General features: G+C 64.3%; 212 protein-coding genes, 5 tRNA genes, 9 rRNA genes, 1 pseudogene and 4 riboswitches (2 of these 231 only partly in view). Of the genes and pseudogenes, 124 read left to right on the forward strand and 103 right to left on the reverse strand.

The genetic code is table 11. From position 1 onward, the window contains the following. From thiD to JQN66_RS00310, 5 genes are all read right to left on the reverse strand, one after another. On the reverse strand, positions 1 to 71 hold the beginning of the coding sequence (thiD, locus tag JQN66_RS00290; RefSeq protein ID WP_239464084.1) for a bifunctional hydroxymethylpyrimidine kinase/phosphomethylpyrimidine kinase. The gene continues 1,354 nt to the left of window position 1, outside the view; 71 of the gene's 1,425 nt are visible here — the first part of the coding sequence; it begins with the start codon at positions 69 to 71; its stop codon lies beyond the left edge, outside the window. Beyond that, positions 68 to 709 carry a thiamine phosphate synthase gene (thiE, locus tag JQN66_RS00295; RefSeq protein ID WP_204676190.1) on the reverse strand — a complete coding sequence of 214 codons (642 nt, stop codon included), beginning with the start codon at positions 707 to 709 and terminating at the stop codon, positions 68 to 70. Before thiE ends, thiD begins: the two co-directional genes overlap by 4 nt. Continuing rightward, positions 702 to 1,496: a hydroxyethylthiazole kinase gene (thiM, locus tag JQN66_RS00300; protein ID WP_204676191.1), complete on the reverse strand. Its 795-nt coding sequence runs from the start codon at positions 1,494 to 1,496 to the stop codon at positions 702 to 704. Before thiM ends, thiE begins: the two co-directional genes overlap by 8 nt. Beyond that, positions 1,486 to 1,580, reverse strand: a riboswitch (TPP riboswitch). Its footprint overlaps the gene before it by 11 nt. Positions 1,581 to 1,617: 37 nt before the next feature. Continuing rightward, positions 1,618 to 1,983 carry a GntR family transcriptional regulator gene (locus JQN66_RS00305; RefSeq protein ID WP_204676192.1) on the reverse strand — a complete coding sequence of 122 codons (366 nt, stop codon included), beginning with the start codon at positions 1,981 to 1,983 and terminating at the stop codon, positions 1,618 to 1,620. Beyond that, positions 1,980 to 3,581: a hypothetical protein gene (locus tag JQN66_RS00310; protein ID WP_204676193.1), complete on the reverse strand. Its 1,602-nt coding sequence runs from the start codon at positions 3,579 to 3,581 to the stop codon at positions 1,980 to 1,982. Before JQN66_RS00310 ends, JQN66_RS00305 begins: the two co-directional genes overlap by 4 nt. A 98-nt stretch (positions 3,582 to 3,679) precedes the next feature. Between JQN66_RS00310 and JQN66_RS00315 the strand changes: the two genes are divergently transcribed. Then, positions 3,680 to 5,113, forward strand: coding sequence for an aldehyde dehydrogenase family protein (locus JQN66_RS00315; RefSeq protein WP_204676194.1), 1,434 nt, complete (start codon positions 3,680 to 3,682; stop codon positions 5,111 to 5,113). Between the two features lie 79 nt (positions 5,114 to 5,192). Beyond that, positions 5,193 to 6,641, forward strand: coding sequence for an amino acid permease (locus JQN66_RS00320; protein ID WP_204676195.1), 1,449 nt, complete (start codon positions 5,193 to 5,195; stop codon positions 6,639 to 6,641). Here the strand turns inward: JQN66_RS00320 and pgm are convergent. After that, the gene (gene pgm, locus JQN66_RS00325; protein WP_204676196.1) at positions 6,638 to 8,236 is read right to left on the reverse strand and encodes a phosphoglucomutase (alpha-D-glucose-1,6-bisphosphate-dependent); all 1,599 of its coding nucleotides are present in this window, start codon (positions 8,234 to 8,236) and stop codon (positions 6,638 to 6,640) included. The two genes, JQN66_RS00320 and pgm, sit on opposite strands and share 4 nt — an antisense overlap. Before the next feature lie 55 nt (positions 8,237 to 8,291). Between pgm and JQN66_RS00330 the strand changes: the two genes are divergently transcribed. The 3 genes from JQN66_RS00330 (at position 8,292) to JQN66_RS00340 (ending at position 9,654) form a co-directional block, all read left to right on the forward strand. Next, positions 8,292 to 8,621: a DUF4190 domain-containing protein gene (locus tag JQN66_RS00330; RefSeq protein ID WP_188949248.1), complete on the forward strand. Its 330-nt coding sequence runs from the start codon at positions 8,292 to 8,294 to the stop codon at positions 8,619 to 8,621. Between the two features lie 64 nt (positions 8,622 to 8,685). Next, on the forward strand, positions 8,686 to 9,441 hold the full coding sequence (locus JQN66_RS00335) for a hypothetical protein (RefSeq protein WP_204676197.1): 756 nt from the start codon (positions 8,686 to 8,688) through the stop codon (positions 9,439 to 9,441). A gap of 57 nt (positions 9,442 to 9,498) precedes the next feature. Beyond that, positions 9,499 to 9,654: a helix-turn-helix domain-containing protein gene (locus JQN66_RS00340; RefSeq protein ID WP_204677433.1), complete on the forward strand. Its 156-nt coding sequence runs from the start codon at positions 9,499 to 9,501 to the stop codon at positions 9,652 to 9,654. Between the two features lie 60 nt (positions 9,655 to 9,714). On the opposite strand, the gene JQN66_RS00345 is transcribed toward JQN66_RS00340, so the two are convergent. Next, a complete protein-coding gene (locus JQN66_RS00345; protein ID WP_204676198.1) occupies positions 9,715 to 11,172 on the reverse strand; it encodes a peptide MFS transporter in 1,458 nt (485 codons plus the stop codon). 52 nt (positions 11,173 to 11,224) lie between these two features. Next, positions 11,225 to 12,577, reverse strand: a complete 1,353-nt coding sequence (locus tag JQN66_RS00350) for an amidase (protein ID WP_204676199.1) — start codon at positions 12,575 to 12,577, stop codon at positions 11,225 to 11,227. A gap of 66 nt (positions 12,578 to 12,643) precedes the next feature. Between JQN66_RS00350 and JQN66_RS00355 the strand changes: the two genes are divergently transcribed. Together JQN66_RS00355 and pheA are read left to right on the forward strand one after the other, a co-directional pair. Further along, positions 12,644 to 12,970, forward strand: a complete 327-nt coding sequence (locus JQN66_RS00355; protein ID WP_188949244.1) for a rhodanese-like domain-containing protein — start codon at positions 12,644 to 12,646, stop codon at positions 12,968 to 12,970. After that, positions 12,967 to 13,890, forward strand: coding sequence for a prephenate dehydratase (gene pheA / locus JQN66_RS00360; protein WP_204676200.1), 924 nt, complete (start codon positions 12,967 to 12,969; stop codon positions 13,888 to 13,890). The genes JQN66_RS00355 and pheA overlap by 4 nt, the downstream gene beginning before the upstream one ends. On the opposite strand, the gene JQN66_RS00365 is transcribed toward pheA, so the two are convergent. Next, positions 13,887 to 14,933, reverse strand: a complete 1,047-nt coding sequence (locus tag JQN66_RS00365; protein WP_204676201.1) for a diacylglycerol/lipid kinase family protein — start codon at positions 14,931 to 14,933, stop codon at positions 13,887 to 13,889. The two genes, pheA and JQN66_RS00365, sit on opposite strands and share 4 nt — an antisense overlap. Before the next feature lie 38 nt (positions 14,934 to 14,971). Between JQN66_RS00365 and serS the strand changes: the two genes are divergently transcribed. Together serS and JQN66_RS00375 are read left to right on the forward strand one after the other, a co-directional pair. After that, positions 14,972 to 16,249 (forward strand): serine--tRNA ligase, encoded by a 1,278-nt coding sequence (serS, locus tag JQN66_RS00370; protein WP_204676202.1) that lies wholly within the window; start codon positions 14,972 to 14,974, stop codon positions 16,247 to 16,249. 125 nt (positions 16,250 to 16,374) lie between these two features. After that, positions 16,375 to 17,205: an HAD family hydrolase gene (locus JQN66_RS00375; protein ID WP_188949240.1), complete on the forward strand. Its 831-nt coding sequence runs from the start codon at positions 16,375 to 16,377 to the stop codon at positions 17,203 to 17,205. Position 17,206: 1 nt separating this feature from the next. Here the strand turns inward: JQN66_RS00375 and JQN66_RS00380 are convergent, their stop codons facing one another. The 3 genes from JQN66_RS00380 to yczE form a co-directional block, all read right to left on the reverse strand. After that, a complete protein-coding gene (locus tag JQN66_RS00380) occupies positions 17,207 to 18,661 on the reverse strand; it encodes an HNH endonuclease (protein WP_204676203.1) in 1,455 nt (484 codons plus the stop codon). 67 nt (positions 18,662 to 18,728) lie between these two features. Further along, the gene (locus tag JQN66_RS00385) at positions 18,729 to 19,331 is read right to left on the reverse strand and encodes a hypothetical protein (RefSeq protein WP_204676204.1); all 603 of its coding nucleotides are present in this window, start codon (positions 19,329 to 19,331) and stop codon (positions 18,729 to 18,731) included. A gap of 58 nt (positions 19,332 to 19,389) precedes the next feature. Then, complete coding sequence (yczE, locus tag JQN66_RS00390) at positions 19,390 to 20,025, reverse strand: membrane protein YczE (RefSeq protein WP_204676205.1); 636 nt, start codon at positions 20,023 to 20,025, stop codon at positions 19,390 to 19,392. 61 nt (positions 20,026 to 20,086) lie between these two features. Between yczE and yczR the strand changes: the two genes are divergently transcribed. Beyond that, positions 20,087 to 21,487 (forward strand): MocR-like transcription factor YczR, encoded by a 1,401-nt coding sequence (yczR, locus tag JQN66_RS00395; protein WP_204676206.1) that lies wholly within the window; start codon positions 20,087 to 20,089, stop codon positions 21,485 to 21,487. A 1-nt stretch (position 21,488) separates the two neighbouring features. Here yczR and JQN66_RS00400 read toward each other — a convergent pair whose 3' ends face one another. Further along, positions 21,489 to 22,109 carry a pyroglutamyl-peptidase I gene (locus tag JQN66_RS00400; RefSeq protein ID WP_204676207.1) on the reverse strand — a complete coding sequence of 207 codons (621 nt, stop codon included), beginning with the start codon at positions 22,107 to 22,109 and terminating at the stop codon, positions 21,489 to 21,491. A 180-nt stretch (positions 22,110 to 22,289) separates the two neighbouring features. Between JQN66_RS00400 and JQN66_RS00405 the strand changes: the two genes are divergently transcribed. Beyond that, entirely contained in the window at positions 22,290 to 23,402 is a 1,113-nt protein-coding gene (locus JQN66_RS00405) for a DNA recombination protein RmuC (RefSeq protein WP_239464085.1), read from the forward strand. Between the two features lie 64 nt (positions 23,403 to 23,466). Here the strand turns inward: JQN66_RS00405 and JQN66_RS00410 are convergent, their stop codons facing one another. Continuing rightward, entirely contained in the window at positions 23,467 to 23,946 is a 480-nt protein-coding gene (locus tag JQN66_RS00410; RefSeq protein WP_047119029.1) for an inorganic diphosphatase, read from the reverse strand. Positions 23,947 to 24,043: 97 nt separating this feature from the next. Between JQN66_RS00410 and dacB the strand changes: the two genes are divergently transcribed. The 13 genes from dacB (at position 24,044) to panC (ending at position 36,299) form a co-directional block, all read left to right on the forward strand. Continuing rightward, positions 24,044 to 25,408: a D-alanyl-D-alanine carboxypeptidase/D-alanyl-D-alanine endopeptidase gene (gene dacB / locus JQN66_RS00415; RefSeq protein WP_204676209.1), complete on the forward strand. Its 1,365-nt coding sequence runs from the start codon at positions 24,044 to 24,046 to the stop codon at positions 25,406 to 25,408. A gap of 12 nt (positions 25,409 to 25,420) precedes the next feature. Next, entirely contained in the window at positions 25,421 to 26,344 is a 924-nt protein-coding gene (locus JQN66_RS00420; protein WP_204676210.1) for a zinc-dependent metalloprotease, read from the forward strand. Continuing rightward, a complete protein-coding gene (gene tilS, locus JQN66_RS00425) occupies positions 26,341 to 27,267 on the forward strand; it encodes a tRNA lysidine(34) synthetase TilS (RefSeq protein ID WP_239464086.1) in 927 nt (308 codons plus the stop codon). The genes JQN66_RS00420 and tilS overlap by 4 nt, the downstream gene beginning before the upstream one ends. A 64-nt stretch (positions 27,268 to 27,331) precedes the next feature. Next, positions 27,332 to 27,883, forward strand: a complete 552-nt coding sequence (gene hpt / locus JQN66_RS00430) for a hypoxanthine phosphoribosyltransferase (RefSeq protein WP_188950358.1) — start codon at positions 27,332 to 27,334, stop codon at positions 27,881 to 27,883. A gap of 107 nt (positions 27,884 to 27,990) precedes the next feature. Then, positions 27,991 to 29,916: an ATP-dependent zinc metalloprotease FtsH gene (gene ftsH / locus JQN66_RS00435; RefSeq protein ID WP_204676211.1), complete on the forward strand. Its 1,926-nt coding sequence runs from the start codon at positions 27,991 to 27,993 to the stop codon at positions 29,914 to 29,916. 9 nt (positions 29,917 to 29,925) lie between these two features. Continuing rightward, positions 29,926 to 30,504 carry a GTP cyclohydrolase I FolE gene (gene folE / locus JQN66_RS00440; protein ID WP_188950356.1) on the forward strand — a complete coding sequence of 193 codons (579 nt, stop codon included), beginning with the start codon at positions 29,926 to 29,928 and terminating at the stop codon, positions 30,502 to 30,504. A gap of 6 nt (positions 30,505 to 30,510) precedes the next feature. Beyond that, positions 30,511 to 31,413 (forward strand): dihydropteroate synthase, encoded by a 903-nt coding sequence (gene folP / locus JQN66_RS00445; protein WP_204676212.1) that lies wholly within the window; start codon positions 30,511 to 30,513, stop codon positions 31,411 to 31,413. After that, on the forward strand, positions 31,400 to 32,233 hold the full coding sequence (folK, locus tag JQN66_RS00450) for a 2-amino-4-hydroxy-6-hydroxymethyldihydropteridine diphosphokinase (RefSeq protein WP_204676213.1): 834 nt from the start codon (positions 31,400 to 31,402) through the stop codon (positions 32,231 to 32,233). The genes folP and folK overlap by 14 nt, the downstream gene beginning before the upstream one ends. After that, positions 32,230 to 32,703: a DUF3180 domain-containing protein gene (locus JQN66_RS00455; RefSeq protein WP_204676214.1), complete on the forward strand. Its 474-nt coding sequence runs from the start codon at positions 32,230 to 32,232 to the stop codon at positions 32,701 to 32,703. The genes folK and JQN66_RS00455 overlap by 4 nt, the downstream gene beginning before the upstream one ends. Beyond that, the gene (locus JQN66_RS00460; RefSeq protein WP_239464087.1) at positions 32,684 to 33,169 is read left to right on the forward strand and encodes a PH domain-containing protein; all 486 of its coding nucleotides are present in this window, start codon (positions 32,684 to 32,686) and stop codon (positions 33,167 to 33,169) included. Before JQN66_RS00455 ends, JQN66_RS00460 begins: the two co-directional genes overlap by 20 nt. Continuing rightward, a complete protein-coding gene (locus JQN66_RS00465; RefSeq protein ID WP_204676216.1) occupies positions 33,166 to 34,539 on the forward strand; it encodes a PH domain-containing protein in 1,374 nt (457 codons plus the stop codon). The genes JQN66_RS00460 and JQN66_RS00465 overlap by 4 nt, the downstream gene beginning before the upstream one ends. 22 nt (positions 34,540 to 34,561) lie before the next feature. Beyond that, positions 34,562 to 35,428, forward strand: a complete 867-nt coding sequence (locus JQN66_RS00470; RefSeq protein ID WP_204676217.1) for a Rossmann-like and DUF2520 domain-containing protein — start codon at positions 34,562 to 34,564, stop codon at positions 35,426 to 35,428. A gap of 4 nt (positions 35,429 to 35,432) precedes the next feature. Next, positions 35,433 to 36,299, forward strand: a complete 867-nt coding sequence (gene panC, locus JQN66_RS00475; RefSeq protein WP_204676218.1) for a pantoate--beta-alanine ligase — start codon at positions 35,433 to 35,435, stop codon at positions 36,297 to 36,299. Here panC and JQN66_RS00480 read toward each other — a convergent pair. Next, the gene (locus tag JQN66_RS00480) at positions 36,296 to 37,252 is read right to left on the reverse strand and encodes a nitronate monooxygenase (RefSeq protein WP_204676219.1); all 957 of its coding nucleotides are present in this window, start codon (positions 37,250 to 37,252) and stop codon (positions 36,296 to 36,298) included. The two genes, panC and JQN66_RS00480, sit on opposite strands and share 4 nt — an antisense overlap. A gap of 454 nt (positions 37,253 to 37,706) precedes the next feature. Here JQN66_RS00480 and JQN66_RS00485 point away from each other — a divergent pair. The 15 genes from JQN66_RS00485 (at position 37,707) to JQN66_RS00555 (ending at position 61,250) form a co-directional block, all read left to right on the forward strand. Then, positions 37,707 to 39,232: ribosomal RNA gene (locus JQN66_RS00485) — 16S ribosomal RNA — on the forward strand. A gap of 577 nt (positions 39,233 to 39,809) precedes the next feature. Beyond that, positions 39,810 to 42,948, forward strand: a 23S ribosomal RNA gene (locus JQN66_RS00490). 144 nt (positions 42,949 to 43,092) lie between these two features. Further along, positions 43,093 to 43,209 (forward strand): 5S ribosomal RNA (rrf, locus tag JQN66_RS00495). Together the 16S, 23S and 5S rRNA genes form the textbook arrangement of a ribosomal RNA operon. A gap of 519 nt (positions 43,210 to 43,728) precedes the next feature. Next, on the forward strand, positions 43,729 to 43,929 hold the full coding sequence (locus JQN66_RS00500) for a helix-turn-helix transcriptional regulator (RefSeq protein WP_204676220.1): 201 nt from the start codon (positions 43,729 to 43,731) through the stop codon (positions 43,927 to 43,929). After that, the gene (locus tag JQN66_RS00505; RefSeq protein ID WP_204676221.1) at positions 43,926 to 45,122 is read left to right on the forward strand and encodes a type II toxin-antitoxin system HipA family toxin; all 1,197 of its coding nucleotides are present in this window, start codon (positions 43,926 to 43,928) and stop codon (positions 45,120 to 45,122) included. The genes JQN66_RS00500 and JQN66_RS00505 overlap by 4 nt, the downstream gene beginning before the upstream one ends. A gap of 1,774 nt (positions 45,123 to 46,896) precedes the next feature. Next, a 16S ribosomal RNA gene (locus tag JQN66_RS00510) occupies positions 46,897 to 48,422 on the forward strand. Between the two features lie 577 nt (positions 48,423 to 48,999). Then, positions 49,000 to 52,138: ribosomal RNA gene (locus tag JQN66_RS00515) — 23S ribosomal RNA — on the forward strand. Between the two features lie 144 nt (positions 52,139 to 52,282). Then, positions 52,283 to 52,399, forward strand: a 5S ribosomal RNA gene (rrf, locus tag JQN66_RS00520). 310 nt (positions 52,400 to 52,709) lie between these two features. Next, positions 52,710 to 53,450, forward strand: a complete 741-nt coding sequence (locus JQN66_RS00525; protein WP_239464088.1) for an SDR family oxidoreductase — start codon at positions 52,710 to 52,712, stop codon at positions 53,448 to 53,450. Between the two features lie 206 nt (positions 53,451 to 53,656). Next, positions 53,657 to 55,630 (forward strand): M13 family metallopeptidase, encoded by a 1,974-nt coding sequence (locus tag JQN66_RS00530; RefSeq protein ID WP_204676223.1) that lies wholly within the window; start codon positions 53,657 to 53,659, stop codon positions 55,628 to 55,630. Between the two features lie 76 nt (positions 55,631 to 55,706). Then, positions 55,707 to 57,266, forward strand: a complete 1,560-nt coding sequence (lysS, locus tag JQN66_RS00535) for a lysine--tRNA ligase (protein ID WP_420870942.1) — start codon at positions 55,707 to 55,709, stop codon at positions 57,264 to 57,266. Positions 57,267 to 57,271: 5 nt separating this feature from the next. Beyond that, a complete protein-coding gene (locus JQN66_RS00540) occupies positions 57,272 to 57,439 on the forward strand; it encodes a hypothetical protein (protein ID WP_188949851.1) in 168 nt (55 codons plus the stop codon). A gap of 136 nt (positions 57,440 to 57,575) precedes the next feature. Beyond that, positions 57,576 to 57,896 carry a histone-like nucleoid-structuring protein Lsr2 gene (locus JQN66_RS00545; RefSeq protein WP_047117705.1) on the forward strand — a complete coding sequence of 107 codons (321 nt, stop codon included), beginning with the start codon at positions 57,576 to 57,578 and terminating at the stop codon, positions 57,894 to 57,896. A gap of 264 nt (positions 57,897 to 58,160) precedes the next feature. Further along, entirely contained in the window at positions 58,161 to 60,674 is a 2,514-nt protein-coding gene (locus JQN66_RS00550; protein ID WP_188949849.1) for an ATP-dependent Clp protease ATP-binding subunit, read from the forward strand. A gap of 111 nt (positions 60,675 to 60,785) precedes the next feature. After that, a complete protein-coding gene (locus JQN66_RS00555; RefSeq protein WP_188949847.1) occupies positions 60,786 to 61,250 on the forward strand; it encodes a hypothetical protein in 465 nt (154 codons plus the stop codon). On the opposite strand, the gene JQN66_RS00560 is transcribed toward JQN66_RS00555, so the two are convergent. Genes JQN66_RS00560 through JQN66_RS00575 form a run of 4 tightly spaced genes read right to left on the reverse strand, consistent with a single transcriptional unit; the run spans position 61,247 to position 63,780 of the window. Then, positions 61,247 to 61,693: an iron chaperone gene (locus JQN66_RS00560; RefSeq protein WP_188949846.1), complete on the reverse strand. Its 447-nt coding sequence runs from the start codon at positions 61,691 to 61,693 to the stop codon at positions 61,247 to 61,249. The two genes, JQN66_RS00555 and JQN66_RS00560, sit on opposite strands and share 4 nt — an antisense overlap. Beyond that, on the reverse strand, positions 61,690 to 62,112 hold the full coding sequence (locus JQN66_RS00565; protein WP_188949844.1) for a VOC family protein: 423 nt from the start codon (positions 62,110 to 62,112) through the stop codon (positions 61,690 to 61,692). Before JQN66_RS00565 ends, JQN66_RS00560 begins: the two co-directional genes overlap by 4 nt. 48 nt (positions 62,113 to 62,160) lie before the next feature. Beyond that, positions 62,161 to 62,559 carry a helix-turn-helix domain-containing protein gene (locus tag JQN66_RS00570; RefSeq protein WP_204676225.1) on the reverse strand — a complete coding sequence of 133 codons (399 nt, stop codon included), beginning with the start codon at positions 62,557 to 62,559 and terminating at the stop codon, positions 62,161 to 62,163. A 3-nt stretch (positions 62,560 to 62,562) separates the two neighbouring features. Next, a complete protein-coding gene (locus JQN66_RS00575) occupies positions 62,563 to 63,780 on the reverse strand; it encodes an MFS transporter (RefSeq protein ID WP_239464089.1) in 1,218 nt (405 codons plus the stop codon). Between the two features lie 131 nt (positions 63,781 to 63,911). Between JQN66_RS00575 and JQN66_RS00580 the strand changes: the two genes are divergently transcribed. Then, positions 63,912 to 64,418: an amino-acid N-acetyltransferase gene (locus JQN66_RS00580; protein WP_204676226.1), complete on the forward strand. Its 507-nt coding sequence runs from the start codon at positions 63,912 to 63,914 to the stop codon at positions 64,416 to 64,418. A gap of 1 nt (position 64,419) precedes the next feature. On the opposite strand, the gene JQN66_RS00585 is transcribed toward JQN66_RS00580, so the two are convergent. Together JQN66_RS00585 and JQN66_RS00590 are read right to left on the reverse strand one after the other, a co-directional pair. After that, positions 64,420 to 65,220 (reverse strand): DUF1206 domain-containing protein, encoded by an 801-nt coding sequence (locus JQN66_RS00585; protein WP_204676227.1) that lies wholly within the window; start codon positions 65,218 to 65,220, stop codon positions 64,420 to 64,422. Between the two features lie 52 nt (positions 65,221 to 65,272). Further along, on the reverse strand, positions 65,273 to 66,181 hold the full coding sequence (locus JQN66_RS00590; RefSeq protein WP_204676228.1) for an A/G-specific adenine glycosylase: 909 nt from the start codon (positions 66,179 to 66,181) through the stop codon (positions 65,273 to 65,275). A gap of 84 nt (positions 66,182 to 66,265) precedes the next feature. Here JQN66_RS00590 and JQN66_RS00595 point away from each other — a divergent pair, with 84 nt between their 5' ends. After that, the gene (locus tag JQN66_RS00595; protein ID WP_204676229.1) at positions 66,266 to 66,868 is read left to right on the forward strand and encodes a DUF3054 domain-containing protein; all 603 of its coding nucleotides are present in this window, start codon (positions 66,266 to 66,268) and stop codon (positions 66,866 to 66,868) included. Positions 66,869 to 66,886: 18 nt separating this feature from the next. Here the strand turns inward: JQN66_RS00595 and disA are convergent, their stop codons facing one another. Genes disA through JQN66_RS00610 form a run of 3 tightly spaced genes read right to left on the reverse strand, consistent with a single transcriptional unit; the run spans position 66,887 to position 70,551 of the window. Beyond that, on the reverse strand, positions 66,887 to 67,960 hold the full coding sequence (gene disA / locus JQN66_RS00600; protein ID WP_204676230.1) for a DNA integrity scanning diadenylate cyclase DisA: 1,074 nt from the start codon (positions 67,958 to 67,960) through the stop codon (positions 66,887 to 66,889). 33 nt (positions 67,961 to 67,993) lie between these two features. Continuing rightward, positions 67,994 to 69,388 (reverse strand): DNA repair protein RadA, encoded by a 1,395-nt coding sequence (gene radA / locus JQN66_RS00605; protein WP_204676231.1) that lies wholly within the window; start codon positions 69,386 to 69,388, stop codon positions 67,994 to 67,996. Between the two features lie 20 nt (positions 69,389 to 69,408). Beyond that, a complete protein-coding gene (locus JQN66_RS00610; protein WP_204676232.1) occupies positions 69,409 to 70,551 on the reverse strand; it encodes an FUSC family protein in 1,143 nt (380 codons plus the stop codon). 217 nt (positions 70,552 to 70,768) lie between these two features. Here JQN66_RS00610 and pstS point away from each other — a divergent pair, with 217 nt between their 5' ends. The 4 genes from pstS (at position 70,769) to pstB (ending at position 74,912) form a co-directional block, all read left to right on the forward strand. Further along, a complete protein-coding gene (pstS, locus tag JQN66_RS00615; RefSeq protein ID WP_204676233.1) occupies positions 70,769 to 71,890 on the forward strand; it encodes a phosphate ABC transporter substrate-binding protein PstS in 1,122 nt (373 codons plus the stop codon). Positions 71,891 to 72,005: 115 nt separating this feature from the next. Beyond that, entirely contained in the window at positions 72,006 to 72,941 is a 936-nt protein-coding gene (pstC, locus tag JQN66_RS00620; RefSeq protein WP_204676234.1) for a phosphate ABC transporter permease subunit PstC, read from the forward strand. Then, on the forward strand, positions 72,941 to 74,083 hold the full coding sequence (gene pstA / locus JQN66_RS00625; protein WP_188949821.1) for a phosphate ABC transporter permease PstA: 1,143 nt from the start codon (positions 72,941 to 72,943) through the stop codon (positions 74,081 to 74,083). The genes pstC and pstA overlap by 1 nt, the downstream gene beginning before the upstream one ends. Before the next feature lie 49 nt (positions 74,084 to 74,132). Continuing rightward, a complete protein-coding gene (gene pstB, locus JQN66_RS00630; RefSeq protein WP_204676235.1) occupies positions 74,133 to 74,912 on the forward strand; it encodes a phosphate ABC transporter ATP-binding protein PstB in 780 nt (259 codons plus the stop codon). 126 nt (positions 74,913 to 75,038) lie between these two features. Here pstB and JQN66_RS00635 read toward each other — a convergent pair whose 3' ends face one another. Then, positions 75,039 to 75,701, reverse strand: coding sequence for a hypothetical protein (locus JQN66_RS00635; protein WP_204676236.1), 663 nt, complete (start codon positions 75,699 to 75,701; stop codon positions 75,039 to 75,041). 135 nt (positions 75,702 to 75,836) lie between these two features. On the opposite strand from JQN66_RS00635, the gene JQN66_RS00640 reads away from it, so the two are divergent. The 4 genes from JQN66_RS00640 to JQN66_RS00655 all read left to right on the forward strand — a co-directional run bounded on the left by JQN66_RS00640 (position 75,837) and on the right by JQN66_RS00655 (position 79,072). Then, positions 75,837 to 77,672, forward strand: a complete 1,836-nt coding sequence (locus JQN66_RS00640) for a sensor histidine kinase (RefSeq protein WP_204676237.1) — start codon at positions 75,837 to 75,839, stop codon at positions 77,670 to 77,672. Then, positions 77,650 to 78,291, forward strand: a complete 642-nt coding sequence (locus JQN66_RS00645; protein WP_204676238.1) for a response regulator transcription factor — start codon at positions 77,650 to 77,652, stop codon at positions 78,289 to 78,291. The genes JQN66_RS00640 and JQN66_RS00645 overlap by 23 nt, the downstream gene beginning before the upstream one ends. A gap of 107 nt (positions 78,292 to 78,398) precedes the next feature. Further along, entirely contained in the window at positions 78,399 to 78,875 is a 477-nt protein-coding gene (locus JQN66_RS00650; RefSeq protein ID WP_204676239.1) for a hypothetical protein, read from the forward strand. Next, positions 78,875 to 79,072: a helix-turn-helix transcriptional regulator gene (locus JQN66_RS00655; protein WP_204676240.1), complete on the forward strand. Its 198-nt coding sequence runs from the start codon at positions 78,875 to 78,877 to the stop codon at positions 79,070 to 79,072. Before JQN66_RS00650 ends, JQN66_RS00655 begins: the two co-directional genes overlap by 1 nt. Positions 79,073 to 79,084: 12 nt before the next feature. Here the strand turns inward: JQN66_RS00655 and JQN66_RS00660 are convergent, their stop codons facing one another. The 4 genes from JQN66_RS00660 to JQN66_RS00675 form a co-directional block, all read right to left on the reverse strand. Next, positions 79,085 to 80,104: an inorganic phosphate transporter gene (locus JQN66_RS00660; protein WP_204676241.1), complete on the reverse strand. Its 1,020-nt coding sequence runs from the start codon at positions 80,102 to 80,104 to the stop codon at positions 79,085 to 79,087. A gap of 5 nt (positions 80,105 to 80,109) precedes the next feature. Then, on the reverse strand, positions 80,110 to 80,724 hold the full coding sequence (locus JQN66_RS00665; RefSeq protein WP_188949807.1) for a hypothetical protein: 615 nt from the start codon (positions 80,722 to 80,724) through the stop codon (positions 80,110 to 80,112). A gap of 242 nt (positions 80,725 to 80,966) precedes the next feature. After that, the gene (locus JQN66_RS00670) at positions 80,967 to 82,178 is read right to left on the reverse strand and encodes an MFS transporter (RefSeq protein WP_229777456.1); all 1,212 of its coding nucleotides are present in this window, start codon (positions 82,176 to 82,178) and stop codon (positions 80,967 to 80,969) included. 74 nt (positions 82,179 to 82,252) lie between these two features. Beyond that, positions 82,253 to 82,918: a hypothetical protein gene (locus JQN66_RS00675; RefSeq protein ID WP_204676242.1), complete on the reverse strand. Its 666-nt coding sequence runs from the start codon at positions 82,916 to 82,918 to the stop codon at positions 82,253 to 82,255. Between the two features lie 113 nt (positions 82,919 to 83,031). Between JQN66_RS00675 and JQN66_RS00680 the strand changes: the two genes are divergently transcribed. Continuing rightward, positions 83,032 to 83,107, forward strand: a tRNA-Lys gene (locus tag JQN66_RS00680). A 65-nt stretch (positions 83,108 to 83,172) separates the two neighbouring features. Here JQN66_RS00680 and JQN66_RS00685 read toward each other — a convergent pair. Then, complete coding sequence (locus tag JQN66_RS00685; protein ID WP_204676243.1) at positions 83,173 to 83,739, reverse strand: TetR/AcrR family transcriptional regulator; 567 nt, start codon at positions 83,737 to 83,739, stop codon at positions 83,173 to 83,175. A gap of 321 nt (positions 83,740 to 84,060) precedes the next feature. On the opposite strand from JQN66_RS00685, the gene JQN66_RS00690 reads away from it, so the two are divergent. Then, a complete protein-coding gene (locus tag JQN66_RS00690; RefSeq protein WP_204676244.1) occupies positions 84,061 to 84,996 on the forward strand; it encodes an alpha/beta fold hydrolase in 936 nt (311 codons plus the stop codon). Here JQN66_RS00690 and JQN66_RS00695 read toward each other — a convergent pair whose 3' ends face one another. The 7 genes from JQN66_RS00695 to JQN66_RS00725 form a co-directional block, all read right to left on the reverse strand. Next, the gene (locus JQN66_RS00695) at positions 84,997 to 86,733 is read right to left on the reverse strand and encodes an MOSC domain-containing protein (RefSeq protein ID WP_204676245.1); all 1,737 of its coding nucleotides are present in this window, start codon (positions 86,731 to 86,733) and stop codon (positions 84,997 to 84,999) included. It lies immediately after the preceding gene. 46 nt (positions 86,734 to 86,779) lie between these two features. Continuing rightward, on the reverse strand, positions 86,780 to 87,367 hold the full coding sequence (locus JQN66_RS00700) for a dienelactone hydrolase family protein (RefSeq protein WP_188949797.1): 588 nt from the start codon (positions 87,365 to 87,367) through the stop codon (positions 86,780 to 86,782). A gap of 75 nt (positions 87,368 to 87,442) precedes the next feature. Next, the gene (locus JQN66_RS00705) at positions 87,443 to 87,694 is read right to left on the reverse strand and encodes a hypothetical protein (RefSeq protein ID WP_188949794.1); all 252 of its coding nucleotides are present in this window, start codon (positions 87,692 to 87,694) and stop codon (positions 87,443 to 87,445) included. A gap of 65 nt (positions 87,695 to 87,759) precedes the next feature. Continuing rightward, positions 87,760 to 89,364 (reverse strand): ABC-F family ATP-binding cassette domain-containing protein, encoded by a 1,605-nt coding sequence (locus JQN66_RS00710; protein WP_204676246.1) that lies wholly within the window; start codon positions 89,362 to 89,364, stop codon positions 87,760 to 87,762. A gap of 268 nt (positions 89,365 to 89,632) precedes the next feature. Next, on the reverse strand, positions 89,633 to 90,334 hold the full coding sequence (locus tag JQN66_RS00715; protein WP_204676247.1) for a class I SAM-dependent methyltransferase: 702 nt from the start codon (positions 90,332 to 90,334) through the stop codon (positions 89,633 to 89,635). Between the two features lie 56 nt (positions 90,335 to 90,390). Then, positions 90,391 to 91,362: an SRPBCC family protein gene (locus JQN66_RS00720; protein WP_188949788.1), complete on the reverse strand. Its 972-nt coding sequence runs from the start codon at positions 91,360 to 91,362 to the stop codon at positions 90,391 to 90,393. A 10-nt stretch (positions 91,363 to 91,372) separates the two neighbouring features. Continuing rightward, positions 91,373 to 91,711, reverse strand: coding sequence for an ArsR/SmtB family transcription factor (locus JQN66_RS00725; RefSeq protein ID WP_204676248.1), 339 nt, complete (start codon positions 91,709 to 91,711; stop codon positions 91,373 to 91,375). Positions 91,712 to 92,004: 293 nt separating this feature from the next. Here JQN66_RS00725 and JQN66_RS00730 point away from each other — a divergent pair, with 293 nt between their 5' ends. The 8 genes from JQN66_RS00730 (at position 92,005) to JQN66_RS00765 (ending at position 99,518) form a co-directional block, all read left to right on the forward strand. Next, complete coding sequence (locus tag JQN66_RS00730) at positions 92,005 to 93,228, forward strand: sigma-54-dependent transcriptional regulator family protein (RefSeq protein WP_204676249.1); 1,224 nt, start codon at positions 92,005 to 92,007, stop codon at positions 93,226 to 93,228. 187 nt (positions 93,229 to 93,415) lie between these two features. Further along, a complete protein-coding gene (gene adh, locus JQN66_RS00735) occupies positions 93,416 to 94,939 on the forward strand; it encodes an aldehyde dehydrogenase (RefSeq protein ID WP_204676250.1) in 1,524 nt (507 codons plus the stop codon). Positions 94,940 to 95,094: 155 nt separating this feature from the next. Then, on the forward strand, positions 95,095 to 96,120 hold the full coding sequence (gene adhP, locus JQN66_RS00740) for an alcohol dehydrogenase AdhP (protein ID WP_204676251.1): 1,026 nt from the start codon (positions 95,095 to 95,097) through the stop codon (positions 96,118 to 96,120). A gap of 166 nt (positions 96,121 to 96,286) precedes the next feature. Beyond that, positions 96,287 to 96,700, forward strand: a complete 414-nt coding sequence (locus JQN66_RS00745) for a DUF779 domain-containing protein (protein WP_188949779.1) — start codon at positions 96,287 to 96,289, stop codon at positions 96,698 to 96,700. Between the two features lie 294 nt (positions 96,701 to 96,994). Beyond that, a complete protein-coding gene (locus JQN66_RS00750) occupies positions 96,995 to 98,191 on the forward strand; it encodes an epoxide hydrolase family protein (RefSeq protein ID WP_204676252.1) in 1,197 nt (398 codons plus the stop codon). 63 nt (positions 98,192 to 98,254) lie between these two features. Continuing rightward, positions 98,255 to 98,713, forward strand: a complete 459-nt coding sequence (locus JQN66_RS00755) for a pyrimidine dimer DNA glycosylase/endonuclease V (protein ID WP_204676253.1) — start codon at positions 98,255 to 98,257, stop codon at positions 98,711 to 98,713. Positions 98,714 to 98,751: 38 nt separating this feature from the next. Beyond that, positions 98,752 to 99,189, forward strand: coding sequence for an acyl-CoA thioesterase (locus JQN66_RS00760; protein ID WP_204676254.1), 438 nt, complete (start codon positions 98,752 to 98,754; stop codon positions 99,187 to 99,189). Further along, positions 99,186 to 99,518: a DsrE family protein gene (locus JQN66_RS00765; RefSeq protein ID WP_188949771.1), complete on the forward strand. Its 333-nt coding sequence runs from the start codon at positions 99,186 to 99,188 to the stop codon at positions 99,516 to 99,518. Before JQN66_RS00760 ends, JQN66_RS00765 begins: the two co-directional genes overlap by 4 nt. 70 nt (positions 99,519 to 99,588) lie before the next feature. On the opposite strand, the gene JQN66_RS00770 is transcribed toward JQN66_RS00765, so the two are convergent. The 7 genes from JQN66_RS00770 to JQN66_RS00800 all read right to left on the reverse strand — a co-directional run bounded on the left by JQN66_RS00770 (position 99,589) and on the right by JQN66_RS00800 (position 104,657). Then, complete coding sequence (locus JQN66_RS00770) at positions 99,589 to 100,572, reverse strand: diaminopimelate dehydrogenase (RefSeq protein ID WP_204676255.1); 984 nt, start codon at positions 100,570 to 100,572, stop codon at positions 99,589 to 99,591. Between the two features lie 239 nt (positions 100,573 to 100,811). Next, positions 100,812 to 100,973, reverse strand: coding sequence for a hypothetical protein (locus tag JQN66_RS00775; protein ID WP_204676256.1), 162 nt, complete (start codon positions 100,971 to 100,973; stop codon positions 100,812 to 100,814). A 33-nt stretch (positions 100,974 to 101,006) separates the two neighbouring features. Next, the gene (locus JQN66_RS00780; RefSeq protein WP_047117752.1) at positions 101,007 to 101,285 is read right to left on the reverse strand and encodes a metal-sensitive transcriptional regulator; all 279 of its coding nucleotides are present in this window, start codon (positions 101,283 to 101,285) and stop codon (positions 101,007 to 101,009) included. Between the two features lie 42 nt (positions 101,286 to 101,327). Next, complete coding sequence (trxA, locus tag JQN66_RS00785; protein WP_204676257.1) at positions 101,328 to 101,699, reverse strand: thioredoxin; 372 nt, start codon at positions 101,697 to 101,699, stop codon at positions 101,328 to 101,330. Between the two features lie 24 nt (positions 101,700 to 101,723). Further along, positions 101,724 to 102,611 carry a sulfite exporter TauE/SafE family protein gene (locus tag JQN66_RS00790; RefSeq protein ID WP_204676258.1) on the reverse strand — a complete coding sequence of 296 codons (888 nt, stop codon included), beginning with the start codon at positions 102,609 to 102,611 and terminating at the stop codon, positions 101,724 to 101,726. 10 nt (positions 102,612 to 102,621) lie between these two features. After that, complete coding sequence (locus JQN66_RS00795) at positions 102,622 to 103,227, reverse strand: rhodanese-like domain-containing protein (RefSeq protein WP_188949762.1); 606 nt, start codon at positions 103,225 to 103,227, stop codon at positions 102,622 to 102,624. 32 nt (positions 103,228 to 103,259) lie between these two features. Beyond that, positions 103,260 to 104,657 (reverse strand): MBL fold metallo-hydrolase, encoded by a 1,398-nt coding sequence (locus tag JQN66_RS00800; protein ID WP_204676260.1) that lies wholly within the window; start codon positions 104,655 to 104,657, stop codon positions 103,260 to 103,262. Between the two features lie 193 nt (positions 104,658 to 104,850). On the opposite strand from JQN66_RS00800, the gene JQN66_RS00805 reads away from it, so the two are divergent. After that, the gene (locus JQN66_RS00805) at positions 104,851 to 105,114 is read left to right on the forward strand and encodes a hypothetical protein (RefSeq protein WP_188949758.1); all 264 of its coding nucleotides are present in this window, start codon (positions 104,851 to 104,853) and stop codon (positions 105,112 to 105,114) included. Between the two features lie 6 nt (positions 105,115 to 105,120). After that, complete coding sequence (locus JQN66_RS00810) at positions 105,121 to 105,303, forward strand: hypothetical protein (RefSeq protein WP_188949756.1); 183 nt, start codon at positions 105,121 to 105,123, stop codon at positions 105,301 to 105,303. On the opposite strand, the gene JQN66_RS00815 is transcribed toward JQN66_RS00810, so the two are convergent. After that, positions 105,300 to 105,752, reverse strand: coding sequence for a hypothetical protein (locus tag JQN66_RS00815; RefSeq protein WP_204676262.1), 453 nt, complete (start codon positions 105,750 to 105,752; stop codon positions 105,300 to 105,302). The two genes, JQN66_RS00810 and JQN66_RS00815, sit on opposite strands and share 4 nt — an antisense overlap. A 20-nt stretch (positions 105,753 to 105,772) precedes the next feature. Continuing rightward, positions 105,773 to 106,426 carry a GntR family transcriptional regulator gene (locus JQN66_RS00820; RefSeq protein WP_204676264.1) on the reverse strand — a complete coding sequence of 218 codons (654 nt, stop codon included), beginning with the start codon at positions 106,424 to 106,426 and terminating at the stop codon, positions 105,773 to 105,775. A gap of 131 nt (positions 106,427 to 106,557) precedes the next feature. On the opposite strand from JQN66_RS00820, the gene JQN66_RS00825 reads away from it, so the two are divergent. Next, a complete protein-coding gene (locus JQN66_RS00825) occupies positions 106,558 to 109,389 on the forward strand; it encodes an FAD-binding and (Fe-S)-binding domain-containing protein (protein WP_204676265.1) in 2,832 nt (943 codons plus the stop codon). Positions 109,390 to 109,455: 66 nt separating this feature from the next. Here the strand turns inward: JQN66_RS00825 and JQN66_RS18425 are convergent, their stop codons facing one another. The 3 genes and pseudogenes from JQN66_RS18425 to JQN66_RS00835 form a co-directional block, all read right to left on the reverse strand. Then, positions 109,456 to 109,833 carry an FABP family protein gene (locus JQN66_RS18425; protein WP_239464090.1) on the reverse strand — a complete coding sequence of 126 codons (378 nt, stop codon included), beginning with the start codon at positions 109,831 to 109,833 and terminating at the stop codon, positions 109,456 to 109,458. Positions 109,834 to 109,885: 52 nt separating this feature from the next. After that, positions 109,886 to 110,068: pseudogene (locus tag JQN66_RS18685) on the reverse strand (hypothetical protein); the annotation flags it as partial. A 220-nt stretch (positions 110,069 to 110,288) separates the two neighbouring features. Beyond that, entirely contained in the window at positions 110,289 to 110,765 is a 477-nt protein-coding gene (locus JQN66_RS00835) for a MarR family winged helix-turn-helix transcriptional regulator (RefSeq protein ID WP_204676268.1), read from the reverse strand. A 127-nt stretch (positions 110,766 to 110,892) separates the two neighbouring features. On the opposite strand from JQN66_RS00835, the gene JQN66_RS00840 reads away from it, so the two are divergent. From JQN66_RS00840 to JQN66_RS00855, 4 genes are all read left to right on the forward strand, one after another. Then, positions 110,893 to 112,239: a TIGR01777 family oxidoreductase gene (locus tag JQN66_RS00840; RefSeq protein WP_204676270.1), complete on the forward strand. Its 1,347-nt coding sequence runs from the start codon at positions 110,893 to 110,895 to the stop codon at positions 112,237 to 112,239. Between the two features lie 359 nt (positions 112,240 to 112,598). Beyond that, complete coding sequence (locus JQN66_RS00845) at positions 112,599 to 113,666, forward strand: ECF transporter S component (protein WP_204676271.1); 1,068 nt, start codon at positions 112,599 to 112,601, stop codon at positions 113,664 to 113,666. A gap of 203 nt (positions 113,667 to 113,869) precedes the next feature. Next, positions 113,870 to 115,522 (forward strand): thiamine pyrophosphate-binding protein, encoded by a 1,653-nt coding sequence (locus tag JQN66_RS00850; RefSeq protein WP_188949741.1) that lies wholly within the window; start codon positions 113,870 to 113,872, stop codon positions 115,520 to 115,522. 91 nt (positions 115,523 to 115,613) lie between these two features. Continuing rightward, entirely contained in the window at positions 115,614 to 116,648 is a 1,035-nt protein-coding gene (locus tag JQN66_RS00855) for a hypothetical protein (RefSeq protein ID WP_204676273.1), read from the forward strand. Here JQN66_RS00855 and JQN66_RS00860 read toward each other — a convergent pair. Continuing rightward, positions 116,645 to 117,946, reverse strand: a complete 1,302-nt coding sequence (locus JQN66_RS00860) for a D-arabinono-1,4-lactone oxidase (RefSeq protein WP_239464091.1) — start codon at positions 117,944 to 117,946, stop codon at positions 116,645 to 116,647. The two genes, JQN66_RS00855 and JQN66_RS00860, sit on opposite strands and share 4 nt — an antisense overlap. After that, positions 117,943 to 119,133 carry an alanine racemase gene (locus tag JQN66_RS00865; RefSeq protein WP_204676276.1) on the reverse strand — a complete coding sequence of 397 codons (1,191 nt, stop codon included), beginning with the start codon at positions 119,131 to 119,133 and terminating at the stop codon, positions 117,943 to 117,945. Before JQN66_RS00865 ends, JQN66_RS00860 begins: the two co-directional genes overlap by 4 nt. Before the next feature lie 135 nt (positions 119,134 to 119,268). On the opposite strand from JQN66_RS00865, the gene JQN66_RS00870 reads away from it, so the two are divergent. From JQN66_RS00870 to JQN66_RS00905, 8 genes are all read left to right on the forward strand, one after another. After that, the gene (locus tag JQN66_RS00870; RefSeq protein ID WP_188949734.1) at positions 119,269 to 120,033 is read left to right on the forward strand and encodes a hypothetical protein; all 765 of its coding nucleotides are present in this window, start codon (positions 119,269 to 119,271) and stop codon (positions 120,031 to 120,033) included. 675 nt (positions 120,034 to 120,708) lie between these two features. Next, positions 120,709 to 122,234: ribosomal RNA gene (locus JQN66_RS00875) — 16S ribosomal RNA — on the forward strand. 577 nt (positions 122,235 to 122,811) lie between these two features. After that, a 23S ribosomal RNA gene (locus tag JQN66_RS00880) occupies positions 122,812 to 125,950 on the forward strand. A 144-nt stretch (positions 125,951 to 126,094) separates the two neighbouring features. Beyond that, positions 126,095 to 126,211: ribosomal RNA gene (rrf, locus tag JQN66_RS00885) — 5S ribosomal RNA — on the forward strand. Between the two features lie 222 nt (positions 126,212 to 126,433). Then, positions 126,434 to 127,303: a glycerophosphodiester phosphodiesterase gene (locus JQN66_RS00890; RefSeq protein WP_204676278.1), complete on the forward strand. Its 870-nt coding sequence runs from the start codon at positions 126,434 to 126,436 to the stop codon at positions 127,301 to 127,303. A 5-nt stretch (positions 127,304 to 127,308) separates the two neighbouring features. After that, positions 127,309 to 127,992: an alanyl-tRNA editing protein gene (locus JQN66_RS00895; protein ID WP_204676279.1), complete on the forward strand. Its 684-nt coding sequence runs from the start codon at positions 127,309 to 127,311 to the stop codon at positions 127,990 to 127,992. Continuing rightward, complete coding sequence (locus JQN66_RS00900; RefSeq protein WP_239464092.1) at positions 127,982 to 128,704, forward strand: AzlC family ABC transporter permease; 723 nt, start codon at positions 127,982 to 127,984, stop codon at positions 128,702 to 128,704. Before JQN66_RS00895 ends, JQN66_RS00900 begins: the two co-directional genes overlap by 11 nt. Beyond that, positions 128,701 to 129,018 carry an AzlD domain-containing protein gene (locus tag JQN66_RS00905; protein ID WP_204676281.1) on the forward strand — a complete coding sequence of 106 codons (318 nt, stop codon included), beginning with the start codon at positions 128,701 to 128,703 and terminating at the stop codon, positions 129,016 to 129,018. Before JQN66_RS00900 ends, JQN66_RS00905 begins: the two co-directional genes overlap by 4 nt. A gap of 49 nt (positions 129,019 to 129,067) precedes the next feature. Here JQN66_RS00905 and JQN66_RS00910 read toward each other — a convergent pair whose 3' ends face one another. Further along, a complete protein-coding gene (locus tag JQN66_RS00910) occupies positions 129,068 to 129,274 on the reverse strand; it encodes a hypothetical protein (protein ID WP_047118189.1) in 207 nt (68 codons plus the stop codon). A gap of 196 nt (positions 129,275 to 129,470) precedes the next feature. Between JQN66_RS00910 and JQN66_RS00915 the strand changes: the two genes are divergently transcribed. The 3 genes from JQN66_RS00915 to JQN66_RS00925 all read left to right on the forward strand — a co-directional run bounded on the left by JQN66_RS00915 (position 129,471) and on the right by JQN66_RS00925 (position 130,953). Further along, positions 129,471 to 129,647: a YkoF family thiamine-binding protein gene (locus JQN66_RS00915; RefSeq protein ID WP_204676283.1), complete on the forward strand. Its 177-nt coding sequence runs from the start codon at positions 129,471 to 129,473 to the stop codon at positions 129,645 to 129,647. Positions 129,648 to 129,661: 14 nt separating this feature from the next. Then, positions 129,662 to 129,976: a thiamine-binding protein gene (locus JQN66_RS00920; RefSeq protein WP_204676284.1), complete on the forward strand. Its 315-nt coding sequence runs from the start codon at positions 129,662 to 129,664 to the stop codon at positions 129,974 to 129,976. A 287-nt stretch (positions 129,977 to 130,263) separates the two neighbouring features. Further along, the gene (locus JQN66_RS00925) at positions 130,264 to 130,953 is read left to right on the forward strand and encodes an O-methyltransferase (RefSeq protein ID WP_204676286.1); all 690 of its coding nucleotides are present in this window, start codon (positions 130,264 to 130,266) and stop codon (positions 130,951 to 130,953) included. Positions 130,954 to 130,962: 9 nt separating this feature from the next. On the opposite strand, the gene JQN66_RS00930 is transcribed toward JQN66_RS00925, so the two are convergent. Beyond that, complete coding sequence (locus JQN66_RS00930; protein ID WP_204676288.1) at positions 130,963 to 131,355, reverse strand: hypothetical protein; 393 nt, start codon at positions 131,353 to 131,355, stop codon at positions 130,963 to 130,965. Positions 131,356 to 131,493: 138 nt separating this feature from the next. On the opposite strand from JQN66_RS00930, the gene JQN66_RS00935 reads away from it, so the two are divergent. Then, positions 131,494 to 132,009 carry a GNAT family N-acetyltransferase gene (locus JQN66_RS00935; protein ID WP_188949702.1) on the forward strand — a complete coding sequence of 172 codons (516 nt, stop codon included), beginning with the start codon at positions 131,494 to 131,496 and terminating at the stop codon, positions 132,007 to 132,009. Next, complete coding sequence (locus tag JQN66_RS00940; RefSeq protein ID WP_188949700.1) at positions 132,002 to 132,829, forward strand: spermidine synthase; 828 nt, start codon at positions 132,002 to 132,004, stop codon at positions 132,827 to 132,829. Before JQN66_RS00935 ends, JQN66_RS00940 begins: the two co-directional genes overlap by 8 nt. Here the strand turns inward: JQN66_RS00940 and JQN66_RS00945 are convergent. Both JQN66_RS00945 and JQN66_RS00950 read right to left on the reverse strand, forming a co-directional pair. Then, complete coding sequence (locus tag JQN66_RS00945; RefSeq protein WP_204676290.1) at positions 132,826 to 133,365, reverse strand: DUF2087 domain-containing protein; 540 nt, start codon at positions 133,363 to 133,365, stop codon at positions 132,826 to 132,828. The two genes, JQN66_RS00940 and JQN66_RS00945, sit on opposite strands and share 4 nt — an antisense overlap. A gap of 99 nt (positions 133,366 to 133,464) precedes the next feature. Then, positions 133,465 to 134,880: an NCS2 family permease gene (locus JQN66_RS00950; RefSeq protein WP_239464093.1), complete on the reverse strand. Its 1,416-nt coding sequence runs from the start codon at positions 134,878 to 134,880 to the stop codon at positions 133,465 to 133,467. 205 nt (positions 134,881 to 135,085) lie between these two features. Here JQN66_RS00950 and JQN66_RS00955 point away from each other — a divergent pair, with 205 nt between their 5' ends. Then, entirely contained in the window at positions 135,086 to 136,063 is a 978-nt protein-coding gene (locus tag JQN66_RS00955) for a universal stress protein (RefSeq protein WP_188949694.1), read from the forward strand. A 128-nt stretch (positions 136,064 to 136,191) separates the two neighbouring features. Here the strand turns inward: JQN66_RS00955 and JQN66_RS00960 are convergent, their stop codons facing one another. Together JQN66_RS00960 and JQN66_RS00965 are read right to left on the reverse strand one after the other, a co-directional pair. After that, positions 136,192 to 137,913, reverse strand: a complete 1,722-nt coding sequence (locus JQN66_RS00960; protein WP_204676293.1) for a C40 family peptidase — start codon at positions 137,911 to 137,913, stop codon at positions 136,192 to 136,194. Positions 137,914 to 138,457: 544 nt separating this feature from the next. Continuing rightward, positions 138,458 to 138,829, reverse strand: coding sequence for a metallopeptidase family protein (locus JQN66_RS00965; RefSeq protein ID WP_204676294.1), 372 nt, complete (start codon positions 138,827 to 138,829; stop codon positions 138,458 to 138,460). Between the two features lie 135 nt (positions 138,830 to 138,964). Between JQN66_RS00965 and JQN66_RS00970 the strand changes: the two genes are divergently transcribed. The 4 genes from JQN66_RS00970 (at position 138,965) to JQN66_RS00985 (ending at position 139,421) form a co-directional block, all read left to right on the forward strand. Beyond that, a tRNA-Glu gene (locus JQN66_RS00970) sits at positions 138,965 to 139,037 on the forward strand. A gap of 55 nt (positions 139,038 to 139,092) precedes the next feature. Further along, positions 139,093 to 139,166 (forward strand) — tRNA-Asp (locus JQN66_RS00975). 48 nt (positions 139,167 to 139,214) lie between these two features. After that, a tRNA-Phe gene (locus tag JQN66_RS00980) sits at positions 139,215 to 139,287 on the forward strand. 60 nt (positions 139,288 to 139,347) lie between these two features. Next, positions 139,348 to 139,421 (forward strand) — tRNA-Asp (locus JQN66_RS00985). Between the two features lie 79 nt (positions 139,422 to 139,500). Here JQN66_RS00985 and JQN66_RS00990 read toward each other — a convergent pair. Both JQN66_RS00990 and JQN66_RS00995 read right to left on the reverse strand, forming a co-directional pair. Further along, on the reverse strand, positions 139,501 to 140,343 hold the full coding sequence (locus tag JQN66_RS00990) for a DUF8083 family protein (protein ID WP_204676295.1): 843 nt from the start codon (positions 140,341 to 140,343) through the stop codon (positions 139,501 to 139,503). A 15-nt stretch (positions 140,344 to 140,358) separates the two neighbouring features. Continuing rightward, positions 140,359 to 141,159 (reverse strand): exodeoxyribonuclease III, encoded by an 801-nt coding sequence (locus JQN66_RS00995; RefSeq protein WP_204676296.1) that lies wholly within the window; start codon positions 141,157 to 141,159, stop codon positions 140,359 to 140,361. Positions 141,160 to 141,263: 104 nt separating this feature from the next. Between JQN66_RS00995 and JQN66_RS01000 the strand changes: the two genes are divergently transcribed. Together JQN66_RS01000 and mmsB are read left to right on the forward strand one after the other, a co-directional pair. After that, a complete protein-coding gene (locus JQN66_RS01000) occupies positions 141,264 to 142,316 on the forward strand; it encodes a 3-hydroxyisobutyryl-CoA hydrolase (RefSeq protein ID WP_204676297.1) in 1,053 nt (350 codons plus the stop codon). Continuing rightward, entirely contained in the window at positions 142,313 to 143,209 is an 897-nt protein-coding gene (gene mmsB / locus JQN66_RS01005; RefSeq protein WP_204676298.1) for a 3-hydroxyisobutyrate dehydrogenase, read from the forward strand. The genes JQN66_RS01000 and mmsB overlap by 4 nt, the downstream gene beginning before the upstream one ends. Here mmsB and JQN66_RS01010 read toward each other — a convergent pair. After that, on the reverse strand, positions 143,204 to 143,707 hold the full coding sequence (locus JQN66_RS01010) for a MarR family winged helix-turn-helix transcriptional regulator (protein ID WP_188949679.1): 504 nt from the start codon (positions 143,705 to 143,707) through the stop codon (positions 143,204 to 143,206). The genes mmsB and JQN66_RS01010 overlap by 6 nt on opposite strands. Before the next feature lie 71 nt (positions 143,708 to 143,778). Between JQN66_RS01010 and JQN66_RS01015 the strand changes: the two genes are divergently transcribed. The 4 genes from JQN66_RS01015 to JQN66_RS01030 all read left to right on the forward strand — a co-directional run bounded on the left by JQN66_RS01015 (position 143,779) and on the right by JQN66_RS01030 (position 146,041). Beyond that, the gene (locus JQN66_RS01015) at positions 143,779 to 144,924 is read left to right on the forward strand and encodes an acyl-CoA dehydrogenase family protein (RefSeq protein WP_420870943.1); all 1,146 of its coding nucleotides are present in this window, start codon (positions 143,779 to 143,781) and stop codon (positions 144,922 to 144,924) included. 177 nt (positions 144,925 to 145,101) lie between these two features. Beyond that, on the forward strand, positions 145,102 to 145,308 hold the full coding sequence (locus JQN66_RS01020) for a hypothetical protein (RefSeq protein WP_204676300.1): 207 nt from the start codon (positions 145,102 to 145,104) through the stop codon (positions 145,306 to 145,308). Further along, positions 145,305 to 145,745, forward strand: a complete 441-nt coding sequence (locus JQN66_RS01025) for a transmembrane 9 family protein (RefSeq protein ID WP_204676301.1) — start codon at positions 145,305 to 145,307, stop codon at positions 145,743 to 145,745. Before JQN66_RS01020 ends, JQN66_RS01025 begins: the two co-directional genes overlap by 4 nt. Beyond that, on the forward strand, positions 145,742 to 146,041 hold the full coding sequence (locus JQN66_RS01030) for a winged helix-turn-helix domain-containing protein (protein ID WP_204676302.1): 300 nt from the start codon (positions 145,742 to 145,744) through the stop codon (positions 146,039 to 146,041). The genes JQN66_RS01025 and JQN66_RS01030 overlap by 4 nt, the downstream gene beginning before the upstream one ends. 462 nt (positions 146,042 to 146,503) lie before the next feature. On the opposite strand, the gene nadE is transcribed toward JQN66_RS01030, so the two are convergent. Together nadE and JQN66_RS01040 are read right to left on the reverse strand one after the other, a co-directional pair. After that, a complete protein-coding gene (nadE, locus tag JQN66_RS01035; protein ID WP_204676303.1) occupies positions 146,504 to 147,328 on the reverse strand; it encodes an ammonia-dependent NAD(+) synthetase in 825 nt (274 codons plus the stop codon). Positions 147,329 to 147,421: 93 nt separating this feature from the next. Next, positions 147,422 to 147,859, reverse strand: a complete 438-nt coding sequence (locus tag JQN66_RS01040; RefSeq protein ID WP_204676304.1) for a MarR family winged helix-turn-helix transcriptional regulator — start codon at positions 147,857 to 147,859, stop codon at positions 147,422 to 147,424. 39 nt (positions 147,860 to 147,898) lie between these two features. On the opposite strand from JQN66_RS01040, the gene pyrE reads away from it, so the two are divergent. Together pyrE and JQN66_RS01050 are read left to right on the forward strand one after the other, a co-directional pair. Then, complete coding sequence (pyrE, locus tag JQN66_RS01045; protein ID WP_181728131.1) at positions 147,899 to 148,456, forward strand: orotate phosphoribosyltransferase; 558 nt, start codon at positions 147,899 to 147,901, stop codon at positions 148,454 to 148,456. Between the two features lie 136 nt (positions 148,457 to 148,592). Beyond that, positions 148,593 to 148,805, forward strand: coding sequence for an AsnC family protein (locus JQN66_RS01050; protein ID WP_204676305.1), 213 nt, complete (start codon positions 148,593 to 148,595; stop codon positions 148,803 to 148,805). A gap of 47 nt (positions 148,806 to 148,852) precedes the next feature. On the opposite strand, the gene JQN66_RS01055 is transcribed toward JQN66_RS01050, so the two are convergent. The 4 genes from JQN66_RS01055 to JQN66_RS01070 all read right to left on the reverse strand — a co-directional run bounded on the left by JQN66_RS01055 (position 148,853) and on the right by JQN66_RS01070 (position 151,586). Beyond that, the gene (locus JQN66_RS01055; RefSeq protein WP_204676306.1) at positions 148,853 to 149,578 is read right to left on the reverse strand and encodes an ABC transporter permease; all 726 of its coding nucleotides are present in this window, start codon (positions 149,576 to 149,578) and stop codon (positions 148,853 to 148,855) included. Continuing rightward, positions 149,575 to 150,360 (reverse strand): ABC transporter ATP-binding protein, encoded by a 786-nt coding sequence (locus tag JQN66_RS01060; RefSeq protein WP_204676307.1) that lies wholly within the window; start codon positions 150,358 to 150,360, stop codon positions 149,575 to 149,577. The genes JQN66_RS01055 and JQN66_RS01060 overlap by 4 nt, the downstream gene beginning before the upstream one ends. 82 nt (positions 150,361 to 150,442) lie before the next feature. After that, positions 150,443 to 150,682, reverse strand: a complete 240-nt coding sequence (locus tag JQN66_RS01065) for a hypothetical protein (RefSeq protein ID WP_188949655.1) — start codon at positions 150,680 to 150,682, stop codon at positions 150,443 to 150,445. A 106-nt stretch (positions 150,683 to 150,788) separates the two neighbouring features. Then, entirely contained in the window at positions 150,789 to 151,586 is a 798-nt protein-coding gene (locus JQN66_RS01070; protein WP_188949730.1) for an HAD-IIA family hydrolase, read from the reverse strand. A gap of 198 nt (positions 151,587 to 151,784) precedes the next feature. On the opposite strand from JQN66_RS01070, the gene JQN66_RS01075 reads away from it, so the two are divergent. The 6 genes from JQN66_RS01075 to JQN66_RS01100 all read left to right on the forward strand — a co-directional run bounded on the left by JQN66_RS01075 (position 151,785) and on the right by JQN66_RS01100 (position 157,169). Further along, positions 151,785 to 152,438: a TrmH family RNA methyltransferase gene (locus JQN66_RS01075; protein ID WP_229777453.1), complete on the forward strand. Its 654-nt coding sequence runs from the start codon at positions 151,785 to 151,787 to the stop codon at positions 152,436 to 152,438. Between the two features lie 173 nt (positions 152,439 to 152,611). Continuing rightward, entirely contained in the window at positions 152,612 to 153,826 is a 1,215-nt protein-coding gene (locus JQN66_RS01080; RefSeq protein WP_204676308.1) for a M23 family metallopeptidase, read from the forward strand. Between the two features lie 146 nt (positions 153,827 to 153,972). Next, the gene (fbaA, locus tag JQN66_RS01085; RefSeq protein ID WP_204676309.1) at positions 153,973 to 154,995 is read left to right on the forward strand and encodes a class II fructose-bisphosphate aldolase; all 1,023 of its coding nucleotides are present in this window, start codon (positions 153,973 to 153,975) and stop codon (positions 154,993 to 154,995) included. A gap of 2 nt (positions 154,996 to 154,997) precedes the next feature. Beyond that, the gene (locus tag JQN66_RS01090) at positions 154,998 to 155,411 is read left to right on the forward strand and encodes a DUF3151 domain-containing protein (RefSeq protein WP_204676310.1); all 414 of its coding nucleotides are present in this window, start codon (positions 154,998 to 155,000) and stop codon (positions 155,409 to 155,411) included. Between the two features lie 256 nt (positions 155,412 to 155,667). Further along, the gene (locus JQN66_RS01095) at positions 155,668 to 156,321 is read left to right on the forward strand and encodes a DUF4956 domain-containing protein (RefSeq protein WP_239464094.1); all 654 of its coding nucleotides are present in this window, start codon (positions 155,668 to 155,670) and stop codon (positions 156,319 to 156,321) included. Then, positions 156,321 to 157,169 (forward strand): polyphosphate polymerase domain-containing protein, encoded by an 849-nt coding sequence (locus JQN66_RS01100; protein ID WP_204676311.1) that lies wholly within the window; start codon positions 156,321 to 156,323, stop codon positions 157,167 to 157,169. The genes JQN66_RS01095 and JQN66_RS01100 overlap by 1 nt, the downstream gene beginning before the upstream one ends. A 12-nt stretch (positions 157,170 to 157,181) precedes the next feature. Here JQN66_RS01100 and JQN66_RS01105 read toward each other — a convergent pair whose 3' ends face one another. The 4 genes from JQN66_RS01105 to JQN66_RS01120 form a co-directional block, all read right to left on the reverse strand. Beyond that, positions 157,182 to 157,850, reverse strand: a complete 669-nt coding sequence (locus JQN66_RS01105; protein ID WP_204676312.1) for a response regulator transcription factor — start codon at positions 157,848 to 157,850, stop codon at positions 157,182 to 157,184. Then, positions 157,847 to 159,307, reverse strand: a complete 1,461-nt coding sequence (locus JQN66_RS01110) for a sensor histidine kinase (protein WP_239464095.1) — start codon at positions 159,305 to 159,307, stop codon at positions 157,847 to 157,849. Before JQN66_RS01110 ends, JQN66_RS01105 begins: the two co-directional genes overlap by 4 nt. Further along, complete coding sequence (locus JQN66_RS01115) at positions 159,291 to 159,686, reverse strand: hypothetical protein (protein ID WP_204676313.1); 396 nt, start codon at positions 159,684 to 159,686, stop codon at positions 159,291 to 159,293. The genes JQN66_RS01110 and JQN66_RS01115 overlap by 17 nt, the downstream gene beginning before the upstream one ends. A gap of 214 nt (positions 159,687 to 159,900) precedes the next feature. After that, positions 159,901 to 160,386, reverse strand: a complete 486-nt coding sequence (locus JQN66_RS01120; protein ID WP_229777451.1) for an Lrp/AsnC family transcriptional regulator — start codon at positions 160,384 to 160,386, stop codon at positions 159,901 to 159,903. Positions 160,387 to 160,492: 106 nt separating this feature from the next. Here JQN66_RS01120 and kynU point away from each other — a divergent pair, with 106 nt between their 5' ends. Continuing rightward, positions 160,493 to 161,773: a kynureninase gene (gene kynU, locus JQN66_RS01125; RefSeq protein ID WP_204676314.1), complete on the forward strand. Its 1,281-nt coding sequence runs from the start codon at positions 160,493 to 160,495 to the stop codon at positions 161,771 to 161,773. 119 nt (positions 161,774 to 161,892) lie between these two features. Then, on the forward strand, positions 161,893 to 163,275 hold the full coding sequence (locus JQN66_RS01130; protein WP_239464096.1) for an amino acid permease: 1,383 nt from the start codon (positions 161,893 to 161,895) through the stop codon (positions 163,273 to 163,275). Here JQN66_RS01130 and JQN66_RS01135 read toward each other — a convergent pair whose 3' ends face one another. Then, a complete protein-coding gene (locus JQN66_RS01135) occupies positions 163,276 to 163,572 on the reverse strand; it encodes a hypothetical protein (RefSeq protein WP_204676315.1) in 297 nt (98 codons plus the stop codon). Between the two features lie 340 nt (positions 163,573 to 163,912). Between JQN66_RS01135 and JQN66_RS01140 the strand changes: the two genes are divergently transcribed. Beyond that, positions 163,913 to 164,536 (forward strand): thymidine kinase, encoded by a 624-nt coding sequence (locus JQN66_RS01140; RefSeq protein WP_204676316.1) that lies wholly within the window; start codon positions 163,913 to 163,915, stop codon positions 164,534 to 164,536. Here the strand turns inward: JQN66_RS01140 and JQN66_RS01145 are convergent. Together JQN66_RS01145 and JQN66_RS01150 are read right to left on the reverse strand one after the other, a co-directional pair. Beyond that, on the reverse strand, positions 164,533 to 165,090 hold the full coding sequence (locus tag JQN66_RS01145) for a TetR/AcrR family transcriptional regulator (RefSeq protein WP_204676317.1): 558 nt from the start codon (positions 165,088 to 165,090) through the stop codon (positions 164,533 to 164,535). The two genes, JQN66_RS01140 and JQN66_RS01145, sit on opposite strands and share 4 nt — an antisense overlap. 41 nt (positions 165,091 to 165,131) lie before the next feature. Continuing rightward, a complete protein-coding gene (locus JQN66_RS01150) occupies positions 165,132 to 165,893 on the reverse strand; it encodes a gamma-glutamyl-gamma-aminobutyrate hydrolase family protein (RefSeq protein ID WP_204676318.1) in 762 nt (253 codons plus the stop codon). Positions 165,894 to 166,280: 387 nt separating this feature from the next. Here JQN66_RS01150 and JQN66_RS01155 point away from each other — a divergent pair, with 387 nt between their 5' ends. The 4 genes from JQN66_RS01155 to JQN66_RS01170 all read left to right on the forward strand — a co-directional run bounded on the left by JQN66_RS01155 (position 166,281) and on the right by JQN66_RS01170 (position 169,607). Then, the gene (locus JQN66_RS01155; RefSeq protein ID WP_204676319.1) at positions 166,281 to 167,519 is read left to right on the forward strand and encodes an ammonium transporter; all 1,239 of its coding nucleotides are present in this window, start codon (positions 166,281 to 166,283) and stop codon (positions 167,517 to 167,519) included. Positions 167,520 to 167,542: 23 nt separating this feature from the next. Next, positions 167,543 to 167,890, forward strand: coding sequence for a P-II family nitrogen regulator (locus tag JQN66_RS01160; RefSeq protein WP_204676320.1), 348 nt, complete (start codon positions 167,543 to 167,545; stop codon positions 167,888 to 167,890). A 49-nt stretch (positions 167,891 to 167,939) separates the two neighbouring features. After that, a complete protein-coding gene (locus tag JQN66_RS01165; RefSeq protein WP_204676321.1) occupies positions 167,940 to 169,070 on the forward strand; it encodes a tyramine oxidase subunit B in 1,131 nt (376 codons plus the stop codon). 207 nt (positions 169,071 to 169,277) lie between these two features. Beyond that, on the forward strand, positions 169,278 to 169,607 hold the full coding sequence (locus tag JQN66_RS01170; RefSeq protein ID WP_204676322.1) for a hypothetical protein: 330 nt from the start codon (positions 169,278 to 169,280) through the stop codon (positions 169,605 to 169,607). Positions 169,608 to 169,728: 121 nt separating this feature from the next. Here the strand turns inward: JQN66_RS01170 and JQN66_RS01175 are convergent, their stop codons facing one another. Together JQN66_RS01175 and JQN66_RS01180 are read right to left on the reverse strand one after the other, a co-directional pair. Beyond that, positions 169,729 to 170,973 carry an allantoate amidohydrolase gene (locus JQN66_RS01175; RefSeq protein ID WP_204676323.1) on the reverse strand — a complete coding sequence of 415 codons (1,245 nt, stop codon included), beginning with the start codon at positions 170,971 to 170,973 and terminating at the stop codon, positions 169,729 to 169,731. A 23-nt stretch (positions 170,974 to 170,996) separates the two neighbouring features. Continuing rightward, complete coding sequence (locus tag JQN66_RS01180) at positions 170,997 to 172,163, reverse strand: FAD-dependent oxidoreductase (protein ID WP_204676324.1); 1,167 nt, start codon at positions 172,161 to 172,163, stop codon at positions 170,997 to 170,999. A gap of 116 nt (positions 172,164 to 172,279) precedes the next feature. Between JQN66_RS01180 and JQN66_RS01185 the strand changes: the two genes are divergently transcribed. From JQN66_RS01185 to JQN66_RS01195, 3 genes are all read left to right on the forward strand, one after another. Beyond that, positions 172,280 to 173,155 carry a LysR substrate-binding domain-containing protein gene (locus tag JQN66_RS01185; protein ID WP_204676325.1) on the forward strand — a complete coding sequence of 292 codons (876 nt, stop codon included), beginning with the start codon at positions 172,280 to 172,282 and terminating at the stop codon, positions 173,153 to 173,155. Between the two features lie 62 nt (positions 173,156 to 173,217). Continuing rightward, positions 173,218 to 173,787 (forward strand): TetR/AcrR family transcriptional regulator, encoded by a 570-nt coding sequence (locus JQN66_RS01190; RefSeq protein WP_204676326.1) that lies wholly within the window; start codon positions 173,218 to 173,220, stop codon positions 173,785 to 173,787. After that, positions 173,784 to 174,728 (forward strand): DMT family transporter, encoded by a 945-nt coding sequence (locus tag JQN66_RS01195; protein WP_239464097.1) that lies wholly within the window; start codon positions 173,784 to 173,786, stop codon positions 174,726 to 174,728. Before JQN66_RS01190 ends, JQN66_RS01195 begins: the two co-directional genes overlap by 4 nt. A gap of 72 nt (positions 174,729 to 174,800) precedes the next feature. Here the strand turns inward: JQN66_RS01195 and JQN66_RS01200 are convergent, their stop codons facing one another. After that, positions 174,801 to 175,478, reverse strand: coding sequence for a response regulator (locus tag JQN66_RS01200; protein ID WP_204676327.1), 678 nt, complete (start codon positions 175,476 to 175,478; stop codon positions 174,801 to 174,803). Continuing rightward, a complete protein-coding gene (locus tag JQN66_RS01205) occupies positions 175,475 to 176,668 on the reverse strand; it encodes a sensor histidine kinase (RefSeq protein WP_204676328.1) in 1,194 nt (397 codons plus the stop codon). Before JQN66_RS01205 ends, JQN66_RS01200 begins: the two co-directional genes overlap by 4 nt. A 122-nt stretch (positions 176,669 to 176,790) precedes the next feature. Between JQN66_RS01205 and JQN66_RS01210 the strand changes: the two genes are divergently transcribed. Next, the gene (locus tag JQN66_RS01210; RefSeq protein WP_204676329.1) at positions 176,791 to 177,471 is read left to right on the forward strand and encodes a hypothetical protein; all 681 of its coding nucleotides are present in this window, start codon (positions 176,791 to 176,793) and stop codon (positions 177,469 to 177,471) included. 137 nt (positions 177,472 to 177,608) lie between these two features. On the opposite strand, the gene JQN66_RS01215 is transcribed toward JQN66_RS01210, so the two are convergent. Both JQN66_RS01215 and JQN66_RS01220 read right to left on the reverse strand, forming a co-directional pair. Further along, positions 177,609 to 178,406: a MerR family transcriptional regulator gene (locus JQN66_RS01215; protein WP_204676330.1), complete on the reverse strand. Its 798-nt coding sequence runs from the start codon at positions 178,404 to 178,406 to the stop codon at positions 177,609 to 177,611. A 59-nt stretch (positions 178,407 to 178,465) separates the two neighbouring features. Next, positions 178,466 to 179,245 (reverse strand): hypothetical protein, encoded by a 780-nt coding sequence (locus tag JQN66_RS01220; protein WP_204676331.1) that lies wholly within the window; start codon positions 179,243 to 179,245, stop codon positions 178,466 to 178,468. A gap of 360 nt (positions 179,246 to 179,605) precedes the next feature. Here JQN66_RS01220 and JQN66_RS01225 point away from each other — a divergent pair, with 360 nt between their 5' ends. Further along, on the forward strand, positions 179,606 to 180,901 hold the full coding sequence (locus JQN66_RS01225; protein ID WP_204676332.1) for an adenylosuccinate synthase: 1,296 nt from the start codon (positions 179,606 to 179,608) through the stop codon (positions 180,899 to 180,901). Positions 180,902 to 180,972: 71 nt separating this feature from the next. On the opposite strand, the gene JQN66_RS01230 is transcribed toward JQN66_RS01225, so the two are convergent. Further along, positions 180,973 to 182,493 carry a sodium:solute symporter family protein gene (locus JQN66_RS01230; protein WP_204676333.1) on the reverse strand — a complete coding sequence of 507 codons (1,521 nt, stop codon included), beginning with the start codon at positions 182,491 to 182,493 and terminating at the stop codon, positions 180,973 to 180,975. Positions 182,494 to 182,859: 366 nt separating this feature from the next. Between JQN66_RS01230 and JQN66_RS01235 the strand changes: the two genes are divergently transcribed. The 3 genes from JQN66_RS01235 (at position 182,860) to JQN66_RS01245 (ending at position 185,908) form a co-directional block, all read left to right on the forward strand. Beyond that, positions 182,860 to 184,515, forward strand: a complete 1,656-nt coding sequence (locus tag JQN66_RS01235) for a thiamine pyrophosphate-dependent enzyme (RefSeq protein WP_204676334.1) — start codon at positions 182,860 to 182,862, stop codon at positions 184,513 to 184,515. A gap of 416 nt (positions 184,516 to 184,931) precedes the next feature. Continuing rightward, a complete protein-coding gene (locus JQN66_RS01240; protein WP_188949602.1) occupies positions 184,932 to 185,300 on the forward strand; it encodes a hypothetical protein in 369 nt (122 codons plus the stop codon). Between the two features lie 176 nt (positions 185,301 to 185,476). Continuing rightward, entirely contained in the window at positions 185,477 to 185,908 is a 432-nt protein-coding gene (locus JQN66_RS01245) for an SRPBCC family protein (protein ID WP_047118133.1), read from the forward strand. 6 nt (positions 185,909 to 185,914) lie between these two features. Here the strand turns inward: JQN66_RS01245 and JQN66_RS01250 are convergent, their stop codons facing one another. From JQN66_RS01250 to JQN66_RS01295, 10 genes are all read right to left on the reverse strand, one after another. Next, positions 185,915 to 186,673, reverse strand: a complete 759-nt coding sequence (locus JQN66_RS01250) for a polysaccharide deacetylase family protein (RefSeq protein WP_204676335.1) — start codon at positions 186,671 to 186,673, stop codon at positions 185,915 to 185,917. Between the two features lie 73 nt (positions 186,674 to 186,746). Next, entirely contained in the window at positions 186,747 to 188,048 is a 1,302-nt protein-coding gene (locus tag JQN66_RS01255; RefSeq protein ID WP_204676336.1) for an MFS transporter, read from the reverse strand. 151 nt (positions 188,049 to 188,199) lie between these two features. Then, the gene (locus JQN66_RS01260) at positions 188,200 to 188,478 is read right to left on the reverse strand and encodes an HPr family phosphocarrier protein (protein WP_188949598.1); all 279 of its coding nucleotides are present in this window, start codon (positions 188,476 to 188,478) and stop codon (positions 188,200 to 188,202) included. Positions 188,479 to 188,516: 38 nt separating this feature from the next. Beyond that, entirely contained in the window at positions 188,517 to 190,208 is a 1,692-nt protein-coding gene (ptsP, locus tag JQN66_RS01265; protein ID WP_204676337.1) for a phosphoenolpyruvate--protein phosphotransferase, read from the reverse strand. Further along, entirely contained in the window at positions 190,205 to 192,250 is a 2,046-nt protein-coding gene (locus tag JQN66_RS01270) for a PTS fructose transporter subunit IIABC (RefSeq protein ID WP_204676338.1), read from the reverse strand. Before JQN66_RS01270 ends, ptsP begins: the two co-directional genes overlap by 4 nt. Beyond that, positions 192,247 to 193,236, reverse strand: coding sequence for a 1-phosphofructokinase family hexose kinase (locus JQN66_RS01275; protein WP_204676339.1), 990 nt, complete (start codon positions 193,234 to 193,236; stop codon positions 192,247 to 192,249). The genes JQN66_RS01270 and JQN66_RS01275 overlap by 4 nt, the downstream gene beginning before the upstream one ends. After that, positions 193,233 to 194,009 (reverse strand): DeoR/GlpR family DNA-binding transcription regulator, encoded by a 777-nt coding sequence (locus tag JQN66_RS01280; protein ID WP_204676340.1) that lies wholly within the window; start codon positions 194,007 to 194,009, stop codon positions 193,233 to 193,235. Before JQN66_RS01280 ends, JQN66_RS01275 begins: the two co-directional genes overlap by 4 nt. Positions 194,010 to 194,204: 195 nt before the next feature. Then, positions 194,205 to 195,062 (reverse strand): polysaccharide deacetylase family protein, encoded by an 858-nt coding sequence (locus JQN66_RS01285; RefSeq protein WP_204676341.1) that lies wholly within the window; start codon positions 195,060 to 195,062, stop codon positions 194,205 to 194,207. Positions 195,063 to 195,210: 148 nt separating this feature from the next. After that, positions 195,211 to 196,239 carry a FecCD family ABC transporter permease gene (locus tag JQN66_RS01290; RefSeq protein ID WP_204676342.1) on the reverse strand — a complete coding sequence of 343 codons (1,029 nt, stop codon included), beginning with the start codon at positions 196,237 to 196,239 and terminating at the stop codon, positions 195,211 to 195,213. Continuing rightward, complete coding sequence (locus JQN66_RS01295) at positions 196,236 to 197,210, reverse strand: FecCD family ABC transporter permease (RefSeq protein ID WP_239464098.1); 975 nt, start codon at positions 197,208 to 197,210, stop codon at positions 196,236 to 196,238. The genes JQN66_RS01290 and JQN66_RS01295 overlap by 4 nt, the downstream gene beginning before the upstream one ends. A gap of 186 nt (positions 197,211 to 197,396) precedes the next feature. Between JQN66_RS01295 and JQN66_RS01300 the strand changes: the two genes are divergently transcribed. Beyond that, complete coding sequence (locus JQN66_RS01300) at positions 197,397 to 198,422, forward strand: ABC transporter substrate-binding protein (protein WP_477190225.1); 1,026 nt, start codon at positions 197,397 to 197,399, stop codon at positions 198,420 to 198,422. A 75-nt stretch (positions 198,423 to 198,497) separates the two neighbouring features. On the opposite strand, the gene JQN66_RS01305 is transcribed toward JQN66_RS01300, so the two are convergent. Together JQN66_RS01305 and JQN66_RS01310 are read right to left on the reverse strand one after the other, a co-directional pair. Beyond that, entirely contained in the window at positions 198,498 to 198,992 is a 495-nt protein-coding gene (locus JQN66_RS01305) for a CoA-binding protein (protein WP_188949585.1), read from the reverse strand. Further along, the gene (locus JQN66_RS01310) at positions 198,992 to 200,359 is read right to left on the reverse strand and encodes an O-acetylhomoserine aminocarboxypropyltransferase/cysteine synthase family protein (RefSeq protein WP_204676343.1); all 1,368 of its coding nucleotides are present in this window, start codon (positions 200,357 to 200,359) and stop codon (positions 198,992 to 198,994) included. The genes JQN66_RS01305 and JQN66_RS01310 overlap by 1 nt, the downstream gene beginning before the upstream one ends. A 112-nt stretch (positions 200,360 to 200,471) precedes the next feature. Continuing rightward, positions 200,472 to 200,566, reverse strand: a riboswitch (SAM riboswitch). A 113-nt stretch (positions 200,567 to 200,679) separates the two neighbouring features. On the opposite strand from JQN66_RS01310, the gene JQN66_RS01315 reads away from it, so the two are divergent. The 7 genes from JQN66_RS01315 (at position 200,680) to JQN66_RS01345 (ending at position 206,411) form a co-directional block, all read left to right on the forward strand. Beyond that, positions 200,680 to 201,240 carry a histidine phosphatase family protein gene (locus tag JQN66_RS01315; protein WP_204676344.1) on the forward strand — a complete coding sequence of 187 codons (561 nt, stop codon included), beginning with the start codon at positions 200,680 to 200,682 and terminating at the stop codon, positions 201,238 to 201,240. A 126-nt stretch (positions 201,241 to 201,366) separates the two neighbouring features. Next, on the forward strand, positions 201,367 to 201,864 hold the full coding sequence (locus tag JQN66_RS01320; protein ID WP_188949579.1) for an RNA polymerase sigma factor: 498 nt from the start codon (positions 201,367 to 201,369) through the stop codon (positions 201,862 to 201,864). Beyond that, positions 201,861 to 202,490: a methylated-DNA--[protein]-cysteine S-methyltransferase gene (locus JQN66_RS01325; RefSeq protein WP_204676345.1), complete on the forward strand. Its 630-nt coding sequence runs from the start codon at positions 201,861 to 201,863 to the stop codon at positions 202,488 to 202,490. The genes JQN66_RS01320 and JQN66_RS01325 overlap by 4 nt, the downstream gene beginning before the upstream one ends. Positions 202,491 to 202,772: 282 nt before the next feature. Next, positions 202,773 to 202,970, forward strand: coding sequence for a hypothetical protein (locus JQN66_RS01330; RefSeq protein ID WP_188948514.1), 198 nt, complete (start codon positions 202,773 to 202,775; stop codon positions 202,968 to 202,970). A 722-nt stretch (positions 202,971 to 203,692) separates the two neighbouring features. Beyond that, on the forward strand, positions 203,693 to 204,448 hold the full coding sequence (locus JQN66_RS01335; protein ID WP_188948513.1) for an ATP-binding cassette domain-containing protein: 756 nt from the start codon (positions 203,693 to 203,695) through the stop codon (positions 204,446 to 204,448). 2 nt (positions 204,449 to 204,450) lie between these two features. Next, the gene (locus tag JQN66_RS01340; RefSeq protein WP_204676346.1) at positions 204,451 to 205,797 is read left to right on the forward strand and encodes a hypothetical protein; all 1,347 of its coding nucleotides are present in this window, start codon (positions 204,451 to 204,453) and stop codon (positions 205,795 to 205,797) included. Further along, positions 205,794 to 206,411, forward strand: a complete 618-nt coding sequence (locus JQN66_RS01345) for a hypothetical protein (protein ID WP_204676347.1) — start codon at positions 205,794 to 205,796, stop codon at positions 206,409 to 206,411. Before JQN66_RS01340 ends, JQN66_RS01345 begins: the two co-directional genes overlap by 4 nt. Positions 206,412 to 206,794: 383 nt before the next feature. On the opposite strand, the gene katG is transcribed toward JQN66_RS01345, so the two are convergent. Continuing rightward, on the reverse strand, positions 206,795 to 208,978 hold the full coding sequence (katG, locus tag JQN66_RS01350) for a catalase/peroxidase HPI (RefSeq protein WP_188948510.1): 2,184 nt from the start codon (positions 208,976 to 208,978) through the stop codon (positions 206,795 to 206,797). 94 nt (positions 208,979 to 209,072) lie between these two features. Continuing rightward, positions 209,073 to 209,501 carry a Fur family transcriptional regulator gene (locus tag JQN66_RS01355; protein ID WP_188948509.1) on the reverse strand — a complete coding sequence of 143 codons (429 nt, stop codon included), beginning with the start codon at positions 209,499 to 209,501 and terminating at the stop codon, positions 209,073 to 209,075. Between the two features lie 737 nt (positions 209,502 to 210,238). On the opposite strand from JQN66_RS01355, the gene JQN66_RS01360 reads away from it, so the two are divergent. Continuing rightward, complete coding sequence (locus JQN66_RS01360) at positions 210,239 to 212,122, forward strand: BCCT family transporter (RefSeq protein WP_204676348.1); 1,884 nt, start codon at positions 210,239 to 210,241, stop codon at positions 212,120 to 212,122. Positions 212,123 to 212,235: 113 nt separating this feature from the next. Here JQN66_RS01360 and acs read toward each other — a convergent pair whose 3' ends face one another. From acs to JQN66_RS01380, 4 genes are all read right to left on the reverse strand, one after another. Continuing rightward, positions 212,236 to 214,197, reverse strand: a complete 1,962-nt coding sequence (gene acs / locus JQN66_RS01365) for an acetate--CoA ligase (protein ID WP_204676349.1) — start codon at positions 214,195 to 214,197, stop codon at positions 212,236 to 212,238. Positions 214,198 to 214,269: 72 nt separating this feature from the next. Beyond that, on the reverse strand, positions 214,270 to 215,106 hold the full coding sequence (locus tag JQN66_RS01370; protein ID WP_188948506.1) for an ABC transporter permease: 837 nt from the start codon (positions 215,104 to 215,106) through the stop codon (positions 214,270 to 214,272). A 5-nt stretch (positions 215,107 to 215,111) separates the two neighbouring features. Then, the gene (locus JQN66_RS01375) at positions 215,112 to 216,134 is read right to left on the reverse strand and encodes an aliphatic sulfonate ABC transporter substrate-binding protein (protein WP_204676350.1); all 1,023 of its coding nucleotides are present in this window, start codon (positions 216,132 to 216,134) and stop codon (positions 215,112 to 215,114) included. 83 nt (positions 216,135 to 216,217) lie between these two features. Continuing rightward, positions 216,218 to 217,039: an ABC transporter ATP-binding protein gene (locus JQN66_RS01380; RefSeq protein WP_204676351.1), complete on the reverse strand. Its 822-nt coding sequence runs from the start codon at positions 217,037 to 217,039 to the stop codon at positions 216,218 to 216,220. Between the two features lie 5 nt (positions 217,040 to 217,044). Then, a riboswitch (SAM riboswitch) is annotated at positions 217,045 to 217,146 on the reverse strand. 266 nt (positions 217,147 to 217,412) lie between these two features. Beyond that, positions 217,413 to 217,503: riboswitch (SAM riboswitch) on the forward strand. 17 nt (positions 217,504 to 217,520) lie between these two features. Between JQN66_RS01380 and JQN66_RS01385 the strand changes: the two genes are divergently transcribed. Together JQN66_RS01385 and JQN66_RS01390 are read left to right on the forward strand one after the other, a co-directional pair. After that, positions 217,521 to 218,864, forward strand: a complete 1,344-nt coding sequence (locus tag JQN66_RS01385) for an acyl-CoA dehydrogenase family protein (protein ID WP_204676352.1) — start codon at positions 217,521 to 217,523, stop codon at positions 218,862 to 218,864. Positions 218,865 to 218,937: 73 nt separating this feature from the next. Further along, entirely contained in the window at positions 218,938 to 220,356 is a 1,419-nt protein-coding gene (locus tag JQN66_RS01390) for an LLM class flavin-dependent oxidoreductase (protein ID WP_204676353.1), read from the forward strand. Between the two features lie 95 nt (positions 220,357 to 220,451). Here the strand turns inward: JQN66_RS01390 and JQN66_RS01395 are convergent, their stop codons facing one another. The 5 genes from JQN66_RS01395 to JQN66_RS01415 all read right to left on the reverse strand — a co-directional run. Then, positions 220,452 to 220,967: a COG4315 family predicted lipoprotein gene (locus JQN66_RS01395; RefSeq protein ID WP_204676354.1), complete on the reverse strand. Its 516-nt coding sequence runs from the start codon at positions 220,965 to 220,967 to the stop codon at positions 220,452 to 220,454. A 195-nt stretch (positions 220,968 to 221,162) separates the two neighbouring features. Next, positions 221,163 to 222,986 (reverse strand): gamma-glutamyltransferase, encoded by a 1,824-nt coding sequence (ggt, locus tag JQN66_RS01400; RefSeq protein WP_204676355.1) that lies wholly within the window; start codon positions 222,984 to 222,986, stop codon positions 221,163 to 221,165. Positions 222,987 to 223,116: 130 nt separating this feature from the next. Further along, entirely contained in the window at positions 223,117 to 223,644 is a 528-nt protein-coding gene (locus JQN66_RS01405) for a COG4315 family predicted lipoprotein (protein ID WP_204676356.1), read from the reverse strand. A 69-nt stretch (positions 223,645 to 223,713) separates the two neighbouring features. Beyond that, positions 223,714 to 224,400: an anti-sigma factor family protein gene (locus JQN66_RS01410; protein WP_204676357.1), complete on the reverse strand. Its 687-nt coding sequence runs from the start codon at positions 224,398 to 224,400 to the stop codon at positions 223,714 to 223,716. Further along, positions 224,397 to 224,665: the 3' portion of a sigma-70 family RNA polymerase sigma factor gene (locus JQN66_RS01415; RefSeq protein ID WP_229777355.1), read on the reverse strand. Its footprint extends 238 nt past the window's final position; only the last 269 of its 507 coding nucleotides appear in the window; its start codon lies off the right edge, out of view; its stop codon occupies positions 224,397 to 224,399. Before JQN66_RS01415 ends, JQN66_RS01410 begins: the two co-directional genes overlap by 4 nt.

Here is a 224,665-nt window from a genome sequence, read left to right on the forward strand (position 1 = left end):
ATGGTCTTCAGGTCAGCCTGGATGCCGGCGCCGCCGGACGGGTCGGAACCAGCAATGGAAAGGATGTTCACTTCGCCGCCTCCCATGCGGAGACCAGCTGGGCGCTGGCGGTGCGCGGATCAGCGGACTGGCAGACCGGCCGCACCACGGCCAGCCCGGCGCCGCCCCCGGCGCGGATGGCGGCGGCGTCGTCGGCGGTCACCGCTCCGATGGCCACGCACGGCAGCTCGGTCCACCCGGTGCGCTCCGCGAAGCCGTCCAGGCCCAGCGGGGTGGGGTGGTCCTTCTTGGTCGGGGTGGCGCGCACGGCACCCACCCCCAGGTAGTCGATGAACTCGGCATCGCGATTGGCCTGGGCGATCTGCTCCTCGGTGGAGGCGCTCAGCCCGATGATGCCCTCGCCGAGCAGCTGGCGGGCCAGATGCACCGGCACATCCTTCTGCCCGATGTGGATGCCGGTCACCGCGGCCCCCGCGGCGCGCGCGGCCAGGAACACGTCGATGCGGTCGTTGACCAGCAGCTCGGCCTTGCCTTCGGTCAGCTTCGCGGCGGCGAGCGTCAGCTCGAAGAACTCGCGCGCGCTTTCCTCCTTGGCGCGCAGCTGGATCCACTGGATTCCGCCGGCCACGGCTGCTTCGATCACCTCAAGGGTGCTGTGCGGGGTGCAGCTGTCGGTGTTGGCCACCAGGTAGGCTCCGAGTTCACGCATGGGTCGTCTCCTCACAGTTCAGGCTCTCAAGTGCGGCGGGCTCGACGGCCGCCAGGGAATCAAGGAAGGCCACGGCAAAGCTGCCCGGCCCGGAGCTGGCGGCCAGCGCCTTTTCGGCGGCCAGGCCGTAGTATCCGTGGGCCGCCACGGCGGCTTCGAACGGGTCCTCGTGCACCGCGAGCATGCCTGCGCATACCGCGCCCAGGGCGCAGCCGCCGCCGGTGATGCGGGTCAGGCCGATGCCGTTGGTGTGCACCAGCACGGTGCGCTGCGCGTCGATGACAGCATCCGCCTCGCCGGAGATCGCGACCACCGAACCGTATTTCACTGCCAGCTCGCGCCCGGCGGCGATGGCTTCCTGCACGCTGTCCAGCGAGTCCACACCTCGGCCGGAGGATTCCCAGCCGGCCAGCGCCATAATTTCCGAGGCGTTGCCGCGGATCAGCGTGGGGCGCCGGGCAACGATGCGCTGGGCGAATTCGGTGCGCACCGGCAGCGCACCGACGGCCACCGGGTCAAGCACCCAGGGGGTGCCTGCGGCGCTCGCCGACTCGACGGCTTCTTCCATGGCACGCAGCTGTTCGGTGGTGGGCGTGCCCAGATTGACCAGCATGGCCGAGGCGGCCGCGGCGAACGGCCCGGCTTCCCCGGGCAGGTCCGTCATGGCCGGGGCCGCGCCGGAAGCCAGCAGCACGTTGGCGGTGAAATTGGTAACCACGGTGTTCGTCAGGCAGAACACCAAGGGGGATTGTTCCCGGTAATTGCGGGCAACAATAGGCAGAGTCATGCGACATCCCTCCGCTAGCTTGACCTAGTTCAGGTTCAACGGGTCTCATCTCAGTCGGCTTCTCCGACACCCCGTGTCACTGATCCCGAGGGTACGCAGATAACCGCGCGAGGACAAATTCTTAACGAGCCCGGCGCTCCACCAGCGCCTTTATCGTCGCCGCGTCCACCCCCAGCTCCGCTGCCAGTTCCCAGACCCGGTCCACGGCCCGAATGAGGTCCTCGTCCAGCGGCTGCTGCCCGGGCAGCTGGTTGACCACGGTGCCCGCCCGGCGGCGCGAGGAGATCAGGCCTTCGGCCTCCAGTTCCTTGTAGGCGCGGGCCACGGTGCCCGCCGCCACCCCCAGATCGGTGGCCAGCGCACGCACCGTGGGCAGCTTGCTCCCGGCCGCCAGCTCTCCCAGCGATATCAGCGAGGCCACCTGGGCCCGGATCTGTTCGTAGGGCGGAAGCGCCGAGTCCAGGTCCACGGTGATCTGGGCGCTCATCGAAGCCCTGCGTCGCTGGTTTCCGGAAGCATCGAGCCCTGCGGGCGCGGCAGTGCCAGCACCGCCGGGGCGCAGAAGATCAGCAGCCCGAACAGGCCGAATCCTTCGAATAACCCGTATCCCATGAGCGGCATGGCGACGAGTGCTCCGGTGACCACACGCATCGAGCGGAATTCCAGCACCTGCCGATACCAGGTTTCCACCTCGCCTCCCACTTGCCACGGAAGCGCCACGGAACGGACCAGCAGGACGAATCCTGCATGCGCGGCGAGCAGCGCAGCGGCCAGCCCGACGATGATCCACCGGTTCGGTGGGACAAATCCCCACAGCAGCGCCAGCGGAGGAAAGAGCAGGAAGTACAGGCTGGCCGCCATCAGGAGTCCGGCGACAACGTAGGTCCATAGCGGCAGGCGAGCGGCGGGTTTGGGCAATCGCGCCACCGCTCGGGTCCAGAAGGCCATGTACGCCAGGTAGGCGGCGTTGACCAGTAGGTAGAACAGCGCCGCGCCCGCGAGGAGGAGCAGGATGGCGGTGGCGCGCTCGGCGGTTGGCATTTCCTGCGTCTCGGAGCTCGGCAGCATCGGCCATCCGACGGCGACCAGCAGGATGGCCGCCATGGCGCTCAGGTATTGCACCGCGAAAAGCTGCTCGCGTAGCCGGGCGAAGGCGCTGGAGGCGGCAGGCCGCAGGGATTCGAAGTTCACCGGTGGGCGCCAGAAGAACATGACGACGGCGATGGCAAGGACGGCGTAGTTGGCCGTCTGGTCCCATTGGCCCGCTACGTCGTTCATCCGCTCCCAATGATCGATGCCGGCGCCTTCGCCATCCATGAACTTGTCGGCGTCGTCGTAGATCCACCGCGCTTTGAAGTGCAGGGCTTCGCCACCGGCGCCGGCCAGGAGCACCGTCACCGTGCGGTAGAGGCGATTGAGCCACGTGATGCGCAGCAGCAGGTTGTCGTGTTCGCTGATGCCGTCCAGGGGCTTGCGCCGGAGGATGACCATGGTGGCGGCGAAGGCCGCAACAAGCAGGAGTGCCAGGCTCAGCCCCAGATAGGGAAGGACCTCCGCGGCCGAACGCAGTCCATCCTGGGCATCTGCGGTCACGATGTACTCATGAGCGTCTTCTTCTGTAATTTCCGGCGTGGGGGCGAGGCCCGTGACGTCGCGGACGCTGTACATCGCGAGCAAGCCGGCGGCGAAGACGGCCAGCATGACTGACGCCAGGGATTTGGGAATCAGGCCGGACAGGGTCCGGGGCTTCAGCGAGGCGGTGCGCTGCGGCTTGAGCTTGTGCGGCCAGGTGAACTGCCCCGCGATGTAGATGAATGCCACCCAGATCGCGGGCGTCGCGGCGGCTCCGATGGCCTCGGGCGTGCTCAGCCGCGTTTCCCCCTCGGGCGGGACCGCCGCGAGGGTATCGAACCAGCTGGCCGAGGTGCTGGCGAAAAATCCGATGAGAGCGCACCAGAAGGCGTGCTGCCGCGCCAGAGCCAGGCGGTTTCCGTCCTGCTTGGACGCAAGATTGCGCAGGATCAGGTAGATGATCAACGCCGCAAATGCGAAGCTGCCGAACTGTGAAGTCAACGAATTACTCATGGGTTCCGCCTTTCCGGATTCAATGTATCAATCAATTGATACAAAAGAAAAATGGTGGCAATCAGGTCAACCCCAGCCCGTTGACGTAGTCTCGATTCATGGGCCTGTTTACTTCCACTCCGCTGCCCGATCCCGTCGGCGACTTCGCGCCGCCCGTGGACGAGCATCCTTCGAAAATCGCCGCCACGCTCGCCAGCCTGCGCCACTCGGCCGATTCCCGCATTACCCACCCGCGCCGCTTCCGCGTCCAGCAGCTGCGCGCGCTGGAGAAGATGCTCGACGAGCATTTGGACGACTTCCTGTCCGCGCTGAACGAGGACCTGGGCAAGGGCGCCACCGAGGCGAAGTTCTCCGAGGTGGACGTGGTCCGCGCCGAAATCGACTTTGCGCTGCGCCATCTGGCCGAATGGATGGACCACACCAACGTCAAGGTGCCGCTCGCACTGCAGCCGGCCATGGCCAAGGTCGAGCCACGTCCGCTGGGCGTAGTGCTGATCATCGGCCCGTGGAACTACCCGCTGCAGCTCATGCTGGCCCCGCTGGTCGCCGCCATCGCCGCCGGCAATGCCGCGGTGCTCAAGCCTTCGGAGATTGCCCCGGCGAGCTCCGGGGCGTTGGCCAAGTTCCTGCCGCTCTACCTGGACAACCGCGTATACGCAGTCATCGAAGGCGGCGTTGACACCGCCACCGAACTGCTGGCTGCGCGCTGGGACCACATTTTCTTCACCGGCGGCGAGAAGGTCGCCAAGGTGGTCGCCGCCGCGGCCGCCAAGCACCTGACTCCGACCACCCTGGAGCTGGGCGGCAAGTCCCCGGCCGTGGTGGACAACCAGCTGCCGGCCGTCGCCAAACGGCTGGCCTACGCCAAGTTCATGAACGCGGGCCAGACCTGCGTGGCGCCGGACTACGTGCTGGCCATCGGCGACTCGGCGCCGCTGATCGAGCGCCTGGGCCAGACCATCCACAGCTTCTACGGCAAGGACCCGCTGACGCACCCCGACTTCGGCCGCATCGCCAGCCACCGCCATTTCCAGCGCTTGCTGGACATGTTCGAACAGGGCGAGGTGGTGCACGGCGGACAGTACGACGAGACGACCCTGCGCATCGCGCCGACCATCATGCGCAACGTCGACCTCGACGGAACGCTGATGCAAGAGGAAATCTTCGGTCCCATTTTGCCGGTGATCGAGGTGGCCACCTTCGAAGAGGCGCTGGAATTCATCGCCGCTCGGCCTGCTCCGCTGGCGGCCTACCTGATGAGCGAAAGCCCGCGGCTGCAGTCGATTTTCTCCGACCGGGTGCGCGCCGGCGCCATCGTGCACAATGCCCCGTTGGCCCAGATGATCATTCCGTCCCTGCCCTTCGGCGGGGTTGGTCCCAGCGGAATGGGCTCCTACCACGGCAAGCACGGCTTCGACCGGCTTTCGCAAATACGCTCGGAACTGAGCAAAACTACGGTGGTAGATACCCTGAGCGCAATTTATCCTCCGTACTCATGGGCTAAGCGAAAGATTATTGATCGCTTACTGTAGCGCGGTTCATAGCGTTTGAGCTCGCCGTGGTGCTTGGATTGAAAGGTTGGATTTTTCTATGCACCAGGAGCTGTAACGCATGAGTGAGCCCGCACCGTCCCACGACGGTCTAAAGCGTGGTCTCAAGGCCCGCCACCTGCAGATGATTGCAATTGGCGGATCGATCGGAACCGGATTGTTCGTCGCCTCCGGAGGCGCGATCGCCGAAGCAGGGCCCGGGGGAGCGCTGATCGCCTACGGGTTGATCGGGCTCATGGTCCTGCTGCTGATGCAGTCGCTGGGGGAGATGAGCGCGCGCCTACCGGTCGCCGGCTCCTTCCAGACCTACGCCACGGTGTTCGTCAACCGCCACTTCGGCTTCGCGATCGGCTGGAACTACTGGTTCAACTGGGCCATCACCGTCGCCGCGGAATTGGTTGCCGCGGGCATCATCATGTCCTACTGGTTCCCCGATTCACCGAGCTGGATCTGGGCGGCGATCTTCCTTGCGCTGCTCACCGGGCTGAACGCGCTGTCCGCCAAGGCCTTCGGCGAAGGTGAATACTGGCTGGCAATGATCAAGGTCATCACCGTCATCGTGTTCCTGATCTGCGGCGTCGCGATGATCTTCGGGATCATCGGCGGCAGCTCCCCGGGCTTCAGCAACTGGACGGATGGCGAGGCGCCGATCGTCGGCGGCTGGCTGTCCATCGTCTCGGTCTTCATGATCGCCGGCTTCTCCTTCCAGGGCACCGAGCTGGTCGGCGTGGCCGCCGGCGAGGCGGAGAACCCCAAGCGCGACATCCCGCGCGCCATCAAGGCGATCTTCTGGCGCATCATGCTGTTCTACATCGGCGCGATCTTCGTCATCGGCATGCTGATCCCGTACCTGGATCCCTCGCTGCTCTCCTCCGAGGCCTCCGACATCGCGACCTCGCCGTTCACCCTGGTCTTCGAGCGTGCGGGCATTGCCTTCGCCGCGGCCCTGATGAACGCCGTGATCCTCTCCGCCATCCTGTCCGCCGGCAACTCAGGGCTATATGCTTCAGCGCGCATGCTGTACTCGATGGCGCTGGACGGCAAGGCCCCGAAGATCTTCGCCCGGCTGAACCGCAACGGCGTGCCGATGCCGGCGATGCTGCTGACCGCCTCGGTGGGCCTGTTCGGCTTCCTCACCGCGATCATCGGCCAGGGCGCTGCCTACACCTGGCTGCTGAACGTCTCCGGCTTGTCCGGGTTCATCGCCTGGATCGGCATTGCGGTCTGCCACTACCAGTTCCGCAAGCAATACATCGCCAGTGGCCAGGACCTGGCCAAGCTGCCCTACAAGGCGCCGCTGTTCCCGCTGGGTCCCATCTTGGCCTTCGCGATCCTCATCGTGGTCATCGCCGGCCAGAACTACCAGGCGGTAGTCGAAGGCAACCTGCTGCAGGTGGTTTCCTCCTACATCGGCCTGCCGATCTTCCTGCTGCTCTGGCTGGGCCATTGGCTGGCCACCCGCAAGCAGCCAGCCGTGAAGATCGACCCGTGGACCGCCGAGCTGCACTAGGCGTTCAGCGCCGCATCCACGATCACCCGGGCCTCTGCCAGCACCTGCTGCAGATGTTCGGGTGATTTCGTTGATTCCGCGTAGATCTTGTAGATGTCCTCGGTGCCCGAGGGGCGCGCGGCAAACCAGGCATGCTCGCTGGAGACCTTCAAACCGCCGATCGCGAAGCCCGAGGCTTCCGTGGCCTTGGCGGTGATCGGGTCGCCGGCCAGCTCGGTGGCCTCGACCATGCCCGGGTTCAGCCTGCCCAGCACGGCTTTCTGCTCGCGGCCGGCCGGGGCGTCGAAGCGGTCGTAGAAGCTGCCGCCGTGGCGGGCGAGAAGCTCTGCGTGGATCTGGCTGGGACTCTTGCCGGTCACCGCGCGGATCTCGCTGGCCAGCAGGGCCAGCATGATGCCGTCCTTGTCGGTGCTGAAGGCGCGGCCGGCGAAGTCCAGGAAGCTGGCGCCGGCCGATTCCTCGCCGCAGAAGCCCACCTGGCCAGAGGCCAGCGGCGCCACGAAGTACTTGAAGCCCACCGGGACCTCCAGCAGCTCGCGCCCGTGGGCGGCGACCACGCGGTCGATCAGCACCGAGGAGACCAGCGTCTTGCCGACCTTCGCGTCGGCCGGCCACTGCGGGCGGTGGGTGAGCAGGTAGTCGATGGCCACGGCCAGGAAGTGGTTCGGGTTCATCAGCCCGGCATCCGGGGTGACGATGCCGTGGCGGTCGGCGTCCGCGTCGTTGCCCGTGGAGATGTCGTATTTGCCGCGGTTGGCCACCAGCGAGGCCATGGCATGGGCCGAGGAGCAGTCCATGCGGATCTTGCCGTCCTTGTCCAGCGTCATGAAGCCGAAGCGCGGGTCCACGGACTCGTTCACGACGCTCAGGTTCAACCCGTAGCGCCGGCCGATCTCGCCCCAGTAGTGCGCCGAGGCGCCGCCCAGCGGATCCGCGCCGATCGAGATGCCGGAGTCGGCGATGGCCTTGAAGTCGATGACCTGCGCCAGATCGGCGATGTACAGCTCGCGGAAGTCGAAGGGCATGGCGCTGGGGGCGCCGCGCTTGATTCCGTCGCTGGCCAGCAGCTCGTTCGCGCGGGCGGCGATGGGCCCGGTGATCTCCGATTCGGCCGGGCCGCCGTGCGGCGGGTTGTACTTGATGCCGCCGTCGGCCGGGGGATTATGCGAGGGGGTGATGATCAGGCCGTCGGCCTGTTCGCCGCCGCGCGCGTTGTGCACCAGGATGGCGTGGCTCAGCGCCGGGGTGGGGGTCAGGCCGTCCTCGGCCAGCACCCGGATCCCGTTGCCGGCCAGGACCTCCAACGCGGTGCGGTAGGCCGGCTCGGAGAGCGCGTGGCTGTCCTTTCCGACGTACATCGGGCCGGTGATGCCGGCGGCGGTACGGTAATCGACGACGGCCTGGGTGATCGCGGCGATGTGCGCCTCGTTGAAGGTGCCGTTCAGCGAGGTGCCGCGGTGGCCGGAGGTTCCGAAGACAACCGCCTGGTCCGGGTTCGCGCTGGAAGGCACGATCCGTGTGTAGGCGTCGAGCACCGCCTGAAGATCGATCAGGTCGGTTTCCTGCGCCGGCTGGCCGGCTCGTTCGTGTGCCACTGCGTATGTCTCCTAGTTGGTACGTTGTCCGCGAAGTCGTAGACAATGGATAGTCATGAGCTACTACCCATATCCGCAAAACCCCTACCAGCGCCCGCCGGAATCGACCGGGCTGTCGGTGGCCTCGCTGGTGCTCGGCATCCTCTCGATGCTGGGCTTCGCCATAATCATTCTAGTTCCGCTGGCCGGAGTCATCACCGGACACCTCGGCTATCGGCGCGAACCGAACTCCCGCGCGCTGTCGCTGGCCGGGCTGATCACCTCCTGGATTGCCCTGGTGCTCGCGGCACTGCTCTACGCGTTCCTGATCTGGGTGATCTTCTGGGTACCGGAAACATTCTACGAGTACTCGGACTACGTCTACGAGGACCTGAACTACTCCTAGACCCGGTGGCTGCGGCGTGCTAGCTTAACGATAATCGTTGTTAACGACTATCGATGGGTTAATCATGACTGCGTTCTTTGCCCCGCTGCTGGTGATCTTCCTGCCCGCGGCGGCCCTCGGGGTCGTCTACGTGCTGCGCCGCAAAGCCTCCGGCATCAGCGGAGTCGTCGCCTTCACCCGGATCGCCGCCTGGATCGGCGTGGCACTGGTGGGCGGTTCCATGCTCGTCGGCACCGTGACGGCGATCGCGAACGGCGAATCGACCGTCCAGGCGCCGGTCGAACCGTACTGGCCTGAATTTCCCGCGGTCAGCGACGTGACGCCGGACCACGGCGATGCCGTGCGCAGCGAAATCACCACGGTGACGGTGACCGCCACGAATCTGGGTGTCGCAACTCGAGGCTTCCTCGCCGCGGGCTCGCTGGTCACCGGGCTGGCCACGATCGCGGTGCTGGCTGCGGTCATCGCGCTGTGCAGCAAGCTGCTGGCGGGCAAGCCGTTCAGCGATTCGCTGCTCCGCGCCGGAAGGCTTGCCGCCTGCGCCCTGGCCTTCGGAACGCTGATCGGCCAGACGCTCACCGGCATCGGCACCTACCGGGCGGGCGAGGAAACGTTGCGGGTGGACGGCTACGCCAGCACGGGAGACCAGGTATTCTCCGGATCCTCCCCGTGGCCGGACCCGACCTTCTCCATCAACTACGAATTCGCGCCGCTCTTCATGGCCCTGGCCATCCTGGTGGTGGTGGAACTGGTCAACGCCGGCATGAAGATGGCGCGGCAGAACGAGCGGCTGCGCGCCGAGACCGAAGGGCTGATCTGATCCGTGGAACTGCGCGCTGTGCACTGCAGGCTGACCGAATTGCTGGCTGAACGCAAGATGACCGTGGTCCAGCTCAGCGAACTGGTCGATGTCTCGGTGGTGAACCTGTCGGTGCTGAAAAACGACCGGGCCAGAGCCATCCGCTTCAGCACCCTGGTGGCCATCTGCCAGGCCCTGGACTGCGAGATCGGCGAGCTGCTGGTCCTCCATTAAACAGCTGCGGCGCGGATCCCCTTGGGGATCCGCACCGCAGCTGCTTAGGCGATCGGGGCTTTAGTGCACCGAACCCATGAGCTTCTTCAGCGCCGGGGTGGCCGCCAGCATGGCGATGCCCAGGACGACGGCGGTGCCGCCCATGGCGATGAAGTAGGCAACCTCGTTGCCAGGGGTGTAGAAGCCGGCGAGCACACCCGACAGCGTGGTGCCCAGGGAGATCGACAGGAAGAACAGCGCGATCATCTGGGTGCCGAAGGCGGCAGGAGCCAGCTTGGTGGTCACGGCCTGGCCGGTCGGGGAGAGCAGCAGCTCGGCGATGGTGCACAGCAGCAGGATGCCGATCATGGCCGGCAATGGCGTCATCTCCAGCGAGTTCAGCGGGATGAAGCACAGGAAGGCCGCGCCCACCACGACCAGCGAAAGGCCGAACTTGGTGCTGGTGCGCGGCTGGCGCTTGTCCAGCTTGGTCCACATGGCGGCGAACACGCCGGCCAGCAGCACGATGAAGACCGGGTTGATCGACTGGACCCAGCTGGCCGGCATCTCCCAGCCGAACAGGTGGCGGTCCAAGCGCTCGGCCGAGTAGGCAGCGATGAAGGTGAACTGCTGCTGGAACAGCGCCCAGAAGGCGGCCGAGGCGATGTAGAACGGGATGAACGCATAGACGTTCTTGCGCTCGCGAGCGGTGACGCGCGGGCTGCGCAGGATCAGCACGAAGTACACGACGCTGGCGGCGATCACCACGTAGGCGATGGTGGAGGCCAGGTTCTCCGGGGTGACGATCTTGGTGGCAAAGACGGCGATGATCGCCACGATGACGGCCAGGAAGATGACCACGTAGCGGGTGCGCTCGTTCTTCGGCAGCGGGTTCGGGACCTGGCGCACCGAGTCCGGCAGGTTCTTGCGGCCGAACGAGTAGATCAGCAGGCCGGCGCCCATGCCCACGGCTGCGGCGCCGAAGCCCACGTGGAAGCCGAAGTTCTGGTGCAGCAGGCCGGTCAGCAGCGGGCCGACCAGGCCGCCGATGTTCACGCCCATGTAGAAGATGGAGAAGCCGGCGTCGGCCTTCGGGTCATCCTTGGAGTACAGCGAGCCGACCAGCGCGGTGGCATTGGCCTTTAGCCCGCCGGAGCCGACGGCCACCAGCACCAGGCCGATGGCCAGGCCGGTCACGTCCGGCAGGAATGCCAGGGCCAGGTGGCCGGCCATGATGACCAGCGCGGAGACGAACAGCACGCGCTCCGAGCCCCACAGGCGGTCGGCGATCCAGGCGCCGAGGATGGTGCTCAGGTAGACGGCGCCGCCGTAGGCGCCGACCAGCGACAGGGCCAGCCCCTGGTCCAGTCCGAGGCCGCCGTCGGCGACCGTGAAGTACATGTAGTAGGCCAGCAAAGCCTGCATGCCGTAGAAGGAGAAGCGCTCCCACATCTCGACGCTGAACAGGTTTGCGAGCGCGCCCGGGTGGCCAAGGAAGGTCTTGGCCGGGCGTTGGGTGCTCGGTGTTGCAGTAGACATACGTAATATTTTTCGCTTTTCGACAGGCGAGTACCTACTTCTGTCGGAAAGCTCACATTGAGATCTGCAACGCTAAAGCCAGCAGCATTCCCTCGTCCGAACGCGGGGAAATCAGCTGGATCCCCAGCGGGAGGCCGTCTTTGCTGGTGCCCACGGGTACGGTAACCGCGGCCGCCGAAGCCACGTTCACCATGGAGCTGTACGGGGAATACTGGCACTGCAACATATAATCGCGTTCCGCCGATCCTTGGGTATAGTGCCCCACCAGCGGCGGGATGCCCGACAGCGCCGGAGTGGCGATGACGTCGTACGCCGACCACTGCCGGATGAAGTCCGCAGCGATCTGCCGGACCCGGGTGGCCGCCCGCAGGCTTTCGCGCCGGCTGCGCTCCTGTGAACGGCGCCGGAAGTCCCGTGCCAGGGTTCCCAAGCGCGATTCGTCATCCAGCGGGATGTCCTTCAGCCCGTTGGTCCACACCGCGGTGAAAGCCTCCGGGTAGTCCTCCGCGTAGTCCAGCGTTGCCAGTTCCACCTGGTGCCGCCGTGCGAGCAGCTGCAGTCCCGCGGTGAACGACTGCTGCGCCTCAGCGGAGACCGCGATGTCGTAGGCGCTCTGGAACGGCGAGTGGGTGCTGTAGCCGATGCGCAGGTTGGCCAGCTCATCCGGGTAGCCGCCGCGCAGCAGCGGCAGGAAATAATCCGATCCGCGCATCGCGTCCATCAGCAGCGCCGCATCCAGTGCGTCGTGGGCCAGCGGCCCGGAGACCGTGAGCTTCGGGGCGCCGTAGCCGTCGCTGTAGCCCTCCAGCACGTCGCTGGGGATCCGGCCCAGCGATGGCTTGAGCCCGACCAGACCGCAGGCGGCCGCCGGGATGCGCACCGATCCGCCGCCGTCCGACCCCGGACCGACCGGGATCATGCCGGCCGCCACCGCGGCGGCTTGCCCGCCGGAGGAGCCGCCGGAGGAACGCAGCGGGTCGTGCGGGTTGCGCGAGGGCGCGGCGATCAGGTTCTCCGAATAGCTGCTCAGCCCGAACTCGGGCACCTGGGTCTTGCCCAGGACGATCACCCCTTCCGCGCGCAGCCGCGCCGCGAGCGCGGAGTCCCGGGTGGCCGTCGTCTGCCTGATCGCGGCCGATCCGTAGGTGGTGGGCATGCCGGCCACGTCGTTCAGGTCCTTGAAGGCCGTGGGCATCCCGTGCATCCGCCCCAGCTTGCTGCGGTGCTTCGCGAACGCCTCGTCGGCCCGGGCGGCGGCGTCCATGGCCGCCTCGGAGACGTGGATGAAGGCGCCCAGGGCCTGCTGCTGATCGATCTGCTGCAGGTAGTGTGCGGTGGCTTCGCGGCTGGAGATGTCTCCGTCGGCCAGCTGGTCGCGCAATGTCAGGGCGCTGAGAGGCAACATATCGGCTTTCGAGGCAGGAATGATTAGTCTTTAAAGCAAACACCCAATTGAAAAGGAATTCCAGCCATGAGCGATTTCGAGACTGTTTCGGTAACCGACGTACCCAAGGACGCATTCATCCTGGACGTGCGCGAAGACTTCGAGTGGGAAGCCGGGCACGCCGCAGGCGCCACCCACGTGGTGCTCGGCACCCTGCCGGAGCGTGTTTCCGAGCTGGACCCGGACGTGGACACCTACGTCATCTGCCGCACCGGAGGACGTTCGGCACAGGCCGCGGCCTGGCTGACCGGCTTGGGCTACACCGCCTTCAACATCGCCGGCGGATCCGACGCCTGGCTCGAGGCCAAGCTGCCAATGGAATCCGAGAATGGTCAGGAGCCGACCGTTCGATGAAATATGCCTATCTAGGCCCCTCGGGAACCTTCACCGAATCCGCGCTGCTCCAGGTTGACGGCGCCCGCGAGTCCGAACGCGTCCCCGCCGCCAACGTCAACGTCGCCCTGTCCATGGTGCGCGAGGGCGATGTCGACGCCGCCGTCGTGCCCATCGAGAACTCGGTGGAGGGCGGGGTTTCCGCGACGCTGGACTCCATCGCCACCGGCGATTCGCTGCAGATCGTGGCCGAGATCCTGGTGCCGATCACGTTCGTGCTCGCCGCGCGCGAGGGAATCACCGAGCTGGGCCAGATCAGGCAGGTGTCGACGCACGGGCACGCGTGGGCGCAGTGCCGGCTGTGGGCCGAGGCCAACATCCCGGCGGCGGTCTTCGCTCCGGCGGCCTCCACTGCCGCCGGCGCGCTGGGCCTGCAGGATCCCGAACAGCACCACGACGCCGCGATCTGCAGCCCGCTGGTGGCCCAGGAGCGCGGCCTGAACGTGCTGGTGCGCGGGGTGGAGGACAACGTCGGCGCGGTCACCCGGTTCATCCTGGTCACCCGCCCGGGAAGGATCCCGGCGCCCACCGGCGTGGACAAGTCAACGCTGATCATCCCGCTGGCCGAGGACCGGCCCGGTGCGCTGATGGGCATCCTTGAGCATTTCACCGCCCGCGGAGTGAACCTTTCGCGCATCGAGTCGCGCCCCACTGGCGAAGGCTTGGGGAAGTACTTCTTCTCGGTGGACATCGAGGGGCATATCGCGGAGGAACGGGTGGCGGCCGCCGTCTCCGGGCTGCATCGCCTGTGCCCTTCGCTGCGCTTCCTGGGGTCCTACCCAGCCGTGCAGGGTGAGAGCCCGCTGATCGAGGAGCACAATTCCAACGACGCCTTCATCCAGGCGCGCTCCTTCGTCGATTCCCTGCGCGCGCGGCTCTAGGGTGTGCGCAGGCGCAGCGAACCGGCGTTCACCGACACCTCGAGTTCGTTGACCTGGCCGGTGGGGTCGCCGTCGATCTGCGTATTCATGGGTTCGGCGCAGCGCAGGAAGACCCCGCTGGTCTGGTAGAAGCTCATGACCGGGATCTTGTTCTTCGCGCGGAACGCCGTCTTGAGCAGGATCCAAGTCCAGCCCGCGGCCGAGCGCGGGGAGAGCACCACGGCATCCAGCACGCCGTCGTCAATCCGTGCGTCCGGCACGAAGTCCAGTCCCTGCAGCTTGCCGACATTGGCGAACAGCACCGAGCGGACCTTGCGGGTCTGCCAGTTGGAGTCGTCGGAGAGCTTGAAATGCACTCGCTTGCGCCGCCCCGGCAACTGGCGCAGGCCCGCCTGCGAGTAGGCCAGCCAGCCGACCTTGGACTTCATTTCCTCATCGGTGTCGTCGAACAGGTCTGCGTCGGTGCCCACCCCGGCGATCACCAGGAACGCGTGGTCCGCGGTGGTGCCATCCAGCAGGTTCAGCTTCATGTGTCCCACGTCGATGGGCCGCACGGTGCCGCGCACTGCCACCAACGCGGCGGTATGCAGGTCCTCCAGCGGGACCTCCACATTGCGCGCCAGCAGGTTGCCGGTGCCCAGCGGGATGATTCCCAGCGTGGCGTCGGTGCCTTCGAGCACTTCGGCCGCCGCGCGGATGGTGCCGTCGCCGCCCGCGGCGACGACCGTGTCGCATCCCGCATCCAGTGCTTTGCGGGCCGCATCCTGTCCCGCATTGTCAGGGGTCGTATGGAAGACCAACGGTGCCTCCATGCCCGCTTCGGCGCAGACCCGGGCGACCGCCTGTTCCGCGTCGTCGCCTCCTGACTTGGAGGGATTAACAATTAGCGCGACCTTGCGCGGTTCGGTCTGCACGACCTCCTCGGCAGGCCTGCTCAGCGGCTTGCTTGACTGGGAAAGCTTGCGCACCGAGTACCAGCTGGTTGCCGCGGCGGCTGCGGCTGCGGCCGCCGCAGAGAAAATGATCGCCCTATTTGTCTGCATAGTGCTCTCATCGTACTCATGGTTGCTACGCTTAATGTGTGATCGACCTGAAAATGCTCACCGAGAATCCGGATTTGTACCGCGCCTCGCAACGCGCGCGCGGTGCCGACGAGTCGCTGATTGACCAGCTCATTGAAGCTGATGCGGCCCGTCGCGAGACCATCGCCACCTTCGAACGCCTGCGCGCAGAGCAGAATGCGTTCTCCAAGAAGGTTGGCCAAGCCAAGGGCGAGGAGCGTGCCGCGCTGCTGGCCGAGGTCAAGGAGCTGGCTGCTTCCGTGAAGTCGGCGCAGGCCGAGGCCGACGCCGCGGCAGCCACTTCCGTGGCGCTGCAGCGTTCCATCCCGAACCTGATCATCGACGGCATCCCCGCCGGTGGCGAGGACGACTTCACCGTGCTCAAGCACGTGGGCACCCCGCGCGACTTCGCGGCCGAGGGCTTCGAACCGCTGGACCACCTGCAGATCGCCGAAAAGCTCGACGCCATCGACATGGAACGCGGCGCCAAGGTTTCCGGCTCCCGCTTCTACTTCCTCAAGGGCATCGGCGCACGCCTTGAAATCGCCATGATGAACATGGCCCTGGACGTGGCCATGGAGCACGGCTTCATCCCGATGATCACCCCGACCCTGGTCCGCCCGGAAACCATGCAGGGCACCGGTTTCGACGTCGAGCACGACGACGAGATCTACAAGCTCGAGCGCGACGACCTGTACCTGGTCGGCACCTCCGAGGTGGCCCTGGCGGGTTACCACGCGAACGAGATCATGGATCTGTCCGATGGACCGATCCGCTACGCCGGCTGGTCCTCCTGCTACCGCCGCGAGGCTGGTTCGGCTGGCAAGGACACCCGCGGCATCATCCGCGTGCACCAGTTCAACAAGCTGGAGATGTTCATCTACACCAGCGTGGAGAACGCCGAGGCAGAGCACGAGAAGTTGCTGGCCATGGAAGAGGACATGCTCGGCCGCATGGAGCTGGCCTACCGCGTGATCGACACCGCCGCAGGCGACCTTGGCATGAGCGCGGCCCGCAAGTTCGACTGCGAGGCCTGGGTTCCGACGCAGGAAACCTTCCGTGAGCTGACCTCGACCTCCAACTGCACCACCTTCCAGGCGCGCCGCCTGAACATCCGCGAACGCGAGATCGTCGACGGCAAGCCCGGCAAGACCCGTGCGGTAGCCACCTTGAACGGCACGCTGGCCACCACCCGCTGGATCGTCGCCATCCTGGAAACCCACCAGAACGCAGACGGGACGGTAAACGTTCCGAAGGCACTGCAGCCGTACCTCGGCGGACTGGAAGTTCTCAAGTAGGACCTCGGTAAACCGGCCTTCGGGCCGGTTTACTTGTTTAAGGCGTACTGTACTTAACCCGATGTTCACCTGTGCTTGTGCCATGGATCATCGCAATATGTTGCGGGTAATGGTTCACTGGGGGCATGACAGTTTTAACTAGAACCGGCAACGATGACCGGTTGAACACACGAAAATTGATGATTTGCCTCGACGTTGACGGAACTATCGTCAACCACCGTGGCCAGATGAGCGAGCGCGTGCGCCGTTCCGCCCGCGAAGTCGTAGAGCGCGGCCACGAGGTCGTCATCTCCACCGGACGATCATTGGGCGCAGCCCTTCCGATCGTCCGCGAGCTGGGCATCGACCACGGCTATGTTGTCGCCAGCAACGGCGGAGTCCTGGCGAAAATCACCGGCGAAGACGTCGATGTCTTCCATCGAGAAGTCTTTGATCCCTCCCTGGCGCTGGCCGCCCTGTGGCGCTCGCTGCCCAATGCCAAATACGCGCTGGAGAATGAGCGCGGCGAATTCCTGTCCAGCGACGTTTTCACCGATGCCAGCTTCGGCGCCGAGTCCCAGGTCGTGGATTTCGAAGAGCTGGTCAACAGCAAGGCCGTACGTGTGGTCGTGTTTTCCACGGACGCGACGGCTGAAGATTTCGGCCATGCAGTGCAGGGGCTTGGACTCTCCGGCGTCACCTACTCGGTGGGCTGGACCGCTTGGCTGGACATCGCCGCTGAGGGAACCACCAAGGCCAGCGGCCTGGAGCGCCTGCGCGCGATCTTGAAATTCAACACCGCTGACACCCTTGCCGTGGGCGACGGGCGCAATGACATTGAGATGCTCCAGTGGGCAGGGCTCGGCGTAGCCATGGGCCAGGCTCCGGATGAGGTCAAGGACGTCGCGGATGCGATTACCGACGGTGTGGATGACGACGGTCTTGCGGTGGTTCTAGAGGAACTGCTGCAGCGATAGCCTACGGGTCGGGGTCCTCGGCCGGGTTCTCAAGCTCCTCACGCAGCAAGGTCTTCCCGCGCACCCATTTCGACTGGGTCAGCAAATCCGGGAACCGGCGGTGCCGGTACCCGGTCACCGGCGGCGCCACCGACTGGTAGTAGGCTCCGGTGCCCGGGTTGATGCGGATGGAGTGGGAGTACTCCCCGACGGGCACCTCGACCCAGTTCGGGGATTCCTTGGCCTTGTTGCACAGCGCGCAGCGCCCGTCCGCGTTCAGCACGTTGGTCGGCCCGCCCAGGTGGTGCTGGATGACGTGGTCGACTTCTTCGACCAGTCCGTCGCAGTACGGGGTGCGGCAGTGCTTGTCGCGGATCTTGATGAACTCCTTCAGGCGCGGCGGGAAGGCGCGGGCGGTGGAGTCCATGGCGATCAGCTCGGTGTCCCCGGGGGCGGTGTAGAGGCGCTGGATGTCGGGGAAGGACTCGATGCGCAGGGCCAGGTCGTCGTGTGCGTCGGGGTACTGGTGGAAGTAGTCCTCGTTGCGGATTTCCGCGCCGGCGATGAGTTCGCGGGCGTGCTGGGCGGGGAGGTAGCCGTAGCCTTCGAGCCAGGCCGGGGCGCGGTCGCCGAGGAACAGGGTCTTGTCGGTCATGACCAGCTTGATGTTGATGGCCAAGGGCAGGGTGGCGGGGTGCCCGGCGATGGGGTAGGCGGCGAACAGGTCGGCCTGGAGTTGGGTGCGGGTGCGCGGGTCGCCGTGCTGGCGCAGCTTGCGGGATTCCTGGCGCAGGTGCATTTGCAGGGCGGTGCCGGCGGCGAGGGGGAGTTTGCCGTTCACGCGGATGCAGTCGCGGTCCTTGGTGAAGCGGATGTACCGGTCGGTGCTGGCTTCCTTGATGCGGTAGGACTTGGTGTGGCTTTCGAACTGCAGGGTGTAGTGGGTGACGGTTTCGCTGATTTGTTTTGGTCCCATGGCTTCGAACATGTCCGGGGTGCTGCGGAAGTGGGTGTCGAAGGCGGTGCGGCGGGCGGCGTTGACGTCTTGCAGCGGGGTGAGGATGGCCATGACCTGGGGTTCGGTGAGTTCTCCGAGGGCGAAGCGCTGGGCGGTGAAGGGGGTGTCTTCGGCGAGGATGCGGGCGTTGGCCAGGTAGGAGCGGTAGCCGTGGGGGTCGCGTTTGCGGGCCATGGCCACGGTGCTGGCTGCGCCGCGGGTGAGGTCGTTGGGGTGGGTGCCGTTGTTTTCGTTGGTGCGGAAGACTTCTTTTTCCAGCTGGTGGGCGAGCATGGCTTTGAGGTAGTCGTAGCCGGAGGTCAGGGCGGTGAGTTCTTCGATGGCGGCGGCGCAGTCGGCGGTGCTGCCGCACTCCAGGATGTGGGTGAGCTTGGTGGTCAGGGCGGTGAGCACGTTGGTGCATTCGGTGTGGACCGGGGGTATGGGCGGCCGGTGGCGTTGTTGCATTGCTTCGTACATGTGTTAATTGTACGGCTGTTGGTAGAACATGTGTTCGAATTTGGTCTAAGCTTATCCTCAGGAAAAGCTAAAGATTATCCGCGAATTCCAGAAGCCGGGCAATGCCGGAGCGGGCTCCGAGTTCGTCGTTGTATCCCGAGCGGAGGATCGCCGCGGACACTGCCTGCGGGGTGATGCCCAATGTCTGGGCCACCGCCTTCTGCTGTCCGCGTACCCCGGGAGTTAGCAGGTCGACGACAGCCCATTCGGACTCGCTGCGGGTGCGGATGGACTGGCCGAGCAGGCGCAGCAGGCCTTCGAGTTCGGCGTCCAGTTCCGCGTTGCCGGTGGAGACGCAGATCGGTACGCGTTCCCCGCGGTGCTCCGCGGCATCGAGCGCGCCCTGGGCGCGTCGCAGGGCCCTGCCGTCGACCTGATCGGCCTCGGCGGGGACCGGTTCGTATAGCGCTCCGACCCCCAGCCCGACGTGGCAGAAATTCAGCCGGGCCGCACGCAGGACGGCGTCGACGGCGGCGTCGGCATCTGCCGGCACGCCCAGGAGCAGTTGGCCGCTGACGGCCATGAACGCGGCCTGCGTGGAAACTTGGGCCAGCTGGTGCCAAAGCGCCTCGCCTGCGGCGGCGACATCGGTGACCGAGCGGGGCCGGGGGCTGAGCGCAACGACAAACATGGCTTAAGTATTGCGTGCGTGGCTCGGTTTGTCGCGTATCCGAGTTTTATGGCGGAGGTCAGGTCCGCTGCGGCAGCCGCACGATGGTGTAGCGGAAGAACAGTTGGGTGGCCGGGCCGATGAGCAGCGCATAGGCTACGGTGCCCACGCCGACCGGGCCGCCCAGCAGCCAGCCCAATCCCAGCACCGACAGTTCAAGCACGGTGCGGATCAGCCGGATCGACAGTCCGGTGCGCAGGTGGAGCCCGGTCATCAGCCCGTCGCGGGGGCCGGCCCCGAAATGGCTGCCGATGTACAGTGCGCCGCCCAGCCCGTTGACCAGGATCGCGACGGCAACCACCAGAACCTGCCAGCCCAATCCATCGATGGCGGGGAAGAAGCGCAGGAAGAAGTCCAGCGCCAGACCCAGGTAGAGCGTATTGGCGACCGTGCCAAGGCCCGGCCACTGCTTGAGCGGAATCCACGCCAGCAGCACCAGGGCTCCGACCAGGATCACGATGGTGCCCAGGGACAGCGGCACGTGGTTCGCCAAGCCCAGATGCAGCACGTCCCAGGGGTCGACACCCAGCTGGGCGCGGATCAGCATCGCCATGGCCAGTGCATAGAGCGTGAGCCCGGCAAAGAGGTTGGCCAGGCGCAGCGGGAGGCGTCCGGCACTCAGCTGCTGGCGGGGAGTCAGGTTCGTGATGCTCATGTAGACAAGCTTCCGGTAAATTGGACTTGGAAAAAATAGCCAATTTTGAACTGGTGGATCCATGGGACGCATCACAGCCCCGACGCTGGCCCGAATGCTGGGGGAGCCGGACTCGTCCATGCCCGCCTACCGCTGGCTTTTCCTCGCGCTACGCTCGCTCATCGCCAACGGCAGGATCCTGCACGGGACCGCGCTGCCCAGTGAACGCGACGCCGTGCTTGCCCTGGGGCTGAGCCGCACCACGGTCTCCCGCGCCTATGCCGAGCTGCGCGACTGCGGCTACGCCAGCTCCCGCCGCGGCTCGGGCACCGTGGCCCAGCTTCCCGGCGGGCCGGTGGCGGGCGGCGCCGAACCGCTGCCGCTGGGCGGTTTCGGTCCGCTGCCCGGAAATCAGGCGGTCGACCTGACCTGCGCGGCGCCCAACGCGCCCGCCGGAATGCTAGGGCAGTTCGAGGCCGCGCTGCACGAGCTTCCGCGCTACGCGGCGGGCATGGGCTACTACCCCCTGGGCATCGAGCCGCTGCGCGTGGCGCTGGCGGACTACTACACCGGGCGCGGGCTGCCCACCGGGCCGGAGCAGATCATCGTGACCTCCGGGGCGCTGTCCTCCGTGGCCGCCGCCGGACGCGCGGTGCTCGGGCGCGGCCAGATCGTGCTGGCCGAAACCCCGACCTATCCGAACTCGCTGCTGGCGTTGAAGGCCCACGGGGCGCGGACCGCCGCGGTGCCCATCGGGCCGCAGGGCTCGGACCTGGACCAGATCGCCGCCGCGCTGGGCGAGGTGCGGCCCGCGGCCATGCTCTGCCTGCCGGATTTCCACAACCCGGTGGGCACGTTGCTGGACGACGCGGGACGCGAACGCTGGGCTGCCGAACTGGACCGGGCCGGCACCGTGGGCATCATCGATGAAACCTGTGCCGAGCTGTGGCTGGACGCGCGCCCGCAGGTGCTGCCGATGGCCGCCTTCTCCCCGAACCTGGTCACCGTGGGCAGCGCCAGCAAATCGCACTGGGGAGGGCTGCGCCTGGGCTGGCTGCGCGCCCCGCGCCACCTGGCCGCCGCGCTGGCCCGCGCCCGGATGAGCATGGATTTGGGCGCTCCGGTGCTCGAGCAGCTGGTGCTGGCCAGCCTGCTCTCTTCGGGGCAGACGCTGTCCGAGGCCACCCGCACCGCGCTGCGCGATAACCGCGACTGGATGATCGGGGAACTGGCCCGCATCCTGCCGGACTGGAAACCGAACCTGCCGGCCGGCGGGCTGAGCCTGTGGTGCCACCTGCCGCAGCCGCGTTCCACGGCCCTAGCCCGACGGCTCAAGGCGGTGCTGCTGGCACCCGGATCCACCTTCGCGGTCGAGGGGCACGGGCTGGAGCACTACCTGCGCCTGCCTTTCGCGCAGGACCGCGCCCAGCTGGAAGCGGCGCTGCCGGCCATCGCCGCGGCCTGGGCGCAAGTGGTTGTCTAGCTCATAGGTTTGCCACCACGAGTTCGACGGCAGCGCACAGTTGCCGAAGGTCCCCGTTCGCATCATGCGTGGCGGGGGATGCGAGCCGCGGATCGGTTTCCCGCCCCACTCCAGGCTCCCGTCCGTCCGGGCGCAACGCCGGGACATGGATGAACAACGCCGGAACCGGCTGCCCATAGGCCAGGTAGGCGACGTGGTTGCAGACAAAGCTTCCGGCGTCCTCGGAAACCTGCGCGGCGAACCCGGCTGCGGCCAGCAACGCGGTGATGCGCTGGGCATCGAGGCCCGATGGCAGCGACAACGGGCCGTCCGAGATGATCGCTTCGGCGCGGGGCTGGGCCCCGTCGTTGTCCGGGATCCGCGCATGGTCTTCGTTGACGGCCAATGCCTCCGGGGTGATCGCGGCGCGTCCGCCGGCCTCGCCCAGGCAAATCAGCGCATCGGGCCGGTGCTCTACGAGCAGCGCGCAGAGCGTTTCGCCCGAACGATCGAAGGAAACCGGCAGGATCGCAGTGGACAGCCGGCGCCCGGCGACATTGGCCGGAAGCGCCGAAACCACCGCGCCGCTGGCGTTGAAATCATCGGTTCCGAAGGGTTCGAAGCCGGTCACCAGAATGTGCATGGCACCCATTATGCCGAACTGTCGGTGGTGGCTGGTAGAGATTGAGTTGCTCTCCAGCCGGTTCAGGGAAGGTCCAATTTCATGATTATTGCCGTTTTTATCCTAGTCATACTAAATATACTTGCCACGGTATGTATTGCGCTGCTGTTGATTCGGCGTACCGGCGGCGTGGATGACCAGGTGATTCGGGAGGCCGTGCGATCCACCCACGGCGAGTTGCGCCAGGACCTGAGTGCCCAGCGCGGCGAACTGCGCCAAACCCTTGGGGAGGTGCGCACGGAAATCGATGCAAAGCTCGGCTCGATGGCCGACGGCAACGCCCGGCGCCACCTGCAGCTGCAGACGCTGATGCAGGAGCAGATGGACAAGCTGCGTGCCGGCAATGAGGCCAAGCTGGAGCAGATGCGAGAGACCGTGGATGAGAAGCTGCAGGGCACGCTGGAGAAACGCCTAGGGGAGAGCTTCGAGCTGGTGAGCAAGCGGCTGGAAATGGTCCAGCAGGGGCTGGGAGAAATGCAGTCGCTCGCCCAGGACGTCGGCGGGCTCAAGCGTGTGCTGACCAACGTGAAAAGCCGCGGCACCTGGGGCGAGGTCCAGCTGGAGCGCCAGCTGGAGGACATCCTCACCCGGGACCAGTACGAGCAGAACGTCACGATCGTGCCCGGAAGCCGGGAGGCCGTCGAATTCGCGGTCATCCTGCCCGGACGCGAAGCCGGCACCATCTACCTGCCCATCGATTCCAAACTGCCGCAGGAGGACTACGAACGGCTGCTCGACGCCCAGGAATCGGGCGACAAGGCGGCCGTTGAACAGGCTAGCCGGGCGTTGGACAAGGCCATCATCGAGCAGGCCAAGCTGATCTCCGGCAAGTACATCGCCCCGCCGCACAGCACAGACTTCGCCATCATGTACCTTCCCACCGAAGGCCTGTTCGCGGAGGTAGTGCGCCGCCCGGGGCTGGCCAGCAAGCTGCAGACCGAGCACCGCGTGCTGGTCACCGGGCCGACCACGCTGATGAGCCTGCTCAACTCGCTGCAGATGGGTTTCAGGACGCTGGCCATCGAAAAGCGCAGCAGCGAGGTGTGGCAGGTGCTGGCCGCCGCAAAGGACGAGTTCCGCAAGTACGGGGATGTCTGGGACAAGCTGGGCAAGCAGCTCTCGGCCGCGCAGAACACAGTGCAGGCCGCCGGAACCCGAACCCGCGCCGTGGAGCGGACCCTGCGGGATGTGGAAAGCAACCAGGTCACCGCGAGCTCCGAGGACGTGCTGCAAAGCCTGCTGCCCGAGGCCTAGCGGCCGCCGCCTTTGCGGTGGTCCGGGTGTTCCCGGGCGACCCGGTGGTTCACATGGCCGAAGATTAGGCCTTGAAGCGCTCGATGGAGCGAGCCAGCTCGGCTTCGGCGGCCTCGCGGCCCTCCCAGCCCTCAGCCTTGACCCACTTGCCTGGCTCCAGGTCCTTGTAGCGGGTGAAGAAGTGCTCGATCTCCTTGATCAGCCACTCGTCGATGTCCTCGAGCTCCTTGATGTGGTCAAAGCGCTTGTCCGAAGGAACGCACAGCAGCTTGGCATCTCCGCCGCCGTCGTCGGTCATGTTGAACACGCCGATCGGGCGGGCCTCAACCACGACGCCTGGGATCAGGTCGACGCCCGGGATGTACACCATGGCGTCCAGCGGATCGCCGTCTTCGCCCAGGGTGTCGTCGAAGTAGCCGTAGTGGGTTGGGTACTGCATTGAGGTGAACAGTACGCGGTCCAAACGCAGACGGTGGGTCTCGTGGTCGATCTCGTACTTGACGCGCGATCCGGTAGGGATCTCGATGGTCACGTCGTGGCTCATGAAAAGCACACTCCTAAACTAGTCTTAGGGTTATCCGCCCTTAAGCGTATCGCCCCCGGGCGCTGCCTTGATAAACCCGCGAAAGGAATGTCACCGCATGAACACCGCCGCCCGTCGTGTGATCACACTGGGCGCGGCCGTGGTTGCCGTGGTGGGCATGGTGCTGGCCATGCTGTTCGCACCTCGTTTTTTCACCGGTGAGCCCGAAGCTTTTTACACCCCTGCCAGTGCGCAGATTGCGGAAAATGCCCCAGTCACCGTGCGGGACCTGAACCCCGATGCTGCCATGCCGGACACGGCCGTGTTCACCGCCCAGCTGGACGCGATCTTGGCGGACCAGGGTGATGGAACGAAGTTCACCGCCCAGGTGGTGGATGTCGCGACCGGCACCGTGCTTTATGACAAGAATTCAACTGCCAACGGCACCCCTGCCTCCAGCCTGAAGGTGGTCACCGCCTTGGCGGCCGTGGATGTGCTGGGCGCCGACACCCAGCTGGGCACCAGCGTTTGGCTGGACGGGGAGACCCTGGTGCTGCGCGGCGGGGGAGACGTGCTGCTGGGCGACGGCGCCTCGGATCCGACGTCCACCAAGGGCTACGCGGGGCTCGGGACGCTGGCCGAAAAGACCGCCGCCGAGCTGGAAAAGCGCGGTGTGGACTCCGTGAAGCTGTGGCTCGACGACTCGCTGTTCGGCGCTGCGCAGTCCAACCCGGACTGGGACAAGTCCCTGTTCACCTCGAACAACATCGCGCCGGTCTACCCGCTGGCGCACTACGCGGGCCGCGCGGGCGAGAACCTCGCCTCCCCGTACCAGTCGGATTCGGCGCAACAGGCGCGCCAAGTATTCGGCGCCGCGCTGGGTTCCTCGATCAAGGTGGCGCAGGGCGGACGCGGAGCCTACGAAGGCGGCGAGCAGATCGCCGAGGTTCGCTCGGCCCCGCTGCGCGACGTGGTCAAGCACATGCTGCTGGTCTCGGACAACTACATCGCCGAAACCCTGGGCCGACTCGTAGCCCTGGCCGAAGGTCTTCCCCCGGAACAGGCGGGGCCCGCGGTGGCCAAGGCGGCGGGGGAACACGGTGCCCAGGGGGCGGCGCTGTCCGATGCCAGCGGGCTGGCCGCCGTCAACCAGATCTCGCCGGCGGCGCTGACCGCGGTGCTGCGCTCTGCAGCCACCAGCGGCAAGGCGGGGATGCGCGAGCTGATCTATTCGCTGCCCGTGGCCGGATACAACGGCACGCTGATGCAGCGTCTCGGCGCAGATGCGACCCTGGGGATGGTCCGCGCCAAAACCGGTTCGCTGACCGGGGTGGCCACGCTGACCGGCATGACGCTGACCGAGGACGGCAGGCTGCTGGCCTTCTCCATTTTCGCCAACCAGCCGGACGGCACGCTCGCACCGCACAAGCCAATCATCGACCAGGCAGTCACCGCCATCCGCGGCTGCGGCTGCCGGGCATAGTCAGGAGCACGCATGAAGCAATTCATTGACTGGGACGTCGCCGTCGGAACCGCCAGGACCCTGATGCCGGCCGGCCCCGCTATCGACGGGCGGCAAGCGGCGCGGATTGTCGAGGAGCTGCGCATCGCCGGAGGCCAGGGCCTGGTCGAGGCGGAGAAGATCTCCAAGTTGAGCTCCACCGCGCCTGCCCAGACGCTCGTGGTGGACCGCGCAGGCTGGGCGCAGGCGGTCAGCCAGAACTTCGCGGCGATGCTCCCGGAAGGAATCGATGCCCCGGGCGCGGTGCCGCTGGTGGCAGGGGCGGAGCTCGGCGCGGTGCTCGCGGTGCTCGGCACCCGCGTGCTGGGGCAGTTCGACCCCTTCGTCGGCCCCCGGCTGCTGCTCAACGCCCCGACCATCACCCAGCTGCGCGGCGAACTGAACCTGAACGCGAAGGACTTCTACCTGTGGATCGCCACCCATGAGCAGACCCACCGGTTGCAGTTCGAGCATGCGCCGTGGATTCCGGGGGTCATGAAGCAGACCCTTGCCGAGGTGTTCGAGCCGCTGCGCGGCACCACGCATTCGATCAACGACCTGGGATCCAGGCTCAAGGCCATGAAGTCGGAGGTCAGCGAGCTGACCAGCATCATGTCGGTGCTGGAGGGACACGCCATGGTGGTGATGAACGACGTGAAGTCCATCGGCACCATCAAGACCATCCGCCGCCGCTTCGAGGCGCGCGGGGAGAACCGTTCGGCGCTGGCCACGCTGGTCGGCAAGCTGCTGGGCATGGAAGCCAAGGCGCTGCAGTACAAGCGCGGGGCGAAGTTCGTGGGCCACCTGGTCGACGAGATCGGTTACGAAGGCTTCAACACGATCTTCAGCGAACGCGAGCTGTTCCCCAGCGCCGACGAGCTGGACCATCCCGAACGCTGGCTGGCCCGCACCCGATGAGCCGTCCCATCGACCGGGCGCGCACCGCGGTCGCCGCGATGGCGCCAGCGGGACTGAGCCTGGTTGCGGTCTCCGGAGGGGCAGACTCGCTGGCCCTGGCGGTCGCGGCCAGCCAGCTGCCGGGGGCCTTCGGCGCGGTGGTCGTGGACCACGGGCTGCAACCCGGCAGTGCCCAGGCAGCGGACCGGGCTGCGCAGCAGTGCCGTGAGCTCGGACTGGACCCGGTGCTGGTGCGGCGTGTGCGCACCCGTCCCGATGAGGCTTCGGCGCGCACCGCCCGCTACGAAGCCTTCGAACGCGCGCTGGAGTCCACCGGAGCGCAGCGCATCCTGCTCGGCCATACCCGCGACGACCAAGCCGAACAGGTGCTGCTGGGTCTGCTGCGCGGTTCGGGAATCCGGTCGCTGGCCGGCATGCCTGCGGTGCGCGGGGCCTACGCGCGCCCGCTGCTGGACCTGGCCCGGGAAGATACCGAGCAGATCTGCGCCGGCGCCGGGCTGGAGTACTGGGAAGACCCCAGCAATACGGATACCACCTACCGCCGCAACCTGGTGCGCGGCGAAATCATGCCCTACCTGCGGGAACATCTTGGCGGGCACATCCCGCAGGCGTTGGCGCGCACCGCACAGCTGGCCGCGGCGGATGCCGACGCACTGGACCTGTGGGCCGGCCGGGCCTGGGCCGAGCACGGAACAGACCTCAAGGCGCTGGCAGCCCTGCCGCCGGCCGTGGCGTCCCGCGTGCTGCGTCTGGCCGCCGCGGAAGCGGGCGCCAAAAACGTTGGCCGGGAGCGAACAGCGGCCCTGTGCGCTCTGGCCGGGGTCGGTACGGAAAAGTCCAAATCAGCCGGGCCCGTGCAGTTGGACGGGAAAATCAGTGCCTACCGCCGAAGCCCGGTGATTGTTTTCACCGACTCGCTCTAAGCAACCACCGGTGAAATGTGGCACTCTAGGTAGGTACCACACCTCTAGAATCAGGAGAACCCTCGTGGATTCCAATGCCGTCAAGGCCGATCTGACACATGTTCTGTACACCAAGGAAGAAATCCAGACCCGAGTCGAAGAACTGGCAGCACAGATCGACAAGGACTACCAGGGTCGCGACATCCTCGTCGTCGGGGTGCTGAAGGGCGCGGTCATGATCATGGCCGACCTGGTTCGTGCTCTTGAATCCCATGTGAGCATGGACTGGATGGCCGTTTCCTCCTATGGATCCGGAACCCAGTCCTCCGGCGTGGTGCGCATCCTGAAGGATCTGGACTCGGACCTCATGGGCAAGCACGTGCTCATCGTCGAGGACATCATCGATTCCGGCCTGACCCTGTCCTGGCTCAAGGCGAACCTGGAGTCGCGCGGCCCGGCCAGCGTCGAGATCTGCACGCTGCTGCGCAAGCCCGCAGCCGCCAAGGTCGAGATCGACGTGAAGTACGTCGGCATGGATATTCCCAACGAATTCGTCGTCGGGTACGGTCTGGACTACGCGGAGAAGTACCGCAACCTTGACTGCGTGGGCACCCTTGCCCCGCACATCTACGAGTAGGGAACTTTTCGCGCCGGCCGGGCGTTGAGAAGAATCGAAGGTGGCGTGCCCCGGACGCCATGACAGCGGGTGAGGGAGATGCGTAGGGCGCGGGACCCGGCGGATCAATGAAAACAAAGAAGCTATTTAACAGCTGGATCATCTGGGTTCTCGTGGGCGTCGTTGCAGTCGTCCTGTTCCTGCCGATGGTGTTCGGCAACAACACGGCGAAGATCGACACTTCGCAGGGACTGCATGAGCTGTCCAGCGGCAATGTGACCCAGGCGAAGATCTTCGACGGAGACCAGCGCGTGGATCTGACGCTGCGCAATGCGCTGACCGTCGACGGTGTTGAAAAGGGCACCAACGTCAGCTTCTTCTACTCCTCGGCCCGCGCCGTGCAGGTGGTCGACGCGATCAACGGCGCGAAGCTGGACAAGTTCACCGACCAGCCGGTGGAGAGCAATTGGCTGCTGTCGATGCTCGGCGTGATCGTGCCGTTCTTGCTGATCGCCGGCATCTTCTGGTTCATCCTCGCCCGCTCGCAGGGCGGCGGCTCCAAGGTCATGCAGTTCGGCAAGTCCAAGGCGAAGCTGATCACCAAGGACATGCCGCAGGTGACCTTCAAGGACGTCGCCGGCGCCGACGAGGCCGTGGAGGAACTCCACGAAATCAAGGAGTTCCTGCAGGAACCTGCGAAGTTCCAGGCCGTGGGCGCTAAGATCCCCAAGGGCGTGCTGCTCTACGGTCCTCCGGGCACCGGCAAGACCCTGCTCGCCAAGGCCGTGGCCGGCGAGGCCCAGGTGCCGTTCTACTCGATCTCCGGTTCTGACTTCGTGGAGATGTTTGTCGGCGTGGGCGCCTCGCGTGTGCGCGACCTGTTCGAACAGGCCAAGAACAACTCTCCGGCCATCATCTTCGTCGACGAGATCGACGCGGTGGGCCGCCACCGCGGCGCCGGCATCGGCGGCGGCAACGACGAGCGCGAACAGACCCTGAACCAGCTGCTGGTTGAGATGGACGGCTTCGACGCCACCACCAACGTCATCCTGATCGCCGCGACCAACCGTCCGGACGTGCTGGACCCGGCGCTGCTGCGCCCGGGCCGATTCGACCGCCAGATCCCGGTGGAGGCGCCGGATTTGAAGGGCCGCGAAGACATCCTGAAGGTGCACGTGAAGGGCAAGCCGATGGACGCGACGGTGGACCTGAACGCGGTGGCCAAGAAGACCCCGGGCTACACCGGCGCCGACCTGGCCAACGTGCTGAACGAAGCCGCGCTGCTCACCGCGCGCTCGAACGCGAACCTGATCGACGACCGCGCGCTGGACGAGGCCATCGACCGCGTCATGGCCGGCCCGCAGAAACGCACCCGCCTGATGGACGAGCACGAGCGCAAGGTCACCGCCTACCACGAGGGCGGCCACGCCCTGGTCGCCGCGGCGATGAACCAGACCGCACCGGTCACCAAGATCACCATCCTGCCGCGTGGCCGCGCCCTGGGCTACACCATGGTCGTGCCGGAGTCGGACAAGTACTCGGTGACCCGCAACGAGCTGCTGGACCAGATGGCCTACGCCATGGGCGGCCGCGTCGCCGAGGAGATCGTGTTCCACGATCCGTCCACCGGAGCCTCGAACGACATCGAGAAGGCCACCGCCACCGCGCGCAAGATGGTCACCGAATACGGCATGAGCGAGAAGGTCGGCGCCGTGCGCCTGGCCAGCTCCGCCGCGGAGCAGCAGATGGGCACCGGGGCGCGCGAGTACTCGGACGAGATGGCCCACCTGGTCGACGAAGAGGTGCGCCAGCTCATCGAGGGCGCGCACAACGACGCCTACTGGGCGCTGACCACCAACCGCCATGTGCTGGACCGGCTGGCCCTGGCCCTGCTGGAACGCGAGACGCTGAACCAGAAGGAGATCGCGGAGATCTTCACGGACCTGGTGAAGATCGACAAGCGCGTGGTGTGGCTGTCCAACGACGAGCGACCCGTGCACCCCGAAGGCCCGGTGTTAAGCCCCAAGGAGCGCGCCGCGCAGTCGACCGACTAGGATCGAAGCGTGACTGAAGAAAATCTGATCGACCAGCCGCGCATCGCGGCAGCCGTGCGCGAAATCCTGCTGGCCATTGGCGAGGACCCGGACCGCGACGGCCTGCAGGACACCCCCAAGCGGGTGGCCAAGGCCTACGCGGAATTCTTCGCCGGGCTGCACCAGGGCCCCGAGGAACACCTGTCCACCACCTTCGACATCGAGCACGACGAGATGGTGCTGGTGAAGGACATCGCGTTCTACTCGACCTGCGAGCACCACCTGGTGCCGTTCTACGGCCGCGCCCATATCGGGTACATCCCGGGCAAGGGCGGCAAGGTCACCGGCCTGTCCAAGCTGGCCCGGCTGGTGGAGGTCTTCGCCCGCCGCCCGCAGGTGCAGGAACGGCTGACCACGCAGATCGTGGACGCCCTGGTCGAGCACCTGAACCCCTCCGGCGCGATCGTCGTCGTCGAATGCGAGCACATGTGCATGTCGATGCGCGGCGTCCAGAAGCCGGGCGCGAAGACCGTCACCAGCGCGGTCCGCGGCCAGCTGCGCGAGACCGCCACCCGCGCCGAAGCAATGAGCCTGATTCTCGGAAGGTAACACCCTATGTCTCTTGGAGCAATCCCCGGCACCGGTCCGGCCACCAGCCCGCTGACCGTGATCCGCAAGATCAAGCAGAAAACGTTCGCCGACCTGCCTACCGACCGCACCCTGGTGATGGGCATCCTGAACGTCACCGAGGACTCCTTCTCCGATGGAGGCGTCTACCTGCAGCGCGAGGCCGCCATCGCGCAGGGCCTGAAGCTGCTCTACGCCGGCGCCGACATCATCGACGTGGGCGGGGAATCCACCCGTCCCGGCGCGGTTGCGGTCGACCCGGTTCTCGAGCAGGAGCGCATCCTGCCCGTCATCGAGGCGCTGGTCAAGGCCGGAGCCGTGGTCTCCGTGGACACCATGCACGTGGACACCGCCCGCGCGGCCATCGCCGCCGGCGCGCACCTGATCAACGACGTCTCCGGGCTGACTTACGAGGCCGGCATGCCGGAGCTGATCGCGCAAACCGGCGTGCCCTACGTGCTGATGCACCGCCGCGGCACCGCGCAGAACATGGTCACCAAGGCCGACTACCAGGACGCGGCCGCCGAGGTGCTGGCCGAGCTGCGTGCGCTGCGCGACGACTTCGTGGCCCGCGGCGTGGCGCCGGAGCAGATCATCCTGGATCCGGGACTGGGCTTCGCCAAGGACGCCGCGCACAACTGGGCCCTGCTCAAGAACCTCAAGGCCTTCGAGGACCTGGGCCACCGCGTGCTGGTCGGCACCAGCCGCAAGCGCTTCCTGGGCGAGGTGCTCGCCGAGGGCGGCGCCGCCCGCGAACCGCTGGGCCGCGACGCGGCGACCCTTGCCACCACCGTGCTGGCGGCCGCCGACGGCGCCTGGGCGGTGCGCGTGCACGACGTGCAGGGATCTCGCGACGCCCTGAAAGTCGTGAAGGCCCATGGATCGCATTAGCATTTCCGGGATTTCCGCGACCGGCTACCACGGCGTCTTCGATTTCGAGAAGCGCGACGGGCAAACGTTCGTCGTCGACGTGGTGCTGCACGTGGACATCTCCCGCGCGGCGGCCAGCGACAACGTGGCCGACACTGTGCACTACGGCGAGGTCAGCGAGCTGGTCGTCGCCCAGATCCAGGCCGGGCCCTGGGATTTGATCGAGAAGCTGGGCAGCGAGGTCGCCGCCGCGATCCTGGCCGCCTACCCGACCGTGGCCACGGTCGAGGTGGTGGTGCACAAGCCGCAGGCCCCGATCCCGGTGCCGTTCAGCGACGTGAGCATTTCGCTGACCCGGCACCAGTTGCAGCACACCGCGGTCATCGCGCTGGGCGCCAACCTGGGCGACCCGCAGGCCACGCTGGCCGCCGCCGTGGCGGAGCTCGGCGCAGAGCTGGAGATCCTGAAGACCTCCCCGCTGGCGGTCACCAAGCCCGTGGGCGGCCCGCCGGACCAGCCGGACTACACCAACCAGGTCATCGAGGTGCGCACGCAGCGCTCCCCGCATGAGCTGCTGGACCTGTGCCAGCGCATCGAGGCCGCGCACCACCGCACCCGCGAGGTGCGCTGGGAGGCGCGCACGCTGGACCTGGACCTGATCACCTACGACCACCTGGTGCTCGATGACCCGAGGCTGACGCTGCCGCATCCGCGCGCGGCCCTTCGCGGCTTCGTGCTGGCGCCGTGGAGCTGGATGGACCCGGACGCCGTGCTCGGAGGCCAGCTGGTTTCCCGGCTGGCGGCGCAGGCCGCTGACACCAAGGACATCATCCGGCTATGACCCGGCTGAAGGTTCTCTCGCTGGTGTGGTGCACCCTGCTCGGCGCGGTGCTGGGCTGGATCGCACTGCGCCTGTTCGTCGCGGCCGGGCGTTCAACCCCGGTGCTGGACTACACGGCGCTGTATTCGCTCGGGGCGGTGTGCGCGGTGGTGCTGTTCCTGGGGATCCGGGTCAAGCGCTCGACCCTGGGCAAGGCGCACTTCGACGCGATCGCCGCGGCCCGCACCCTGGTGCTGGCCCAGGCCGCGGCCTACGCCGGCGCGCTGATCACCGGATGGCACCTGCCGGCGTTGGTGAACCTGTGGGTGAACGCCGGCGCCTCGCCGAGCCTGACCCGCGCGATCGTGCTGGCCGGGGCGGGCCTGTTCATGGTGGTCATCGGGTATATTGTGCAGCACCTTTGCAAACTTCCCCCCGAAGATCCGGAGGACACCGCCGATGGAATCGCCGATGGAACGGTCACCGAATGACTTCCGGCCGGTCGCACCCGAATACTTCACCGTCAAGCTGATCGGCTGGGCGCTGAACACCGCGCTGTACCTGCTGGTCGCGCTGGCGCCGCTGGTCCTGCGGCTGTTCGGCGTGCAGACCCCGCTGTGGCTGGTCATTGCGCCGCCGCTGGCGGTGCTGCTCATCGCGCTGCCGGCGCTGCGCCTGCTGCGCCGCCGCGTGCGGGCGCTGGGCTACCTGGAACGCGAAGAAGACCTCGTGGTGCGCTCCGGGGTGATGTGGCGCAAGCAGCTGGTGATCCCCTACGGGCGGATGCAGTACGTGGAAGTCACCAGCGGACCGCTGGAACGCAAATACGGGCTGTGCAAGCTCACCTTGAACACCGCCTCCGGCTCCGCCACCGCCGTGATCCCCGGCCTTGCGGAGCACACCGGCCGGGACCTGAGGGAACGGCTGAGCGCCGCGGGCGAAGCGAAGATGTTATGACCGAGCAGTGGCAGCGGGTCCATCCGGCCAGCCCGTTCGTGCGCGGCTGGGTGGCCATCGTGGGTCTGGCCTACATCTATTGGCAGAACACCAACGACCTGACGCTGGCCGAGCGGCTCAGCGGCGAAAGGCTGCGCTGGACCGTGCTGATCGGTGCGGGCGCACTGCTGGTGGTGCTCGTCTTCTACGCCTTGTCCTGGTACTTCACCCGCTACAGGATCACCGGCACGCACGTGTACGTGAACTCCGGAATGGTCTTCCGCAGCCAGAAGCAGGCGCGCATCGACCGGGTGCAGGGCATCGAGGTGGCCCAGCCGCTGGTGGCCCGGCTCCTGGGGCTGGCCGAGCTGCACTTCGACGTGGCCGACGGCAGCCAATCCATGCTGCGCCTGTCCTTCCTGCGCAAGGCCGACGCGCAGCGGCTGCGAGCGCTGATCCTGGGCCGGGCGCAGGCCGCCCGGAACGGCCAGGCGCCGCTCGACGGGCAGGAGGCGGACTCGGTCCCGGACACCGCAGCATCCGCGGCGCAGGCTCCTGACCCCGACGTGCTGATGGCCAGGGTGCCCCACGGCCGGCTGCTCGCCTCGCTGTTCCTGCGTATGCCCACCATCATCGGCGTGCTCAGCGCGCTGGCTCTGGGCATCATGACGCTGAGCGGTGTCGGCGGCATGGCGGCCGGCCTGATCCCGGCGCTGCTGGGCTTCGGCGGCTGGTTCTACAAGGAACTGAACAACTCCTGGAATTTCAGCGCCGCCGCCACCGATACCGGGCTGCGCGTGAGCCGCGGCCTGGCGGACACCCGCCAGCAGTCCATCCCCGCCGGCCGCGTCCAGTCCATCCAGGTCAGTTCCCCGGCCCTGTGGCGGCTACTGGGCTGGTACCGGGTCGAGGTCAACGCGCTGGGCGTGGGGTCGCAGGAGGAAGCCCAGAACCTGCTGGTGCTGCCGGTCGGGGACTTCGACGCGGTGGCCCGGGTCATGGGCATCCTGCTCCCGGACCTCGGGGTGGAACGCCAGCGGGAGGTGCTGTTCACCGCGATCAACTCCGGCGGCGAGGAGCACGGATTCACGCTCTCCCCGCACCGGGCCAAACCGCTGTCCCCGGGCGCGTGGAAGAACCAGGGTTTCCTGGCCACGGACACCACGGTGATCTCGCGCTACGGCTGGCTCGGCCGGATCACCGCCTTCACCGCACACAACCGGGTGCAGGGCATCATGCTGCGCCAGGGCCCGCTGGAGCGCCGCCGCCAGCTGGCCGGGCTGCGCATCTACAGCGCCGGCGGCACGGTCACCGGCTACATACAGCAGGTTGATGCCCAAATCGCTGGTAAGTTCTTGGAGGAACAATCCCGCCGCATCGCCGGCAGGTAATACTCGTCGCGGAAGGTAGGACGTGGACGCACCACGCTTGGGAATCGGCATCATCTCCGCTGGCAAGGTCGGCACGGTGCTCGGGGCGGCGCTGGCCGCCAGCGGTCACCGAATCACCGGAATCCATGCGGTCTCGCAGGATTCGAAGGACCGCGCCGACGCGCTGCTGCCCGGGGTCGAGATCCTGGACCCGGCAGAGATCCTGCGGCGCAGCGAACTGGTGCTGTTCGCGGTGCCGGACGACGTGCTGGGAGAACTGGTGGCAGGGCTCGCCGCCGCAGGCCACTTCACCACCGGGCAGCTGATTGCCCATACCGCCGGACGCTACGGCACGGGAATCCTGCAGCCGGCGCTGGATGCCGGAGCCTTCGGGCTGGCCATCCACCCGGCCATGACCTTCACCGGCATGAGCATGGACTTGCAGCGGCTGACCGACTGCGTCTTCGCGGTGACGGCCGACGAGATCATGCTGCCGGTAGCCCAGGCGCTGGTCGTGGAGATGCGCGGGGAGCCGGTGGTCATCGCCGAGCACGACCGCGTCAGCTACCACGCGGCGCTGGCCCACGCGGCCAACCACCTGAACACCATCACCGCGCAGTCAGCGGACATGCTGCGCCGCATCGGGGTCGACGAACCGTCGAATACGCTGCGCGCCCTGATGTATGCGAGCCTGGACAACGCGTTGCGCTCGGGCGCCGGCGCGCTGACCGGCCCAGTGTCCCGGGGGGATGTAGGAACGGTGCAGGCGCACCTCGCCGCGCTGGAAGCGGACCCTGCAGAAACGAACGACAGCTATCGCAGCCTCTCCCGGGCCACCGCGTTGCGGGCGGCCGCCCGGGGCCTGATATCCCAGTCGACGCTCGAGGAACTGCTGCGAGTTCTAGAATAAGAGGGTGAAAACCCCAAGAATCGTCAAGACCCGCAGCGAATTGAAGGCAGCCATTGCGGAGGCGAACCCCGGGTCGCTGGGCTTCGTCCCGACCATGGGAGCCCTGCACGACGGGCACGCGTCGCTGTTCAAGGCCGCCCGCGAGGAAAACGAACTCGTTGTCATTTCGGTCTTCGTGAACGAGCTGCAGTTCAACGACACCTCCGACTATGCCAAGTATCCGCGCACCCTGGATGCCGACGTCCAGGTGGCCGCCGGCGCCGGTGTCGACATCGTGTTCGCGCCCGAAGCCCGGGAAATCTACCATGCAGGGCTGCCGCTGATCCGCCTGAACTCCGGCGCCCTGGGCGAAATGTACGAGGGCGCCTCCCGCCCGGGGCATTTCGACGGAATGCTGGCCGTGGTGGCCAAGCTCCTGCACCTGGCCGATCCGCGCCAGGGTGAATACCGCGCCTACTTCGGGCAGAAGGACGCCCAGCAGGTAGTGCTGATCCGCCGCATGGTCGCCGACCTGGACTATGCAGTCGAGCTCCGCTCGGTGCCGATCGTGCGCAGCGAGAAGGGTTTGGCGCTGTCCAGCCGCAATTCGCTGCTCAACGAGGAACAGCTCCAGGCCGCCCTGGTGCTGCACCGGGCGATTGCTTTGATCGCCGGCCGTGCTGAGCGCAACGAGCCGCTGAACCTGGACGATGCCATCGGCATGTTCCAGATGGAGCCGCTGGTGGAGCTCGACTACTTCGTGGTGGTCGATCCGGGCAACCTGCAGGAATTGGCATTCAATTGCCAGGACACCCCCTTCACCGGGGAAGGCCTGATCCTGGTCGCCGCCACCGTGGGCGGAGTGCGGTTGATCGACAACCAGCCGATCTAGGCGAAGCGCTGGGCGGCCTCCGCCAGAATCCTGCGGAAGCCGCCCAGCTCGGCGAGCACCTCGGCGCAGGTTTCCTCGCGCTGGACGAATTCAACGGTCTGGCCCGCATAAACCGGAGCCAGCGCCACATCCGCCTCGGCGCGGGCGCGCACCATGCGCTGGCGCAGGTCCTCGGTAGCTTCCAAGGAATCAAGGTCGGCGGCGTAACGCCTGCTGAAGTCATTGGCCAGGGCGCGGCCGCCGAATTCGGGAGCCCATGGCAGCTGCTGGGCGATGTCGAAGGCCCGCGTATAGACGGTGTCATCCAGCCCCGAGGCGCGCACCGCCGCTTTCAGGTTCTCGTGTCCGCTGGATTCCTTGGTAGACAGGAACCGGGTTCCGATCCATGCCGCGTCGGCGCCGGCGGCAAGCACTGCGGCGGTCCCAGCGGCGGTTCCGATGCCTCCTGCTGCAACTACGGGCTTCTGCCTCTGCGCGCAGGCCAGCTGCAGCAGCGGCAGCGTCCCGGATTCATTGCGTCCGTGGCCGCCGCCTTCGCCGCCTCGGGCGATGATGATGTCGATGTCATCCTGCATGGCACGATCCAGATCTGCGGCGTTGCCAACCTGCATGGCAGTCAGGACACCCGCTTCGTGGGCCAGGGCCGCGGCGCGGGTGACGTCGCCGAAGCTGATGGATACCAGGGCGGGGCCGTATTCGAGAAACGATTCGAGCGGCGACAGGTCAGCCTCCAGCGCCCAGCCCATGAAGCCGGCACCCCATGGTGTGTCGATTTCCGATACGAGGGATGCCTGCGTTTTGATCCACTCGGCAGTAGGGGTTGGAGAGACGCCGATCATCCCGACTGCACCGGCCGCGCTGACAGCGGCAGCCATGGCACCGCCCGCGGCACCTGCCATGGGGGCATTGAAGATTGGGTCACGGTATCCAAGTAGTTTCTGCAGGTCGCTCATACGCCCAGACTAGAACAGCGCAGGGAATGTGACCTAGAACGCGGCGCTACGATTTGAATCATCCCGAAAGGCCCTGTATAGTTTTTATCTGTTGCCGCAAGAGAAACAGCACGGAATACACGAGCTGTTTACGCGGTAGCCAATCACTTTTCACTTGAAGATTTCGACCGATTTTGATCGGATTACGGAATCTGGTAAGCTTGAAAAGTTGCTCCGGAGCGAAGCAGTTCGAACCTCAGGGTTCGGGGTGTGGTGTCGAGAGTGTTTGTTGTTTGAGAACTCAATAGTGTGCCAAGTTTGTTGATACCAAATTATTTTTTGTTTGGTGAATACGAAACATTTTGCTTGGGATGATGCACCCCCGTGTGTTGTTCCAAGTGTTTTTATTCGCCAGGATTTATACATCACGTGTGGCCCCGTCTTTTTCCGGTGGGGTTGTGGTGGCTTTTTGTTTTTTATGGAGAGTTTGATCCTGGCTCAGGATGAACGCTGGCGGCGTGCTTAACACATGCAAGTCGAACGATGAAGCCCAGCTTGCTGGGTGGATTAGTGGCGAACGGGTGAGTAACACGTGAGTAACCTGCCCCTGACTCTGGGATAAGCCCGGGAAACTGGGTCTAATACCGGATATGACCATGGGACGCATGTCTTGTGGTGGAAAGATTTATCGGTTGGGGATGGACTCGCGGCCTATCAGCTTGTTGGTGAGGTAATGGCTCACCAAGGCGACGACGGGTAGCCGGCCTGAGAGGGTGACCGGCCACACTGGGACTGAGACACGGCCCAGACTCCTACGGGAGGCAGCAGTGGGGAATATTGCACAATGGGCGCAAGCCTGATGCAGCGACGCCGCGTGAGGGATGACGGCCTTCGGGTTGTAAACCTCTTTCAGTAGGGAAGAAGCGAGAGTGACGGTACCTGCAGAAGAAGCGCCGGCTAACTACGTGCCAGCAGCCGCGGTAATACGTAGGGCGCAAGCGTTATCCGGATTTATTGGGCGTAAAGAGCTCGTAGGCGGTTTGTCGCGTCTGCCGTGAAAGTCCGAGGCTCAACCTCGGATCTGCGGTGGGTACGGGCAGACTAGAGTGATGTAGGGGAGACTGGAATTCCTGGTGTAGCGGTGAAATGCGCAGATATCAGGAGGAACACCGATGGCGAAGGCAGGTCTCTGGGCATTTACTGACGCTGAGGAGCGAAAGCATGGGGAGCGAACAGGATTAGATACCCTGGTAGTCCATGCCGTAAACGTTGGGCACTAGGTGTGGGGGACATTCCACGTTTTCCGCGCCGTAGCTAACGCATTAAGTGCCCCGCCTGGGGAGTACGGCCGCAAGGCTAAAACTCAAAGGAATTGACGGGGGCCCGCACAAGCGGCGGAGCATGCGGATTAATTCGATGCAACGCGAAGAACCTTACCAAGGCTTGACATGTTCCAGACCGCCTCAGAGATGGGGTTTCCCTTCGGGGCTGGTTCACAGGTGGTGCATGGTTGTCGTCAGCTCGTGTCGTGAGATGTTGGGTTAAGTCCCGCAACGAGCGCAACCCTCGTTCCATGTTGCCAGCGGGTTATGCCGGGGACTCATGGGAGACTGCCGGGGTCAACTCGGAGGAAGGTGGGGATGACGTCAAATCATCATGCCCCTTATGTCTTGGGCTTCACGCATGCTACAATGGCCGGTACAATGGGTTGCGATACTGTGAGGTGGAGCTAATCCCTAAAAGCCGGTCTCAGTTCGGATTGGGGTCTGCAACTCGACCCCATGAAGTCGGAGTCGCTAGTAATCGCAGATCAGCAACGCTGCGGTGAATACGTTCCCGGGCCTTGTACACACCGCCCGTCAAGTCACGAAAGTTGGTAACACCCGAAGCCGATGGCCTAACCACCTTGTGTGGGGGGAGTCGTCGAAGGTGGGACTGGCGATTGGGACTAAGTCGTAACAAGGTAGCCGTACCGGAAGGTGCGGCTGGATCACCTCCTTTCTAAGGAGCTAACCATTTTTTTGGTGCCCATGTCTGGACCCGAGTGTGGTTCGGGTGGGTTGCTCAAGGGTGGAATGTCAATGAACTCAACATCGGGAAACGGGTTTTCGAAAGGGCTGCCATGGTGGTGGTGTTTTCGGGGGTTCGGGTGTTGGCATGGTTTGTGTTGTGTGGTGTGTGTGGTTTAGTACGCAGTGCCGGCTCCTTTGGGGGTTGGTGGTGTTGGAAGGGCGCGCATGGTGTGTGATGCGAATGGGTATGTTTGGTGCACTGTTGGGTTTTGAGGCAACAAGCCTCCTGGCTGTCTTGCTCCTTGTGGGGTGGGGTGGTTGGGTGCTTGGTGTTTCGGTGTTTGTCCTGTGTCTGCTGCATGGTGTCCTGGTGGCTGGTCTTTTGGCTGGTTGGGGGTGTTGTGTGGGGGTGCGGGGTTGTTGTTTGGGAACTGTATAGTGAACGCGAGCATCTTGCAGACAAGATGAGTTGCATGTGCCTGTCCTGGGTGTGTGTGGTGTTTGAGTCTTGTTTGTAGTGATTTTGTTGATTGTTTTATAGCTCAATTTTGAGAACTTTGTTTTGTGTTGAAGTTTTTAAGGGCGCACGGTGGATGCCTTGGCATCAAGAGCCGATGAAGGACGTGGGAATCTGCGATAAGCCTGGTGGAGTCGATAACCGGACGTTGAGACCAGGATTTCCGAATGGGGAAACCCCGCACCATGTTATGTGGTGTGACCTGCAGCTGAATGTATAGGCTGTGTGGAGGGAACGCGGGGAAGTGAAACATCTCAGTACCCGCAGGAAGAGAAAACAATAGTGATTCCGTTAGTAGTGGCGAGCGAACGCGGATGGGGCTAAACCGGTTGGTGTGTGATAGCGGATAGGCGTTGCATCATCGGGGTTGTGGGGTCCACATGTACCAGTTCTATCTACGCTGGTGGGATGAGGTGCAGGCGTATAGGTGAATCGGTTGGAATGCCGGACCAGAGAGGGTGATAGTCCCGTAGGTGTAATGCGTGTCTGCCGTTCTTTGTGTGGATACCCGAGTAGCACGGGGCCCGTGAAACCTTGTGTGAATCTGCCAGGACCACCTGGTAAGCCTGAATACTACTTGATGACCGATAGTGAATCAGTACCGTGAGGGAATGGTGAAAAGTACCCCGGGAGGGGAGTGAAATAGTACCTGAAACCGTGCGCTTACAATCCGTTAGAGCCATGCCTTGTGTGTGGTGATGGCGTGCCTTTTGAAGAATGAGCCTGCGAGTTAGTGTTACGTCGCGAGGTTAACCCGTGGGGGGAAGCCGTAGCGAAAGCGAGTCTGAATAGGGCGAGTGAGTGGCGTGATCTAGACCCGAAGCGAAGTGATCTACCCATGGCCAGGTTGAAGCGTGTGTAAGAGCGCGTGGAGGACCGAACCCACTTCAGTTGAAAATGGAGGGGATGAGCTGTGGGTAGGGGTGAAAGGCCAATCAAACTTCGTGATAGCTGGTTCTCCCCGAAATGCATTTAGGTGCAGCGTTGCGTGTTTCTTGCTGGAGGTAGAGCTACTGGATAGGCGATGGGCCCTACAAGGTTACTGACCTTAGCCAAACTCCGAATGCCGGTAAGTGAGAGCGCAGCAGTGAGACTGTGGGGGATAAGCTTCATAGTCGAGAGGGAAACAGCCCAGAACGCCAACTAAGGCCCCTAAGCGTGTGCTAAGTGGGAAAGGATGTGGAGTTGCTGTGACAACCAGGAGGTTGGCTTAGAAGCAGCCACCCTTGAAAGAGTGCGTAATAGCTCACTGGTCAAGTGATTCCGCGCCGATAATGTAGCGGGGCTCAAGCACACCGCCGAAGTTGCGTCATTCAAATGTTTATCTGGCCTTCGGGTTGGGTGTTTGGATGGGTAGGGGAGCGTCGTGTGGACGGTGAAGTCGCGGTGTAAACCAGCGGTGGAGGCCACACGAGTGAGAATGCAGGCATGAGTAGCGAATGACGGGTGAGAAACCCGTCCGCCGAATGATCAAGGGTTCCAGGGTCAAGCTAATCTGCCCTGGGTTAGTCGGGACCTAAGGCGAGGCCGACAGGCGTAGTCGATGGATAACGGGTTGATATTCCCGTACCGGCGAAGGACCGCCCATACTGAGCGATGGATGCTAACCATGATGGATCATGGCTGTTGCGCCCTTCGGGGTGTTGGCTGTGTGATGTGGTGGGAACCGATGTTGTGAGGTCAGCGTATTAACAGGTGTGACGCAGGAAGGTAGCCGAGCCAGGCAATGGAATTGACCTGGTCCAAGGGTGTAGGAAGAACGGTAGGCAAATCCGCTGTTCATTGTTTCTGAGACCTGATAGGCGCCCCGTTTGTGGGGTGATTCGGTGATCCTATGCTGCCTAGAAAAGCATCGGCGCGAGGTCCCAGTCCGCCCGTACCCTAAACCGACACAGGTGATCAGGTAGAGAATACTAAGGCGATCGAGAGAATCATGGTTAAGGAACTCGGCAAAATGCCCCCGTAACTTCGGAAGAAGGGGGGCCTGCCCCGTGAAGAGGATTGACTCCTTGGAGGCGGGTGTGGGCCGCAGAGACCAGGGGGAAGCGACTGTTTACTAAAAACACAGGTCCGTGCGAAGTCGCAAGACGATGTATACGGACTGACTCCTGCCCGGTGCTGGAAGGTTAAGAGGACCGGTTAGCACACTTGTGTGCGAAGCTGAGAATTTAAGCCCCAGTAAACGGCGGTGGTAACTATAACCATCCTAAGGTAGCGAAATTCCTTGTCGGGTAAGTTCCGACCTGCACGAATGGAGTAACGACTTCCCCGCTGTCTCAACCATGAACTCGGCGAAATTGCAGTACGAGTAAAGATGCTCGTTACGCGCAGCAGGACGGAAAGACCCCGAGACCTTTACTATAGTTTGGTATTGGTGTTCGGTGCAGCTTGTGTAGGATAGGTGGGAGACTGTGAAGCTCGGACGCTAGTTCGGGTGGAGTCATCGTTGAAATACCACTCTGGCTGTACCGGTCACCTAACTTCGGACCATGATCTGGTTCAGGGACAGTGCCTGATGGGTAGTTTAACTGGGGCGGTTGCCTCCTAAAATGTAACGGAGGCGCCCAAAGGTTCCCTCAGCCTGGTTGGCAATCAGGTGTTGAGTGTAAGTGCACAAGGGAGCTTGACTGTGAGAGTGACAGCTCGAGCAGGGACGAAAGTCGGGACTAGTGATCCGGCGGCACCTCGTGGAAGGGCCGTCGCTCAACGGATAAAAGGTACCTCGGGGATAACAGGCTGATCTTGCCCAAGAGTCCATATCGACGGCATGGTTTGGCACCTCGATGTCGGCTCGTCGCATCCTGGGGCTGGAGTAGGTCCCAAGGGTTGGGCTGTTCGCCCATTAAAGCGGTACGCGAGCTGGGTTTAGAACGTCGTGAGACAGTTCGGTCCCTATCCGCTGCGCGCGTTGGAAATTTGAGAAGGGCTGTCCTTAGTACGAGAGGACCGGGACGGACGAACCTCTGGTGTGTCAGTTGTACTGCCAAGTGCATCGCTGATTAGCTACGTTTGGAAGGGATAACCGCTGAAAGCATCTAAGCGGGAAGCCTGCTTCGAGATGAGATTTCCATCCACCTTGTGTGGGTGAGGCCCCCAGCTAGATTACTGGGTTGATAGGCAGGATGTGGAAGCAAGGACCAAAGACTTGTGTAGCTGACCTGTACTAATAGGCCGATGACTTACAACACACTATAAGATGGTGTGTCGACAAAATTCATTTTTTTGCTGTTCGCGTTCACTATGCGGTTACGAGACAACAACCTCGAACCTGAAGAAGTTTTTTTGCAGGACGAGTGCTGGATCACCTGGTGGTTTGTGTGCTTCGTGATTGTTACGGCGGTCATAGCGTGGGGGAAACGCCCGGTCCCATACCGAACCCGGAAGCTAAGGCCCATTGCGCCGATGGTACTGCACTCGTGAGGGTGTGGGAGAGTAGGTCACCGCCGGACTTAACTTGAAGATGTGTGGTCCTGGACTTGTGTCTGGGGCCGCACGTGGTTAACGGGGAGGCTCCGGCACTGTGTGTCGGGGCTTTCGCTGTTTAACCGGGGTTGGTGTTGGGGTGGCGTGGGGGAGTGGTGGCTTCCCCCTTTTTTCCTGTTTAAAGGGCTGCCTGGTGGCGGCGGTGTGTTTTCTCGGCAGGATTGCCTGCTGGCCGGCATGGTGGCCTGGCGTGAGGGGGTGGGGGAGTCGTGGCTCCCCCTTTTTCTGTTTAAGCGGAATTTGGCCGCATAGTTGGCTCTCTCTGGTGTTCGGTATCGAGCTGGACTATGCCGAGGTCCATAGCGTCGAGGCCACGCGGATGGCGGGTCTATCATCGGTAGTAACTTGCCGGTCAGTCTGTTCTCTTCGCGCTGCTCTCTTCAGCAACACAAAATCGGCAAGATTCTGCCGAAGTGTTGGGTTATTGCGGTTATGATGAGTGGGACTGCTACTATCGGCGTTATTCTGCCGGTTTGGAGATTTTCATGAGTTCATTGTCGAAGATCGGCGCAGTGATTCAATCAGTGCGTAAGGAGAACGGCCTTACCCAGGAACAGCTTGCCGACCTAGCTGGAATTTCTGAACGAACACTGCGATCAATGGAAAGCGGGCAGGGCAACCCATCTTTTAGCGCCGTAGTTTCAACTGCGTCTGTATTGGGAATAAAGATCGTGGTGGAGAAGTGAACTACGAACTTCAGGATCTCAAACAGATACAAGAGGCGGATGTCTACCGTGAGGATGTAATTGCCGGGAAGTTGACTCGGCGTCAAGACGGGAGCGTGGTGTTCTCCTATACCGACTCGTACTTGGCTTCGGGCGCACCAAGCATTGCTTCGTCGTTGCCGACACTCGGAGGGCCTTACATCGGTGCAGGGGGCGCCCTCCCTTCCTTCTTCTCAGGGTTGCTTCCTGAAGGTCACAGGCTCACGGTACTGAAGAATGCCGGTAAGACGAGCCTGTCAGACGAACTGACACTTCTCATGATTGTGGGGGCGGATACCCCGGGTAACGTTAGCGTGGTTCCCTCCGGGACGGCTCTGACGCAGCCGCCGGCACTCGCAGAGTTTTTGGATCCAGCTGAACTGGACTTCACTGCCCTGGCCAGATCACTTGATCTGCATTCCATTCCTGGGGTTCAGGAAAAGATTAGCGCCACGATGCTCACCACGCCGATGTCATTGGCAGGAACTGCGTACCTGCTCAAAATGGATCCACGCGATCATCCACATCTCATTGCAAATGAAGCAGCTCATCTCTCCGCGGCGAGGCTTCTGAAACTTCCTGTTGTGAAAAGTCAGCTGGTCCATGATGCGCGTCAACTCGAAGGACTGCTTATTGAACGATTCGACAGGCTGAACAGAGCGGGTTCACCTGGATCGAAGAAGCTGGCGTTGGAAGACGCCATGCAGGTGCTGAATCTGCCACCGAGTGCGAAATACTCGGTATCCTCTGAAGCGGTATGCGAAGCCCTGGCTCAGCATTGCCACGCTCCACTTCTTGCTAAGAGGAATCTATACATTCAATTCCTTTTCGCATGGCTCAGCGGTAACGGTGACTTGCATGGAAAGAACGTATCCATGCTGGCCGACCATGACGGGCGCTTCTCGGTTGCACCAATTTACGATATTCCGTGCACCTTGATCTACGGGGACGATACATTGGCTCTTACGCTGGCAGGCAAGACAAAGAACCTCCGCCGTAAGCACTGGGAAGAGTTTGCGCGGACACTCGGCCTGACTGACAAAGCTGCGGCTTCCGCAAACCAGCTAGCGTTGAGAGCGGTCAACAATATCGACCTGAGCGCGCTTCCTTTCAGCGGATCTCCGCTACGCGGAACGCAAAGAGAACTGCGATTTCGACGCCTGGAAGTCAGCTGAAGCTATATTCGTACCTTGTCCAGCGAGATCCTCGGAAAAGTTTTCTCGGTACTTGTCCTATGGACTGAATCGCCAGCGAATTTGCAGCCCTGGGCGGACGTACAGCGAATCATGGTTGACCCTGCGGTTGGAGTGAATGACGGCTACTCGTTCCCCTGGCGTTCCTTGGACAAGTGGCGTCGGCGGAACCAAATGACCGCGCCGTGGTCAACGGTGGTTAGCAAGCGCACTTGTTGTTGGCCTGGAGGGCACATGCTCCTAATGCCACGGTGATGCCTAGCCGGGAAGTTCAGCATGCGTTGGCATTGGCCTCACCGTGCCGGTCCATACTTCCGCCCATACATGGCTGACGAAACCTGCATCATGGTCAAGCTGCTAGATCGCGGATGAACAAAGGGCATAGCTGCTTTGCCGGCTGAGCGTATCTGCACATGACGGTGGAGGAAATCTTCAGTCTGTTCCCTTGCGCGGGCCATGGAGATCTACCTATGGCAGTTACGAGACCTGGCTGGCCATTGAACTGTGGAACTCGTGCCGAACAGGCAGTAAAAGTTCATTAGGGTGTTTCGTCATTATGGGCAGAGCGGATCAGCAGGAGTACACGGGCCGGCATCGTACGATTTCTGCCATGATCGGCACCATTACTTATCAGAGACCCCGTGGACGTAAGCGGTTCGATAGAACGTTCGGGTCCCCCGTAGTAATGGGGGCAGATCATGCGGCGTGAGAGTCCTTTGGCGTCGATTTGAAACCGAAGTAACCAGATCATTCGTAACGAGTGGGCAGCCACGGAGGTTGTCGGCCTGTCAGAACACAGGAATCAACACAACCGGGGCCCTAAGCGAATCGGTCAATCATAGGATCGGCAAAGTTGCCAAGACGCAGAAGGGTTGAGTGTGCAGCATCGTGACTGAAGACTTCGGTACTCTTGGCGAATCGCCTGATCCAGTTTTGAGGCGGTGTTGAATGTTGCTCCAGTAGAACCGTTGGAACTAAGGATTCTGACGGTAGGCTTATTCTGCCTAGCGGGCTCTCGAATAAGTGGCGCCAGTTCAAAACTACGCGAACGGGAGCGAAGCCTGTAAGCCTGCGCCGGCGACGAGACTCCTCAAGTTCCAGAAGGGTGATTCCACGAGCATGAATTGCCCGGCGCAAGGTATGAATCCTGTCCACAATGTAGATCTGAACCCAAGAGCCGGTGGAGCCCGTTATTATTTCCGGTGCCCATGGGTTTCAAAAACTGAACGTTCCGCGGTATCCAGAAAGCGCTCCGTTTTATGTGGTCACGCTCACCGCTGCGCAGCACCCCTCCGATTTGCACCGCCCCGCCAACCCGTGTATAGTTTTTCCTTGTCGCCACGAGCCGGACGGAACAACAACCAACCGGAACAAGGCGGCGAAACCCCCGGAAAATCAAGGTTTTCCACACCATGTGTGGACAACTTGGAATTGAATGGGAATCAAAGAATACTGATTTGAATCACAAAGAATCGATTTGACTTTCAGAATTCAATGATTATAGAATATGAATATAACGCTGGACGATATCGCCTCCTTGAATGGGTGGCGGAGAACCGGTAAGTGTTTGTTGTTTGAGAACTCAATAGTGTGCCAAGTTTGTTGATACCAAATTATTTTTTGTTTGGTGAATACGAAACATTTTGCTTGGGATGATGCACCCCCGTGTGTTGTTCCAAGTGTTTTTATTCGCCAGGATTTATACATCACGTGTGGCCCCGTCTTTTTCCGGTGGGGTTGTGGTGGCTTTTTGTTTTTTATGGAGAGTTTGATCCTGGCTCAGGATGAACGCTGGCGGCGTGCTTAACACATGCAAGTCGAACGATGAAGCCCAGCTTGCTGGGTGGATTAGTGGCGAACGGGTGAGTAACACGTGAGTAACCTGCCCCTGACTCTGGGATAAGCCCGGGAAACTGGGTCTAATACCGGATATGACCATGGGACGCATGTCTTGTGGTGGAAAGATTTATCGGTTGGGGATGGACTCGCGGCCTATCAGCTTGTTGGTGAGGTAATGGCTCACCAAGGCGACGACGGGTAGCCGGCCTGAGAGGGTGACCGGCCACACTGGGACTGAGACACGGCCCAGACTCCTACGGGAGGCAGCAGTGGGGAATATTGCACAATGGGCGCAAGCCTGATGCAGCGACGCCGCGTGAGGGATGACGGCCTTCGGGTTGTAAACCTCTTTCAGTAGGGAAGAAGCGAGAGTGACGGTACCTGCAGAAGAAGCGCCGGCTAACTACGTGCCAGCAGCCGCGGTAATACGTAGGGCGCAAGCGTTATCCGGATTTATTGGGCGTAAAGAGCTCGTAGGCGGTTTGTCGCGTCTGCCGTGAAAGTCCGAGGCTCAACCTCGGATCTGCGGTGGGTACGGGCAGACTAGAGTGATGTAGGGGAGACTGGAATTCCTGGTGTAGCGGTGAAATGCGCAGATATCAGGAGGAACACCGATGGCGAAGGCAGGTCTCTGGGCATTTACTGACGCTGAGGAGCGAAAGCATGGGGAGCGAACAGGATTAGATACCCTGGTAGTCCATGCCGTAAACGTTGGGCACTAGGTGTGGGGGACATTCCACGTTTTCCGCGCCGTAGCTAACGCATTAAGTGCCCCGCCTGGGGAGTACGGCCGCAAGGCTAAAACTCAAAGGAATTGACGGGGGCCCGCACAAGCGGCGGAGCATGCGGATTAATTCGATGCAACGCGAAGAACCTTACCAAGGCTTGACATGTTCCAGACCGCCTCAGAGATGGGGTTTCCCTTCGGGGCTGGTTCACAGGTGGTGCATGGTTGTCGTCAGCTCGTGTCGTGAGATGTTGGGTTAAGTCCCGCAACGAGCGCAACCCTCGTTCCATGTTGCCAGCGGGTTATGCCGGGGACTCATGGGAGACTGCCGGGGTCAACTCGGAGGAAGGTGGGGATGACGTCAAATCATCATGCCCCTTATGTCTTGGGCTTCACGCATGCTACAATGGCCGGTACAATGGGTTGCGATACTGTGAGGTGGAGCTAATCCCTAAAAGCCGGTCTCAGTTCGGATTGGGGTCTGCAACTCGACCCCATGAAGTCGGAGTCGCTAGTAATCGCAGATCAGCAACGCTGCGGTGAATACGTTCCCGGGCCTTGTACACACCGCCCGTCAAGTCACGAAAGTTGGTAACACCCGAAGCCGATGGCCTAACCACCTTGTGTGGGGGGAGTCGTCGAAGGTGGGACTGGCGATTGGGACTAAGTCGTAACAAGGTAGCCGTACCGGAAGGTGCGGCTGGATCACCTCCTTTCTAAGGAGCTAACCATTTTTTTGGTGCCCATGTCTGGACCCGAGTGTGGTTCGGGTGGGTTGCTCAAGGGTGGAATGTCAATGAACTCAACATCGGGAAACGGGTTTTCGAAAGGGCTGCCATGGTGGTGGTGTTTTCGGGGGTTCGGGTGTTGGCATGGTTTGTGTTGTGTGGTGTGTGTGGTTTAGTACGCAGTGCCGGCTCCTTTGGGGGTTGGTGGTGTTGGAAGGGCGCGCATGGTGTGTGATGCGAATGGGTATGTTTGGTGCACTGTTGGGTTTTGAGGCAACAAGCCTCCTGGCTGTCTTGCTCCTTGTGGGGTGGGGTGGTTGGGTGCTTGGTGTTTCGGTGTTTGTCCTGTGTCTGCTGCATGGTGTCCTGGTGGCTGGTCTTTTGGCTGGTTGGGGGTGTTGTGTGGGGGTGCGGGGTTGTTGTTTGGGAACTGTATAGTGAACGCGAGCATCTTGCAGACAAGATGAGTTGCATGTGCCTGTCCTGGGTGTGTGTGGTGTTTGAGTCTTGTTTGTAGTGATTTTGTTGATTGTTTTATAGCTCAATTTTGAGAACTTTGTTTTGTGTTGAAGTTTTTAAGGGCGCACGGTGGATGCCTTGGCATCAAGAGCCGATGAAGGACGTGGGAATCTGCGATAAGCCTGGTGGAGTCGATAACCGGACGTTGAGACCAGGATTTCCGAATGGGGAAACCCCGCACCATGTTATGTGGTGTGACCTGCAGCTGAATGTATAGGCTGTGTGGAGGGAACGCGGGGAAGTGAAACATCTCAGTACCCGCAGGAAGAGAAAACAATAGTGATTCCGTTAGTAGTGGCGAGCGAACGCGGATGGGGCTAAACCGGTTGGTGTGTGATAGCGGATAGGCGTTGCATCATCGGGGTTGTGGGGTCCACATGTACCAGTTCTATCTACGCTGGTGGGATGAGGTGCAGGCGTATAGGTGAATCGGTTGGAATGCCGGACCAGAGAGGGTGATAGTCCCGTAGGTGTAATGCGTGTCTGCCGTTCTTTGTGTGGATACCCGAGTAGCACGGGGCCCGTGAAACCTTGTGTGAATCTGCCAGGACCACCTGGTAAGCCTGAATACTACTTGATGACCGATAGTGAATCAGTACCGTGAGGGAATGGTGAAAAGTACCCCGGGAGGGGAGTGAAATAGTACCTGAAACCGTGCGCTTACAATCCGTTAGAGCCATGCCTTGTGTGTGGTGATGGCGTGCCTTTTGAAGAATGAGCCTGCGAGTTAGTGTTACGTCGCGAGGTTAACCCGTGGGGGGAAGCCGTAGCGAAAGCGAGTCTGAATAGGGCGAGTGAGTGGCGTGATCTAGACCCGAAGCGAAGTGATCTACCCATGGCCAGGTTGAAGCGTGTGTAAGAGCGCGTGGAGGACCGAACCCACTTCAGTTGAAAATGGAGGGGATGAGCTGTGGGTAGGGGTGAAAGGCCAATCAAACTTCGTGATAGCTGGTTCTCCCCGAAATGCATTTAGGTGCAGCGTTGCGTGTTTCTTGCTGGAGGTAGAGCTACTGGATAGGCGATGGGCCCTACAAGGTTACTGACCTTAGCCAAACTCCGAATGCCGGTAAGTGAGAGCGCAGCAGTGAGACTGTGGGGGATAAGCTTCATAGTCGAGAGGGAAACAGCCCAGAACGCCAACTAAGGCCCCTAAGCGTGTGCTAAGTGGGAAAGGATGTGGAGTTGCTGTGACAACCAGGAGGTTGGCTTAGAAGCAGCCACCCTTGAAAGAGTGCGTAATAGCTCACTGGTCAAGTGATTCCGCGCCGATAATGTAGCGGGGCTCAAGCACACCGCCGAAGTTGCGTCATTCAAATGTTTATCTGGCCTTCGGGTTGGGTGTTTGGATGGGTAGGGGAGCGTCGTGTGGACGGTGAAGTCGCGGTGTAAACCAGCGGTGGAGGCCACACGAGTGAGAATGCAGGCATGAGTAGCGAATGACGGGTGAGAAACCCGTCCGCCGAATGATCAAGGGTTCCAGGGTCAAGCTAATCTGCCCTGGGTTAGTCGGGACCTAAGGCGAGGCCGACAGGCGTAGTCGATGGATAACGGGTTGATATTCCCGTACCGGCGAAGGACCGCCCATACTGAGCGATGGATGCTAACCATGATGGATCATGGCTGTTGCGCCCTTCGGGGTGTTGGCTGTGTGATGTGGTGGGAACCGATGTTGTGAGGTCAGCGTATTAACAGGTGTGACGCAGGAAGGTAGCCGAGCCAGGCAATGGAATTGACCTGGTCCAAGGGTGTAGGAAGAACGGTAGGCAAATCCGCTGTTCATTGTTTCTGAGACCTGATAGGCGCCCCGTTTGTGGGGTGATTCGGTGATCCTATGCTGCCTAGAAAAGCATCGGCGCGAGGTCCCAGTCCGCCCGTACCCTAAACCGACACAGGTGATCAGGTAGAGAATACTAAGGCGATCGAGAGAATCATGGTTAAGGAACTCGGCAAAATGCCCCCGTAACTTCGGAAGAAGGGGGGCCTGCCCCGTGAAGAGGATTGACTCCTTGGAGGCGGGTGTGGGCCGCAGAGACCAGGGGGAAGCGACTGTTTACTAAAAACACAGGTCCGTGCGAAGTCGCAAGACGATGTATACGGACTGACTCCTGCCCGGTGCTGGAAGGTTAAGAGGACCGGTTAGCACACTTGTGTGCGAAGCTGAGAATTTAAGCCCCAGTAAACGGCGGTGGTAACTATAACCATCCTAAGGTAGCGAAATTCCTTGTCGGGTAAGTTCCGACCTGCACGAATGGAGTAACGACTTCCCCGCTGTCTCAACCATGAACTCGGCGAAATTGCAGTACGAGTAAAGATGCTCGTTACGCGCAGCAGGACGGAAAGACCCCGAGACCTTTACTATAGTTTGGTATTGGTGTTCGGTGCAGCTTGTGTAGGATAGGTGGGAGACTGTGAAGCTCGGACGCTAGTTCGGGTGGAGTCATCGTTGAAATACCACTCTGGCTGTACCGGTCACCTAACTTCGGACCATGATCTGGTTCAGGGACAGTGCCTGATGGGTAGTTTAACTGGGGCGGTTGCCTCCTAAAATGTAACGGAGGCGCCCAAAGGTTCCCTCAGCCTGGTTGGCAATCAGGTGTTGAGTGTAAGTGCACAAGGGAGCTTGACTGTGAGAGTGACAGCTCGAGCAGGGACGAAAGTCGGGACTAGTGATCCGGCGGCACCTCGTGGAAGGGCCGTCGCTCAACGGATAAAAGGTACCTCGGGGATAACAGGCTGATCTTGCCCAAGAGTCCATATCGACGGCATGGTTTGGCACCTCGATGTCGGCTCGTCGCATCCTGGGGCTGGAGTAGGTCCCAAGGGTTGGGCTGTTCGCCCATTAAAGCGGTACGCGAGCTGGGTTTAGAACGTCGTGAGACAGTTCGGTCCCTATCCGCTGCGCGCGTTGGAAATTTGAGAAGGGCTGTCCTTAGTACGAGAGGACCGGGACGGACGAACCTCTGGTGTGTCAGTTGTACTGCCAAGTGCATCGCTGATTAGCTACGTTTGGAAGGGATAACCGCTGAAAGCATCTAAGCGGGAAGCCTGCTTCGAGATGAGATTTCCATCCACCTTGTGTGGGTGAGGCCCCCAGCTAGATTACTGGGTTGATAGGCAGGATGTGGAAGCAAGGACCAAAGACTTGTGTAGCTGACCTGTACTAATAGGCCGATGACTTACAACACACTATAAGATGGTGTGTCGACAAAATTCATTTTTTTGCTGTTCGCGTTCACTATGCGGTTACGAGACAACAACCTCGAACCTGAAGAAGTTTTTTTGCAGGACGAGTGCTGGATCACCTGGTGGTTTGTGTGCTTCGTGATTGTTACGGCGGTCATAGCGTGGGGGAAACGCCCGGTCCCATACCGAACCCGGAAGCTAAGGCCCATTGCGCCGATGGTACTGCACTCGTGAGGGTGTGGGAGAGTAGGTCACCGCCGGACTTAACTTGAAGATGTGTGGTCCTGGACTTGGTCCGGGGCCGCACGTGGTTAACGGGGAGGCCCTGGCACAGTGTGTCGGGGCCTTCGCCATTTAAAAGCTCAATTCCATGCTGGTTCATGCTGATAATTGACTTAGACAATGGAGTTCCGGACCAAGACCGATTTCCTGCTAAACGCCTTTTTGTCGCTAGTCTGTTTTTAAGCGCTCACCGCGAACTCACTTCTGCGGTTCAGCGACAGACATCGAGATGAATCGAGGACTCAGGTTTTGAGAACTTACATCGTAACTGGAGCAGGATCCGGAATCGGCATGGCAACCGCAGAACTTCTGCGCGAACGCGGCCAGAAAGTCATCGGCGTGGACCTACGCGGTGCGGAAATCACCGCGGATCTCTCCACCACTGAAGGCCGCAAGGCAGCGATCGAAGAGACCCTGCGCTTGAGTGAAGGCAAGATTGATGCAGTGATCGCAGCTGCGGGTATTTCTGCTCCCAAGGCGCTGACCGTTGCGGTCAACTTCTTCGGCGTTACCCAGTACCTCGAGGGACTGCTGCCTGCACTGTCGCAGTCCGAGGCCCCACGAGTAGCCGTGGTGTCGTCGATGGCATCGCTGCAGCCAAACTCGGTCGAGCTTGTCGACGCCTTGCTGTCGGGAGACGAAGAGGCCGCCCTGGCCATCGGCAAGTCCTTGGAAGAGCAGGGCCCGAAGACCGGCTACCTGAACTATCCTTCGTCCAAGCGCGCCCTGAGCCGCTGGGTCCGCCGCGAATGCATCACCCCTGCATGGGCAGGCGCCGGCATCCCGCTGAACGCCGTTGCACCAGGCACCGTGATCACCAACATGACCCGCGAGATGCTCTCGACCGCAGAAGGCCGTGCCGGCGTTGACGCCCACGTTCCGATGCCTCTGAACTACCACTCGGAAGCGATAGTCATCGCCAAGCTGCTGCTCTGGTTGACCAGCGAGGAAAACACCCACGTAACCGGCCAGACCATCTACATCGACGGCGGCGCTGATGCCTCGCTGCGCGGCGACGATATCTGGAGCTGAAGCCAGGCACGAGGAGCCTGCTGATGGCGGCGAAGCGTTCCAGCCTGCAAGGTTTCTGATGTAGCTGCTGCCCCGAACACCCTGGTGCTCGGGGCAGCAGGCATTTAAGCCGTGGGTGGATGACTTCCAGAGACTGATCCTATTCCGGAAGAACTGGCTACAGTGTGTAATAGATTTAGCCCGAACTTCTACGAAGGAGCAGCTCCTTGACTACCGAATTGCCTGATGTCCTGAAGTACCGTGACGACGCCATTCGCCCGCAAGACGACCTGTACCGCCATAGCAACGGCAAATGGTTCGAGACCGCGACCATCCCCAGCGACCAGGGCATTTACGGCTCCTTCATGGAACTGCGCGATGAGGCCGAAGCAGCTGTGCACGCGATCATCGAAGACGCGGTCGCGGCGCACGCCTCCGGCGCGCCGATCGACGCCGCCACCCGGCGGATCGCCCACCTCTACGGCTCTTTCATGAACGAGGAGGTCATCGAGGAACGCGGCGCGGATCCGGTGGCCAGCTACCTGGAATCCATCGCAAAGGTCCAGGACGTCCAGGGGCTGCTCGAGCTCTCCGGCTCCTTCTACCGCAAGGGCATCAGCGGCTTCGTCGACATCGGCGCGATGAGCGACGCCGGAGACCCGGACCGCAACCTGCTGACCTTCCTGCAGGCGGGACTTGGCCTGCCGGACGAATCCTACTACCGCGAAGAGCAGTTCGCGCAGACCGTCGAGGACTACCGCGGGCACCTGGCGCGCCTGCTCGGCCTGGGCGGCATCGAGGACGCCGAAGCCGCCGCGGCCTCAGTGGTGCAGCTGGAGACCGCTATCGCCTCCCACCATTGGGACCGGGTCAAGGTGCGCGATGCCCAGGCCCGCTACAACCTGCTGCCCGGTGCGGAGCTATTCGGTCTCATGCCGGGCCTGCGTAGCTGGCTGGGCGGCGCCGGCATCGAAGAGAAGTATTTCAGCGAGGTGGTGGTCTGGCAGCCGAGCTATATCGAGGCGCTCTCCGGGCTGCTGGAAGAGCATCCGCTGGAAGCCTGGAAGAACTGGCTGACCGTGCAGGTGCTGCGCTCGTTCGCGCCATACCTGTCCAGCGCCTTCGTGAACGAGAACTTCTCCTTCTACTCGGCCAAGCTCGGCGGCGTGGAGAAGCTCAAGGACCGCTGGAAGCGCGGGGTGGCCTTCACCGAGGGCGCCGTCGGCGAGGACCTGGGCCAGCTCTACGTGGCCGGGAACTTCCCTCCGGAGGCCAAGACCGCCATGGACGCGCTGGTGCAGCGCCTGATCGAGGCCTACCGCATCTCCATCAGCAACCTGCCGTGGATGGGCGCAGACACCGTGCAGAAGGCGCTGGACAAGCTTTCCAAGTTCCGCCCGAAGATCGGCTACCCGGACCAGTGGATCGACTACTCCTCGATCGAAACCGACGAGCTGGACGTGATCACCAACCGCGCGGCCGCCAACGAGTTCGAGTTCAGGCGCGAGCTGAAGAAGATCGATGACGGGGTGGACCGCGAACTGTGGTTCATGTACCCGCAGACCGTCAACGCCTACTACCACCCGCTGCTCAACGAGATCGCCTTCCCGGCCGCGATCCTGCGCCTGCCGTTCTTCGACGTGGACCGCGACATCGCCTCCAACTTCGGCGCCATCGGCGCGGTGATCGGCCACGAGATCGGGCACGGCTTCGACGACCAGGGCTCGCAGTACGACGGCAGCGGCCAGCTGACCAACTGGTGGACCGATGCCGACCGCGAAGCCTTCGAGAAACTGACCGGCAAGCTGGTCGAGCAGTACAACGCGCTGAGCCCGACCGAAGCGCCGGACCACCAGGTCAACGGCGCGCTGACGCTGGGAGAGAACATCGGCGACCTGGGCGGCCTGGGCATCGCCTACAAGGCCTACAAGCTCGAGCTCGCGGCCAACGGCATTGTCGAGGACGAAGTCATCGACGGAGTCACCGGCGACCAGCGCTTCTTCTACTCGTGGGCCGAGTGCTGGCGCACGCTGATCCGCCCGGAGACCGCGATCATCCGCGTGACCACCGATCCGCATGCTCCCGGGGAGTTCCGCTGCAACCAGGTGCCGAAGAACCTGGACGCATTCCACAAGGCCTTCGGGACCAAGCCGGGGGACGGCATGTGGCTCGACCCGGAAGAGCGCGTAGTGATCTGGTAGACCGATTCGGGGCGCGGAAGGCACAGGCCTTCCGCGCCCCGGCTGGTTAACCGGGGTGCGGGGTGTAAGTCTGGTCATGATCAGGCCAACAGCCCCGGAATCACACGTAGAATGGGATATTGTGACTTCCGAAAATAATTCCGCACAGGCCCCTGATCCGAACGACCAGCGTCAGGTCCGCACCGATAAGCGCAACCAGCTGCAGGCGCTTGGTGAGGAAGCCTACCCCGTTGGCGTTGCCCGCACCCATTCCCTGCAGGAGGTGCGCGAAAAGTACGCGCATCTGGAAGCGGGCGAAGAGACCGAGGACATCGTCGGCATTGCCGGGCGCATCGTCTTCATGCGCAACACCGGCAAGCTGTGCTTCGCCACCCTCCAGGAGGGTGGACCGCAGGGCGTCGGAGTCCGGCTGCAGGTCATGCTCTCGATGGCGAATGTCGGCGAAGAGCGCCTTGCCCAGTGGAAGTCGCTCGTCGACCTGGGCGACCACGTTTTCGTTTCCGGCAAGGTCATCTCCTCGCGCCGCGGCGAGCTGTCCATCATGGCCGACTCCTTCCAGATGGCGTCCAAGGCGCTGCGCCCGCTTCCGGTGCTGCACGCCGACCTGAACGAGGAAACCCGCGTCCGCCAGCGCTACGCCGACCTGATCGTGCGCAACGAAGCCCGCGAGATGGTCTACAAGCGGGCCGCCATTGTCCGCGCGGTGCGCAACACCCTGGAGAACCGCGACTACGTCGAGGTTGAAACTCCGATGCTGCAGCTGGTGCACGGCGGCGCCTCTGCTCGCCCGTTCAAGACCCACCTGAACGCGTTCGACCAGGAAATGACCCTGCGCATCGCCACCGAGCTGTACCTCAAGCGCTGCGTCGTGGGCGGAGTGGACCGCGTCTTCGAAGTGGGACGCATCTTCCGCAACGAGGGCGTCGACTCGACCCACTCGCCGGAGTTCACCACCCTCGAATGCTACGAGGCCTACGCAGACCAGTACGTCATGGCGGACCGCATCAAGGAGATCATCTTGAACGCGGCGGATGCCATCGGCGCCGGCCGTACCATCGAGACCGCCAAGGGCACCATCAACCTCGATGGCGAATGGCGCTGGCTGAGCGTCTACCCGGGTCTTTCCGAAGCCGTCGGCGTGGAGATCACCCCGGAAACCGAGGCCTCGGTGCTCCGCGAAATCGCGCAGAAGCACGAGGTGAAGTTCGACCCGGCCTGGGGCGCCCAGAAGCTGGTCATCGAGCTGTTCGGGGAGATCGTTGAACCGACCCTGATCGACCCCACCTTCGTCTGCGACTACCCGCCGCTGGCCCAGCCGCTGGCACGCCCGCACCGCTCCAAGCCAGGTGTCATCGAAGCCTGGGACCTGATCATCGGAGGCATGGAGCGCGGCACCGCGTTTTCCGAGCTGATCGACCCGGTCATCCAGCGCGAGCGCCTGACCGAGCAGTCGCTCATGGCAGCCGGCGGAGACCCGGAAGCCATGCAGCTGGATGAGGACTTCCTGCGTGCACTGGAATACGGCGCCCCTCCAATGGGAGGCATCGGCCTGGGCATCGACCGTCTGGTCATGCTGTTTACCGATGTAGGTATTCGCGAGACCATTTTGTTCCCACTTCTCAAGCCGGAGGCGTAATTACCATGCCATTTGTAGAGGCGTTCGTTCCCAGCATCGCGCTTGGCCTGCTTTTTTGGTACGTAATGAAAGCACTTACCAATGCGGATCGCAAAGAGCGGCAGGCAGAATCAGAAGCCGATGCACAATTTGAGAACCGCACCGAATCGGATACTCGTTCAACTCTCGAATAAGCTATTCCTGATAATTCCTTGTGAATTGACCTTCTAATTCGGAATGTTTCGTATTAATGTCTATACTTGAGCTACGAAATTGGAGTAACGCTTACTAGCCCTACTCAACGAAATTAGAGCCGGAGGGAATTCTCAAATGGCACGTCAGGTTCAAATTGCGCTGATTGACGATATTGATGGCAGCGAGGCAACAGAGTCTATTGCCTTCAGTATCGCCGGCCAGCATTTTGAGATCGATTTGAACGATGAGCACGCTGCGCAATTCCATGCGGCCCTGGAGCCTTATATTGAGGCAGCGCGCTCGTCGAAGCAAACCGCGGCAAGTGAAGCCCCGGCAATTCGTGCTTGGGCCAAGGAAAACAACATCAAGGTAAACGCCCGCGGGCGCCTTAACGCCGATGTTGTCGACGCCTACAATGCGGCAATGCGCAAGGGTGGTCGCAACCGCGCCAAGTAATTCGAGCGCTGGGAATAAGCCTCTATTTTAGGAAGCCCGTACTTTTTAAGTACGGGCTTCCTGTTTTAATCACTAACCGAAGATAATTTCTCTCGATATTTACTTGGTGTACAAATAAATGAAATTCTATCTACTTTCGGTAATCGCTTCGAACTGAATCGAGCGTGAAGTAGCGGTGCGGGTTATCCCCGTGGCGAACAAGGGAGAATTGCTGGCCGAGGGTGCGTAGCATCGAACTATTGGTAAGCAAGGAGTGTGCCGAAGATGTTTGAGAGATTTACCGACCGTGCCCGCCGAGTTGTCGTGCTCGCCCAGGAAGAGGCGCGCATGCTCAACCACAACTACATCGGCACCGAGCACCTGCTGCTCGGTCTAATCCACGAAGGCGACGGGGTGGCCGCCAAGGCGCTCGAGTCGCTGAATATTTCGCTGGGTGCCGTCCGCGAGCAGGTTCAGGAGATTATCGGCAAGGGCCAGCAGGCGCCTTCCGGTCACATCCCGTTCACTCCTCGCGCCAAGAAGGTTTTGGAGCTCTCGCTGCGCGAAGCGCTGCAGCTGGGACATAACTACATCGGGACCGAGCACATCCTGCTCGGCCTGATCCGCGAAGGCGAGGGCGTCGCTGCCCAGGTGCTGGTCAAGCTCGGCGCCGACCTCGGTCGCGTCCGCCAGCAGGTCATCCAGCTGCTCTCCGGATACCAGGGCGGCAAGGAAACCGCCTCGGCCGGCGTCAGCTCGGGCGGCCAGCAGGAAGGCGTGCCGGCAGGCTCGGCCGTGCTGGACCAGTTCGGCCGCAACCTGACCGCTGCTGCCCGCGAGGGCAAGCTGGACCCGGTCATCGGCCGTGAGCACGAGATGGAACGCGTCATGCAGGTTCTGTCCCGTCGCACCAAGAACAACCCGGTCCTGATTGGCGAGCCGGGTGTCGGCAAGACCGCGGTCGTCGAGGGCCTGGCCCAGTCGATCGTGCGAGGCGACGTCCCGGAGACCATCAAGGACAAGCAGCTGTACACGCTTGACCTCGGTTCGCTGGTGGCCGGCTCCCGCTACCGCGGCGACTTCGAGGAACGTCTGAAGAAGGTCCTGAAGGAAATCCGCACCCGCGGTGACATCATCCTCTTCATCGACGAAATCCACACCCTGGTCGGTGCCGGTGCCGCCGAAGGCGCCATCGACGCAGCCTCGATCCTCAAGCCGATGCTGGCCCGCGGCGAGCTGCAGACCATCGGTGCCACGACCTTGGACGAGTACCGCAAGAACATCGAGAAGGATGCCGCCCTCGAGCGCCGCTTCCAGCCGATTCAGGTCAAGGAGCCTTCCGTTGAGCTGACCACGCAGATCCTGCGTGGCCTGCGCGACCGCTACGAGGCGCACCACCGCGTGACCATCACCGACGGCGCGCTGCAGGCCGCCGCCCAGCTGGCACACCGCTACATCTCGGACCGCTTCCTTCCGGACAAGGCAGTCGACCTGATCGACGAGGCCGGCGCACGTCTGCGGATCCAGCGCATGACAGCTCCTCCTGCCTTGAAGGAGATGGACGAGGAAATTGCCACCGTCCGCCTCGAAAAGGAAGCGGCCATCGACGCACAGGACTTCGAGGGTGCGGCATCGCTGCGCGACAAGGAGTCCAAGCTCATCGAGGCCCGCAACGACAAGGAAAAGGCCTGGCGCAACGGCGACCTGGACGAAATTTCCGAAGTCACCGAGGAGCTCGTCGCCGAGGTTCTGGCCAACTCGACCGGCATCCCGGTAGTGAAGCTGACCGAGGAAGAGTCCACGCGCCTGCTGAACATGGAAGATGAACTGCACAAGCGCGTCATCGGCCAGGATTCGGCCATCAAGGCCATCTCCCAGGCGATCCGACGTACCCGTGCCGGCCTGAAGGATCCGAACCGCCCGGGCGGCTCGTTCATCTTCGCCGGTCCGACCGGCGTGGGCAAAACCGAGCTGGCCAAGGCGCTGGCGGAGTTCCTCTTCGGTGAGGAAGACGCGTTGATCACCTTGGACATGTCCGAGTACTCGGAGAAGCATACGGTTTCCCGACTGTTCGGCGCCCCTCCAGGCTACGTCGGCTACGAAGAGGGCGGTCAGCTGACCGAGAAGGTCCGCCGCCGTCCGTTCTCCGTGGTGCTGTTCGACGAGGTTGAGAAGGCCCACGCGGACCTGTTCAACTCGCTGTTGCAGATCTTGGAAGACGGCCGTTTGACCGACTCGCAGGGTCGCGTGGTGGACTTCAAGAACACCATCATCATCATGACCACGAACCTGGGTACCCGTGACATCTCCAAGGGCGTCATGACAGGTTTCCAGGCTTCGGGCGATACCCGAACCGGCTACGAGCGCATGCAGGCCAAGGTCCAGGAGGAGCTGCGCCAGCATTTCCGCCCTGAGTTCTTGAACCGCGTTGACGACATCGTCGTCTTCCCGCAGCTGAGCCAGGAAGAGATCGAAGAGATCGTCGACCTGTTCATCGGCCGTCTGCGCAAGCGCCTGGACGAGCGTGGCATGACCATCGAGCTGACCGCTGCGGCCCGCAGCCTGCTGGCACAGCGCGGCTACGACCCGGCCATGGGCGCCCGCCCGCTGCGCCGCACGATCCAGCGCGACATCGAGGACCAGCTTTCCGAGAAGATCCTCTTCGGCCAGATCGTTACCGGCCAGAAGATCACCGTGGACGTCGAAGGCGAAGGCGAGAACCGGAAGTTCAGCTTCCACGCCGAAGGCGGCACCGGCGAACTTGAAGGCGAACCGGCACCGGCCGCGCTGGAAAGCTAGACCAAGCACGAAACAACCCGCGGGGCGCGGACCTGGAGAAATCCAAGTCAGCGCCCCGCGGGCTGTTTAACGGTGATTGAGCCGTCGACATCGAGCCGGTAGGCTCAGGACATGTCTGCCGTCCGCAAATATTCTTTCCTGCTGATCGGGCCCGGTGCAGCGTTGCTGCTCTATGCCGGGTCCTATCTGCTGCTGCGGGCGGGACTTCCCGAACAGATCGTCCGTCATCTTGGGCCGGATGGAGCAGGCTACGGTTCGACACCCCTGGTGCTGGGTGTTGCTGCTTGCATAGCTGTGGCGGCTTTCGGCATCGGGGCGTGGACCTGCAACGACTTCACCGCGTTGGGGCACTGGTACGCGGGCCCCAAAGCGATTGTCGTGTGCTTCCTGGCCGCAGGCTACGGGGTCCTGGCCTTGGGGCTGGGCATGATGCTGGCCGCCAGCGTTCCCGGAACCCGGGACCACGGGGCAGACACGATCGGTTACAGCCTGCTTGCGCTGCTCCTGGGTTTCAGCGCCGCGGCCGCGGTGCTGAGCCGGAAGCTGCCCGAAGCGCAGCGGGAGACCCTGGGCTAGTTACCGACGGCCTTGCCGACCAGCGCGATGACCTGCGCCTCGAGCTGGTCGTCCAGCGCGGTGATGGCGTAGGCGGTGGGCCACAGCGTTCCGTGATCCAGCTGGGCCGCATCGTTGAAACCGAGAGTCAGGTAACGGGCCCCGAACTTCGCTGCGTCCTGGATGAAGCACAGGATCTGGCCGTCCAACGCGTAGGCGGGCATCCCGTACCAGGTCTTGGGCTCAAGCTGGGGCGCGGTTGTGGTGATGATGTGGTGCAGCCGCTGCGCAATTTCCTTGTCGCTGCCGGTGTAGGAGGCGATCTTTTCTTCGACGTCTTTGCGGGCCTGGGCCGCTTTTTCGGCCTTGGTCATGCGCTTCTTCGGTGCGCGGACTTCCGCTGCGCGCTCCTTCATCGCCGCCTTCTCGGCGGCGCTGAAACCTTCCTGATCCGTGGTGGTCATGATATTTGCTCCTCAGCTGCTTGGTTGATGCGGACCATGTTGCCGGATGGATCCCGGAACGCGCAGTCGCGGGGCCCCCATGGCTGCTTCATGGGTTCCTGAAGTACTTCGGCTCCGCTTGCCGACAAGGATTCGAACAGCGAATCGAGATCCGGCACGGTGAGAACCAGCCCGCCCATGGCGCCCTTGGCCACCAATTCTCCGAGCGCCTGCGCATCCTCGTCGGAGCGTCCCGCGCCGGGTGCGGAAAGCACGAGGTTCAGCCCGCCTTGGGCCGGGACGGACAGCGAGACCCAGCGGAACCCGGCGTTGGACACGTCGGAGACCACCTCCAGCCCCAAGCCGTCACGGTAGAAGGCCAGGGCTTCGTCTACATCCAGCACGGTGACCGGAACGAATTGAACTGAAATGTTTGTCATGATTTCAGACTAGGGGAGCTTGCCGCCGCCGCGCTTCTTCAAAACTGCTCAGAATCTTTCGGGCCGCAGAAGAACCTTGGCAATGCACGACGGGATCTGTTCGGTCTGCGAATGCTCGCGTGCACTGTAGGACGAAGGGGATTCGCCGACGACTTCGGTGAAGCGGGTGCTGAAGGATCCCAGCGACGTCCATCCCACCTGCATGCAGGCATCGGTGACACCGACCCCGGCACGCAGCAGATGCATGGCCCGTTCGATGCGGCGGGTCAGCAGATAGGAATGCGGAGTCTCGCCGTAGGCCCGCTTGAACTCGCGCGAAAAATGCGCGGGAGACATGAGTGCGCGTTGCGCCATCGCGGGCACATCCAGCGGTTCAGCATAGTGCCGGTCCATCAAATCCCTGGCGCGGCGCAGGTGGGCCAGTGTTTCCAGCATCTTGGCGTCCATGGGCTAGGAACTCCTGCGACGTCGGAACACCAGGAAAAGGCCGAGCAGGGTGCAACTGAGGTAGATGCAGACCACGGCGATCCAGCCGGCGGTGAAGCCGCCCGGCGAACTGATCAGCAGGCCCATGGCCAGTGGGCCGACGGTGAAACCGCCGAACTGCCCCGCCGAGACGATGCCGCTGGCGCTGCCCATCCGACTGATCGGGATGGCGCGCAGCAGCGCGGCCATCAACACCACCGAAACGCCCAGCGCCGAGGCACCGTGAAGCACCACCGCAAGCCACAGCAGGGTCGCCGAATGCGCCTGCTGGGCCATCAGGAAGCTGACGCCTCCGGCGGTGGCGAGGACCGCCAGAAGGAGCAGCAACTTCGGTGCGGGAACACCGCGCGACATCATCCTGCCCCAGCCCACGCGGGCGCTGACGCCTACCACCCCGGCCACCGCGGCGGTGAGGCCACCGGCAACCAGCGAGAAATCCAACTCGCGCACCGCAAAAAGGGGGATGTAGACGTTCGTTGCCTGAACGCCGATGCCGTTGATGAAACCGAAGAGAGTCAGCGCGAAAATGATGAAGCGGGTAGATGCGGTATCCGTGCCGGCCGCCGGCCCGGCACCTGAGCTGGGCTTCGCGGGCGCCGGAACCTGCAGCAGCGGAACCGCCGACACCACCCGGATGGCAAGGACGCCCAGCAGCGCAGCGACGAGGGCGCCGACCAGCGATGCGCCGTGCCAGCCGATGACTGCGGCGAGCATCGGGAAGCCCACGCTGCCGATCAGCTGCGACACCTGGACGCCGGACTGCTTGATGCCAGTCCATGCGATGCGTTGGTTCGTGGGCACCCGCTGGACGAGAATGCGGTTGGTGACCCCGTTGGGAAAGGACTGGGCGAAACCCGAGATGCCGGATGCGACCAGCAGGAAGACATACCCCGCTGGCAGCGCGGCAAGGCCCATGGCCAGCGCGGCCATGCCGAAGACCAGCAGGAGCAGCCTGATATCAGGCTGCCGGTCGGCGAACTTGCCGAAAGCCACGTTGCCGATGGCCGCGCAACCAAAGCACACGGTGGCGAGAAGCCCGAACTGGGTCTCGCTGATGCCCAGATCCCTGATAATCAGGTCGCTGGTGGCGCTGAGCCCGTAGTTCAGCAGCGGGGCGATGCCGACCGCTGCAAGGAGGATGGATAGCAGCCCCATTCCAGGGCGTGCTGTGCTCTGCGACATTTTCATCCTTCACTTCAGCTGGCAGTCGTCACCGAAACCAAGTTTGGCACAGGTCACGTGGCACGGTGCGCTCCATGACATATCGGACGTGAAGCTCGAATCCGTGTTCCTGCGGGCATAGGATTTAGAAGGTGAATACTTTTACCGTCCGTTCAGCGAAGACCAGCGATGTCCCTGCAATCCGGAACCTCGTGCGACCACTGGCCGAGGAGCGCATCCTGCTGGACAAGGAAGCGGTGACCTACTACGAGTCCATCCAGGAATTCGTGGTCGCTGAAGATGCGGACGGCAACGTGGTCGGCTGCGGCGGCCTGCACGTGATCTGGGAAGACATTGCAGAGATCCGTACCCTGGCCACTTCCAACGAACTGCGCGGCAAGGGCGTGGGGCACGTGCTGCTTACCGAGCTGCTCCAAAGGGCGCGCCAGGTCGGGGTGCACCGGGTGTTCTGCCTGACCTTCGAGGTGAAGTTCTTCGAGCGCCAGGGCTTCAGCGTGATGGCGGACCAGAGCGCCGTGGATCCCGCGGTGTACCAGGAGATCCTGCTGTCCCGCGACGAGGGCGTGGCCGAATTCCTGGACCTGGCGAGGGTCAAGCCGAATACGCTGGGCAACACCCGGATGATCATTTCCCTCTAGCTCAATCCTCCATGGTGTCGAATCGGGAGCGGAAGACCAGGAACAGCGCATAGGACAGCAGGCCCGCGCCGACGAGCACCAGCGCAAACGGGCCGAACTGCTGCTCGCCCAGCGCCTTCAACGCCCCGTCGATCCCCGTTGATTCCTCGGGATCGCCCTGCACGGTGGAAACGATGAACAGCAGCCCCACCGCTGCCAGCACCAGGCCCTTGGCCGGGTAGCCGACGACGCCCGAGGCCGTGATCGCCTTGCGCAGGGCCCGATGGCCGGAGGTCTGCAGGTCCTTCAGGAACCCGCGGGTCATTCCCCGGTAAACGAAGTAGCCGCCGACTCCGATCAGCACCAATCCCAGCGCGATCAACGCTCCCCGACCTGCGGCGGAACGCATCAGCATGGCGCTGAAGGAGCTGGTGGCCTGCCCGGAATCGCTCTGGTTGCCCATTGCGAATTGCAGAAATGCGCCGCTGAGCACGAGGAAAACTATCCCGGTGCCCGCGGATTTGAGCCTCCTGAGCGCTTTGGGCTGGGGGAGCGCTGCCTGCGCGAGGGACCAGAGGCCAAGCAGGGCAGCGCCGATCGCGCAGACCCACAGCAGCACTGTCCCCCAGGGCTGCGCAGCCAGTGTCTGCAACGCCCCGCTCTGGTCTGCTTCGGCGCTGCCGCCGCGGGCCAGCACCAGGGCAAGGAAACCGAGCGTCGCGTGCAGCACTGCATTGGCCAGGTAGCCGAGCCGTGCCGCGCGTTGGAACCATGGGTTCCGGGCCGTCTGGCGGGCCTTGCCGGCGGCGGAAGAAATATCCATGACCATAGCTTAGGGGCGCATCCACATTCTGGCAGCGGCTTTCGGCCATCGTTCAGGAGGGGAGCCTGACGCCTTCCGGGTCGGCGACTGCCAGGCCGTCCTTGAGCAATCCGGCCAGCGCCCGTTCGCGCTGTTCCAGCGGGGATTCCAGCTTGCCCAAGGCGACATACATCGCGTGGGTTTGCGTAGAAAGATCCGTCAGGAACGTCGTTTCCGGCACCGGGTCTTCGTGCTCGCGCAGGATCGCCATGATGGCTCCGCGCACCTGGCGGTCCGTCCCATGCCAGGCCTGCCCCTTGGGGGTGTAGTGCGGTTCCGGCCTGCCGGCGGCGATCCAGGCGCAGTCATCGAAGACCGGGCACAGCTCGCACTTGGGGCTGCGTGCTGTGCAGACCAGCGCGCCCAGCTCCATGACGGAAATGTTCCAGAGGTTCGCCTCCCGGCGGTCGGCCGGCTGCACCTCGCGGGCCCTGGCGAACTCGCTGGCGCGGGGGTTGGGCTCGGGCAGGGCCATGCCGCCAAATACCCTGGCCTGGACGCGGCGGATGTTCGTATCAACCACCACGGTGGGCTCGCCGAAGGCGAAGCAGGCGATGGCCGCTGCGGTGTAGTCGCCCACTCCGGGCAGCGCGCGAAGCTCGGCTTCGGTCTGCGGCACCTGGCCGTTGTATTCGGTGGTGATCTCCACCGCCGCAGCATGCAGCCGCTGGGCGCGGCGCGGATACCCGAGCCTGCCCCAGGCCTTCAACGCCTCGGACAGCGGTTCGGCGGCCAGATCTTCAGGAGTTGGCCAGCGTTCCATCCACTCTTCCCAGACCGGAAGCACCCGGACCACCGGAGTCTGCTGCAGCATGAATTCACTGACCATGACTTCCCACCCGGTGACCCCGGGGCGGCGCCATGGCAGGTCGCGTTGGTTGTTCAGGTACCAGTGATTGATCTTCTCGTGAATTTGCTGCACCCATCCACTCTAAGTCAGCTGATTCACGGTGCAGAACCGCTGGATATCACGCGGTGCGGCCATGCAATGAACTAGCCTTAAGCCATGAGCAACACATCCGGGGGCAAGCCATTGGCCCGCGTCTATCGGCGCCGGCGCATCACCGTGGCTGTTTTGGCTCTTGTGCTTGTCGGACTCATCGTCTGGGGCGTCACCGCTGTCGTCGGAATGTTCGGCGCAGACGAAGATCCGAAGGGGTCGAACCCGACCACTGCCGAAGCCTCGCCCAGTGCCTCCGAGCCCTCCGGGGAGACGGAATCCAACGCCTGCAAGGCCGGGGAAATCACCATTACCGCGTCCACCGACAAGCAGTCCTACGCCTCGGAAGAAGACCCGGTGCTTACCCTGGGAATTGAAAACACGTCCAAGCGCGACTGCGAGCTGAACGTCGGCACCAGCCAGCAGGAATTTCTGATTTCCAGCGGCTCGGACCGGATCTTTTCCACGGTCGACTGCCTGAGCAACGGCGAAGACGTCGTGCTGGGTTTCGCGGCCGGGCAGAAGGAAAGCGCGAAGTTCACCTGGAACCGCAACCGCTCCGCCCCGGGCTGCAAGGCGGTCAACGCCAAGCCGCTGCCGGGAACCTACAAGTTCACCGCGGCGATCGGGGAGTTGACCAGCGAGCCGGCGACGTTCGTGCTCAAGTAGCCGATTTTCGGCGCGGGCCTAGATGTAGCGGTCCAGCAGCGAGGATTCGGCCATGCGGGCCAGGCCTTCGCGGATCGAGCGGGCACGCTGTTCGCCTACGCCCTCGATCTCCATCAGCTGGCTGGTCGTGGCGGCCATGAGCAGCTGCAGGTTGTCGAAGGACGCGACCAGGCGTTCGCCGATGGCCTTGGGGACCGTGCGGATCTGCGACAGCAGGCGGTAGCCCTTCGGAGTGAGCGTATCCTCCTGGTCAGCGGTCGAATTCGGGAACAGGATCCTTGTCAGCGCCTCGGGTTCGATCAGCTGTGCATCGGAGATCTCGTGCAGCTTCTCCAACGCCGCCTCGATGTCCAATTCCTGCCCCTCGGCATGGGAGTAGTCGCGCAGCAGCAGCTGGTTGTCGATCTGGATGCCGGCCAGCAGTTCGGTGTGCTGGGAGGCCAGCAGGCGGCCGTCCGCGCCGAGCTCCAGCACGGAACGCGAAATCTCTTCGCTGGTGCGGCGCAGCATCTCGGTGCGCTGCAGCACCGCCAACACCTCGCGGACCGTGGCGGTGTCCTCGATTTCCGCGGCCGACAGCGCGCTGGTCACCTGGTCAAGCCGGTGGCGGTAGCGTTCAAGGGTGGCAATCGCCTGGTTGCCGCGGGCCAGCAGCCGTTCGGCCGGCTCGAGCACGTGGCGCTCGCCGGCGGCGTAAAGGGTGATGGTCTGCATGGACTGCGACACCGATATCACCGGGAATCCGGTTTGCGCGGCGACGCGTTCCGCGGTGCGGTGCCGGGTGCCCGATTCCTGGGTCTCGATGCTTGCGTCGGGCATCAGCTGCACCCCGGCCTGCAAGATCTGGCGGGCCGAGGCGTCCAGGATGATCGCGCCGTCCATCTTGGCCAGCTCGCGCAGGCGGGTGGGGGTGTAGTCCGTATTGATCCGGAAACCGCCCGAACAGATGGATTCGACCTCCTTGTCGTGCCCCAGCACGATCAGTGCGCCGGTGCGTCCGCGCTGGATGCGTTCCAGGCCTTGGGCCAGCTCGGTGCCCGGGGCGATCCGGGCCAGGGTGGAGAGAAGTTCGGGTGCGGGATGCGATTTCAACGTGCGTCCTTTCAACGGGCAGCAGCTCCCATTTTATCGTGCGGGCTTCTGCCTCTGGTTGAACGCGATATCCAGGGCCTGGGCAATGTTCTCCACCTGGAAAACGCGGATGCCGTCCGGGATGTTCTTCAGCGGCTCCGGCGTCGCCGGAGCCATGGCGAAGGAGAAGCCCAGACGCTGGGCCTCGGTGATGCGCCGCGCAATCTCCGGGACCTGGCGGACCTCTCCGGCAAGCCCCACCTCGCCGAAGGCGACGAAATCCTGCGGCAGTGGGAACTCGTTCAGCGAGGAGGCCAGCGCCAGCGCGCAGGACAGGTCCGCGGCCGGCTCGCTGATCTTCACCCCGCCGACGGTGGCGATGTAGGAGTCCATGGAGGAAAGGTCCATGTGGGCGCGGGCCTGCAGGACGGCGACCACCATCTGGGCGCGCGCGGCGTCCAGCCCGCTGGTAGCTCGGCGCGGCGCGGGCCCGCTGCCGCGTGAGAGCAGGGTCTGCACCTCGGCCACCAGCGGCCTTCGGCCTTCAAGCGTGACCGTGATGCAGGTACCCGGAACGGGGTTGCGGGTGCGGGTGACGAAGAGCTTGGAGGGGTCGGTCAGCGATTCAATGCCGTCCTCGTTCAGGTCGAAGCAGCCGACCTCGTCCGTTGCCCCGTAGCGGTTCTTCAGCGCACGAAGTATGCGCAGGCGGGAATGCTTCTCGCCGTCGAACTGGCACACCACGTCCACCAGGTGCTCCAGCAGGCGGGGGCCCGCCACCGAGCCTTCCTTGGTCACGTGCCCGACCATGATGGTGGTCATGCCGCGGGTCTTGGCCGCGTTGATGATGGAGGCCGCCACCTCGCGCACCTGCGAGACGCCGCCGGCCGCGCCGTCGACCTCTGCGGAGGAGAAGGTCTGCACCGAGTCGAGGATCAGCAGCTGCGGGTTGATCTCCTGGATCTGCCCCAGCGCCAGCGAGAGGTCGGTTTCGGCCGCCAGGTAGAGGTTGTCCGCGACGGCGTTGATGCGTTCGGCGCGCGATTTCACCTGCGCCGCGGATTCCTCGCCGGTCAGGTAGAGGACTTTCAGCCCGGTGTTGGCGGCCTTGGCGGCGACATCCAGCAGCAGCGTGGACTTGCCGACCCCGGGCTCCCCGGCCAGCAGGATGGCTGCGGCCGGCACGAGGCCGCCGCCCAGCACGCGGTCCAGCTCGGAGACCCCGCTGGGACGGAATGCGGCTTCGGAGCCGTCGATCTGCGCAATGGGCTTGGCCGGATGCGCGACCTTGGCCGCGGGGGCGGTGCGCGCGGAGACCACGCCGACCTCTTCCACGGTGCCCCAGGCCTGGCATTCGCCGCAGCGGCCCACCCATTTAACCGTGGTCCAGCCGCATTCGGAGCACTTGTAGCTCGCGGTGGATTTGCTGCGTGTGGAAGTTTTGGCCATGGCTTAATGCTAGCGACCCGCTAGGACAACTTGGGCAGCGCCCCGATGGCTGTCTCGTGGTCGAGTCCGGCCGCCTCCAGCAGATCCACCAGCATCGGGCGCAGCAGCAGCACCAGGCCTTCGCCCTGCAGGCCCTCGACGCCCAGCGCCCGCGGGTCGAGCTGCGCGGCGGCGGCCTCCAGCTGGCTGCGGGCGTTCTTCTCGAACTTGTGCTGCCCGGCCAGGTTAGGTTCGCGCACCGAATGCGCCAGCGCGTTGATGCCCTCGGAGATCTCGCGCAGCAACGGCGCCAGGTTGGCCGATCCTTCCGGGGTCAGCGCGCTGTTGCTCAGCACCGAGGAGAGCCTGCGGGCGAAGACGCGGGCGTTGCGGGCGGCCCAGTCGTAGTGGTTGAAGCGATCCGAAAGCCGGGCGAGCTCCTCCCGGTGGCGCCGGCCGGCAGGGGAGAGCATCGCGATTTCCTGGGCCGCCTTGAACGCTCCGGGCAGCTGGTCCAGATGCTTTTGGGTGGCTCTGGCCTTGATCAACGCATGGAACGCAGCCCTGCGGTCATCGTCGCGGATCGCCCAAGAGCATTCCAGCATCGCTTCGGACAGTTCCTTGAACAGCTCCGAGAGTGCGGCCACCGGGGTGCGGCGCGGATCCGAGGGCCACAGGATGATGATCAGCAGCGCCAGCACCGAACCGGTCAGCGCATCCAGGGACCTTGAGAAGGGCCCGTCCACGCTGATCGGAAGCAGCACCACCAGCGCAGACTGCATACCCAGCTGGGTGGAGAAGATCGGACCGGAATCCAGATAGCGGGCCACCACCAGGCTCAACGACATCACCACGGCCGCCTGCCAAATGCCTTGGCCGAGCCAGTGCATGAGCGTATCGCCCAGGGCCACGCCCAGGGTGCAGCCGAGCGCCACCTCGGCGGTGCGGCGTACGGTGGTCGCGCCGCCGAAACCCAGCGAGATCAGCGCGCTGGTCGCGGCGAAGATCGGCTGGGTGTGCCCCAGCAGCGTGTCGGCCACCCAGTAGGCGCCGACTGCGCCGAGGGTCATGCGGATGATCCGCGGCAGGGAGTTCCTTGCGCGGACCAGGCCAGCGGCATTGCGCCGGGCCAGGAAGTTCGTGAGGTCTCGGCGCTTGCTGCCGGAGGTGCGAGCGATGGCCATGAGCATAGTCTTTCATGAGCTGTGCAGGCTCCCGGGGCAGGGACACAGCAATCGCGGTGATCAGGATCACCGAAAGTTGCAGGGGTTGTTAACCTTTCGTTCACCTTCGCTGGGGGATCTGGTTACTTTGGCTCCTTAGCCTCATAAGTGAAGCAGGACAAATGTCCGCTCGAAGGTTCAGATTCTTATCTACCAACTCTTATGGGGAGTAACTCTCGTGAAGCTCAATCGTCTTGGCAGTGCAGCTGCTGTTCTTTCTGTCGCAGCTCTCGCACTGACCGCCTGCGGTTCCGACAACCCGACCGGCGCCGCCGGCGCATCGGCGTCGGGCGAAACCCCGGCGGCCAACGCCGCGGTTTCCGGCACCCTGACCGGCATCGGCGCTTCGAGCCAGAAGTCGGCCATGGAAGCCTGGATCACCGGCTTCAAGGCCGAAAACCCGCAGGCCAACGTCCAGTACTCGCCGGACGGCTCGGGTGCCGGCCGCAAGGCGTTCATGGCCGGCGGCGCGCAGTTCGCCGGTTCGGATGCCTACCTGAAACCCGAAGAAGCAGAAGAAGCCAAGCAGGTCTGCGGCCCGGACGGCGCCTTCAACGTCCCGGCCTACGTTTCCCCGATCGCGGTGGCCTTCAACCTGGACGGCGTCGACGAGCTGAACCTCGATGCCGGCACCATCGCCAAGATCTTCAAGAAGGAGATCACCACCTGGAACGATGAGGCCATCGCCAAGCAGAACCCGGAAGCCACTCTGCCGGACACCGCCATCACCGTGGTGCACCGCAATGACGAATCCGGCACCACCGAGAACTTCGTCGAGTACCTGAAGGCCGCCGCGGGCGACGTCTGGACCTACGAGGTCTCCGGCGACTGGCCATCGGACATCCAGTCGGAGAACGCCAAGGGCACCTCCGGCGTGGTCTCCACCACCGGCTCGACCGACGGCGCCATCACCTACGCCGACTTCTCCGCCGTGGGCGACCTGTCCACCGTGAACGTCAAGGTCGGCGACGAGTACACCAAGATTTCCGCCGAGGCCGCGGCCAAGGCCCTGGAAACCGCCACCCCGGTCGAGGGGGCCGCCGAGAACGACCTGGCCCTGGACCTGGAGCGCGACACCACCGAGGCCGGCACCTACCCGATCGTGCTGCTCTCGTACCACATCTTCTGCACCACCTACAAGGACCAGGCAACCGTCGACCTGGTGAAGGCCTTCGGCACCTACGCTGTCTCGACCGAGGGCCAGAAGACCGCTTCGGACTCGGCCGGCAACGCCCCGCTGTCGGCCAGCATGGAAGAGAAGGCAGCGGCTGCCATCGACTCCATCACCGTCGCCAAGTAGCACCCCGCCGGGAAACCGGCACCCGGCGCGGGCGGGCAACCGCCCGCGCCAAACCCCCTCCACCCCCGCAGCGCAAGCTGCAACACCCCTCCAATATCCGTAAAGGCTTTAGCCAATGACTACCAATGCTTTGACGAGCAAGTCATCGACTTCCGGCCGCGCCGGGGACAAGATCTTCTCAGGCGCCGCGCTCGGCGCCGGTGTACTGATCCTGATCACCCTGTTCGCGGTGGCGGTCTTCCTGCTCATCCAGGCCCTGCCGACGTTCATGGCCGATCCGGCCGATATTTCCGGCGGCGCCGGCTTCCTCTCCTACATCTGGCCGATCGTCGTCGGCACCGTCATCGCGGCGGCCATCGCGCTGCTGATCGCCACCCCCATCGGGCTGGGCGTGGCGCTGTTCATCTCGCACTTCGCCCCGCGCCGGATCGCCGGCCCGCTGGGCTACGTGATCGACCTGCTGGCCGCCATCCCGTCGGTCATCTACGGCGCCTGGGGCTACATGGTGCTGGCCCCGGCGCTGGTGCCCGGCTACGACTGGCTGGCCAGGAACCTGGGTTTCATCCCGATTTTCGAAGGCCCCGCCAGCCAGACCGGCAAGACCATGCTCACCGCCGGCATCGTGCTGGCCGTGATGGTGCTGCCGATCATCACCTCGCTGTCGCGCGAAATCTTCCTGCAGACCCCGAAACTGCATGAGGAAGCCGCCCTGGCGCTGGGCGCCACCCGCTGGGAAATGATCACCACCGCGGTGCTGCCCTTCGCCCGCCCCGGCATCATCTCCGCCACCATGCTCGGTCTGGGCCGCGCACTGGGCGAGACCATGGCCGTGGCCCTGGTCCTGTCCACCGGCAACCTCATCCCGTCGCTGATCAAGTCCGGCAACCAGACCATCGCCGCCGAGATCGCGCTGAACTTCCCCGAGGCCTTCGGGCTGCGCCTGGCCGAGCTCATCGCCGCCGGCCTGGTCCTGTTCCTGATCACCCTGGTCGTGAACATGATCGCCCGGGCAATCATCGCCCGCCATAAGGAATTCTCCGGAGCCAACTGATGAGTGCCATGACTACTTCCGAACGCAGAAATACCGCAACGCCGCCGACCGGCCCGAGCCGCAAGCGCAACTCGCTGGCCAAGGGCAAGCTGCCCAAGTGGGCCGTCCCGGCCGTCGCCGGCGGATCGATCATCCTGGGCGCCGCCGGCTCCACGCTGACCGGCTTCAACGTGGCGACCTTCGCCATCTACTCCGCGGTGATCTTCCTGGTCGCCGCCTCGGTGGCCACCACCGTGGTCGAGGGCAAGCGCCGCGGCAAGAACGCGACCTGGACCTACCTGATCTACGCGTCCTTCATCCTGGCGCTGATCCCGCTGGCTTCGGTGCTCTACACGGTGCTGGAAAAGGGCCTGCCGGGCATGAACATGCACTTCCTGTTCAGCTCGATGAACGGCATCACCGGGGCGGTCGACAACCAGACCGTTGAAAACGGCACCCCGGTGCTCGGCGGCGCCTACCACGCGCTGATGGGCACCTTGCTGATCACCCTGTGGGCCACCGTGATCTCGGTGCCGGTGGGCATGCTGACCGCCATCTACCTGGTCGAGTATGGCAAGAACGGCCCGCTGGCCCGCGCCATCACCTTCTTCGTCGACGTGATGACCGGCATCCCGTCCATCGTGGCCGGCCTGTTCGCGGCCGCGTTCTTCGGCCTGCTCCTGGGCCCGAACTCCCGCATGGGCATCGTCGCGGCGGTCGCCCTGAGCGTGCTGATGATCCCGACCGTGGTCCGCTCCACCGAGGAAATGCTCAAGATCGTCCCGAACGAGCTGCGCGAAGCCTCCTACGCGCTGGGCGTGCGCCGCTGGCGCACCATCCTGAAGGTGGTCATCCCGACCGCAATCTCCGGCATCGCCTCCGGCGTGACCCTGGCGATCGCCCGCGTCATCGGCGAAACCGCCCCGATCCTGGTCACCGCCGGCATCGCCAGCAACATCAACCTGAACGTGTTCGCCAACTGGATGTCCACGTTGCCCACGTTCATCTACTACCAGATCATGACGCCGACCAGCCCGACCAACGTCGACCCGTCGATCCAGCGCGCCTGGGCCGCGGCCCTGCTGCTGATCCTCATGGTCATGGCGCTGAACCTGGCCGCCCGGTTGATCGCCAAGCTCTTCGCTCCAAAGAAGGGCCGTTGAGCTAGCGCTCCGGCCTTCGAAACCCCAAGAATTTTCAAGGACAAACACCATGGCAAAACGCATCGACGTCAACGACCTGAACGTCTACTACTCCAAGTTCCGCGCGGTTGAAGGCGTGTCCATCAACATCGAGCCGAAGTCCGTCACCGCCTTCATCGGTCCGTCCGGCTGCGGCAAGTCCACCTTCCTGCGCACCCTGAACCGCATGCACGAGGTCATCCCCGGCGGCCGCGTCGAGGGCGAAGTCCTGCTGGACGGCGACGACCTGTACGGCCCGGGCGTGGACCCGGTGACCGTGCGCAGCCAGATCGGCATGGTCTTCCAGCGCCCGAACCCGTTCCCGACCATGTCCATCAAGGACAACGTGCTGGCCGGCGTGAAGCTGAACGGCAAGAAGATCTCCAGGTCCGACGCCGATGCGCTGGTGGAGAAGTCGCTGCGCGGCGCGAACCTGTGGAACGAGGTCAAGGACCGTCTGGACAAGCCGGGCTCGGGCCTCTCTGGCGGCCAGCAGCAGCGCCTGTGCATCGCCCGCACCATCGCGGTCAAGCCGGATGTGATCCTGATGGACGAACCGTGCTCGGCGCTGGACCCGATCTCGACCCTGGCCATCGAGGACCTGATCAACGAGCTGAAGAACGACTACACCGTGGTGATCGTGACCCACAATATGCAGCAGGCCGCCCGCGTCAGCGACAGGACCGCATTCTTCAACATTGCGGGCACCGGCAAGCCGGGCAAGCTCATCGAGTTCAACGACACCGCCACCATCTTCTCCAACCCGGAGCAGAAGGCTACCGAAGACTACGTCTCAGGACGCTTCGGATAAAGATTTCGTCTACCGCCTGCCGTCAGCAGGTTGGTAGGTGAACCGGAAGGGGGTCTTCCGGGGATCCTGGGGATCACCGCCAGCGGCGCACCGAAAGGTGCGCCGCTGGTTTTAAATCATCGGTGCTCAGCCGCGGGCCGCCGTGCTGGCTCCGGCCTGTCCGGCGACGGCGCGGGATGACCGGGCCAGCAGCACTGCGGCGGCCACAAGCCACGGCGGCAGGAGCACGTAGCACAGGAAGCCGCCCGGAGGGATGTGCAGCGCCCCCAGCAGCCCCAGGATCCCCAGCGCTGCGGTGGTGTAGGCGAACCACGAAGGCAGCAGGCCGGTGCGCCGGGCGCCGAGCCCCATGGCGATCAGCGCAGTGCTCAGCCCGGTGAGGGTCACGAACCAGCCGTGGACCTGCAGGTAGGCCAAGGCGCCCACGCCGGCCTGGTCGGCGCTCTCGGCGGCAACCAGCATCGACTGGTTTGCCCATGCCGTCACCGCCAGGCCCGACGCCGATAACAGCCAACCCGCATGGATGGCCGCCGCGTACCCCGATTTCGTGCCGGGATGGGCCAGGAATGCGGTACGGCATGCGCTGCCGAAGAAGATCAGCGACACGGCCATGAGAATCCACAGGCCCTGCAGGACGACGTTCTCCAGCCAGCTGTCCATGATGGGCCGCACCGCGGCGGTACTCTGCAACGAGCCGAGATCCACCGTGCCGATGAACATTTGCCCCACCCAGCATGCGGCAGCCAGATACGCTGCCCGGTAAAAGAACTTCGGGTTTTCCAAAGACATTTCCATCGCCTCCTTCGCGATAGGCAGAGCATGGCATCCGTCCCGTCCCCGGCGCATCGGCCTTGGTCCCGGGACGGCCGGGAACCTGTCCCGGGATCGGTATCGAATCACGGGGCCCGGAACTACAATGGGCGCATGTGGGGCGTAGCGGTAGCCGCCGTCATCCCCGTCATCCTCGGCATTGTGGTGTTGGTGCGCAGCCGGCAACGGTGGTGCGGTGTCCTGTTGGTGGCCCACGGGGCCAGTGCGATGCTGGTGCTCGGCCTCGAACCGGATGCCTCGGCTTCCCCTGCCGCTTCGGCAGGCGCCGGGAGCTGGGTTCTGCTGTATTTCTGGCTTGTCCTGCTGGCTTATCTGGCCCCGACCGGCCGCGCGGCCAGCCGGCGGTGGCGGCGCTGGATCGCCGCAGGCAGCGCGAGCGTCATCCTGTTTGCCGTGCTGGCCGGGCTCGACGCCGTCATCGAGGAGGGCCAGATCCAAGCTGTTCCGGAACCGGTGGCCGTCTCGGTCCAGGTGCTCTCGGTGCTCGTCTTCGCAGGCAGCGCCGCCTTCTTCCTAGGCGTGCTGCCCGCCGTCTTCCTGAGGCTGCGGCGGGCGCAGGGCAAGGAGCGCAGCCAGCTGCTGTGGCTGGTCTTCGGCTCGATGGGCATCCCGTTGGGCCTGCTGCTGCTCTGGGCCAACCACCTGTTCCTCGGGGCGGTGCAGTGGGTCGACCAGATGTGCGTCGGACTGGTCGTGATCGGGCTGCCGCTGTGCATGGCGGTCGCGGTCTTGCGCCATGAGCTGTTCGATATCCACGTGGTGCTCAGCCGGGCGCTGGCCTACGGAGTGCTGCTGCTCGCGGTGTATGCGGCCTATGCGGTGGTGCTCGCGCTGGCGGGTACGCTCAGCGGCGGCGGAGCCCTGGCAACGGTCCTGGTGCTGGCCGCCGTGGTGGCTGTCGGCAACCCGCTGTTCTCCAGGGTGCGCCGTGCAGCGGAGCGCTGGGCCTACGGCTACCGGGCCACGCCGGATGCCGCGCTGCGCGAGCTGTCGCGCAGGCTGGCGGGGGTCGCGGAATCGCGGATCGAGGCCGCCATCTGCGACGGCGTCTGCCAGCTGCTGCGGGTGCCTGAAGCCTGGTTCGAGCCGCTCGGGGAGCCTGCCGCGGCGGGAACCCACCGGGTTGAGCTGTCCTACCGCGGGCATCCCCTGGCGGCCTTGGCGATTCAGCTCCCGCAGGGAAGGAGGCTGTCGGCGGGTGATCACGCACTGCTCGCTGACCTGTGCGGATACGCCGCATTGGTGCTGCATGTGGAAAGGCTCAACGGGCAGCTGAGCGCCTCGCGCACGCGCATCATCACCGCCAGGGAGGAAGAACGCCGCCGGCTGCGCCATGATCTGCACGACGGGCTCGGCCCGACGCTGGCCGGACTCACCCTCAAGCTGCAAGCGGCCGAACGGAGGCTCGATGGCGCGCTGATCCGCGAAGCCCGCGACGATGCCGCCGAAGCGGTGGGCGAGATCCGACGGGTCGTGGAGGGGCTGCGCCCGCCGGCGCTGGACGAGGTCGGGCTGCTCGGAGCGGTTGAGCAGCAGGCGCTGCGCCTGTCCGGTGCCACGCGGGTGCGCGTGCTCGCCGGCGGCCTGCCCGCGCAGATCCCCGCCGCGGTGGAGGTCGCCGCCTATCGGATCGTGGTGGAAGCGGTCTCCAACGCGGTCGAGCATGCAGGCGCGGCGTCCTGCACGGTGGAAATCGCCGAATCCCCGGCGGGCTCGCTGTGCCTCACGATCAGCGACAACGGCACGGGATGGCCGCAGGGCACCCCCTGCGGCACCGGATGGGAAAGCATGAGCGAACGTGCTGCGGAAATCGGCGGAAGCTGCACGCGTCGGGAGGTCGAAACCGGCGGAACGCGCATCTGCGTTGCGCTGCCGCTGGGCATCGGTTCGGCGAAAGGTGCCGCGGATGATTCGCATTTTGCTTGCTGACGACCATCCGGTGTTCCGGCGAGGATTGGAATTGGTGCTTTCCGGCATCGCGGATTTCCAGGTCTGCGCCATCGCGGAGGACGGAGGGCAGGCCGTCGAACTGTCCGAACTGCACCGGCCCGATGTGGTGATCATGGATCTGCGGATGCCGGTGCTCGACGGCATCGCAGCCACCGGCCGCGTCGTTTCGCGCACCCCGCCTCCGGCGGTGCTGGTGTTGAGCATGTTCGGCGACGAGGACCTCGTGCTGGCCGCGCTGCGGGCCGGCGCCCGCGGCTACCTGCTCAAGGGCGCCGGCGAAGTGCAAATTGAACGCGCGGTGCGCGCGGTAGCCGCCGGGGAGGCGATCTTCGACGCGCAGATCGCCTCGCGGGTGCTGGCGTATTTCGACCAGCCAACGGATCCCGCGCTGGCGGCGCTGCCGATGCTCACCGAACGCGAGCTCCAGGTGCTGCGGTTGATGGACAGGGACTTGGGGAATGCGGCAATTGCCGCGGAATTGGGTGTCGCGCTGAAAACAGTGCGGAACCACGTGTCGAATATCCTTGCCAAGCTTCAGGTGCGGGACCGGTACGGAGCCATGCAGCGTTTGCACGCCCGCGACCAGGAGCTGCGCTGAACGCAGGGCTGCCGCACTCCCGAATAAGTTTGTAAAGCTCCCTTGACTGTAAAGGAAACTTAACCATAAGGTGGTGTCACGAGAAAGGCCCGACAGGAGGAAAAACAATGCCTGAGACCCAGAAGTCGGCCTGGGGCCGCATGCGTTCGGGCGGTGGTGCCCGCAAGCTTGTTTTGCTGAGCCTTGGCGGGGGCCTGGCCGCCGCAGTCGGCCTTGCGGCTGCCGTCGCCGCAGCGGGGCCCTCGGAACGTTTCCTGGCGACACTTCTGGTCTTCGGATTCAGCTTCTGGATGCCGTTCGGCGCGCTGCTCTGGCTGCTGCTGGTCGACCGGGACACCCTGACAGGCGCCCCGAAGAATGTGGAAGACTCAGTTGAATTCCGCTGGAGCGAGCGTGCGGCGGCCGGGGTATTCCGGGATCTGCTGCTGGCCTTGGGTGTTGGTGCGGCCGTACTGAGCATTCTCCAGATCACGACGGGCCTGGCCTTTCAGTGGCCGTTGAGCCTGGTGCTCGCAGGTGTCCTGATCCTGGCGATGGCCGATTTCGGCATCCGGTTCCAGCTGGCCAAGAGGGCTGAAAGCTAGTGCAGAACTCATTGGCAGAACGCCGCAAGGCCAGGGGACTGTCACAGCAGGCGCTCGCCGACGAGCTCGGTGTTTCGCGCCAGAGCATCATCTCGCTGGAGAAGGGGCGGTACGATCCCTCGCTGCCGCTGGCGTTCAAGCTGGCAGCGGTGTTCGGGTGCGCTATCGAGGAATTGTTCACCCCGGACCCCGAATAGGCCGACCGGAGGCTAGAAGAGCGGGCTGATGGCCAGGGTGAGCACCGCGCCGCCGAAGACGCACACCACGGGCGTCAGCACCCAGTGCCAGGCCACCCTGGCGACATTGCGCCAGAAGACCGACTCGAAGGCCTGGTTCTTGCCGGCGCCCACGATGCCGCTGGTGACGGTCTGGGTGGTGGACAGGGGCAGGTGGAAGACCAGTGAGCCGATGAACAGCATGATGGCGGAAACGCCTTGGGCGATCATGCCGCGCATCGGGTCGAAGTTCACCAGGCGGCGCCCCAGCGTGTGGGTGATGCGCCAGCCGCCCAGCAGCACGCCGAAGGACAGGGCGACGCCGGCGGCCAGCTGGATGGCCCAGGTCACCGGCCCGGGATCCATGGCGTCCCCGGTGATCAGCACCAGCGCAATCAGGGCTCCGGTGCGCTGGCCGTCCTGCAGGCCCAGCCCGAGGGCCGAGGCGCAGGCGGTGACCGCTTGGCCGGCGCGCGATACCTCGTTCACGGTACGCGAGGTATTGTGCCGCACCAGCCACATCGCGGGGATCACCACCAGATAGGACAGCGTGTAGGCGATGACCGGGGAGATCAGCAACGGCAGCAGGACCGAGCCCACCAGCAGCGCCCAGGCGCCGGACATCGAGGCATCCCCCATGAACGCCGCGGCGCCGCTGGCGCCCACCAGGGCGGAGAGCAGCGAGTGCGTCGAGCTCATGGGCAAGCCGCGCCACCAGCAGTACAGGCCCCAGGCGCCTGCGGTCAGCAGGCCGCAGATCACCAGCTTCAGCCCGTCGATGCCGTCCGGCACGTTGAAGTTCAGGGCGTCGACCAGCGCGGTGCTCAAGCCGGAGGTGGCGATGGTGCCCAGGAAGGCGAAGAACGACGCCACCACGACGGCCACGACCGGGGTCAGCGCCCTGGTGCGCACCGCGGCCGCCACCGCAGTGGAAGCGTCCCTGAATCCGTTGAGCACGGCGTAGCCCAGGGTCAGGACCACCGCGACGGCAGTAAGGGACGAAATAACGGTCATGGGCCTTAGGACTCCTTGACCAGTACGCGGCCCAGGTGATCGGCGAACTGGCGCAGGGTGTTGGCGGTGAGCATCAGGTGGTCCGCCACACGCTGGTGGCGGTGGATCGTGCTGGCCTTGGAGAAGGTCGCGATTTCATCCACCCAGACCAGATGGGTCCGCGCCGCACGCTTGGAGGACTGCACCATCTGCAGCCAGTTGTCTTCCAGGTCGTCGAGGTTGTTCAGCCGCTGGACCGAGTCGGAGGCCAGGTCGGCCAGCTGCGAGATGAGCTCGAGCTGCTCCGAGGAGCGCTCCGAGAGCGGGGTGGAGCCGATGTTCATGATCAGCTCGCCGGTGCCGCGCAGCTGCTCCATGGTTTCGTGCAGCAGCCGCGAGAGCGTGTACATGTCCTCGCGGGGCAGCGGGCTGATGTAGCTGGTCCGCAGGTGGGTCAGTACCGCGTGGACCAGGTCCGAGGCCTCGGCCTCGGCCGTGGCCAAGTCGCGCAGCTGCTGCGGGCGCCCCTCCGGATTGCCGATCATCTCGGAGACGCTGGCGACCGAGCGTCGAATCGTTGCGGCAAGGTCGCGCAGCAGTTCAATGCCGCGCGAGGCTGAGGGAAAGATCTGGAACTTCACTTTGTACGGCGCACCATTCAACTAGGGCATGAGAGCAGGTACCAACGCAGAACAGTTTACGTCGTTGAAGTGAACACAAGAATAATGGTGGTGCCGGACCGGGAACGCCTCTCGGCGGAAGGCCGCTCTAGGCGGCAGAGTTTTGGAGCCCGGGGTTACCAGCAGCCCGGCACCGACTCCTAGTTTTCTCGCTTCAAGCGCTTGCTGTCAACCGCCTGCTCGAATGCGTGCCGTTTCTCACGTTATCGCCTCAGCGACTTCTCGATCCCGCTGATTCCCAGCAGGGCGCAGCAGAACCAGATCGCGCCGGCCGGGCCCATGCCCGCCGCAACGGTGCTCGCGATAATCGGCAAACCTACTTGTCCGAGTCGGTTTCCCATGAGGCGGACGGCCAGTGCGGCACCCCGGTCTGCCGGTTCCACCGAGGTGGAGATCATGGTCATCGTCAACGGCTGGCCCAGGCCCAGGAAGAATCCGCCGACCAGCATGGCGGTGCCCGAGATCCACAGCGACTCGATGAAGAACGGCGCGATGGCGATGGTGGCGGCCGCCAGATACAGGCTCGTCGTGAGCAGCGCCGGGCGGCTGAAGTGCGTGGAAAGCTGCGGGATCACCAGGCGCGAGGCCACCGAGGCGCAGCCGCGAATGGCCAAAAGCACACCAACTGCCACCGGTGTGACGTTATGTTGCTCGGCCACCAGCGGCAGGAAGGCCGTGAGGATGTCCAGCATGGACAGCAGCGTCAGGGCCGCGAACATGTGGGAAGTCATGCCGCGCACCCGCAGGATGGCCAGGGCGGAGGTCTTGGGCCGGTCCGCGGCTATGGGGGCGGTGTTCTTGGTGGTCGCCGGCTGCAGGTTGGCCAGCAGCAGCGGGGCCGCCAGCAGCGAACAGCCCGCGCCGATCCACAGGGACAGGCTGATGCTGGCGATGCGTTCGGGGGAATCGGCCGAGGTCCCCGTGCCCAGGATCAGGCCCGCGGCCAGCGGGCCGAGGAACTGGCCGGCCGAATACGCTGCGGTGAACCAGCCGAACCCCTTGTCCAGGTCCTTGTCCGGGAGGAACCGCGCGATGGAGGACTGCCCGCCGATGGTGAACATCAGGTGCCCCATGCCCAGCACGGCGCTTGCCGCGGCAACCAGCAGCGCGTTGGGGGACAGCGCGATGCCCGCCCCGCCCACCGCCAGCAGGCCGATGCCGCCCAGCATCAGGTAGCGGATTTGGCGCATGCGGGAGCTGAGCCTGCCCAGCGAAATCGCGGTGGCCAGGGGCAGCAGCGCGTAGGCGGCGGTGACCGCGCCGACGGTGACGGGACCGGAGTCCAGCGCGATGAGCTTGTAGGTGGTGACCGGGCGGATCAGGTTCAAGGCCGTCTGGGACAGCAGCGCGGTGGCGATCAGGGCCAGGAGCCAGCGCAGGGTGCCCGAGGATGCTGCCTTGTTGTTCGCGGTCACGCACCGGCCCTTCGCTTGAAGAATTCTGCCGTCCCAATCCTAAGGCCAAGGGGCGGCGGGGCCGTTTTTTGTTGCTAGTCCAGCGAGCCTTGGCGCCACATTCGGGCGCAGGTCTCCAGGTCCCGGGCGGTGTTGTCCAGCGAGCGCGCTCGCAGGGTCAGGTTGGTGCCGCGCTCGCTGCTGGCCGCGTCCGCGGCGTCGGCGTGCTCGGCCATTCCCAGGGCCAGGACCCTGCAGTAGGCGGCGGTGCGTTCGAGGGCGTGGGCGAAATCCCCGTTGAATGCCCCGGAGAGAATCGAGCTGGTCATCTTCTTCAGCTCCTCGGCGCTCGGCGGCTCGGCTGCGCCGGCGACGATGCGTTCGACTTCGGCGCGGTGGGCCCCGGCGGAGAACCGGGCCGCCATGACATCGGGCATGTTCAGGGTGGCGGTGCGGACCGCGTACAGGCGCCAGAGCGCGCCGGGCAGCGAATGCGCCGGAGCCTCGCTCCAGAGCTCGGCGAGCACCTCGATGCCTTCGTCCTCGGCGACGGCAATCAGCCGCCGGGTCACCTCGGGGTCGTTGTTGGCTAGTCCCTGCTGGACAAAGGCGCGCGCGGAAAGGTGGGCGGCCTCCGAAACCCGCGCGGGATCCGCCCCGCCTTCATAGGGCTCGAAGTCGATGGGGGCGAAGGGGCGGGGTTTGTGATGCCGGTACCCCGACTCGTGGGCGGTTTGCGATCCGGAACGTGCACCTCTCATGGCGACAAGGTTACTCCCTTCTCCTTGGCGTTTTCCGGCGCCTGTGATGTCGATCCAACTCGATTAAGGATGGGAGGGCACTTCGGGTATTATGGTTTCTGGCCGTAGGCCGTGCGCCTTTAGCTCAGCTGGTAGAGCACTGGACTTTTAATCCATTGGTCGCGGGTTCGATCCCCGCAGGGCGCACCAGCCAGGACCCCGCCGCCGCCGGATTTCACCGGAGGAGGCGGGGTTTCTTTCATTTCGGCAGCAGGCTATCCGTCGAGGCAGGCCGACAGCGCGCGGCGCACGATCGGCCCAAAATCGAGAGCCTCGTCCACGGTGATGCGGTGCAGAAGCGCGCCGTCGAGGGTTGCCATGAGGAATCTGGTGCAGTCCAGCGGGTCCTTCGCGCCTAGCGCGGCCAGGGTCGCGGTGGTCCAGTTCTCGAATGTTTTCCGGTTGTCCTTCAGCGGCGCGACGAGCTCCGGCGAATGGACCAGATCGATGAACAGCGCGTAGCGGGCCAGCGTCCGGGTGCTGAAAGGCCCGCTTTGCCTCTCAAGGAGGCGGGTGAAGGCGGCTTGGGCTGCCGCCCGGTCGAGCAGCGGCGTTGCCTGTCCGAAATCCTCGCGTTCCCGTTGGGCGAGGTGCGAAGTTACGCCTTCAACGAGTGCCTGGCGGGTGCGGAAGTAGTTTGACGTCGATCCGGCGGGAAGCTCCGCTGCGCGGTCAACGCGGGCATGGGTCAATGCCTTGAGGCCCAGCTCCCCGAGGATCTGCAGGGCCGCGTCGAGGGCCCGTTCACTGCGCGGCGGCCCCTGGGGGATCGAAGTGTCCATGCCCCCATTCTCCAGCACTATAAAATTAGTGACAAGCCACTATGAACGTAGTATTCTGTCTGCGTGGGGAATCTCCCCGAACACGGGAATGTCCTGCCTGCGGCGCGGCCGCAGCCGGCGGCATTCGGCGGCAAGAAACCCGGTGGGTGCCCTTGCGAAATTTCCGGCCAACCGGGCTCCCTCGTGAAGCCGCCCCGGCATGGCGGATGAGGAATAAGCCCAGGCTCCTTTGGCGATGCCCGCGGTGCCGGACCCCTGGCCCAGGCGCAGGGCGGCGGTCCGGTGAAGGAAGCCCGAAAATGTGCCGTGGTGGGATGAGAGATGACTACTGCAAACCAAACCTTGCCGGCAATGCCGGCAGTAGAGGGTGTCGAGCATGAATACGTGGAGGTCGCCGGCGGGCGCATGCACGTAGCTTCAAGGGGAACCGGTGATCCGATCCTCTTGCTGTCGGGGTTCGGGCAGTCGTGGTGGGAGTGGCGGGATATCATGCCTGCGCTGTCCGACGCCGGCTATCGGGCTATCGCTCCGGACCTGCGCGGAGAAGGGTGGACCCGGCTTCCTTTCCGGCAGATCGATCGAACGCGCCGGGCCGAAGACATCCTGGAGTTACTGGACCTGCTCGGCTTGGGAAAAGTGCGTGTGGTCAGCCACGACATGGGGTCCGTATCCGCATTCCAACTCGCTTTCGCGCACCCGGAGCGGATCGCCAGCCACGTGATGATTTCGGTTCCGCCGCCGCAGATGAGATTCCATGTCGGCATGGTTCCGGGCATGCGGCATCTGTGGCATCAGGAAGCGCTTTCGGTGCCCGGCGTGGGTTCCTGGCTCATGCGTTCGGGCAGGGTGCCCCGGCACTTCTTTTCCCCGGTATTTGTTCCCCGCCCGCTGGATCCTGCGGTCCTGGACCAGTACCTGGCACTGATGCAATACGAGGATTCCGCCCGCGCTGCCGTGCCCTTGTGCCGCCGCATGGTCCTGCCCGAGCTGGCGCGCATCGTTGGCGGCAGGTACCGGGCCGCACGCTTTGCCATGCCTACCCTGTTCATTTTCGGCACGGAGGATTCCGGATTCCCGCCCTCCGTCACCGGCAAGGCCTTCGCCGACACCACGCTGTACGGGCCGGATGTGCGGCTGGGGATGATCGAAGAGGCAGGGCACTTCGCGGTGGATGAGAAGCCCGCGGCGGTGGCGGACGCAGTCCTCGCGTTCTTCGCCTCCCTTGAGCCGGAAACGGCTGATGACAGGGACGAATAGTCAGAGCTGAAGTTCCAGGTCCTCGGCCGGCGCCGCCATGCAGGCGAGGATCTGGTGCTCTTCCACGCGGGCGCTGGGTTCCAGGGGATACCCGACGCTGCCACGGCGCAGCGTCAGCACGCATTCGCCGCAGGCGCCGGCCCGGCAGGAGCTTTTCGGGTTGAGCCCTTGGGCCTCCAGCGCTTCAAGCAGGGTGCCGTCCTGCGGCCGCCAGACGAATCCCGCAGTGCCGGAGGAGCATGAAATCCGCGCCGGGGCGTACTGTTCCAGCAGCTCACCCAGGTCCGCGGCGGGAGAGGCGAAGGTTTCCCGGTGGATGTTCTGCGGGATGATGCCGGCCAGCTGGCAGGCGTCGAGCGCCAGCTGCGTGAATCCTGCCGGGCCGCAGACCACCACGCTGTCGCAGGAGTCGATGGCTCGGGCCATCTGCGCCGCGGTTGGTCGGCCTTCCAGGGAATCGACGTGGCTGATCCGGGCGGGCAGTTCCAGGCTGCGGGCCAAGGCTGCGGCCCGGGTGAACAGCTCGCCGCCGGTCCCGCGCTCCACATGGAACAGGCGCAGCTCGCGCAGTTTCGGCGCCTGGTCCGCCCCGCGCAGCAGCCCCAGGGCCGGGGTGATGCCGATGCCGGCGGTGAGCAGCGCGGTGCTGCCGTGCAGCACGCGGCTTGCGGTCATGCTGCCGTGGGGGCCGGAGGCCAGCAGCCGGTCTCCGGGTTGCAGCCGGGCCATTGCCTGCGAGACGGTGCCGGCGGTGCGCACGGCGATGCTGATGACGTCCTGTCTTACCTCGGTGATGGTGTAGTTGCGCCACAGCGGGTCGGGCAGGTGCACACGCAGATGGGTGCCCGCCTCATCGTGGGCCGCGATCCAGCCGTGCGGGTCGCGCAGCGAAATTTCCACCGCGTCGCCGTCCAGCTGACGGCGTTCGACGACCTCCAGGTAGCGCGGTGTGCGCTTGGCCGGCACCAGTTCCAGCGCGGCCCGGTCGTTCGAATCGATGTGGATTTCCGCTCCGGCCTGCAGTGTCCCGGGGTCCAGGACCGTGCCGTAGATGCCGCAATGCAGGTGTCCGAAATGGCTTGCCAGCAGCCGCGGGCCGTTGACGTCCACCTGCGTGGTGCTGGGGTTGACCGAGGTCGCCGGACAGCGCTCGATGGACTTGGTGATGGCGATCCGGGCATCCCCAATGCGCAGGACCTTGCCGATCAGCTCGAACTCGCCGAAGGCCGGCACCCCGTCCAGCAGGATGTTCCCGCGGTAGCGCAGCGGATCCAGCTCCACTCCGGCGGCCCGCGAGAGCGCCTCGACGGTGCGGGGGTTGATCAGCGAGATCCCCGACAAGCGGGAATCGAACATCCCGTGGGAGGCCGCGACCAGGGTTCGAGCATGGCCTCCCTGCGCGGGGATGTGCGCAGCCATGTAGTCCGCCGCCGCCGAGCGCCCGCCGGCGTCGGAGGAGTCGAAGGTGAGGGGTGCCGCCCCCGCGGCCGCTGGAGCGGTCACGGTGATGAACGGGGGAGCGGAACTGACCAGCCATTGCTGCAGGCGCGTATCGTTTTTCAGGGCGGTGAACGAACCGCAGGACTGCCACTGCCCGTCCGCGACCGGGGTACTGCCGTTGCCCAGTGCGACGGCTCGGTCCCCGGCGAGCCCGCCGCCGGCGCTGACCGCTGCGGACGTAATTTCCTCGGCGGGAAGACCCTTGACGGGGAAACGGAACAGGCGCTCGATTCGCATAACAAGAGTCTAGTCGGCGCGGGAATTAGCGCGCAGGTTGAGGGCCCTAGATGTCGGCCAGGAACTTCTTGACGCGCTCCATGACCAGGGCGCGAGCCTGCGGGTCATGGGACGGCAGCGAGCTGTCGGTGAACAGGTGCTGGTCGCCGGGGTAGGTGAACAGCTCCGCGAGCCCCTCGCCCTGGTCGTTGACGAAGCGTTCGGCCGCATCCAGATCGCCCTCGCCGGCGAAGAAAGGATCGTTGTCCATGCCGTGGATCTGCACCGGCACGGCCGTCGGCCAGGGGCCGAAGCTCCATTCGGCGTCCAAGTCCACAAAGGACTCCAGCAGGACCACGCCGAGCGCCCCCGGACGCTGCTGTGCGCACTGCTGGGCCAGGGCCGCGCCCCAGGACGTGCCGATGTACACCAGTTCGTCGGGCAGGTTCTTGAACAGCTTGTCCACACGCTGCTGGATCTTGTCCTCGCCGACCTTGTTGGCCAGCAGGATGCCGGCTTCCAGGTCCCGGGGAAGCTTGCCCGCGAACAGATCCACGGGGTGCACGGTGTGGCCTTCGGCCCGCAGCTCGGCGGCCATTGCCTGGACTCCCGGGGTCAGGCCCTGGACATGGTGGAACAAAACAATGGTTGCCATGGGAAAACTCCTAGACTTGGCTCGCTTCGAGCCGGAATTCGGTGGTGCCGCAGTCCAGCGGGACTGCTGGGGTGCTCAGCGTTCGTCGACCAGGTTGTCGATGCGTCCCGGCAGGTGCTCGATCGCATGGTCCCAGCCGGGCATCTGGCTGTTGATTTCCACGCTGTAGCCCTCGGCCAGGTGGAACTCTGCGCAGGTCAGCTCCTCGGCTTCCGTCCCCGCGTCGTAGATGAAAGCTCGTCGGATATCCTCCCAGAGCAGGGTGGCGGACTGGTCGATGACCAAGCCGGCGTCGACGACTTCAACGGTGCGCTGCGGGTAGGACATGGTTGAACTGCTTTCGGTCCTGGGCGTTGTGCTTTGTTCAAGTCTACGCGGGGTTCCTGCATGAATCACGTCCCCGGGGCCTGTCCCCGGGCCAGTTTCCCGGCGGAATCAAGGCCGAGGGCGTAGTCAAGGCCGAGCCGTGCGAGGAAGTCCTGGTCGTGGCTGACTACCAGCAAGGCCCCGCGGTAGGCGTTCAGGGCTTCGGCCAGCTGGCGCACGCCGTCGATGTCCAGGTTGTTCGTGGGCTCGTCCAGGATCAGCAGCTGATTCACAGGAACCGCCGCCAGCAGGCAGGCCAGGTGGACCCGCAGCCGTTCGCCGCCGGAGAGGGCGCCGAGCGGGCGGTCTGCGCTTGCGCCGCGCAGCAGCAGCCGGGCCAGCAGGTTGCGGATGGTTCCGGAGGGGACGCCGGGAGCCGCGTGCTGCACGTTGTCCACGGCGCTGAGCCGCTCATCCAACCCGGTGAGCTGCTGCGGCAGGTAGCCCACGCGGTCCACGTGGAGGGTGCCGCAGATCCCGCCTGCAGGTTCGGACCCGAAGAGCAGGTGGCGCAGCAACGTGCTCTTGCCAGAGCCGTTGGGGCCGGTCAGCGCCACGCGCTCCGGCCCCTGCACCAGATGCCAACGCTCGCCGTCCTCCAGCTCCAGCACCCGTCGGCCGGCGGGCAGCCCGGGGTCGGGCAGTTCCAGGTTGATGTGCTCGACCTCCCGAATCCGGGCCCGCGCCAGGTCGACGTGCTGCTGCGCGGCGTCGATCTTCGCCTCGTGCTGGGCGCGGGTCTTGCCGGCGTTCGCCTCGGACTTCTGTTTCAGCGAGTTGGCCAGGATGCGCGGCATGTTACCGCCGAGCTGTTCCGCCCGGCCCTTGCGTTTGGCGCGGGCCAGCTTGGTCTCCGCCTCGGTCCGCTGCCGCTTTTCCACCTTCAGCGCCGACCCCGCGGATTTGGCCGCCTGCACCGCCGCCTGCTGCTCGGTCTCCAGCTGCTCCCGGTACAGGCTGTAGGGGCCGCCGAAGAAGCGCAGGTGCCCGTCGTGCAGTTCGACGGTGTGCTGCATCTGCTCCAGCAGCTGCAGGTCGTGGCTCACCACCACGAGTGTTCCGGGCCAGGAATGCAGCAGCCCGTACAACAGCTGCCGGGTCTGCCCGTCCAGGTTGTTTGTTGGCTCATCGAGCAGCGTGATCGGTTTGCGCGCAAGCCGCAGCCCGAGTACCGCCAGCAGCATGGTTTCACCGCCGGAAAGCTCGTCGACCCTTCGCGACAGCTCCAGACGGCCGAAACCCAGCGGGGTCAGCTCGGCCTGGACCCTGGCTTCCAGATCCCAGTCGGAGCCGACGGAATCGAAATCCGCCGGGTCGACGCTGCCTGTTTCGATGGCCTGCAGCGCACGGTAGGCCGGAGCGACACCCAGCAGGTCCGCGAGCGTTGCGTCTGATTGCAGGGTGATGTTCTGCGCCAGGTAGGCGACGTCGCCGTCCGCCGAAACCTGTCCGGAACTCGGGACGAGGCGTCCCGCGATCAGCTTGAGCAGGGTGGACTTTCCGCTCCCGTTGGCGCCGATCAAGCCGCTGGCGCCGGCAGGGAAGGTGCCCTCAAGCTGCGAGAGCACCTGGCCGCCGTCCGGCCAGGAGAAGCTGAGGGCGGTCAGGGTGATGGGCGGGGTCAAGGCCATGGTGGCTCCTGTGAAGTCTGAGGAGGCGACCGGAAAGAGGCGTCGTTGGATGGTTCGCGGCAGCACCTGCGGGGAACCGGGAAACGGAAATCTGCACCGGAAGCCGGGAATGAACGTGCGCCGCCAAATGGGGCGCGAGACTGTTCGAGGCTATGCGCAGATGAGATCCATGGTTTCGAGTGTAGCAGGGGCCCCGACCGTGCTCGAGGGACGAAAAAAATCGGGGCGTGCCTGGCGGCACGCCCCGATTCACAACTTGCTGTTCAGCTTACTTCCACGCGCGGTGCACCGCGACGATGCCGCCGGTCAGGTTGCGGTACTCGACATTCTTCCAGCCGACGTCGACGAACTTGCGCCCCAGTTTCTCCTGGTCCGGCCAGACGGCGATGGACTCTGCAAGGTAGGCGTACGCCGAAGGATTCGGCGAGACCATGTAGCCCAGGGCCGGGATGACGCGCGGCAGGAACTGCTGGTAGGCGACCTTGATCGGGGTCACCGTCGGGGTGGAGAACTCGGCGACAACAATGCGTCCACCGGGCTTGGTGACGCGGCGCAGCTCCGAGAGCGCCTTCTCGGTGTCCGAGATGTTGCGCAGACCGTAGGAGATGGTCACCGCATCGAAGGTGTTGTCCTCGAACGGCAGATCGTGGCCGTCGCCGTAGACGAATTCCAGCTCCGGGTAGCGCTTGCGGCCTTCGGCCAGCATGCCGTGGGACATGTCGCATGCGGTGACGCGGGCGCCTGCCTTGGCCAGCGGCACGGAAGAGGTTCCGGTGCCGGCGGCCAGGTCCAGGATGCGCTCGCCGGGCTTCGGGGCGATCGCCTCGGTGGTGATCTTGCGCCAGTAGTTCACAATGCCGCCGGTCATCAACGTGTTCAGCAAGTCATAGCGTGGAGCTAGGTTGTCGAACATTTCCTGAACCTGATCGGCCTTCTTATCCAGGCCTGCGCGCACATTGTGGGTACTCATGACACTAAGTGTTTCACATTTGCCCCGGCCCTTTTCGCGATTGTGGGGCGTATCGCTCAGAGCATTGATTCAAGGCGTGCGTAGCTGGCCTCCATTCCGTCGGTCATTCCGGTGGCCAGCACCATGTCGCGGGTTTGGGCGTCGGGGTAGGTGATGACCAGGCTGAGCAGGGTGCCGGACTGCACCGGGGTGAACGTCGTTTCATTGACGGTCGCAGGGTAATCGGTGTCGATCATCTGCTCGGTGAATGATTCGAAGCTGTGCGGGGTGCTGGCCAAGCAGACGCCGGCAAATCCGAAACCCTGGCCTTCGACGCCGGAATTCGGCTCCCACCAGTAGCGGTAGCTGTCTCCCACGTCCTTGGGCAGGAGGCATTCGGTCATCTGCCAGCCGTCGGGGCCCAGCAGCCAGCGCTTCATGAGCTGGGGATCATGGTGTGCGCGCCAGACCTGCTCCTGGGTGCCGCGGATGATGCGGCTGACGCGCACCTGGGTGTCGGAGAGCAGCTGGGCTTCGGTGGCGAAGGTCTGCGCGTAGTTGCGCAGGTCGATCAGCACCTGCTCGATCTGGCTCATGGCCGATCGCGTGCCGTCGATCATGCCCATGGCGACAACCTGCTCAAGCTCATCGACGGAATCGAAGTTGGCGGTGATGGTCAGCTTGGAACCGTCTTCGTGGGGGTCGAAGCTGAAGACGGTGCGGGTGGCTGGAAGATCTTCGTTCACGGATCCGTCAGCGTGGGCGAAACCATCGGTGACCTCGAAGAACTTGTGCTCGACCACTTCGTTCCAAATCCAGTATCCATGGAACTGCTCGCCTTCCGGCGAGGTCATGTAGTAGTTGCTCCGGCCGCCGACGGCGCCGTCGTGGCGTGTGAAGGTGGCCGGGTATTCAACCGGGCCCCAGAATTTCTCGATCTGGCGGGGGTCGAGGTAGGCGTCCCAGAGCCGGGAAACGGGGACCGGGAAGTTGGCGTGGACGGTGAGGGTCAGCGTTTCCGGATCCTTGAGTACGGAGGTGACAGGCATGGCGAAATCCTTAGTCGGCTTCATCTGCGAGGAAGTCATCAAGCCGGGCGATGCGCCGGAGCCAGATGTCCTCATAGGCGGTGAGTAGTTCCTGGACGTGTCGGATGGTGTCCGGCTGGCCGCGGACAATCCGCTCGCGGCCACGTGCGATCTTGGTAACCAAGCCCGCTGATTCAAGGGCGGCCACGTGCTTCTGCACTGCGGCAAACGACATGTCGTAGGCCGCGGCCAGGTCGCTCACGCGTGCTTCGGCGCTCAACGTCCGCCGCACGATGTCTCGTCGTGTGGCGTCTGCCAAGGCACGGAAGACCTTGTTCACCTGTTCATCGCTCAACTCATATACAACCATTTGGTTGTATATTACTCCCGCCGGCCACGCATTGGAAGGGTAGGGAAATAAAATATTCGAACCTAGGCGGCCTTGAAGTAATAGACAAGACATCTAATTAATCAGATGTAAAGTCTCCTTTTGATAGCGGTCGACCTGCGATGATGTTGCGGCCCGGTGTGCGGAGCCAGGAAATCATGGGGGTGCCAACAGGATGGTCACTACAAATCCCCATCCGCATGCCCTAGTGTGTAAGGTACGCATGGGAAAGTGACCTGCGTTACGCTGAACTTTTACAGGTATCTGGAGTCACGGTGGGCGAAACAGGCATGGACTGGTCGGCTGCGGCGAGCCAAGCGCGCAAGGCGCATGAGCTTTTGGGGTCGCATCTGGCTGATCTTGACGCGCTTCCATTGAGGAATGTCGTTCGGGAGTCCTGGCGGCGCTCCCTGTCGAATCCCGCGCAGTTCAGCCATCCCGCAATGCTCAGCGACGACAGCCTCCGCCTGGCCAGGGAGCGCAGCGAATTGCAGCGCATCTGGCCCGTTTTCGAAAAGCTCTTGGTGCCTGCCGCCAGCGATGCCAACCTGCTGGTCGCACTTGCGGACGCGCAGGGAACATTGCTCTGGGTGGCCGGCAACCACGGCGCCATGGACGGCGCGGAGAATGTGGGGTTCAGTGCGGGTGCGAACTGGGGCGAGTCCTCGGTGGGCACATCTGCTCCGGGGTTGGCGCTTGCGACGGGAAACGGCGTCCAGGTGTCCGGCGCCGAGCACCTCTACGAGCACGTGCACCATTTGAACTGTTCCGCAGTTCCGATTCGCAACCCGCGGACCGGCCGCATCATCGGCGCGGTCGACCTGACCGGAGGGGCCGACGCGATTGCCGTGCACTCCCTCCCGTTGCTCCAAGCGGCCGTAGCCGCCGCCGAAGGGCAGCTGCTGCTTCCGGCGCTTGCCGTGCAGCGCGCTGACGAGGATTTCCTCGATCTGTGCGCCAGCGATGGCCCACGGCTTTCGGGCAAGCCGATATCACTGCGCCATGCTGAAATCCTGACCGTGCTTGCCGCTCATCCGCGGGGACTGAACAGCGCCCAGCTCGTTGAAGAACTGTTCGAGCAGCCTGATGGGGCTTCCGAGGGGACCCTGCGCTCCGAGTTGGTCCGCCTGCGCAAGGCCTTGGCTGATTCTCCCGACCGTCGCATCGCGGCCCGGCCCTACCGGCTGGAGTGGGAGCTTCAAACGACCTTGACCCAGCTCTGGCGCGCCATGGAAGAGGGGGACCTGGAACGGGCGCTGCAGCTTTACCCCGCCGAGATCCTGGTGCGCTCCCAGGCCCCGGGCATTGCGGCGCTGCGTTACCGTGCGCAGATCGCCCTGCGGGAAATGGTCCTGGACCGCGGCACCGCGCAACAGCTGCTGCGCCTGGGGCGGCAAAGCGCGGACTCGCAACTGCTGATGGCCGCCCTGCGCGAGCTGCCGCTGGATTCCCCTGCACGCTCCCTGGTTGTCGCTGAGATCGAGGCGCTCGAAGCCTGATCGACCCCGTGACCGGGGCGCCGTGCTGTGCCCGCCAGGGGCTGGAAACGCGTTTCCCGGCGTTGCGGCGCAACGTTGCAACGCGGTGCAACCTTCTTGCAACCTTTAAGTGACTAGAGTCACATGACAAGACGGTGAGGCACTCAGCCGCCGGCACGAAGCGCAGAGACGAAGGAGTCACGCAGCCATGAGCATCTACGCAAACCCGAACACCGATGGGGCACTAGTCAACTTCAAGTCGCGGTACGAGAACTACATCGGCGGCCAGTGGGTTGCTCCGGCCAAGGGGATGTACTTCGAGAACATCACCCCGGTCACCGGCAAGTCCTTCTGCGAGGTCGCACGATCAACCGCAGAAGACGTCGAAACCGCACTGGATGCGGCGCACGCAGCGGCGCCTGCCTGGGGCAAGACCAGCCCCGCGGAACGCGCCCTGGTCCTGAACCGCATCGCGGACCGCATCGAGGAAAACCTCGAAATGCTGTCCGTTGCGGAAACCTGGGACAACGGCAAGGCCATCCGCGAATGCCTGAACGCCGACCTGCCCTTGGCGGTGGACCACTTCCGCTACTTCGCAGGCGCCATCCGCGCCCAGGAAGGCAGCCTCTCGCAGCTCGACGACAATACCACCGCCTACCACTTCCACGAGCCGCTGGGCGTCGTCGGACAAATCATCCCGTGGAACTTCCCGCTGCTGATGGCGGTCTGGAAGCTCGCCCCGGCGCTGGCCGCCGGCAACGCGATCGTCCTGAAGCCCGCAGAACAGACCCCGGTATCCATCCTGGTGCTGATGGAACTGATCGGCGACCTGCTTCCGGCCGGCGTGCTGAACGTCATCAACGGCTTCGGCGTCGAGTGCGGCAAGCCGCTGGCCTCGAACAAGCGCATCCGCAAGATCGCGTTCACCGGCGAGACCACCACCGGCCGCCTGATCATGCAGTACGCGTCGGAAAACCTCATCCCGGTCACCCTGGAGCTCGGCGGCAAGTCCCCCAACGTGTTCTTCGAAGACGTGGCGGCCAAGGACGACGCCTTCTACGACAAGGCCCAGGAAGGCTTCACGATGTTCGCGCTGAACCAGGGCGAGGTCTGCACCTGCCCGTCGCGCGCGCTGGTCCAGGAAAGCATCTACGGCGAATTCATGGAGAAGGTCGTGGCCCGCACCAAGGCCATCAAGCAGGGCAACCCGCTGGATACCGACACCATGATGGGCGCCCAGGCCTCCAACGACCAGCTGGAAAAGATCCTATCCTACATGGACATCGGCAAGGCCGAAGGCGCCAAGCTGCTCACCGGCGGCGGGCGCGCGGACCTGGGCGGAGAGCTGTCCGGAGGCTACTACGTGCAGCCGACCATCTTCGAAGGCACCAACAACATGCGCATCTTCCAGGAGGAGATCTTCGGCCCTGTCGTTTCGGTGGCGAAGTTCAAGGACTACGACGACGCGATGTCCATTGCCAACGACACGCTCTACGGGCTGGGCTCTGGTGTATGGAGCCGCAACGGCAACACCGCCTACCGCGCAGGCCGCGACATCCAGGCGGGCCGTGTCTGGGTCAACCAGTACCACGCCTACCCGGCGCACTCGGCTTTCGGCGGCTACAAGTCCTCGGGCATCGGCCGTGAAAACCACCTGATGATGCTGGACCACTACCAGCAGACCAAGAACCTGCTCGTCTCCTACTCGGAAGACAAGCTCGGCTTCTTCTAAACTGCGACACCCCAACGCAGTCCATCCCCCATCCCCTGTCACCATCCCAACGCACAACCGACAGTTTCACAGACCCCGAAGGCTCGGGGTCGGACCCGGAGCGCAAGCTGCTGGCCCGGCCCTGGTCTTCGAAATCAAAGCAAAGGACTTTTCCCATGAGCACCATGAAAGCTGCCATCGTTGAAGGTTTCGGCGAAGAACTCAAGGTAGAGGAAACTTCGATCCCGGAGCCGGGTCCGGGCCAGGCCCTGGTCAAGCTCATCGCCTCGGGCGTGTGCCACACCGACCTGCACGCCGCCGAAGGCGACTGGCCGGTCAAGCCGAAGCTTCCGCTGATTCCGGGCCACGAGGGCGTCGGCACCGTCGTCAAGGTCGGTGAAGGCGTCACCGAGATCAAGGAAGGCGACCTCGTCGGCAACGCCTGGCTGGCCAGCGCCTGCGGCCACTGCGAGTACTGCCGCACCGGATGGGAAACGCTGTGCGAATCCCAGACCAACGGCGGCTATTCGATGGACGGTTCCTTCGGCCAGTACATGCTGGTGGACGCGAAGTTTGCGGCCATCATCCCCGAAGGTTCGGATCCGCACGAAATCGCCCCGGTTCTGTGCGCCGGAGTGACCGTCTACAAGGGCCTGAAAATGACCGGCGTCCGCCCCGGCCAGTGGGTCGCGATCTCCGGCATCGGCGGTCTGGGCCACATTGCGGTGCAGTACGCAGTCGCCATGGGCATGAGGGTTGTCGCCATCGATGTGGCCGATGACAAGCTGGCGCTGGCCACCAAGCACGGAGCTGAACTCACGGTGAACGCCTTTGCGCAGGACCCAGCCGCGGTGATTCAGGAAAAGATCGGCGGCACCCACGGCGTGCTCGTGACCGCGGTCCACCCGGCAGCCTTCGGCCAGGCCATCGGCATGACCCGCCGCGGCGGAACCATCGTCTTCAACGGCCTGCCAGCCGGCGACTTCCCGGCCCCGATTTTCGACATCGTCCTCAAGGGCCTGACGATCCGCGGTTCGATCGTCGGCACCCGCCAGGACATGATCGAAGCACTGGACTTCTATGCGGCAGGAAAGATCAAGCCGACTTTCCACACCCGCCCGCTGGAAGACATCAACGCGGTCTTTGACGAGATGCGCCATGCGAAGATCGATGGCCGTGTCGTGATCGACTACACCAAGTAACCGAACACCCAACCCAACCCAACCGAATAACCCAACCTCCCCCAAATCCCTGTGGCCCGGCATGACATCGTCTGCCGGGCCACAGGGGCATGGACTCCCGGAGACGTTTGGAGGACACTGAGCTTAAAGCCAAGTCCAGTGATCCCAAAGACCAGAGGAGCGAGTCATGAGCACGATTACCGAAACCCGTGCGGCGATTGCCGGCGAGGAATTCTCCCGCGTTGCCTTCACTGATGAGTCCCTGGAACTTCTGCGCAAGCTGTGGGGCATCCACGGGCCGCTGATGTTCCACCAATCCGGCGGCTGCTGCGACGGCTCCTCGCCGATGTGCTATCCGGCCGGCGAGTTCCGCACCGGAGGATCCGACATCCTGTTAGGCGTTCTGTCCCTCGACGACGGCGCCGGCGGCAAGCTGGGTGACATCGATTTCTGGATGTCCAAGGAGCAATTCGAATACTGGAAACACACCAAGCTCACCGTCGACGTGGTGGTCGGCCGCGGTTCGGGTTTCTCCGTCGAGGCCCCCGAAGGCAAGCGATTTCTGATCCGCAGCGAGATCATCGAATTCCCCCAAAGCTGATCTTCTGACGTAAAAGCCCTGGCCGGATTCTCCCTCTTTTTGGGGAGCCAGCGAGGGCAATCAGCGGCGGGTCTGCGCCCGCGGTATGCTGGCCATCAACTGCATCAAGAAGTTGCGCCGGACCCATCGTCAGGTATCGGGATGCCCGGCTCCCGCCCGAGCGTCTGCGTTAAGCCGGCGCCGGCTTGAAGCGTGATAGCCGGTATTCCAGCTCTCCACAACGGCGGCAGCGGCTAGGCTGGCACGACGCAGCCCCACGGGCTGCGCCCCGCCCGTCCACGAGAGGTGCAACGAATGCCGAGCATCCCCTATCAATTCCGCTTCGATGCCGCCGCGGTGGAAGAACTCAGAACCCGCATCGCGCTGACGCGCTGGCCGCAGCGCTTCGCCGCGCACAACTGGGACTTCGGTGTTGACCAGGACTACCTGCGCGACGTGGTGGATTACTGGCGCGACGGCTTCGACTTCGAGGCCGCCCAGCGCCGGATCAACTCGGTCCCCAACTACCTGACGCCCATCGACGGGCTGCCAATCCACCACCTGCACTCCCGCTCGGCGCAGGAGGACGCCGTCCCGGTGCTGCTGCTCCACGGATGGCCTGGCTCAATCGTCGAGTTCCTCGAGGTCATTCCGAAGCTGTCCGCCCCGGAAACAGCGGAACTTGAATCATTCCACGTGGTGGCGCCGTCGCTGCAGGGATTCGGCGCGTCGCCCGGGATCGGGGAGCCGGGGATGACTCCGATCCGTATCGCTCATCGAATGGCTGCACTGATGCAGGAGCTGGGCTACGAGCAGTTCATCGTGCACGGGGGAGACTGGGGCACGCTGTTGGCCACGCACATTGCTGCGCTCTATCCGGAGCGGGTGCTGGGACTGCATGTGACGCTGACGCACCCGATCCCGCCGGCCGATGTGCCCGATGCGATGGCCCTGGTGCAGGAGCACGAACGGGAGTGGCTCAAGGACAACGAATTCAAGGCGTTGGACGGACGCGGCTACTTCGAGATCCAGAAAACCCGCCCGGAAACGCTGGGTTTCGCGTTGAACGATTCACCGGTGGGATGGTGCGCTTGGGTCCTGGACAAGTTCTACCAGTGGGCCGACTGCGAACGCGACGGCATCAGGGACGTGCGCAATGCGGTGAGCTGGGAGAAGTTCCTGACGAACCTGTCCGTGTACTGGTTCACCGACACGATTTCCTCGGCCATGCATTTCTACCGGGAACAGTATCTCGCGCTGCGGAACGGGACCGGGGCGGCCGGCAAGGTCGAGGTCCCCACCGGGGCGGGCATTTTCCCCCAGGAAATCCTCAAATCGCCCCGAGCGTGGTTTGAGCGGCGGTTCCCGCTGGTGCACTGGACCGAATATGCAGCCGGCGGACACTTCGGCGCGATGGAACAGCCCGAAATCTTCGCCAGCGACCTGAGGGCCTTCGCCCAGGCGGTTGCCAACCTGAGCCTGGTGGCCTTCGAGCAATCGAAGAGAAGTTGAGCGACGAAAATGCGGTTGAATCGGCCAGACGGCGGCGCGGGGCGCCGACACTACACTTGAAGCATGCGCCTGTGGTCACTTCACCCGTCTCTATTGGATTCCAAGGGCCTGGTGGCCTGCTGGCGCGAAAGCCTGCTGGCCCAGAAGGTGCTCGCAGGCCAGACCCAAGGGTATGCAAATCATCCGCAGCTGATCCGGCTGCGCAGGCAATCCGATCCGCTGGAGACCGTCGGCGGCTACCTCCAAGGCCTGCTCGTGGAGGCCCTGACGCGCGGCTACAACTTCGACGCGGCAAAAATCCTGCACCCTGCACTGCCCGAGCATGCAGGCTCGGTGCAGGTGAGCACCGGGCAGATCGGATTCGAGGCGGAGCATCTGCTGCGCAAGCTGCAGCAGCGCGACCCGTCGCGCGCGACTTACTTGAACTCGTTGGACACCGGGCAGATTCCCCTGCATCCCTTATTCACCGCGGTCCCGGGGCCCATTGAAGCCTGGGAGAAGGACGCGGCAGTACGTCATTGAAGATGCATAGAAAGTGAATGTTTGTTGCAATGAGCCACATGAGTCGAAGTGAGAACCTCCCCGAGGGCGGGGAAGAAGTAGAAATCCACCTGCGGTGGAGCGACCAAGACAGCCTGGGGCATGTGAACAACGCGCGCGTGGTAACGCTTGTGGAAGAAGCCAGGATCCGCTGGTCTGGACGCCACGGCCAGTCGGACCTCTTTCCCCACGGACTGGTGGTCGCCTCGATGAATCTGGACTACTTGCGACCGGTCTATTACACCTCCAGCGTCATGGTGCGGGTCGGCGTCCAGCGCATCGGCACCAAGTCCTTCGTGGTGCGGCATATCGGGTCCCAGGACGGAACCCCCGTGTTCGACGGCAGCAACGTCATGGTGGCGCTCTCCGAGGACAAGCTCACCCCGCGGGCGCTTAACGAAAACGAGCGCAGCTGGCTCAGCGAGCGGCTTTTCCAAACGAAGGAGGCCGCCCGATGAGCGGCCCCGTCGAACGGCACGTGCTTCTGCACGCCACGCAGGCGCCGGAGGACATCGCCCGGGCCGTGGCGGCGCTCGCGACGCTGGGCGAATCCCTGCCCGGTGCCCGGATCAGCGTGATTGTGAACGGCAAGGCGTTGGCTGGGGTGCGCAAGGATGCCGAGCCCATTGATCCAGCCAGTCGCGCACAGGTTTTCGCCTGCGAACTGGGCATGAGCCGCAACGGCATCACGGCCGAAGACCTGCAGGAGGGCTTGGGCACGGTGCCGTCGGCGGTAGTTGCCCTAGCCGCTGGCCAGCTGGACGGCGCCGCCTACATCCGGATCTGAGCCGCGGTCTGCGGTGGAAGCAGATCACGCCATGCCGGAAACCGGCATGGCGTGATCTTTTGGCGCGGTTCTAGAGCATTTCGGCGCGCAGCTGCGCGGCCGACTTGGGCGAGAGCAGCCCGGGGGCGACGTCGAAGACTGTCTGCGCGCCGGTGACGCCTGCCTGGTTCATCCGGTGCACGGCCCGGGCGTAGGCCACGAGCACGCTGGAGGTGAACTCCGGGTTGGAGCCCAGCGCCAACGAGTACTCGATGACCTGCTTCTGTTCCTCGCTGGTGTTGCCGGAGCGGATCACGAAGCCGCCGTGCGGCATGTCGGCGTGTTCGCGGGCCAGGGTCTCGGCGTCGATGAAGTTCACCGTGGTGTCGTACTGGTCGAAGTAGTGCTCCATGGTGACGATGGCTTCGCGCACGGCATCGGCGTCCGCACCGTCCTCGAGCACTACGAAGCATTCGCGCTGGTGCTTGTCGCGGGTGTCCAGCGTGGGGCGCAGGCCGGCGCGGACCTTGTCGATCGCCTCCTGGCTGGGAATCGTGTACTGCACGCCGGCGGCGACGCCCGGCACGCGGCGCACCGCGTCCGAGTGCCCCTGGCTCAGGCCGCGGCCCCAGAAGGTGTACGTTTCGCCGTCGGGCAGCAGCGCTTCTCCATAGACCCGGTTGATCGAGAACATCCCCGGGTCCCATCCGGCGGAGATCAGCGCGGTCTTGCCGGCGGCCTTCGCCGGGGCATCCACGGTCTCGAAGTATTCGGGGATGCGTGCGTGGGTGTCGAAACTGTCCACGGTGTTGTACAACGCGGCGTACTTCGGGCCCTGCTCCGGCAGGTCGGACTTGGATCCGCCGCACAGGATCAGTACGTCGATATCCCCGGTGTGCTGCTCCAGCTCGGTGATGGCAAAGCGCGGAGCCGGGCTGGCAAGCTGCAGGTCCTGCGGATCGCGGCGGGTATAGACGCCGACCAGCTCCATGTCAGGGTTCTTGGCAATCGCCGCCTGCACGCCACGGCCGAGGTTGCCGTAGCCGGCAATGCCAATACGAATTTTTGAAGTCATGGAGCTTGTTTTCCTTTGGGTTGCATCCGGGGATCTGCGGTGGCGCCCCGCGCGCCTGCGGGGCAACCGACCTGCAGCCCGCACGTGGTCAGTACTTCGGATTATTCCAAAGAACGCAGACGCAGGGTAACTGCGCGGCGACTGTGTCAAGGATTCGGCGGACCCGGAACCGCTTAAATGGAATCGGCCCCCGCGCCGACATCTTTGCTGGATGTCCGCACGGGGGCCGATTGCAGGGGCTAGCGGCCGAAGAGGCGGCTGAAGAAGCCGGCCTTCGGCTCGGCTTCGTGGCCCTGGCAGCGGTCCCTGGCGGGAACTCCGCGCATGACCGAGTCAACGTGCTGGCCGCAGCCGGCCCAGGTGGTCTTGCCGCATGTCTTGCATGAAACCTGTCGGCACATAGGATGCCTCCTTCTGGCTTGTTAGCCGTACTTTTAGGAAAGTGAAAGGAAGAGCTTTTCCAGCTCTTCGACGGTCAAGCCGTCTTCTGCTTCGGCGGTCTTTTCGGGATCGACCAGGCAGTGCTGCATGGCCGAGGACACGATGGCGAATCCGGCGCGATCCAGCGCGGTGGACACGGCAGACAGCTGGGTGACCACGTCGCGGCACTTGCCGTCGTTTTCGACCGAGTTGATCACGGCGTCAAGCTGGCCGCGGGCCCGCTTCAAGCGGTTCAGGATTCGCTTGCGTGTGGCGTCATCTGCGTTGCGCATGATGTGCTCCTATTCGAAAAGACCGTGGGGTGAACCCCCGGATTATGCCTGGGACTTGTCGGCAGCCGCCATTTCGGCGTGCACGGCGTCCATGTCCAAATTCTTCAGCGAGGTGATCAGTTCCTCCAAGCCGCGGGAGTCCAGTGCGCCGGGCTGGGAGTAAACCAGCACGCCATCCTTGAACGCCATCAGCGTTGGAATGGAGGTGATCTGCGCGGCGGCCGCCAAATTCTGCTGCGTCTCGGTGTTGACCTTGCCGAAAGTCACGTCCTCGTGCAGGCCGGCAGCGGTGTCGAAGACGGGTGCGAAGTTGCGGCACGGGCCGCACCAGGCTGCCCAGAAGTCGACCAGCAGCATGGGGGAGGACATGACGGTTTCAGCGAAGTTCGTCTCGGTCAATTCTAGCGGTTTCATGGATACTCCTTGGGTAGATGTGAGCTAGTCCGCAGCCGGGGCCAGCGGATCAGGGACCTTGCGCCAGGGGCATACGGCGGCCAATGCCGGGATCTTGGTGCAGAGCACCCAGACCAGTGCGGCGGCGACGGCGGCGACGGCAAGGATGAGGCCTGCCGGGTGCGGCAGCTCCTGGGCCAGGACGAAGACGCCCATGGCCAGGACGAAGAAGCCGAATCCGCGGCGCAGTTTCTTCTCCGGCACCTTGGAAGTCAGCCGTGCTCCGATCAGCGAGCCGATGATGGCCGCCGCGGTAATGAGCAAGGTCAGCGGCCAGTTGACGGCGGTGGAGTTCAGGTGCCCCAGCATTCCGGATGCCGAGTTCAGCGAGATGACCAGCAGGGAGGTGCCTACCGCGAGCTTCATCTGCAGGCCGGCCAGCAGCACCAGGGCCGGGACGATGAGGAATCCGCCGCCGGCTCCCACCAGGCCGGTGACCAGACCGACCACCAGGCCAACGGGAATGTACATCAGCAGGGACCGCCCCTTGGCCGCGGACTCGGAGCCCTTCTTCCGCCCGCGGATCATGTTCCTTGCGCTGGCCAGCATGATGACGGCGAAAGCCACCATCAGCACCGCTCCGGGAATGGCCGCGCTGGCCAGCCCGCCAAGGAACGCGCCGCTCATGCTCGCGGCCGCAAAGACCAGGCCGGGAACCCAGCGGACGTTGCGGGCCCGCGCATGCGGCAGCAGGCTGGCCAGCGAGGTCACGCCCACCACGAACAGCGAGGCGGTGATCGCTTCCTTGGCATCCATGCCCGCAACATAGGTGAGCAGTGGAACCATCAGGATGGAACCGCCGCCACCCAGCAGACCCAGGGTCAGGCCGACGACGACCGACAGTGCCAGGACCAGAATCAATAATGGTTCCACGTCGAGTCTCCTACTTGCTGTTCGGGTTCAGCAGCTGCCCGGCGTTGGGGATCTGGGCCAGGGGGTTGGCCTTGCCGGCGGTGCTGACCTGGTTCCACGGCATCTTGGACAGCATGCTGGCCATGGCGCAGGAGTTGCTGGCCGCCGAGTAGGTCAGGCCCGCTCCGATCGCCGCCGACAGGTAGCCGAGCTTCGGGTGGATCAGCTTCGAGGCGATGAAGCCCAGCAGCACCAGCGAGCCGGCGGTCATGCGGACCTGGCGGTCCATGGCCCAGCGCTGGGTGCCGCGCACCACGTTGCCGCCGGACTTCTCGTAGGCGGCGATGCCGCCGTCGAGCACGCTGCCGGCGTCGATCTGGATGTCGACCAGCTTCTGCTGCGCCTGGGAGGCGCGGGTGCCGGACTGGCAGACCAGCACGATCTGCTTGCCCAGCTTGCGGGTCACGTCGTGGGCGTGTTCAGCGACCAGGTCCAGCGGCAGGTTGTAGGAGCCCGGGATGTGCACGGATTCAAACTCCGCGGGGGTGCGCACATCCAGGACTGCTACGCCGGATTCATCGGAAGCCAGCAGCTTCTTCAGGGTCGGTGCGTCCATGACATCAATGGGGGTGCTCATGCTTGAGGGGGTGTCCTTCGTTGGGGGTGGGGTTAGGCGTTGGTCTTGTTCATGGCGGCATCCCAGCCGGCGTAGCTGCCGGCCAGTTCGACCACGTCGTACCCGGCGTCGCGCAGGGCGCTGGCAACGATCGAGTTGCGCAGGCCGCTCTGGCAGTAGGTGACGATCTTGCCGTCGGTCGGCAGCTCGTCCAGGGTCCACAGGGCGCGGCCGCCGGAGATGTGCTTCGCGTTCGGGATGGCTCCGGCGTTGAACTCGCCGCGGCCCCGGACGTCGAGCAGCAGCGCGTGCTCGAAGTTCTCCAGCTCGGCCGGTTCGATGCTCGGCGGGGTGAAGGCCGGCAGGCCTTCGAGGGTGGTGGCGTAGCCGGACACCGCGTCGATGCCCACGCGCATCAGGTGGTCGCGCATTTCCTGCGCGGCTTCCAGGTTCTCGGCGAACAGGATCAGCTGGCGGTTGTCGGCTTCCGGGTCGAAGGCCCAGGCGCCGAAGTTCGCCATCTTGGCGATGGCCGGGATGGCCAGGGCGCCGGCGACGGTGCCTTCGGCGACGGCCACGTGTCCGCGGGTGTCGACGAAGACTGCCTCATGGGCCGCGGTCTGCTCGATGATCTGCTCTGCGGTGAACTCGACCAGCTGCGGCAGGGTGCCCAGCACCTTGGCGCCGTCGCGGTTCTGGCGCTTCATGCGGGCGAAGTAGGCGTGCGCATCGGGCTGTCCGTCGAGCAGCTCGGCGATGAAGCCTTCCTCGTCGTTGGCGGCCAGGTAGCGGCCCCACCAGGCGAAGTTGCGCTCGTAGCCCACGGTGGTGGAAGGAACGGCGCCCAGTGCCTTGCCGCAGGCGCTGCCCGAGCCGTGGCCCGGGTAGACCTGGATGTGGTCCGGCAGTTCAAGGAAGACGTTCTTCAGCGAGGTGAACAGGTCCTTGGCTCCGGCGAAGCGGGTGTCCACGCCGCCGGCTGCCTCGTCCAGCAGGTCCGGGCGGCCCAGGTCGCCGGCGAAGATGAAGTCGCCGGAGAGCATGTAGCCCGGCTGGTCGCTGAAGGCGCCGTCGGTGACCAGGAACGAAAGGTGCTCCGGAGTGTGGCCCGGGGTGTGGCGGGCGGTCACGGTGATGTTGCCCAGCTTGATGGTGTCCTTGTCCATCAGGCGCTCGGCCTCGAAGCCGTACTGCCAGTCGGCTCCGCCTTCGCCCGAGACGTAGGTGGCCGCGCCGGTGGCGGCGGCCAGCTCGCGGGTGCCGGAGAGGTAGTCGGCGTGGATGTGGGTTTCGGTCACCGCGACGATGCGCATGCCGTGCTTGGCGGCCAGCGCCAGGTAGTCGGAGATGTCGCGACGGGCATCGACCACGATGGCCTCGCCCTTGGCCTGGCAGCCGATGAAGTAGCTGGCCTGCGCCAGGTCCTCGTCGTAGAAGCGTTCCAGAAGCATGGTGCGTCCTTTCGTTGGGGTGTCTGCATCTACCGTAACCCATACCCCCGGGGGTATGTCAAAAATAGGGGTGGGGGTATACGCGGAACCGGGATGCCGCGACGGCCGCCCGCCGGGCCCGGCGGGCGTCCAATGCTGGCAATCGCCTTGGAATCCCGGGGATTGCGACCGTCCACCCCGGACGGTGCGTAGCGTGAAGGGACGTTCAGCCGGCGGGTGCAAGCGCCGCCGGCATGCAGATCAAGGAGAGGACACGATGTTCAACCGCCATCCCACCGACCCGCCCATCAACCCCACCGACCCGACCGGGCCCATCGCGCCGCCCAGCGACCCGACGGCCCCGGACGGCCCGGTAATCGACCCCACCGGTCCGAGCGACCCGCCATTCGACCCGACCGCGCCGCCGATTCCGCCGGAGCCTGAAACCGCCCCGGAACGCCAGCGCAACGAAAGGTAGGAAATCATGGGAGAAAAGCACATTCCCGAAAAATTGCACCCGGCCCCGGAAGCGGACGCCGCGTCGAAGGACCATGTCTCTGACCCGAAGCACTCGGATGACACCGGGCATGATTGGAGCGACGAGGGAGGCGCCACCGAGGAAGGCTCTGCGGCGCCCAGCGATGCCGGTGCGCCCGACCGCGCCTAGTGGCGTGGGAAGAGTGCGAGCCAGCGGGTGATCCGCTGCTGGTCCGCGGGGCTGAACAACACCAGGCAGCGCAGGCCCTCGGCGGCGGGCTGCAGGACTGCGGCCTCGTCCCTCGCGGCGTGCGCCAGCGCATCGCCCGCCGGGGAATCCGCCCCGGCGTGGGCGCCAGTGGCCATGAACAGCGGGGTCGGCGAACTGTGCAGGGTTTCGAGGATCCCGAGCCTGCCGCCCAGGAAGGACTCCAGCTCATCGGCGCGGAAGTGCCCGGCGGTCCCGCTGACGGCCAGTTCCACCGCGGGAATCCGCCGTGCGCCGCGCCGTCCCACACCCAGCACCCGGGCGCGGAACTCTGCATGGTGCACTTGCAGAGGCTCCAAGCCATCCAGCCTGCGTTCCCAGTCGTCCCCGGTCCCGGGGGCAGTGGACTGCTTGCGTGCGAACAAGCCCATGGCGTCGATCCCGCTTTCGTCTAGGTGAGGGTATCCAGGTGCGCGGCGAGCTTGGCGCTCGCCGTCTGCAGGTGGTCGGCCAGTGCCTGGGCGGCCTCTTGCCGGGATCCGGCGGAGATCAGCTCGAGCAGGCGCGCATGCTCGGCGGCGATGTCCCGGGTGGATAGCAGCGTAGCATCCTGCACGTGCGTCATGCACAGCCGGATTTCGTCCGTGAGCTGCGCATAGATCGCGCTGGTTCGCGGCGAGCCCAGCGCCTGCACCAGGGCTGCGTGGAAACGCACGTCGGGTTCCACGATTTCTATGGGGGAGGCGTTGGACAGCGCGGTGATCTGGGCGTTCGCCTCCAGCGCGGCTTCGGGCACTTGGCCGGTGCCGGCCAGCAGGCGCACGGCTTCGGCCTCGATGATGGCCCGGGTCTGGTAGATGTCGCGGGCGTCCGCTGCGGAAAGCACCCGCACGCGTGCGCTTTGGTGCGCGTTGCGCGTGAGCAGTCCGCTGGCCACCAGGTTCTCCAGGGCGGCCTTGGCGGTGGGGCGGGCGACCTCGTAGTGCGCGGCCACATCGACCTCGCCCAGCGGGGTGCCGGGAGCCAGCTCGCCGCTGAAGATGCGTTCGCGCAGCGACTTGATGACGGCCTGCACTACCGAAACCACTCCTAGACGGGCAGCCACGTGCGTCCTTTCGGGAAGAAGTACATTTGACCTACCAAGTATCCCACGGCACGTATTACTATGGCATGTGTACTTGTAAGACAATTTCCCGCGACGGTAGGCCGCGCCTACGATCCATATAGGAGCGCACCATGGCATTGAGCACGCCAGCACTCGGCGAAACCACGGTTTCATCCAGCATCCTCGACCTGGTCGGCGAGCCCGGCCGGGTGATGACCCGATCCATCGACCGCGTGGCCTACGCCTCGGATGCATCGCACTACCTGTACACCCCGCAGGCGGTGGTGCTGGCCAAGGACGCCCGCGAGGTCTCCGAGCTGCTGGCCGCCGCGAACCGGAACCACCAGCCGGTGACCCTGCGCTCCGGCGGCACCTCACTGGCCGGGCAGGCCAGCGGCGACGGCCTGATGATCGACGTGCGCAAGAATTTCCGCGGCATCACCGTGCTGGATGGCGGCCAGCGTGTGCGCGTCCAGCCCGGTGCCACGATCCGCCAGGTCAACGCCCGGCTGGGGGTCTACGGCAGCAAGCTGGGCCCGGACCCGGCCAGCGAGGCGGCCTGCACCGTGGGCGGGGTGATCGCCAACAACTCCTCCGGAATGGCCTGCGGCACCGAGTTCAACACCTACCGCACCCTTGAATCGATGACCTTCGTGCTGCCCAGCGGCACCATGATCGACACCGCCGCCCCGGACGCCGACGCCCAGCTGGCCGCCGCCGAACCGCAGCTGGTGGCCACCCTGGAAAAGCTGCGCGACCGCGTGCGCTCCAACCCGGACTCCGTGGCGAAGATCGAGAAGCACTTCGCGCTGAAGAACACCATGGGCTACGGCATCAACGCGTTCCTGGACTTCGACTCCCCGGCGCAGCTGATGGCCCACCTGATCATCGGCTCCGAAGGCACGCTGGCCTTCGTGGCCGAGGCGGTGTTCCGCACCGTGCCGATCCGCAAGCTGGCCATCGCCACCCTGGCGGTCTTCGACAACCTGGATCTGGCCACCCGCGCCCTGCCCGAGCTGCTGGATTCGGGCGCCGCCACCCTGGAGCTCATGGACTCCACCTCGCTGCGCGTGGGCCAGTCGCTGCCCGGCGTGCCCGAAGCCATCATGGGCTTCGAGGTGGACCAGCAGGCGGCGCTGCTCATCGAATACCATGCAGACAGCGACGAGGAACTGCGCGGCCTGCAGGACGCCGGGCAGAAGCTGCTGGACACGGCCGCGCTGCGCGCCCCGGCGGTGCTCTCCCCGGATGCGAAGAACCGCCAGGCCGCCTGGAAATTCCGCAAGGGGCTGTACGCCTCCGTGGCCGGGGCCCGCGTCTCGGGCACCACCGCGCTGCTCGAGGACGTGGCGGTGCCGGTGCCGTCGCTGGCCGAAACCTGCGGCAGCCTGCAGGAGCTGTTCACCGAATACGGCTACGCGGATTCGGTGATCTTCGGCCACGCCAAGGACGGCAACATCCACTTCATGCTCACCGACCGCTTCGAGGGCGAGCAGGCGCTGACCCGCTACAACGGCTTCAACGACAAGATGGTGGAGCTGATCCTCTCCAAGGGCGGCAACCTGAAGGCGGAGCACGGCACCGGCCGCGCCATGGCCCCCTTCGTGCGCGCCCAGTACGGCGACGAGCTCTACGACGTGCACCTCCAGCTCAAGGCCGCCTGCGACCCGCGCCTGATGATGAACCCCGGGGTCATCATCGACGACGACCACGCCGCCCACATCCGCAACATCAAGCTGAACGCCACCATCGAGGTGGAGGCCGACCGCTGCGTGGAATGCGGCTACTGCGAACCGGTCTGCCCTTCCAAGGACCTGACCCTCACCCCGCGCCAGCGCATCGTGGTGCGCCGCGCCATCGCCAAGGCCGAGGCGGAAGGCAACCTGGAGCTGGCCGCGGAGCTGGAGAAGGACTACGAGTACAACGGCGTGCAGACCTGCGCCGTGGACGGCATGTGCGTCACCGCCTGCCCGGTGGGGATCAACACCGGCCTGCTGGTCAAGCGCCTGCGCCGCGAAGACGCGAACCCCGCCCTGGCCGCCGGGTTCAAGACCGCCGCCAAGGGCTGGGGCGCGGCCACCCGCGCCGGATCGCTGGCCCTGAGCGTGGCGGACAAGTTCCCCGTAGGACTGGTCCGCGGCGTCACCGACGCGGCGCGCAAGGTGATCAGCACCGATGTCATGCCGCGCTACGACGCGGAGCTGCCCGGCGGCGGCAAGGCCCGCAAGCCGCTGGCCGGCAACCTGGGCGCAGTAGGCGGCGAACCGCTGGCCATCTACCTTCCGGCCTGCGTGAACTCCATGTTCGGCCCGGCCGGCGACGGCGAGGGCGTCTCCGCGGCCTTCACCAAGCTGCTGCAGGCGGCCGGCGTTTCGGTCTATGTCCCGCAGGGCATCGAGTCGATGTGCTGCGGCACCCCGTGGACCTCCAAGGGCTACGCGGACGGGCACGACCTGATGGCGCAGCGGGTGCTCGACGAGGTCGCGGCGGCGCTGCCGGGGAAGAACCTGCCGGTCATCTCCGACGCCTCCAGCTGCACCGAGGGCTTCGCCCACACGCTGGAAGGGCACGGCTACACCGTGGTGGACCTGCTCGCCTTCACCTCGCAGCACCTGCTGGACAAGCTGCCCGAAGGCCGCAAGATCGCCTCGATGACCCTGCATCCGACCTGCTCCTCCACGCAGATGGGACTGAACCCGGACCTGGAGAAGCTGGCGCGGGCCGCCGCGGACACCGTGAACGTGCCGGTCAACTGGGGCTGCTGCGCCTACGCGGGCGACCGCGGCATGCTGCACCCGGAGCTGACCGCCTCCGCCACCGCCGCCGAGGCCGCCGAAGTGCGTGAGCTCGACGCCCAGGCCCATGCCTCCTGCAACCGCACCTGCGAGCTGGGCATGACGCGCGCAACCGGCAAGGACTACCGCCACGTCATCGAGCTGCTGGCGGACGCGGTCGCGCGCTAGGCGCTAGGCCTGGACCGGGACCTCGGCGGGGCCGGAGGCGAACATCGCATCCGGCCCCGCCGTTCGCTATTCTCCCGGGTGGAAGCGCCTGACCCGATGCAGGGTATTGACGTCGGTATGGCGCATTTCCGCGCCCAGTGCGGCCAGGCGCAGCAGCAGGTCCGAGGCATAGCTGAAGCTGCCGTCCTCGTGGAAGGTGAAGGAGCTGATGAACTCCTTGATCTCCGCCCGTTCCAACAGGTACTTGTTCTGCAGCACCCCGTAGCAGGGGTCTCCCGGGGTGGCATTGAAGTGCACGGTGGTGTCGCGCGGCCCGGCGGTGCTCCCGGCCAGAACCGCGATGACGCGGCCGAAGACCACGTTGCGCATCACCTGGCTGTTCTCGCGGTCCCAGAGCAGGAAGCCGATTTCGTCGTGGAACGGGTCCATGGCCTCCTCGCCCATGGCGCCAGGCGGTCATCGAGTAGTTCAGTCCCCACAAGGTCTGCCTGCCGTTTTCCTGGATCGGGATGGGCTTGAAGACCGCGCGCTCGTAGTAGCCGGTTTCGCTCGTTTCATCGGTCAGGTTGTGGTACGAAAGGTCGACTCCGGCATCCCCTTCCCATTCGCCGACCAGCGGCGTGAGCGGGCCGAGCTTCTGCGGTCCCTGGATGGTCGAGATGCTTGCCAATGCGGTCATGGCGGGGTACTCCGATCAGTGAGTGGTGGGGGTGCGCGGCGCGGCCGCCGTGCACAGGCCCAGCGCACGCCACCGGGTCTCAAGTTCCTGCATCCCCGGCACCCCGCGATTGAATTGATCAATTCCAATGTAGGCACAACTCTTGCGTTAAGCAAGAGTTGTCGAGGGCAAAAGTTTAGGTGTGCATGGCCATGAGGCGGGATGCCTGATGCGCGGGGGTTTACAGGGGCAGATGGGTGCTGTTCGGGCGGGGAATGCTGTGACCCGCCACGTGGTGCAGCTTCTCCAGGGCCGCGGCGCAGGCGGCCCGCTCTGCCGGCTCCAACAGGTCCAGAGCCGCCTTCAGGTTCTGGCGCCGGCGTTCGGTGACCTGCTGCACGACCTGGCGGCCCGCAGCCGTCAGCTCCAAGGTGACAACGCTGCGGTGCGCGGGGTCCGAACCCCGCGCCAGATGGCCGGAGGCGTGGAGCCTGTCCGCGAGCCGGGTGATGGATGAATTGCCCACGCCCAGGGCCTTGGCGCAGTCGCTGGACGTCGAGCGCCCCCCGCGCTGCAAGGTCAGCAGCAGGCGGAACTGGGGCAGGGATACCTCCAGCTGCTCCACGCTGCTCAGTGCGAGCCCCACAAGGTCCTGCGTGGCGGTTTCGAAGGCCGCGAGCTCCTGCTCCGAGGTCTGCGGCCGGTCCTGGGTTCCCATGAAAACCAGTTTGTCACAGGAGCATCGGCAGGCAGGGCGCGGCCGGTGGCGTGCGGCGCTGCCGGATCTCCTTGAAGCTTGCTTGAAGGAGTATCCGCGGGAAGTGGAAACTGGTTGAATGTGGGGCATGGCCGTCATTCTTGAAACAAAGATTCCCTTCCCCTCCGACGACGTCTTTGCGTGGCACGAGCGGCCCGGCGCGATGAATCGGCTGCTTCCTCCCTGGCAGCCGGTGCGCGCGCTGAGCCAGGCTCAGGACCTTCGCGACGGCAGCTCCGAGCTGGCGCTGCCTGCAGGACTGCGCTGGCATGCCAGGCATCTTTCCAGCGAGTACATCCCGGGCCGCGTGTTCGTGGACGAGCTGGCGCCCCAGGGGCTCGGCCAGGCGCCGCTGCGGCCGATCCACTGGCGGCACGAGCACCATATCCTGCCCGACGGGCCGCAGCAGTGCGTGCTGCGCGATGAAGTCACCACCAACATGCCGCAGAAATTGGTTCGGCGCATGCTCGCCTACCGGCACCGGCAGCTGGCCGAAGACCTGCAGGTGCACCAGCGCGCGGCGCAGCACGGCATGACGCCGCTGACCGTTGCGCTGACCGGTTCGCACGGGATGGTGGGAACCTCCCTGGGTGCTCTTCTCGAATCGGGTGGGCACCGGGTCATCCGCTTGGTTCGTTCGGCCCCCCAAGGTCCGAATGAACGCGTTTGGAATCCCGAGAACCCCGACGAATCCTGCCTGGATGGATGCGACGCAGTCGTCCATCTGGCCGGGGCGAGTATCGCCGGGCGATTCAATAACGAGCACCGTAGGAAAATCCGCGACAGCCGCATCGGGCCAACGCGCCGGCTGGCCCAGCTGGCCGCGCAGTCCGGCGTCGCGGTCTTCGTCAGCGCCTCGGCCATCGGCCTGTATGGCGCCGACGCCGGTGAAGAAGAGCTGGCCGAGGATGCCCCGCACGGCCGGGACTTCCTCGCGGAGGTTGTCCGCGACTGGGAGCAAGCGGCCCTAGCGGGGCCGGACACCGGCATGCGCCGCGTCCAGGTCCGCACCGGCTTGGTGCAAAGCCCCACCGGAGGGCTGTTGCGCCAGCTGCGTCCGCTTTACGAAGCCGGACTGGGCGGCAGGCTAGGCGACGGACAGCAGTGGCAGTCCTGGATCGGCCTCGATGACCTCGTGGACATCTACCACCGCGCCCTGTGGGACGGCGAGCTGCAGGGCCCGGTCAACGCGACCGCGCCCACCCCGGTGCGCAACAGCGAGTACTCGGCCGTGCTGGCCAAGGTGCTGCGCCGCCCGGAGATCTTCCCCGTCCCCGCCTTCGGGCCGCGGCTGCTGCTGGGCGATGAAGGCGCGCAACTGCTGGCGCTGGCCAGCCAGCGGGTCGTTCCCGCGAAGCTGTCCGCCCGCGGTCACACCTTCCGCTCCGCTGAACTTCCCGATGCGCTGGCCCACTGCTTGGGTAGGGAGCACTAGGCTCCCGCCCCGCTGCGGGCGGCCGCTGGTGCGCTGTCAGCCGCGGGGCTTTGCCGTATCGGCGACGAAATGTGCCACAAGCCCTCCTGGAATACATATGCGAGTTGTCGTATGCGCCGCAGGTGCTGAACGATGCAGCCGTTTGCGAGTCGGCTGACGGTTCAGGCGGCATGCGGCGCCCCAGGTCATAAAGTATCGCGCGCGTGCTGCAAAGATGGGCTGAAAACCGCGTTTCCGGACGATTCCGAACAACTCCGACGCTTCGGATACGATCTGACTAGTATCTTTATTTGGCGTGAACGAAGCGTCGAAGGCCATCGGCAGTTGCCGGTGAACCGGCAACTGTATGGAGGACGGCCATGTCGCACCACATGGAATCCCGAGGTGTTCCGACCGAAGCCTTCGATGCGATCGCCCGGGATCTCCAGGCGTTGCGGATCGAGGCCGGCGACGTTCCCTACGCGGAAATCGTCCGTCGAATCGGGAAGCTTCGAGAACGCGCCGGAGTGGGTGCGGCCGCCGCCAGGCCAGCCCGAACCACTGTGTACGACGCCTTCCGCCTGGGCCGGACCCGTATCAACGCGAAGCTTGTCGGGGAAATCGTGCAGGCCTTGGGCTGCTCGCCGGAGGAGGCGGAAACGTGGGAACGCCGGTGTCTTCAGGCCCGTCTCGACCAGTCCGCGGCCAAGCAGCGGGAGCCAGCCAACCCGCAGCCCGCGCCCACCGAGCCGCCCATCCAAATTGTCGCCGCCATCGGGCCGGCAGACATCGTGGCCAGCCGGCGGCGAATATATATACTCCTCGCAGCATGCTTGCTGATGAACTTGGCGGGCTTCTGGCTAGTGGATGCAGCAGGGCTCCGTCTTTATCTGGACATGGTCGGCACTGCATTGGCCGCCATCGCCTGCGGGCCGTGGGCCGGGGTGCTTGTCGGCCTGGCAACCAACGTCATTGGACTGTCGATTACCGATTCCTCGGCGGCGGCCTTCGGGCTGGTGAACATGACCGGCGCGCTGGTCTGGGGCTACGGCGCGAAGCTGATCAGGCGCAATTCCGCCCTACCTCAGTACGTCCTGCTCAACGTCGTGGTGGCTGTGGCTTGTTCGGTCGTGTCGAGCATCATTCTGGTTCTCCTTTTCGGGGGCATCACCGGCCACGCCTCCGAAACGACGATGCAGTCCATCCTGGCCAGCACCAGCTCGCTCGGGGTGGCCGTTTTCGAGTCCAACCTGATGTATTCACTGGTGGACAAGCTGCTGACCGGATTCATCGTGATTGCGCTGCTAGGCATGGTCAAGGATTGGATCCATGTTCCCGTCTACGGGCACGTTGCGGAGCATGCAATGGATTCCCTGGACCGCACCTACCGGTTGGCGAACGCCGGATTCGGGTCCGGGAGCAACCGCCGGGGAAGGGTCCTGGGATAGATTTTCCGGTTCGGTCCAGGGCACTGGAGAAACGGCGCCTAGCGCAACATCGCGGTTCTGCCCTATCATCATTGAGTCAGGAACCTCGATTAAGCGGATTCCGGCGCTCTCAAAAGGGGCGATACCCGTTGCCGAAATGCAACCGGTAGCGGCAGACATATATGGAATTTTCTTCAGCACCGTACTTTTGAAAAGAGTCCATGATGTCTAGCGTTTCTGCCGCCATCGCCCATGCCCTCAAGCCAATTGCACCGCAGATCTTCGGTCTGATGGGCAACGGCAACGCACACTTCCTCGACGCAGCAGTGCGCCAGGGCTTCACCTACACCGCGGTTCGCCACGAATCGGCCGCGGTAGCGGCTGCGGACGCATACTTCCGCATCTCCAACAAGCTCTCCATCGCCTCCACCACCTACGGTGCCGGTTACACGAACGCCGTGACCGCGTTGGCGGAAGCCGCCGCCGCGCGCACTCCGTTGCTTTTCGTTACCGGTGACGCGCCGACTTCGGGCTTGCGCGGCTGGGACGTGGATCAGGCGGCCATCGATGCCGCCGTGCGGGCCCCGCGCTACGTGGTGGACCGGTCGGCGCCGGGAGCCATCGCCCTGCAGGCCGCCGCGCATGCGCTGCGCGAACAATGTCCGGTGGTCTTGGCTATTCCCTACGACCTAGCCGCCATCGAGACTCCTGAAACCGAAATCCCGGACTTCGCCGCCCTCGGTTCCACGCCGCCCGCGCCGGAATTGAACTCCACCCAGCTTGAACAGGTCAGCGCGCTGCTGGCCGGAGCCCAGCGACCGCACATCCTCTATGGCCGCGGCGCCATCGATGCCGCACCGCTGGTCAAGGAGCTGGCAACCAAGATCGGCGCCACCACTTCGGGGACGCTGCTGGCCCGCGACCTGCTGGACTACCCCCACGATCTGGGCATCACCGGAGGCTTCGCCACCGAGCGGAATGCGGAAATCATTGCCCAGGCGGATGTCGTGCTGGCCCTCGGCGCATCGCTGAACCAGTTCACCATGCGCTTCGGGGACCTGGTCAATGAATCCGCCACCCTGATCCAGATCGATTTGGCCGCCGCCGCCACCAATCCGCGGGTGGACTACTTCGCCACCGCCGATATCAGCACCGCAGCCGGGCATCTGCTCCAGTCGCTGCCCGCGACCACTGCCTCGTGGGCCGCGGATCTGGACCTCGCCGCGCTGCGCACCCGTCCGCTCGGAGAAGCGAAGGCCGCCGATGGGCTGCTGGATCCGCGCCGTGTAGCCAGCGAGCTGGAGCGGATCCTGCCGGCGCACCGCGTTCTGGTGCAGGACGGCGGGCACTTCATCGGTTGGGGACCCATGTACTGGTCGACCAGCGGTGCCCGATCCCTGACTTGTGTTGGCACCGCCTACCAGTCCATCGGCCTGGGCATCGCTTCAATGGTTGGCGCCGCAGCGGCGGCCGACGGCCGGACCGTGGTGCTGGCCTCTGGCGACGGTGGCTTCCTCATGGGGCTGGCCGATCTGGAATCCATCGTGCGTACCGTCACGAGTGGTGTCATCGTCATTTACAACGATTCAGCCTACGGCGCCGAGGTGCACCAGTATGGATCGATCGGGCTGCATGAGGATCCGATGCTGATCCCGACCGTAGACTTCTCGGCCCTGGCCCAGGGCATGGGCGCCACCGGCATCAAGGTGGAAACCCTGGATGATTTGGGGAAAGTCAGTGAATGGGTGGAAGCCGGTGCGCAGGGCCTCTGCCTGGTGGACGCACGCATCTCGGCGCATGTCCGCGCCCCGTACATGGAGGAAGTGCTCGCGGCGAACCGCAAGGCCGCCGGCGCTGCAGCATCACAATCGGATTAAGATGCTGGTCAGGGCCGGCCTCTCGGCGTAGGGTTGCAGGGTGCACAAGTTTTTGGTTGGAACAGCGGGCCTGGGAATCGGAGCGTTGTTCATGCTCCCTGCAACCCCGGCATTCGCCGCACCTACCGGCCCGAATGACGGGGCCGGCGTGAGCGCACCCCTGCTTTCCGAAACTTCCCTGCGTGTGGCCACGATGGCAACGAACCTGAGCGGGGAAGAGCCCGGCGAGCTGTATCGGGACCTGCTGACCCGAACCGACACCGAAGCCCTGCGCGTGGCCGATGCAATCAGCGTTGCCAATCCCGACGTGATGGTGCTGACCGGCATGGACGCCGACCAGGATGCAGTGAACAGCTTCATCTCGGACTATCTGGAGAGTCCGGACGAAGAGCGTTCTGAAGCCGGCTACCCCTATTCGTATCTTGCCGTCGGTTCCAGCGGGGTGCAGAGCGGCGCGGACCTGGACTCAGACCGCATCGTCGGCGGCCCGGGCGATGCCTGGGGCCAGCGTGCATTCGCCGAGCAGGCCTCGACGGTGGTGCTGTCCAAGTATCCGATCAACCAGCCGGATGTCGTTTCGGTGTCCACGCTGAAGTGGGACGAGGTGGCAGGCAACAACCTCGGGAGCTCCGAGCTGAGCGGCGCCGTCGCGGCTTCCATTCCGGTCATGCACAACGGGCTGTGGGACATCCCCATCGAGTACCGTGGCGAACGCGTCCATATCCTGGCCGCCCAAACCGAACCTGCGCACAGCAGCTACGGCTTCGGCGCACTACGCCAGAAGGACGAATTGAAGGTTGTCGCCGACTACATTGCCGGCGAAGACTACGTCGTCGCAGACGACGGCGCCAAGGCCGAAGGCCTCGACGGGGACCGCATCGTGGTGACCGGCGCGCTGGCTCAGCGCACCGAATCCACCGCAGCCGCACTGGCCTTGGGCGCGGACCTCGGCCGGGATGACGCGTTGAACGATTCCGGGAACTTCGTCATCCCCAACCAGGGCTGGAACGTGCTGGGCCAGGGTCGCATCGGCGCGGAAGCTCCGGAAGACTTCCAGCTGCTGCCGGGCACGACACCGGAGGCTATCGAAACCTCGGACTTGATCTGGACCGACATCCAGTTCTAGGCGCCCAGCAGCTCGCGCAGATAGTCATTGACGAATAGCCCCTGCGGGTCGACCTGCTGTCGAACTGCCCGGAAATCCTGGAATCTCGGATACAGCTGCGCGAGGTCGGGCGCCCGCAGCGTGTGCTGCTTGCCCCAGTGCGGCCGCCCGCCGTGCGAACGAAGGATCGACTCCATCTCCGGGAAATACTGCGGGACGCGATCGCGGATATAGCGGTGCACCGCAATGTAAACGCTGTTTCGGCCGCTGGCCGTCCCCAGCCAGGTGTCGTCGCCGGCAGTGGTCCGGACCTCCAACGGGAAAACAACGGGTGCGGGCCGCGTCGTGAAGTAGCGGCGCAGTTCCGCAAATGCTGCGGCGAAGTTCTCCAGCGGCAGCGCGTACTCCATCTCGGTGAACTTCACCCGCCGCGGACTGATAAAGGTCTGGTTCCACGTCGCGGTGTAGCTGCGGTCTGAGAGGACCCGGCTGGCGAACCCGTTGAGCCGGGGAATCATTCGCGGCATGGCGGCGCCCACTGAACAGATGGCCTGGAGCCCGCCGTTGGACAGCAGCTCGTCGTTCACCCAGGCAGTGAGCTTGCCAGGCGCTTTCGCCGGCGTATCGCCTGGCAACCGCGTATTGGTTTTCACCTGGGCGTTGTCGGTGCCCGGGAACCAGAAGAACTCCAGATGGTCTTCCAGCGCCACCCTTTCGATAAAGCTTTCGGTCAGCGGTTCGATGGCTTCGATGGTCTCGGCGGCGTGCATCATGTAGTGCGGAACGCACCGCAGCCGCACGTGGGTGATGACACCCAATGCGCCCAATCCGACGCGGGCAGCCTGGAACAGTTCACTGTGCTCCGTGGCGCTGGCACGCACCTGCGTTCCGTCGGCCAGCATCAGCCGCAGTGCGGTGACCGCGCCGCTGAATCCGGTGAATTTCAGGCCGGTGCCGTGGGTTCCGGTGCTGATGGCGCCGGCGATGGACTGTCGGTCGATGTCGCCCATGTTCTCAAGCGCCAGTCCGAAGGGCTCCAGCAGGTCCGGAACCTGCCACAATCTGGTTCCGGCCCGGAACGTCACGTCATGCGTGAGCGCATCGACTTCCTCGATTCCCTGGAAACCGTCGAGATCGAGCAAGACGTCGTCGGTCTTCGCCAGCGGGGTGAATGAATGGCCGGCGCCCACGGTGCGCACGGTGTGCCCGGTCTGCGCCGCCGACTCGAGCAATCCGCCTAGCTGGTCCAGGGAAGCGACCGACTGGCGCACCGATGGGGCGGCAGTCACTGTGCCGGCGAAATTCTGGAAGGTGGTCACAGGAAGGCCTTCCCCTCGCCTCGATAGGTTGGCCATTGGTCACTGATCTTGTTCTTCGAGAAGACCGCGACCTTGTTGACCCGTTCTGCCGGTTCCCCGGATTTTGCATGGCGCAGCCATACCGTGTCTCCGATGTTCAGGCGGTGCGCGGTCGGGCCGGTCAGCGGCGTCTGCACCTCGCCGGCTCCTTCCAACGGCAGGTAGCGCAGCTTGCGCGGATGCTCGATGCTCGGCAACCGGTCTTTTCCGGCGGGACCGGATGCGGCCCAACCGCCGCCGAGGATCGTGACCGTCTGGTGATCCGGCCTTCGGACTACCGGGAAGCCCAGGAACATGGCAGGGGACGGAGAGAAGGAACGGAAGGAGTCGAACAAGGCCGGAGCGAAGAGCCCGGAGCCTGCGGCCAGCTCTGTCACCGCTGCTTCCTTGGTGGTCGTTTCAAATGAACCGGTGCCTCCTGCATTCACGAAGCGAAGGTCCGCGAGACCGCGCACGCGGCTCACGGCTTCGGCACGCCGCTCGGCAAGCTCGGCGGCGCTGCGTTTCCGAAGGGCTCGGGCGATCCAGGCCTTGGGAGCGAACCCTCCATCCGGTACCGAGGCGATCTGCGATTCGTAGGCCATGAGCCCGTCCAGCTCGAAACCCTTCCGGCGTTGGACTTCTTCAGCCAATGAAACCAGATCCGCCGGGTCGGTCAACGGCGATCGGGCAGCCCCGATGCGCAGTCCCGGGGTCGGGTAGTAGGCGGCATCAAGCTCAAGGGCGACCTTCAGCGGATGATGGTGCGGAACGATCCGGTCGATGAGATCCAGCTGCGCAACGGAGTCGACCATGACCGTGATCTCGGCGCGTGCCTGTTCGCTGGTTGCCCAACGGCTGATGGCTTCCGTATCGGCTTGGGGATAGGCCACGACCAGGTCTTTCATTCCATGGCTCGCCAGCCATAGCGCTTCGCTCAGGGTAAAGCACAGCACTCCGCTGAATCCGTCGGCAGCCAGCGCCCGTTCCAGGGCCTTGCGGATGCGCAGCGATTTGGATGCAACACGTATCGGCAGTCCTCCGGCTCGTTCGCGAAGGGCGATCACGTTCGCGTCGAAGGCATCCAGATCCAGCAATGCCACTGGGCGTTCGTTGATCCCTGCCTGTTTCAAGGCGTGGTTGTACCGTTTGGCCTGAGCATTCTTCATAAGCCAACTCTTCCATCGGTATTTGGGTGTTTCAAGGACTGGGCCGAACATGACCGGCTATTTGGGGATATTCAGGTGTTGGAACCACCCGGTTCCCGGAAACTTCAAGGTTTGGCTCGATATGCTGACAGCATCATGAGTAAAGATCCCATTTCGATGACGGTCATCGGCAACGATGGCAAACCGCGCACTGCAATCCAGGACGCAATCATGAAGGGTGTCGGCGTCCAGCGTCCGCTGGTTCTTGCCTACCTGAAACGGTTGCGACGAAAGCACCCCGAGGCGACCGCGGCAGAACTTTCCAAGATTGCCGAAAGCGACTACTTGAAAATCGTGACGGGTTCGGGCGCCGCAGTGGGAGGCACGGCAGCCATCCCTGCGGTGGGCACCGGTGTCGCGCTGGGCCTGTCCGTGGCCGCCACCCTTGGATTTCTTGAAGCGTCCGCGCTTTATGCACAGACGCTTGCGGAGCTCCATGGCATTGCCATCGAAGATCCGGAACGTTCACGAGTACTCGTTATGGGTGTGCTGATGGGCGAGGAAGGCAGTGCGATGATCGCCGGCCTCACACGCCAGGCCGCTGGGCGCGGCGGCGGACCGGTCAAGGGCTGGGCCAAGGCCTTCGGTGCGAACAAGTCGACTAGCTTCTATACCTCGATCCAGAAGACGATGCAGAAGTCGTTCATGCGCAAGATCGTCGGCACGCAGGCCGCGAGCGTTGTCGGCCGAATCGTTCCCTTCGGGGTCGGCGCGGTCATCGGCGGAGCCGGCAACCGTTTCCTGGCCAAGCGTGTTGTTGAAACTGCAGCCATCGCTTTCGCAGGGATCCCCACCCTGACACCCGACCAGCTGGAGCTGGATGATCCCCGGATCATCGACGTCGAGGTTATCGAAGAGTAGTGAGAGCCATGGGCGGCACCGTAAATATAGAGTGACGGCGCGGATTCGACGTTTTTCAGGTTCCGGATGCGGCGGAATGGAATTTAATATTCCGGCGGTAACGGGGAGCCCTAGGAAAAACCGCATGTTCTCGGGCTTTAAGGCCTTAAATTTTCGGTAATGAACGTGGTTCTGTTTTATGTGGTCACGCTCACCGCTGCGCAGCACCCCTCCGATTTGCACCGCCCCGCCAACCCGTGTATAGTTTTTCCTTGTCGCCACGAGCCGGACGGAACAACAACCAACCGGAACAAGGCGGCGAAACCCCCGGAAAATCAAGGTTTTCCACACCATGTGTGGACAACTTGGAATTGAATGGGAATCAAAGAATACTGATTTGAATCACAAAGAATCGATTTGACTTTCAGAATTCAATGATTATAGAATATGAATATAACGCTGGACGATATCGCCTCCTTGAATGGGTGGCGGAGAACCGGTAAGTGTTTGTTGTTTGAGAACTCAATAGTGTGCCAAGTTTGTTGATACCAAATTATTTTTTGTTTGGTGAATACGAAACATTTTGCTTGGGATGATGCACCCCCGTGTGTTGTTCCAAGTGTTTTTATTCGCCAGGATTTATACATCACGTGTGGCCCCGTCTTTTTCCGGTGGGGTTGTGGTGGCTTTTTGTTTTTTATGGAGAGTTTGATCCTGGCTCAGGATGAACGCTGGCGGCGTGCTTAACACATGCAAGTCGAACGATGAAGCCCAGCTTGCTGGGTGGATTAGTGGCGAACGGGTGAGTAACACGTGAGTAACCTGCCCCTGACTCTGGGATAAGCCCGGGAAACTGGGTCTAATACCGGATATGACCATGGGACGCATGTCTTGTGGTGGAAAGATTTATCGGTTGGGGATGGACTCGCGGCCTATCAGCTTGTTGGTGAGGTAATGGCTCACCAAGGCGACGACGGGTAGCCGGCCTGAGAGGGTGACCGGCCACACTGGGACTGAGACACGGCCCAGACTCCTACGGGAGGCAGCAGTGGGGAATATTGCACAATGGGCGCAAGCCTGATGCAGCGACGCCGCGTGAGGGATGACGGCCTTCGGGTTGTAAACCTCTTTCAGTAGGGAAGAAGCGAGAGTGACGGTACCTGCAGAAGAAGCGCCGGCTAACTACGTGCCAGCAGCCGCGGTAATACGTAGGGCGCAAGCGTTATCCGGATTTATTGGGCGTAAAGAGCTCGTAGGCGGTTTGTCGCGTCTGCCGTGAAAGTCCGAGGCTCAACCTCGGATCTGCGGTGGGTACGGGCAGACTAGAGTGATGTAGGGGAGACTGGAATTCCTGGTGTAGCGGTGAAATGCGCAGATATCAGGAGGAACACCGATGGCGAAGGCAGGTCTCTGGGCATTTACTGACGCTGAGGAGCGAAAGCATGGGGAGCGAACAGGATTAGATACCCTGGTAGTCCATGCCGTAAACGTTGGGCACTAGGTGTGGGGGACATTCCACGTTTTCCGCGCCGTAGCTAACGCATTAAGTGCCCCGCCTGGGGAGTACGGCCGCAAGGCTAAAACTCAAAGGAATTGACGGGGGCCCGCACAAGCGGCGGAGCATGCGGATTAATTCGATGCAACGCGAAGAACCTTACCAAGGCTTGACATGTTCCAGACCGCCTCAGAGATGGGGTTTCCCTTCGGGGCTGGTTCACAGGTGGTGCATGGTTGTCGTCAGCTCGTGTCGTGAGATGTTGGGTTAAGTCCCGCAACGAGCGCAACCCTCGTTCCATGTTGCCAGCGGGTTATGCCGGGGACTCATGGGAGACTGCCGGGGTCAACTCGGAGGAAGGTGGGGATGACGTCAAATCATCATGCCCCTTATGTCTTGGGCTTCACGCATGCTACAATGGCCGGTACAATGGGTTGCGATACTGTGAGGTGGAGCTAATCCCTAAAAGCCGGTCTCAGTTCGGATTGGGGTCTGCAACTCGACCCCATGAAGTCGGAGTCGCTAGTAATCGCAGATCAGCAACGCTGCGGTGAATACGTTCCCGGGCCTTGTACACACCGCCCGTCAAGTCACGAAAGTTGGTAACACCCGAAGCCGATGGCCTAACCACCTTGTGTGGGGGGAGTCGTCGAAGGTGGGACTGGCGATTGGGACTAAGTCGTAACAAGGTAGCCGTACCGGAAGGTGCGGCTGGATCACCTCCTTTCTAAGGAGCTAACCATTTTTTTGGTGCCCATGTCTGGACCCGAGTGTGGTTCGGGTGGGTTGCTCAAGGGTGGAATGTCAATGAACTCAACATCGGGAAACGGGTTTTCGAAAGGGCTGCCATGGTGGTGGTGTTTTCGGGGGTTCGGGTGTTGGCATGGTTTGTGTTGTGTGGTGTGTGTGGTTTAGTACGCAGTGCCGGCTCCTTTGGGGGTTGGTGGTGTTGGAAGGGCGCGCATGGTGTGTGATGCGAATGGGTATGTTTGGTGCACTGTTGGGTTTTGAGGCAACAAGCCTCCTGGCTGTCTTGCTCCTTGTGGGGTGGGGTGGTTGGGTGCTTGGTGTTTCGGTGTTTGTCCTGTGTCTGCTGCATGGTGTCCTGGTGGCTGGTCTTTTGGCTGGTTGGGGGTGTTGTGTGGGGGTGCGGGGTTGTTGTTTGGGAACTGTATAGTGAACGCGAGCATCTTGCAGACAAGATGAGTTGCATGTGCCTGTCCTGGGTGTGTGTGGTGTTTGAGTCTTGTTTGTAGTGATTTTGTTGATTGTTTTATAGCTCAATTTTGAGAACTTTGTTTTGTGTTGAAGTTTTTAAGGGCGCACGGTGGATGCCTTGGCATCAAGAGCCGATGAAGGACGTGGGAATCTGCGATAAGCCTGGTGGAGTCGATAACCGGACGTTGAGACCAGGATTTCCGAATGGGGAAACCCCGCACCATGTTATGTGGTGTGACCTGCAGCTGAATGTATAGGCTGTGTGGAGGGAACGCGGGGAAGTGAAACATCTCAGTACCCGCAGGAAGAGAAAACAATAGTGATTCCGTTAGTAGTGGCGAGCGAACGCGGATGGGGCTAAACCGGTTGGTGTGTGATAGCGGATAGGCGTTGCATCATCGGGGTTGTGGGGTCCACATGTACCAGTTCTATCTACGCTGGTGGGATGAGGTGCAGGCGTATAGGTGAATCGGTTGGAATGCCGGACCAGAGAGGGTGATAGTCCCGTAGGTGTAATGCGTGTCTGCCGTTCTTTGTGTGGATACCCGAGTAGCACGGGGCCCGTGAAACCTTGTGTGAATCTGCCAGGACCACCTGGTAAGCCTGAATACTACTTGATGACCGATAGTGAATCAGTACCGTGAGGGAATGGTGAAAAGTACCCCGGGAGGGGAGTGAAATAGTACCTGAAACCGTGCGCTTACAATCCGTTAGAGCCATGCCTTGTGTGTGGTGATGGCGTGCCTTTTGAAGAATGAGCCTGCGAGTTAGTGTTACGTCGCGAGGTTAACCCGTGGGGGGAAGCCGTAGCGAAAGCGAGTCTGAATAGGGCGAGTGAGTGGCGTGATCTAGACCCGAAGCGAAGTGATCTACCCATGGCCAGGTTGAAGCGTGTGTAAGAGCGCGTGGAGGACCGAACCCACTTCAGTTGAAAATGGAGGGGATGAGCTGTGGGTAGGGGTGAAAGGCCAATCAAACTTCGTGATAGCTGGTTCTCCCCGAAATGCATTTAGGTGCAGCGTTGCGTGTTTCTTGCTGGAGGTAGAGCTACTGGATAGGCGATGGGCCCTACAAGGTTACTGACCTTAGCCAAACTCCGAATGCCGGTAAGTGAGAGCGCAGCAGTGAGACTGTGGGGGATAAGCTTCATAGTCGAGAGGGAAACAGCCCAGAACGCCAACTAAGGCCCCTAAGCGTGTGCTAAGTGGGAAAGGATGTGGAGTTGCTGTGACAACCAGGAGGTTGGCTTAGAAGCAGCCACCCTTGAAAGAGTGCGTAATAGCTCACTGGTCAAGTGATTCCGCGCCGATAATGTAGCGGGGCTCAAGCACACCGCCGAAGTTGCGTCATTCAAATGTTTATCTGGCCTTCGGGTTGGGTGTTTGGATGGGTAGGGGAGCGTCGTGTGGACGGTGAAGTCGCGGTGTAAACCAGCGGTGGAGGCCACACGAGTGAGAATGCAGGCATGAGTAGCGAATGACGGGTGAGAAACCCGTCCGCCGAATGATCAAGGGTTCCAGGGTCAAGCTAATCTGCCCTGGGTTAGTCGGGACCTAAGGCGAGGCCGACAGGCGTAGTCGATGGATAACGGGTTGATATTCCCGTACCGGCGAAGGACCGCCCATACTGAGCGATGGATGCTAACCATGATGGATCATGGCTGTTGCGCCCTTCGGGGTGTTGGCTGTGTGATGTGGTGGGAACCGATGTTGTGAGGTCAGCGTATTAACAGGTGTGACGCAGGAAGGTAGCCGAGCCAGGCAATGGAATTGACCTGGTCCAAGGGTGTAGGAAGAACGGTAGGCAAATCCGCTGTTCATTGTTTCTGAGACCTGATAGGCGCCCCGTTTGTGGGGTGATTCGGTGATCCTATGCTGCCTAGAAAAGCATCGGCGCGAGGTCCCAGTCCGCCCGTACCCTAAACCGACACAGGTGATCAGGTAGAGAATACTAAGGCGATCGAGAGAATCATGGTTAAGGAACTCGGCAAAATGCCCCCGTAACTTCGGAAGAAGGGGGGCCTGCCCCGTGAAGAGGATTGACTCCTTGGAGGCGGGTGTGGGCCGCAGAGACCAGGGGGAAGCGACTGTTTACTAAAAACACAGGTCCGTGCGAAGTCGCAAGACGATGTATACGGACTGACTCCTGCCCGGTGCTGGAAGGTTAAGAGGACCGGTTAGCACACTTGTGTGCGAAGCTGAGAATTTAAGCCCCAGTAAACGGCGGTGGTAACTATAACCATCCTAAGGTAGCGAAATTCCTTGTCGGGTAAGTTCCGACCTGCACGAATGGAGTAACGACTTCCCCGCTGTCTCAACCATGAACTCGGCGAAATTGCAGTACGAGTAAAGATGCTCGTTACGCGCAGCAGGACGGAAAGACCCCGAGACCTTTACTATAGTTTGGTATTGGTGTTCGGTGCAGCTTGTGTAGGATAGGTGGGAGACTGTGAAGCTCGGACGCTAGTTCGGGTGGAGTCATCGTTGAAATACCACTCTGGCTGTACCGGTCACCTAACTTCGGACCATGATCTGGTTCAGGGACAGTGCCTGATGGGTAGTTTAACTGGGGCGGTTGCCTCCTAAAATGTAACGGAGGCGCCCAAAGGTTCCCTCAGCCTGGTTGGCAATCAGGTGTTGAGTGTAAGTGCACAAGGGAGCTTGACTGTGAGAGTGACAGCTCGAGCAGGGACGAAAGTCGGGACTAGTGATCCGGCGGCACCTCGTGGAAGGGCCGTCGCTCAACGGATAAAAGGTACCTCGGGGATAACAGGCTGATCTTGCCCAAGAGTCCATATCGACGGCATGGTTTGGCACCTCGATGTCGGCTCGTCGCATCCTGGGGCTGGAGTAGGTCCCAAGGGTTGGGCTGTTCGCCCATTAAAGCGGTACGCGAGCTGGGTTTAGAACGTCGTGAGACAGTTCGGTCCCTATCCGCTGCGCGCGTTGGAAATTTGAGAAGGGCTGTCCTTAGTACGAGAGGACCGGGACGGACGAACCTCTGGTGTGTCAGTTGTACTGCCAAGTGCATCGCTGATTAGCTACGTTTGGAAGGGATAACCGCTGAAAGCATCTAAGCGGGAAGCCTGCTTCGAGATGAGATTTCCATCCACCTTGTGTGGGTGAGGCCCCCAGCTAGATTACTGGGTTGATAGGCAGGATGTGGAAGCAAGGACCAAAGACTTGTGTAGCTGACCTGTACTAATAGGCCGATGACTTACAACACACTATAAGATGGTGTGTCGACAAAATTCATTTTTTTGCTGTTCGCGTTCACTATGCGGTTACGAGACAACAACCTCGAACCTGAAGAAGTTTTTTTGCAGGACGAGTGCTGGATCACCTGGTGGTTTGTGTGCTTCGTGATTGTTACGGCGGTCATAGCGTGGGGGAAACGCCCGGTCCCATACCGAACCCGGAAGCTAAGGCCCATTGCGCCGATGGTACTGCACTCGTGAGGGTGTGGGAGAGTAGGTCACCGCCGGACTTAACTTGAAGATGTGTGGTCCTGGACTTGTGTCTGGGGCCGCACGTGGTTAACGGGGAGGCTCCGGCACTGTGTGTCGGGGCTTTCGCTGTTTAACGGGGTTGGTGTTGGGGTGGCGTGGGGGAGTGGTGGCTTCCCCTTTTTCCTGCTTTAAAAAGGGAATGAAGCAACATACCCGGAGTGGTTGGTGAGGGATGCGCTATACCGCGTAGCGTAGAGACCATGGACACGCTTTTCTACGCGCACCGGGGCAGCTCCCACAAGTTCTCCGAGAATACCCGTGCAGCCTATCTGCAGGCCATTGATGAGGGAGCGGATGGGATAGAGTGCGATGTCCACCTGACCCAGGACGGGATCGTCGTATGCCACCACGATCCGACCGTGGACCGTACTTCGGATGCAACGGGACTGGTTTCAGGGCTTACCCTGTCGCAGATGAAAGCCATGGACTTCACCGGTGTCATCCCGAGCCTGATTCCAGAAGACTACGGGCGGGAGAACGAGCAGCTGCTGAGCTTGGCTGAACTCTTCGAGATCCTCGAGGAACGGAGCCGACCCATTGGTTTGGCCATTGAGATCAAGCATCCCAGCCCGTTCGGACACCTGCTTGAAGACGGGGTGCTCAAGGTCCTGGCCGACAACCACTTCGATCCTTCGACCGGTACGGCGGGCAGCAAAAGCCAGATAGCCGTCACCCTCATGAGCTTTGAACCGGAGTCGCTCCGGTATCTGTCACGCACCGTGAACAAGGATCTGCTCTGCCAGCTGATTACCGAGGTGGATGCGTCGTGGGTGGATGAATTGGTTTCAACCGGCCAGATGGGGCGTGCGGCGGTGTACGAGGTGTTGTACCGCTCGGTGGCCGAAGGGATCGAGTTCATCGACCAAGGCGGCGTCGGAATCATCGGGCCCGGTGTCGCGTGGACGAGGGCCAACGAGAAGATCGTACGTGAATGGCTTGAACGCGGGCTGACGGCCAGGATCTGGACTGTTGACCGGCCCGCCGATGCCCAGTACCTGGTCAACCTCGGCGTAACCCAGCTGACGAGCAACCGGCCTACTGAACTACGCAGGGAATTGGAACAGAACTAGGAACCATGAGCACGGCAACAACGCAAGAAAATCTATATCTGCGAGACACCTACGTTTTTGAAGCGCAGGCGCAGGTTCTCGCTGCAGGCATCGACGATGACGGAGCATGGATCGCACTCAGCCCGAACATCTTCCACCCGAGAGGCGGCGGGCAGCCCGAAGACAACGGAACCGTGAACGGTCTCCCGGTCAAGGCAAGCCGCAACGAGGTCGGCCTGGTGATCCTCCATGGCATCCCGGCGCTGGAGCCCGGCGCCACAGTGCATAGTTCAATCGACAAGCAGCAGCGCCTGCTGAACGCTGCCCTGCACACCGCGGGCCATGTTGTGGGTTTTGCCGGGGAAGCCCGCGGCTGGCAGCACAAGGGCCATTCGCATTTCCCGGGGCAGTCGCGATTGGACTTCGACCCGGCCAGCGTTGACATGCCCCTGGCTGATGAAGAACAGCGCGCTGCGGCCAGGGCCTGGTTGCAGGAACGTGTGGACGAACTGCTGGCCGGGGGCGGAGCCATCGAATCCAGCATGGATGCCGACGGGCTGCGCACCGTGCACATCGAGGGCGTCAACGCCGAGCCATGCGGCGGCACCCATGTCAGCCACGTAAACCAGTTGGCAGGTGTGCTCATCAAGGAAGCCAAGGTCAAACGCGGCGTGTACAAGGTCAGGTACGATGCCCGGCATGCTGAGTAGCCGGCTCACCCCCGCGACGAAGATGGGCCTGTCCATCGCGATCGCGACGGGCCTCTACGGAATCTCCTTCGGCGCGCTGTCCATCGCCGCGGGGCTGAATCTCTGGCAGACCATTGCCTTGAGCGCACTGATGTTCACCGGAGGGTCGCAGTTCGCCTTCATCGGCGTGATCTCGGGCGGCGGTGCGGCGTCGGCCGCATTCTCCGCCGCGTCGCTGCTGGGCATCCGCAACGCCGTGTACGGCATGCAGATCAAGCAGGCGCTGCGGCCCCGGGGCCGGCATGTGCCATGGATGGCGCAGGTGACCATCGACGAGTCGACGGCAGTCAGCTTGGGGCAGGCGGACGCGGATGAGAAGCGCCGCGGGTTCTTCAGCGCCGGGGTCGGGGTGTACGTGCTGTGGAATTTCTTCACCATCGCCGGGGCACTGCTCGGAGAACGCATGGGCGATCCCGCGGCCTGGGGTCTGGACGGGGCCGCGGTGGCGGCGTTTATCGGCCTGCTGTGGCCGCGGCTGAAAGCCATGGAGCCGGTGCTCGTCGCGCTGGCCGCCGCGGTGGTCACCGCGATCGCGGTTCCGTTGACGAGCCCGGGATTGCCGATCCTCATTACCGCTTCCTGCGCCGCGGTCTATGCGTTGGCGACCGGACGCCGGAGCAAGCCGGCCACCGAGCACGGAGAGTTGCAGAACGTACGGGAGGACCGGGCATGAGCGAACTGAGCTGGTGGATCCTCGCAGCCTGCCTGACCGCCTATGCGATCAAGATCTGCGGCTACTTCGTTCCGCGCAAGGTCCTGGATTCGCCCACGATGTCCCATGTGGCAGCCACACTGACCATTGCGCTGCTGGCCTCGCTGGTCACCGTGAACGCGTTCACCTCGGGGCAGGAACTGGTCATTGACGCGCGCATCGGCGCGCTGGCCGCGGCCATCATCGCGCTGATTTTCAAGGCCCCGTATCTGGTGGTGGTGATTGCCGGCGCACTGGCCGCAATCCTGCTGCGTGCTACGGGATTGGCCGCCTGATACCCCGCGGCCTGGCCAGGGCGCGGCCGCGGGGCGCCGCACGGCCGGATCAATCCGGTGTGCGAGTGGTGCGCCAGTAGCTGTTGATGGCGATGCCCAGGGACACCAGCAGGCAGAGCCCGCCGAAAGCCGCGAACGCGCCGGACAAGCCGGCCAGCGCCGGGGTGATGGCCAGGGCGAAGGCTGCGATGGCCAGGAAAACCAGCAGCAGTATCGTGATCCGCTGCCTCCGCATGACCTGTTCTTCATGTGTCATTTCCTGCCCCTTCCCGGTAGTTCCCACCGCAAACTGTGAGGAGGAGTGGCTGTGCCAAAGGAAGTGACGCAGTCACCGCATCCTTCTTTCACCATAACAGCGAGTGCGGTTTACGGACAGGGCTCCCGAATCTCCCGGCGGCGGCGCAACACGTTAGGAGTTTCCCGTCCCCCGGTGGGACAGTGGACTCATGATCATGGCTTTCTCCGTTGCCCCCAGCACCGAGAACCCGAACGCCTCCGTGCGCGGGGCGGGCGCCGAGGCCGTGAAGATCATCCGGGAATTGGGCCGGCCCCACCGCACGAGCTCCATGTTCACCAACACACGACGCCTGGGACAGGGTAAGAATCTGACCCTGGCCGCAGGCCTCTGAGAAAGGATTCTCCCATGATTGTCGCATTCTCCGTCGCTCCCTCCGGCACCGGCAGCAACGCCGACGGCTCCGTGCACGATGCTGTCGCCGCGGCCGTGAAAGTCGTCCGCGACTCCGGCCTGCCCAACAGGACTTCGAGCATGTTCACTGAGCTTGAAGGCAGCTGGGACGAGGTCTTCGACGTCGTCAAGCGGGCCACCGAGGCCGTCGCGCCGTTCGGCTCGCGGATCTCGCTCGTGATCAAGGCTGACATCCGCCCCGGATACACCGGTGAGATCGACGGCAAGCTGGAGCGCCTGGAACGCGCCATCGACGAATTCGGGGCGTAGCCGGGGTGCCGGGCAATTGCCGGGCTTCGAGTAGCCCTGCCGCGGCTGTGCAAAGGCTAGGTTATTGGGGTGATCCCTGCACTTCCCGGAGTATCAGGAGTACCCTGAACTCGAAAGACCCTGTACCGGCTGCGCCGGAAAGCCGCCCGCCGATCACCAGCTGATCAACGAGGGGTTCCCGAGCGCGCCGAGGGCCGGCTCCTGCGCGGTTCGCCTCAACGGGTGGCCGGTTCGCGGGGGCGGTATGCTGCACCAGGCAGCCGGGAACGTGAGGAGAACCAGAGATCATGATCCACCATCTGGCAGACCGTGAGAGCCCTGCAGTCGACGACTACCTGAACGAGGCCCTCGGGCTGGAAGTTCCGGAGCTGGAAGCCGGGCGGGAGCATGCCCATAATGCCGGGTTGCCGCGCATCGAGGTGAGCACCGCGCAGGGCAAGTTCCTGCAGCTGCTGGTGGAAATCTCCGGCGCCGCGCGGGTCCTTGAGATCGGTACGCTCGGCGGCTACTCGACCAGCTGGCTGGCCCGGGGCGTCGGGCCGCGGGGCAAGGTGGTCTCCTGCGAATTCGAGCCGCTGCATGCATCCATTGCCCGCGAGAACCTTGAGCGTGCAGGGCTGTCGGACCGGGTCGAGATCAAGCTCGGCGCCGCCCAGGGAACGCTGGAGCGGCTGATCGGCTCCCGCGGTGCGCCGTTCGACCTGATTTTCATCGATGCCGACAAGCGGAACAACGTGGTGTACCTGGAGCGCGCCTTGAAGCTGTCCCGTTCTGGAACGGTGCTGGTGCTGGACAATGTCATCAGGGCAGGTCAGATCCTCGACGATCCGGCGCAGCACGGGCTGCAGGAAGCGGACTTGCGGGGAGTCCAGGAATCGTTGCGCTGGCTGCGGGAGGAACCGCGGGTCTCGGCCACGGCGCTGCAGACCGTCGGGTCCAAGGGCTGGGACGGCTTTGCGCTGGCCCGTGTGCTGTAGCCGCGGGGTCTAGCTGCGCGAGGACTCGCGGAAGCTCAGAAAGTAGTCGCCTTCCGCCTCGTCATCGGCGCTGGGTTCTTCGAAGGGCGGGGATTTCATGACCAGCAGGTACGCGGCCAATCCGCAGAGCAGGCCGACAACTGCGCCGGTCCAGCCGGCGTACTGGGTATCGCGCAGCAGCCCGCCGGCCGCCGGGCCGATGACCATGGGCACGACATAAAAATAGGACCCCGAGGAGGCAGGGCCCCAGAAACGCTCCAGCTTGGCCAGCGTGCTGAACCCGAGCACCAAAACCAGGCTACCCAGCAGGATGACCCAGAAACTGGGGGACAGGCTGACTATCAGGGTCAGGCTGGCGATTACGCCACCAGTCAACGCTGCGAACGACTGGTTCCGACGCACAGACTGGCCCCTTTCCCTCAATAGGTTGTAGATATTAGACCATCCTGTCAAAAACCGGCCGCGTCCGCAATCGTACTTAAGTAGGAGGGCGCGGTGCGTTCCGGGGCTGCGCCGCCGCCCTGCCGTAGTGTTGGTAGAGTGCCTGAACTGAAAGATTATCGAATCCGCCCGGCAACCGCCGCGGATGTGCGCCCGGCGTTGGAAATGAAGCTGGCTGCCTGGCGGCAGGCCTACAGCGGGTTGCGCGGGGATGAATTCTTCGCCTTCCACGAGGAACAGCTCGAGGGCCAGGTGGCCTGGTGGGAGCGCGGCCTGGCCAACGGCGCCGGGTTCTGCATTGCCGAGGACGTCGACGGGCGGATCATCGGGTTGGCCGGCGGAACCCCCGTCATCGACGAGGACCGGGATGCCGGCGTGGACATTGAGCTGGGCATGCTTTACATCCTGGCCGACTACTACGGATCCGGCCTGGGGGCGCACCTGCTCCAGGTGGTGCTGGGCCAGCGCCCGGCACTGGTCTGGGTGCTGCAGGGCAACGAGCGTGCCGTCGCCTTCTACCGCAAGCACGGCTTCGAGCTCGACGGGGTCAGCGAGGAGCTCACCGGGTCGTGGAACGGGCTGACCGAGCTGAGGATGGTGCGCCGCAATGGCTAAGGACGCCGCGCCGACGCTCACGGGAAGCTACCCGATCGACACCGGGCTGGCGGAGATCGAATCCGACCCCTACGGCGCCAACCGCTACATCCTGAAGGTCAACGGGGTGCCCTCCTCGCACGTGGACCTGGACGACCCCGGCTACCTGGACTTCGAGTACATGCGCTGGATGGAGCCGATTTTCCTCGAGGGCTACCCGCCGGAGGACTACGACGGCCGGGCCCGCAAGCTGCGGGTGCTTCATCTGGGCGGCGGGGGCTGCTCCATGGCCCGTTGGGTCGCCTCGCGCTACGAGAACGCCCGCCAGGTCGTGGTGGAGCTGGATGCCAAGCTGGCCGAGCTGGTGCGCACCAATTTCCAGGTGCCGCGCGCCCCGCTGGTGCGCCTTCGGGTGGGGGATGCCGTGCAGGTGCTGCCCACGCTGAGCGAGAACAGCCGCGACGTGGTCATCCGCGACGTGTTCGCCGGCAGCACCACCCCGCGCCAGCTGACCACCGTCGGCTACGCCCGCCACGCCCAGCGGGTGCTGGACGCGGGCGGGGTGTACATCCTGAACTGCGGCGACACCGCGGACCTGGCCGGGGCGCGAGCCGAGGCGGCGACGCTGCTGTCCGTGTTCAAGCACGTGGCGCTGATCGCCGATCCTCCCATGCTCAAGGGCCGGCGCTACGGGAACATCGTGTTCCTGGCCGGCGACGAGCCGCTGGCCCTGGGCCCTGCGTTTGAGCGCAGCCTGCGCACCGCGCCGCTGCCCGCGCAGCTGGTCTCCGGCGCTGCCGTCGCGCGCTTCGCCGGATCCGCCGCACCCATCGAGGACTAGGCCGCCGGCTGCCCTGCGCCGCGCCGGTAGCTTGAACCGTCGGCGGCGCGCAGCAGCAGGCCGTGGTCCACGAGGTAGCGTCGGATCAGCGCGGTGTCCGGGTGGAAGACCCGCAGCCGCTCGTTGACCTGGTCCTCGCGCAATTGCTCGTCCCCGCCGATGACTGCATCGCGCAGATAGGCCATGACCTGCATCCGGTCCGCCGGCTTGGCCGGCAGCGTGTGCAGCTTCGTCCCGTCGAAGAAGCGGTTGATGCCGCTGCGGTCGGCCTTGGCTGCGCCCGCGGCGGCCAGGGTGTCGCCCAGCAGCTGCTCGTTCAGCTCCCAGGCGCCGGTCTGCCCGCGGCGCAGCAAGCCGATCTGCTCCCAGCGGGCCAGGTCCTTGGAGCTGCGGGCCCCGGCTGCGCCGCGCTCCGGGTCCTGCCCGGTGAGCACCTGGCCCAGCAGCTCGCGCATCGCAGGGTTCTTCAGCCCCGCGGCCACCTGGATCCAGACTCCCGCCGTGGAGGCCCCCGGCGCCTTGTTGTGATCTGCCATACCCCCATGCTAGCGAAGCGGCGGGGATCTCCCGGGAACGGCAGCGGCCCGCCCCGAAGGAATCGGGACGGGCCGCGGCGGCGTGCTGAAGGGGTCCGCTTACTTGACCCCGGCCCAGGTCTCGATCAGGCCGATGCCGAAGAACAGCACGAACGCGGCGGCGACGACCCACATCAGCGGGTGGATCTCCCGGGCTCGGCCCTGGGTGGCGCGGATGAACACATAGGCGATGAAGCCGGCGCCGATGCCGTTGGCGATCGAGTAGGTGAACGGCATCAGGATGAAGGTCAGGAAGGCCGGCAGCGCAATGCCCCAGTCGTTCCAGTCGATCTTGGTGATCTGGCTGATCATCATGAAGCCGACGACCACGAGCGCCGGGGCGACGGCTTCGAACGGCACCAGGTAGATCAGCGGGCTGAGGAACATCGCCACGATCATCAGCAGGCCGGTGACCACCGAGGCCAGGCCGGTGCGCGCGCCCTCGCCGATGCCCGCGCCGGACTCGACGAAGATCTGCGCCGAGGAGCTCGAGGTGCCGCCGCCCACGATGGCGCCGGCGGCGTCGACCAGCAGGACCTTGTCCACGTTAGGGATCTGGCCGTCCTCGTCCATCACGTCGGCCTCGGCGGCCAGTCCCACCATGGTTCCCATGGCGTCGAAGAAGATCGACAGCAGGATCACGAAGGCCAGCAGCGATGCGGCGGTCGGGCCGATCTTGGCGAAGGCACCGAACAGGCTCACCTCGCCGATCAGCGACAGGTCGGGCAGGTGCCAATCAGGCAGGGAGGGGACCACCAGCGACCAGCCGTTGGCTTCGGACTCGCTGACATGGAAGACCGCTTCGAAGATGTTGGCGATGACGGCCGAGACCACGATGCCGATCAGGATCGCGCCCTTGACCTTGCGGACGACCAGTGCCATGGTCAGCAGCAGGCCGATGATGAAGACCAGGATCGGCCAGCCCATCAGCTGGCCGTCGAAGCCCAGGCCCACCGGGACGGTGGTGTGCGCGGCATCCGGGATGCGCTGCACGAAGCCCGCGTTGACCAAGCCGATCAGCGCGATGAACATGCCGATGCCCACCACGATCGCGGTCTTCAGGCCCGCGGGGACCGCGTTGAACACCGCGGTGCGGAACCCGGTGAGCACCAGCCCGAACATCACGATGCCGGCGATAACCACCAGGCCCATGACATCGGCCCAGGTCAATTCCGGGTTGGTGGTCACGGTGATGGCAACGAAGGCATTCACGCCGAGGCCCGTGGCCAGCGCGAACGGGTGTCGGGCCCAGATGCCCATGATGATGGTCAGGACGCCGGAGACGAGGGCGGTCACTGCGGCCACGCGCTGGATCCCCAGTTCGCCGCCGGAAGAATCGGCGCCGGAGAGGATCAGCGGGTTGAGCACAACGATGTAGCTCATGGCGAAGAACGTGGCGATGCCGCCGCGCAGTTCGGTGGAAAAGGTGGAGCGCCGCTCCGAGATCATGAAGTAGCGGTCAAGGCGTTCACGCATACTACTGGCAGGCGCTGTTTTCGTGGAGGAGGACATAGGAAAATTCTAGGTGCTTTCAGGCTCATTCCAATACCCAAATGGAATCTGAGTAGGCTGTGCGTGAAATCTTTAGATCCAACTCACACGATGGCGCACCAACGAAGTACATTGGGTGTAAGGGGCATCACGCCCAAGTGAAACGGTAAGTAGTTGAGGAGCGGGTCTGATGAGTGACGAAGCACCAGTCGCAGCCGAAAAAATCGAAGGTATCGTTGTCGGCGTCGATGGATCGCAGCAGAGCAAGTGCGCACTGCGCTGGGCCGAACGCGAAGCGGTGCGCCGCGGAAGCGTCCTGAATATCGTTTCGGCCTACACCATTCCGGTTTTCGCCGCCTCGTCCATGGACGCGGGCTACTCGACCCTCGATGACGACCTGATCCGCGGCGGCGCCGAAGACATCGTGCGCCAGGCCCGCAAGGAGCTGGAAAACAGCGAAGCCACCATCCGCACCTACATCGAATCCGGAGACCCGTCGGGTGTGCTGCTGGACTTGAGCAAGGATGCCGAGCTTGTGGTGGTCGGCACCCGCGGCCGCGGCGGATTCGTCGGCCGGCTGCTCGGCTCGGTCTCCTCGGCCCTGCCGGCGCACGCCAAGTGCCCGACCGTGGTGGTTCCGCTGGCGGTTGCCAAGGAACTGGAAGGCGACGCAGCAGCCGCTGCAGCCGCCGCGCGCAAGTCGATCGTGGTCGGTGTCGACGGTTCGGACCGCGCCCGCGCCGCGGTGCTGGCCGCCGCGGACGCCGCCATGGCCAGTGACCTGACCCTGCGCCTGATTTGCGCCGTCGCCCCGGTGGGTGCCGCGCTGGCCTGGATGCCTGCCACGGTGGACCAGGAAGCGGTGCTGGAGGACGTGCGCTACCAGATGAGCGTCGGTGTGGCCTGGTTGACCTCGCACTACCCGAACCTGAAGATCGAGACCGACGTGATCAGCGGCCCGCCGGTCGAGGTGCTGATCCGCGAATCCGAGCATGCAGTGCTGACCGTGACCGGCTCACGCGGCCGCGGCGGCTTCGCCGGCATGCTGCTGGGCTCGACCTCCCAGGGCGTGCTGCACCACTCCAAGGGTCCGGTCATGGTGGTTCCGGATTCGGACGATCCGCGTCTGGCGGACCGGAAGAACTTCGATACCCGCGCCGATGACTAGCATCTAGGCCGCGGCACCAACCCGACGTGCCCCCGGGGAGCAATCCCCCGGGGGCACGTTGCCGTTTGCATCGGAAAATAGCAGAACACCCGCAGGGATTCCCTGCGGGTGTTCTGCGAGGCCTGCTCCTAGTAGCGGGCGGCCTTCGAATGGAGGTTGTTCACCCAGCTGAGCGGGGTGACCGAGATGCCTGCATTCGGGTTGCGGGCATGGACCACCTGGCCGTTGCCGATGTAGATGGCCACGTGGTAGAACGAGGATCCGCCGTTGGAGGAGGAGAACACCAAGTCGCCCGGGCGCAGGTTGTTCAGCGATACGTACTGCGGGGCAGCGAAGAACTGCTGGGTCGAAGTGCGCGGCAGGCTGATGCCCGACTGTCCGAATGCCCTTTGGGAGAAGCTGGAGCAGTCGAAGGCGCTCGGGCCGTTGGCGCCGTACACATAATACTTGCTGTTGTCGCTGGCGGTCTTCATGGCCCACGAAATTGCGGCACCGTAGCTGCGTCCGCCGCCCTGCGGGGCAATATCCTGCTCCTGCTTGGGAGCTTCGGTCTTCTCCGGCTTCGGCTTCGGCTTTTGGGTGGCCTTGGGGGTTTCCTTGGGCTTTTGGGTGGCCTTGGGGGTTTCCTTGGGCTTTTGGGTGGCCTTGGGAGTTTCCTTGGGCTTCTGGGTGGCCTTGGGGGTTTCCTTCGGCTTCTGGGTAGCCTTGGGGGTTTCCTTCGGCTTCTGCGTGGCCTTAGGGGTCTCCTTCGGGGCCGGGGTTTCCTCAGCCTTTGGAGTTTCGGCAGGCGCCTGGGTCTCTTCGGCCTGCGGGGTTTCGGTCTTCTGTGGCTTCGGAGCGCTCTCCGGCTGCGGAGCCGCAGTCGGGGTGGCGGTATCCACGGTGTCCAGCGGCTGGGCCTCAGGCTTTGGCTTCACAGTTGGCTTGGCCGTCGACTGGTCGACTTCCAACTCCTGCGGCGCATCCACGGCCAGCGGCTGAATGGTTCCGGTCTGGCTTGGCTTGATGACCGGCGCGTCCTCGGCGCTGATGGTTTCCTGCAGCGCGGTTTCGCGTTCTGCCTCTTCTTGTTCCTCGACCTGCTTGCGGACCTCGGCTTCTTCCTGGTCCTTCAGACCGGCCAAGTTGCTGATCAGCTCGTCGCGCAGTTCCTGCTCGGGCTTGATGGAGGACTGGTAGGCGGCCAGAGTGCTGTTGGCGGTCGACGCGGAGGCATCGTAGTTCGCTGCGGCTTCATTCGCTGCGCTTTGCGCGGCATCTGCATAGGATTCCCAGGCGGAGACCAAGGCTTCTGCCTCGGTCGCCGAGTTGACGGACTGGACCTGCTGCTGGCTGAGGGTGTCAATCGTGGCGGCCTTGTAGAAAAGGTCGTTCGAGTCATCGCTGTTCAGCAGGATGCCGAGCGTGGAGTTCCCGGCGCCGTTGCGGTAGATGTCCGAAGCGATGGCACCCAGATCGGTCTGGCTCTGCTCGAGGTACTGCTTGGCGTACTCCAGCTGCTGGACGGCCTTCTCGGCGTCGGCGGTGCGCAGGTCGCGCTCCTCGCCTGCGGTCAGCAGCGACTCCTGGGCTTCTGCGGCGGCGGTCTCTGCCTGGAGCAGCTCGGCACGGCTGGAGGCGAGCGAGGCTTCCAGACGCGCGATCATCGCGTTCGTGGAGTCCTTATCCTTCTTGGCTTCCTCGATCTCTGCGGCGCTTGGCAGGCCGGAAGCCGAACGCTCGGCTGCGATCGATACCGTGGTCGAGAATGACGTAGTGGTTGCTGCTGAAGCGGGGGCTGCTCCGGCGAGGCAGGTGACTGCCAATGCAAGAGTGCTCGCTGCAACGCCGAGCGTGTGGCGATAAGCCATATCGTTCCTCACTAGATCCAAGAGATGACGTTGGGGCAGTTCCAAACCGTGATCATCCAACGTCGTTAGGTCACGATTTGGATAAGCCCCAAATAGCACACTATGCCAACATCGGTACCGTTCGCAACAGTAGTCACACCAGTCACTTGAATTACATTGATGGAATTCTGATCCTGAAAACCACTGTGATGTCGAGCGATATGAAGGAGTGGGTTGAGATTGCAGCCAGCGGAAGCCGACAAAGAACAGTACGCTTCTGTGCTTGTTCGCGATCAGTTCGTTCGTCTGGTGACGAATATGTAACGGTTAACGGCCTCCGATAGCGGGACCAGATTTTTTGCCCCTTAAAAAGAGGCGATGAAATTTGCCGCCACAGCAGATGCCGGAGGCTTGCTCGCGGTCGACTCGGAGGCGTACTGCCCAGTGGCTTGCGCATGCCAAGAGGACTTCGGTGTGAGCTCTGCCACCGCTAGTGATGCTGATGGCCGCAATCTCACCTTGATTTGTGACGCACATCTCAGAAAGAGTTTTTCGGGAAATACCCTCATGACCACCCTAATTCGTGCAGTCTGGCGTCGTCGATACCGAAGTGGTGGGCTACCTCGTGCATGACCGTAATCTTGATTTCCCGGACCACGTCCTCGCGGGTATTGCAGGCCCTGAGTGTGGGATTTTTGAAGATGGTAATGCGGTCGGGAAGTGCTCCGGCTTCCCATCCCTGGTCGCGCTCCGTGAGCGCAACACCGTCGTAAATCCCCAGAATCTCGGTGTTTTCCGGCTCTCCGGGGAGTGGTTCGTATTCGTCTTCAATGAAGAAAACCACGTTGTCCATCATGTCCAAGGCTTGCTGTGGAATCGCGTCAATCGCTTCCTGAACCAGGGCGTCGAACTCGTCGTCGGGCATCTGTAGATCCATGCTTCAAGCCTAGGTCTGAGAGCCGCTTTTGGAATGGCTCGGGAGGCCCCCGGTGCCGATTTTGCGAAAACAAAAAAGCCCACGTATAGTTATTGGAGTCCGCAGCGGAGACGAAAGAAACCGCAGCAGATATAGGCCCCCATCGTCTAGCGGCCTAGGACACTGCCCTTTCACGGCAGCGGCACGGGTTCGAATCCCGTTGGGGGTACAAACAACCACTTTGTGGTTGTCAGATGGAGAAATCCATTGGCTTGCGAAAGCAAGGCCCTGTAGCGCAGTTGGTTAGCGCGCCGCCCTGTCACGGCGGAGGTCGCGGGTTCAAGTCCCGTCAGGGTCGCTCAATTTACTAGAAATAGTAAATTAGGTGTCCAAGTTTGTGACGCCAGGCTCTGTAGCTCAGTTGGTAGAGCGTTCGACTGAAAATCGAAAGGTCACCGGATCGACGCCGGTCGGAGCCACGCAGGCCCTCGGGTAACCGAGGGTTTTACTGTGTGAATTGGGATTTTCCCAAAACACCAGGCCCTGTAGCGCAGTTGGTTAGCGCGCCGCCCTGTCACGGCGGAGGTCGCGGGTTCAAGTCCCGTCAGGGTCGCATTATCTGAAAGCTCCAGTTCGAAAGAACTGGAGCTTTTCTCTTTCCCGGAATTGGCCGCCGGTTCGACAAGGGGTGATCAGTTGGCTCGGCCCAGCTGGCGCGGTCCGATCCATCGATTGCTCAGGCGGCGATAGGCCGCGGCGGCCATGGTCATGTCACCGTCCTCCAGGGCTTGGATTCCATGCAACAGGTCGTTGACTGATTCGTCGGGCCAGACGATTTCCGCCAGCAGCCCGTAGTCCAGTTCGATCAGCGACTGCGGATCGAAGGATTCCAGCCAGCCGCCCAGTGAGCCCAGTTCCTCGAACAGCGGTGCCTGCGGAGCGTGGGTGGCCATGGCCTGCACCGCCCAAGCCAGGCGTTCGATGGCCTGCTCGAAGGGGACCAGCAGGCGTACGTTCCGCAACCGTTCCCCGACGTAGAGGACCTCGCACTCGTCGTCGTCGCGGAACAGGGAAAACCAGCTCAGCGGGATGCCCCAGGTGGAGGTCCGGGTGTGCAGATGGGTCAGGTCCGCAGCCAGCTTGTCCGTATCCACCCGCTGCCCGTTCGCGCGGCGGGCTGCCGGCGGGATCAACAGGTCGAAGACCTCGGCGCGCATGGCTTCCTCCGCCTGCTCCGCGGCCAGCAGGCTCCGAGCCTGGATCTGCGACGGGCAGTAGCGGGTGTGCTCGGCACCTTGGTAATCAAGGAACTTCACGGTGCGGAAGAGCTCCTGTTCGGTGTGCGGAAACGGGTCCGACACTCCGCGCAAGGTGCGCTCCCACAGCTGCTGGTTCTCCAGGGCGTCGATCTGATCCGCGGTGCGAGGCGGTGCGCCGATGATGAGGGACTGGGCCCAATCCTCGAAGGCAGACAGCGGTTCGTAGACGCGCAGGTGCGCGGTCGCCGCCGTGAGGTCGTAGAGGGGCCCAGTCATCTTCATTCCCCTAATCTATCCGTCCAGCTCCACGATTACCGGTGTATGGTCGCTCGCGCCCTTGCCCTTGCGCTCTTCGCGATCGATGCTGGCGCCGGTGACCCGTGCGGTGAGTGCCGGCGAGGTCAGCGAGAAATCGATGCGCATGCCTTCGCCCTTGGGGAAGCGCAGCTGGGTGTAGTCCCAGTAGGTGAACTCGCCCTCGGTGTGCGGGCGAACCACATCGGTGAAGCCGGCATCCTCGAAGGCCGCGAAGGCCGCGCGTTCGGGGGCCGAGACATGGGTCAGCTCGTTTTCCAGGAAGAAGTTGATGTCCCAGACATCCTCGTCCTTCGGGGCGATATTCCAGTCGCCCATAAGCGCGATCTGCGCCTGCGGATCGGCTTGCAGCCAGCCGGCCGCATCCTGCTTGAGGGCGTCGAGCCAGGTGAGCTTGTAACCCATGTGCTCGTCATCCAGGGCGCGGCCATTGGGAACGTAGAGGCTCCAGATGCGCACGCCGCCGCACGTGGCGCCGATGGCGCGCGGCTCCAGGATCGGGTTCTTGCCGCCCTTGCCGAATTCCGGCTGACCGGCGAAGCTGCGCTGCACGTTGTCCAGGCCGACGCGCGAGGCTATGGCCACGCCGTTCCACTGGTTCACGCCGCAATGCGCGACTTCGTAGTCGTTGTTCTCAAACAATTCCCAAGGGAAATTGTCGTCCTTGCATTTCGTTTCCTGGATGGCCAAGACATCCACGTCGGTGCGGCGCAGCCAGTCCTCAACACGGTCGGCTCGGGCACGCAGCGAATTTACATTCCAAGTCGCAATCTTCACTTCTTCAACCTATCAAGTTTGACCGAGCGAGCCACTTCAATTTACTTGGAAGTCCGAGTATATTCGTCTCTGAAGGTGACCCCAATCACGCAAAGGAGAGGCTCTTGTCTGAGATCCTGACGCAACGCCGCGGACATCTGGGGCTCATCACCCTGAACCGTCCGAAATCCCTGAACGCGCTGAATGCGGACATGTGCCACGTCATCATGGATGCGCTGCTGCAGTGGCGCGACGACCCGCAGATCGCGCAGGTGGCTATAGTCGGGGCGGGAGACCGGGCATTCTGCGCCGGCGGCGATATCGTCGCCATCTACCGGGACATCATGGAACGCAACGGATCCTCGGAAGAATTCTGGCGGGTCGAATACCAGCTCAACGTCTTGATCGATGAGTACCCCAAACCGTACATCGCGTTCATGGATGGCATCGTGCTGGGCGGAGGCATCGGCATCTCGGCCCACGGGAGCCACCGCATCGTGACCGAAGCGAGCCGCTGCGGCATGCCGGAAGTAGGCATTGGATTCTTCCCGGATGTCGGGGGCACCCATCTGCTGTCTCGGGCGCCGCGGGCGGCAGGACGCCTGGCGGCGTTGACTGGAATGAAGTTCGGCGCCGCGGACACCGTGGCGCTGGGACTTGCAGATACCTACGTGCCGCAAAAGGACCTTCCTGCCCTGCTTGAGGCGCTGCAGACCGAGCCGGTGGACCGCGCGGTATCGCGCTTCGCTGGAATCCCCGACAGCGGGTACCTGCTTGAAGAGTGGGTCCAGTCCTTCTCCGAGTCGAGCATTCCGGCGGTCGCGGCGGAACTGTCCGCATTCGAGAACCCGCGAGCCGCAGCGGCGCTGGCGGCCCTGGAAGCCGCCTGCCCGAGCTCGGTGCGGCTTGTCGAGGAGCTGCTGCGGGAAGCCGGCGTCGACCTGCGAGCCGACCTGATCCGCGAGTTCCGGGCGGCCGTGCATCGGCTCGACGACCCGGACTTCGCCGAAGGCATCCGTGCCGCGGTGATCGACAAGGATCGGAAACCGCGGTGGAACGAGCCGCTGGATAAGCTCAGCCCCGAACAGCGCACGGCCCGGCATTTCGGGCCGTTGGAGGGAGCCGAATTGGATTTCACCCTGATTGACCAGGGACTACGCGAAAAGAGTGGACGATGAGCAATCTGCCAGTTATTGGATTCCTGGGACTGGGGCACATGGGACTACCCATGGCCATCAACCTCCACCGGGCCGGCTACAAGCTCAAGGGCTTCGACGTCGTCCCCGCGGCGGTGCAGGCCGCGACGGAAGCCGGCATCGAAACGGTCGACAGCGGAGCCGATGCGGCGAAGGGCGTCGACATCGTGCTGACCATGTTCCCCTCGGGACAACATGTGCTGGACGCCTACCGAAGCTACCTGCTCGATACCGCGGCGCCGAATACGCTGTTCCTCGAATGCTCGACCATCGATGTCGCCCAAGCCCGGGAAGCGGCCGAGCTAGCTGTCGCCGCCGGGCATCGCAGCGCGGACGCGCCGGTTTCCGGCGGAGTGGTCGGAGCCGAAGCGGGGACCCTGACCTTCATGCTCGGCGCCGAAGCCGCGGACCTGGCGGAGATCACCGCAGTGCTGGAGCATATGGGCAAGCGTATCGTGCACTGCGGAGGCCACGGGTCGGGGCAGGCCGCGAAAATCTGCAACAACATGCTGCTGGGCATTTCCATGATCGGCGCGGCCGAGGCCTTTGTCCTGGGTGAACGACTGGGTCTGGAACACCAGGCGCTCTACGACGTCATTTCCACGGCCTCGGGCCAATGCTGGTCGGTGACCACCAACTGCCCGGTCCCCGGGCCGGTGCCGGCTTCGCCGGCGAACCGCGACTACCAGCCCGGCTTCGCCGCGGCGTTGATGGCCAAGGACCTGGGGCTGGCGTCCAGCGCGCTGGAGCATACCGACACCGACGCGCAAATGGGCGCCCTGGCCGCGGCGCTCTACCGCAAGTTCAGCGACGAGGGCAATGCCGGCACCGACTTCTCGGGAATCATCAACGCGGTGCGCGAAGGAACGTTATAGGAAGTCGCCCGAGGCCCTGCGGAAGCGCGAGAGGATCTGGAACAGCTCTCGCGCATCCGCGGCCGGCAGGCCGCTGTCGGCGAACAGCTGCTCGTTGAGATCGTCGCGGGCCGCGGCCAGGATATCCGCCCCCTCGGCCGTCAGCTCAAGCAGCCGGGTGCGGCCGTCGGTGGGATGCTGAATCCGGCGAACCAGGCCGGTGGCTTCCAACCGGTCCACGGAATTGGTCAGGCTTGTCGCGTGCACCTGCAGCAGGCGGCTGGCGTGGGTCATGGGCAGCGAACCCCGCTTGGAGAAGCCGAGCAGCGCGAGCACCTCGAAGCGCGCAAAGGTCAGGCCGTGCGGCCTGAGTATTGAATCCGCGCGCTGGAGAAAGATCGAGGCGGTGCGCATGACCGCGGTAATCGCGGCCATGGAGTCCGCCTCGGCATCCCAGCCGTGGGAAACCCACTGTTCGCGGGCCTGGGCAATCGGGTCGCGCGGCAAAGGTGACGACATTTTTCTACCCCCAAAAGAAGACCTAGTCCAACAATATACTTGGACATCCTATGGTTTGGAAGGAGATCCGGATGGACCTCATGACCGATATTTCGGCGCAGCTCAGCCAGTCCGACAGCGCGCGGCTGGCCCAGGTGAGGGAACTTGCCCAGGGCAAGATCCGCAGGCAATCCATCGACTACTGGAACCGCGAGGACTTCGCGCCCGCGCTGGTGGCCGAGCTCGGGGCCGCGGGTCTGGGAGCGGTGCAGCTTGAGGACTGCTCGCATCTGGCGCGCGGGTTGATCCACGCTGAACTGGCCCGCGCGGACATATCCCTCTCCTCGGTCGTCGGGATTCACAACGAGCTGGTTCTCGGAGTGATCAATGAACTGGGTTCCGAGGCCCAGCGCGAAATGTGGCTGCCGCGATTGGGCAAGCTTGAAGCCTTCGGAGCATTCGCCATGACGGAACCGGAGCATGGCTCCGACATTGCCGGCGGAATGTCCACCCGCGTACGCCGGGAGGGCGGTGAGTACATCCTTTCCGGACGCAAGCGCTGGATCGGCATGGGCACCATCGCCGACTTCGCGCTGGTTTGGGCCAGGGAGCCGGAATCCGGGGCGATCGGAGCCTACCTGGTGGAATCGGACAGGCCTGGATTCCACGCTTCCAAGATCGGGAACAAGATCGGCTTGCGCATCATGCAGAATGCGGATATCGAGCTGGATGATGTGCGCATCCCGGTGGAGAACAAGCTGCCAGGCGCCACGGGATTCGCCGCCGCAAACCACCTGCTCATGCAGTCCCGAGCATGGGTCGGCTGGCAGGCCGCGGGCGCGATGCTGGCGACCCTGGATGTCTGTACGGCTTACGCTGCCAGCCGGGAGCAGTTCGGCAAGCCGCTGGCATCTTTCCAACTCATCCAGCAGGCGCTTGCAGAAATCGCCGGCAATGCCAGTGCGTGCCTAGCCATGATGGGAAATATTGCGCGCAAGCAGGAAGCGGGAGAGCTGACCATGGCCGATGCCGCGCTGGCCAAGTCGACGGCGACCCGGTTGGCGCGGGACGCTGCGGCCAAGGGTCGCGCGCTTCTTGGCGGCAACGGAGTGTCTTCGGCGTATGAAATGGCCAAGATCTTCTGTGATGTTGAAATCCTCCATACCTACGAAGGCACCTATGAGATCAATTCGCTCATTGTGGGGCGCGCATTGACCGGAACGGGCGCCTTCGTCTGATTTCATTTGCCCCGTACGCTGTCTCCTCCCGTTTCGCAAAGATGCACACACCGCCGGCCCCCGCATACCCGGGGCCGGCGGTCGTTAAAACAAGAAACATGAAAGTACTTTCCGTTTCGGCAAGTACTTGTTAGTCTTTTGGTACATCGAAAGACGCGGAACAAGGGGAGCAAGATCATGAACAAGATGTCCAACGCCACGTACTCGATCATCATCGGCCTTGCAGGAGTGGTCTTCGCCGCACTTGCGCTCTTCGCCTACTTCAGCGGCCGCAACGCACTGATCTTCGTAGGAATGGGAATCTTTGTCGCCGTGACGATGACCATGACCTCGTTGAACGCACGGCAGCGCGCCGCCGCGCGTGCGGAGCGGAACCCGTCATGAGCGCCGAAAAGAATTTTGACCCGGAACAGCAGCTGGCAGCGCTGGCGCAGGCCCAAGCCAACATGGACCGTGCCGTTGGCTACGGCTCGAAGCTTCTGGGCTGGTACAGCATTATCGTTGCGCTGGTCATCGGTGCGCTGGCCTTCCTGCTGCAGCTGTATCCTCCACGGGCCAACATGGTCGGCTTCTCCGTGATTATCGGGCTCTACGTGGTGGCGATCGTTGCCGCCTCGCTGGCCTACCGCAAGCTCTACCGCTCATTGCCGGTCGGCTACTCGAAGCGCTACAACCGGGGGTTCATGCTGACCATCATCCTCTACGCGGCTTCGCTGGCGCTGATGCCGCTGGAGCTTGGCTCCTGGATCATTCTGGGGCTGGTCTGGCTTGCTGTCTCGGCCCCGCTGCTGATCGCAGGGATCGGCATGGTTCGGAAATGACGGCGCATGCCCGAAACCGGCTCAACGCGGATTTCTCCAACCCTGTCCGACTGTCCATTATGGGCTCGCTGAACACCGTTGAGGAGGCTGATTTCAAAACACTGAGGGATGCGCTGGGCATTTCGGATTCGGTGCTGTCGCGGCACCTCAGCGCGCTGGAAGACAAGGGCTATGTCAAGATCCGCAAGGGGTTCGTGGGAAAACGCCCTCGGACCTGGGCCAAGCTGAGCCCTGAGGGGCGTGCGGCGTTCACGGACCACGTGCAGGCGTTGAAGGAAATTACCGGACTGGCCTAGTTGTCTTCCTGCTGAGGTCCCATAATTGGCCCAATGCCGCGATGAGCAGCGGTACGGTTAGCACTGCCCAGAAAGGGTCGGCTGGGAATCCGGTCAGCAGGGCAGCAGCCGCGGCCAACACGGCGCCGCCGGCCAATGGCCGATGAACGGCTGTGGACTTGGCCGTGGGCGTGAAGAGGATGAAGCCCAGATTCGAGACGCATACTGCCCACAGGGCAAAGCTCAAGGGGTTTTCCGAGGCCCTGCCCGAGGACAGCAGATCCCATCCGGCGTATCCAATGTAAATGCCGAGGAAAATTTCCAGCACGTGCTGTCAGCGGGTAGTGGCCGGCCCGTGTGTGGATTCAGCGTTCATGGATGCGTCCTCGTTTGCCGTGGCGCGGTGCCATAGCGGCACCGTGGCCCCAGCCTAGTGCCCGAAGCCGGCGGAATCCATGAAACTATCGGCGGGGAAGACTTCTCCTAGGCTCTCCACCACTTGTCGAGGTTGGTGGCGGGAACAGTCCGCTTATGCCGCGAGAGGATGAAACGCCGTTCGATCGAAAGCGCGGCGGTCTCGTCAATCTCGCGGCCCTCGAGGTAGTCGTCGATCTGCGCGTAGGTCAGGCCCAGCTCGTCCTCGTCGGTGCGCTGCGGTTGGCCGTCCAGCAGATCTGCGGTGGGAGCCTTGGCCCAGAGCAGCTCGGGAGCGGCCAATTCTCGCAGCAACGCCTGGTTCTGCCGCTTGTTCAGCCCTGCCAGCGGCAGCAGGTCGGCGCCGCCGTCGCCGAACTTCGTGAAGAAGCCGGTCACGGACTCCGCCGCATGGTCGGTGCCGATGACCAGCATGCCGCGGTCCCCGGCCACCGCGTACTGGACGATCATGCGCATCCGGGCCTTGGCGTTGCCGCGGTTGAAATCGCTGATCGCCGGATGCCCGGCGTCGGCCAGGGCTTCATCCAGTCCCGCCACAGGCTTGGAGATATTTACTTCGAACTCCTGGTCGGCGGCAACGAAGTCCATGGCCGCTGCGGCATCCGCCGCATCGTGCTGGACTCCGTGGGGCAGGCGGACGGCGATGAATTCGGCAGCGCCGCCGGCTTCGCGCACTTCCTGGACGGCGAGCTGCGCCAGACGCCCGGCCAGCGTGGAGTCGATGCCGCCGGAAATTCCCAGGACGAAACCCTTGGCACCGGTCGCGGCGAGGTAGTCCTTCAGGAAGTCGACGCGGGAGCGTACTTCCTCGGCCGGATTGATGGACGCCTTGACGCCCAGCTCTTCAATGATCGCTGCTTGCAGTTCTCGCATGTAACCAATCCTAGGCATACCGGAGGCAGCTTGCCGGCGCGGCTGCGGAAGGTGCGGCGAAAGTTAACGTGTTCTCAACATTCGCCGCAACCGCTAGTTATCTTCGGAGTCCGGATCCCAGCCGAGGTTGCGAGCCATTTTCTCCAGCGTGGCGACCACAGCGGCGTATTCGGAGCCGTCGAGGTCCTGGCCGGACTGCGTCCGGATCTTTTCGATCAGTTCGCTGAGCTTCATCAGCGAGACATGGCCCCGGTCGGTGATGGAAAATTCGCCCTCTTCGTGCGAGATCCATCCCGACTCCACCAATTCCATGAGGTGCTCGGAGACCGACGTCGGTTCATCTGGCGACGCAAAGAACGGCGAAAGTCCGGCGGTCAGTTCCGGCTCGGTGGCGGGCTGCTGCTCCAGGAGATTGAGCACCTGCCATTGCCGGCGTGTCACACCGTGTTCTTCCAAGGTCGCAGCAAACTGCTCGTCAATCAGCGAATCCACCAATTTCAACCAGTAACCCAGGGGGCGTGTAGCGTTCATGGGATCAGCCTAGCGATGATGCCGACTAGAATCGAGAGTATGAGCGAAACCAGCGCCCGCGGGCGGCTAAAAGAACTGATTCAGGAATTTGCCATTGTTCGTGGCAAGGTCATCCTTTCTTCCGGCAAGGAAGCCGATTACTACATCGACCTTCGCCGGGTCACCCTGCAGCAGGAAGCTTCAGGTCTGGTCGGCCAGGTCATGCTTGATCTCCTGGATGAAGCCGGTCTGGAGTTCACCAACGTGGGCGGCCTGACCATGGGCGCCGACCCGGTGGGCACCGCCATCATGCATACCGCGCGCGAGAAGAACCGCGCCATCGATGCCTTCGTGGTGCGCAAGGCGCAGAAGTCCTACGGCATGGGCCGCCAGGTTGAAGGCCCGAGCGTCGAGGGCCGCAACGTCATCGTCCTGGAAGACACCTCCACCACCGGCGGCTCCGCGCTGACCGCGGTCGAGGGCGTCCGCAAGGCCGGCGGCAACGTCATCGCCGTGGCGGTCATCGTGGATCGCGACACCGGCGCCAAGGAGCGCATCGAGGAAGAGGCCGGCGTGCCTTACCTCTTCGCGTACGGCAAGGACGAGCTGGGTCTGTAGCCGGCGCGCTTTCCCATCGTTTTCGGCCGCGGGCCGGGCCGTCCCCTCGAGTCGGCCCGGCCCGCAGTGTTTTGCAAGCACGAAAGATGAGTCAACTAATGTTGACGCCGCTCCACGCGTCAACTAAAGTTGACGCATGGAACATGGAACAAAAACCGCCATCGATTCCGATGGCCACGGCGGCCCCCTGGCCCAGCTGCGACGCCTGACCGCCGAGCAGCGCGAACTGGCCCGGGCTCAGACGGCAGAGGTGCGCCGGGCACGAGCCGGCGGGTACTCATGGCAAGCGATCGCCTCGGCGCTGGAAATTTCAAAACAGGCGGCGCACAAGAAATACGGCCGGAACTAGCGGGATTCAAATGAGCGGAGAGCCGAATCTCCGGTGCGTACGAAGGCCTATGCCGTCCGCCGGCGCAGGGTCAGCGACCCCACCAGCAAGGCGCCGAGAATCCACCCGCCGATGACCAGAAGGCTGGCCCAGGTGCCGCTGTCCTCGGTGCCCGCAGCGACATCTCCCAGTGCGTCGATGGCATGCGACAGCGGCAGCCAGTCGCCGATGACCTCCAAGGCCCCCGGCAGTTGCCCGCGCCGCAGGATCAGACCGGAGAGCAGGAACTGCGGGAAGATCAGCAGCGGCATGAACTGTACGACCTGGAATTCGGTTCTGGCGAAGGCGCTGGCCATCAACCCCAGGCTGGTTCCGAGCAGGGCATCCAGCGCCGCCACGCTGAACAGCAGCAGCAGGCTTCCGGAGATCTCCAGTCCCAGCACCAAAATGGCGAAAGAGACCGCGATGACCGTCTGCAGCACCGCCACCAGGGTGAATGCCAGTGCGTATCCGAAGATGAATTCACCTTTGGCCAGCGGCATGCTGAGCAGCCGCTCCAAGGTGCCGCTGCGCCGTTCGCGCAACGTCGCAATGCTGGTCACCAAGAACATCACGACAAATGGGAACAGTGCGATCATCGCCGGGCCGATGTGCTGGAACACGTTGGTGTCAGTGAAGATCCAGGCCATCAAGCCGATCAATAGGCTGGGGACGACCAGCATCAACGCGATGGTGCGCGGATCGTGGCGAATCTGGCCAAGTACCCGAGCGGCGGTGGCCACGGTGCGTTTCATGATGGCTTTCCCTCCACGCGGGCACGGTGCCGTGCGGCGGACGGCCCGCTGGTCGGTGCAGAATCCAGACCGCCGGAGGCGATAAGCCTGAGGAATGCGTCTTCCGGGTCGCTGGCGCCGGTGCGCCTGAGCAGTTCGCCGGGGGAGATCTGGGCCAGCAGTTGTCCATTGCGAAGCAGCAGCATTTCATCGCAGCGCATGGCCTCGTCCATGACGTGGCTGGAAACCACCATGCAGATTCCCGACGCCGCCAGATCGGCGAACAGGGCCCACAATTCTGCACGGAGTACCGGATCCAGCCCGACCGTCGGCTCGTCGAGAATCACGATGTCGGGTGATCCGAGCAGTGCGATGGCCAGGGACACGCGATTGCGCTGGCCGCCAGACAGATCCAGCACAAGCCGCTTGGCCTGCTCCTGCAGGTCGGTGGCCTCGATGACGCGGGTGGCTTCGGCCTCGGGCCGGCCGAGGATCTTGGCGAAGTAGGCGACGTTTTGCTGTACCGTCAGGTCGTCGTAGACGCTGGCTGCCTGCGTCATGTAGCCCACCCTATGGCGCAGGGACTTGTGCCCGGCGGGCAGCCCCAGGACGGTGACCGTGCCGCCGGAGGTGATCTGGTTGCCCACGATGCTGCGCAGCAGTGTACTCTTGCCGCTGCCGCTGGGGCCCAGCAGCCCGATGATGCGGCCCGGGGCCAGCTCGCAGTCGATGTCCTGGAGCACCAGCGATTTGCCTCTCTTGACGCTCAGCTTCTGGACCTGGATGCATGCCTTCGTGTTCATCACACAATGAATTAGAGACCCCTGCCGTGGCAGGGTCAATGCTTGGCCATGAATTGCCCTCCGAGCGGCCCGGAAGGACGGCTCAACGATGCTTGACCCACAACCCCACGACCAGCACCAGGTAGATCAGCGCGATGAAGCCCAACAGCCGGTGCTCACCCCACACGACGGTGTTGCTCATGGAGCAGTGGAGCTCGGCGCCGGCGCCGAGGCATGAGCGCGCCGCGTAGTTCAGCGCAACCAGCAGCGTCAGCCCCAGATAGAGTCCCACGGCTATGAGAACGAACTTCCAGACCCGCCGCCGGGGGCGATAGTTCTCCATGACACCCAGTATCCGCCCGTGGCCCAGCGGTGCCTAGGTTGCTGGGAAGTCAAAGAAAAATGCCCCAGCATCCGGCAATGCGGCTGCTGGGGCAGGGAACTTCGGGCTACTTGGAAGCGGCCTTGGCATCGGCCGGCTTGGCCTCGGGCACGGCTCGGCCCTTGACGAGTTCGGCATGCAGGTTCGCAACCGACGGGTACTGCAGGTCCGGGCGGAACGGGAAGGTGTCCATGTCATCGCGCGCGGTGATTCCCGAGAAGACCAGCGCGGTGAGCAGGCCGGCTTCCATGCCCGCAACAATGTCGGTGTCCATGCGGTCGCCGATCATGGCGGTGGTTTCCGAGTGCGCGTCGATCCGGTTCAGTGCCGAGCGGAACATCATCGGATTGGGCTTGCCCACCACATACGGTTCGCGGTTCGTTGCCCGGGTGATCAATGCCGCAATGGCGCCGGTTGCCGGCATGATGCCCTCGGTGGAGGGGCCCGTGGCATCCGGGTTGGTGGCAATGAATTTTGCCCCGCGCTCAATCAGGCGGATCGCCTTGGTGATGGCCTCGAAAGAGTAGGTGCGCGTTTCGCCGAGCACCACGTAATCGGGGTTCTGGTCGGTCATGATGAACCCGGCGTCGTGCAGCGCCGTGGTCAGCCCCGCCTCGCCGATCACGAAGGTGCGTCCGCCCGGCCGCTGGCGGGCGAGGAACTCCGCGGTGGCCATGGCTGAGGTCCAGATGTTCTCCTCCGGCACGTCCAGGCCGGAGGCCAGCAGGCGGGCCCGCAGGTCGCGCGGAGTGTAGATGGAGTTGTTGGTCAGCACCAAAAAACGCAGGTTGTTTTCTCGCCAGTACTGCAGGAGCTCCGAGGCTCCCTTCAGCGCGTGGTTCTCGTGGACCAGGACGCCGTCCATGTCGGTCAGCCAGCATTCAATATCGTGGACGGTGCGTGCGGCACGGTTGCTGAGGGTCACGAGGTGTCATTCCTCCATTGGCAGTAGGTGGCGGGAGCTATCTGCGCTGAAAGTTTCCCCTGTAATTCAAAGCCTACACAGCATCCGCCGGCAGTGCAGTGAACGGCGGCACTCCCGCGACCTACTACCCTTAAAAGTGTGAGTCACGAAGCGAATGAAGCAACCGAGAATACCGCCGAGCACGTCATCGGTGTGGGGCCCTGGGAGGGCGAGCTGCCGCAGGACGAGAAATACGATCCGCAGCTGCTGGCAGAAGGCGATCGCCGCAATGTCGCGGACAAGTACCGCTACTGGAGCATGGATGCGATCATCGCCGACCTCGACGAGCGCCGCCATGATTTCCACATCGCCATCGAGAACTGGCAGCACGACATGAACATCGGCACCGTGGTCCGCTCCGCCAATGCCTTCCTGGCCAAGGAAGTCCACATCATCGGGCGCCGCCGCTGGAACCGCCGCGGAGCCATGGTCACCGACCGCTACCAGCATGTGCGCCACCACGCCACGGTCGAGGAATTCGTCGCCTGGGCCGAAGCCGAGGGGCTGACCATCCTGGGGATCGACATCTTCCCGGATTCGGTGCCGCTGGAAACCTACGACATCCCGCGCAACTGCGTCCTGGTGTTCGGACAGGAGGGGCCGGGACTCAGCCCGGAAGTCCACGCCGCGGCGAAGGATACGCTGTCCATCGAGCAGTTCGGCTCCACCCGGTCGATCAATGCCGCCTCGGCCGCAGGCATCGCCATGCATGCCTGGATCCGCCGCCACGTCTTCGGGCAAAAAGTAGGTTAACAAGGAATCTATTAATAGGCTCTTTAGTCGAGCATCTGGATTAGTTGCCATCGAGCCCCTAGGCTTGGAAGCGATATGAATTTGTGATCCGGGGGGATTAATCCGTGCGCCGACGTCATCAGGTGAACCATGACCTTCTTCTGCCCGGGCTTCCCCGACGCAAAAAACCGGTTGTGATCTGGGGGATATCGACTGCAGCGGCGCTGGCGCTGTCCAGCGCCGTGGCGATCCCCCTGGTGGCCCAGTCAGTCGATCCGCGCAACGGCGACATCCCTGTCGCCATCGACGCGCTATCCGACCCCGGGCTGTACAACAATCCGATCCTCGTTAGCCAGGACGCGCCGCTTCATGCGTTCGGCGGCTCCGGCAAGGAGCTGGCCATCGACGGACGCCCACTGGGCATGCTGGCCGGCGCCGACGAATCCTCGGTGGACGAGGATTCCGATTCGGATGAGAACTCCACGCTGCTCGCCGGCGAGGTGGGCCAGATCGGCGAGCTTCCCGGCGGCCTGCAGCTGATGCACCCGGTCACGACCCGCAGGATCTCCAGCCCCTACGGCTGGCGGTCGAATCCCACCGGCGCCGGCAACCAGATCCACATCGGCCAGGACTACCCGATCGCCTGCGGCTCCCCGGTCTATGCCGCCGAGGCGGGGACCGTGACGGTGTCCGGCTGGGCAGGGCACTCCGGGATGCGCGTGAGCATCGACCACGGCAGCAATGTGCAGACCGGCTACAGCCACAATTCAAAACTCATCGCAGCGGTGGGCCAGGAGGTCAAGCAGGGTGAACTGATCGCCTTGTCGGGTACCACCGGCAACTCCACTGGCTGCCACGTGCACTTCGAGGTGATCGTGGACGGCCGCTGGCATGACCCGCGCAACTACCTGCCGATCATCCCGGGCCAGGGCCAGGCGATGATCGATTCCTCGCGCCTGACCGTCAACGCCAACAGCGCGCCGAAGGGCGACGGCGGCAAGCCGCCGGTGCGCGACGAATCCGATCTCAGCTCAGATCCGGATGTCGTGGTGCCGAAGGACGATACCCCGGTGGTTCCCAAGCCGAAGCCCAGCGTCAAGCCCAAGCCTTCGCAGTCCCAGAAGCCTGCACCGTCCCCGAGCCAGACCGAGCGGCCGGGGTCCTCGGCTCCGGACTCCGAATCGCCAAGCTCCAAGCCGTCGTCGAGCACTTCGCCGTCCGCATCGGCGCCGGAGCCTTCCAGCGGATCGGCGAAGCCCACCGATGGCGTCGACGGTCCACCCGAAGTCCCGTCGACCGGACCTGCCCCGAGCAAGCCGGCACCTGCGCCCAGCGAGAAGCCGAGCGCGCCGACGCCCGGCCCGCAGGGCCCGTCCACGTCCGGTTCCGGGGCCGCCGAATCGAACTAGCCTTGCGGCGCAGCCCGGGCAGGGGCAGAAGTTGGCGTGTCACGAAGGGAGATTTAGGTCTCCCGGCCCCTGCAAACGGATAGGATGGACACGAACTGCCGTCGACGGCGACGCGTGAACCCCGCTAATCCTCACAGGAGTGAAGCATGCCTATCGCAACCCCCGATAAGTACAATGCAATGATCGATGCCGCCAAGGCTGGCGGCTACGCCTTCCCCGCGGTGAATGTCACCAGCTCGCAGACCCTGAATGCCGCCATCCGCGGTTTCGCCGAAGCCGAATCCGACGGCATCATCCAGGTTTCCACCGGCGGCGCCGCCTACTGGTCCGGCGCATCGGTCAAGGACATGGTCGTCGGCTCGCTGGGCTTCGCCGCCTTCGCCCGCCAGGTCGCCAAGAACTACGGCGTGAACATCGCGTTGCACACCGACCACTGCCCGGCCGACAAGCTGGAGGGCTTCGTGCTGCCGCTGCTTGCCGCCTCGGAGGCAGAGGTTGCCGCGGGCCGCGACCCATTCTTCAACTCGCACATGTGGGACGGCTCGGCCGAGACCCTGGAAGATAACCTGCGCATCGCCGCAGAACTGCTGCCGCGCACCGCGGCCGCAAAGCAGATCCTCGAAGTTGAGATCGGCGCCGTGGGCGGCGAAGAGGACGGCGTGGAGAACGCCATCAACGACAAGCTGTACTCCACCGTCGAGGACGCACTGGCCACCATCGACGCGCTGGGCGCCGGCGAAAAGGGCCGCTACATCACCGCCCTGACCTTCGGCAACGTGCACGGCGTGTACAAGCCGGGCAACGTGAAGCTGCGTCCGGAGCTGCTCAAGGACATCCAGGACAAGGTCGGCGCCAAGATCGGCAAGGCCAACCCGTTCGATCTGGTCTTCCACGGCGGCTCGGGCTCCTCCGACAAGGAAATCGCCGACGCGGTCTCCTACGGCGTCATCAAGATGAACATCGACACCGACACCCAGTACGCCTTCACCCGCCCGGTGGCCGGCCACATGTTCGCCAACTACGACGGCGTGCTGAAGGTCGACGGCGAGATCGGCAACAAGAAGACCTATGACCCGCGCGTCTGGGGCGCGAAGGCCGAGGAATCCATGGCCGCCCGCATCGTTGAGGCCGCCCGCCAGCTGGGCTCGGCAGGAAAGAGCCTGAAGTAACCATGGTTGGAGAGAATCTGCTGGGCATCCCGGCCACGCTGCTGCCGGAGGAAACCGAGGTGCTCGCCCGCCTGGAGGCCGGCGACGAAGCGGTGGACTTGGCCGCGAAGTTCCCGTCGTCCTCCCTGGTATGGGCGCTGCTTGCCGACGAGGCACATGGCGAGGGCCGCACCGTGGAGTCCTACGCGTTCGCCCGCGTGGGCTACCACCGCGGACTTGACTCGCTGCGCAAGGCCGGATGGCGCGGCCAGGGCCCGGTGCCGTGGAGCCACGAGCCGAACCGCGGCTTCCTGCGCTCGCTGTACGCGCTGGGCCGCGCGGCCGCAGCCATCGGCGAGGCCGAGGAGGTCGAGCGGATCGGGAAGTTCCTGAACGACTCGGATTCAAGCGCGCGGGCGGCCATCGAGGCCCAGTAGCCCGTCTGCAGCCAGCCGCATCACCGATGGCGGCCAGTTTCATGTTGATGAAGCTGGCCGCCATCGGCGCTTCCAGCAGCTTTGCTGAGTGCCGCCAAGCTCTTGACCAGTGTTGATGTTGCGGCCTATCGCGCCATCACCGGCGCTGCCGCGGGCGGCGGGGCGGGCGTTCTGGGCGCCAGATGAGAGGACGCTCATCTATTTCTCTTTCTTCTTTCATTTGCACTTTCTAGTCTCTGGTTAGTGAGAAATTTCCATGAAAGGGGAAAAGACCATGTTGTCATTCTGGATGGGATTGGCCGCCAACGTCGTTGGCATGACCGTGCTGGTGTACTTCGTCTACTTCCGCCGGCACTTCCGCCGCGATCTGGTCCTGGCCTACATTGCGTTGAGCATGGGCATCTTCGCGGTCACCATGCTGCTCTCCGGCTCGGGCGCCGGGGTTGGCCTGGGCATGGGCCTGTTCGGCATCCTGTCGATCATCCGCCTGCGCTCGGACACCCTGACCCAGGAAGAGGTGGCCTACTACTTCATCTCGTTGGCTATCGGACTGGTCAACGGCCTGCATCCGGACCCGGCCTGGTTCTCCCCGGCGGTGACCGCGGCCCTGGTTTTGGTCATGTTCCTCGCCGACCACCCCGGCTTCGCCCCGCGCACCCAGCGCCAGACAGTGACCCTGGAAAAGGCCTACCCGCGTTCCGAAGACCTGGCCCGGGCCCTGGAGGGGCTGCTGGGCGCCAAGATCCTGCGCACCGTGGTCATCGAGCTGGACATGGTCCGCGACCTGACCATTGTCGACGTGCGCTTCAAGGTCGACTCGATCCGCGGCGAGCGGGAAACCGGCGGTTCGTACCAGCTGGCCAATGCGCCCCGGCAGAATGCGCCGGTGGCCCAGGAGACGTGGTCCTGATGCAAGCGCTCGCAGGCAGCGCCCGGGCCGCGCTGGAAGAAGCGGTGGCCCATCGTGCATCGATCGGCCTGGAACAGGTCGTCGAGCAGGCCGCTTTGCAAACCCGAGTGGACCGCAAGTTCCTGCTCACTCCGGCGGAATTCACGGCACTGGCGCGGCGTCTGGGGGAGGACTTCAGGATCATGGAGATCGACGGGCTGCGCACCTTCCGCTACGAATCGGTCTACTTCGACACCCGGGATTTCGCCCAGTACCGCGCCCACCGCCAGGGCCGCCGGCGCCGCTACAAGGTGCGCAGCCGCATTTATGCCGACACCGGGCTGGCGATGTTCGAGGTCAAGACCAAGGGCCTGCGCGGCGCCACCGTGAAGCACCGCATCGAACAGGAACTCGACGACGCCGGGCGGCTGACCGATCGCTCGCTGGAATTCCTTGAAGCGGTGGTGGCCAGGGAATACGGCGAAGACGTGCCCGAATTGCTGCCGGTGCTGGACAGCTCCTACATCCGCGGCACCTTCGTGAACCCGCTGGATGGGGAACGGGTCACCTGCGACGTTGAGCTGGAATACGCCGACGGCCGGCAGCAGGTGCAGGGGCCGGACCTGGTGGTGGTGGAAACCAAATCCGCCAACGGGCGCGGATCCAGCGACCAGGCCCTGGCGGCGCTGGGCCTCCGTCCGGTGAGCATGAGCAAGTACTGCATCGGCGTCGCGCTGCTCAATCCGCAGCTTCCCGCCAACAAGTGGAGCCGGCTGCTGGAGCAGCGCTTCGGCTCGTTTCGGCATGCCAGCGGTCCGCGGACCCGCAGTGCAACCCCGGGCCGCCGACCCCCGGAAGGCCGCCGCTAGCGCGGCCGGCTTCTACGACTCGCGGGCCAGCCGGTAGCCGACGCCGCGCACCGTTTCAAAACGTTCGATGCCCAGCTTGTTGCGCAGGTAGCGCACGTACACGTCCACCACGTTGGAACCCGGGTCGAAGTCATAGCCCCAGACCCTGGAGAGCAGCTGCTCGCGGCTGAGCACCAGCCCGGGGTTGCGCAGGAAGGCCTCGGCCAGCGAGAACTCCCGGGCTGACAGGTCCACCTCGATGCCGTCGACCGTAACCAGGCGGCGCAGCAGATCCATTTCCAAGCTTCCATGCGAGAGCACCGAGGTCTCGGGGGACGAGTCCTCGGCGCGCAGCCGCAGGCGCACCCGGGCCAGCAATTCGTCGAAGTGGAAGGGCTTGGCCATGTAGTCGTCCGCGCCGTTCTGCAGCCCGGCCACGGTGTCGTCCACGCTGTTGCGGGCGGTCAGGATGATCACCGGGGCGTCGATGTGCGATTCGCGCATCCGGCGCAGCAGGCTGAACCCGTCCTCGTCCGGCAGCCCCAGATCCAGGATGATCAGCTCGAAGCTCCCGGACCGGGCCTGGGCGTAGCCCTCGCGCGCGGTGGCGCAGACCGTGGGGAGGAATCCGGCGGCCTTCAGCCCCTTGGCAATGAAGGAACTGATCCGTGGTTCGTCTTCGATGATCAGGATGAGGCTCATGCGCTGCGGGCTCCTTCGGCCAGTGGGATGTCGATGTAGAAGGTGGAACCGCTGCCGGGCACCGAGTCCACCCAGACGGATCCGCCGTGGGAATCGGCGATGGCCGAGACGATGTTCAGGCCCAGCCCGGAGCCCTTGGCCCGGTCGCTGTTCTGGCCGCGGCCGAAGCGTTCGAAGATCCGGTCAAGGTCTTCCTGGACGATCCCCGCCCCCGCGTCATGCACCCAGAGGCGCAGCACCGGCTCCTTGTCCTGTTCTTCGAGCAGGGCCGAACCCAAATCGATGCGCGAGCCCTCGTCGGAGAACTTCACGGCATTGGCCGCCAGCTGCAACATGGCTTGGGTGATGCGGGCCGGATCCAGGGTGACGTTGACTTCCTCGCGGTTGCCGATGCGCCAGTCGCGGTGCCCCAGCGCCCGCGCCTTGTCCAGGATCTCGTCCAGCAGCGTGCCCACGCTGGTCGGCTTGCTGGCCAGGAAGTCCGAGCGGTTGGCCCCGGCCAGGGTCATCAGGTCGTTGATCAGCAGGGACATGCGTTTGAGCTCGTCCAGCGCAATGTCCTTGGTCTGGGCGACGTCCTCCGAATCCCGGTCATCCATGAGTTCCAGGTGCCCGCGGATGATGGTCACCGGGGTGCGCAGCTCGTGGCCCACGTCGTCGAGCAGCTGGCGCTGGGAGTTCAGCGCGTCCTGAAGCCGGTCCAGCATGGCATTGATGGTGTCTGTCAGCTCGGCGAACTCGTCGTCGCCGGTGACCTCGATGCGCGAGGACAGGTCGGATTCGGAAATCTGGCGGGCGGTGTCGCGCAGCCGGCGGATGGGTTCGAGCATGCGCCCGACGATCAGGTAGGCGGCGCCTCCGGCCAGCAGCATCACCACCAGACCCACGCCGAAGAACACCATGAACTGCTTGTCGATGCGGTTGACCTCGGCCGTGTAGTCATAGGCCAGCACGAAGCGCGCAGGCTTCGGGTCGGAGGAGAGCTGGATTGGGACCACGATGGCGCGGTATTCGCTCAGCTCGGTCTCGAAGTTCTCGATGCGCACGTGCTGGTCCGCGGCGCTGGTCTTGGCCCAGTCGAGGAACGCGGGGTCCTCCTCCAGCCGCATTTCGACGGTGGCGGGCGCCGTCCACTGCAGCTGGTCTGCGCTCAGGCCCACCATGCCCTGGTAGCGGGCGGGCAGCGTGCGCTGCATTGCGGTGTAGAGCAAATCCTCCGCATGCATGAAGCCGTTGCCGGTCTGCGGGTCGATGCCGGTTTCCGCCAGCATCCGGAATTCCTCCACGGTGCGGGTCAGCGAATCATCAAGGCGGGCGTTGAGCTCATGGCGTTCGTAAACGTAGATGGCCGCGCCGGAGGCCGCCAGGGCGAAGCCGACCAGCAGGATCATTGAAGCGAGCACGCGGGCGCGGATGGAGACGCGGCGGCGCGGCGGCCCGCTAGTCGTCGTCATCATCGTCCCCGTCGTCGTCATCGTCGTTGGCCGGCGCCTTGGGCGGAAGCGGCTTGACCGGGCCCTGGGTGGGCTTGGGGGAGCTGGTCTTCGACGGCTTCGGCGTGGTGGAGGCTGAGGGGCTCCGGGTGGGCGACGCGCTGGCCGAGGCCTTGGGATCCTTGCTCTGCGTCGGCGTGGCCGACGGGTCGGCCGGCGTACCGGTGGGCTCGGGGAAACCGGTGCCCGCGCCGGGCGCCTCTGACTGGTGGACGACGATGCCCGGGCCAAGATCCCTCTGCGACGGCCCGGAGAGCAGCTGGGCCAGGGCCGCGATGCCCACTCCGATGACGGACAGGGCCGCGACTAGGCCGATCGCCCGAAGCGCTGTGCGTTTTCCCATGTCCTCATTCTCGCCAAGTCAGATGAGACGAACATGAGAAGACGGCTCATCGTGTCGTGCGCTTGCCAATGGAAGCAAGGCTCATGATACCGCCATCGGGAGTAAAAAGCATCAGGTCATCAAGGTCTTTAGGTTCCTTGTGGCACTCAGGCGGCCCGCTGCTGCGGCCCCCGGAGTTAAGCAGATGTTCACCCGGTGCCCACCTGCGCGCAGGCTAGCGCAGGTGTTCGAAGATGATATTCGTCTGCGTGGAGGAAAACGCCCGGTTCGATCCCAGGTGGCTTGCGACAAAGCCGCGCAGCTCGTCGATGGACCGGGTGGCGACCCGGATGAGAAGGTCCGGGGTGCCGCCGAGTACGAAGACGTCGCGGACCTGAGGCATGGCCGCCAGCGCCTTGGCCGCCGGGAGCATCCGGTCCCTGGCCTGCGGGGCGACGATCACGGATATCATCGCGTTGACCGTGACGCCGAGCAGCTTTTCGTTGATCTTGGCTTCGTAGCCTTCAATCACCCCGCGGGTGCGCAGCGTCTTGACGCGACCCAGGCAGGTCGACGGGGCCAGTCCCACCCGCTGGGCCAGCACGTTGTTGGCCAGGCGGGCATCCCGACCCAGTTCGCCGAGGATTGCCAGATCCACCTCGTCGACCTGAACGGAATTCGCCGCATCCGCCCCTGAAACCGCCCACATTGAATCCGGCACGGATCTTCCTCCTCATTATTTGCAAAAATTCGGAACCCAAGAAATTTTCCTGCTTCTGATTCTACGATGGAGGGACATCCATGGCATCCAGGAAGGGATTCACAGCGTGCAATCGGTACACACCCGCGAGGAATTGGCACAGCTCGATGCACAAGACCCGCTGCACCGGTTCAAGGGCCGCTTCTCGCTGCCCGAATCGGTCATCTACCTCGACGGCAACTCGCTCGGTGCGCTGCCCCACGGGGCGGCCGAACGCGCCGCCCAGGTTGTCACCGCCGAGTGGGGCCAGGGCCTGATCCGTTCCTGGAACGAGGCCGGCTGGTTCGAGCTTCCGCTGACCCTGGGCGACAAGCTGGGCCGCCTGCTGGGCGCGAACCCCCGCGAAACCGCCATCACGGACACCACCAGCCTGAACCTGTTCAAGGCGCTAGCTTCCGCGCTGCGCACCCAGAAGGCCGACGCCCCGCAGCGCCGGGTCATCATCACCGAGCGAGACAACTTCCCGACCGACATCTACATTGCCGAGGGGCTGGCAGACCTGGTCAACTCGCTGTCCCAGGAAACCGGCGTACCCTACGAGATCAAGCTTATCGACGACGAGGCATCGTTGCGCGCGGCCCTGGGCGAAGACACTGCCGTGCTGGCGCTGTCGCATGTCAACTACCGGACCGGCTCCATGTGGGACATGAAGGAGATCACCGCCGCCGCGCACCAGGCCGGCGCGCTGGTGGTCTGGGACCTGGCCCATGCCGCCGGGGCGGTCCCGGTGGACCTGAACGGCGCGGACGCGGACTACGCGGTGGGCTGCACCTACAAGTACCTCAATGGCGGGCCCGGATCCCCGGCCTTCATCTGGGTCAACGCCCGCCACCACGACCGTTTCTGGCAGCCGCTGTCCGGCTGGTGGTCCCACAACGCCCCGTTCGAGATGGCCGAGCACTACACCCCGGCTAACGACGTGCGCCGCTTCATGTGCGGCACCCAGCCGGTGACCTCGCTGGCCATGATCGAGGTCGGGCTGGATATCGCCCTGGAAGCGGACATGGACGCGGTGCGCGCCGCCTCACTGGAACTCACCGACCTGTTCATCGAGCTGGTCGAGACCCGCTGCGCCGACCACGGCCTGGAACTGGTCACCCCGCGCGAGCACGCCCAGCGCGGCAGCCACGTCAGCTTCCGCCACGAGCACGGCTACGAGATCATGGCAGCGTTGATTGCCCGCGGCGTCATCGGCGACTACCGCGAGCCGGAGGTCCTGCGTTTCGGCATCACCCCGCTCTACCTCTCGCGCACCGATATCTGGGACGCGGTCGAGATCCTGCGTGAGATTCTGCACACCGGCGACTGGCAGCGTGAAGAATACGCCGTGCGAAACGCCGTGACCTAGGCGCTATCCGCAAAAGCCCGGATCTTCGGCGAAGATCCGGGGCCAAGGCCCCCGAGTACGCTTAGACGCGGCGCGCACAGCTATCCGCGCGCCGCAGACGTACACAGCAGGGAGCATCGTTGGCACAGCAGCCGATTGGAACCAAGGGGCCCGGCCCCGGCCTGAAGAAATCGCTGACCCCTGCCCAGATGGCAATGATCGCCCTGGGCAGCGCCATCGGCACCGGACTGTTCGCCGGCAGCAAGCTCGCCATCGCGATGGCAGGCCCCTCGGTGATCCTCAGCTACGTGCTGGGCGGGGTGATCGCGCTGCTGGTCATGGGGGCGCTCGCCGAAATGACCGTGAAGCAGCCGGTGGCCGGCTCCTTCGGCGTCTACGCCGAACGCTACCTCGGCCGCTACGCCGGCTACCTGACCAAGTACATGTACTGGTCCGCGCTGATCTTCGCGGTCGGCACCGAAGTCAGCGCCATCGGCGAATACATGCAGTTCTGGTTTCCCGAGGTGCCCGGGGTGCTGTGGGTGCTGCTGTTCTCGGCCGCCCTGCTCGCGGTGAACTTCTCCAGCGTGAAGGTCTTCGGAACCACCGAGTACTGGTTCTCCGCGATCAAGGTCTTCGCGGTGATCGCGTTCATCGTCGTGGCCGCCTGGCTGGTGTTCCATGACCCGACGGACGGCTTCGGGGTTGCGAACTACACCGCGGAATCGGGCTTCTTCGCCAACGGCCTGTCGGGCACTTGGAGCGCGGTGATCGTGGCGATCTTCTCCTACATGGGCATCGAGGCCATCTCCATCGCCGCCGCCGAGGCGCGCAAGCCGCAGCTCGCGGTGCGCAAGGCCTTCAAGGTCTCCTTCCTGCGCCTGCTGCTGTTCTACGTGCTGACCATGGCGCTGATCCTGGCCATCGCGCCGACCAGCGAACTGGTTGCCGGCGGTTCACCCTTCGTCACCGTCATGGACCAGGTGGGGATCCCGTTTGCCGGCTCGGTGCTGAACTTCGTGCTGATCATCGCGGCGCTGTCGGCGATGAACGCCCAGCTCTACGCCGCGACCCGCATGCTGCACTCGCTGGCCGATGCCGGCCACGCCCCGAGGCTGGCGCACCGCACCAGCAGCAACGGCGCCCCGGTGCACGCCGTGTGGATGTCGGCCGGAGGCATTGGGGTGGCGGCGGTCGCGGTGGCGGTGCTCCCCGAGGAAGGCTTCGGCCTGATGATGTCCCTGGCGACCTTCGGCGCGCTGGCCACCTGGTTCATGATCCTGCTGACCCACGTCGGCTTCCGCCGCCAGGCCGCCCGCGAGTGCAGCCCGCTGGAATTCAAGCTGCCGGGTTACCCGGCGGCCTCCATTCTCGGCGCAGTACTGCTCGGCGGACTGCTGCTGACCACGCTGTTCGTCGAGGAATTCAAGTTCACTCTGGTCTTCGGCCTGCCGTTCGTGGTCGTGATGTCACTGCTGTACCGGCTGGTTTTCGCCCGCCGGCACCCGGCTCGGCTTCGCTGACTACGCGCGCAGCCGGAAGAAGGAGCTGCCCGCCACCACATGGGAGCCGGGGATCAGCGCGATCTTCAAATCCGGATTGAACTGGCCCTCGATTTGCGTTCCCGGAACCACCGCGGCACCCAGCGCCGACGGGTCGACAGGCTCGAGGACCCACTTGCGCGGTCCCGCGCCGATATGCAGCAGCCCGGTGCCGCCATCGAATTGCAGCCACGCGCTGATCCAGTCATTGGCGAAGCGGGGCAGGGGATCGGCCAGGTGCGGGCTTGCGGCTACGCCGAGGTATGTTTGGTTGCTCATGGGTGCACGCCTTTGCAGGTTGTTGTCCTTGCCCGAAGCGCCGGATGCGCGGCGGGCCGCTTCGTCATCCGAGCCACCCGCCGTGCAACTGTGTGGGGTTGGCGCCTGATCGGTCGGAGCCTTGCCGGAACCCGTGGGGTTCTGGCGATCAGATCTCGTGAAGCTGGTTCCATGCTATAAAAACGTTCCAGCGCGAGGGAAGCAGCGGCTGGGATCTGCTCGCCGCAGTGTCATAATCATTCGCAGGGCGACATGCAGCGTCATGGATGCCTCGTTTCCTGGCGCTAAAATCGTAGGTGGCCTGCCGTTGGCAGGCCGACGAATTCGACAAGGGGCGACTGTGGCCAAGCTGTATTTCCGATACGGGGCAATGAACTCGGGCAAATCGACGAGCTTGCTGCAGGCCGCCTTCAACTACGAGGAGCGCGGGCAGCGGATCCTGCTGGCTAAGCCAGGGGTGGATACCAAGGGAGAAAGCTCGATCGTTTCCCGGCTCGGGCTGAGCCGGGCGGTGGACCTGATCGTGGGGCCCGCGGACAAGGTCCGCGAGCAGTTCGCGGCGCAGGCCTCGGGCGACGACCCGGATGCGCTTGTCCCGCACATCGACGCGCCGCCGGTGGCCTGTCTGCTGGTGGACGAGGCCCAGTTCCTGAGCCGCGAACAGGTCGACGACCTGCTGCGCATTGCGGTGCTCGATGATGTTCCGGTGCTCGCCTACGGCATCCGCACGGATTTCCGCACGCGCGCATTCCCCGGCTCGGCCCGGCTGATGGAACTGGCGCACTCGCTGGAAGAGCTGAAGACCATTTGCCGCTGCGGGCGCAAGGCCATGTTCAATACCCGGCGCGTGGGCCAGGATGTGGTGTTCGACGGGGACCAGGTGGCCATCGACGGCGAGGACGTCTGGTACGAATCGCTGTGCGCCGCGTGCTATCTGGAGCTTTCCGGGGGAACGCTCGGTTAATCCTGCGCGGTGGCGCAGGCCGGGGAAAGCAGCCCGGCGACGGCCCGTTGCAGGCCCCAGTCGTAGCCGTCGCTTTCCTCCGAAGCCACATCCAGCTGGATGAGGTTCTGGCGGTAGGCGACAGAGCCCAGCACGTGGTTGAGCAGCAGCTGCTGCCCGAAGCGCGCCCGCTCGGCATCCAGCCCGGCCTGCTGCAGCAGGGAACGCAGGAGCAGCACCGGCTGAAGGTCCTTCACCTGCATGGCGCTGGCGACCTCGATGACCTCGGGACTGTCCTGGATGGGAAGCAGCGCCAGATAGAGCTTGCGCATCAATTGGAGCACCGCCTCGCCCGGCGAGGCGAAGTCCTCGGCCCGCACCGCGAGGGCGGGGGTGTTCAGCAGCTTCGCGGCGACCTGGGCCAGCAGCTCCTGCTTGTTCTTCACGTGCCAGTACAAGGCGCCGACCTGGACATCCAGCTCCTTGGCCAGGCGGCGCATCGACAAATCAGCCAATCCGAACTGTTGCAGGATGTCGACCGCGGTATCCACGACCGTTAACTGAGTCAATGCCATGCCTCAAGTCTAGACGTACGCCCCGGCCCGCGAGGTGGCGGCTAGGCAACCACGAGGTGGCGCCGCAGGATCCCACCCTCGCCCGCGGTCGGCCTCGCGTGCTGGCGGGCCAGCCGACGGATCAGCGGGCCCAGCTGGGAACCGGCGGTCTGCGAGTGCTCCGGGTGCCATTGCACCGCAGTGGCCTTGGCGGAATGGTGGACCACCGCTTCGATCACCTCGTCGTTGGACATGGCCGCGATCTGCAGCCCCGCCCCGAGGGAGTGGATGGACTGGTGGTGCGAGCAGCGGTGGACGTCCCTGGCCGACAAGTCCTCGGCCAGCTCATCGGCGACAAAACCCGCACGGGTCAGCGCAAACGGATCCCTTCCTTCGCCCCGGTGGCCCTGCGTGTTGTGCAGGTGCTGCACCAAGGTCCCTCCCAAGGCGACGTTGAGCAGTTGCATCCCGCGGCAGATGCCCAACAGGGGCGTATCGGTGGCCATCGCGTAGCGGATTGCGGCAATCTGGTTGCGGTCGGCCTGCGGCTCATGGGCTCCGGATCCCGGGTAGTCTTCCGGGCCGTTGTAGAGTTCCGGATCCACATCCTCGCCTCCCATGATGATGACTGCATCCGAACGATCGACGGCCTGCTGCACCTGTTCCAGTGACAGCTGCCGGGTCGCGACCAGTTCGGGCTCGTGTCCCTCCGCGCGGATCTGCGCGGCGGTGTTGGCATTGAGCTCGTCCAGCTCCAGCTGGAATCCGGGGTTGTGCTCGCGAGTGTCGCGGATATGCAGGACGGCAATTTTCAACGGTTCCATGTCGGGCTCCATTTGGCCTTGGCCGCTCCCGGCAGATGCGTCGGGGCGGTAAATTCGCGGGGTGCCCTGCCAGTGTAGAAGCGCGCGATTTCGCGATTGCTTCTGGAGTGTTTCACCGGGATTTCAGAATATTCTTCAATAGTTTTCCGCTAATAATCGCGTGCTGGCGTGTATGAATGTGTTCTTGAAAATACTCCCGATGTGAATGCGCGGCAAAAAATATTTCGGGCTGCGACACGCAATTTACACAAATTTCACGACCTCGATATGTGGCTCAAATGATGAAACATTTTGTTTCTTCGCAGAAACAGAATTGAAAGCACCGCGGAATCTCCCGTCGATAGCTTGGACCTACTCGCACTCAAACTCTTCGAAAGGGGTCCCGTCATGGAAGCTGCTGACATGGCTTGGCTGCTGGCGGCATTCGCCATGGTCCTGCTGATGTTTCCCGGGCTGGCAATGCTGTACGGCGGCATGCTCAACGGACGCAATGTCTTGAACATGATGCTCATGGTGCTCAGCTCGCTGGCCGTGACCGGCGTCGTCTACGTCGTGGTCGGCCACGGGCTGGTGCTCGGCGACTCGGTCGGCGGCTTGGGGCTCATCGGCAACCCGCTGGACTTCTCGTTCTACACCGACTTCATGAGCGATGACGAGGCCGGGGGAACCTTCTGGGCGGCGTTCTACGTCTTGTTCGCCGCGATCTCCGCCGCCCTGGTGGCCTCGGGCGCCGCAGGCCGCATGAAATTCGGCTCCTGGCTGGTTTTCGTGGCGTTGTGGGTCCTGGTGGTCTACAGCCCGCTGGCGCACTGGGTCTTCGCCTTCGACAATCCGGAAGCCGGGACCGTGGGCGGTTGGATGCGCAACCAGCTGGGCTTCCATGACTTCGCCGGCGGCACCGCGGTGCACATGAACGCCGGCGCCGCGGGCCTGGCCCTGGCGGTGGTGCTGGGCCGCCGCAAGGCGCAGGCCGGACGTCCGCACAACCTCCCGTTGATGATGATCGGCGTGGGCCTGCTGGCCACCGGCTGGATGGGTTTCAACGGCGGCACGGCCGGCGGCGCGAATTTCCTGGCCCAGTACGTGGTGCTGACGACCTTGTTGTCGCTGTGCGGCGGCATGCTCGGCTTCATCGCCATCGAACGGATCCGCGACGGGCATGCCACCATGCTGGGCCTGGGAACCGGTGCGATTGCCGGCATGGTCGGCATCACCCCGGTGGCCGACGTGGTCGGCCCCGTCGGCGCCATCATGGTCGGCTTCCTTGCTGCGGCGGCCGCGGCCTGGGCCATCACCTGGAAACGCCGCCACCGCATCGACGACTCGCTGGATGTCTTCGCGGTGCACGGCATCGCGGGCATCACCGGTTCGCTGTTCGCCACGTTCTTCGCCAACCCGGCGGCTCCCGGCGGCATGGCGGGCATCGTCTTCGGCGGAGCGTTCTCCGAGCTGGGCAGCGAGCTGATCGCCATCGCGGTCACGCTGGGCTACAGCTTCTGCATGACCTTCGCGATCCTGTGGGTCATGAACAAGATCCGCCCGATCCGCGTGGACGAGGCGGACGAGGAAGCCGGACTTGACCGTTCGGTCCATGCCGAAACCGCCTACGACAGCCGTCCGTTCTAAGCCCCGCATCGAAAGGCAGGCAAATGAAACTCGTCACCGCAGTGATCAAGCCGATCCGGCTCGAAAGCGTGTGCGCCGCATTGGAGAAAGCCGGATTCACCGGGATGACCACCACCGAGGTGCAGGGCCGCGGCGTCCAGGGCGGGCGCACCGAATACTACCGGGGCCAGGAGTACTCGGTGAACTTCCGCACCAAGATCCGCCTGGAACTGCTCGTTCCGGACGCGAAGGTGGACAGCGCGCTGGGCGCCATTCTCGACGCAGCGCGTACCGGCCCGGACGGCGAAATCGGCGACGGCAAGGTCTGGGTCGCCTCGCTGGAGCAGATCATCCGCGTCCGCACCGGCGAAACCGGCGAAGCCGCCATCTAGAAATCCACCAACCACCAGCTTCCGCACGTCATTCACGAAAGGTCCACCAATGACCGCAATCAACTTCCGCTACCTCAGCGAACAGGACATGATCGCCGCCGGCGTCACCGATATCGCCCGCTGCACCGACGTCATGGAAGAGGCGCTGATCCTGCTGCGCAACGGCGATTACATGATGGCCGGGGAGCACGGCAACTCCCATGGAGCGATGATCACCTTCCCCGAGGTTCCGGTCCACGCCGGCATGCCGTGCGACGGCCCGGACCGCCGCTTCATGGCGATGCCCGCCTACCTCGGCGGCCGCTTCGGCACCACCGGCGTCAAGTGGTACGGCTCCAACACCGCCAACCGCGCCAAGGGCCTGCCGCGCTCCATCCACCTGTTCACCCTGAACGACACCGATACCGGGGCGCCGCTGGCCATCATGAGCGCCAACCTGCTCAGCGCCTACCGCACCGGTGCCGTGCCGGGCGTGGGCGTCAAGCACCTGGCCAGGGAAGACGCGAAGATCGCCGCCGTGGTGGGGCCGGGCGTGATCGCCAAGTCCGTCATCGACGCCACGCTGACCCTGCGCCCGGGCATCGACACCGTGCGCATCAAGGGGCGTTCGGCCGCCGGGGTGGAATCCTTCGCCGCGTACATCCGCGAGAACTTCCCGCAGGTGGCCAACGTCGTCGCGGCGGAAACCATCGAGGAGGCCATCGCGGACGCGGACATCGTCATGGCCACCACCAGCACCGACATCGAGGGTTCCGGGGCCTTCCCGTACTTCCCGGCCTCCGCCATCAAGCCCGGAGCGCTGTTCCTGCTGCCGGCCGCGGCCAGGTTCGACGACGACTTCGTGATCAACCAGGCCCGCCTGGTGCTCGATGCCCGGGGGCTGTACGACGCCTGGGCCGAGGAATACGACACCCAGGCCTACGAGCTGCTGGGCATCCCCGGCACGCACTTCCACGACCTGATGCGCGCAGGCAAGCTGCCCGAGTCCAAGCTGGAGGAAATCGCGGACGTGGCCACCGGCAAGATCCCCGCGCGCCGCAATGACGAGGAGATCATCCTCTACTCGGTCGGCGGCATGCCGATCGAGGACGTGGCGTGGGCGACCGACCTGTACCGTTCGGCGGAGCAGCAGGACCTCGGCCAGGTCCTGAACCTGTGGCAGACCCCGGTGCTCGCCTAACGGCACGCGGGTAAGAGACCCGGGCCTCGGACACGGGGCCCGCATGGATGTAGTTCCCCGGACGGCGGTGTGTGGCCCCCGTCCGGGGAACTGCTATTTAATGCCCGCGTCCCGCAGGGCGGCGGGTGGGGCCGGGGCCGGATGCGCCAGGCAGCCGATAGCATGGGGTCCTAGGGATGCACGGGGAGGTGCTTGTTGATGAGGCCAATGGCCGAAGTTCTGGTTTTCGCGGCATCCGGCGCGGGGATTCTTCTCCTGCCGGGCTACGCAGTGGGCTGGCCGCAGCTGGCCCTCGCGATGGTGTACTGGCTGGCGACGCGCAACGCGGCCCGGACCCAGCCGCGGCCGGTGGCGAGGATCTACCGCCGCAATACGCTGATCCTCTTCGCCGCATGCTTCGCTGCCCTGCTGGGGTTCACCACGGCCGCGGGGCTGCTGCTGCTCGTGCTCGGCCTGGTGGTCGCGGTACGTGCGCGAAACTACGGGCACCCGAATCCCGACCGGAACGACGTCCCGGTGCTGTTGAAGTCCTTCTGACCGCAGCGAGCCTCGGGTTCCCCCGGCAGCCGTGGCCGCGCGCGAAAGCCCGGGGCCTCAGCCGGAATTCTCCGGATGCGGCCCCGGGCGTGCACGGCGGCGCAGCGGCTGGCGCCCGGGCTCAGCCCAGCAGGCCCTGCAGCGCGTCGGCCAGTGCCAGCGCGCCGCGTTCGGCATCCGCGTCCTCGACATATTCCTCGGGGGAGTGGGAGATGCCGCTGGGATTGCGGACGAACAGCATCGCGCTGGGCACGTGCCCGGCGAGCACCCCCGCATCGTGGCCCGCTCCGGTGTCCAGCACGGGAGCATCGCCCAGCGACGCGCCCAGCTGGCCCGACAAGCGTGCGTCGAAGCCGACGGTCGGACTGAGCGATTCCTGCGAGAACTCGAAACCGCAGCCTTCCTCAGCGGCGATGAGCTGCGCGGCGCGGTGGATGTCCTGGACCACGGCTGCGGTGACCGCGTCGTCCGGATGCCGGACATCCAACCAGAAATCCACGCGCGAGGCAATGACATTGGTGCCGCCGGGAACTGGGTGCAGCCTTCCGACGGTGGCGCGGGCGTTGTCCTGGGCCCGGGCGATCTGCTGCACGGCGGCGATGGTCCGGCCGGCGGCGACCATGGGGTCGCGGCGGTCGCGCATGAGCGTGGTGCCGGCGTGGTTGCCCTGGCCGGCCATGGACAGCTTCCAGCGCCCGTGGCCCAGGATGGATCCGCCCACGGCCACCGGATGCTGCAGCTCTCCAAGCCCGAGCCCCTGTTCCACATGCAGTTCGACGAAGGCGCCGAGCTGCCCGAGCAGCGCCGGATCCGCTCCGATGCGCCGTGCGTCCAGCCCATTGTGCGCGGCGATTTCGGCGAAGGTGTTGCCGTCCGGATCGCGCAGGTTCAACGCCTTGTTCCGGTCGATGGCGCCGGTCAGCAGCCGGGAGCCCAAGCAGGCCACCCCGAAGCGGGAGCCTTCCTCCTCGGGAAAAACCGCCAAGACCAGCGGGCGGGTGCGCTCCAGGTTCCTGGAACGCAGGATGTCCACGGCGACCAGCGCGCTGGCTACCCCCAACGGGCCGTCGAAGGCGCCGCCTCCGGGGACGGAGTCAAGGTGGCTTCCGGTGGCCACGGCATCCGCACGGATCCCGGAGGGAAGGTCCCACCAGGCCCAGAGCGCGCCGTTGCCGTCCTGCTCCACGCTCAGCTGGCGGGCGGCGGCCTGCTCGGTGAACCAGCCGCGAAGGTCCAGCTCCGCAGTGGAATACACGGGCCGGGTGTAGCCGCCGCGCAGCCGGTCCCGCCCGATGTCGGCGATCTGCCCCATCAGCGAGGTGACGGTGGGTGCGTGGAGGGTGTTTCCGGTGACGGGATGCTGCATGAGAAAGCTCCTGCGGGTTCGGTCTAGGCCAAGGTCTTGGCGTGGGAGGACAGGCGGAAGAGCTCCGGTACCGTTCCGGTTCCGGTGGCCAGGTCTGCGGCCAGGTCCCCAAGCAGCGGGCCGAATTTCGCCCCGTGTCCCGAGCAGGGGGACATGATGGTGATGCCCTGGGTTTCGTCCATGATGAAATCCTCGGTGGGCGTGGACGTGAAGATGCAGGTGGTCTCCGCGTACGGGGTTGGATCCAGGCCGGGTAGATAGCGCTTGACGTAGTCGATGACGCGTTCCCTGTTGGCCGGATCGATGCGTCCGTCCTGCGCCGCGGCGCTGTCCATGCGGCGCCCGCCCATGTATTCGGCGACCTTCTGGCCGCGGAACCCGGCATCGCGTCCGCCGGGCAGGCCGTAGGACCTGAACGCGGGGTCCTTGTGGATATAGGTGGGCCAGGCCAGCCGGGCCTCGGGGTCCTGGTCGAGGTAGGGGAAGTGGTATGCGTTTTCCTGGTAGACGTCCATCGTCGGCACGCTGCCTGCGAAGCCCGCGGGCAGCGGCAGGTTGCCCAGCAGCCCGGGCAGCCATCCTCCGGCGGCCACGACGATCCGGGATCCGATATAGGATCGCCCGTCCGCGCTGTTGACCTGGTAGCCGCTGCCGGCCGGCTCAATGGATGCGACGGGCCAGTTGGTTTCGATCCGGGCGCCATGCGCCTTGGCCTGGGCGACCATGGCCAGCACCGACCGCTCGGCGTCGATGACGCCGGCACCCGGGTGCCAGAGCACCTCGGTGTCGAAGGCGATGCCTGCGAAGCGGGCGCGGGCGTCGGCGGCGCTGAGCAGTTCGTGCTCGACTCCTGCGGATTCCAGCACCGCTGCCAAATGGCGGGGGTTGCGCAACGCCCCGTAGTCGACCGAGCCGTGCGGGGAGATCAGTTGCTGCCCGCTGGCCAGCTCGAGTTCGTCCCAGGCGGTGCGCGCCTTGCAGACCAGGTCCGTGTAGAAGCTGTCCGGGTAGGCGTAGCGGAAGATGCGCGCCGAGCCATGCGAACTGGCGTCCGCGGCGGCGGGAACCGTGCGTTCAAGCAGGGCGACTTCGTGGCCGCGCTGCGCGAGCTTCCATGCGGCCGCGGCGCCGGTCAGGCCCGCTCCGATCACAATGTATTCGGCGGATGGCGCGGGGGTGGACTGGCTCATTGTGTGCTCCTGGGCGGCGGTGTGCGGTTGTTCCTCTTTTAGTAACCCATGAAAATCATTAGTCAGTCCAATACTATTTTCAGTCAAATTATTAGTTTTTATGTAACAATATTCTCGTGGAACTTCGACAGCTTCAATACTTTCTCGTAGTGGCCGAGCACCTGCACTTCGGGCGGGCCGCCGATGCGCTGCGGATGTCGCAGCCGCCTCTGACCGTTGCGATCAAGAAACTTGAACAGGAACTCGGGGTGCAGCTTTTCAGCCGCACCACGCGCAGTGTCGAGCTGACCCCTGCGGGGCGCGCCTACCGCGAGCGCATCAGCCCGCTGCTGGCGGATCTTGAGCGGGCCAACCATGAATTGACCGAGGTCGGACTTGGGCTGCGGGGCAGGATCGCCGTGGGTTTCGTCAGTTCGGCCAGCTATGCGGCGCTGCCCGGAGCCATTCGGCTGTTTCGCGAGCGGCGGCCCAACGTGGATCTCGCACTGCACCCGCTGACCACCAATGAGCAGATTGACCAACTGCTCGAAGGAAAGCTGGATCTGGGAATTCTGCGCGACCCGGGCCCGGTTCCCGGGCTGGTGCTCACCGAGGTCCATGCCGAGCCGCTGGTGGTGGTGCTGCAGGCGGGCCACCGCCTCGCGGGGCAGGCGGAGCTGGAGATTGAGCAGCTCTTGGGGGAGGGCTTCGTGCTCTTCCCCTACAAGCACATGAGCGGCTTCTTCGCCTTGGTGCATTCGCTGTTCGATGGTTTTGCCCCGCCGCGCATCGTGGAACGCGCCATCCACCAGGAGACCATTCTGGGGCTGGTGGCCGCGGGGCTCGGGGTGTCGATCCTGCCCGCTTCGGTGGCTCGTTTCCATATGCCGGGAGTGCTGTTCCGGCCGCTCGCCGGGGATCCGCGCAGCGCCCTCTACTCGGCAACAAGCACGGCCAATCCCGCGGCCGCCGTGTTCGGGCAGTGCCTGCAGGAAGCCGCCGGCGACGCCTAGACCGATCGGTCTAACTAGACTATTCTGTCTAATTAGACAGATTAGTCTAGTTGGAGGTTCACATGTCCCCGCGCCTCGATGCCCGGTCCAAGCTCCTGGATGCCGCAGCGCGTCTTTTCTACGCCCACGGCATTTCCGCCACCGGCATCGACGCCGTCATCGCAGAAGCAGGCGTGGCCAAGATGAGCCTCTACAACAATTTCGAATCCAAATCGGGTCTGGTCGCGGCCTACCTGCAGGCCCGCCACGAAGAATGGCTCGAACTTTATCGCGCCCGGCTCGATGCGTCCTCGGATCCGGTTGGCGGCGTGCTGGCCATCGTGGACGCCTACCTTGACCATGCCGAAGCCGGCTATGAGCACGGTTTCCGCGGCTGCGGGCTGCTGAACGCGGCCGCCGAGCTGCCGGCTGGAGACCCCGGTCGAGCCATCGTGGCCGGGCACAAGGCCCAAGTGGAAGACCTGCTCCGCGAGCATCTGGAATCGCTGACCGATTCCCGGCAGGCCGCCGCGCTCGCCGAACAGATCTCTTTCCTGCTTGAGGGCGCCATCTCCCGCGCCGGGCTGGAAGGCCACAGCGAGTTGCTGCATCGTGCCAAGTCGCTGATCACCAGCATGGTGCGTGCCCTGTGAAGGGCCTCGCCGGAGGAGGACAAAGCGCGGCGGTGCTGATGCTGCTGGCGGCTTCGGTGCTCTGGGGGACCACCGGCACCGCCGCGGCGCAGGCCCGCGACGTTTCGCCCCTGGCCATCGGGGCGGCCTCCCTCGGTATCGGCGGGCTGCTCCAAGCGGTGCTCGGCGCACGTTCCATGAGGGCAGCCCGAATCCCGTTGGTGATCAACCGACGCCTGGTCTTTCTCGGGGCCCTGGGCATCCTGGTTTATCCGCTGGCCTTCTATTCGTCCATGCATCTGGGCGGCGTTGCCCTGGGAACCGTGATTTCGCTGGGGACCGCTCCGCTGTTTTCTGGGCTTCTTGAGCGGTTCATCGACGGAATCAAGCTCACCTCCCGCTGGTATCTGGCGGCGGCGCTGGGAATCGCCGGCAGTACGCTGTTGGGATTCGCCAGGGCCGCGGGGGATGGCGGCACTGCCGGAACCGTCGCTGCCAGCTGTCTGCTGGGGCTTGCCGCCGGGGCCAGCTACGCGGTCTACTCCTGGGCCGCCGGACGGCTGATGGCCAACGGGATTCCACGGAAGGCAGCGGTGGGGTCGGTCTTCGGCCTGGGAGGTTTGCTGCTGATGCCGGTGCTGCTGGCCACCGGGGCGCCGCTGGTACAGGATCCGTTGAATTTCGCGGTCGCCGCCTATCTGGCTCTGGTCCCGATGTTCCTGGGCTACATCCTGTTCGGAATCGCCCTGTCCAGGGTGCCGGCCAGTACCGCAACCACCGTCACGCTCAGCGAACCTGCCGTTGCCGCGGCGCTCGCCGTGTTCCTGCTGGGCGAGCGCGTGGGCCTGATGGGGTGGGTGGGCATGGTGCTGATTGCCGCGGCGCTGGCCGTGCTGCTGCTTCGGCCACGTGCAATGGCGCGGTCACGGTGCCAGGCGGCGGCGCTGCTCAGTGCAGACTAGGTCTTGATGCAGCTTGCAGCAGCTCATTGCCGCACCTGATGAACTGCATGAACTTCGAAGCTCTGCCCACGGCTAAAGCCCGGCGGCGCCGGGACGCAAGAACCCGCATTCGTAGGCGAGGACCACTGCCTGCACGCGGTCGTGCAGGGCAAGTTTGGACAGGATTCGTGCAACGTGTGATTTCACCGTGGCCTCGCTGAGGAACAGCGCTGCGGCGATCTCCGAATTGGACTGACCTCGCGCGAGGTGGGAAAAGACGTCCAGTTCGCGCTCGCTCAAAGCCGCCAGCGCCTGCGGAGTTCCATGACCCGGCGCAGGAGATGCCACGTAGCGTTCGATGAGCCTCCGGGTCAGCGCCGGGGCCAGCACCGTCTCGCCGCGTACCACCGCGCGAATGGCTTGGATCAGCTGGTCACGCGGGGAATCCTTGAGCAGGAAGCCGCTGGCGCCGGCAACCAGCGCGGCGTAGACCAACTCGTCCAAATCGAACGTGGTCAGCATCAAGACGCGGCTGGAAGAGCCGGAAGCCGCTAGCCTGCGCGCTGCCTCAATCCCGTCCATGACGGGCATGCGCACATCCATGAGCACCACATCCGGATGGTGCTCGTGGACGAGCTGAAGGCATTCGCGCCCATTGGAGGCTTCGGCGACCACCTGGAGTTCGTCCTCCAGGTCCAAGATCAACTTGAATCCTTCGCGCACCAGTTCCTGGTCGTCGCAGAGCAGGACGGTGATCGATGACGGGTTCATGGGGTGCCCCGCTTCTGCCTTGCAGGAAGCGTCGCCGACACGGTGAAACCGCCCGCATCGGTGGGTCCTGCGAGCAGCGTGCCGCCTGCTGCGCTCACGCGCTCGCGGATGCCCAAGAGCCCGTTTCCGGTAGACAGCTCCTCGGTGATATTAAGTTCCCGCTTGCCGGACGGAGCGTCATTCTCGATCTGGATGCATACCTGATCCTCATCCCCATAGATGCGCAGCCGGCAGCGCGCCGTGCCCGCATGCTTGCGCACGTTCGTCAGCGCTTCCTGCACAATACGGAACACTGCAAGCTCGGTGCCCTGGGATACCGGTGCAATCCTTGAAATATCAACTTGCAGGTCAAGCCCTGATTCTCGCATCGTAGCAACCAGCTGTTCCAGATCATCCATTCCATGCGCGGGACTCAGCGCCCCGTCCGCCGGACCTGCTTCGGCGCTGCCTTCAGTACGCAGCACCCGAAGCAGCTGGCGCATGTCGCCTAGCGCCTCCCTGGCACTGCCGCGGATTGCCTTCATCGGCGGCACGGCGCGGGCCGGGTCCTTGAGCAATGCGGCCTCTGCCGCATCCGCCTGCACCGCAATCACGCTCAAACTATGGGCTACCACGTCGTGCAGCTCGCGGGCGATCCTGATCCTTTCCTGCGCCACCGCGATCCTAGCCAGGTCGTGGCGATGCTGTTCCGCGCGAATCGCCTGCTCCTTCCAGGAGTGGGTGCCGCGGCCGAATAGCCAGACGCCGCCGAAGACCAGCACATCGAAGGCGTAATCGGTTCCGCCTTCAAGCCATTCGCAGATGAACTGGCTCGCCAACACGATTGCAAGGCCGAACAGCGCATATCCCTCGCTGTGTTCAGCCGCGACCGTGTACACGCAGACGAGAAAGACAACCAGTGCCCACAACGTGGACGACGAATGGCCGGCCAGCAGGCTTTGCGCGACGGCGAGTATCGAGACCACCGCCGTCGCAGTCAGAGGCAGGCTGCGTCGCACCGCTATGACCGCGGTGCTCGTGACCGCAATGGGCAGTGTGGCAATCAGCGGTCTTTCCATGACCTGGCCGGTCAGCAATCCGCCTACCGCAAGGACCCCCAGCGCGAGGGCTAGCACCACGTCGTTGACCGGAAGAGACCAGATCAAGCGGCCGGACCAGGGAAGGCGCAGCGGATGCTTCATGAACGACATGGTACTCCTGCACCGGGTGCCCCTGACTCGCCATTCGGGATGATTGCCATAGGCCGAAAGGCGCAGTGAAAATGGCCGTCCGAACGATGCCCCAACGGCGTGCCCGAGTGCACGCTGGAGCCATGAAAACTACAACACGTTCACGCATTTGCGCATTCCTTCTGGTCTTCGGCGCAGTGGCATTCGCCGCCGCGGACCTGCTGCGACGACTGGTCGAGCCCGGAGGGAATCCGGACGCCCAAGCATTGACCCAGGCGGTGGCCCAGCACCCCGCCAGCTGGGAGACGGCGGGGCTGCTCAGCATCGTTGCCGGCATGTGCCTTGCCGTGAGTGCCTTGGCACTGGTTCCGCAGCATGGCGTTCGCGGCTCGCGGATCACCGTTTCCGGTGCCGTGATGATGTCGCTCGGGGCCATGGCCTCCATCGGCCATGCTGTCGCCTTTTATTCGCCGTACTCGTTGTTTGCTGCGGCACACACATCTGCCAGCCAGCTCGCCGCCATCGATGCGGCGTCGGAATCCTCGCTGCAGCTGCTGGTGCTCATCTATACGTTCATGGCGGGCATGACGATCGGACCGATAGTTCTGTTCATCGGGCTGCATCGTGCGCACCGAATTCCAGTCTGGTCGGTCGCCGCAGTCATCGTTTTCGTGGTTTGCGGCAGCACCGGAGGCATCCTTCCGGGAGCCATCGGGGCGGCGGCGGCCCTGGCCGCGTTCGTCCCGGTTGCCGGCACCCTGCTGCACGCCATGGCGGGGCATGCATCGCCACCGCTTGGAAGCAGTCCTCTCAAAGCCGCTTGATCCCGTCGTCCGCAACATGCGACAGGCTGGGAACGGCGGCACCGCGCAAAAAAGTCGTCACCAATTAGCTGGTGTCGAACTGCTACGGCAGTTCGACACCTTTCCGCGAGAGCATGCAGCGAACCGCCGCCCTTGGATTAGCCGCGTGCGTAGGGCTGCTGCAGCTCGGTGACCCAATCGGACTGGTCCGCCGGTTCGGATCGCACGTACAGTTCCCGGCAAGGTCCGCTGGGGGCCGAACCCCGGTCCAGGATTTCCTGATGCACCGCCTGCCAGCTTTCGTGGATGCGGTCCATGGAGCCCAGATGCACCCCGCACAGCGCGGCCGGCTCGGCCCCAAGCTCAACGATGTCGCATCCGGCCACTGCCGGCCCGGCATACTCGAAACCCGCCGTGACTTCCAGACCATCTTCGACCGAACGGTACCGGGCAACGGCCATGGAGTCGGGATTCTCGGGAAGCGCGGCCTCGACTTGGGCGAACATGCCGCCGATGACGCCCGCGATTTCGGGCTGGGACTGCACTGTGCGTGTCAGCGCGGCGAGCCGCAGCGCTGGCAGCGGCTTGTCGATGAGTTCAATCCGGGACATGTGGTGCTCCTGTTCGATGAGATCCAGCCGGCGTTGGACATCCGCCAGTCTGGTAGTCGCCAGTTCGTACTCGGCGGCGACATCCGACCTGCGGGCTTCCAGCAGGTCCTTGAGCCGTTCGAGGTCTGCTGCGCCTTCGAGCATCAGCGAGATTTCCGCCAGTCCGAACCCCAGCTGACGCAGGGCAACGATCCGGTGCAACCGGTGCAGTTGCGAGGGATCGTAGGATCGATAGCCGCTGGCCTGATCCACGTGGGCGGGGACCAGGAGGCCAGCGGTGTCCCAGTGCCGAAGCATCCGGTGGGTCACCTGGCCGATCTGCGCGAACTGCCCAATGGTCAACATGTCTACAGTTATCCCATCTGACACCGTGTCAGGGTCAAGGCCCTCCTGGGTTTTCGCGGTCACTTGGCGGAGACACTGAGCATCATGGCCTTCAGTGTGCGGTACTCCTGAGATTTCATGATTTGCTGCGCGGCTTCCATCGTCACGTGGTCGTCGTCGATCCCCAGGGCCTCGGGCAGATCGCCATCGGACTCGAAGATCGAATAGAGGTCGGCGATGGGCATGAAATAGGACAACGCAGGGTCCGTGCCGCGGTCCTCGGCCCGGTCTTTGGTGCTCAGGAACATGACGAACTTTTCGTCCTTGGAGTCATCGCCCGGTTCCGACTGGACGAATCTCTCGGCGACGAACACTGCGGGGGTGTGCAGCGTGGCCGGAACCTTCTCGGTGTCCAGGGTGGTGCGCTTGTAGGTTGCGCGGTCGCCATCGGTGTCCTTGGCTGAATTCGCCTCGAACGTGGCGATGGAGTGGCCCTTCTCGGTGACGATGTCCCAATCCTGATAGGGATTGTCCGGATCCGGGGCTGGATCGTCGCCGGAATCGTCCATGCGGATGGTCCAGTTGCCCGGGTATTTGAAGGAGATGCCGTGGGCGGTGAAGGTCTTCCAGTCGCTGGTGTCGACGTCTTCGGTCCCGGTTTCGGTGGCGCTGGGGCTCGGCGATGGCCGGGTTGCGGTTGCGCTCGCGGTAGTTGGAGCTGCCGGGGTGGATGATGCGGCCGTGGGGGTTTCGGACGCGGTGGGCGAATCGCCGGCCGGGGCGTCCGGGGAGCCCGAGGTGCAGGCGGCGAGCAGTGCCACCAGCGGAATGAGAGCCAGAAGGCGGGGCTGCGTTTTCATCGGTTGTCCTTGCGTTGTGTGCGGTCCAGACGGTGCGGTGCAAATGACTATTCGACGCCGTCTTTACATACTGCCGTAGCTTGAGGATTAATCAAGACTGTGGAGTGAATTGAAGCCCAACGTATACCGTTTTTCCGGGTTTCTCGACCCCCTTGAAAGCAACCCGCCACGCGCCGGGAGGCCTCCCGGCTCGCACTTCCGCTAGCGGTTCGGTAAACTTTGGTCGTAAGAGCCCCTAACTCTTGCGTTGCCCAGCTCGGGCAAGTGAGCAGAACAGGGGCATATTTTTTGCCCGGTACCGTGCCGGGCCGGCGCGAAGCACGCCGCAACCGCTGCTTTTTATGCAAGGGGGAGGATCCCATGCCAGCAATCGTGATCGTCGGAGCCCAGTGGGGCGATGAGGGTAAAGGAAAGGCCACCGACCTGCTCGGTGGCAAGGTCGACTATGTAGTGAAGCCCAACGGCGGCAACAACGCCGGGCACACGGTGGTCGTTAACGGTGAAAAGTACGAGCTCAAGCTCCTGCCGGCCGGCATTCTTTCCCCTAACACCAACCCGATTATCGGCAACGGCTGCGTGGTGAATCTGGAAGCCCTCTTCGCGGAAATCGAAGGCCTGCAATCCCGCGGCGCGGATACCTCGCGTCTGCGTGTCTCGGCGAACGCCCACCTGGTGGCTCCGTACCACCAGACCATGGACAAGGTGACCGAACGCTTCCTGGGCAAGCGCGCCATCGGCACCACCGGCCGCGGCATCGGCCCCGCCTACATGGACAAGGTCGGACGCCTGGGCATCCGCGTGCAGGACGTCTTCGACGAATCCATCCTGCGCCAGAAGGTCGAGGGCGCACTGCGCCAGAAGAACGAACTGCTGGTCAAGATCTACAACCGCCGCAGCGTCATCGTCGAGGACATCGTGCAGTACTTCCTGTCCTATGCCGACCGCCTGCGCCCGCTGGTCATCGACTCCACCTACGTGCTGAACAAGGCGCTGGACGAGGGCAAGGTTGTGCTCATGGAGGGCGGCCAGGCCACCTTCCTGGACGTCGACCACGGCACCTACCCGTTCGTGACCTCCTCGAACCCGACCGCCGGCGGCGCCTCGGTGGGCTCCGGCATCGGCCCGACCCGCATCACCCGCTCCATCGGCATCATCAAGGCCTACACCACCCGCGTGGGCGCAGGTCCGTTCCCGACCGAGCTGTTCGATGAAATGGGCGAGTACCTGCAGAAGACCGGCGGCGAATTCGGCGTGAACACCGGCCGTCCGCGCCGCTGCGGCTGGTACGACGCCGTGCTGGCCCGCCACGCCTCGCGCGTGAACGGCTTCACCGACTACTTCGTCACCAAGCTGGACGTGCTGACGAACATCGAGCAGATCCCGGTCTGCGTGGCCTACGACGTGGACGGCGTGCGCCACGACGAAATGCCGATGACCCAGACCGACTTCCACCATGCGAAGCCGATCTTCGAGTACTTCCCGGGCTGGACCGAGGACATCTCGGGTGCCAAGACCCTGGAGGACCTGCCGGAGAACGCCCGGAACTACATCCTGGCCCTGGAGAAGATCAGCGGTACCCGCATCTCCGCCATCGGCGTGGGTCCGGACCGCGACCAGACCATCGTGCGCCACGACCTGCTGAGCGACACGCTCTAAACAGGACGAAAGCATCGAGCCACCGGCCCCATGGGGCCGGTGGCTCGATGCTTTCGCGGTTAGTGAGCCGGCTAGCCGCGGCTTTCCGCCGCGACGCCCTCCTCCAGCGATTTGCCGGAGACCCGCAGGTTCCAGTGCGCGAGCACCCCGGAATCGGTGGGCCTGGAGGCCAGTGACACCACGATGAAGGTCAGCGCGGAGGCGATCAGGCCGAAGTAGATCGGCTCGTTCGCGTAGACGCCGTCGAACTTGTTCTCGGCCTGGATCTCCAGCACGATCATGGTGCCCAAGGTGACCAGCGTGCCGGCCGCCATGGAAGCGGCGGCCCCGAGGCCGTTGCCGCGCTTCCACAGCAGGCCGCCGATGATTGCGACCAGCAGGCCGCCGACCAGGATGTCGTAGGCGATGGTCAGCGCCGCGACCACGTCGTCCACCAGGATGGCCAGCGACACCGTCACCACGCCGAGCACCAGCACCCAGATGCGGTTCGCGCGCACGTCGTGCTCCGGGTTCTCGTTCGTGTTCACCTCGATGGCGCGCCCGAACCAGCCGGCAACGAACGGGGTGACGTCGGTGCGGGCCACCGTGGCCGCTGCGATCAGCGCGCCGGAGGCGGTGGACATCATGGCGGCCACGGCCGCGGCCATGACCAGGCCGCCCACGGCCACCGGCAGCAGCTGCGTGGCGACCTCGGCGTAGACGACGTCCTTGTTGGCGTCTGCCCCGGCGATGTCCGGCAGCGCCACCCGGGCTGCCATGCCGATCAGTGCTCCGGCGATGCCGTAGATGATGCAGTAGACGCCGGCGGTGGTGCCGCCCCAGCGGGCTACCTTCGGGGTCTTGGCGGTGAATACGCGCTGCCAGATGTCCTGCCCGATCAGCAGGCCCAGGGTGTAGACCACGAAGTACGTGATGATGGACTGCAGCCCGATGCCGGTGATGTCGAAGAACTCGGCGCCGATGCGCTCGCGGATGCCGTCCATGCCGCCGGCCGCATTCAGCGAGAACGGCAGCATCAGCGCGAAGATGCCAATGGTCTTGATGACGAATTGCACCTGGTCGGCCAGGGTAATGGACCACATGCCGCCGATGGTCGAATAGATGACCACGATGGCTCCGCCTACGGCGATCGCCACCCACTTCTCCCAGTCGAAGAGCACCACGAAGATCGTGGCATAGGCGCTGGTCGAGGTCGCGCACAGCATCAGCGTATAGGCCAGCATCACGATGCCGGAGGTATTCGTGGCGGACTTGCTGCCGTAGCGCAGGCTGAGCATCTGGGAAACGGTGAAGACCTTCAGCTTCTGCAGCGTCGGGGCGAACGCCAGGGACAACAGGATGACGCCGGCGCCGATCGCAGCGACAAGCCACATGCCGGAGATGCCCCACTTGTAGCCCAGCCCCACGCCGCCCACGGTGGATGCGCCGCCCAGGACCACGGCGGCCATGGTGCCGGTGTAGAGCACCGGACCCAGTCGGCGCCCTGCGACCAGGTAGTCGCTGCTGTTTTTGGTACGGGACTTGCCCCACCAGCCGAAGGCCAGCATGGCCGCGAGATAGACCGCGACAATCGTTCCGTTGATGAATTCCATGGAGAGCCTCACTGGAGGATTTGACTAGCCGGTGATGCCTGCCAGTAAACATTAGTTTTCTAATAGGATATTGATCCAAGGTGATCTGGTCAACACTTCCGCAGGGGCGGCGCCGGCAAAGCGAGCCGAATCGGAGTGACGAAGCACACTGTCCCACTCTTTGGAATTCTCTGGACAATATGAGCAGGCATATGCATGAACTCGCGCATCGTGTCATACTCGCGTAGCAATCGGTATTCATGATGTGCAATCGAACAGAATTTAGTACTGTTTTTCAACGACGCAACGTTGCATCGCACGGTCAAAGTGATCATTTAACTCGTAGTTGCGTCTGACGACCATGAAACAGAAAGACGCCCCTTGAACATGAGTGAAAACGGTCAAGCGCAGATGCGGAAATCTGCCGGACATGTAATTGTCGATACGCTCGCCGCGCACGGTGTTGAGCGCACCTATGTCGTTCCCGGGGAAAGCTACCTCGACGTGCTCGATGGGCTGCACAAATCCTCGATTGAGACGATCGTTTGCCGCCATGAAGGCGGGGCAACCTACATGGCCGAAGCCGACGGAAAGCTGCACCAGCGTCCGGGCATCGCCATGGTGACCCGCGGTCCCGGCGCAGCCAACGCGCATGTCGGCCTGCACACCGCATGGCAGGATTCCACCCCGCTGGTGCTGTTCGTCGGCCTGATCCCCTTCGAGCACCGCGAGAAGGAAGCCTTCCAGGAATTCGATCCAAAGGCCTGGTTCGGCACCGGCGCCAAGCGCGTGATGATCCTCGACCACGCCGAGCGCGCCAGCGAAATCGTTGCCGAGGCCATGTTCGCCGCCATGTCCGGCCGCCCCGGCCCCGTCGTGGTAGGACTGCCCGAAGACATCATCCAGCAGGAAATCTCCGCCGAACTGCACCCCGAGATCCCGGTGGCCACCGGCGGCATGACCGTCACCGACTGGAAGGCGCTGAACACCGCCCTCCAGGAATCCGAGAAGCCGCTGTTCGTTTTCGGCGGCAACGACTGGTCGCATGAGGGTGCAGCGGACTTCACCCGCTGGCTCGAGGAGCACGGCCTGCCGGCCGCGGCGGAATGGCGCTGCGAAGGAACCGTTCCGTTCACCTCGCCGTCCTACGTCGGACCGATCGGCTACGGGCGCCCCAAGCCGACCTACGACCTGCTGGAGGAAACCGACCTGCTGATCTTCGTGGGCACCGTGCCCGGCGATGTGATCACCGACGGGTTCAACGTCCGCCAGAACTGGGAAAAGAAGAACTTCATCGTCACCATCGACCCCGCGCTGCGCGGTCGTTCGGGCCCGGTCTCGCACCAGATCGTCGCCAAGCCTGATGTGTTCGTCCGCGATCTGCTGCTGATGGACCTGCCGGTCAAGGATTCGTGGAAGGAATGGACCTCGCGGATGCGCGGCGAGCAGGAAAAGTTCGCGCAGCTTCCTCCGGCCACCCCCTCCGCGGGGCAGGCCAAGATGGCGACCATGATGGCCAACCTGGTCCAGTCGCTGCCCGAGGACGCAATGGTGACCTTCGGCGCGGGCGAGCACACCAACTGGGCCCACCGCTACTTCCCGACCAACGGGTACGCCTCGATGATCTCGGCGCGCAACGGCTCCATGGGCTACTCGGTCCCCTCCGCCGTGGCGGCGTCCCTGAGCTACCCCGACCGCCGCGTGGTGACCATCGCCGGCGACGGCGAGTTCCTCATGAATGGGCAGGAGCTTGCCACCGCGGCGCAGTACGGCGCCACCCCGCTGGTGATCATCATGGATAACCAGCAATACGGAACCATCCGCACCCACCAGGAGCGCCAGTACCCGGAGCGTGTCTCCGGCACCCAGCTGCTCAACCCGGACTTCGCGCTCATGGCTCAGGCCTTCGGCGGATTCGGCGTGCGCGTGGAGCAGGATTCCGAGGTGCCGGCGGCGCTGGAAGCGGCGCTGAAGGCCATCGACGAGGACAAGAAGTTCGCGCTGATCCACCTGATCGTGGAGCAGGGCGTGAAGGCCTACTAGGGATGCCATTCCGTGCGGCACCACGTCGTGCGGAGGGGAATCCTTCGGTGCAGAAGGCAGATAATTCCAGCGGGTGCCGTTTTTAGGCATCCGCTGGATGCCTTAAGGGGCATTGCTCTGCTGTGCTGGATTTTACGGCAGGGAGAACGGGGCTTGTCGATCCGTTGGGCCGTGGACGACCCCCGGCGCCTGCCTGCGGAGCGGCGTTGAGCCGGACGCCGAGGAGCTGGGGCGGGCGACCGGAGCTTCCGGAACTGCCATCGCTGCCGGCCATCGGGCTGCCCTGGCGGCCGGTGCCGCGAGGCATGGATCACGATGGTCCGAGCCGTCTTGGCACAGGGAACGCGACAGCTTAAGATGAAGTGCTACCGAACTGCGCGAGCAGTTCACATCCCGAGCACGAGGTGGAAAACCAGATGGCACAAATGAGCGAGGAGCTCATTGAGCAGTGGGCGGATGCCACTGCCGAAATCTACAATGAGTCCCTGACCGGTATTAATCTGACCAGGTTGCCCGAGGCCGTGGCTCAGTACACTGATCTCTTCGCCCAGAGCGAGGACCTGACGTTCAACGAGGACGCCACCCCGACCGACTACTTCGAGCACCATCCGTTCGTGGCGATCACCGCGATCCTCAACAGTCCCGACGCGCTTGAGGTGCTGGACTCGGATGCGCAGGACGCCCTGGACGCCATGGCCGACTTCACCGAGGCCTGGTACACCTTCGACCTCGAGCAGGAGCCGGAACTCGGCATCTCCGAGGCCGACGACGAAGAAGACTGGTAAATCCTCCCGCCCGGCCGCCGCGCCGGGAGGAAAGGCCGCAGGCCGGTTCACGCAGCGCCGCGCGCGCCGCGCGAACCGGCCTGTGCCGTCTGCACGCAGGGCCCGCCGCTCCCGGCCCGGGCGGTTCCCGATGCCCGCCCCTTGGCAAGACGGGCGCTGGATGGGACGATGCCGGTATGAGCCAGTTCAGCGTGTTCGAGAGCACCGTGACCATCCATCTTCCGGTGCACCGCGTCTGGGAGCTGCTGACCGACTGGGCGGCGGCGCCCCTGTGGATGCACGGCATCGGATCCATGCATTCGGATGACCCCCAGCTGCGTGTGGGGACCACCCTGACCTACCGGGTCGCCGGGCACGAGCGCCGGTACGAGGTTCGCGATCTGATCGAGAACCGGCTGCTGGTGCTGCACACCTCGCAGAACCCGGATGGCCTGTCCTATCGCTACGACCTGAAGGACGACGCCGGATACACCGAGGTGGTGCTGCAGGTGGCGATCATCAACCCCGATTTGAGTGTCGAGGAGTGCGAGGAGCTGGCCGGGCACGTGCGCGAAAGCGAGGAGGACAAGCTGGACCAGCTGCGCATGTACGCCGAAACCGCTCCCTGACCCGGCTCAGTCCCCGGCGGCCGCCTGGTGCGCGCCGCGCTCGTAGGCCGCGCCGGGAACGAAGTCGCTGCCGGCGAAGAGCTGGTCGACCGTCACCAGGGTGTAGCCCTGCGCGGTGAGCTTCGCGACCAGATCCGGGACCGCCTCGACCGAGCTCTCGTGGATGTCGTGCATGAGGATGATCGACCCGGGCTTGACCTCATCGAGCGCGATCTTCACGGTCTTCACCGGATCGTGGTGCTTCCAGTCCAGGGTGTCCACGTCCCACAGCACCAGCGGGTAGGGGATCAGCCGGTCGTAGACCGCCCCGTGGCTGCCATAGGGCGGGCGCAGCACATCAGGGGTCTGCCCCGCGGCCTTCTCGATGGCCTCGTCGGTCCATTGGACCTCGTGCTCGATCTTCTCCTTGGTCAGCGTCGTGATATCCGCATGGTCCCAGGTGTGGTTGCCCAGCTCGTGGCCCTCGGCGACCATGCGCTTGACGGTGTCCGGGTACTTGCCCACGTTCTTGCCCACCATGAAGAAGGTGGCCGGGGCCTTGGCCTCCTGCAGCTCATCCAGCAGCCGGTCGGTGAACTCTCCCGGCCCGTCGTCGAAGGTGAGCGCCACGCACTTGGCGACGGCGCAGTCGACCGGAGCGGCGCTTTCCTCCGGAGGGGCGCTCGATGTTTCGGGCGTGGCGGGGCTGGAAGCGCATCCGGTGAGCAGCCCGAGACTCAGCAGCAGCGCGGCGCCGCGCAACAAGATGGTGGACGAAGACCTCATGCGTCCACCATCTCGCTTTTCGCGCCGCATCTGGGCGAAGCCACGCAGCCTGCGCCGAGTTTTCGGCAAAATACTAGCTGCTTTCCAGTTCGGCCACGGGGTCCGGGGAATCCAGCGGATTGGCCAGCTCGTCCTTGGCGAACTTCCCCGCCTTCCAGGCGATGATCCCGAAGATCGGGGAGATGACCCCCGCGAAGACGAAGATGGCCTGCAGGCTCAGCACCTGGCTCAACGGGCCGGCCACCGCCATGGACACCGGCATCAATGCCAGCGAGACGAAGAAGTCCAGGCTGGAAATCCTCCCCAGCAGGCGCTTCGGGACGCGCCGCTGCAGCAGCGTGCCCCAGATGACCATACCCGCCGCGTCGGTCAGGCCGAAGACCGCAAGGATCGCGAAGAGCAGCCAGGACGCGTCGACGTAGCCGACCAGGGTCAGCGGCAGCGTGCCCAGGCACCAGTACGCGGTCATCAGGCTCAGGTAGCGCCGGGGGAACCGCGAGGAGGCGATCAGCAGCGAGCCCGCCGCCGAGCCGATTCCGAAGAACGCCAACGCGTAGCCGAACAGCGTGGCGTCCCCGTGCAGCTGGTCGCCGACGATGAACGGCAGCAGCACCTCGAAGGGCCCGATGAAGGAGAACACCGAGACCGCCGAGAACAGCAGCGTCCAGCGCAGCCATCGGGTGCGCATCGTGTAGCCCACGCCCTGGCGCAGCTGCGCCAGGATGCCGGGGTGGCCCTGCTCGTCCTCCGGGGCAGCGGCGTCGTACTCCGGGCGCCGCCGGATGAACTGCAGCACTGCCAGCGCCGCCAGGTGGCACAGGGCCACCCCGAGGATCGCGTGGGCGGGGGAGACCAGGGCGACCAGGAAACCCGCGGCCATGGGCCCCAGTGCGGTCTGCACGACCGGGCGGACCGTTCCCTCCAGCCCGTTCGCGGCCAGCAGCTGCTCCCCGGGCAGCATCCTCGGCAGCAGCGCCGAATAGGCCGGGTAGAAGAAGGCCGCCCCGGCCCCGGAGAAGAAGCCGGTGACGGCCAGGTGCCACAGCTGCACCGCGCCGGTCAGCGACAGCGCCGCGGTGCCGGACATGACGACCAGGTGCAGCCCCTGGACGCGGATCACGATCTTCCGGCTGGAATAGCGGTCGGCGGCAATCCCGCCGACCAGCACCAGCGCCAGCAGTCCGACGCTGTTCACGGTGGCGACCACGGACAGTTCCATCGGCCCGCCGCCCAGCGCGCGCACCTGGTAGACCATGGCCACGGCCCACATGCCCGAGGCGAAGGTGGAGGCGACCATGGCGCCGGCCAGCAGCGCATAGTCCCGTTGTGAAAATGGCCTGACCAGACGCAGTATGGAAGTCGTCAAGGTGCTCACGACAATCTCCCGTCCCCAAGTGTGAGAACTCAATCATCAGGCCGATGATTGGGATTTGTCAATCACTATTTTCGGGGGTGCCGAGGCGGAAAACGGCGCCGGCGGCCCAGGGAGCACCCGGGGCCGCCGGCGCCGTGGCCAGCCGGTGGAACTACTCGGAGTCGTGGTCGGTTTCCAGGACCTTGGCCAGCTCGTCCAGGGCCGCCTCGGCGCCCTCGCCCTCGGCGCGCAGGATGACGGTGGTGCCGTATTCGGCGCCCAGTCCCATCAGCGAAAGGATGCTCGAGGCATCCAGTGCGTCCTCGGCCGGTTCGCCTTCCAGGGCGATGGTGACTTCTACCGGGGCCTCGGCCGCGGCCTCGGCGAAGATGGCTGCCGGGCGGGCATGCAGCCCCACGCGGCTTCCGATGACTGCTTGACGTTCTGCCATGGTGGCTCCTTTGTTTTTCAGATGGTGCAGGGATGCGGTTAAAGGCCGAAGCGGTCCAGCTCGGGCAGTTCGGCGCGGACGAGCCGGCGGGCTTCGGAAGCCGAATCGGCCTCCAGGGCCAGCGCGGCCAGGCGTTGGGCGGCGGGCAGGTCCACCGTGCGCAGCACCGCCGCGACCGGCGGCAGGGCCCGCTTGTTCATGGACAGCGTGTTCACGCCCAGGCCCACCAGCACCACCGCCAGGGCCGGGTCCGCCGCGGCTTCGCCGCACACGCCCACCGGCTTGCCGCCGGCGCCCAGGGCGCCCTCGGCGGTGGCCTTGACCAGGTGCAGGACCGCCGGCTGCCAGGGGTCGTTCAGTTCGGCCATGGCGCCGAGCTGGCGGTCGGCGGCCATGGTGTACTGGGTCAGGTCGTTGGTGCCCAGCGAAACGAAATCGCAGCGCGACAGGATCCCGCCGGCCAGCACCGCGGCGGAGGGAACCTCGATCATGGTGCCGCCGGTGGGCAGCCCCGCTGCGGACACCATGGCCGCGAAGGCGCCGGCCTCGGCCGGGGTGGAGATCATCGGCGCCATGGTCCAGACCTCGGCCTGGTGCTCAGCGGCCGCCTGCGCGATGGCCGCCAGCTGGCGGGCCAGCACGCCGGGGCTGGCTGCGTCGGTGCGGTAGCCGCGCACGCCCAGGGCGGGGTTCGGCTCGGTGGTATCGGTCAGGAACGGCAGCGGCTTGTCAGCCCCGGCGTCCAGCGTGCGGACCACGACCTTCTTGCCGGCGAAGGCTTCGAACACCGCCCCATAGGCTTGGACCTGTTCCTCATGCGTCGGCTCGGCATCGCGGCCCAGGAAGCAGAACTCGGTGCGCAGCAGGCCCACACCCTGGGCGCCGGCGGCCGCGGCGGCCTGCGCGTCCTTGCCCCCGCCCACATTGGCCAGCAGCGGGACCGGATGCCCGTCGGCCAGCACGCCGTAGCCGTCGAAGTCCGGCAGCGGTTCGCGGTTCGCGTAGGTGGCGGCCAGATGTTCCTGTTCCGCGCCCGGGTTGGTGGTCACGGTGCCGCTGATGCCGTCGGCGAAGACCTGCATGCCGTCGCGCAGCGCGGTGGTGCCGGTGGCGGCGACGATGGCCGGCAGGCCCAGCGAGCGGGCGATGATCGCGGTGTGCGACTGCGGGCCCCCGTCGGAGGTGACCAGGGCCAGCACCTTGGCCGGATCCAGGGTGGCGGTGTCGGCCGGGGCAAGGTCCACCGCGGCCAGCACGAACGGCTCTTGGGAGTCGGGGATGCCCGGGGCGGGGACCCCGCGCAGCTCGGCCACGATGCGGGCGCGCACATCCAGCACGTCGCCGGCGCGTTCGGCCATGTAGCCGCCCAGCGCGGCCAGCTGGGTCGCCACCGCATCGGCGGCCTCCCAGATGGCCGATTCGGCGCAGGTGCCGCCGGAGACCAGGGTGCTGGCGGACTTGAGCAGCGTGCGGTCGCTGGCCATCAGCGCGGTGGCCTTCAGCACCCCCTGGGCATCCCCGGTGGCGGTGGCCGCTCGGGCCTTGAGCTGCGCGGCGACGGACTGCGTGGCCGCGGTGAGGCGCTCGATTTCAGCCTGCGCGGTGCTTCCCTCCGGCAGCGGGGCGCCGTCGGACGGGGCCGCGATGGGATCGGGCATGCGCAGCACCGGTCCGATGACGCGCCCGGCGCTGACGCCTACGCCGTGGTAGGAAACCTGCTGCGTGCTCATGCTGCCACTCCTGCCGATTGCGCGGCTGCCGGCTGGGCCTGCGCGGACGGGGCCTTGCGGACGAACTTCTTCAGGACGATGACCAGCAGCGCTGAGATCACGGTACCAATTACGGTGGCCAACAGGAAGAACGGCCAGGTGTTGTTCATCGCGAAGAAGACGAAGATGCCGCCGTGCGGGGCCTGGCTGACCACGTTGAAGACCATGATCAGCGAGCCGGTCACGCCGGCGCCCACCATGGAGGCCGGGATGACGCGCAGCGGGTCGGCCGCGGCGAACGGGATGGCGCCCTCGGAGATGAAGGCGGCGCCCAGCAGCCAGGCGGCCTTGCCGTTTTCGCGTTCGGCCCCGCTGAACAGCTTAGGGGCGATCACGGTGGCCAGGGCCATGGCCAGCGGCGGCACCATGCCGGCGGCCATCACGGCGGCCATGATCATCAGCGGTGCGGGGTTCTCCACCAGGGAGCCGGCGCCCAGGCCGGCCACGGCGAAGGAGTAGGCGACCTTGTTGACCGGGCCGCCCAGGTCCACGGCCATCATGAGTCCCAGGATCAGGCCTAGGCCCGCGGCGGCCACGCCGGACATGCCCGACAGCCAGTCGTTCAGCGCTACGGTCAGGCGCGCGATCGGCCCGCCGAGCACCAGGAACATCAGGCCGGAAGCGATGATGGAGCCCAGCAGCGGCACGATGACCACCGGCATCAGCCCGCGCAGCCAGCGCGGGACCGGCCAGGAGTTGATCCAGCGGCAGGCCAGGCCGGCGATCACGCCGCCGACGATGCCGCCGATGAACCCGGCGCCCATGAAGCCGGCCACCGCGCCGGCGGTGAAGCCAGGGGCGATGCCCGGACGGTCCGCGTAGGCGTAGGCGATGTAGCCTGCCAGCGCCGGAACCAGGAAGCCCATGGACAGCGAGCCGATCTTGAAGGCCGCGGCGCCCAGATAGGCGGCCAGCCCGGCATCGGGCAGGTTCCACAGCGTGTTCTCGCCCAGGTAGGCGTCCGCCACGTCGGTGATGGCGTAGCCGCCGAGCAGGAAGCCCAGCGCGATCAGCAGGCCTCCGCCGGCGACGAAGGGGATCATGTAGGACACGCCGGTGAGCAACGCGCGCTTCAGCCCGCCGCCGAAGCTCTCCTTTTTCGACTCCGCGGTGTCCGCGGATTCCTGCGCGGAAGCGGCGGGCACCCGGCGGGCCTGGGGGTCGGTGGAGGCCGCCACCGCGTCGGTGAGCAGCTTGGCCGGCTCGTCCACGCCGCGCTTGACCGGCACCTGGATGACCGGCTTGCCGGCGAAGCGCCCGCGGTCGCGCACATCCACGTCAACGGCGAAGATCACCGCGTCGGCGTCCCTGATCAGCGCCGGATCCAGCGGGGTGGACCCGGAGGACCCCTGGGTTTCCACGGCGAAGTCGATGCCCAGCTCCTGCGCGGCCTGGGCCAGCGCATCGGCGGCCATGTAGGTGTGGGCGATGCCGGTCGGGCAGGCGGTGACCGCGACGACCTTCGGACGCTGGGTTGCGGCCGGCCCTGCGGCGGCCGGTTCATCGGCCGGTGCCGGTGCCGGTGCCGGGGCCGGGGCCGGGGCGGCCGGGGCGTCGGAGATGACCTCGGAGACCAGGTCCACGATCTCCTGGTTGCTTTGCGCCTCGCGCAGCGCGGCGGTGAAGCTCTTCTTGACCAGCGCGCGGGCCAGCCTGGACAGCAGTTTCAGGTGCTCCTTGTCCGCGCCTTCCGGGGCGGCGATGAAGAAGACGAGGTCCGCCGGGCCGTCCTTGGCGCCGAAGTCCACCGGGTCGGCCAGCCGGGCCATGGCCAGGGTCGGGGCGGTGACCGCGGCCGAACGGCAGTGCGGGATGGCGATGCCGCCGGGCACGCCGGTGGCGGTCTTCGCCTCGCGGGCCAGCGCGTGCTCGGCCAGTTCCGCGGCGTCGGTGACCCGGCCCTGTGCGGTGATCTGGTTGGCCAGATGCGTGATGACGTCGTGGGCGGTGGTGCCCAGGTGGACGTCCAGGGCGACGAGCCCGGGGGTGATCAGATCGCTCATGGTTGGGATCCTTGTCTTGGCGTGAGATCGGTGACGGCGACAGCGTCCGTGCGGAGGTCGTGGCGGGTGGGAATGGTCGAGCCGGGCAGCGAGGCCGCGGCCGTCCCGTAGGCGATGGCCAGGCGCAGCTTCTGCGCCGGGTCCGCCCCCGCCGTATCTGCCAGCAGATAGCCGGCCAACGATGAATCCCCGGCGCCCACGGTGCTGCGCACGGTGACGGGGTCGTGGATTCCGTGCCAGGCGCCGTCGGGGGTGGACAGCACCGCCCCGGCGGCGCCCAGCGTGGCGAGCACCGCCCCGGCCCCGCGTTCCAGCAGCGTGGCGCTGGTGCGGGCCGTGAGCTGCGGGGAGGCTTCCAGCTCTTCCTCGGTCAGCGTGGATCCGGCCAGTTCGGCCAGTTCCTCGCCGTTGGGCTTGAGCAGATCCGGCACGTGCTGCGGGCCGTGCGCGAACAGCTGGCGCAGCGGTGCGCCGGAGGTGTCCACCGCGATCTTCGGGCAGCTGCTGCCCAGGCGCTCGCGCAGCCGCGCGGTCAGCGTGGCGTAGTAGTCGTCCGGGACCCCGGGAGGCAGCGATCCGGCCAGCACCAGCCAGGTGGCCCGGGTGGCGGCCAGTTCCTGGATGATCAGCAGTTCCAGCTGGGCCAGGGTGGCGGCGCCGAGCACCGGGCCCGGTTCGTTGATCTTGGTGGTGGTGCCCTGGCGGTCAACCAGCGTGATGTTGGTGCGCAGCGGGGCCGCGATGGGCAGCGCGCGGTGCGGGAGCTGGTCGGCGGCCAGGGCCATGACCAGCGGATCGGCGGCATCCCCGGGCAGCAGGGCCAGGGACTGCCCGCCCGACGCCGTGATGGCCCGGGTGACGTTCACGCCCTTGCCGGCCGCTTGCAGGTGGCTGGATTCGGCGCGCTGCACGGCCCCGGGCACCAGCGCGGACCCCAGCTCGATGGTCTTGTCCAGCGCCGGGTTGCAGGTCAGGGTGACGATCATGCCACGATCACCTCGACGTCGGCGGCTTCCAGCGCCGCGGCCAGTTCGGCGCCCGGCAACCGGTCGGTGACCAGCGTGTCGATGGCGTCCAGCGCGGCGAAGCGGACCAGGGTTTCCTGGTCGAACTTCGATCCGTCGGCCAGCAGCACCACGCGGCGGGCACTGGCAACCAGGGAGCGCTTGACTGCCGCTTCCAGCGGGTCGGGGGTGCTCAGCCCGAAGCCGGCATCAAGCCCGTTGGTTCCGATGAAGGCGATGTCCGCGCGGTAGTTGGCGTATTCCTGGGCGGTGCGCGCGCCGCTGGCCGCGCCGGTGATGCCGCGGACGCGTCCGCCGATCAGCTCCAGGGCGATGTGCGGGCTCTGCACGAGCACCGAGGCGATGGGCAGCGCGTGGGTGATGACCAGCAGGCCGTTTCCGGTGTTGGTCTTGAGCATGCGCTCGGCCAGGATTTCGGTGCTGGTCCCGGCGTCCAGGATGACCGAGGCCTCGGAGACCGGGATCAGGCTGAGCGCGCGCTGGGCGATGCGGGCCTTGGCCTCGGCGTGGATTGCGGTGCGCACCACGTAGCTTTCCTCGCGGGTGCTGGCCTCGCTGGTGGCGACGGCGCCGCCGTGCACGCGGCGCAAGTGGTTCTCGGATTCGAGCTGCGCCAGGTCCCGGCGCACGGTTTCGCGGGTGATGTCGAAGCGGTCGGCGAGCTGCGCCACGGTGACTTTTCCATCGGCCGCGAGCTGCTCTGCGATCAGCCGGTGTCGTTCTTCGGCGAACATTTCTGCCTCCGCTGGGGTTCATGACCTGCAACACATGGATCTGTGTTTAGATGACTTTATGCCCGATTGTGTGGCCAGGTCAAGTGAAATGCGGGGGAATTTTTGGGTTTATCTGCGTTTCGGTGGGTTTGGTGTACTCAAACGGGCCTCGAGCGTCCCGGCGGCTGATTGCGTGCGTGCGGAGAAAGAGTGTGATTAGCGGATCTGGTTGCGGCTGGTGTAGGCGGTGGAGCTGTTGAAGTCCTGCCCGTCGAACAGCTCGTCGACGGTGACCGGGGTGTAGCCCTGCCGCTTGAGCTGCTTGACGAGCTCGGGCACGGCCTTGACGGTGCTCTCATGGATATCGTGCATCAGGATGATCGATCCGTCGCGCACTTCCTGCATGGCGATGCTCGCGACCTTGGCCGGGTCGCGGTGCTTCCAGTCCAGCGTGTCCACATCCCACAGCACCAGCGGGGCATCGATCAGCGCATCGACCTGGGTGTTGTGCGCGCCGTAGGGCGGACGCACCGTGTTGGGGTAAATTCCGCTGAGGTCCTTGATGATGGCCGCTGCCGTGTCGATCTCATGGGTGATCTGCGAGCTGCTCAGTGACGTGAGCGCCTTGTGGTCATGGGTATGGCTGCCCAGCTGGTGCCCCTCGACGACCATGCGGCGCAGGGTCTGCGGATACTTCTGGGCGTTCTGCCCCAGCAGGTAGAACGTCGCCGGGGTGTCCGCGGCGGCCAGATGGTCCAGCAGCCGCTCGGTGTGGCGGCCCGGTCCGTCGTCGAAGGTCAGCGCCACGCACTTGGCCTGGTCGCAGTCGACCTCGGGGCGAGGATGCAGCCGCAGCGGTCCTGCCGGGGCCACGACAGCGGGCACGTCGGGTGCGGCCTGCGCCAGCACTCCGGTCGAGCCGGAAATCCGCGGGCTTTGCTGTCCCGGAAGCAGCTTCTGCGCCGCCTGCTTGGCGAACCCGTCCTCGGCCGGGGCCTGCGCGGCGCAGGAAGCCAGCAGCAGTGCGGACGCGAGGGCAGGGAGCACCGCAAAGCGGCGGGAAAGGGAAGGCATGAGCCAACCTTCCCGCGCCGCGGCGGCGGTTTTCAAACTGGCGGACCGCACCCGCCGCAAACTCCACCGAATCGTTATCAAAACGGGGCAAAACCCCCGGGATTCCGGGTATTGGTGTGCCCCGGGTCTCAGTCGGGCGTGAGGCGCGCTACCCACGGATCCGCTGGGTCCCGCGGTTGAGCAGATACACCAGATAGATGCCGCCGATGCACACGGTGACCACACCCACCGGCAGCTGGATCGGGGCGAACAGCCGTTGGGCCAGCAGGTCTCCCAGCGCCAGCAGGAACGCCCCGGTCAGTGCCGTGGGGATCAGGTTCAGCGAGCCCCCGCCCACCAGGCGCCGCGTCAGCTGCGGGGCGACCAGCGCCACGAACGCAATCGGGCCGGCCAAGGCCGTCACCGCGGAAACCAGCAGGACCGCCAGCGTCACCAGCACCAGCTTGGTGCGTTCGACCTTCATGCCCAAAGCGCTGGCCAGGTCGTCTCCCATCTGCAGCATCTGCAGCGACTTCGAGCCGACCAGCACCGCGGCCAGGGACGCGAGCACGACAATGGATACCGGAATCACCCCGGCCCAGGTCACGCCGTTCAAGGTGCCGGCGCCCCACACGGCGGCGGCCATGGCCACGTCCAGTTCCGCGCGCAGCACCAGGTAGTGGTTGAACGAGGCGAGCACCGCGGAGACGCCGATGCCCACCAGGATCAGCCGGAAGCCGTGGGTGCCGTTGCGCCAGGCCAGCAGGTAGACCACGAAGGCGGTCAGCAGGCCGCCGGCCAGCGCACCCAGGCTGGTGGCGAGGAATCCGCCGCCGAGTACGGTCAGCATCACCAGCGCGCCGGTATAGGCGCCGGTGGAGAAGCCGATGATGTCCGGGGATCCCAGCGGGTTGCGGGTCAGCGTCTGGAAGACCGCGCCGGATACGGCAAGCCCGGCGCCGAACACCAGCGCGGCGGTTGCGCGCGGCATGCGCCATTGCCAGACGACGGTGGTCTCAAGCCCCTCGCCGCCGCCGAAGAGGATCGTCAGCACACGCCACGGGGTGATGGAATATTCGCCGCCGGAGACCGCAAACACGGTCGCCAGCAGGGCCGCGGCCCCCAGCGCCAGTCCGACAGAGCGGGAGCGGGTGGAGCGCTTGAGCGTCCGGGTCCTGTTTGCCGATGCGATGCTCACAGGGCCGCCGCCTTGGGGCTGCGGGCCAGCATGATCAGCAGCGGCGCCCCGATGAACGCGCAGACCACGCCGGCCTGCAGTTCGCCGGGAAGCATGACGCGGCCCAGCACGTCGGCAACCAGCAGGAGCATGGGCGCCAGCAGGCAGGTATAGGCCATGACCCAGCCCGTGCCGGATCCGGCCAGCCGGCGCGCGGCGTGCGGCGCCATCAGGCCGATGAAGCCGATGGCACCCACGGCGGCGGTGGCCGAGGCGGCCAGGACGGTGATGGTGACCAGCACCAGGATGCGGGTGTTGCGGACGTTGACACCCAGCGCGGTGGCCGCGTCGTCTCCCAGCGCCAGCCCGTCCAGCGATCGCGCGCAGAGCGCCGCGAGCAGGATTCCGACGGCAGTCAGCAGCGCCAGCGGAACGATGATGGAGGCATCCCTGCCCTGCAGGGAACCGATGGTCCAGGCGCGCAGCTGGTCGAAGGCCTGCGGGCGCACCAGCGACAAGGCGGTGCCGAGGCCGGTGAAAATCGCGCCGATGGCCACCCCTGAGAGCACCAGGCGCACCGGGTCCGAGGATCCTGCGCGGGGGCGGCCGATCAGGTAGACCAGAGCGGCGGTGAGCAGCGCGCCGAGGAAGGCGAAGGATACGTAGCCGGCAAAACCCGAAACCCCCAGGAACCCGACCGCGGTCACGATGGCCAGCGAGGCGCCGGCGTTGACGCCCAGGATGCCCGGTTCGGCCAGCGGGTTGCGGGTCAGCGATTGGGCCAGCAGCCCCGCCACACCCAGCCCGGCGCCGGCGAGGATCGCCAGCAGCGCGCGGGGCAAGCGCGAAGACAGGATGAGGCTGCGCTCAACGGATTCCGCGGGATCGGCCAGCGCCGAAAAGATTTGTTCCAGGCTCAGGGATTTTGAGCCGATGGTCAACGACGCAGCGGCCAGTGCGACCAGCAGGACCGCCAGCATTCCGAGAATCAACAAATGTTTGCTCGGTGACTTGCTGCGTTGCAAATCATCGGGTGGAGATAAGGTCTTCACGGTGGGGGGAGTCGCACTTTCACGCTGAGAACGGTGACTGGAACACCTTATCGCGAATGTTGCGGTAGATGATGCTTACCTATCATTCGACGCCAATGAATACGGTATATTGGCGTTGTGAATTTCTTGAATACTCGTACCTCGTGGGGCCGCACCATCCTCGGCGCCACCGCTGCACTCATGGTTGCAGTCACCGCCGGCTGCGGCGCGGCTACCAGCACCTCCGACTCCAACGCCGGCAACAAGGACGTGGCCGTGGGCGGCCAGAGCTTCACAACCGCGGATGCGGAAACCGCCAAGTTCGGTTCGGACGCCGAAGCCGGCCAGTTCCCCCGCACCGTGACCCACGCCAACGGCACCACCGAAATCCCGGCCAAGCCGCAGCGCGTGGTGGTGCTGGATACCGGCGAGCTGGATGCCGTGCTATCCCTGGGCATCACCCCGGTGGGCATCCCTTCCACCGAAGGCGCGAACTCCGTGCCGAGCTATCTGGCCGACGAGGTCAAGGATGCCAAAACCGTAGGCACCATCCAGGAGCTGAACCTGGAGGCCATCGCCGCGCTGAACCCGGATCTGATCATCGGCTCCCAGCTGCGCGCAGACAAGCTGTACAGCCAGCTCAACCAGATCGCCCCGACCGTCTTCTCCATCCGCCCGGGCTTCCCGTGGAAGGAGAACTTCCTGCTGGCCGGCGAGTCGCTGGGCGAGGAAACCAAGGCGGTTTCAGTGCTGAACGACTACCAGGCCAAGGCCACTGCGCTGAATGAGGACGTGGAGGGCGATCCGAAGATTTCCCTGCTGCGCTTCATGCCGGAGAAGATCCGCCTGTATGCCAACAAGTCGCTGATCGGCGTGATCCTGGCCGACGCCGGATTCTCCCGCCCGGAGAACCAGAACATCGACGACCTGGCCGCTGAAATCTCCGCGGAGAACCTGGCCGATGCCGATGCCGACTGGCTGTTCTACACCTCCTACGGAACGCCCGAGGCCACCGGCGAGAAGGCCGCGGTGGAAGGTCCGCTCTGGGGCCAGCTGCAGGCGGTCAAGGACGAACAGGCCATCCGCGTGAACGACGACGTCTGGTTCCTGGGCCTGGGCCCGACCGGCGCCAACCAGATCCTGGACGACCTGCGCGGCTACCTGGTCAAGTAGCGCCAAAGAAGACGAGCACAGCGGTGCCGCCCTTCATGCAGAAGGGCGGCACCGCTGTGTTCGTCCGGGGATTTCCTAGGCCAGCAGCTGGCGCTTGGAGGAAATCACGCCGGTGTTGAAACCGGCCAGGCGCAGCCCGCCGTGGAAGCGCGCATGCTCGATCTTCACGCAGCGGTCCATGACCACGTTCAAGCCCGCGGCCTCGGCGCGATGGGCCACCTCTTCATGCCAGGTGCCCAGCTGCAGCCACAGGGTCTTCGCCCCGACCGCCAGCGCCTCGTCCAGCACGCCGGGGATGTCGTCATGCTTGCGGAACACCTCGACCAGGTCCGGTGACTCGGGCAGGTCGGCCAGCGACTTGTACACCGGCTCGCCCAAGATCTCGTCCAGTACCGGGTTGATGAAGTACACCTTGTACTTCGAGGAGGACAGCAGGTAGGTGGCCACGAAGTAGCTGGCGCGCGAGGGCTTGTTCGAGGCGCCGACAATCGCGATGGTTTTGGTTTCGCGCAGGATGTTCAGGCGTTCTGCGGCGCCCGGGCCCTGCCAGGTGCGTTCAGCGGTGCTCATTAGTTGGCTCCCTTCGAAGCAACGGGAACGGCGCAGGATGCCCCGTCATAGGTCGGTGCCGCGAAATCGGACTCCAACGAGCCCTCCTGCGAGGCGGACAGCGCCTGGTCCAGGTCCCAGAGGATGTCCTCGACGTCCTCCAAGCCGACCGAGAGGCGGATCAGGTCCTCCGGAACGCCGGCGGCGAGCAGCTGTTCGCCGCTGAGCTGCTGGTGGGTGGTCGACGCCGGGTGCAGCACCAGGGTGCGGGCATCGCCGATGTTCGCCAGGTGGCTTGCCAGCTGCAGCGCGTCGATGAACTTGGCGCCGGCCTCGCGGCCGCCCTTGACGCCGAAGCTGAAGACCGAGCCGACGCCCATCGGCAGCAGCTTGGAGGCCTGCTCGTGCTGCGGGTGGGATTCAAGCCCCGCGTAGTTCACGTAGGTGACGCGTTCGTCGGCTTCCAGCCAGGCGGCGACCTGCTTGGCGTTGGCCAGGTGGTTGTCCATGCGCTGGGGCAGGGTCTCCAGTCCCTGCAGCAGCTGGAAGGCGGACTGCGCCGGCAGCGCCGGGCCGAAGTCGCGCAGCTGCTCGCTGCGCAGCTTGGTCAGGAAGCCGTATTCGCCGAAGTTGGCCCACCAGGAGACGTTGCCGTAGCTGGCCACCGGTTCGGTCATGGTCGGGAACTTGCCGTTGCCCCAGTTGAAGGTGCCGGACTCGATGACCACGCCGCCCAGGGTCGTGCCGTGCCCGCCGATGAACTTGGTGGCCGAATGGATCACGATGTCCGCGCCGTGCTCGATCGGGCGCAGGATGTACGGCGGGGTCAGCGTGGAGTCGACCACCAGCGGGATGTCGTGGCGGTGCGCCACGTCGGCCAGCCCGGCCACGTCCGCGATGTCGCCGGACGGGTTGGCCACGACCTCGGTGTAGACGGCCTTGGTGTTCTCCTGGATCGCGGCCTCGAAATCGGCCGGATCGTTGGAATCGATGAAGGTGGTGTCGATGCCGAAGCGGCGCAGCGAGACGTCCAGCTGCGTGATGGTACCGCCGTAGAGCTTGGCCGAGGCCACGATGTGGTCGCCGGCCTGGGCCAGCGCGGCGAAGGTGACGAACTCCGCGGCCATGCCGGAGCCGGTGGCTACCGCGCCGATGCCGCCTTCCAGCGAGGCCATGCGTTCCTCGAACGCGGCCACGGTGGGGTTGCCGATGCGCGAATAGATGTTGCCGTACTTCTGCAGTGCGAACAGGTTCGCCGCGTCGTCGGTGTCCTTGAAGACGAACGAAGTGCTCTGGTAGATCGGCACCGCGCGGGCGCCGTGCTCGGCATCGGGGGTGCCGCCGGCGTGCAGCGCGCGGGTGCGGAATCCAAACTTGTGGTCTGCCATGGTGGCTTCTGACTCCTTGTCGATACGTTTTTGACCTCCGCGCGGGGCACGGAAGCCATCGAGGCAGGAATCCCGGTTCAATGTCGCTTCAGCGCCGGGTAGGCGGAAAGCAGCTCCATCGTTTCTGGCGGTAGCACCGTATCCACCGGCTGTGGCAGGTTGCTGCGGCGTCATCGAACCAGATCTCTCGGCCGCTCGGGATGGTTGTAACAATCTTCGCAACATGACCGAAAATGACCCAACTATGAGTCGTAACGTTGCGTATTGCTTCCTTTGCCGGAGATTATTCGATACCTTTGCGCTGCGCTTATGCTCGAGTCATGGACACCGCGCTGGCACTGGTACGACATGGGCAAACCGACTGGAACCTGGCTGGCCGCCTGCAGGGCCGCACGGACATCGAGCTGAATGACACCGGGCGCCACCAGGCGCGCAGCCTTGGACGCTTCCTGAAGGGCAGGGGCTGGGACCTGCTGCTGGCCTCCCCGCTGGCCCGCGCGCAGGAGACCGCGGCGCTGATCGCCGAGCAGCTCGGGGCCGAGACCGGCCCGGCGGTGCACCCCCTGATTGAGCGGAGTTTCGGCCCGCTGGAGGGGCGCATCATGGCAGAGGTCAGCGACCTGGAAGCCGCCGAGGTGCAGCACGAGCTCGAAACCCACCGGCAGATCCTGGACCGGGCCCTGCCCGCGCTGCTGCAGCTGATGCAGGAACACGAGGGGCGCAGGATCATGATCGTCAGCCACGGGGCCACCATGCGCGTGATCCGCGATGCGCTCGCCGGCGGCAAGCAAGCCCAAGGCGTCGATAACGGCGAAGTGATTGACATCGACCTGGAGCGGCTGGAAGAAATCGCCGCAGAGCTCGATCCGGTGCGTCTGTAACCGGCTTCTCCAATCGCGCCTTGGCGCCGCGGAGCAAAAAAATTTTCGCTCCCGACCTCACAAACTTCGCCTGCGGTACGTTTACAAGGTGAGAGCCCGCAAGGGGAAGCAGCTGCCGGGAGAGCCATGCAGATACCGTTCGAACGGATCGTCCAAGACCATGGGCTGACCGTGTTGCGCGTGTGCCGCGCCCTGCTTGACGAGCATCGCGCCCAGGATGCGTGGTCGGAAACGTTCCTCTCCGCCCTCAAGGCCTATCCGGATCTTCCGGAGGATGCCAACGTGCAGGCATGGCTGGTGACCATCGCCCACCGCAAGGCCATCGACGAGCTGCGCAAGAACCATCCCGAGGTGTTGACCGAGATGCTGCCCGAGGCAGAAGCCGGCCGGGCGGGGCTGCCCGAAGCCAGGATCATGGATCGGGAACTGTGGCAGGCGCTCAATGCGCTGCCTCCGAAGCAGCGTTTCGTGCTCGCCTACCGGTACTTGGGCGGGTTGAGCTACGCGCAGATCGCACAGGTCCTTTCCGGTTCCGAAGCGGCCGCCCGCCGGGCGGGAAGCGACGGGATCAAGAACCTGCGTGCCCAATGGAAGCATGCACAGATGCTGGAGGAGTTGTCATGAGCGAACGGATTGCAGCCGTCCCCGCGACGCAGGACGAAGCGCGGATCCTGGCGGAACTGAACAAAAAATTTGTTCATGATGCCCGCAGCCAGCAGCTGATCGAAATCTCCTACCGCATTGTCGACAGCCCGATCGGCCGGCTGCTGCTGGCCTCCACCGAGGCCGGGCTGGTCCGGGTGGCCTTTGAAACCGAGGGACATGAGCGCATCCTCGAGGCGCTCGCGCACAAGGTGGGCCCGCGGATCCTGAAGGACGACCGGTCGCTCGACGACGCGGCCAGGCAGCTCGACCAGTACTTCTCCGGCACGCTGCAGGAGTTCAGCCTGCCGCTGGACCTGCGGCTTTCCACCGAGTTCCGCCGGCAGGTGCAGCTGGAGCTGGGCCACATCGCCTATGGGCAGACCCAGAGCTACGCCCAGGTGGCCGAGCACATCGGCAAGCCGAAGGCGGTGCGGGCCGTCGGCTCGGCGTGCGCCACGAACCCGCTGCCCATCGTGCTTCCCTGCCACCGCGTGCTGCGCACGGACGGCTCGCTAGGAGGCTATCTCGGGGGACTGGACATCAAGACCCGGCTGCTGAAGCTGGAGAACCCGGACTTCGACGGCGGCGAAGCCACCCTGTTCTGACAGCTTCAAATCGCAGACTTAACATTCTTTTGTTCGGTCGTTTAGCTAGATGCATAAGTCCTAATACACGTGACCTCAACAAAGCCTCCTGAACAGGACGGGAATCTCCACAATCCCGGGGCTTTCGAGCACGTCCTCTGAGGTGATCATTCCCGAGATCGGCGTGGACCTGAGCGTATTTCTCGTGCGGCGTACTTGGCAACGTGGGCGGAGGTCTGCCCGGGGTAGAACGAATCGGCCGGACGCAGTAAGTCTTCGCATACCAGAGGCGGGGAATCCTCTGTGAACGCTGCGCTGGGCACCGCAGCGCAGAGCGCGACCCGGCAGAAGAACACGTTCGTGGCCGCACGGATTCCACGACTCTACCTGCGCCGCGACGATAACCGGTTGATTCTGGAGGCCGTGCAGACGTTGGTGGAGCTGAACTGGGGGAAAGAGCATAATTGTGCGGGATCGCGGCCTGTCAGAAAAACCAATTGATTCGTACGGAAATGACGTGGGCCAGGATCCGCAGGATATTCATCCGTTTAACTGCCATTCGAGCGCTCCGGCCCATTCAACCGATTAAGCACTTGTGGAATGGTGCGAAGAACTTGATCAGTAATATTCAGCGCGATGATTTAGAACCGACGGTCGCAGCGTTCAAAGACCCTATCCGTGCAAAGGTGTTAGATTGCAGGATCTGAGTAGTTGGCGTTCGGAATTAGACAGTTAGCGTCAAGGATAGTAATATCACGTGAGAAAATTAAGTCTAAATGTTTGTCTAGGTGGATAAAAATGCTGGGTCAAAAGATTCGCGCAGCTGCACTGGTCGCTGTTCTCGTGGGAGGGGGAAGTTTGGTTGCTGCAGCTCCTGCTATGGCTGAAGGTTCCTGGTCTTCGTCAATCACGAATGCCCTAACTGGTTTTAAATCGCGGTCTTGGCAGGACAGCCACAAGGACAAAGCGGCTACCAAAACGGTGTTAAAAACTTGCTCTGAGACATGGGGAAGTTCGAAGCCCGTAGGAAGCGTAACGCTTAACTTATTCGATGAAAGGGGTCTTCTGCCTGACAAGAACATGGGATCTAGGACCAGCAATTGCGGCACTTTCAATTGGGGTGAAATGCAGAGACCAGATCGGTACCATTTTAAGCTTTCCAAGGTGGCTGGCCTCGACAGTGGAGTGAAGCTGACTGCGAAGTCGGTCAAGCAATACTTCTAATGAAGAATATCGAAATATCCGGCGTGGACTACGGCTATGCATCAGAATCGAAAATTTTTCAGAATCTAGATGTTTCGTTTCTTCCGGGAAGAACGGCTCTGTTGGGTCCAAATGGAGCTGGGAAATCTACGTTAATCTCCCTGATGGCTAGTGTGCTTTCGCCTTCTGCAGGGACTATTGAGATAACCCGTGCCAATGGAAACCGGATCACTTCCCGTCAGCTGCGAAAATTTCGTCGGCTCGTTGCTTGGTTGCCCCAAGATTTCTCCCCTGTAGCCGGTCTTAGCGTCATGGAACACGTTATGTACGCAGGGTGGTTAAAAGGGATGTCGCGTAGATTGGCTAAACACGAAGCTCCTTGGGCTGTCCATGCTGTCGGCTTAGATGAATTATCGGGTAAGAAGGCCACGGAACTATCGGGCGGGCAACAGAGACGTCTGGGATTAGCAGGTGCCTTAGTGCATCGAGCTGGGGTTGTTCTCCTTGATGAGCCCACGGCTGGTCTTGACCCTGGACAGCGCGATAGGTTTCGGCGGATCCTGGCCACGCTCAGTGATGAGCATGTAACCGTGGTTTCTACTCACCAGACGGAAGATATTGATGGTTCTTTCGACCACGTAGTAGTGCTTGTTGACGGGAGCATCAGATTTAATGGCTCCGTTAGTGAATTCATGAATGTAGCGCCAGCGAACATTACTGACCCTCGGGACCGAGTTCGCATAGCCTATGCAGCTTTCGTCGAAGGTGAGATCTGAGGATGCTTCCCGTTACTCGACGACCTGCGTGGTGGCTGCTCGCTCCGGCGATAGGTCTAGTTGTCCTGTATGTGCAACAGTATGTTCCGAGCCTGCAGATCATTGCCCAGCGTGAAGCGGCAGTTGCGGCTTCGGCGCTCCTGCTTATCTTTTCTGCGTCATTGGTCAGTACTACTGCCGCCCTAGAAGTTGGACGTGATCGAGCAAGCTGCGGGATGACTGAAGTATCGGTCCGTAGCAAAATCGAGGTTGTTGCCGCTCGACTATGGCCTTGTCTTGTTGCAGGAACGATCGTCCAGATGTCAGGAATCTTCGTGTTGCTGGACAAAGCTGGCTCAGCACCTGATCGATTCCCCGTTCTCATCACCGTGGGATTGCTGTGTGCGTTGCTCTTCCACGCTGGTATCGGAGTCTTTTTGGGTACGTGGTTACGGCCACGTTTCGCTGTTCCCTTTGCCCTGGCGCTTTCCTACCTTTGGCTTGGGTTTGCTTGGAGCTTCGATTTCGTACCAGTCCGGTATCTGGCGGGGCTTGCCTTGGAAGGGTGCTGCTCTCCAAGCGAGACTGTGGACATATCTGCGGTTGTTGCCTTGATCGTGTTCTCACTCGCGGGGTTTGTCGGGCTTGTTCTGATGGCAGGTGGCGTCGATAGTAGAAAACTGAGGCCTCGTGGGAACAGGAACTGGTTGCGTCTCGTAGCGGGTATTGCGACGCTTGGATTAGGTACTTCACTGGGTCTATTTGCGGCCCGTGATGTTGGGGTGAATCCAGTGGTAGCTAGGCCGCTCGCGGACGCGCAGTGTTCAAATAGTGTTCCTGAGGTCTGTCTCTTCTCTACTCAGTTGGCTAGGGGCGATACTCGGCACGTTTATGCAGACACGTTCACGGTGCTTGCTGCTAGGGGAATGCCGAAGGTAACCCAAGTCTTTTCGATTAGTGGAGATCATGAGCCGGTGTTGTCGGCGCAGGGCGTCGCCAATGTTGTTGCGGCACCAGGGCAATCGCGTTCGGCTGCGCTGGAATCGGCTGCTAGTACTTTCGCGGTGGCTGCTTCCAATACCGAGTGTGGTGACGATGTTTCCACGGATATTTATGGGTGGAGTGAAGTGCTCAAGGTTTGGAGTGTCCAGGCTGCGGCGTTACAAATCCTTGATTCAGAAGAACGTGAGGGTATTCCTGACACGAGCTTCTTAGAGTTGATTTCGGAGCCGGGAGAGACGGACTTTGCTCAGCAGTGGCAGGTACTCAGTGGATTTGACGAACAGTCGCAAAACGACTGGGCGGCGTCGACCTACCGTCAGCTGAGCCAGTGTCAGGTTCCAGCGCAGCTCGGTGTTGGTCCCCGGTGAAATGGGCGCTAAATACTCGACACTACTGGTTAATAGCATCCGTTGTAATTGTTGCTGGTGTGGTGGGAACGGTATCTGGCAATGTCGACCTTCCCATCCCGTTTTTGAGCGCCCTTTTGGGTACTTCAACGATGCCTGCACCGGTAATCCCTAGTTTAGTTGTCGCGATTGTTGCTGGTGGCTCGATTCAAAGCGCTGAAATGCTCTGGACATTCGCCTCTGTAAGAAACGTAGTTGCCCATTCGATGGCCTTGGCTGCAGCGGTAGTGCTTCTAGTGTTTGTAGTCTCCTTCACGACTGGAATCCTTGTTGGGGACAGTGCTGTGGCTGTGCTTTTGACCCGGGATGTTGCCGGGTTCTTGGTGCTTTGGTCTGTGTCGCGGGCGCTGGGGATTGAACGGTTTGCATCGCTTGTGCCGGTTGTTTATTTGTTGATTGCAGCTATTTTTGCACGTAACTCGTTGGGGCAAACGCGTGGTTGGGCTTGGATTTTGGATAGGGATCTGGGCAATTTGTGGGCGGTATACACAATTTTTCTGGGCACGTTGTTGACTCTTCTCTTTGTGCTTAGGAGACGTTCGTTGCTGGGCGGCGCCAAGGGACCCAAAGTCTAATTGCGAAGTCAAGAGAAGTTGAACTTACTGGTCTATCTCAGTTGTAACCCTGATTTTTTGGCCAACGGCTGCAACTTTGATGATTTAAGCGAGGTAGGGCGGGAACGATCGAATTTCGCGTATCGCAGGCTGGCTTGCACAGAGAACCGGTTTTCGTCGCGTCGACGATGTCGCTCGCGCTGGGCGATTTGCTCACTGATCGCTCACGTCGATTCGAGGTTTGAACCTTACCAATGACGGATCTGAGTCGAATTCGGCTTATTAGCAGGGGCAGTAACCCGTCAATGCATCTCGCTAGATTAAAGATAAAAGTCGGTGGCCGCCGCCTTCCCTCGGGAAGGCGGCGGCCACCGGTTTCTCAGCTAGAACCTAGCGCAAAAAAACTAGTTCTTGCGAGCCAGATCGAAGCGGTCCGAGTTCATGAACTTGGCCCATGCGTTGGCGAAGTCCTTGACGAACTTCTCCTTGGCGTCGTCCGAAGCGTAAACCTCGGCGAGGGCGCGCAGCTCGGAGTTGGAACCGAAGAGCAGGTCCACGCGGCTGCCGGTCCAGCGACCGTCTGCCGAGGTGTAGGTCTGCTTGTCCTCGGAAGCGGTCCACTGGATGCCCGGTGCCAACAGGTTCGTGAAGAAGTCGTTGGTCAGGGCGCCCGGGGTCTCGGTGAAGACACCCAGATCGGAACCGTCCCAGTTGTTGCCCAGTACGCGCAGGCCGCCGACCAGTACGGTCATTTCCGGTGCGGACAGGCCGAACAGGTTGGCCTTGTCCACCAGCAGGTACTCGGTAGGCAGCTTGATGAAGCCCGAGTCGTAGTTGCGGAAGCCGTCCGAAACCGGCTCGAGCCATGCAAACTGTTCGACGTCGGTCTGCTCCTGGGTGGCATCCACGCGACCCGGTGCGAAAGGAACCTCGATCTGCTGGCCGCCGGCCAGTGCAGCCTGCTCCACACCGACGTTGCCGGCCAGGACCACAACATCAGCGAAGGACGCCTTGATCTCGGAGGAAGCGTTGAAGGTCTCGACGATCTCTTCCAGCTTGGCGATGACCGGCTTGAGCTGCTCAGGCTGGTTGACGGTCCACGATACCTGTGGTTCCAGGCGGATGCGGCCGCCGTTGGCACCGCCGCGCTTGTCCGACGAGCGGAACGAGCCAGCTGCCTTCCACGCGGTGGAGATCAGCTGCTGAACCGACAGGCCCGACTCGTTGATCAGGGACTTCAGTGCTGCAACTTCCTTGGCGCCCAGGGTAACCTCTGGAGCGGCCGGCAGCGGATCCTGCCATGCCAGGTCCTCTGCAGGAACCTCTGGACCGAAGTAGCGGGACTTCGGGCCCATGTCGCGGTGGGTCAGCTTGAACCAGGCGCGTGCGTAGGCATCGGCGAACTCTTCCGGGTTCTCCTTGAAGCGCTTGGAGATCGGGCCGTAGATCGGGTCGAAGCGCAGGGCCAGGTCGCTGGTCAGCATGCGAGGTTCGCGGTGATCCAGGTTGTCATGGGCAGGCTGGACCAGGCCGGCGCCGCCGCCGTTGACCGGACGCCACTGCTTGGCGCCAGCAGCCGACTCGAACAGTTCCCACTCGTAAGCGAACAGGATGTGGAAGAACTCGTTGTCCCAACGGGTTGGGTGGTAGGTCCAGGTAACTTCCAGACCCGACGCGGTGTTGTCCGACGCGTTGCCGGTGCCGTAGCCGTTCTTCCAGCCCAGGCCCTGCTCCTCGAGGCCTGCGGCCTCCGGGTCCTCGCCGATGCGGTCAACGTTGTGTGCACCGTGGGTCTTGCCGAAGGTGTGGCCGCCGGCGATCAGCGCGACGGTCTCTTCATCGTTCATGCCCATGCGGCGGAAGGTTTCGCGCACGTCGATGGCCGAAGCCAGCGGATCGGGGTTGCCGTCCGGGCCCTCAGGGTTGACGTAGATCAAGCCCATCTGGACTGCTGCCAGCGGCGCTTCCAGATCGCGCTTGCCGGTGTAGCGGTCGTTGTCCAGCCAGACCTTTTCAGGACCCCAGTAGACATCCTCATCTGCTTCCCAGACGTCCTTGCGGCCGCCGGCGAAACCGAAGGTCTTGAAGCCCATGGACTCCATGGCCACGTTGCCGGCCAGGATCATGAGGTCGGCCCAAGAGATGGACTGTCCGTACTTCTGCTTCACTGGCCACAGCAGGCGGCGAGCCTTGTCCAGGCCCACGTTGTCTGGCCATGCGTTCAGCGGGGCGAAGCGCTGCTGACCGGCTCCGCCGCCACCGCGGCCGTCGTGCGAACGGTAGGTACCGGCCGAGTGCCATGCCATGCGGATGTACAGCGGACCGTAGTGACCGAAGTCGGCTGGCCACCAGTCCTGCATGGTGGTCATGTTCTCGATCAGGTCAGCCTTCAGGGCATCCATGTCGAGAGCTTCGAAGGCCTTGATGTAGTCAAAGTCTTCGTCCAACGGGTTCGAAACCTGCTGGTTCTTCGCCAGGATCTTCAGGTTCAGCTTGTTGGGCCACCACTCGGTGTTGGGGTTGCCCTGGGTTGGGTGCACAAGGCCGGCGCCAACTACTGGGCACTGACCTGCTGTCGTCTCAGACATATGCTCTTCCTTCCGGTTAAAGGGGTTTTTGGGGCAGCGTCCGCCGGGAGGTTTTCGGGCCAGCCGGCGGGGCTTGGGAACTAGGGGGTGCTTTTCAGCTGTTCAAGGCCTGGCAATCCGGGCAAATGCCCCAGTAGATCACTTCGGCTTCATCTATCTGGAAGCCGTGATCGTCCGAGGCATGCAAGCACGGAGACGCTCCGACCGAACAATCGACATCCGCCAGATGTCCGCACCGGCGGCACACCACGTGGTGGTGATTGTCGCCGACGCGGGTCTCATAGCGGGCAATGTGCCCCTGGGGCTGGATCTGACGCACTACACCCAAGCTCGTGAAGAGCTTGAGCGAGTCGTATACCGCCTGGTGGGACACATGCGGATGCTCCTCATGCACAGCCGAAATAATGGTTTCGGTGTCGGCATGGGGGTTTGCAGTCACCGCCGCGAGTACCGCAACGCGAGGTTGCGTCACCCGCATGGATGCCTCTTTCAGCACCTGCTCGATCCCTGCCTTTGATGTCATGTTTCAAGCATGCCTTCTTATTTTGAATGAGTCAAGATAAGAATCGGTGTGTTACGGGTAACTTTTTGCTGAACGCGCAATGAACGTTTGCAATCTGACTTTGAAGTGCATATATGCGAATCTGGTTATATTTATATCGTTGCGGCGCCCGTGCTGGTTCGCGGGCGGGGTGAGTTGCCCACCGCGCAGGCCTGGCGTGGCACCCCGGGCCAATCGTCCGAGGTGGCGGCATATTCAGATTCTCGATTAAAGCTAATGGCAGATTAATCGTGCCGTGAAATTGATGCCTAAATTCTTTGAATAATACTTCGCTTTATCGCCATCAAAAGAAGCGAAAATCCAGCCGGCGACGAAACTCACAGTCAGTTCCAGAAACCCCGGAACCACGGGAGATGCTGGTAGTCCTTCCGGGGAATTCGCGGGCATGGAGTTCCGTGAAGGTTGACCTTGCAGTGGATCTAACTAATGATGGAAAAGCCCGAATTACGGCCGTTTGAATCAAGATACGACAAAAATTTTCCGCCGAATTGCTTGTTTCGTACGTAGAGTATGGGAACGGGCACGCAAGCTTTCATCGTGTGCTGCGGGTCGATCTTGGATTCAGTGAACTGAAGCAATCAAAGCAATCCTCAACCGAATGCACTAGCCGGATGGCGTTCCCCGCATAGGGAGCTGGCGCCCGATAGTCAGGTGGCCGATGTGCTCGGCCCCTGCCTGGCTGGTGGGGAAAGAACGCAATGAAGCAGAGTGACCAATCAATAGAAGAGATCGTTGGAGAGCTGCACTCAGCTCGCCAGCGTAAGCCGAAGAAGTACATGCTTGAGGGCACCGACTACTGGGTGTTCGGGATTGCCGGAGCGCTTGCCCTTGCCTTCATTATCTGGGGTTTCGTCACACCCGATGGGCTGGGCACAGTGGCCGATGCCGCCTTGGATTGGGTCATCACCAATACCGGCTGGTTGTTCATCATCGCGGCCTCGGTCTTCGCCGTCTTCGTCATCGTCGTAGCGGCCAAGAATTTCGGGCGCATTCCGCTGGGCAAGGACGACGAGAAGCCGCAATTCAGCACGGTTTCATGGATTTCCATGATGTTCGCAACCGGCATGGGCATTGGCCTGGTGTTTTACGGCGTCGGTGAGCCGTTGTACTTCTACATGTCCCCTCCACCGGGGACGGTCGAGGGACAGACCGATGCAGCGCTGAGCACTGCCATGGGCACCACGCTGTTCCACTGGACCCTGTTCCCCTGGGCCATGTATGCGATCGTGGGACTCGGAATGGCCTACGGCAGCTTCCGCCTTGGGCGCCCGCAGCTCTTCTCCTCGATGTTCACCCCGATCTTCGGCGACCGGGCCATCCACGGATGGGGCGGCCGCGTCATCAATATCCTGGCCATCATCGCCACCCTGTTCGGCTCGGCCTGCTCTCTGGGCTTGGGCGCGCTGCAGATCGGCGGCGGCATCCAGGCCACCGGCATGATGGAAAAGGTCGGATCCGGCGTCCTGGTCGTGATCATCGCGATCCTCACGGCCTTGTTCGTGGCTTCGGCGATCTCCGGCATCGAGCGCGGCATCCAGTGGCTTTCGAACACCAACATGGTGCTGGCGGTCATCCTCGCCCTGATCGTCTTCATCGGCGGGCCGACCCTGTTCATCCTGAACGTCATCCCCAACGCCATCGGTTCCTTCATCGGAGACCTGCCGCAGATGTCATCCCGCACGGCGGCCTCGGGAGATGAAGCGGTTTCCTCATGGCTGTCCTCATGGACCGTGTTCTACTGGGCCTGGTGGGTTTCATGGACCCCATTCGTGGGCCTGTTTATCGCCCGCATCTCCCGTGGCCGCACCATCCGCCAGTTCGTCACCGGCGTGTTGCTGGTGCCTTCCACGGTGACCCTGCTGTGGTTCGCGATCTTCGGCGGCGGCGCCATCGGAATCCAGGAGCGCGCCGAGCGTGCAGGGGATACCTCGGCACAGCTGGCGCAGATCGTGGACGGCGCCCCGGACATCAACTTCGACTTGATCCTCTTCGACATGCTGGAACAGCTTCCGGTGGCCGGATGGGTCTCGGTGGTGCTGATGGTCTTGGCCGTGCTGCTGATCGCAATCTTCTTCGTTACCGGTGCGGACTCCGCATCCATCGTGATGGGCGCCCTGAGCGAAAAGGGTGCAGAGAACCCCACACGGAAATCGGTGGTTTTCTGGGGTGTTGCCACCGGCGCGGTGGCCGCGGTCATGCTGCTGGCGGGCGGCGACAACCCGGCCGAGGCGCTGAACGGCCTGAAGAACATCACCATTGTTACCGCGCTGCCGTTTGTCGTCGTCATGTTGCTGTTGTGTGTGGCCATTTGGAAGGACCTGAGCCGCGATCCGCTGATCCTGCGCAGCACCGTGGCGCGCCAGGTTCTGGAGAATTCGGTCTCGCGCGGCGTGGATCGCCATGAGGGCAGCGGATTCAGCCTGATGACCACCGAAATTCCGGTAGTCGAGGCGGCAAAGCTGGGCACCGAGCGCGGCGCGGTGGTGGAAGAGCGCGAAGTGTTGCTGGCCACCGAACCAGCTGAACCAACCGACTCAAAGGACCCGGCCGAGCCGAAGTCCCGGGGCCCGGAGAAATCCTGACATCGACGGATGGCCTGCCCCAGCAGGGCAGCCGGAACTGAACAAGCTGGCCGGGTCCGTGCATGATGCACGGGCCCGGCCAGCTTGTTAATCAGCGCGGTCGGCGGCTGCGGTCAGCCGCGGGCGCGGCAGATCTCGTTGATCTCCGGGATGCATGGCTCATTCTGCAGGCTTGTCGTGTCGCCCAGCGTGGTGCCCTCGAAGAGCTGGGTCAACAGGCGTCGCATGATCTTGCCCGAACGAGTCTTCGGGACGTCCGGCACCAGCACCACATCGCGCGGCTTGGCGATCGGGCCGATCTGCTCGGCCACGGTGGCGCGCAGCGCGGCGATGAATTCTGCCTGGCGTGCGGAGGTGGCCTCATCGGGATCCACCGCGATCAGCGACTTGTCCAGCGGGACCACGAACGCGGTGGCAGCATGCCCGGTCTTGGCATCCGGGGTCGGGCAGACCCCGGCTTCCACCACGCCGGCGTTGGTGACCAGCGCGGATTCGATCTCGATGGTGGACAGCCGGTGGCCGGAAATGTTGATCACATCGTCGGTGCGGCCCAGGATGTAGATGTCCCCGTCTTCATCGAAGCGGGCGCCGTCCCCGGCGAGGAACCATCCCTGTTCGACGTACTGCTGCCAGTAGCTGGTGTAGTAGCGCTGCGGGTTGCCCCACACGGTGCGGGCCATGGACGGTCCGGTCTCGGTAATGACGATGTTGCCCTGCTGGTTCGGCGGCACGGTGTTGCCTGAGGCATCCACGATGTCCACGCTCACCCCGGGCAGGGCGCGCGCGGCGCAGCCCGGCTTGAAGTGTGCGTCGGTGGGCAGCGGGGAGAGGATGGTGGCCCCGGACTCCGACTGCCACCAGGTGTCCACCATGGCGATGCCGTCGGCGGTGTCGCGGCCCACCTGGCTGCGCAGCCAGCGCCATGCCTCGGGGTTCACCGATTCTCCGACGGTGCCGCCGATCTTGATCGAGGACAGGTCGTAGTCCGCCGGGATGCCCTCCGGGAACCAGCCCATCAGCGAACGGACCAGGGTCGGAGCGGTGTAGTAGCTGGTCACCCGGTAGCGTTCGATGATCTCGAAGTGGCGTCCCGGGTGCGGGGCATTCGGTACGCCTTCGTAGATGACCTGGGTGACGCCGTTGGCCAGCGGACCGTACATCTCGTAGGTGTGCGCGGTGACCCAGGCCAGGTCCGCGGTGCACCAGTGCACGTCGTCGGCGCGCAGGGAGTGGTCCGGGTTGGCGAACAGCAGGTTGTAGCTATAGGCCGCCTGCGTCAGGTAGCCGCCGGTGGTGTGCACCAGGCCCTTGGGCTGCCCGGTGGTTCCTGAGGTGTACATGATGAACAGCGGGGTCTCGGAGTCGAAGAACTCCGGGGTGTGCTCGGTGGACTGGGTCTCGACGACCTCATGCCACCACACGTCGCGGCCTTCGGTCCACGCGATGTCATCGCCGGTGCGGCGGATGACCAGCACCTTTTCGATGCTGTTTTCGCCGGAGACTGCCTGGTCAGCGTTGTCCTTCACCGGCACGGAGGTGCCGCGGCGGAACTGCCCGTCGGTGGTGACCAGCAGCTTCGCCTTGGTGTCTTCCACTCGGAATTTCAGTGCCTCGGCCGAGAAACCGCCGAAGACCAGCGAGTGGATGGCGCCGATGCGGGCGCAGGCCAGGGTGATCACGATGGTTTCGATGAGCACCGGCAAATAGACGACCACCCGGTCGCCCTTGGTGATGCCCAATTCCAGCAGCGCGTTGGCGGCCTGCGAAATGCGTTCCTGCAGGTTCCTATAGGTGACCGCGATGCGGTCGCCCGGCTCGCCCTCGAAGTACAGGGCCACCTTCTCGCCGTTGCCCGCGGCGACATGTCGATCCGCGCAGTTCACCGCGGCATTCAGCGTCCCTCCCAGGTACCAGGAGATCTGCGGTCCGCGCTGGGCTTGGGGATCTGCCGGAATGATCTGGCTGGTGGTGTGCCAAGGGGTTTCCCAATCCAGAAGGTTTGCTGCCTCGTCCCAGAATTCGTGGCGGGCTTCCTTGGCTGCGGCTGCTGTAGTGGATGCCAATTCGGTGGTCATTGCAGTTTCCTTGGGTTGAAATACGAATTTCGGTGGTAGCGATCGGGGTGTGCAGAAGATCCGGTGGTTGGCCTAGGTCCAGCGCCGGATCGCCCAGCGTTCGGCGACCGACAACAGGGCGTCGGTGATTTTTCCGAAGACGGCGAGCAAGATGATGGTCAGAATCAGTCGGTCAAGGCGACCGTTGTTCTGCGAATCAGTCAACAAGAATCCGAGACCCATCGAAGCACCGAGCAATTCAGCCGCCACGAGGAATAGCCAAGCCTGGGCCAGGGCTAGTCGGAGTCCGGAGAAAATGGAGGGGACAACTGCCGGTAGCTGGACGGTGCGCAGCAGGTTCAAACCCTTGAAGCCGAAAGAACGGGCTGCTTCCACGAGTTGGGCGTCGACATGGCGCAAAGCCAGCGAGACGGTGGTGAAGACCGGGAAGAACGCCCCGATGATGATGAGAGTGACTTTGGAGTCTTCGCCCATTTTCATCCAGAGCACCAGCAACGGCACCCATGCCAGCGAGGGCACCGCACGCAGCGCGCCGATGCTCAGGCTCAGCAGGGCATCGGCGAGCTTGGACAGCCCTACCAGTGCACCGAAGAACAGCCCTAGGAGTGAACCGATCGCGAAGCCCAGCAGCACACGCTGGGTGGAGATTCCGATGTGTTTGCCCAGATCTCCGCCCTGGAACAGTTCCCCGGCCGCCGTGATGACGGCCCCCGGGGTGGGCAGCGACCAAGGCGCGACAATGCCGGTCACAGTGACGTACTGCCACACGGCAATAGTCACGATGGGGATAATCAAGGACAAAAGCCATTTGGGAGCCTGAAGGATCCTGGCGGCAAGTCCCGGCTTGTTCCTGTTGCCGGCCGTCAGGTCGCTGCGCTCAGCCTTTGGGCTCTGGGTTGGCGAGGACATGGGGATTACTCTCCGGAGATATTCTTGGCGTTGGCCTTGGTGGCGAACTGGTCGTCCACCAGGGTGGCTAGTGCTTTGTCAACGGTTTCCTGCTTGGATACATCGCCACTTGCAACGAGGGTTGGCGCGATATTGCCCAGGACCTTGGTGAAGGACTCGCCCGGCACCGTGCCGACATCCAGGTTGGAACGCTCAGTGATTACGGTCTGGGCAACTTCGGTGTCCAAGCCCGCAACTTCGGCGAGAATTTCTGCGGTTTCGTCCGGGTTTGCAACAGCCCACTCTCGGGCCTTTTCATACGAGTCGACAACCAACTGCGCCAGTTCCGGGCTTTCCTCGATGAAGTCGGCCCGTGCATTCAGTGCACCATAGGTGTTGTAATCGAGGTTGCGGTGGAACAGCTTGGCCCCATCTTGCTCGGCGGAAGCCATGATGGGATCAAGACCCGACCATGCGTCAACCGAGCCATTTGCCAGTGCGGTGCGACCGTCCGCGTGCTGGACATTCTGCAGCGTGATGTCCTTCTCGCTCAGCCCTGCTTCCTCCAATGTTTGCAGCAAGAAGAAGTATGGGTCGGTTCCCTTGGTAGCGGCAACAGACTTGCCCTTCAAATCTGCAGGAGTGGTGATCTTCGAATCCTTGTTGACCACCAATGCCGCCCATTCAGGCTGCGAGTAGAGCGAGATGGTCTTGATCGGCGAGCCGTTGGAGCGGGCCAGCAGTGCGGCGGATCCTGCGGTGGAGCCGACCTGAACTGCGTCTGCGCGCAGCGCTTCGTTGGCCTTGTTCGATCCGGCGGACTGGATCCATTCGACGGTGACTCCCTGCTCCTTGGCTGCCGCATCCAGCCATCCCTTTTCCTTGAGAACTAGGCTCAGCGGGTTGTAGGTGGCAAAGTCGATGGACAGCGTCTTGCCGTCGCCTGCGGCCGAAGCGTTTTCGCCGGCGCAGCCTGACAGTGCAACGGCGCCAACTGCCAAGGCTGCGAGAGACAATGCGGTGCGACGGGTGAAGTGGTTTGCGAGCATGAGAATTCCTTGATTTGTGCGTGCGAGTGCAGCGGCCGCGAAAGTGCAGCCGTTGAAGAGAAAGTGCGTCGGCGAAGCTGGCGCTAGTGGTTTGTGGCGTCTACGCCCAGAAGGCCAAGGAGCCTTGCCCGGTTGGCAACGAACTGCTCGTTGCTGTGGCTACGGGGGTGGGGAGCCTCCAGCCGGAGGTCTTCAATGACCGTTGCCGACTGCTGGTCGTTACGACGTCCAAGAACCACAACGCGATCGGCGAGAGTCAAAGCTTCGTCGACATCGTGGGTCACCATCAATACGGTCGTTGGGAACGATGCATGGATCGACAGCAGTAAGTCCTGCATTTTCAGGCGGGTCAGAGCATCTAAAGCGCCAAATGGTTCATCGAGCAGCAGCACGCCAGGGCGGCGTGCCAGCGCCCTGGCAAGGGAAACCCGCTGTGCCATGCCACCGGAAATCTCGCGTGGCCGCAGGTCGGCCGCGTGGCTCAGTCCGGTCAGCTCCAGAAGCTGGTCAATGAGTTCGTTGCCTTCCAGCCTGCTGGTTCCCGGAGCCAGTCCGAGCGAGATGTTCTCTCGCACCGAACGCCAGGGAAGCAATCGCGGTTCTTGGAATGCTACCGCGCAAAGTTCGTTGATGTCGTTGACTTCCCGGACGCCGGTGAAGACCGCGCCACTCGAAGGGTGATCCAGACCTGAAACCGAACGCAGGAGTGTTGACTTGCCGCAGCCGCTGGCACCGAGGATCGCCACGACTTGGCCTGCATCGATGTGCAGGTTGACGTCCGCGAGAACTGTGCGCTGTTCATTCTTTGTGGTGAACGTACGCGAGACATTTCGGAAGTCGACGGGCAGTGCGGTGGACGTGCTGGTGCTGTCGGCGGTCTGAGGCAGGGCGAAGGCAGTGGCCATGATCATCTCCATCGGTCCTGGCGGTAGCACCGGCCGGGAATCCTAGGATTCAACGGTGGTTGCTGCGGCGTCATAGAGCCAGATCTCTCGGCCGCTCGGGATGGTTACAGGTCTATTACATGCATTCGAACGATTTCATTGCAAATCCTGCGTAACATGAAAAATCTTCGATATGACCGCGCGAGCTGTGGGATATTTCGTTATTTATTTCATTGAATGACGGTTTGATCGATTTTTACCCTCCATGCTTGGGTCATCTTCGGCGGTTCACCGCATAGAGCACCCGTCGGGTTCTGCAACAGCAAGTCTTTCGGCGACAAAATATGACTTCGGGGCTTGGAATCGCCCGTTTGTTACGGCTACAAATGATTACGACCCATCCAGAGCGGCTGAGAGATCTGGCTCCACGACGCCGCAGCAACCACCTTTAGCCGGGACGGTGCTACCGCCAGGATCGATGGAAAGAATCGAGGACTTTTTTATGTCTTTTGGCGCACCCCAAAACAATCTCGAGGTGGACTTCAACACGCTGAGCACGCCGGGAGCCGGCAATGCGCTGGAGCTCGATGAATTCACCGAAGAGCGTCCGACCCGCCAGTTGCTCAAGGTGACTCCCGGTCCGGGAGCCGACGAAGACTACGAGCGCCTCGCCGCGATTTTCCGTCCGGTGTTCGCCCAGATTGCCGCCGGAGCCAAGGACCGGGACCGCAACCGCATCTTGCCCTTCGAGCAGGTGGGGTTGCTGAACCGCGAGCGTTTCGGGGCGTTGCGCCTTCCGGTCGCCAACGGCGGCCACGGTGCCAGACTCAGCGACGTCTTCCGCCTGCTGATCGAACTTTCCGAGGCGGATTCCCACATCGGGCAGCTCTGGCGTGCGCACATCGCCTTCGTCGAAGACGTGCTGCGCCTGCAGGACGAGCAGCTGAAGGCCAAGTGGTTTGCGCGCATCGCCGCCGGGCAGATTGTCGGCAACGCCTACACCGAAAACGGCGGGAACGCCCTGGGCGCTCTGAACACCAAGGCCAGCCAGGTCGACGGGCGCTGGGTGGTCAACGGCGAAAAATACTACTGTACCGGCACCATCTTCGCGGATTGGACCACCGTCGCGGTGGCCCACCCGGACCGCCCCGGCCGGCAGATTGCCGTGGTCTCGACCCAGCACAGCGGGGTGAAGATCCTTGACGACTGGGACGGCTTCGGCCAGGGGTTGACCGGCACGGGGACCACCGAGTTCCACCAGGTTCCGGTGGACAGCTTCATGCCGGAGGATCCCAACGACCCCGAGGCTTCGATTTTCCAGCTGGTGCTCATGGCGGTGCAAGCAGGCATCGGCCGCGCGGCGCTGAACGACATGCGCAGTTCCGTGCAGACGCGCACCCGCAGCTTCACCACCGGCACCGGCGTGCCGGTGCACCGCGAGCCGCAGGTGCTGCAGCTGGTGGGGGAGGTCTCCGCCGAAGTCTTCGCCGCGGATTCCGTGGTCATCGGCGCCGTGCTGGAGGTCGAAGCGGCGCTGGCCGATGCGCACCTGAATGCGGAGGAGCGTTTCGCGGTCTGCGAGCTGGCAGCCAACCGGGCGCAGGCCATCGTGCAGCCGCTGGTCATCAGCGCCACGAGCAAGCTGTTCGACGGGCTGGGCGCCTCGTCCACCCGCAGCAGCTGCAACATGGACCGGCACTGGCGCAATGCGCGCACCATCGCCACCCACAACCCGGCCATCTACAAGGCGCGCATCGTGGGGGACTACGAGATCAACGGGGTCCAGCCCCAGCGGCTCTCGGTCACCGGCGAGCTGTCCGCACCCACCCAGAACCACGCCGGCTAGCGGCCGCAGCGCCGCGCACCCGCCAGACTTCCACTTCTCAACCACTTCTCAACCACGAACAAGGGGCACATCCATGAGCGAGAACCAGCCTGCGAATCCGAAGCGCGAGATCCTTTTCAACGCCTTCGACATGAACTGCGTCGCGCACCAGTCTCCGGGCCTGTGGCGCCACCCGAAGGACAAGGCCGCCGACTACAAGACCATCGGCTACTGGACCCACCTGGCCAAGGTGCTGGAAAAGGGCAAGTTCGACGGGCTGTTCATCGCCGACGTGCTGGGCACCTACGACGTGTACAACGGCACCAACGAGTCCCCGCTGCGCACCGGTGCCCAGGCCCCGGTGAACGACCCGTTCCTGCTGGTCTCCGCCATGGCCGCGGTGACCGAGAACCTGGGCTTCGGCGTCACCGCCGGCACCGCCTACGAGCATCCGTACCCGTTCGCCCGCCGCCTGGCCACCCTGGACCACCTGACCAACGGCCGCGTGGGCTGGAACGTGGTCACCGGCTACCTGCCCTCGGCCGCCCGCAACATGGGCCAGGAAGACCAGATGGAGCACGACGAGCGCTACAACCACGCCGACGAGTACCTCGAAGTGGTCTACAAGCTGCTCGAAGGCTCGTGGGAAGACGACGCGGTGCAGGCCGACAAGGAAACCGGCGTCTACACCGACCCGGCCAAGGTGCACTCGATCAACCACGAAGGCAAGTACTTCAAGGTCCCGGGCATCGCGATCACCGAGCCGAGCACCCAGCGCACCCCGGTCATCTACCAGGCCGGCACCTCGCCGCGCGGCCTGAAGTTCGCCGCGCAGAATGCGGAAGCGGTCTTCGTGACCAGCCCGACCCGCGAAATGCTCAAGGACACCGTCACCAAGATCCGCGACCACGCCGAAGCCGCCGGCCGCGACCGCTACGACATCAAGATCTTCGCGATGCAGACCATCATCACCGCCGAGGACTCGGCCGCAGCCCAGGCCAAGTACGAGGACTACAAGTCCTACGCGGACATCGAGGGCGCGATGGTGCTGATCTCCGGCTGGATGGGCATCGACTTGTCCACCTTCAACCCGGACGAGGTCATCGGCGCCGACGTGAAGTCCAACGCCATCCAGTCCTCCGTGGCCACCTTCCAGAAGGCCAGCGGCGACGAGGGCAACCCGTGGACCGTACGCCAGCTGGCCGAGTGGGTCGGCGTGGGCGGCTTCGGCCCGATCACCGTGGGCTCCGGCGCCGAGGTGGCGCAGAAGTTGATCGACTGGGTGGACTACACCGACGTGGACGGCTTCAACCTGGCCTACGCCATCACCCCGGGCACCTTCGAGGACATCGTGGAGTACGTGGTGCCTGAGCTGCAGGCCCGCGGCGCGTACAAGACCGAATACGCCGACGGTTCGCTGCGCAACAAGCTGTTCGGCGCGGGCGACCACGTCAAGGACACCCACCGCGCGGCGCAGTTCAAGGTCTCCAACCGCCTGGCCACCCAGGTCTAGGACCAAAGCGCTACCGCAGCCAACCGGCCCCGCCGCCCTGGAAAGGGCGGCGGGGCCGGTCGGCAAGCCAACCTGCGGCGTGCCTGCGGGCGTGGTCAGTGGATCGGCACGCCCGCGCTGTCCACAACCCACCACACGTCGCTGACGGCCTGGCCCTTGGTGTCGCCGGGCTTGCTGTCCGAAACGTAGTAGTACATCGGCCAGCCGTTCAGCGTCAGCTGCGGCTTGCCGTCGGTGCCGGTGATGGTGCCCAGCTTCCCGGTGATGCCCTTGGCATCGCTCAGCGAGGCAGGCCCCGAGGGGACCGGGGGCCACAAGTCGAGGCAGCCGCCGGTGCAGGAGGAGGCGCCCGAGTTCTGCGTGTCCTCGTCGAACTGGTAGATGCTCATGCCCCGCTGGTCGGTGGCGATGCTGCCCAGCTCGGTCTGCCGCATTTCCAGGATTGCGCCGTTTTCCTTGAGATTCGGCACCGGGCTGCTGTTGGTGTTGGGCACCCCGTAGTTCGACGTGCCTGAAGTGTCCTGGGTGGAACCGTTCTGGCCGGAGCATCCGGTCAGAACCAGCGTTAATGCCGCGGTGAGGACCGCGGCTGTCGAAAATGCCTTGCCCATGATCGTGCTCCTTGTTCGTCCTGGTTCCTCCCGCAGCGCCGGGGCGGAAGGGTGGAAAACCGTACAAGGTGAGAACGAGACAGCGCCCTTCCGGGTTCAGCGTCCCCGGGAGTTTTTCTGTTCCAGCCTCCCGCTGCCGAAAAGCCGGGCCCGCGCCCAGTCCATGACGCGGACGGAGCGCGAGCCGCGGCCGGGCTACTTGGCCGGCTTCACCACCATGGCGGATCCGCCGCCGCGGCGGGTGGGTTCTGCCGCCGCGGTGAGCTTGCCGTTGGCATCGACTTCCACGGCGGCCACCGCACCGATTTCCGCCTGCGGGGTGAAGGAATCCCCGGCCGGGGTCAGTTTGTGCCCGAAGGCCTCCAGTGCGGAACCGTAGGCGGTGATGAACTCCGGTTCGGCGGTGACGGCCGCGGTGTTGCGCTGCGAGGCGCGCGGGGCGGCGATGGCCTGGCCGAGGTCCATGCCCAGGTCGATGCGGTTGACCAGGGTCTGCAGCACCGTGGTGATGATGGTCGAGCCGCCCGGGGATCCGATGGCCAGCGCCGGCTCGCCGTCGCGCAGCACGATGGTCGGAGCCATGGAGGAGCGCGGGCGCTTGCCCGGGTCGATGCGGTTTGGATCCTCGGGGTTGTACACCGTGGAGAAGTCGGTCAGCTCGTTGTTCAACAGGAACCCGCGCCCCGGCACCATCATGCCCGAGCCTCCGGTCTGCTCGATGGTCAGCGTGTAGGCGACCATGTTGCCCCAGCGGTCCACCACCGACAGGTGCGTGGTGGACACGTTTTCGGTGTCCTGCTCGTCAACCGGTACGCCGGTTTCCGCCGGGCACAGCCCGTCGAAGTTCTCGACGTCCCCGGGAGCCACCGGCTTGGCCGCCGCGCGTTCCGGGTCCAGCGCGCAGGCGCGTTCGGCGCCGAAGAGCTGGCTGGTCAAGGTCCTGGTCGGCACATCCACGAACGCCGGGTCGCCGACGAACTTGCCGCGGTCGGCATAGGCCAGCGCGGTGGCTTCCAGGTAGTGGTGCAGCGCGGACGGGGTCTGCATGGAGGACAGGTCGAACTGCTCCAGGATGTTCAGCGATTCGCCGATGGTGGTGCCGCCGCTGGAGGACGGGGCCATGCCGAAGACCTGAAGCCCGCGGTACTCGACCTTGGTCGGCGCCTGTTCGACCACGGCGTAGTCGGCCAGGTCCTGCGTGGTGATGAAGCCGGCCGGCACCGGCAGGTCGGTGTCCGCGCTCTTGGGCGGTGCGGTGACGGTGTCAGCGATCTCCTGCGCCAGCTTCCCCTGGTAGAAGGCCTTGGGCCCGTTCTTGGCCAGCAGCCGGTAGGTGGCCGCAAGGTCGTGGTTCTTGAAGATGCTGCCCACCTTCGGGGCGTCGCCGCCGGGCAGGTAGAGCTCGCTGGTGTCTTCGAACGCCTCGAAGCGCTTCTTGTTGTCCAGCGTCTGCTCGCGGAAGGTCTTGTCCACCACGAAACCGCGCGACGCGGTCTGGATGGCAGGCTGCAGCACCTTCTTCAGGTCCTGCGTGCCCCAGTTTTCCAGTGCCCGCTGCCACGTGGCCAGCGTACCGGGAACGCCGACCGAGACCCCGCTGGTGACCAGTTCCGGGGTGAAGTTGTAGGGCTTGTCGGTGGCCGGGTCGATGAACGCGTCGTGCGGCATGGCCGCCGGGGCGGTTTCGCGCCCGTCGATGGTGCTGACCTTTCCGGTCTTGGCGTTGTAGTACATGAAATACCCGCCGCCGCCGATGCCGGCGCTGTACGGTTCGGTGACGCCCAGGGCGGCCGCGGTGGCGACCGCGGCGTCCACGGCATTGCCGCCCTTGCGCAGGATCTCGATTCCCGCTGCGGAGGCCTGGGGATCCACGGAGGCGACGGCGCCTCCGCTGCCCTGGGCGACGGGGTCCTTCTCGGTCTGTCTGGGATCGGCGCTCGCCGGTACTGCGGATGCTGCTCCCAGTCCTAGGGCCAGTGCTGCGGCGCAGGCAATGGCCCGGATATGTGGTCGTGACATACCTGGATCTCCTCAGAAGATGGGTATGAAGTATGCGCCAATGTACGGGAGAAACATCTTTTTCGCACCGTGTGACACGCGCCACATTCCGATTTCGGCCGATTGTTAAGCCGGCCAAGGGCTTACGGCGTTACTTGATCGGGGTGCCGGCGGCGTCAAGCACCCACCAGACGTCCTTGACGCCTTGGCCCGCGGTGTCGCCGGCCTTCTTGTCGCCGGCGAAGTAGTACAGCGGCCATCCGTTGAGGGTCAGCTGGCTTTCGCCATTCACGCCGGTGATGGTTCCGGTCTTCCCGGTGACTCCGTCAACGGTGACGTCGGTTCCGCCCGGGACCGCCGGCCACTGGTCTTCGCAAGGACCGGAGCAAGCAGAGGAATCGGCACCCTTGGTGTCCGTGTCGAACTGGTACACCGTCATGCCCTTGCCGTCGACCACGATCTTGCCCAGCGAGGAGTCGGCGAGGGCCAGGGAGGTGGCCTGCATGCCGCTGCTCGGGCTGCTTTGCGCCGGTGCGGAGGAAACCGGGCTGGACTGGGCGCCGGCGGACGGCGATGCGGTGTCGGTGGATCCAGAGTCGCCCGCGCAGCCGGACAGGGCCAATGCCAGGGCCGCGACGGCTGAGGTTGCTGCGCACCAGGACTTCAGTGACGATTTCATGAGCTGTGCCTTTCTCGTGGTGTCCGCGTGAGCGGCTTGCCTGCTACACGAGGAGCAGCTCGTTCCGGTTCACTGCTGGAGCAAATTCTTGTCCATCGGCGACTGCAGGACCGTCAGTCCGGCCAGGGTCTTCACCGTTACTTCGGCGATCTGGTCCACCGGCAGCGAGGTGGCGGCCTGGAGGGTGATCTCCTTGCCGGGCACTGCCTTCCAGGTGGCGACCTGCATGGTGCCGCCCTGGGTGTCGGTCACCAGCAGCGCATAGGACCATGGGCCGTTGGCATCGCCGAATTCATAGCCTGCGGGATAGTCGCAGTCGATATTCAGCCGGGTTCCCCATGCCACCGATTCGAAGCCCACCTGTGCGCTCAGCGACTGCTCGGCAACCTGCTGCAGGGCAAGCACCGGACCGGGATCGGCCGGGCGCAGCAGGAACGGCAGCCCGATACCCAGGACCACGGCGACGGCTGCCGCGGCCAGGAGGATCATGCGGCCGCCGCGGCGCCGCCGTGCGGAGGCAGCGCGCCGGGCGGTCTTCTCGAACAGGTCCGCCGGGGGCTGCGGCACCAGGGCCGTCACTTCCTCCGGGTCGTGCGCGCGCGAGAGCAGTCCCGGCAGCGCGCTGAGCTCGGAGACGGAACCCTGGCAGCGCTCGCAGTTCTCCAGGTGCTCCTCGAACAGCCGGCGATCGACCGGCTCCAGCGCCCCGAGCACGTAGGCGGCATCCCATTGGGCGAACTTCTCATGCTCGCTCATCGTGTCACTCCCCGTTCCTGGAGGGCCAGTTTCAAGGCCCTCATCCCATAATGCAGCCGGGACTTCACTGTTCCGTCGGCTATGCCCAATTCCGCCGCGATCTGCTGCGTGCTGCAGGCGCCGTAGTACGCGAGCACCACCACCTGCCGGTGCGGTTCGCTCAGCGCCGCGAGCGCGTCATGAATGAGGATCTCGTCGAAAATCTGGTCTGCATGATCGGCGGACGCTTCCTCGGGCAGCCGTTCGATGCTGCGTTCATGCCGGG

Origin of the sequence: Glutamicibacter protophormiae, assembly GCF_016894325.1 — a bacterium.
Classification (GTDB): Bacteria; Actinomycetota; Actinomycetes; order Actinomycetales; family Micrococcaceae; genus Glutamicibacter; species Glutamicibacter protophormiae.

Coding starts and splice junctions, on each gene's coding strand:
- thiE (WP_204676190.1), bottom strand. CDS start 709: ATGCGTGAACTCGGAGCCTACCTGGTGGCCAACACCGACAGCTGCACC.
- thiM (WP_204676191.1), bottom strand. CDS start 1,496: ATGACTCTGCCTATTGTTGCCCGCAATTACCGGGAACAATCCCCCTTG.
- JQN66_RS00305 (WP_204676192.1), bottom strand. CDS start 1,983: ATGAGCGCCCAGATCACCGTGGACCTGGACTCGGCGCTTCCGCCCTAC.
- JQN66_RS00310 (WP_204676193.1), bottom strand. CDS start 3,581: ATGAGTAATTCGTTGACTTCACAGTTCGGCAGCTTCGCATTTGCGGCG.
- JQN66_RS00315 (WP_204676194.1), top strand. CDS start 3,680: ATGGGCCTGTTTACTTCCACTCCGCTGCCCGATCCCGTCGGCGACTTC.
- JQN66_RS00320 (WP_204676195.1), top strand. CDS start 5,193: ATGAGTGAGCCCGCACCGTCCCACGACGGTCTAAAGCGTGGTCTCAAG.
- JQN66_RS00330 (WP_188949248.1), top strand. CDS start 8,292: ATGAGCTACTACCCATATCCGCAAAACCCCTACCAGCGCCCGCCGGAA.
- JQN66_RS00335 (WP_204676197.1), top strand. CDS start 8,686: ATGACTGCGTTCTTTGCCCCGCTGCTGGTGATCTTCCTGCCCGCGGCG.
- JQN66_RS00340 (WP_204677433.1), top strand. CDS start 9,499: ATGACCGTGGTCCAGCTCAGCGAACTGGTCGATGTCTCGGTGGTGAAC.
- JQN66_RS00345 (WP_204676198.1), bottom strand. CDS start 11,172: ATGTCTACTGCAACACCGAGCACCCAACGCCCGGCCAAGACCTTCCTT.
- JQN66_RS00350 (WP_204676199.1), bottom strand. CDS start 12,577: ATGTTGCCTCTCAGCGCCCTGACATTGCGCGACCAGCTGGCCGACGGA.
- JQN66_RS00355 (WP_188949244.1), top strand. CDS start 12,644: ATGAGCGATTTCGAGACTGTTTCGGTAACCGACGTACCCAAGGACGCA.
- pheA (WP_204676200.1), top strand. CDS start 12,967: ATGAAATATGCCTATCTAGGCCCCTCGGGAACCTTCACCGAATCCGCG.
- JQN66_RS00365 (WP_204676201.1), bottom strand. CDS start 14,933: ATGCAGACAAATAGGGCGATCATTTTCTCTGCGGCGGCCGCAGCCGCA.
- JQN66_RS00375 (WP_188949240.1), top strand. CDS start 16,375: ATGACAGTTTTAACTAGAACCGGCAACGATGACCGGTTGAACACACGA.
- JQN66_RS00380 (WP_204676203.1), bottom strand. CDS start 18,661: ATGTACGAAGCAATGCAACAACGCCACCGGCCGCCCATACCCCCGGTC.
- JQN66_RS00385 (WP_204676204.1), bottom strand. CDS start 19,331: ATGTTTGTCGTTGCGCTCAGCCCCCGGCCCCGCTCGGTCACCGATGTC.
- yczE (WP_204676205.1), bottom strand. CDS start 20,025: ATGAGCATCACGAACCTGACTCCCCGCCAGCAGCTGAGTGCCGGACGC.
- yczR (WP_204676206.1), top strand. CDS start 20,087: ATGGGACGCATCACAGCCCCGACGCTGGCCCGAATGCTGGGGGAGCCG.
- JQN66_RS00400 (WP_204676207.1), bottom strand. CDS start 22,109: ATGCACATTCTGGTGACCGGCTTCGAACCCTTCGGAACCGATGATTTC.
- JQN66_RS00410 (WP_047119029.1), bottom strand. CDS start 23,946: ATGAGCCACGACGTGACCATCGAGATCCCTACCGGATCGCGCGTCAAG.
- dacB (WP_204676209.1), top strand. CDS start 24,044: ATGAACACCGCCGCCCGTCGTGTGATCACACTGGGCGCGGCCGTGGTT.
- JQN66_RS00420 (WP_204676210.1), top strand. CDS start 25,421: ATGAAGCAATTCATTGACTGGGACGTCGCCGTCGGAACCGCCAGGACC.
- tilS (WP_239464086.1), top strand. CDS start 26,341: ATGAGCCGTCCCATCGACCGGGCGCGCACCGCGGTCGCCGCGATGGCG.
- ftsH (WP_204676211.1), top strand. CDS start 27,991: ATGAAAACAAAGAAGCTATTTAACAGCTGGATCATCTGGGTTCTCGTG.
- folP (WP_204676212.1), top strand. CDS start 30,511: ATGTCTCTTGGAGCAATCCCCGGCACCGGTCCGGCCACCAGCCCGCTG.
- folK (WP_204676213.1), top strand. CDS start 31,400: ATGGATCGCATTAGCATTTCCGGGATTTCCGCGACCGGCTACCACGGC.
- JQN66_RS00455 (WP_204676214.1), top strand. CDS start 32,230: ATGACCCGGCTGAAGGTTCTCTCGCTGGTGTGGTGCACCCTGCTCGGC.
- JQN66_RS00460 (WP_239464087.1), top strand. CDS start 32,684: ATGGAACGGTCACCGAATGACTTCCGGCCGGTCGCACCCGAATACTTC.
- JQN66_RS00465 (WP_204676216.1), top strand. CDS start 33,166: ATGACCGAGCAGTGGCAGCGGGTCCATCCGGCCAGCCCGTTCGTGCGC.
- JQN66_RS00480 (WP_204676219.1), bottom strand. CDS start 37,252: ATGAGCGACCTGCAGAAACTACTTGGATACCGTGACCCAATCTTCAAT.
- JQN66_RS00500 (WP_204676220.1), top strand. CDS start 43,729: ATGAGTTCATTGTCGAAGATCGGCGCAGTGATTCAATCAGTGCGTAAG.
- JQN66_RS00525 (WP_239464088.1), top strand. CDS start 52,710: ATGGCAACCGCAGAACTTCTGCGCGAACGCGGCCAGAAAGTCATCGGC.
- lysS (WP_420870942.1), top strand. CDS start 55,707: ATGATCAGGCCAACAGCCCCGGAATCACACGTAGAATGGGATATTGTG.
- JQN66_RS00540 (WP_188949851.1), top strand. CDS start 57,272: ATGCCATTTGTAGAGGCGTTCGTTCCCAGCATCGCGCTTGGCCTGCTT.
- JQN66_RS00545 (WP_047117705.1), top strand. CDS start 57,576: ATGGCACGTCAGGTTCAAATTGCGCTGATTGACGATATTGATGGCAGC.
- JQN66_RS00550 (WP_188949849.1), top strand. CDS start 58,161: ATGTTTGAGAGATTTACCGACCGTGCCCGCCGAGTTGTCGTGCTCGCC.
- JQN66_RS00555 (WP_188949847.1), top strand. CDS start 60,786: ATGTCTGCCGTCCGCAAATATTCTTTCCTGCTGATCGGGCCCGGTGCA.
- JQN66_RS00560 (WP_188949846.1), bottom strand. CDS start 61,693: ATGACCACCACGGATCAGGAAGGTTTCAGCGCCGCCGAGAAGGCGGCG.
- JQN66_RS00565 (WP_188949844.1), bottom strand. CDS start 62,112: ATGACAAACATTTCAGTTCAATTCGTTCCGGTCACCGTGCTGGATGTA.
- JQN66_RS00570 (WP_204676225.1), bottom strand. CDS start 62,559: ATGGACGCCAAGATGCTGGAAACACTGGCCCACCTGCGCCGCGCCAGG.
- JQN66_RS00575 (WP_239464089.1), bottom strand. CDS start 63,780: ATGTCGCAGAGCACAGCACGCCCTGGAATGGGGCTGCTATCCATCCTC.
- JQN66_RS00585 (WP_204676227.1), bottom strand. CDS start 65,220: ATGGATATTTCTTCCGCCGCCGGCAAGGCCCGCCAGACGGCCCGGAAC.
- JQN66_RS00595 (WP_204676229.1), top strand. CDS start 66,266: ATGAGCAACACATCCGGGGGCAAGCCATTGGCCCGCGTCTATCGGCGC.
- radA (WP_204676231.1), bottom strand. CDS start 69,388: ATGGCCAAAACTTCCACACGCAGCAAATCCACCGCGAGCTACAAGTGC.
- JQN66_RS00610 (WP_204676232.1), bottom strand. CDS start 70,551: ATGGCCATCGCTCGCACCTCCGGCAGCAAGCGCCGAGACCTCACGAAC.
- pstC (WP_204676234.1), top strand. CDS start 72,006: ATGACTACCAATGCTTTGACGAGCAAGTCATCGACTTCCGGCCGCGCC.
- pstA (WP_188949821.1), top strand. CDS start 72,941: ATGAGTGCCATGACTACTTCCGAACGCAGAAATACCGCAACGCCGCCG.
- pstB (WP_204676235.1), top strand. CDS start 74,133: ATGGCAAAACGCATCGACGTCAACGACCTGAACGTCTACTACTCCAAG.
- JQN66_RS00635 (WP_204676236.1), bottom strand. CDS start 75,701: ATGTCTTTGGAAAACCCGAAGTTCTTTTACCGGGCAGCGTATCTGGCT.
- JQN66_RS00640 (WP_204676237.1), top strand. CDS start 75,837: ATGTGGGGCGTAGCGGTAGCCGCCGTCATCCCCGTCATCCTCGGCATT.
- JQN66_RS00645 (WP_204676238.1), top strand. CDS start 77,650: ATGATTCGCATTTTGCTTGCTGACGACCATCCGGTGTTCCGGCGAGGA.
- JQN66_RS00650 (WP_204676239.1), top strand. CDS start 78,399: ATGCCTGAGACCCAGAAGTCGGCCTGGGGCCGCATGCGTTCGGGCGGT.
- JQN66_RS00660 (WP_204676241.1), bottom strand. CDS start 80,104: ATGACCGTTATTTCGTCCCTTACTGCCGTCGCGGTGGTCCTGACCCTG.
- JQN66_RS00675 (WP_204676242.1), bottom strand. CDS start 82,918: ATGAGAGGTGCACGTTCCGGATCGCAAACCGCCCACGAGTCGGGGTAC.
- JQN66_RS00685 (WP_204676243.1), bottom strand. CDS start 83,739: ATGGACACTTCGATCCCCCAGGGGCCGCCGCGCAGTGAACGGGCCCTC.
- JQN66_RS00690 (WP_204676244.1), top strand. CDS start 84,061: ATGACTACTGCAAACCAAACCTTGCCGGCAATGCCGGCAGTAGAGGGT.
- JQN66_RS00695 (WP_204676245.1), bottom strand. CDS start 86,733: ATGCGAATCGAGCGCCTGTTCCGTTTCCCCGTCAAGGGTCTTCCCGCC.
- JQN66_RS00700 (WP_188949797.1), bottom strand. CDS start 87,367: ATGGCAACCATTGTTTTGTTCCACCATGTCCAGGGCCTGACCCCGGGA.
- JQN66_RS00705 (WP_188949794.1), bottom strand. CDS start 87,694: ATGTCCTACCCGCAGCGCACCGTTGAAGTCGTCGACGCCGGCTTGGTC.
- JQN66_RS00710 (WP_204676246.1), bottom strand. CDS start 89,364: ATGGCCTTGACCCCGCCCATCACCCTGACCGCCCTCAGCTTCTCCTGG.
- JQN66_RS00715 (WP_204676247.1), bottom strand. CDS start 90,334: ATGAGTACCCACAATGTGCGCGCAGGCCTGGATAAGAAGGCCGATCAG.
- JQN66_RS00720 (WP_188949788.1), bottom strand. CDS start 91,362: ATGCCTGTCACCTCCGTACTCAAGGATCCGGAAACGCTGACCCTCACC.
- JQN66_RS00725 (WP_204676248.1), bottom strand. CDS start 91,711: ATGGTTGTATATGAGTTGAGCGATGAACAGGTGAACAAGGTCTTCCGT.
- adh (WP_204676250.1), top strand. CDS start 93,416: ATGAGCATCTACGCAAACCCGAACACCGATGGGGCACTAGTCAACTTC.
- adhP (WP_204676251.1), top strand. CDS start 95,095: ATGAGCACCATGAAAGCTGCCATCGTTGAAGGTTTCGGCGAAGAACTC.
- JQN66_RS00745 (WP_188949779.1), top strand. CDS start 96,287: ATGAGCACGATTACCGAAACCCGTGCGGCGATTGCCGGCGAGGAATTC.
- JQN66_RS00750 (WP_204676252.1), top strand. CDS start 96,995: ATGCCGAGCATCCCCTATCAATTCCGCTTCGATGCCGCCGCGGTGGAA.
- JQN66_RS00755 (WP_204676253.1), top strand. CDS start 98,255: ATGCGCCTGTGGTCACTTCACCCGTCTCTATTGGATTCCAAGGGCCTG.
- JQN66_RS00760 (WP_204676254.1), top strand. CDS start 98,752: ATGAGTCGAAGTGAGAACCTCCCCGAGGGCGGGGAAGAAGTAGAAATC.
- JQN66_RS00765 (WP_188949771.1), top strand. CDS start 99,186: ATGAGCGGCCCCGTCGAACGGCACGTGCTTCTGCACGCCACGCAGGCG.
- JQN66_RS00770 (WP_204676255.1), bottom strand. CDS start 100,572: ATGACTTCAAAAATTCGTATTGGCATTGCCGGCTACGGCAACCTCGGC.
- JQN66_RS00775 (WP_204676256.1), bottom strand. CDS start 100,973: ATGTGCCGACAGGTTTCATGCAAGACATGCGGCAAGACCACCTGGGCC.
- JQN66_RS00780 (WP_047117752.1), bottom strand. CDS start 101,285: ATGCGCAACGCAGATGACGCCACACGCAAGCGAATCCTGAACCGCTTG.
- trxA (WP_204676257.1), bottom strand. CDS start 101,699: ATGAAACCGCTAGAATTGACCGAGACGAACTTCGCTGAAACCGTCATG.
- JQN66_RS00795 (WP_188949762.1), bottom strand. CDS start 103,227: ATGAGCACCCCCATTGATGTCATGGACGCACCGACCCTGAAGAAGCTG.
- JQN66_RS00800 (WP_204676260.1), bottom strand. CDS start 104,657: ATGCTTCTGGAACGCTTCTACGACGAGGACCTGGCGCAGGCCAGCTAC.
- JQN66_RS00810 (WP_188949756.1), top strand. CDS start 105,121: ATGGGAGAAAAGCACATTCCCGAAAAATTGCACCCGGCCCCGGAAGCG.
- JQN66_RS00815 (WP_204676262.1), bottom strand. CDS start 105,752: ATGGGCTTGTTCGCACGCAAGCAGTCCACTGCCCCCGGGACCGGGGAC.
- JQN66_RS00825 (WP_204676265.1), top strand. CDS start 106,558: ATGGCATTGAGCACGCCAGCACTCGGCGAAACCACGGTTTCATCCAGC.
- JQN66_RS18425 (WP_239464090.1), bottom strand. CDS start 109,833: ATGGGCGAGGAGGCCATGGACCCGTTCCACGACGAAATCGGCTTCCTG.
- JQN66_RS00835 (WP_204676268.1), bottom strand. CDS start 110,765: ATGGGAACCCAGGACCGGCCGCAGACCTCGGAGCAGGAGCTCGCGGCC.
- JQN66_RS00840 (WP_204676270.1), top strand. CDS start 110,893: ATGGCCGTCATTCTTGAAACAAAGATTCCCTTCCCCTCCGACGACGTC.
- JQN66_RS00845 (WP_204676271.1), top strand. CDS start 112,599: ATGTCGCACCACATGGAATCCCGAGGTGTTCCGACCGAAGCCTTCGAT.
- JQN66_RS00850 (WP_188949741.1), top strand. CDS start 113,870: ATGTCTAGCGTTTCTGCCGCCATCGCCCATGCCCTCAAGCCAATTGCA.
- JQN66_RS00855 (WP_204676273.1), top strand. CDS start 115,614: ATGCTCCCTGCAACCCCGGCATTCGCCGCACCTACCGGCCCGAATGAC.
- JQN66_RS00865 (WP_204676276.1), bottom strand. CDS start 119,133: ATGAAGAATGCTCAGGCCAAACGGTACAACCACGCCTTGAAACAGGCA.
- JQN66_RS00870 (WP_188949734.1), top strand. CDS start 119,269: ATGAGTAAAGATCCCATTTCGATGACGGTCATCGGCAACGATGGCAAA.
- JQN66_RS00890 (WP_204676278.1), top strand. CDS start 126,434: ATGGACACGCTTTTCTACGCGCACCGGGGCAGCTCCCACAAGTTCTCC.
- JQN66_RS00895 (WP_204676279.1), top strand. CDS start 127,309: ATGAGCACGGCAACAACGCAAGAAAATCTATATCTGCGAGACACCTAC.
- JQN66_RS00900 (WP_239464092.1), top strand. CDS start 127,982: ATGCTGAGTAGCCGGCTCACCCCCGCGACGAAGATGGGCCTGTCCATC.
- JQN66_RS00905 (WP_204676281.1), top strand. CDS start 128,701: ATGAGCGAACTGAGCTGGTGGATCCTCGCAGCCTGCCTGACCGCCTAT.
- JQN66_RS00910 (WP_047118189.1), bottom strand. CDS start 129,274: ATGACACATGAAGAACAGGTCATGCGGAGGCAGCGGATCACGATACTG.
- JQN66_RS00915 (WP_204676283.1), top strand. CDS start 129,471: ATGGCTTTCTCCGTTGCCCCCAGCACCGAGAACCCGAACGCCTCCGTG.
- JQN66_RS00920 (WP_204676284.1), top strand. CDS start 129,662: ATGATTGTCGCATTCTCCGTCGCTCCCTCCGGCACCGGCAGCAACGCC.
- JQN66_RS00925 (WP_204676286.1), top strand. CDS start 130,264: ATGATCCACCATCTGGCAGACCGTGAGAGCCCTGCAGTCGACGACTAC.
- JQN66_RS00940 (WP_188949700.1), top strand. CDS start 132,002: ATGGCTAAGGACGCCGCGCCGACGCTCACGGGAAGCTACCCGATCGAC.
- JQN66_RS00945 (WP_204676290.1), bottom strand. CDS start 133,365: ATGGCAGATCACAACAAGGCGCCGGGGGCCTCCACGGCGGGAGTCTGG.
- JQN66_RS00950 (WP_239464093.1), bottom strand. CDS start 134,880: ATGCGTGAACGCCTTGACCGCTACTTCATGATCTCGGAGCGGCGCTCC.
- JQN66_RS00955 (WP_188949694.1), top strand. CDS start 135,086: ATGAGTGACGAAGCACCAGTCGCAGCCGAAAAAATCGAAGGTATCGTT.
- JQN66_RS00960 (WP_204676293.1), bottom strand. CDS start 137,913: ATGGCTTATCGCCACACGCTCGGCGTTGCAGCGAGCACTCTTGCATTG.
- JQN66_RS00965 (WP_204676294.1), bottom strand. CDS start 138,829: ATGGATCTACAGATGCCCGACGACGAGTTCGACGCCCTGGTTCAGGAA.
- JQN66_RS00990 (WP_204676295.1), bottom strand. CDS start 140,343: ATGACTGGGCCCCTCTACGACCTCACGGCGGCGACCGCGCACCTGCGC.
- mmsB (WP_204676298.1), top strand. CDS start 142,313: ATGAGCAATCTGCCAGTTATTGGATTCCTGGGACTGGGGCACATGGGA.
- JQN66_RS01010 (WP_188949679.1), bottom strand. CDS start 143,707: ATGTCGTCACCTTTGCCGCGCGACCCGATTGCCCAGGCCCGCGAACAG.
- JQN66_RS01015 (WP_420870943.1), top strand. CDS start 143,779: ATGGACCTCATGACCGATATTTCGGCGCAGCTCAGCCAGTCCGACAGC.
- JQN66_RS01020 (WP_204676300.1), top strand. CDS start 145,102: ATGAACAAGATGTCCAACGCCACGTACTCGATCATCATCGGCCTTGCA.
- JQN66_RS01025 (WP_204676301.1), top strand. CDS start 145,305: ATGAGCGCCGAAAAGAATTTTGACCCGGAACAGCAGCTGGCAGCGCTG.
- JQN66_RS01030 (WP_204676302.1), top strand. CDS start 145,742: ATGACGGCGCATGCCCGAAACCGGCTCAACGCGGATTTCTCCAACCCT.
- nadE (WP_204676303.1), bottom strand. CDS start 147,328: ATGCGAGAACTGCAAGCAGCGATCATTGAAGAGCTGGGCGTCAAGGCG.
- JQN66_RS01040 (WP_204676304.1), bottom strand. CDS start 147,859: ATGAACGCTACACGCCCCCTGGGTTACTGGTTGAAATTGGTGGATTCG.
- pyrE (WP_181728131.1), top strand. CDS start 147,899: ATGAGCGAAACCAGCGCCCGCGGGCGGCTAAAAGAACTGATTCAGGAA.
- JQN66_RS01050 (WP_204676305.1), top strand. CDS start 148,593: ATGGAACATGGAACAAAAACCGCCATCGATTCCGATGGCCACGGCGGC.
- JQN66_RS01055 (WP_204676306.1), bottom strand. CDS start 149,578: ATGAAACGCACCGTGGCCACCGCCGCTCGGGTACTTGGCCAGATTCGC.
- JQN66_RS01060 (WP_204676307.1), bottom strand. CDS start 150,360: ATGAACACGAAGGCATGCATCCAGGTCCAGAAGCTGAGCGTCAAGAGA.
- JQN66_RS01065 (WP_188949655.1), bottom strand. CDS start 150,682: ATGGAGAACTATCGCCCCCGGCGGCGGGTCTGGAAGTTCGTTCTCATA.
- JQN66_RS01070 (WP_188949730.1), bottom strand. CDS start 151,586: ATGGACGGCGTCCTGGTCCACGAGAACCACGCGCTGAAGGGAGCCTCG.
- fbaA (WP_204676309.1), top strand. CDS start 153,973: ATGCCTATCGCAACCCCCGATAAGTACAATGCAATGATCGATGCCGCC.
- JQN66_RS01090 (WP_204676310.1), top strand. CDS start 154,998: ATGGTTGGAGAGAATCTGCTGGGCATCCCGGCCACGCTGCTGCCGGAG.
- JQN66_RS01095 (WP_239464094.1), top strand. CDS start 155,668: ATGAAAGGGGAAAAGACCATGTTGTCATTCTGGATGGGATTGGCCGCC.
- JQN66_RS01100 (WP_204676311.1), top strand. CDS start 156,321: ATGCAAGCGCTCGCAGGCAGCGCCCGGGCCGCGCTGGAAGAAGCGGTG.
- JQN66_RS01105 (WP_204676312.1), bottom strand. CDS start 157,850: ATGAGCCTCATCCTGATCATCGAAGACGAACCACGGATCAGTTCCTTC.
- JQN66_RS01110 (WP_239464095.1), bottom strand. CDS start 159,307: ATGATGACGACGACTAGCGGGCCGCCGCGCCGCCGCGTCTCCATCCGC.
- JQN66_RS01115 (WP_204676313.1), bottom strand. CDS start 159,686: ATGGGAAAACGCACAGCGCTTCGGGCGATCGGCCTAGTCGCGGCCCTG.
- JQN66_RS01135 (WP_204676315.1), bottom strand. CDS start 163,572: ATGAGCAACCAAACATACCTCGGCGTAGCCGCAAGCCCGCACCTGGCC.
- JQN66_RS01145 (WP_204676317.1), bottom strand. CDS start 165,090: ATGGCATTGACTCAGTTAACGGTCGTGGATACCGCGGTCGACATCCTG.
- JQN66_RS01150 (WP_204676318.1), bottom strand. CDS start 165,893: ATGGAACCGTTGAAAATTGCCGTCCTGCATATCCGCGACACTCGCGAG.
- JQN66_RS01155 (WP_204676319.1), top strand. CDS start 166,281: ATGGAAGCTGCTGACATGGCTTGGCTGCTGGCGGCATTCGCCATGGTC.
- JQN66_RS01160 (WP_204676320.1), top strand. CDS start 167,543: ATGAAACTCGTCACCGCAGTGATCAAGCCGATCCGGCTCGAAAGCGTG.
- JQN66_RS01165 (WP_204676321.1), top strand. CDS start 167,940: ATGACCGCAATCAACTTCCGCTACCTCAGCGAACAGGACATGATCGCC.
- JQN66_RS01170 (WP_204676322.1), top strand. CDS start 169,278: ATGGCCGAAGTTCTGGTTTTCGCGGCATCCGGCGCGGGGATTCTTCTC.
- JQN66_RS01175 (WP_204676323.1), bottom strand. CDS start 170,973: ATGCAGCATCCCGTCACCGGAAACACCCTCCACGCACCCACCGTCACC.
- JQN66_RS01180 (WP_204676324.1), bottom strand. CDS start 172,163: ATGAGCCAGTCCACCCCCGCGCCATCCGCCGAATACATTGTGATCGGA.
- JQN66_RS01190 (WP_204676326.1), top strand. CDS start 173,218: ATGTCCCCGCGCCTCGATGCCCGGTCCAAGCTCCTGGATGCCGCAGCG.
- JQN66_RS01200 (WP_204676327.1), bottom strand. CDS start 175,478: ATGAACCCGTCATCGATCACCGTCCTGCTCTGCGACGACCAGGAACTG.
- JQN66_RS01205 (WP_204676328.1), bottom strand. CDS start 176,668: ATGTCGTTCATGAAGCATCCGCTGCGCCTTCCCTGGTCCGGCCGCTTG.
- JQN66_RS01210 (WP_204676329.1), top strand. CDS start 176,791: ATGAAAACTACAACACGTTCACGCATTTGCGCATTCCTTCTGGTCTTC.
- JQN66_RS01215 (WP_204676330.1), bottom strand. CDS start 178,406: ATGTTGACCATTGGGCAGTTCGCGCAGATCGGCCAGGTGACCCACCGG.
- JQN66_RS01220 (WP_204676331.1), bottom strand. CDS start 179,245: ATGAAAACGCAGCCCCGCCTTCTGGCTCTCATTCCGCTGGTGGCACTG.
- JQN66_RS01225 (WP_204676332.1), top strand. CDS start 179,606: ATGCCAGCAATCGTGATCGTCGGAGCCCAGTGGGGCGATGAGGGTAAA.
- JQN66_RS01230 (WP_204676333.1), bottom strand. CDS start 182,493: ATGGAATTCATCAACGGAACGATTGTCGCGGTCTATCTCGCGGCCATG.
- JQN66_RS01235 (WP_204676334.1), top strand. CDS start 182,860: ATGAGTGAAAACGGTCAAGCGCAGATGCGGAAATCTGCCGGACATGTA.
- JQN66_RS01240 (WP_188949602.1), top strand. CDS start 184,932: ATGGCACAAATGAGCGAGGAGCTCATTGAGCAGTGGGCGGATGCCACT.
- JQN66_RS01245 (WP_047118133.1), top strand. CDS start 185,477: ATGAGCCAGTTCAGCGTGTTCGAGAGCACCGTGACCATCCATCTTCCG.
- JQN66_RS01250 (WP_204676335.1), bottom strand. CDS start 186,673: ATGAGGTCTTCGTCCACCATCTTGTTGCGCGGCGCCGCGCTGCTGCTG.
- JQN66_RS01260 (WP_188949598.1), bottom strand. CDS start 188,478: ATGGCAGAACGTCAAGCAGTCATCGGAAGCCGCGTGGGGCTGCATGCC.
- ptsP (WP_204676337.1), bottom strand. CDS start 190,208: ATGAGCACGCAGCAGGTTTCCTACCACGGCGTAGGCGTCAGCGCCGGG.
- JQN66_RS01270 (WP_204676338.1), bottom strand. CDS start 192,250: ATGAGCGATCTGATCACCCCCGGGCTCGTCGCCCTGGACGTCCACCTG.
- JQN66_RS01275 (WP_204676339.1), bottom strand. CDS start 193,236: ATGATCGTCACCCTGACCTGCAACCCGGCGCTGGACAAGACCATCGAG.
- JQN66_RS01280 (WP_204676340.1), bottom strand. CDS start 194,009: ATGTTCGCCGAAGAACGACACCGGCTGATCGCAGAGCAGCTCGCGGCC.
- JQN66_RS01285 (WP_204676341.1), bottom strand. CDS start 195,062: ATGCCTTCCCTTTCCCGCCGCTTTGCGGTGCTCCCTGCCCTCGCGTCC.
- JQN66_RS01305 (WP_188949585.1), bottom strand. CDS start 198,992: ATGAGCACCGCTGAACGCACCTGGCAGGGCCCGGGCGCCGCAGAACGC.
- JQN66_RS01310 (WP_204676343.1), bottom strand. CDS start 200,359: ATGGCAGACCACAAGTTTGGATTCCGCACCCGCGCGCTGCACGCCGGC.
- JQN66_RS01315 (WP_204676344.1), top strand. CDS start 200,680: ATGGACACCGCGCTGGCACTGGTACGACATGGGCAAACCGACTGGAAC.
- JQN66_RS01320 (WP_188949579.1), top strand. CDS start 201,367: ATGCAGATACCGTTCGAACGGATCGTCCAAGACCATGGGCTGACCGTG.
- JQN66_RS01325 (WP_204676345.1), top strand. CDS start 201,861: ATGAGCGAACGGATTGCAGCCGTCCCCGCGACGCAGGACGAAGCGCGG.
- JQN66_RS01335 (WP_188948513.1), top strand. CDS start 203,693: ATGAAGAATATCGAAATATCCGGCGTGGACTACGGCTATGCATCAGAA.
- JQN66_RS01340 (WP_204676346.1), top strand. CDS start 204,451: ATGCTTCCCGTTACTCGACGACCTGCGTGGTGGCTGCTCGCTCCGGCG.
- katG (WP_188948510.1), bottom strand. CDS start 208,978: ATGTCTGAGACGACAGCAGGTCAGTGCCCAGTAGTTGGCGCCGGCCTT.
- JQN66_RS01355 (WP_188948509.1), bottom strand. CDS start 209,501: ATGACATCAAAGGCAGGGATCGAGCAGGTGCTGAAAGAGGCATCCATG.
- JQN66_RS01360 (WP_204676348.1), top strand. CDS start 210,239: ATGAAGCAGAGTGACCAATCAATAGAAGAGATCGTTGGAGAGCTGCAC.
- acs (WP_204676349.1), bottom strand. CDS start 214,197: ATGACCACCGAATTGGCATCCACTACAGCAGCCGCAGCCAAGGAAGCC.
- JQN66_RS01370 (WP_188948506.1), bottom strand. CDS start 215,106: ATGTCCTCGCCAACCCAGAGCCCAAAGGCTGAGCGCAGCGACCTGACG.
- JQN66_RS01375 (WP_204676350.1), bottom strand. CDS start 216,134: ATGCTCGCAAACCACTTCACCCGTCGCACCGCATTGTCTCTCGCAGCC.
- JQN66_RS01380 (WP_204676351.1), bottom strand. CDS start 217,039: ATGGCCACTGCCTTCGCCCTGCCTCAGACCGCCGACAGCACCAGCACG.
- JQN66_RS01385 (WP_204676352.1), top strand. CDS start 217,521: ATGTCTTTTGGCGCACCCCAAAACAATCTCGAGGTGGACTTCAACACG.
- JQN66_RS01390 (WP_204676353.1), top strand. CDS start 218,938: ATGAGCGAGAACCAGCCTGCGAATCCGAAGCGCGAGATCCTTTTCAAC.
- JQN66_RS01395 (WP_204676354.1), bottom strand. CDS start 220,967: ATGGGCAAGGCATTTTCGACAGCCGCGGTCCTCACCGCGGCATTAACG.
- ggt (WP_204676355.1), bottom strand. CDS start 222,986: ATGTCACGACCACATATCCGGGCCATTGCCTGCGCCGCAGCACTGGCC.
- JQN66_RS01405 (WP_204676356.1), bottom strand. CDS start 223,644: ATGAAATCGTCACTGAAGTCCTGGTGCGCAGCAACCTCAGCCGTCGCG.
- JQN66_RS01410 (WP_204676357.1), bottom strand. CDS start 224,400: ATGAGCGAGCATGAGAAGTTCGCCCAATGGGATGCCGCCTACGTGCTC.